The 188,879-nt window shown below is 71.8% G+C and carries 174 protein-coding genes, 3 tRNA genes and 1 riboswitch (1 of these 178 cut by a window edge); of the genes, 74 read left to right on the forward strand and 103 right to left on the reverse strand.

Translation table 11 applies throughout. The features are described from left to right. Positions 1 to 83, forward strand: partial view of an LLM class flavin-dependent oxidoreductase gene (locus ACZ6A9_RS00265; RefSeq protein WP_468975748.1) — the final stretch only. The gene continues 946 nt to the left of window position 1, outside the view; only the last 83 of its 1,029 coding nucleotides appear in the window; its start codon lies off the left edge, out of view; its stop codon occupies positions 81 to 83. 102 nt (positions 84 to 185) lie between these two features. Here ACZ6A9_RS00265 and ACZ6A9_RS00270 read toward each other — a convergent pair whose 3' ends face one another. Continuing rightward, positions 186 to 578: an SCO5389 family protein gene (locus ACZ6A9_RS00270; RefSeq protein WP_468975750.1), complete on the reverse strand. Its 393-nt coding sequence runs from the start codon at positions 576 to 578 to the stop codon at positions 186 to 188. A 288-nt stretch (positions 579 to 866) separates the two neighbouring features. Between ACZ6A9_RS00270 and nucS the strand changes: the two genes are divergently transcribed. Then, the gene (gene nucS, locus ACZ6A9_RS00275) at positions 867 to 1,538 is read left to right on the forward strand and encodes an endonuclease NucS (protein ID WP_189559168.1); all 672 of its coding nucleotides are present in this window, start codon (positions 867 to 869) and stop codon (positions 1,536 to 1,538) included. A 74-nt stretch (positions 1,539 to 1,612) separates the two neighbouring features. Here the strand turns inward: nucS and ACZ6A9_RS00280 are convergent, their stop codons facing one another. From ACZ6A9_RS00280 to ACZ6A9_RS00290, 3 genes are all read right to left on the reverse strand, one after another. Further along, the gene (locus tag ACZ6A9_RS00280; protein ID WP_468975753.1) at positions 1,613 to 4,159 is read right to left on the reverse strand and encodes an ATP-binding protein; all 2,547 of its coding nucleotides are present in this window, start codon (positions 4,157 to 4,159) and stop codon (positions 1,613 to 1,615) included. 269 nt (positions 4,160 to 4,428) lie between these two features. Then, positions 4,429 to 4,752, reverse strand: a complete 324-nt coding sequence (locus ACZ6A9_RS00285) for an STAS domain-containing protein (RefSeq protein ID WP_468975755.1) — start codon at positions 4,750 to 4,752, stop codon at positions 4,429 to 4,431. A gap of 156 nt (positions 4,753 to 4,908) precedes the next feature. Continuing rightward, a complete protein-coding gene (locus ACZ6A9_RS00290; RefSeq protein ID WP_437047439.1) occupies positions 4,909 to 5,757 on the reverse strand; it encodes a 3-hydroxyacyl-CoA dehydrogenase family protein in 849 nt (282 codons plus the stop codon). A gap of 338 nt (positions 5,758 to 6,095) precedes the next feature. On the opposite strand from ACZ6A9_RS00290, the gene ACZ6A9_RS00295 reads away from it, so the two are divergent. After that, positions 6,096 to 6,830 (forward strand): D-Ala-D-Ala carboxypeptidase family metallohydrolase, encoded by a 735-nt coding sequence (locus tag ACZ6A9_RS00295; protein WP_468975757.1) that lies wholly within the window; start codon positions 6,096 to 6,098, stop codon positions 6,828 to 6,830. A gap of 142 nt (positions 6,831 to 6,972) precedes the next feature. Beyond that, positions 6,973 to 7,545, forward strand: a complete 573-nt coding sequence (locus ACZ6A9_RS00300) for a cob(I)yrinic acid a,c-diamide adenosyltransferase (RefSeq protein ID WP_468975760.1) — start codon at positions 6,973 to 6,975, stop codon at positions 7,543 to 7,545. Positions 7,546 to 7,548: 3 nt separating this feature from the next. On the opposite strand, the gene ACZ6A9_RS00305 is transcribed toward ACZ6A9_RS00300, so the two are convergent. Continuing rightward, positions 7,549 to 7,746, reverse strand: coding sequence for a DUF5708 family protein (locus tag ACZ6A9_RS00305; RefSeq protein ID WP_468975762.1), 198 nt, complete (start codon positions 7,744 to 7,746; stop codon positions 7,549 to 7,551). Beyond that, entirely contained in the window at positions 7,743 to 8,321 is a 579-nt protein-coding gene (locus tag ACZ6A9_RS00310; RefSeq protein WP_468975765.1) for a hypothetical protein, read from the reverse strand. Before ACZ6A9_RS00310 ends, ACZ6A9_RS00305 begins: the two co-directional genes overlap by 4 nt. Positions 8,322 to 8,474: 153 nt before the next feature. Here ACZ6A9_RS00310 and ACZ6A9_RS00315 point away from each other — a divergent pair, with 153 nt between their 5' ends. The 3 genes from ACZ6A9_RS00315 to ACZ6A9_RS00325 all read left to right on the forward strand — a co-directional run bounded on the left by ACZ6A9_RS00315 (position 8,475) and on the right by ACZ6A9_RS00325 (position 12,255). Beyond that, positions 8,475 to 9,653, forward strand: a complete 1,179-nt coding sequence (locus tag ACZ6A9_RS00315) for a sensor histidine kinase (RefSeq protein ID WP_468975768.1) — start codon at positions 8,475 to 8,477, stop codon at positions 9,651 to 9,653. Next, positions 9,653 to 10,294 (forward strand): response regulator, encoded by a 642-nt coding sequence (locus tag ACZ6A9_RS00320; protein ID WP_468975771.1) that lies wholly within the window; start codon positions 9,653 to 9,655, stop codon positions 10,292 to 10,294. The genes ACZ6A9_RS00315 and ACZ6A9_RS00320 overlap by 1 nt, the downstream gene beginning before the upstream one ends. Positions 10,295 to 10,431: 137 nt before the next feature. Beyond that, the gene (locus ACZ6A9_RS00325; RefSeq protein WP_468975774.1) at positions 10,432 to 12,255 is read left to right on the forward strand and encodes a glycosyl hydrolase family 18 protein; all 1,824 of its coding nucleotides are present in this window, start codon (positions 10,432 to 10,434) and stop codon (positions 12,253 to 12,255) included. 106 nt (positions 12,256 to 12,361) lie between these two features. Here ACZ6A9_RS00325 and ACZ6A9_RS00330 read toward each other — a convergent pair whose 3' ends face one another. From ACZ6A9_RS00330 to ACZ6A9_RS00450, 25 genes are all read right to left on the reverse strand, one after another. Beyond that, the gene (locus tag ACZ6A9_RS00330; RefSeq protein WP_468975777.1) at positions 12,362 to 12,811 is read right to left on the reverse strand and encodes a DUF2550 domain-containing protein; all 450 of its coding nucleotides are present in this window, start codon (positions 12,809 to 12,811) and stop codon (positions 12,362 to 12,364) included. Positions 12,812 to 12,939: 128 nt separating this feature from the next. After that, positions 12,940 to 13,317: a F0F1 ATP synthase subunit epsilon gene (locus ACZ6A9_RS00335; protein ID WP_468975779.1), complete on the reverse strand. Its 378-nt coding sequence runs from the start codon at positions 13,315 to 13,317 to the stop codon at positions 12,940 to 12,942. 131 nt (positions 13,318 to 13,448) lie between these two features. Beyond that, entirely contained in the window at positions 13,449 to 14,885 is a 1,437-nt protein-coding gene (gene atpD / locus ACZ6A9_RS00340) for a F0F1 ATP synthase subunit beta (RefSeq protein WP_228970618.1), read from the reverse strand. After that, positions 14,885 to 15,802 (reverse strand): F0F1 ATP synthase subunit gamma, encoded by a 918-nt coding sequence (locus ACZ6A9_RS00345; protein ID WP_468975783.1) that lies wholly within the window; start codon positions 15,800 to 15,802, stop codon positions 14,885 to 14,887. Before ACZ6A9_RS00345 ends, atpD begins: the two co-directional genes overlap by 1 nt. Before the next feature lie 21 nt (positions 15,803 to 15,823). Next, entirely contained in the window at positions 15,824 to 17,413 is a 1,590-nt protein-coding gene (atpA, locus tag ACZ6A9_RS00350) for a F0F1 ATP synthase subunit alpha (protein WP_189559181.1), read from the reverse strand. A 126-nt stretch (positions 17,414 to 17,539) separates the two neighbouring features. Next, positions 17,540 to 18,355 (reverse strand): F0F1 ATP synthase subunit delta, encoded by an 816-nt coding sequence (locus ACZ6A9_RS00355; protein ID WP_468975786.1) that lies wholly within the window; start codon positions 18,353 to 18,355, stop codon positions 17,540 to 17,542. Further along, positions 18,352 to 18,900: a F0F1 ATP synthase subunit B gene (locus tag ACZ6A9_RS00360; RefSeq protein ID WP_468975789.1), complete on the reverse strand. Its 549-nt coding sequence runs from the start codon at positions 18,898 to 18,900 to the stop codon at positions 18,352 to 18,354. Before ACZ6A9_RS00360 ends, ACZ6A9_RS00355 begins: the two co-directional genes overlap by 4 nt. A 37-nt stretch (positions 18,901 to 18,937) precedes the next feature. After that, the gene (gene atpE, locus ACZ6A9_RS00365) at positions 18,938 to 19,174 is read right to left on the reverse strand and encodes an ATP synthase F0 subunit C (protein WP_359469356.1); all 237 of its coding nucleotides are present in this window, start codon (positions 19,172 to 19,174) and stop codon (positions 18,938 to 18,940) included. Between the two features lie 75 nt (positions 19,175 to 19,249). Next, entirely contained in the window at positions 19,250 to 20,020 is a 771-nt protein-coding gene (gene atpB / locus ACZ6A9_RS00370; RefSeq protein WP_468975792.1) for a F0F1 ATP synthase subunit A, read from the reverse strand. A 273-nt stretch (positions 20,021 to 20,293) separates the two neighbouring features. Next, complete coding sequence (locus ACZ6A9_RS00375; protein ID WP_468975795.1) at positions 20,294 to 20,731, reverse strand: hypothetical protein; 438 nt, start codon at positions 20,729 to 20,731, stop codon at positions 20,294 to 20,296. Between the two features lie 311 nt (positions 20,732 to 21,042). Continuing rightward, a complete protein-coding gene (locus ACZ6A9_RS00380) occupies positions 21,043 to 22,374 on the reverse strand; it encodes an MraY family glycosyltransferase (protein WP_468975797.1) in 1,332 nt (443 codons plus the stop codon). Positions 22,375 to 22,510: 136 nt separating this feature from the next. Beyond that, entirely contained in the window at positions 22,511 to 23,746 is a 1,236-nt protein-coding gene (locus ACZ6A9_RS00385; RefSeq protein WP_468975799.1) for a serine hydroxymethyltransferase, read from the reverse strand. A gap of 61 nt (positions 23,747 to 23,807) precedes the next feature. Further along, complete coding sequence (locus ACZ6A9_RS00390; protein WP_468975801.1) at positions 23,808 to 24,485, reverse strand: arsenate reductase/protein-tyrosine-phosphatase family protein; 678 nt, start codon at positions 24,483 to 24,485, stop codon at positions 23,808 to 23,810. Next, entirely contained in the window at positions 24,482 to 25,129 is a 648-nt protein-coding gene (locus tag ACZ6A9_RS00395; protein ID WP_228970628.1) for an L-threonylcarbamoyladenylate synthase, read from the reverse strand. Before ACZ6A9_RS00395 ends, ACZ6A9_RS00390 begins: the two co-directional genes overlap by 4 nt. Positions 25,130 to 25,182: 53 nt before the next feature. Further along, a complete protein-coding gene (prmC, locus tag ACZ6A9_RS00400; RefSeq protein ID WP_228970629.1) occupies positions 25,183 to 26,028 on the reverse strand; it encodes a peptide chain release factor N(5)-glutamine methyltransferase in 846 nt (281 codons plus the stop codon). Between the two features lie 25 nt (positions 26,029 to 26,053). After that, positions 26,054 to 27,121 (reverse strand): peptide chain release factor 1, encoded by a 1,068-nt coding sequence (prfA, locus tag ACZ6A9_RS00405; RefSeq protein WP_468975804.1) that lies wholly within the window; start codon positions 27,119 to 27,121, stop codon positions 26,054 to 26,056. Positions 27,122 to 27,226: 105 nt separating this feature from the next. Then, positions 27,227 to 27,448, reverse strand: a complete 222-nt coding sequence (rpmE, locus tag ACZ6A9_RS00410) for a 50S ribosomal protein L31 (protein ID WP_016438250.1) — start codon at positions 27,446 to 27,448, stop codon at positions 27,227 to 27,229. A 195-nt stretch (positions 27,449 to 27,643) separates the two neighbouring features. Further along, complete coding sequence (locus ACZ6A9_RS00415; RefSeq protein WP_468975807.1) at positions 27,644 to 28,750, reverse strand: LCP family protein; 1,107 nt, start codon at positions 28,748 to 28,750, stop codon at positions 27,644 to 27,646. 354 nt (positions 28,751 to 29,104) lie between these two features. Continuing rightward, positions 29,105 to 31,141 carry a transcription termination factor Rho gene (gene rho, locus ACZ6A9_RS00420; protein WP_468975809.1) on the reverse strand — a complete coding sequence of 679 codons (2,037 nt, stop codon included), beginning with the start codon at positions 31,139 to 31,141 and terminating at the stop codon, positions 29,105 to 29,107. A 420-nt stretch (positions 31,142 to 31,561) separates the two neighbouring features. Further along, entirely contained in the window at positions 31,562 to 32,479 is a 918-nt protein-coding gene (thrB, locus tag ACZ6A9_RS00425) for a homoserine kinase (RefSeq protein WP_468975811.1), read from the reverse strand. 550 nt (positions 32,480 to 33,029) lie between these two features. Continuing rightward, positions 33,030 to 34,088: a threonine synthase gene (gene thrC / locus ACZ6A9_RS00430; RefSeq protein WP_468975813.1), complete on the reverse strand. Its 1,059-nt coding sequence runs from the start codon at positions 34,086 to 34,088 to the stop codon at positions 33,030 to 33,032. A gap of 6 nt (positions 34,089 to 34,094) precedes the next feature. Then, the gene (locus ACZ6A9_RS00435; RefSeq protein WP_468977885.1) at positions 34,095 to 35,384 is read right to left on the reverse strand and encodes a homoserine dehydrogenase; all 1,290 of its coding nucleotides are present in this window, start codon (positions 35,382 to 35,384) and stop codon (positions 34,095 to 34,097) included. A gap of 193 nt (positions 35,385 to 35,577) precedes the next feature. Next, positions 35,578 to 36,969, reverse strand: coding sequence for a diaminopimelate decarboxylase (gene lysA, locus ACZ6A9_RS00440; protein ID WP_468975815.1), 1,392 nt, complete (start codon positions 36,967 to 36,969; stop codon positions 35,578 to 35,580). Positions 36,970 to 36,987: 18 nt separating this feature from the next. Then, positions 36,988 to 38,103 carry an ArgS-related anticodon-binding protein NrtL gene (nrtL, locus tag ACZ6A9_RS00445; protein WP_468975818.1) on the reverse strand — a complete coding sequence of 372 codons (1,116 nt, stop codon included), beginning with the start codon at positions 38,101 to 38,103 and terminating at the stop codon, positions 36,988 to 36,990. A gap of 88 nt (positions 38,104 to 38,191) precedes the next feature. Next, complete coding sequence (locus ACZ6A9_RS00450) at positions 38,192 to 38,626, reverse strand: response regulator (RefSeq protein WP_468975821.1); 435 nt, start codon at positions 38,624 to 38,626, stop codon at positions 38,192 to 38,194. Between the two features lie 161 nt (positions 38,627 to 38,787). Between ACZ6A9_RS00450 and ACZ6A9_RS00455 the strand changes: the two genes are divergently transcribed. Then, positions 38,788 to 38,859, forward strand: a tRNA-Arg gene (locus tag ACZ6A9_RS00455). Between the two features lie 231 nt (positions 38,860 to 39,090). Beyond that, complete coding sequence (locus ACZ6A9_RS00460) at positions 39,091 to 39,840, forward strand: hypothetical protein (protein WP_468975823.1); 750 nt, start codon at positions 39,091 to 39,093, stop codon at positions 39,838 to 39,840. 46 nt (positions 39,841 to 39,886) lie between these two features. On the opposite strand, the gene ACZ6A9_RS00465 is transcribed toward ACZ6A9_RS00460, so the two are convergent. Then, positions 39,887 to 40,507, reverse strand: a complete 621-nt coding sequence (locus ACZ6A9_RS00465) for a nuclease-related domain-containing protein (RefSeq protein WP_468975826.1) — start codon at positions 40,505 to 40,507, stop codon at positions 39,887 to 39,889. 216 nt (positions 40,508 to 40,723) lie between these two features. On the opposite strand from ACZ6A9_RS00465, the gene ACZ6A9_RS00470 reads away from it, so the two are divergent. Next, positions 40,724 to 40,987, forward strand: coding sequence for a CopG family transcriptional regulator (locus ACZ6A9_RS00470; RefSeq protein ID WP_468975829.1), 264 nt, complete (start codon positions 40,724 to 40,726; stop codon positions 40,985 to 40,987). Then, a complete protein-coding gene (locus ACZ6A9_RS00475) occupies positions 40,984 to 41,397 on the forward strand; it encodes a DNA-binding protein (protein WP_468975831.1) in 414 nt (137 codons plus the stop codon). The genes ACZ6A9_RS00470 and ACZ6A9_RS00475 overlap by 4 nt, the downstream gene beginning before the upstream one ends. A gap of 224 nt (positions 41,398 to 41,621) precedes the next feature. Here ACZ6A9_RS00475 and ACZ6A9_RS00480 read toward each other — a convergent pair whose 3' ends face one another. The 4 genes from ACZ6A9_RS00480 to ku form a co-directional block, all read right to left on the reverse strand. Beyond that, positions 41,622 to 42,149: a hypothetical protein gene (locus ACZ6A9_RS00480; protein WP_468975833.1), complete on the reverse strand. Its 528-nt coding sequence runs from the start codon at positions 42,147 to 42,149 to the stop codon at positions 41,622 to 41,624. A gap of 282 nt (positions 42,150 to 42,431) precedes the next feature. Then, on the reverse strand, positions 42,432 to 44,342 hold the full coding sequence (locus tag ACZ6A9_RS00485; protein ID WP_468975836.1) for a TerD family protein: 1,911 nt from the start codon (positions 44,340 to 44,342) through the stop codon (positions 42,432 to 42,434). A gap of 196 nt (positions 44,343 to 44,538) precedes the next feature. After that, positions 44,539 to 45,408: a class I SAM-dependent methyltransferase gene (locus ACZ6A9_RS00490; RefSeq protein WP_468975840.1), complete on the reverse strand. Its 870-nt coding sequence runs from the start codon at positions 45,406 to 45,408 to the stop codon at positions 44,539 to 44,541. A 102-nt stretch (positions 45,409 to 45,510) separates the two neighbouring features. After that, complete coding sequence (gene ku, locus ACZ6A9_RS00495; protein WP_468975843.1) at positions 45,511 to 46,548, reverse strand: non-homologous end joining protein Ku; 1,038 nt, start codon at positions 46,546 to 46,548, stop codon at positions 45,511 to 45,513. Positions 46,549 to 46,621: 73 nt separating this feature from the next. On the opposite strand from ku, the gene ligD reads away from it, so the two are divergent. Continuing rightward, entirely contained in the window at positions 46,622 to 47,503 is an 882-nt protein-coding gene (gene ligD, locus ACZ6A9_RS00500) for a non-homologous end-joining DNA ligase (RefSeq protein ID WP_468975846.1), read from the forward strand. Positions 47,504 to 47,622: 119 nt separating this feature from the next. Here ligD and ACZ6A9_RS00505 read toward each other — a convergent pair whose 3' ends face one another. Further along, positions 47,623 to 48,426 (reverse strand): NERD domain-containing protein, encoded by an 804-nt coding sequence (locus ACZ6A9_RS00505; protein ID WP_468975848.1) that lies wholly within the window; start codon positions 48,424 to 48,426, stop codon positions 47,623 to 47,625. 98 nt (positions 48,427 to 48,524) lie between these two features. Between ACZ6A9_RS00505 and ACZ6A9_RS00510 the strand changes: the two genes are divergently transcribed. The 5 genes from ACZ6A9_RS00510 to ACZ6A9_RS00530 all read left to right on the forward strand — a co-directional run bounded on the left by ACZ6A9_RS00510 (position 48,525) and on the right by ACZ6A9_RS00530 (position 53,212). Next, positions 48,525 to 49,031: a protein-tyrosine phosphatase family protein gene (locus tag ACZ6A9_RS00510; protein ID WP_468975850.1), complete on the forward strand. Its 507-nt coding sequence runs from the start codon at positions 48,525 to 48,527 to the stop codon at positions 49,029 to 49,031. A gap of 179 nt (positions 49,032 to 49,210) precedes the next feature. Next, complete coding sequence (locus ACZ6A9_RS00515) at positions 49,211 to 49,774, forward strand: SH3 domain-containing protein (protein ID WP_468975853.1); 564 nt, start codon at positions 49,211 to 49,213, stop codon at positions 49,772 to 49,774. 43 nt (positions 49,775 to 49,817) lie between these two features. Continuing rightward, entirely contained in the window at positions 49,818 to 51,182 is a 1,365-nt protein-coding gene (locus tag ACZ6A9_RS00520; RefSeq protein ID WP_468975855.1) for an FtsW/RodA/SpoVE family cell cycle protein, read from the forward strand. After that, positions 51,179 to 52,636: a penicillin-binding transpeptidase domain-containing protein gene (locus ACZ6A9_RS00525; protein WP_468975857.1), complete on the forward strand. Its 1,458-nt coding sequence runs from the start codon at positions 51,179 to 51,181 to the stop codon at positions 52,634 to 52,636. The genes ACZ6A9_RS00520 and ACZ6A9_RS00525 overlap by 4 nt, the downstream gene beginning before the upstream one ends. Positions 52,637 to 52,702: 66 nt before the next feature. Next, entirely contained in the window at positions 52,703 to 53,212 is a 510-nt protein-coding gene (locus tag ACZ6A9_RS00530; protein ID WP_468975859.1) for a DUF3291 domain-containing protein, read from the forward strand. Here ACZ6A9_RS00530 and ACZ6A9_RS00535 read toward each other — a convergent pair. Beyond that, positions 53,209 to 53,808, reverse strand: a complete 600-nt coding sequence (locus tag ACZ6A9_RS00535; RefSeq protein ID WP_468975861.1) for a Uma2 family endonuclease — start codon at positions 53,806 to 53,808, stop codon at positions 53,209 to 53,211. The two genes, ACZ6A9_RS00530 and ACZ6A9_RS00535, sit on opposite strands and share 4 nt — an antisense overlap. Before the next feature lie 222 nt (positions 53,809 to 54,030). Between ACZ6A9_RS00535 and ACZ6A9_RS00540 the strand changes: the two genes are divergently transcribed. The 4 genes from ACZ6A9_RS00540 to ACZ6A9_RS00555 all read left to right on the forward strand — a co-directional run bounded on the left by ACZ6A9_RS00540 (position 54,031) and on the right by ACZ6A9_RS00555 (position 57,478). Then, positions 54,031 to 54,969: an AurF N-oxygenase family protein gene (locus ACZ6A9_RS00540; protein WP_468975863.1), complete on the forward strand. Its 939-nt coding sequence runs from the start codon at positions 54,031 to 54,033 to the stop codon at positions 54,967 to 54,969. 46 nt (positions 54,970 to 55,015) lie between these two features. Then, positions 55,016 to 55,669 (forward strand): TetR/AcrR family transcriptional regulator, encoded by a 654-nt coding sequence (locus ACZ6A9_RS00545; protein ID WP_468975866.1) that lies wholly within the window; start codon positions 55,016 to 55,018, stop codon positions 55,667 to 55,669. 227 nt (positions 55,670 to 55,896) lie between these two features. Then, the gene (locus ACZ6A9_RS00550) at positions 55,897 to 56,211 is read left to right on the forward strand and encodes a hypothetical protein (RefSeq protein ID WP_468975868.1); all 315 of its coding nucleotides are present in this window, start codon (positions 55,897 to 55,899) and stop codon (positions 56,209 to 56,211) included. A gap of 103 nt (positions 56,212 to 56,314) precedes the next feature. Continuing rightward, positions 56,315 to 57,478 carry a C40 family peptidase gene (locus ACZ6A9_RS00555; RefSeq protein WP_468975871.1) on the forward strand — a complete coding sequence of 388 codons (1,164 nt, stop codon included), beginning with the start codon at positions 56,315 to 56,317 and terminating at the stop codon, positions 57,476 to 57,478. On the opposite strand, the gene ACZ6A9_RS00560 is transcribed toward ACZ6A9_RS00555, so the two are convergent. The 5 genes from ACZ6A9_RS00560 to ACZ6A9_RS00580 are packed head-to-tail and all read right to left on the reverse strand — an operon-like array spanning position 57,451 to position 63,899. Beyond that, positions 57,451 to 58,704, reverse strand: a complete 1,254-nt coding sequence (locus ACZ6A9_RS00560) for a styrene monooxygenase/indole monooxygenase family protein (RefSeq protein ID WP_468975874.1) — start codon at positions 58,702 to 58,704, stop codon at positions 57,451 to 57,453. The two genes, ACZ6A9_RS00555 and ACZ6A9_RS00560, sit on opposite strands and share 28 nt — an antisense overlap. Positions 58,705 to 58,737: 33 nt before the next feature. Further along, complete coding sequence (locus ACZ6A9_RS00565) at positions 58,738 to 59,376, reverse strand: GTP-binding protein (RefSeq protein ID WP_468975877.1); 639 nt, start codon at positions 59,374 to 59,376, stop codon at positions 58,738 to 58,740. Continuing rightward, positions 59,357 to 59,788, reverse strand: a complete 432-nt coding sequence (locus ACZ6A9_RS00570) for a DUF742 domain-containing protein (RefSeq protein WP_468975880.1) — start codon at positions 59,786 to 59,788, stop codon at positions 59,357 to 59,359. Before ACZ6A9_RS00570 ends, ACZ6A9_RS00565 begins: the two co-directional genes overlap by 20 nt. After that, positions 59,785 to 60,288 (reverse strand): roadblock/LC7 domain-containing protein, encoded by a 504-nt coding sequence (locus ACZ6A9_RS00575; RefSeq protein ID WP_468975882.1) that lies wholly within the window; start codon positions 60,286 to 60,288, stop codon positions 59,785 to 59,787. The genes ACZ6A9_RS00570 and ACZ6A9_RS00575 overlap by 4 nt, the downstream gene beginning before the upstream one ends. Then, on the reverse strand, positions 60,285 to 63,899 hold the full coding sequence (locus ACZ6A9_RS00580) for a sensor histidine kinase (protein ID WP_468975885.1): 3,615 nt from the start codon (positions 63,897 to 63,899) through the stop codon (positions 60,285 to 60,287). The genes ACZ6A9_RS00575 and ACZ6A9_RS00580 overlap by 4 nt, the downstream gene beginning before the upstream one ends. A gap of 407 nt (positions 63,900 to 64,306) precedes the next feature. On the opposite strand from ACZ6A9_RS00580, the gene ACZ6A9_RS00585 reads away from it, so the two are divergent. After that, complete coding sequence (locus ACZ6A9_RS00585) at positions 64,307 to 65,101, forward strand: hypothetical protein (RefSeq protein ID WP_468975888.1); 795 nt, start codon at positions 64,307 to 64,309, stop codon at positions 65,099 to 65,101. Between the two features lie 28 nt (positions 65,102 to 65,129). Here the strand turns inward: ACZ6A9_RS00585 and ACZ6A9_RS00590 are convergent, their stop codons facing one another. Further along, entirely contained in the window at positions 65,130 to 65,624 is a 495-nt protein-coding gene (locus ACZ6A9_RS00590) for a MarR family winged helix-turn-helix transcriptional regulator (RefSeq protein WP_468975890.1), read from the reverse strand. Between the two features lie 229 nt (positions 65,625 to 65,853). On the opposite strand from ACZ6A9_RS00590, the gene ACZ6A9_RS00595 reads away from it, so the two are divergent. Continuing rightward, positions 65,854 to 66,678, forward strand: a complete 825-nt coding sequence (locus ACZ6A9_RS00595) for a lysozyme (RefSeq protein ID WP_468975892.1) — start codon at positions 65,854 to 65,856, stop codon at positions 66,676 to 66,678. Between the two features lie 72 nt (positions 66,679 to 66,750). Here ACZ6A9_RS00595 and lon read toward each other — a convergent pair whose 3' ends face one another. Next, positions 66,751 to 69,165, reverse strand: coding sequence for an endopeptidase La (gene lon, locus ACZ6A9_RS00600; protein WP_468975894.1), 2,415 nt, complete (start codon positions 69,163 to 69,165; stop codon positions 66,751 to 66,753). A 151-nt stretch (positions 69,166 to 69,316) separates the two neighbouring features. On the opposite strand from lon, the gene ACZ6A9_RS00605 reads away from it, so the two are divergent. The 7 genes from ACZ6A9_RS00605 to ACZ6A9_RS00635 all read left to right on the forward strand — a co-directional run bounded on the left by ACZ6A9_RS00605 (position 69,317) and on the right by ACZ6A9_RS00635 (position 78,962). Next, positions 69,317 to 70,006 (forward strand): spermine/spermidine synthase domain-containing protein, encoded by a 690-nt coding sequence (locus tag ACZ6A9_RS00605; protein ID WP_468975897.1) that lies wholly within the window; start codon positions 69,317 to 69,319, stop codon positions 70,004 to 70,006. A 126-nt stretch (positions 70,007 to 70,132) separates the two neighbouring features. Beyond that, complete coding sequence (locus ACZ6A9_RS00610) at positions 70,133 to 70,873, forward strand: response regulator transcription factor (protein ID WP_190097074.1); 741 nt, start codon at positions 70,133 to 70,135, stop codon at positions 70,871 to 70,873. Further along, positions 70,870 to 71,982, forward strand: coding sequence for a sensor histidine kinase (locus ACZ6A9_RS00615; RefSeq protein ID WP_468975900.1), 1,113 nt, complete (start codon positions 70,870 to 70,872; stop codon positions 71,980 to 71,982). The genes ACZ6A9_RS00610 and ACZ6A9_RS00615 overlap by 4 nt, the downstream gene beginning before the upstream one ends. A 291-nt stretch (positions 71,983 to 72,273) precedes the next feature. Then, the gene (locus ACZ6A9_RS00620) at positions 72,274 to 76,083 is read left to right on the forward strand and encodes a multifunctional oxoglutarate decarboxylase/oxoglutarate dehydrogenase thiamine pyrophosphate-binding subunit/dihydrolipoyllysine-residue succinyltransferase subunit (protein ID WP_468975903.1); all 3,810 of its coding nucleotides are present in this window, start codon (positions 72,274 to 72,276) and stop codon (positions 76,081 to 76,083) included. An 80-nt stretch (positions 76,084 to 76,163) separates the two neighbouring features. Further along, entirely contained in the window at positions 76,164 to 76,343 is a 180-nt protein-coding gene (locus ACZ6A9_RS00625) for a DUF6104 family protein (protein ID WP_003992906.1), read from the forward strand. A 695-nt stretch (positions 76,344 to 77,038) separates the two neighbouring features. Further along, on the forward strand, positions 77,039 to 77,911 hold the full coding sequence (locus ACZ6A9_RS00630) for a DUF4097 family beta strand repeat-containing protein (RefSeq protein WP_468975905.1): 873 nt from the start codon (positions 77,039 to 77,041) through the stop codon (positions 77,909 to 77,911). A 1-nt stretch (position 77,912) separates the two neighbouring features. Further along, positions 77,913 to 78,962, forward strand: coding sequence for a helix-turn-helix transcriptional regulator (locus tag ACZ6A9_RS00635; RefSeq protein ID WP_468975907.1), 1,050 nt, complete (start codon positions 77,913 to 77,915; stop codon positions 78,960 to 78,962). Between the two features lie 7 nt (positions 78,963 to 78,969). Here ACZ6A9_RS00635 and ACZ6A9_RS00640 read toward each other — a convergent pair whose 3' ends face one another. From ACZ6A9_RS00640 to ACZ6A9_RS00655, 4 genes are all read right to left on the reverse strand, one after another. Further along, positions 78,970 to 79,539 carry a Clp protease N-terminal domain-containing protein gene (locus ACZ6A9_RS00640; protein ID WP_468975910.1) on the reverse strand — a complete coding sequence of 190 codons (570 nt, stop codon included), beginning with the start codon at positions 79,537 to 79,539 and terminating at the stop codon, positions 78,970 to 78,972. Continuing rightward, a complete protein-coding gene (locus tag ACZ6A9_RS00645) occupies positions 79,539 to 79,748 on the reverse strand; it encodes an HTH domain-containing protein (RefSeq protein WP_030860301.1) in 210 nt (69 codons plus the stop codon). Before ACZ6A9_RS00645 ends, ACZ6A9_RS00640 begins: the two co-directional genes overlap by 1 nt. Positions 79,749 to 79,850: 102 nt before the next feature. Further along, positions 79,851 to 80,816, reverse strand: coding sequence for a zinc-binding dehydrogenase (locus ACZ6A9_RS00650; RefSeq protein ID WP_468975912.1), 966 nt, complete (start codon positions 80,814 to 80,816; stop codon positions 79,851 to 79,853). Positions 80,817 to 80,996: 180 nt separating this feature from the next. Continuing rightward, a complete protein-coding gene (locus tag ACZ6A9_RS00655; RefSeq protein ID WP_468975915.1) occupies positions 80,997 to 82,235 on the reverse strand; it encodes an NAD(P)-dependent malic enzyme in 1,239 nt (412 codons plus the stop codon). A 580-nt stretch (positions 82,236 to 82,815) separates the two neighbouring features. On the opposite strand from ACZ6A9_RS00655, the gene ACZ6A9_RS00660 reads away from it, so the two are divergent. The 3 genes from ACZ6A9_RS00660 to ACZ6A9_RS00670 are packed head-to-tail and all read left to right on the forward strand — an operon-like array spanning position 82,816 to position 85,552. Further along, positions 82,816 to 83,778, forward strand: a complete 963-nt coding sequence (locus ACZ6A9_RS00660; RefSeq protein WP_468975917.1) for an ABC transporter substrate-binding protein — start codon at positions 82,816 to 82,818, stop codon at positions 83,776 to 83,778. 32 nt (positions 83,779 to 83,810) lie between these two features. Further along, entirely contained in the window at positions 83,811 to 84,749 is a 939-nt protein-coding gene (locus tag ACZ6A9_RS00665) for an amino acid ABC transporter permease (RefSeq protein ID WP_468975920.1), read from the forward strand. After that, on the forward strand, positions 84,746 to 85,552 hold the full coding sequence (locus ACZ6A9_RS00670) for an amino acid ABC transporter ATP-binding protein (RefSeq protein ID WP_468975922.1): 807 nt from the start codon (positions 84,746 to 84,748) through the stop codon (positions 85,550 to 85,552). The genes ACZ6A9_RS00665 and ACZ6A9_RS00670 overlap by 4 nt, the downstream gene beginning before the upstream one ends. 63 nt (positions 85,553 to 85,615) lie before the next feature. Here the strand turns inward: ACZ6A9_RS00670 and ACZ6A9_RS00675 are convergent, their stop codons facing one another. Next, a complete protein-coding gene (locus ACZ6A9_RS00675) occupies positions 85,616 to 86,386 on the reverse strand; it encodes a class I SAM-dependent methyltransferase (RefSeq protein WP_468975924.1) in 771 nt (256 codons plus the stop codon). A 100-nt stretch (positions 86,387 to 86,486) separates the two neighbouring features. Here ACZ6A9_RS00675 and ACZ6A9_RS00680 point away from each other — a divergent pair, with 100 nt between their 5' ends. Further along, a complete protein-coding gene (locus ACZ6A9_RS00680) occupies positions 86,487 to 87,119 on the forward strand; it encodes a CGNR zinc finger domain-containing protein (protein WP_468975927.1) in 633 nt (210 codons plus the stop codon). Here the strand turns inward: ACZ6A9_RS00680 and sodX are convergent. Continuing rightward, positions 87,020 to 87,457 (reverse strand): nickel-type superoxide dismutase maturation protease, encoded by a 438-nt coding sequence (gene sodX, locus ACZ6A9_RS00685; RefSeq protein WP_468975929.1) that lies wholly within the window; start codon positions 87,455 to 87,457, stop codon positions 87,020 to 87,022. The genes ACZ6A9_RS00680 and sodX overlap by 100 nt on opposite strands. 146 nt (positions 87,458 to 87,603) lie before the next feature. On the opposite strand from sodX, the gene sodN reads away from it, so the two are divergent. From sodN to ACZ6A9_RS00710, 5 genes are all read left to right on the forward strand, one after another. Continuing rightward, positions 87,604 to 87,999, forward strand: coding sequence for a superoxide dismutase, Ni (gene sodN / locus ACZ6A9_RS00690; protein ID WP_023546844.1), 396 nt, complete (start codon positions 87,604 to 87,606; stop codon positions 87,997 to 87,999). A gap of 163 nt (positions 88,000 to 88,162) precedes the next feature. After that, positions 88,163 to 89,233 (forward strand): protein kinase family protein, encoded by a 1,071-nt coding sequence (locus tag ACZ6A9_RS00695; RefSeq protein ID WP_468975932.1) that lies wholly within the window; start codon positions 88,163 to 88,165, stop codon positions 89,231 to 89,233. A gap of 30 nt (positions 89,234 to 89,263) precedes the next feature. Further along, entirely contained in the window at positions 89,264 to 89,686 is a 423-nt protein-coding gene (locus ACZ6A9_RS00700; RefSeq protein WP_468975935.1) for a helix-turn-helix transcriptional regulator, read from the forward strand. Positions 89,687 to 89,695: 9 nt separating this feature from the next. After that, the gene (locus tag ACZ6A9_RS00705; RefSeq protein ID WP_468975937.1) at positions 89,696 to 90,121 is read left to right on the forward strand and encodes a VOC family protein; all 426 of its coding nucleotides are present in this window, start codon (positions 89,696 to 89,698) and stop codon (positions 90,119 to 90,121) included. Continuing rightward, positions 90,118 to 90,861 (forward strand): VOC family protein, encoded by a 744-nt coding sequence (locus tag ACZ6A9_RS00710; RefSeq protein WP_468975939.1) that lies wholly within the window; start codon positions 90,118 to 90,120, stop codon positions 90,859 to 90,861. The genes ACZ6A9_RS00705 and ACZ6A9_RS00710 overlap by 4 nt, the downstream gene beginning before the upstream one ends. Before the next feature lie 302 nt (positions 90,862 to 91,163). On the opposite strand, the gene ACZ6A9_RS00715 is transcribed toward ACZ6A9_RS00710, so the two are convergent. From ACZ6A9_RS00715 to ACZ6A9_RS00745, 7 genes are all read right to left on the reverse strand, one after another. Further along, the gene (locus ACZ6A9_RS00715; protein WP_468975942.1) at positions 91,164 to 91,748 is read right to left on the reverse strand and encodes a dihydrofolate reductase family protein; all 585 of its coding nucleotides are present in this window, start codon (positions 91,746 to 91,748) and stop codon (positions 91,164 to 91,166) included. A gap of 163 nt (positions 91,749 to 91,911) precedes the next feature. Then, positions 91,912 to 92,349 (reverse strand): hypothetical protein, encoded by a 438-nt coding sequence (locus ACZ6A9_RS00720; RefSeq protein WP_468975944.1) that lies wholly within the window; start codon positions 92,347 to 92,349, stop codon positions 91,912 to 91,914. Positions 92,350 to 92,352: 3 nt separating this feature from the next. Next, positions 92,353 to 94,056: an aa3-type cytochrome oxidase subunit I gene (gene ctaD, locus ACZ6A9_RS00725; RefSeq protein ID WP_468977888.1), complete on the reverse strand. Its 1,704-nt coding sequence runs from the start codon at positions 94,054 to 94,056 to the stop codon at positions 92,353 to 92,355. 133 nt (positions 94,057 to 94,189) lie between these two features. Beyond that, on the reverse strand, positions 94,190 to 94,726 hold the full coding sequence (locus tag ACZ6A9_RS00730) for a hypothetical protein (protein ID WP_468975947.1): 537 nt from the start codon (positions 94,724 to 94,726) through the stop codon (positions 94,190 to 94,192). 159 nt (positions 94,727 to 94,885) lie between these two features. Beyond that, positions 94,886 to 95,527 carry a GNAT family N-acetyltransferase gene (locus tag ACZ6A9_RS00735; RefSeq protein ID WP_468975950.1) on the reverse strand — a complete coding sequence of 214 codons (642 nt, stop codon included), beginning with the start codon at positions 95,525 to 95,527 and terminating at the stop codon, positions 94,886 to 94,888. 186 nt (positions 95,528 to 95,713) lie between these two features. Next, positions 95,714 to 96,823, reverse strand: a complete 1,110-nt coding sequence (locus ACZ6A9_RS00740; protein ID WP_468975953.1) for a family 2 encapsulin nanocompartment cargo protein polyprenyl transferase — start codon at positions 96,821 to 96,823, stop codon at positions 95,714 to 95,716. 133 nt (positions 96,824 to 96,956) lie between these two features. Next, positions 96,957 to 98,363 (reverse strand): family 2B encapsulin nanocompartment shell protein, encoded by a 1,407-nt coding sequence (locus ACZ6A9_RS00745; protein ID WP_468975955.1) that lies wholly within the window; start codon positions 98,361 to 98,363, stop codon positions 96,957 to 96,959. 305 nt (positions 98,364 to 98,668) lie between these two features. Between ACZ6A9_RS00745 and ACZ6A9_RS00750 the strand changes: the two genes are divergently transcribed. Further along, positions 98,669 to 99,247: an N-acetylmuramoyl-L-alanine amidase gene (locus tag ACZ6A9_RS00750; RefSeq protein ID WP_468977891.1), complete on the forward strand. Its 579-nt coding sequence runs from the start codon at positions 98,669 to 98,671 to the stop codon at positions 99,245 to 99,247. A gap of 130 nt (positions 99,248 to 99,377) precedes the next feature. After that, positions 99,378 to 100,331 carry a 1-aminocyclopropane-1-carboxylate deaminase/D-cysteine desulfhydrase gene (locus tag ACZ6A9_RS00755; RefSeq protein ID WP_468975958.1) on the forward strand — a complete coding sequence of 318 codons (954 nt, stop codon included), beginning with the start codon at positions 99,378 to 99,380 and terminating at the stop codon, positions 100,329 to 100,331. Positions 100,332 to 100,425: 94 nt separating this feature from the next. Here ACZ6A9_RS00755 and ACZ6A9_RS00760 read toward each other — a convergent pair whose 3' ends face one another. Then, positions 100,426 to 102,018, reverse strand: a complete 1,593-nt coding sequence (locus ACZ6A9_RS00760) for a Na+/H+ antiporter (RefSeq protein WP_468975960.1) — start codon at positions 102,016 to 102,018, stop codon at positions 100,426 to 100,428. 59 nt (positions 102,019 to 102,077) lie between these two features. On the opposite strand from ACZ6A9_RS00760, the gene ACZ6A9_RS00765 reads away from it, so the two are divergent. From ACZ6A9_RS00765 to ACZ6A9_RS00775, 3 genes are all read left to right on the forward strand, one after another. Continuing rightward, positions 102,078 to 102,338 (forward strand): UBP-type zinc finger domain-containing protein, encoded by a 261-nt coding sequence (locus ACZ6A9_RS00765; protein ID WP_468975963.1) that lies wholly within the window; start codon positions 102,078 to 102,080, stop codon positions 102,336 to 102,338. A 255-nt stretch (positions 102,339 to 102,593) separates the two neighbouring features. Next, positions 102,594 to 103,007, forward strand: a complete 414-nt coding sequence (locus ACZ6A9_RS00770; protein ID WP_468975965.1) for an ATP-binding protein — start codon at positions 102,594 to 102,596, stop codon at positions 103,005 to 103,007. A gap of 17 nt (positions 103,008 to 103,024) precedes the next feature. Next, entirely contained in the window at positions 103,025 to 104,164 is a 1,140-nt protein-coding gene (locus ACZ6A9_RS00775; protein ID WP_468977895.1) for an RNA polymerase sigma factor SigF, read from the forward strand. 95 nt (positions 104,165 to 104,259) lie between these two features. On the opposite strand, the gene ACZ6A9_RS00780 is transcribed toward ACZ6A9_RS00775, so the two are convergent. After that, on the reverse strand, positions 104,260 to 104,733 hold the full coding sequence (locus tag ACZ6A9_RS00780) for a hypothetical protein (RefSeq protein WP_468975968.1): 474 nt from the start codon (positions 104,731 to 104,733) through the stop codon (positions 104,260 to 104,262). 118 nt (positions 104,734 to 104,851) lie between these two features. Here ACZ6A9_RS00780 and ACZ6A9_RS00785 point away from each other — a divergent pair, with 118 nt between their 5' ends. Both ACZ6A9_RS00785 and ACZ6A9_RS00790 read left to right on the forward strand, forming a co-directional pair. Then, complete coding sequence (locus tag ACZ6A9_RS00785) at positions 104,852 to 105,820, forward strand: diacylglycerol/lipid kinase family protein (RefSeq protein ID WP_468975970.1); 969 nt, start codon at positions 104,852 to 104,854, stop codon at positions 105,818 to 105,820. 318 nt (positions 105,821 to 106,138) lie between these two features. Then, positions 106,139 to 106,396, forward strand: coding sequence for a WhiB family transcriptional regulator (locus ACZ6A9_RS00790; protein ID WP_030219886.1), 258 nt, complete (start codon positions 106,139 to 106,141; stop codon positions 106,394 to 106,396). A 227-nt stretch (positions 106,397 to 106,623) separates the two neighbouring features. Here ACZ6A9_RS00790 and ACZ6A9_RS00795 read toward each other — a convergent pair whose 3' ends face one another. Beyond that, on the reverse strand, positions 106,624 to 108,090 hold the full coding sequence (locus ACZ6A9_RS00795) for a sensor histidine kinase (protein ID WP_468977898.1): 1,467 nt from the start codon (positions 108,088 to 108,090) through the stop codon (positions 106,624 to 106,626). 552 nt (positions 108,091 to 108,642) lie between these two features. Between ACZ6A9_RS00795 and nagB the strand changes: the two genes are divergently transcribed. From nagB to ACZ6A9_RS00825, 6 genes are all read left to right on the forward strand, one after another. Next, positions 108,643 to 109,428, forward strand: coding sequence for a glucosamine-6-phosphate deaminase (gene nagB, locus ACZ6A9_RS00800; protein WP_468975973.1), 786 nt, complete (start codon positions 108,643 to 108,645; stop codon positions 109,426 to 109,428). Positions 109,429 to 109,584: 156 nt separating this feature from the next. Continuing rightward, positions 109,585 to 110,349: a GntR family transcriptional regulator gene (locus ACZ6A9_RS00805; protein WP_468975976.1), complete on the forward strand. Its 765-nt coding sequence runs from the start codon at positions 109,585 to 109,587 to the stop codon at positions 110,347 to 110,349. Between the two features lie 204 nt (positions 110,350 to 110,553). Further along, positions 110,554 to 110,820 (forward strand): DUF3311 domain-containing protein, encoded by a 267-nt coding sequence (locus ACZ6A9_RS00810; protein ID WP_468975979.1) that lies wholly within the window; start codon positions 110,554 to 110,556, stop codon positions 110,818 to 110,820. After that, a complete protein-coding gene (gene mctP / locus ACZ6A9_RS00815; RefSeq protein ID WP_468975982.1) occupies positions 110,817 to 112,445 on the forward strand; it encodes a monocarboxylate uptake permease MctP in 1,629 nt (542 codons plus the stop codon). The genes ACZ6A9_RS00810 and mctP overlap by 4 nt, the downstream gene beginning before the upstream one ends. A 124-nt stretch (positions 112,446 to 112,569) precedes the next feature. Beyond that, positions 112,570 to 112,741, forward strand: a riboswitch (cobalamin riboswitch). A gap of 124 nt (positions 112,742 to 112,865) precedes the next feature. Continuing rightward, complete coding sequence (locus ACZ6A9_RS00820; RefSeq protein ID WP_468975984.1) at positions 112,866 to 115,235, forward strand: ribonucleoside-diphosphate reductase subunit alpha; 2,370 nt, start codon at positions 112,866 to 112,868, stop codon at positions 115,233 to 115,235. Then, positions 115,235 to 116,248 carry a ribonucleotide-diphosphate reductase subunit beta gene (locus ACZ6A9_RS00825; protein WP_468975987.1) on the forward strand — a complete coding sequence of 338 codons (1,014 nt, stop codon included), beginning with the start codon at positions 115,235 to 115,237 and terminating at the stop codon, positions 116,246 to 116,248. Before ACZ6A9_RS00820 ends, ACZ6A9_RS00825 begins: the two co-directional genes overlap by 1 nt. Before the next feature lie 21 nt (positions 116,249 to 116,269). On the opposite strand, the gene ACZ6A9_RS00830 is transcribed toward ACZ6A9_RS00825, so the two are convergent. Further along, complete coding sequence (locus tag ACZ6A9_RS00830) at positions 116,270 to 116,488, reverse strand: hypothetical protein (RefSeq protein ID WP_468975988.1); 219 nt, start codon at positions 116,486 to 116,488, stop codon at positions 116,270 to 116,272. Between the two features lie 94 nt (positions 116,489 to 116,582). Here ACZ6A9_RS00830 and ACZ6A9_RS00835 point away from each other — a divergent pair, with 94 nt between their 5' ends. After that, on the forward strand, positions 116,583 to 117,545 hold the full coding sequence (locus ACZ6A9_RS00835) for a GlxA family transcriptional regulator (protein ID WP_468975991.1): 963 nt from the start codon (positions 116,583 to 116,585) through the stop codon (positions 117,543 to 117,545). Positions 117,546 to 117,565: 20 nt separating this feature from the next. On the opposite strand, the gene ACZ6A9_RS00840 is transcribed toward ACZ6A9_RS00835, so the two are convergent. The 10 genes from ACZ6A9_RS00840 to ACZ6A9_RS00885 all read right to left on the reverse strand — a co-directional run bounded on the left by ACZ6A9_RS00840 (position 117,566) and on the right by ACZ6A9_RS00885 (position 127,575). Beyond that, entirely contained in the window at positions 117,566 to 118,936 is a 1,371-nt protein-coding gene (locus ACZ6A9_RS00840) for a bifunctional albaflavenone monooxygenase/terpene synthase (RefSeq protein WP_468975994.1), read from the reverse strand. Next, positions 118,933 to 120,018, reverse strand: a complete 1,086-nt coding sequence (gene cyc1 / locus ACZ6A9_RS00845) for an epi-isozizaene synthase (RefSeq protein ID WP_468977901.1) — start codon at positions 120,016 to 120,018, stop codon at positions 118,933 to 118,935. The genes ACZ6A9_RS00840 and cyc1 overlap by 4 nt, the downstream gene beginning before the upstream one ends. A gap of 221 nt (positions 120,019 to 120,239) precedes the next feature. After that, the gene (gene def, locus ACZ6A9_RS00850) at positions 120,240 to 120,890 is read right to left on the reverse strand and encodes a peptide deformylase (RefSeq protein ID WP_468975996.1); all 651 of its coding nucleotides are present in this window, start codon (positions 120,888 to 120,890) and stop codon (positions 120,240 to 120,242) included. A gap of 78 nt (positions 120,891 to 120,968) precedes the next feature. Beyond that, positions 120,969 to 121,949 carry a tetratricopeptide repeat protein gene (locus ACZ6A9_RS00855; RefSeq protein WP_468975997.1) on the reverse strand — a complete coding sequence of 327 codons (981 nt, stop codon included), beginning with the start codon at positions 121,947 to 121,949 and terminating at the stop codon, positions 120,969 to 120,971. A 157-nt stretch (positions 121,950 to 122,106) separates the two neighbouring features. Then, positions 122,107 to 123,444, reverse strand: coding sequence for an HD-GYP domain-containing protein (locus ACZ6A9_RS00860; RefSeq protein ID WP_468975999.1), 1,338 nt, complete (start codon positions 123,442 to 123,444; stop codon positions 122,107 to 122,109). Next, the gene (locus ACZ6A9_RS00865) at positions 123,348 to 124,730 is read right to left on the reverse strand and encodes an HD-GYP domain-containing protein (protein WP_468976002.1); all 1,383 of its coding nucleotides are present in this window, start codon (positions 124,728 to 124,730) and stop codon (positions 123,348 to 123,350) included. The genes ACZ6A9_RS00860 and ACZ6A9_RS00865 overlap by 97 nt, the downstream gene beginning before the upstream one ends. A gap of 127 nt (positions 124,731 to 124,857) precedes the next feature. Continuing rightward, positions 124,858 to 125,160: a mycothiol system anti-sigma-R factor gene (rsrA, locus tag ACZ6A9_RS00870; RefSeq protein WP_468976004.1), complete on the reverse strand. Its 303-nt coding sequence runs from the start codon at positions 125,158 to 125,160 to the stop codon at positions 124,858 to 124,860. Next, positions 125,157 to 125,843, reverse strand: a complete 687-nt coding sequence (gene sigR, locus ACZ6A9_RS00875) for an RNA polymerase sigma factor SigR (RefSeq protein ID WP_468977907.1) — start codon at positions 125,841 to 125,843, stop codon at positions 125,157 to 125,159. The genes rsrA and sigR overlap by 4 nt, the downstream gene beginning before the upstream one ends. A 255-nt stretch (positions 125,844 to 126,098) precedes the next feature. Then, positions 126,099 to 126,758: an alpha/beta hydrolase family protein gene (locus ACZ6A9_RS00880; RefSeq protein ID WP_468976007.1), complete on the reverse strand. Its 660-nt coding sequence runs from the start codon at positions 126,756 to 126,758 to the stop codon at positions 126,099 to 126,101. 1 nt (position 126,759) lies between these two features. After that, the gene (locus ACZ6A9_RS00885) at positions 126,760 to 127,575 is read right to left on the reverse strand and encodes an SOS response-associated peptidase (RefSeq protein ID WP_468976009.1); all 816 of its coding nucleotides are present in this window, start codon (positions 127,573 to 127,575) and stop codon (positions 126,760 to 126,762) included. Between the two features lie 60 nt (positions 127,576 to 127,635). On the opposite strand from ACZ6A9_RS00885, the gene ACZ6A9_RS00890 reads away from it, so the two are divergent. The 4 genes from ACZ6A9_RS00890 (at position 127,636) to ACZ6A9_RS00905 (ending at position 131,222) form a co-directional block, all read left to right on the forward strand. After that, complete coding sequence (locus ACZ6A9_RS00890) at positions 127,636 to 128,358, forward strand: M50 family metallopeptidase (protein WP_468976012.1); 723 nt, start codon at positions 127,636 to 127,638, stop codon at positions 128,356 to 128,358. A gap of 86 nt (positions 128,359 to 128,444) precedes the next feature. After that, the gene (gene aroA, locus ACZ6A9_RS00895) at positions 128,445 to 129,761 is read left to right on the forward strand and encodes a 3-phosphoshikimate 1-carboxyvinyltransferase (RefSeq protein ID WP_468976014.1); all 1,317 of its coding nucleotides are present in this window, start codon (positions 128,445 to 128,447) and stop codon (positions 129,759 to 129,761) included. Positions 129,762 to 129,770: 9 nt separating this feature from the next. After that, positions 129,771 to 130,781, forward strand: coding sequence for a ribosome small subunit-dependent GTPase A (rsgA, locus tag ACZ6A9_RS00900; protein ID WP_468976017.1), 1,011 nt, complete (start codon positions 129,771 to 129,773; stop codon positions 130,779 to 130,781). A 117-nt stretch (positions 130,782 to 130,898) separates the two neighbouring features. Continuing rightward, a complete protein-coding gene (locus ACZ6A9_RS00905; RefSeq protein WP_125504317.1) occupies positions 130,899 to 131,222 on the forward strand; it encodes a DMT family transporter in 324 nt (107 codons plus the stop codon). A gap of 5 nt (positions 131,223 to 131,227) precedes the next feature. Here the strand turns inward: ACZ6A9_RS00905 and ACZ6A9_RS00910 are convergent, their stop codons facing one another. Beyond that, positions 131,228 to 131,836, reverse strand: coding sequence for a TetR/AcrR family transcriptional regulator (locus tag ACZ6A9_RS00910; protein ID WP_468976020.1), 609 nt, complete (start codon positions 131,834 to 131,836; stop codon positions 131,228 to 131,230). A gap of 128 nt (positions 131,837 to 131,964) precedes the next feature. Between ACZ6A9_RS00910 and hisN the strand changes: the two genes are divergently transcribed. Both hisN and ACZ6A9_RS00920 read left to right on the forward strand, forming a co-directional pair. Then, a complete protein-coding gene (gene hisN, locus ACZ6A9_RS00915; RefSeq protein ID WP_468976023.1) occupies positions 131,965 to 132,765 on the forward strand; it encodes a histidinol-phosphatase in 801 nt (266 codons plus the stop codon). A gap of 170 nt (positions 132,766 to 132,935) precedes the next feature. After that, the gene (locus tag ACZ6A9_RS00920) at positions 132,936 to 133,337 is read left to right on the forward strand and encodes a CBS domain-containing protein (RefSeq protein WP_468976026.1); all 402 of its coding nucleotides are present in this window, start codon (positions 132,936 to 132,938) and stop codon (positions 133,335 to 133,337) included. Between the two features lie 70 nt (positions 133,338 to 133,407). Here ACZ6A9_RS00920 and ACZ6A9_RS00925 read toward each other — a convergent pair whose 3' ends face one another. Further along, positions 133,408 to 134,859, reverse strand: a complete 1,452-nt coding sequence (locus ACZ6A9_RS00925) for a catalase (RefSeq protein WP_468976029.1) — start codon at positions 134,857 to 134,859, stop codon at positions 133,408 to 133,410. A 144-nt stretch (positions 134,860 to 135,003) separates the two neighbouring features. On the opposite strand from ACZ6A9_RS00925, the gene ACZ6A9_RS00930 reads away from it, so the two are divergent. Next, positions 135,004 to 135,420, forward strand: a complete 417-nt coding sequence (locus tag ACZ6A9_RS00930) for a Fur family transcriptional regulator (protein ID WP_467087860.1) — start codon at positions 135,004 to 135,006, stop codon at positions 135,418 to 135,420. Positions 135,421 to 135,526: 106 nt separating this feature from the next. Here the strand turns inward: ACZ6A9_RS00930 and ACZ6A9_RS00935 are convergent. The 4 genes from ACZ6A9_RS00935 to ACZ6A9_RS00950 all read right to left on the reverse strand — a co-directional run bounded on the left by ACZ6A9_RS00935 (position 135,527) and on the right by ACZ6A9_RS00950 (position 140,760). Next, positions 135,527 to 135,600, reverse strand: a tRNA-Met gene (locus ACZ6A9_RS00935). Between the two features lie 66 nt (positions 135,601 to 135,666). Then, complete coding sequence (locus ACZ6A9_RS00940) at positions 135,667 to 137,478, reverse strand: tetratricopeptide repeat protein (protein WP_468976033.1); 1,812 nt, start codon at positions 137,476 to 137,478, stop codon at positions 135,667 to 135,669. A 222-nt stretch (positions 137,479 to 137,700) separates the two neighbouring features. Further along, a tRNA-Met gene (locus tag ACZ6A9_RS00945) sits at positions 137,701 to 137,774 on the reverse strand. A gap of 55 nt (positions 137,775 to 137,829) precedes the next feature. Continuing rightward, positions 137,830 to 140,760: a UPF0182 family membrane protein gene (locus tag ACZ6A9_RS00950; protein ID WP_468977913.1), complete on the reverse strand. Its 2,931-nt coding sequence runs from the start codon at positions 140,758 to 140,760 to the stop codon at positions 137,830 to 137,832. Between the two features lie 164 nt (positions 140,761 to 140,924). Here ACZ6A9_RS00950 and ACZ6A9_RS00955 point away from each other — a divergent pair, with 164 nt between their 5' ends. Continuing rightward, on the forward strand, positions 140,925 to 141,467 hold the full coding sequence (locus tag ACZ6A9_RS00955) for a PPA1309 family protein (protein WP_468976035.1): 543 nt from the start codon (positions 140,925 to 140,927) through the stop codon (positions 141,465 to 141,467). 9 nt (positions 141,468 to 141,476) lie between these two features. On the opposite strand, the gene ACZ6A9_RS00960 is transcribed toward ACZ6A9_RS00955, so the two are convergent. From ACZ6A9_RS00960 to ACZ6A9_RS00975, 4 genes are all read right to left on the reverse strand, one after another. Next, positions 141,477 to 142,571 carry a YlbL family protein gene (locus ACZ6A9_RS00960; protein WP_468976037.1) on the reverse strand — a complete coding sequence of 365 codons (1,095 nt, stop codon included), beginning with the start codon at positions 142,569 to 142,571 and terminating at the stop codon, positions 141,477 to 141,479. Positions 142,572 to 142,671: 100 nt separating this feature from the next. Continuing rightward, positions 142,672 to 142,836 carry a hypothetical protein gene (locus tag ACZ6A9_RS00965; protein WP_190097127.1) on the reverse strand — a complete coding sequence of 55 codons (165 nt, stop codon included), beginning with the start codon at positions 142,834 to 142,836 and terminating at the stop codon, positions 142,672 to 142,674. Between the two features lie 154 nt (positions 142,837 to 142,990). Further along, positions 142,991 to 143,449 (reverse strand): molybdenum cofactor biosynthesis protein MoaE, encoded by a 459-nt coding sequence (locus ACZ6A9_RS00970; protein ID WP_468976040.1) that lies wholly within the window; start codon positions 143,447 to 143,449, stop codon positions 142,991 to 142,993. Positions 143,450 to 143,556: 107 nt separating this feature from the next. Then, positions 143,557 to 144,720, reverse strand: coding sequence for an SDR family oxidoreductase (locus ACZ6A9_RS00975; protein ID WP_468976042.1), 1,164 nt, complete (start codon positions 144,718 to 144,720; stop codon positions 143,557 to 143,559). A 192-nt stretch (positions 144,721 to 144,912) separates the two neighbouring features. On the opposite strand from ACZ6A9_RS00975, the gene ACZ6A9_RS00980 reads away from it, so the two are divergent. After that, the gene (locus tag ACZ6A9_RS00980; protein ID WP_468976044.1) at positions 144,913 to 146,355 is read left to right on the forward strand and encodes a zinc-dependent metalloprotease; all 1,443 of its coding nucleotides are present in this window, start codon (positions 144,913 to 144,915) and stop codon (positions 146,353 to 146,355) included. Next, positions 146,352 to 146,879 carry an NUDIX hydrolase gene (locus ACZ6A9_RS00985; protein ID WP_468976046.1) on the forward strand — a complete coding sequence of 176 codons (528 nt, stop codon included), beginning with the start codon at positions 146,352 to 146,354 and terminating at the stop codon, positions 146,877 to 146,879. The genes ACZ6A9_RS00980 and ACZ6A9_RS00985 overlap by 4 nt, the downstream gene beginning before the upstream one ends. A 51-nt stretch (positions 146,880 to 146,930) precedes the next feature. On the opposite strand, the gene ACZ6A9_RS00990 is transcribed toward ACZ6A9_RS00985, so the two are convergent. From ACZ6A9_RS00990 to ACZ6A9_RS01005, 4 genes are all read right to left on the reverse strand, one after another. Continuing rightward, on the reverse strand, positions 146,931 to 147,686 hold the full coding sequence (locus ACZ6A9_RS00990) for an AIM24 family protein (protein WP_468976049.1): 756 nt from the start codon (positions 147,684 to 147,686) through the stop codon (positions 146,931 to 146,933). Between the two features lie 17 nt (positions 147,687 to 147,703). Further along, complete coding sequence (locus tag ACZ6A9_RS00995) at positions 147,704 to 148,384, reverse strand: AIM24 family protein (protein WP_468976051.1); 681 nt, start codon at positions 148,382 to 148,384, stop codon at positions 147,704 to 147,706. Between the two features lie 10 nt (positions 148,385 to 148,394). Then, on the reverse strand, positions 148,395 to 150,107 hold the full coding sequence (locus ACZ6A9_RS01000) for a TerD family protein (protein WP_468976053.1): 1,713 nt from the start codon (positions 150,105 to 150,107) through the stop codon (positions 148,395 to 148,397). Between the two features lie 138 nt (positions 150,108 to 150,245). After that, complete coding sequence (locus ACZ6A9_RS01005) at positions 150,246 to 150,842, reverse strand: M48 metallopeptidase family protein (RefSeq protein ID WP_468976055.1); 597 nt, start codon at positions 150,840 to 150,842, stop codon at positions 150,246 to 150,248. A 216-nt stretch (positions 150,843 to 151,058) separates the two neighbouring features. On the opposite strand from ACZ6A9_RS01005, the gene ACZ6A9_RS01010 reads away from it, so the two are divergent. Beyond that, on the forward strand, positions 151,059 to 152,306 hold the full coding sequence (locus ACZ6A9_RS01010) for a ThiF family adenylyltransferase (RefSeq protein ID WP_468976057.1): 1,248 nt from the start codon (positions 151,059 to 151,061) through the stop codon (positions 152,304 to 152,306). After that, complete coding sequence (locus ACZ6A9_RS01015) at positions 152,299 to 153,666, forward strand: ABC1 kinase family protein (RefSeq protein ID WP_468976059.1); 1,368 nt, start codon at positions 152,299 to 152,301, stop codon at positions 153,664 to 153,666. Before ACZ6A9_RS01010 ends, ACZ6A9_RS01015 begins: the two co-directional genes overlap by 8 nt. A 311-nt stretch (positions 153,667 to 153,977) precedes the next feature. Here ACZ6A9_RS01015 and ACZ6A9_RS01020 read toward each other — a convergent pair whose 3' ends face one another. The 4 genes from ACZ6A9_RS01020 to ACZ6A9_RS01035 form a co-directional block, all read right to left on the reverse strand. Next, positions 153,978 to 154,301 carry a hypothetical protein gene (locus ACZ6A9_RS01020; protein ID WP_189559310.1) on the reverse strand — a complete coding sequence of 108 codons (324 nt, stop codon included), beginning with the start codon at positions 154,299 to 154,301 and terminating at the stop codon, positions 153,978 to 153,980. Beyond that, complete coding sequence (locus ACZ6A9_RS01025) at positions 154,298 to 154,666, reverse strand: WhiB family transcriptional regulator (protein ID WP_189559311.1); 369 nt, start codon at positions 154,664 to 154,666, stop codon at positions 154,298 to 154,300. The genes ACZ6A9_RS01020 and ACZ6A9_RS01025 overlap by 4 nt, the downstream gene beginning before the upstream one ends. 170 nt (positions 154,667 to 154,836) lie before the next feature. Further along, entirely contained in the window at positions 154,837 to 155,151 is a 315-nt protein-coding gene (locus ACZ6A9_RS01030) for a hypothetical protein (protein WP_468976062.1), read from the reverse strand. Positions 155,152 to 155,313: 162 nt separating this feature from the next. Then, positions 155,314 to 157,521, reverse strand: a complete 2,208-nt coding sequence (locus tag ACZ6A9_RS01035; protein ID WP_468976065.1) for an ATP-dependent DNA helicase UvrD2 — start codon at positions 157,519 to 157,521, stop codon at positions 155,314 to 155,316. A gap of 205 nt (positions 157,522 to 157,726) precedes the next feature. Between ACZ6A9_RS01035 and ACZ6A9_RS01040 the strand changes: the two genes are divergently transcribed. After that, positions 157,727 to 157,984: a mycoredoxin gene (locus ACZ6A9_RS01040; protein ID WP_468976067.1), complete on the forward strand. Its 258-nt coding sequence runs from the start codon at positions 157,727 to 157,729 to the stop codon at positions 157,982 to 157,984. Between the two features lie 175 nt (positions 157,985 to 158,159). On the opposite strand, the gene nudC is transcribed toward ACZ6A9_RS01040, so the two are convergent. The 5 genes from nudC to ACZ6A9_RS01065 form a co-directional block, all read right to left on the reverse strand. Continuing rightward, a complete protein-coding gene (gene nudC / locus ACZ6A9_RS01045) occupies positions 158,160 to 159,104 on the reverse strand; it encodes an NAD(+) diphosphatase (protein ID WP_468976070.1) in 945 nt (314 codons plus the stop codon). A gap of 133 nt (positions 159,105 to 159,237) precedes the next feature. Continuing rightward, positions 159,238 to 160,650 (reverse strand): dipeptidase, encoded by a 1,413-nt coding sequence (locus tag ACZ6A9_RS01050; protein WP_468976073.1) that lies wholly within the window; start codon positions 160,648 to 160,650, stop codon positions 159,238 to 159,240. Positions 160,651 to 160,660: 10 nt separating this feature from the next. Then, entirely contained in the window at positions 160,661 to 164,161 is a 3,501-nt protein-coding gene (locus ACZ6A9_RS01055) for a UvrD-helicase domain-containing protein (RefSeq protein WP_468976075.1), read from the reverse strand. A 148-nt stretch (positions 164,162 to 164,309) separates the two neighbouring features. After that, a complete protein-coding gene (locus ACZ6A9_RS01060; RefSeq protein ID WP_468976077.1) occupies positions 164,310 to 167,633 on the reverse strand; it encodes an ATP-dependent helicase in 3,324 nt (1,107 codons plus the stop codon). A gap of 257 nt (positions 167,634 to 167,890) precedes the next feature. Then, entirely contained in the window at positions 167,891 to 168,277 is a 387-nt protein-coding gene (locus ACZ6A9_RS01065) for an MGMT family protein (protein ID WP_468976079.1), read from the reverse strand. Between the two features lie 186 nt (positions 168,278 to 168,463). Between ACZ6A9_RS01065 and ACZ6A9_RS01070 the strand changes: the two genes are divergently transcribed. The 3 genes from ACZ6A9_RS01070 (at position 168,464) to ACZ6A9_RS01080 (ending at position 174,634) form a co-directional block, all read left to right on the forward strand. Beyond that, positions 168,464 to 171,178, forward strand: coding sequence for a lysylphosphatidylglycerol synthase transmembrane domain-containing protein (locus tag ACZ6A9_RS01070; protein WP_468976081.1), 2,715 nt, complete (start codon positions 168,464 to 168,466; stop codon positions 171,176 to 171,178). Between the two features lie 244 nt (positions 171,179 to 171,422). After that, the gene (locus tag ACZ6A9_RS01075) at positions 171,423 to 172,970 is read left to right on the forward strand and encodes an alpha/beta hydrolase (RefSeq protein WP_468976084.1); all 1,548 of its coding nucleotides are present in this window, start codon (positions 171,423 to 171,425) and stop codon (positions 172,968 to 172,970) included. Positions 172,971 to 173,122: 152 nt separating this feature from the next. Beyond that, complete coding sequence (locus ACZ6A9_RS01080) at positions 173,123 to 174,634, forward strand: alpha/beta hydrolase (RefSeq protein ID WP_468976087.1); 1,512 nt, start codon at positions 173,123 to 173,125, stop codon at positions 174,632 to 174,634. 71 nt (positions 174,635 to 174,705) lie between these two features. On the opposite strand, the gene moeZ is transcribed toward ACZ6A9_RS01080, so the two are convergent. From moeZ to ACZ6A9_RS01115, 7 genes are all read right to left on the reverse strand, one after another. Continuing rightward, positions 174,706 to 175,884: an adenylyltransferase/sulfurtransferase MoeZ gene (gene moeZ, locus ACZ6A9_RS01085; protein ID WP_228969619.1), complete on the reverse strand. Its 1,179-nt coding sequence runs from the start codon at positions 175,882 to 175,884 to the stop codon at positions 174,706 to 174,708. 63 nt (positions 175,885 to 175,947) lie between these two features. Beyond that, positions 175,948 to 176,694 carry a spherulation-specific family 4 protein gene (locus tag ACZ6A9_RS01090; RefSeq protein WP_468976090.1) on the reverse strand — a complete coding sequence of 249 codons (747 nt, stop codon included), beginning with the start codon at positions 176,692 to 176,694 and terminating at the stop codon, positions 175,948 to 175,950. Then, on the reverse strand, positions 176,682 to 177,695 hold the full coding sequence (locus ACZ6A9_RS01095; protein WP_468976093.1) for an NAD-dependent epimerase/dehydratase: 1,014 nt from the start codon (positions 177,693 to 177,695) through the stop codon (positions 176,682 to 176,684). Before ACZ6A9_RS01095 ends, ACZ6A9_RS01090 begins: the two co-directional genes overlap by 13 nt. Positions 177,696 to 177,897: 202 nt before the next feature. Continuing rightward, the gene (locus tag ACZ6A9_RS01100) at positions 177,898 to 179,013 is read right to left on the reverse strand and encodes a hypothetical protein (RefSeq protein WP_468976096.1); all 1,116 of its coding nucleotides are present in this window, start codon (positions 179,011 to 179,013) and stop codon (positions 177,898 to 177,900) included. Further along, positions 179,010 to 180,668, reverse strand: a complete 1,659-nt coding sequence (locus ACZ6A9_RS01105) for a DUF3492 domain-containing protein (protein WP_468976099.1) — start codon at positions 180,666 to 180,668, stop codon at positions 179,010 to 179,012. Before ACZ6A9_RS01105 ends, ACZ6A9_RS01100 begins: the two co-directional genes overlap by 4 nt. Positions 180,669 to 180,860: 192 nt before the next feature. Continuing rightward, on the reverse strand, positions 180,861 to 182,504 hold the full coding sequence (locus ACZ6A9_RS01110; RefSeq protein WP_468976101.1) for a DUF3152 domain-containing protein: 1,644 nt from the start codon (positions 182,502 to 182,504) through the stop codon (positions 180,861 to 180,863). An 8-nt stretch (positions 182,505 to 182,512) separates the two neighbouring features. Then, complete coding sequence (locus tag ACZ6A9_RS01115) at positions 182,513 to 183,568, reverse strand: alpha/beta fold hydrolase (protein ID WP_468976103.1); 1,056 nt, start codon at positions 183,566 to 183,568, stop codon at positions 182,513 to 182,515. A 262-nt stretch (positions 183,569 to 183,830) separates the two neighbouring features. Between ACZ6A9_RS01115 and ACZ6A9_RS01120 the strand changes: the two genes are divergently transcribed. The 4 genes from ACZ6A9_RS01120 to ACZ6A9_RS01135 all read left to right on the forward strand — a co-directional run bounded on the left by ACZ6A9_RS01120 (position 183,831) and on the right by ACZ6A9_RS01135 (position 185,711). Further along, positions 183,831 to 184,058: a hypothetical protein gene (locus ACZ6A9_RS01120; protein WP_468976106.1), complete on the forward strand. Its 228-nt coding sequence runs from the start codon at positions 183,831 to 183,833 to the stop codon at positions 184,056 to 184,058. A 197-nt stretch (positions 184,059 to 184,255) separates the two neighbouring features. Next, positions 184,256 to 184,900 (forward strand): TetR/AcrR family transcriptional regulator, encoded by a 645-nt coding sequence (locus ACZ6A9_RS01125; protein WP_468976108.1) that lies wholly within the window; start codon positions 184,256 to 184,258, stop codon positions 184,898 to 184,900. 141 nt (positions 184,901 to 185,041) lie between these two features. After that, a complete protein-coding gene (locus ACZ6A9_RS01130) occupies positions 185,042 to 185,269 on the forward strand; it encodes a DUF3107 domain-containing protein (protein WP_019522837.1) in 228 nt (75 codons plus the stop codon). A gap of 172 nt (positions 185,270 to 185,441) precedes the next feature. After that, a complete protein-coding gene (locus tag ACZ6A9_RS01135) occupies positions 185,442 to 185,711 on the forward strand; it encodes a hypothetical protein (protein ID WP_468976111.1) in 270 nt (89 codons plus the stop codon). Positions 185,712 to 185,769: 58 nt separating this feature from the next. Here ACZ6A9_RS01135 and ACZ6A9_RS01140 read toward each other — a convergent pair whose 3' ends face one another. Beyond that, on the reverse strand, positions 185,770 to 186,525 hold the full coding sequence (locus tag ACZ6A9_RS01140) for a ferritin-like fold-containing protein (RefSeq protein WP_468976113.1): 756 nt from the start codon (positions 186,523 to 186,525) through the stop codon (positions 185,770 to 185,772). A gap of 480 nt (positions 186,526 to 187,005) precedes the next feature. Between ACZ6A9_RS01140 and ACZ6A9_RS01145 the strand changes: the two genes are divergently transcribed. Continuing rightward, positions 187,006 to 188,879 (forward strand): DEAD/DEAH box helicase (locus tag ACZ6A9_RS01145; RefSeq protein ID WP_468976116.1); only part of this gene is annotated, 1,874 nt, incomplete at its 3' end.

Here is a 188,879-nt window from a genome sequence, read left to right on the forward strand (position 1 = left end):
TCGTCGAGGGTTCCGGCGATCTGGCGGCCACCGAGGAGAACGTACGGCGGCTCGGCGCCGAGGTTCTCCCCCGGCTCTCCTAGAGCCACGGGGCCCCGGGGGTCCCGTCGTTCGGATCACGGTGGCTTGCCGCCCCGGTACCACCGCACCTCCCGCACACGGAGCGGCAAGCTGTCGATGACGCGTCAGCAGTCGCGCAGTTCCGGCGACTGGTTCAGCAACTGGTTGCGCACCGAGGTGAAACGGGCCAGCGTCTCGTCGACCGAGGAGTCAAGCGGGAACACAGCCACCCGGTGGCAGTTCTGGAAGGCCAGCCGTACACCGAAGTGCCGTTGCAGCGCGCCGCGTATCGCGTCACTCGCGAGCGCACGCAGCAGCTGACCGCGTGCCTGCTCGTCCGGCGGGGGCGTCTGGTTGTCGGCGAAGGGTCCGCCGTCCACCTTCAGCTGGGCCACCAGGGAGCTGATCATCTCCCACGCGTAGGGCAGGGAGGTCCGGACGCAGTCGACGAAGTCTGCTTCGTCGACCTCGCCTCGCTCGGCCTGTTCGAGTAGGGCCGGTGAGACGTCGAGCGACATGGGTTCTCCTCTCGCACCCCCGACGAGCAGGGGTTGCCTGACAGATAAGGGAGCGCACGGAATCGAGCACGCTGCGTACACGGTTCGCGACCTCCCGTTCAATACCGTAAGCAACGGACGGTGACGGCACCAGGAGAATGCGCGGATGCGGCACTTCCTGTGGGCCGGTATCCGGCCATCGCCGAACACGCGTTTTCCAGGAGATACAGGACGTGCCCCGTGGGGCGCCGGGGGCCGCAGTGAGGGCGAATCGCGTCCACCCCGGCCGGTCGAGTAGCGTTGCCGACCATGCGTCTCGTCATTGCCCGCTGCTCCGTGGACTACGCCGGGCGGCTCACCGCGCACCTGCCGTCGGCACCCCGTCTGATCCTCGTCAAGGCCGACGGCAGCGTCTCGATCCACGCCGACGACCGGGCCTACAAGCCCCTGAACTGGATGTCGCCGCCCTGTGCGCTGAAGGAGGGGACGGGCGAGGAGGAGGGCGTCTGGACCGTCGTCAACAAGGCCGGCGAGAAGCTCATCATCACGATGGAGGAGATCCTCCACGACTCCTCGCACGAACTGGGCGTCGATCCGGGCCTGATCAAGGACGGCGTGGAAGCACACCTGCAGGAACTGCTCGCCGACCGTATCGAGACCCTCGGCGAGGGCTACACCCTCATCCGCCGCGAGTACATGACGGCGATCGGGCCGGTCGACATCCTGTGCCGGGACGCCGAGGGGCGGACCGTCGCGGTGGAGATCAAGCGGCGCGGCGAGATCGACGGCGTGGAGCAGCTCACGCGCTACCTGGAACTGCTGAACCGCGACCCCCATCTCGCCCCGGTGCGCGGCGTCTTCGCCGCTCAGGAGATCAAGCCGCAGGCACGGGTCCTCGCGACCGACCGGGGCATCGGCTGCCAGGTCCTCGACTACGACGCGCTGCGCGGCATCGAGGACGACAAACTGCGCCTGTTCTGAGGGGCGGGCCGCCGCTCAGGACCAAGGGCCGGATCCCGTCGCGGAATCCGGCCCTCACTCGTGTCGGCGAGCGGTCAGATCACCGTCTCCGCGCCGGGCGTGCCCGGGTCGCTGCTCCCCGGGTCGCCGGCGGAGGCGCTCGTCTCCACGGGGCCGGAGGAGACCGGCCCGCTGGCGGAGTCGCTGGTGGTCGGCTCCTCCGGGGTGGTGGGTTCGGCCGGGTCCGTGGTCCCGGGATCCGTGGGCTGCTCGGTCCCCGGGTCCGTCGGCTCCTCGGTCTTCGTGTCGGACGGCTTGGGGGACGTGCTGCCGGGCGGCTTGGGCGACGTCGTCCTCGACGGGGACTGCGACGCCGACTGCGTCGGATCGCCGGGCTCGGTGGTCGTGCCGGCGTCGTCCGACGGCTCGTCCGACTCGTCCGCCGTCGGCGTCGGGTCGTCCGAGGTCCCCGGGGTGCCGTCCGGGCCGGGGTCGACCGGCCGGCTGGTGGCGTCGCCGGTGTCGCCGTCGCCCCCGGCCGCCGGGTCGGCGCCGAGGCTGCCGTCGTCGACGCCCTGGCTGGCGGACGGGTTGACGCCGACGTTCTCCGACGGTGTGCCGGCATCGTTCTCGGACGTGGCGCCGAGGGTGACCACCGTGCCCAGCACGGCGACGAGCAGGGCGCCCGCGCCGGCCGCGACCAGATTGCGCCTGGCCAGGCCACGCAGTCCCACGCCTGCCTTGCCCGGCGGTGCGGCCGGCGCGGGCACCGTGCGGCTGATGACCAGGTCGGTGTCGGCGGGCGGCTGGAGTTGCGGGAAGGCCGTGGGTACCGCGCGCGGCGGCGGGGCCGACTCCTCGAAGTGGGCCTCGGGCACCTCCTCGCCCGCGGTCGGCGCGATCGCCAGCGGGGTGCCGGAGCGGTCGGCGACCAGGGCCAGGGCCCGGCGCCCGGCCACGGTGCCGCGCTTGTCGGCGAGGGCGCCGCGCAGCCCGATGGACGCCTCCAGTTCGGCGCGCGCCCGGTCGAGCTGTCCGGCGCACAGCGCGTGGATGCCCAGCTCGTGGTGGAAGTAGGCCTGCTCGCCCACGTCACCGGCGAGCCGGGCGGCCTCCGCGCCGGCCCGCAGCGCCCGTTCCCAGGCGCTCCAGTGCAGCCCGGAGGCGAGGGCGGGGGCGGCGGTGCGGGCGAGCTGCACGGCGGTGCTGGGCTCGCCCTCGGTGGTGGCCGAGGTGAGCGGCGACAGCGCGGCGAGCGCGGTGAGGACCGCGTCCGCCTCCGCGCACACGCGTTCCGGGGTGACCGAGGGGTGCCCGGTCCACCAGGCGTAGTGCTGGGCGGCGACGCGGACCTGGTCCTCGGCGTCGTCGGCGTACCCGGCGGCCTCGAGCTGGGCCTGCACCCCGGCGGCGAGCCGGTAGCGGGAGCCGGCCGGGGAGACCAGCCCGCAGGCGGCGAGCTCGCCGAGGGCGGCGTCGGCGTGGGTGTCGCCCACCAGGGCGGGCAGATGCGCCTGGTGGGGCACCTCGCCGCCGAGCGCGACGGCGAACCGCAGGGTGGCGCGGGCCGAGCCGCTGAGCCGGGAGGCGAGCAGCGGGGCGGGTGCGGCGGCCTCGCCGAGCGAGGGCAGCGGTACGTCGTCGCCGTCGCCGTCGGCGGGGTCGTAGGGGGACTCGTCGGGCCGTACGTCCTCGAAGACGCCGAACTCGTCGACGGCGCTGGTGCCGGCCCGCAGCCGGTCGCGCTGCCGCAGGAGGGCGCCGGCCTGGACGAAGCGCAGCGGCAGTCCCTCGGACTCGAACCAGAGGTCCCCGGCCCAGTTGGACTCGTCCTCGGTGAGGCGGCGGCCGACGGCGTGTTCGAGCAGGTCGAGTCCGGCCGCGCGGTCGAGGCCGGCGAGGACGACCTCCTCGACGCCCGCGTCGGCGGACGGCTCGGGCACCTCGGGGGCGGCGCCGAACAGGAAGGCGCACTCGGGGGTGGCGTCCAGCAGTCCGTCGAGCGCGGCTCCGCCGAGTTCGAGGTCGTCCAGGACGACGACGGCACCGATCTCGCGGACGTGCTCGACGAGCCGGTCCCGCTCGGGGCGGTGCAGGGGGGCGTCGTGGACGGCGTAGAAGAGGTCGTACAGCAGGTCGTCGGCGGAGCGGTGCAGGCCGTTCAGCCGGACCACGCCGTCGGGCGCGAGGTCGGCGCAGTCCTCGGCGACGATGTCGAGCAGCCGGGTGCGGCCGGAGCCGCCGGGGCCGGTGAGGCGTACGGACCGGCCGCGGGCGAGCAGCCGGACCAGCTTCTCGCGTTCGTCCTGGCGGGCCAGCAGCGGCAGCGACGGCTGCGCGGGCCCCGGCGGGACGGGCGGCCTGGCGGCACGCTCGACCTCGGCGCGTTCGGCCTCGGTGAGCTTGGCGGGGCTGCCCGGCCGTTCGGCGGGCGGGCAGGGCTCGATCTCGCTGCCGTCGACGGGGTTGACGGTCAGCAGGAAGTCGCCGGAGACCAGTTGCACCGTGCGGGCGAGCGCGGGCGCGTGCTGTCCGAAGTCGGAGGTGAGGGATTCCCGGGGAGGGCGCTGACGCGGCGCGCCCCGGGAAGCGCCCTCATCGTCGTGGCCGTACTCATCGGGTCCCGGGTTGTTCGGGTCCATAGGTCCTAGCCCCCCAAAAGCGTCGTGGCTGAAGCCCTCCCCGGCCTCGCTGCACACCGCGCTGTCGCTTCTGGTCCGGGCCCGCTCGAGGGTTGCAAGGCAGCGGGCAGCCGAACCCTAAACCTTCGCCCAGTATCTACGACAGTCCGGGGTACCGCGGGGTCCGAGACGTCACAGTCTCGTGAGGATTGTGCGCTGGTCGCGCTGGTCGCGCCGGTCACCGGGGCCGGCCCGGGTCCGCGGGACGTCCGTCGTGCGGCCGGGTGGCCTCACACACGGGGCAGCGTGTCCACCCCGATGCCCCCTTCGATCGCCAGGATGCGGTGCAGCCGGGTGGCCACCAACAGGCGCTGCATCTGCGGCGGTACGTCGCGCAGCACCAGGCGCCGGCCGGCCCGGCCGGCCCGTCGGTGGGCTCCCATGATCACGCCGAGTCCGGTGGCGTCCCAGGAGTCCAGTTCGGACAGGTCCAGTACCAGGTCGCCGGCTCCGTCGTCGACGGCCGAGTGCAGGGCCGTACGGGCGTCCGCCGCGCTGCGGACGTCGAGGCGGCCCCCGACGACCAGCTCGACGTGGTCGCCCCTGATGTGCATATGCGCTCCCCGTGATCCGTCTCGTGCTCCGTCTGTTCTTCGAAGGCCGGTGATGCAACCTGTGACCGCGTGGCGGTCGCGGAGGTTGCCACCTGTAAGCGAACCGATACCGAATTCACCCCGGCGTGTGACGCACGCCGGGGTGAGTGCGCGGTGTCAGTGCTCGTAGAAGCCCTGCCCGCTCTTGCGCCCGATGTCACCGGCGTCAACCATCCGGCGCATCAGCTCGGGGGCGGCGAACTTCTCGTCCTGGGACTCGGTGTAGATGTTGTCGGTGGCGTGCAGCAGGATGTCGACGCCGGTGAGGTCGGCGGTGGCCAGCGGCCCCATGGCGTGGCCGAAGCCCAGCTTGCAGGCGAGGTCGATGTCCTCGGCGCTCGCCACGCCCGACTCGTACAGTTTGGCGGCCTCGACGACGAGGGCGGCGATGAGGCGGGTGGTGACGAAGCCGGCGACGTCCCGGTTGACGACGATGCAGGTCTTGCCGACCGACTCGGCGAACTCCCGCGTCCTGGCGAGGGTTTCGTCGCTCGTCTTGTAGCCGCGGACCAGCTCGCACAGCTTCATCATCGGCACCGGCGAGAAGAAGTGGGCGCCGACGACCCGCTCGGGGTGCTCCGTCGCGGCCGCGATCTTGGTGATCGGGATGGCGGAGGTGTTGGAGGCGAGGACGGTGTCCTCGCGCACGATCTTGTCGAGCGCCCGGAAGATCTCGTGCTTGACCTCGAGCTTCTCGAACACGGCCTCGACGACGACGTCCGCGTCCGCGCAGGCGTCCAGGTCGGTGGTCGTGGTGATCCGGGCGAGGGCCGCATCGGCGTCGTGCGCCTCCAGCTTGCCCTTGCTCACGAACTTGTCGTACGACGCCTTGATGCCGTCGGTACCCCGCGTGAGCGCCTCGTCGGTGACGTCGCGCAGGACGACCTCCCAGCCCGCCTGCGCGGAGACCTGGGCGATACCGGATCCCATGAGACCGGCCCCGATGACGGCGAGCTTCCCAGCCACTGTGCGACTCCCCTTTGAATTCGACACGCTCACACACTGTTTCCGAACGTCACTCGCGGACATTAGCGGGCGCGAGGGGGCGTGTGAGGGGTTAGTAATGCGTGTCACGGTCTCACGGGGTGAGACACCGGTCACGTCCGGCGCGCCCGCTCCCGCGGGTCCGCGCGGGGAACCCGGCCGCCCGCGACGGGCGGCTTGGGCCACCCTCCCTCCGGGCCGTCAACCCAGCATGTTCACACCGGCGTTGTTGACGCGCGTAGCACTCTGCCGCACGCTGGTGCACGGCCGCCATCGGGGCGGCCGGGCAGCCCCTCCAGCGATTCGGCCGGGAGTCCGGAATGTTCAGACGCGTGACACGCGCCCTTCTCTCGATTGTCATGGTCATGGCTGGCACGGTCCTCGGCGTGAGCGCCGCCGCCGGACCGGCCCACGCCGACAGCTGCTACACCTGGAACCGCACCCTGTCCCAGGGATCCTCCGGCAGCGATGTGACGCAGCTGCAGATCCGGGTCGCCGGATGGGTGACCTCGGGCGAACGGCTCTCCTACGACGGCAGCTACGGCGCCCGCACCACCGCCGCCGTCAAGAAGTTCCAGGCGGCCTACGGGCTGACCGCCGACGGCGTCGCCGGTCCCGCGACCTTCAGCAAGATCTACGCACTCCAGGACGCCGACTGCACGCCCGTCCACTTCAGCTACGCCGAGCTCAACAAGTGCAACTCCGACTGGTCGGGCGGCGCGGTGTCGGCAGCCACCGCCAAGGCGAACGCGCTGAAGACCATGTGGAAGCTGGAGGCGATGCGGCGCGCCCTCGGCGACGTGCCGATCACCATCTCCAGCGGCTTCCGCTCGTACGCCTGCAACCGCGCGGTGGGCGGCTCGTCGACCAGCCGTCACCTCTACGGCGACGCCGCCGACCTCGTCGGCTCGCCCAGCTTCTGCACCCTGGCCCGCCAGTCCCGCGTCCACGGCTTCTCCGAGATCCTCGGCCCGGGCTACCCCGGCCACAACGACCACACCCACGTGGCCCACGACCCGTCGCCGTACTGGTCGGCTCCCACCTGCGGGATCTGACCCGGCCCTCCGGCACACCCACCGCCCGACGGGTACGGCGGGCGCCGCGCGCAGCCGCGCGACCGCCCGCCGTGCCACCGTCCGGCGACGGCGACCGGCACGCGCCCGTCCGGCCGTGCGGGCCCCGAACTAGGCTGGCCCCATGGTCAACCTGACGCGTATCTACACCCGGACCGGCGACAAGGGCACCACGAGCCTCGGTGACATGTCCCGGGTCGCCAAGACCGATCTGCGGATCTCCGCCTACGCCGACTCCAACGAGGCGAACGCGGTGATCGGCACCGCGATCGCCCTGGGCGGCCTGGACGAGGAGGTCGTCGCGGTCCTCACCCGCGTCCAGAACGACCTGTTCGACGTCGGCGCCGACCTGTCGACGCCCGTGGTGGAGAACCCCGAGTACCCGCCGCTGCGGGTCGAGCAGTTCTACGTCGACCGGCTGGAGGCGGACTGCGACCTCTTCAACGAGCGGCTGGAGAAGCTGCGCTCCTTCATCCTGCCCGGCGGCAGCGCGGGCGCGGCCCTGCTCCACCAGGCCTGCACGGTCGTACGCCGGGCCGAGCGCTCCACCTGGGCGGCCCTCGAGGCCCACGGCGAGACCATGAACCCGCTCACCGCCACCTACCTCAACCGCCTCTCGGACCTCCTGTTCATCCTGGCCCGCATCGCCAACAAGGAGACCGGCGACGTGCTGTGGGTGCCGGGCGGGGAGCGCTGAGCCCTACCGCGGCCGTGCCGGGCCGCGCGCGGCCCGGCGAAGGCCCAGCAGCAGCTCGACGCCGCCCGCGCACATCATCACCACGCCCACCTTGCCGGGCTCGACCCACGGCAGGTCCGCTCCCCCGCCGAACAGCCACAGCCCCAGTCCGGCGACCAGGGTGACGGCGCCGGCGAGGAGGTTCCGGGACGCCCGCCTCATGGGCGGACCCTCTCCCCGTCGGCGCCGGCGTCCGAGGGCTCGCCCGCCGGGGCCTTCTTCGGCCAGATCCAGTAGGCCGCGGCCACCAGGCCGTGGACGCCGGTGATCTGCCACGCGGTCGAGCGCCAGTCCTCCAGCGAGGTGACCCGGCCCGGGTCGCCGACGTACCAGATGGCCAGCTGGAGCAGCACGGTCGCCACGGCGGCGCCCGCCAGCGTGCCCAGCCAGACCCTGGCCTCGTGCCGGGCGCGGGCCGTGCCGTGCCCCGGTCCTGGCGGACGGGGCGCGCCGCCCAGACGGTGGGCTGCGTGACCGTCGAGCCACTTCACCGTGCGGTGGCCGTGGCCCACCGTGTAGCCGATGTACAGCGCGGCCAGTCCGTGCGTCCAGTCCGGCTCCGCGCCGTTCTTCAGGTCCAGGGCGGTGACGACCAGCAGCAGGACTTCCAGCAGCGGCTCGCACAGCAGCAGCGCCAGACCGGTGCGGGGCATCCTCAGCAGGTAGCGGAAGGCCAGTCCGGCGGCCAGCAGCACCCAGAAGCCGATCTCGCAGGCGGCGATCAAGGCGACGATCACGGTTCGCTCCTTTCGGTCACCCTTCCAGGCTCCCGTCCGGACCCGCCCGGGGCGTCGTCGCCGCCGATGAACTCGCGGTACATCGAAAGATGCAGTCCAGGACCGTCCGCGGGGAGCAGGCGGGCGGGTGCGCGCACGGTGTTGGATGGTGCCATGGCCCTGCCACTGCCCCGCCCGCCCCGCTTCGACGTGGGGGTCGCGCTCGCCGGACTCGCCGGCGGGCTGCTGCTGTGGGGCTTCGGGCTCAGTGTCCGGCCCGGCACCGACCCGCTCGTGCTCTTCGACGGCCGCTGGCCGGTCCTGGTGCCGCTCGCCGTGCTCGCCGGGTGCGAGCTGCTGCGCCGCACCACCCCGCGTACCGCCCTGGCCCTCGGCACGCTGGCACTGGCCGCGGACGTCATGACCCGGGGCAGCATCGCCTCGATCGTGATGTACACCGACCTGATGTACGCCGCCGTGGTGTACGGCACGCCCGGCACCGCCCGCCGGCTGCCGTGGATCACCGGCGTGCTCACGATCGCCGCGACCCTGGTGCCCTACGCCGTGTGGCAGGTGCCGGACGCGCTGCTCCTCGGGCTGGTCGTCGGTGCCGTGACGTTCGGGCCCGCGTCGACCGGCCTCATCGTGCGCAACCACCGCGACGCCGCCGAGGCCGCCCGGCTGCGGGCCGAACAGACCGCACTGCTCGCAGAGATGGACCGCGTCCAGGCCGTGACCGCGGAACGCGCGCGCATGGCACGCGAGTTGCACGACATGGTCGCCAACCACCTCTCGGCGATCGCCATCCACTCCACGGCGGCCCTCTCCCTGGACGACCCCGCGACCTCCAAGGACGCGCTCGGTGTGATCCGGGAGAACAGCGTGCAGGGACTGGCCGAGATGCGGCGGCTCATCGGTATCCTCCGCGACGGCGAGGACGACCGGGAACCGGCGGCGACCCCCACGCTCGACGGCCTGGGCACCCTGGTCGACAACGCCCGCGCCAACGGACTGGACGTCACCCTCGACGCCACGTACAGCGACGTCCCCGCGCCGGTCGAACTGGCCGCGTACAGGATCGTGCAGGAGTCACTGACCAACGCCCTGAAGCACGCCGCGCCGGGCCGGGTCACCGTGTGCCTGCGCCGGCCGGCCGACGCCCTCGACATCCGGGTAAGCAGTCCGCACGGCGACCGGGACGCCCCGCGCGCGCCGGGCTCGGGCGCCGGGCTCGTCGGCATGCGGGAGCGGGCCGCCCTGCTCGACGGCACGTTCGAGGCCGGCCCGGAGGGCACGCTGTGGGTGGTGCGCGCCACCCTTCCCGTCACCGACATCGTCCAAGGAGACACCTGATGATCCGCGTCCTGGTCGCCGAGGACCAGTCCGCCGTCCGCGCGGGACTGGTGCTGATCCTGCGCAACGCGCCCGGCATCGAGGTGGTGGGCGAGGCGGAGGACGGCGAGCGCGCGGTGGCGCTGGCCCGTGAACTGCGCCCCGACGTGGTGCTGATGGATGTGCAGATGCCGCGCCTGGACGGGGTGTCGGCGACCCGGCAGGTGGTGGGCGAGGGTCTCGCCGACGTCCTGGTGCTGACCACGTTCGACCTCGACGAGTACGTGTTCGGGGCGCTGCGGGCGGGCGCGGCCGGGTTCCTGCTGAAGAACACGGAGGCGAAGGACCTCATCACGGCGGTGCGCACGGTGGCGGCCGGCGAGGGCATCGTGGCCCCGGCCGTCACCCGGCGGCTGATCGCCGAGTTCGCCGCCGGGCCCACGCGTGAGGTGACGGGGAATCCGGCGGTGCTGGACTCCCTCACACGGCGCGAGCGCGAGGTGCTGTCGTGTCTCGGCGAGGGGCTGTCCAACGCCGACATCGGGGTGCGGCTCGGCATGGCCGAGGCGACGGTGAAGACGCACGTCAGCCGGCTGCTGGGCAAGCTGGAGCTGCGCAGCCGGGTGCAAGCGGCCGTACTGGCTCAAGAGTTGGGGATCTAGCGGACGTCCGGGACGAACTGCGAGGACGGTGGTCCAGACCTATTGACCCGTGGTCCAGACCTTTCTATTCTCGCGGCACTGCGGGCGTGATGGCTCAGTCACGTCCACAACGGCTTCTCCCCATAAGGAGGCGCAGCATGCGCTTCAGACACAGAGCCGCCGCAGGGTTCGCGACCCTGCTGCTCCCCGTCGCCGGCCTCGTCGGCCTCGCGAGCCCCGCCCAGGCAGCGACCTCGGCGACCGCCACCTACGCCAAGACCCAGGACTGGGGCTCCGGCTTCGAGGGCAAGTGGACGGTGAAGAACACCGGCACCACCACCATCAACTCCTGGACGGTGGAGTGGGACTTCCCCTCCGGCACCAAGGTCACCTCCGCCTGGGACGCCACCGTCACGGGCTCCGGTGACCACTGGAGCGCCAAGAACCTCGGCTGGAACGGCACCCTCGCCCCCGGGGCGTCGATCAGCTTCGGCTTCAACGGCAGCGGTTCCGGTGCCCCGTCCGGCTGCAAGCTCAACGGCGGCAGCTGCGACGGCACGTCCGTCCCCGGCGACGCGGCCCCCTCCGCGCCCGGCACCCCGACCGCCTCGAACGTCACCGACACGTCGGTGCGGCTGTCCTGGGCGGCGGCGACCGACGACAAGGGCGTCAAGAACTACGACGTCCTGCGCGACGGCGCCAGGGTCGCCACGGTGACCGGCACCTCCCACACGGACACCGGCCTCACCAAGGGCACGGACTACTCCTACACGGTCCAGGCCCGTGACACCGCCGACCAGAGCGGACCGGTGAGCGGCGCGGTGAAGGTGCGCACGACCGGCCAGACCGAGGAACCGCCGCCCACCGGCGACAAGGTCAAGCTCGGCTACTTCACCGAGTGGGGCGTCTACGGCCGCAACTACCACGTCAAGGACCTGGTGACGTCCGGCACCGCCGCCAAGATCACGCACATCAACTACGCGTTCGGCAACGTCGTGGGCGGCCAGTGCAAGCTCGACGACTCCTACGCCGCCACCGACAAGGCCTACACCGCCGACCAGTCCGTCAGCGGCCAGGCCGACACCTGGGACCAGCCGCTGCGCGGCAACTTCAACCAGCTGCGCCAGCTGAAGGCGAAGTACCCGCACATCAAGGTGCTGTACTCCTTCGGCGGCTGGACCTACTCCGGCGGCTTCGGCCAGGCCGCGCAGAACCCGGCCGCCTTCGCCAAGTCCTGCAAGGCCGTGGTGGAGGACCCGCGCTGGGCCGACGTCTTCGACGGCATCGACATCGACTGGGAGTACCCCAACGCCTGCGGTCTGACCTGTGACACCAGCGGTCCGGCGGCCTTCCGGAACCTCTCACAGGCCCTGCGCGCCGAGTTCGGCGAGGACTATTTGGTCACCGCCGCCATCACCGCGGACGGCTCGGACGGCGGCAAGATCGACGCGGCCGACTACGGCGGCGCCGCCCAGTACCTCGACTGGTACAACGTGATGACGTACGACTACTTCGGCGCCTGGGACAAGGCCGGACCCACCAACCCCCACTCGCCGCTGACCTCGTTCCCCGGCATCCCGAAGGAGGGCTTCAACTCGGCCGCCGCGATCGCCAAGCTGAAGGCGAAGGGTGTCCCGGCGAGCAAGCTGCTGCTCGGCATCGGCTTCTACGGCCGCGGCTGGACCGGTGTCACCCAGTCCGCCCCCGGCGGCACCGCCACCGGCCCTGCGCCCGGCACGTACGAGGCGGGCATCGAGGACTACAAGGTCCTCAAGAACACCTGCCCGGCCACCGGTACCTTCGCCGGCACGGCCTACGCCCACTGCGGCAGCAACTGGTGGTCCTACGACACCCCGGCCACCATCCAGTCCAAGATGGCCTGGGCCAAGCAGCAGGGCCTCGGCGGCGCGTTCTTCTGGGAGTTCAGCGGTGACACCGCGAACGGCGAACTCGCGACCGCCATCGACAGCGGCCTGAAGTAGACGGCATGGCCGGCAGGGCCTCGGCCGGCAGGTGAAAAGGACCGCCCCCGGACTCGCTCGTCCGGGGGCGGTTCCACGTGCTCCGGCGCGTTCCGCCGGCCGTTGCCTAGGCCACGTTCACCCTCTGGCCGGGCGGGGCCGCCTCCAGCCAGGCGAGGAAACCGGTCAGCGCGTCCTCGCTCATCGCGAGCTCCAGGCGCGTCCCCCGGTGCAGACAGGCGAGGATCACCGCGTCCGACAGCAGCGCCAGCTCCTCCTCGCCCTCGGGGAGGCGGCGGCCGGCCACCTCGATCGCGGACCGCTCCAGGACGCGGCGCGGCCGGGGCGCGTACGAGAAGACGCGGAACCACTCGACCCGGTCGCCGTTGTAGCGGGCCACCCCGTACGCCCAGCCCTTGCCGCCGGCGTCACCGGCGTTCTCGGGGGCGTCCCAGCGCAGGCTGCAGTCGAAGGTGCCGCCGGAGCGCTGGATGAGCCGCCGCCGCAGACCGAAGACGAAGAGCCCCACCACCACGAGCACCACGACGATTCCGCACACAGTCAGAGCGAGGACCATCGACACCGACCTCCTCGTCTCCTAGGTAACGGAACGGAAAAATCATCCAGATCTGCCTCAGCCGCGACCGGCTCCGGATCGCTCCGGTGCCGGCCGCGGCTGAGTGACGTCATCGCACCTCGTCGGGGTCAGCGCCCCGCCGTCGCCGCCCGCAGACGGACGTCCGCGCGGCGCTCGGCCTCGGAGTCGTCCTCCGCCTTCGCGCGGGCCAGTTCCTGCTCGACGCTCTTGACGTCGATCTCGTCCGACAGCTCGGCGGTCTCGGCCAGCAGCGACAGCTTGTCGTCCGCGAACGAGATGAATCCGCCGTGCACGGCGGCGACGACCGTCCCGCCCTCGCGCGTACGGATGGTCACCGGGCCCGACTCCAGCACACCGAGCAGCGGCTGGTGACCGGGCATGACGCCGATGTCGCCGGACGTGGTGCGCGCGACGACCAGGGTGGCCTCGCCGGACCAGACCTCTCGGTCGGCCGCGACCAGCGCGACGTGCAGCTCAGCAGCCAAGGTGGCTCCTCGGGTCACCACCCGGCGGTTGTGCCGGGTGTTGGTTTCAAGTCTAGTAGGCGTGAGAGAGGGGGCGGGACGCGCCCGCCCCCTCAACGGTGAGCCGTGCGGCTCACATCAGAACCTGGGAGTCAGGAGACGCCCAGCTCCTTCGCGTTCTTCTTCAGGTCCTCGATGCCACCGCACATGAAGAACGCCTGCTCCGGGAAGTGGTCGTACTCACCGTCGCAGATCGCGTTGAACGCGGCGATCGACTCGTCCAGCGGCACGTCCGAACCGTCCACGCCGGTGAACTGCTTGGCGACGTGGGTGTTCTGGGACAGGAAGCGCTCCACGCGACGGGCACGGTGGACGACGAGCTTGTCCTCCTCGCCGAGCTCGTCGATACCGAGGATCGCGATGATGTCCTGCAGGTCCTTGTACTTCTGCAGGATGTTCTTCACGCGCATCGCGGCGTTGTAGTGGTCCGCCGCGATGTACCGCGGGTCGAGGATGCGGGACGTCGAGTCCAGCGGGTCCACGGCCGGGTAGATGCCCTTCTCCGAGATCGGACGGGAGAGAACCGTCGTCGCGTCGAGGTGGGCGAAGGTGGTGGCCGGGGCCGGGTCGGTCAGGTCGTCCGCGGGGACGTAGATCGCCTGCATCGAGGTGATCGAGTGACCACGGGTCGAGGTGATGCGCTCCTGGAGGAGACCCATCTCGTCGGCCAGGTTCGGCTGGTAGCCCACCGCGGAGGGCATGCGGCCGAGCAGGGTCGACACCTCGGAGCCGGCCTGGGTGAAGCGGAAGATGTTGTCGATGAAGAACAGCACGTCCTGCTTCTGCACATCGCGGAAGTACTCCGCCATGGTCAGACCGGCGAGGGCCACGCGCAGACGGGTGCCCGGGGGCTCGTCCATCTGGCCGAAGACCAGGGCGGTCTTGTCGATGACGCCCGACTCGCTCATCTCGTCGATGAGGTCGTTGCCCTCACGGGTGCGCTCACCGACACCGGCGAACACCGACACACCGTCGTGGTTGTTGGCGACGCGGTAGATCATCTCCTGGATGAGCACCGTCTTGCCGACGCCGGCACCGCCGAACAGACCGATCTTTCCACCCTTGACGTACGGGGTGAGAAGGTCGATGACCTTGACGCCGGTCTCGAACATCTCGGTCTTCGACTCGAGCTCGTCGAAGTTCGGCGCCTTGCGGTGGATCGGCCAGCGCTCGCCCGTGTACTTCTCGTCGGAGTTCAGCACCTCACCGAGGGTGTTGAACACCTTGCCGGTGGTGAAGTCGCCGACCGGCACGGAGATGGCGGAACCCGTGTCGGTCACCGGGGCCTGGCGGACCAGACCGTCGGTGGGCTGCATGGAGATGGTGCGGACCAGGCCGTCGCCCAGGTGCTGGGCGACCTCGAGGGTCAGCGTCTTGAGCTCGCCGTCCTTGGCCGGGTCGGCGACCTGGACGTGGAGGGCGTTGTAGATCTCCGGCATCGCGTCGACGGGGAACTCCACGTCGACGACCGGGCCGATGACCCGGGCGACGCGGCCCGTAGCCGTCGCGGTCTCAACAGTGGTGGTCATTAGTTGTCACTCCCCGCGTTCGCGTCGGCCAGGGCACTGGCGCCACCGACGATCTCGCTGATTTCCTGGGTGATTTCGGCCTGGCGGGCCGCGTTGGCAAGACGGGAGAGCGTGTTGATCAGCTCGCCCGCGTTGTCGGTGGCCGACTTCATCGCGCGCCGCGTGGCGGCGTGCTTCGAAGCGGCCGACTGGAGCAGCGCGTTGTAGATCCGGCTTTCGACGTACCGCGGCAGGAGGGCGTCGAGGACGTCCTCCGCCGAGGGCTCGAAGTCGTACAGCGGCAGGATCTCGCCCTTGGTGGACGTCTCCTGCGCGACCTCGTCGAGGCGCAGCGGAAGCATCCGGGAGTCGACCGCCGTCTGCGTCATCATCGACACGAACTCGGTGTAGACGATGTGGAGCTCGTCCACGCCGCCGTCCGCCGTCTCCGCCTGGAGCGCCTCGATCAGCGGGGCCGCGACCTTCTTGGCGTCCGCGTACGAGGGCTCGTCGGTGAAGCCCGTGAACGACTCCGCGACCTTGCGCTCACGGAAGTTGTAGTGGGCGACACCGCGCCGGCCGACGATGTACGTCTCGACCTGCTTGCCCTCGCGCTCCAGGCGCTCGGTCAGCTGCTCCGCCGCCTTGATGGCGTTGGAGTTGAAGGCGCCGGCCAGTCCGCGGTCGCTCGTGAGGAGCAGGACCGCGACACGGGCCGGGTTCTCCGCCTCCGTGGTCAGCGGGTGCTTGGTGTTCGACCCGGTTCCGACCGCCGTGACCGCGCGGGTGAGCTCCCGCGCGTACGGCGTGGAGGCCGCCACCTTGCGCTGCGCCTTGACGACGCGCGAGGCGGCGATCATCTCCATCGCCTTGGTGATCTTCTTGGTCGCGGTGACGGATCGGATGCGACGCTTGTAGACCCGGAGCTGGGCTCCCATGAGTCAGGTCCCTTCCTTACGTCACTTGGCGGCGGACGGGGCGTCCTCGCCGAGCAGCTTGCCGTCGCTGGTCTCGAACTGCTTCTTGAAGTCCGCGATCGCCTCGGCCACAGCCTGCAGGGTGTCGTCGGACATCTTGCCGCCCTCACGGATGGAGGTCATGAGGCCCTGCTCCTTGCGGTGCAGGTACTCCAGCAGCTCCTTCTCGAAGCGGCGGATGTCGGCGACGGGGACCTCGTCCATCTTGCCGGTGGTGCCGGCCCAGACGGAGACGACCTGGTCCTCGGTGGACATCGGCTGGTACTGGTCCTGCTTGAGCAGCTCGACCATGCGCTGACCGCGCTCCAGCTGCGCCTTCGACGCGGCGTCCAGGTCGGAGCCGAAGGCGGCGAACGCCTCGAGCTCACGGAACTGGGCGAGGTCCACGCGCAGACGGCCGGAGACCTGCTTCATCGCCTTGTGCTGCGCGGAACCACCGACTCGGGAGACGGAGATACCGACGTTCAGCGCGGGGCGCTGACCGGCGTTGAAGAGGTCCGACTCCAGGAAGCACTGGCCGTCGGTGATCGAGATGACGTTGGTCGGGATGAACGCCGAGACGTCGTTGGCCTTGGTCTCGACGATCGGCAGCCCGGTCATCGAGCCGGCACCCATCTCGTCGGAGAGCTTCGCGCAGCGCTCCAGCAGACGGGAGTGCAGGTAGAAGACGTCACCCGGGTAGGCCTCGCGGCCCGGCGGGCGGCGCAGCAGCAGGGACACGGCGCGGTAGGCGTCGGCCTGCTTCGACAGGTCGTCGAAGATGATCAGGACGTGCTTGCCCTCGTACATCCACTGCTGGCCGATGGCCGAGCCGGTGTACGGCGCCAGGTACTTGAAGCCGGCCGGGTCGGACGCCGGGGCGGCGACGATGGTCGTGTACTCCAGCGCGCCGTTCTCCTCCAGCGCGCGGCGGACCGACGCGATGGTGGAGCCCTTCTGGCCGATGGCGACGTAGATGCAGCGGACCTGCTTCTTCGGGTCGCCGGTGCGCCAGTTGTCGCGCTGGTTGATGATCGTGTCGACGGCCAGGGCGGTCTTGCCCGTCTGGCGGTCGCCGATGATCAGCTGACGCTGACCACGGCCGATCGGGGTCATGGCGTCGACGGCCTTGTAGCCCGTCTCCATCGGCTCGTGCACCGACTTGCGCTGCATGACCGTGGGGGCCTGCAGTTCGAGGGCGCGGCGGCCCTCGGTCTCGATCTCGCCGAGGCCGTCGATCGGGTTGCCGAGCGGGTCGACCACGCGGCCGAGGTAGCCCTCGCCCACGGCGACGGACAGGACCTCGCCGGTGCGGGTGACCGGCTGGCCCTCTTCGATGCCGCTGAACTCACCGAGGACGATGGCACCGATCTCGCGCTCCTCGAGGTTGAGGGCGAGGCCGAGGGTGCCGTCCTCGAACTTCAGCAGCTCGTTGGCCATGGCCGAGGGCAGGCCCTCGACCTTCGCGATGCCGTCGCCGGCAAGGGTGACCGTACCGACCTCCTCGCGCGAGGCCGCGTCCGGCTTGTACGACTGGACAAAGTTCTCCAGCGCGTCCCGGATCTCCTCCGGCCGGATCGTGAGCTCCGCCATCTGAGTTCCCTGCTCTCCTTGTTGGGCCCGAAGTTTCACTTGGGGGGTCTGGGGGGGACCCCCAGGAATCCTCTGCACGGCCCAACCAGGGCCGTAAGTACGTACTGCGTATTCAGTGTGTGCTGCTCAGCTCGACAGCCGGCGGCTCGCGTCCTCGAGCCGGTCCGCCATGGAGCCGTTGATGACCTCGTCACCGACCTGCACCCGGATGCCGCCGACGACCTCGGGGTCGACGTCGAGGTTGAGGTGCATGCGGCGGCCGTAGAGCTTCGCGAGGGCGTCGCCCAGGCGCTGCTTCTGGTGGTCGCTCAGCGGCACCGCGGAGGCGACGACGGCCACCATGCGGTCCCGGCGGTCGGCGGCGAGCTTGGACAGGGACTCCAGTCCCGTTTCCAGGCTACGTCCTCGGGGCGCGGTCACCAGACGCGTCACCAGGCGTTCGGTGGCGGCGTCGGCCCTGCCCCCGAGCAGGCTGCGCAGCAGCTGGCCCTTGGAGGAGGCGGGGGCGCTCCGGCTGGTGAGCGCGGCGCGCAGCTCGGTGTCGGAGGAGACGATCCGGCCGAACCGGAACAGCTCGTCCTCGACGTTGTCGAGCGCGCCGGCCTTCTGGGCGGCGGTGAGGTCGGCGATGTCCGCCAGCTCCTCGAGTGCGTCCACCAGGTCGCGGGACTGCGACCAGCGGGAGCGCACCATGCCGGCCACCAGGTCCGCGGCGGGGCCGCTGACCTGCGAGCCGAGCAGGCGCCGGGCCAGTTCGGCCTTGGCCTCACCGGCCTGCGCCGGGTCGGTGAGGACCCGACGCAGCGACACCTCGCGGTCGAGCAGCGCGGTGACGGCGGCCAGCTCTCCGGCGAGCGAGCCGGCGTCCACGGACGTGGAGTCCGTCAGCGCGTCGAGACGCTCACGTGCGGCTGCCAGGGCCTCGCGGCTCGCTCCGTTCATCGTGCGGCCTCGGCCTTCTGGTCGAGTTCGTCGAGGAAGCGGTCGATCACGCGGCTCTGCCGGGCGTGGTCCTCGAGGGACTCGCCGACGAGCTTGCCGGCCAGGTCGGTGGCGAGCTTGCCGACGTCCTGGCGCAGCGCGGACGCGGCGGCCTTGCGGTCGGCCTCGATCTGCGCGTGACCGGCGGCTACGATCTCCTCGCGCTGACGCTGGCCCTCGGCCCGCATCTCGGCGATGAGCGTGGCACCCTGCTCCTGCGCCTCCTGGCGCAGACGCGCGGCCTCGTGCCGGGCTTCGGCGAGCTGAGCCTTGTACTGCTCAAGGACGCTCTGGGCCTCGACCTTCATGGTCTCGGCCTCTTCGATACCGCCTTCGATCGCCGCTCGGCGCTCCTCCAGAACCTTGTTGATGTTCGGGAGCAGCTTCTTCCAGAAGAAGAAGAACACGATGGCGAAGGCGATGGTGCCGACGAGCAGCTCGGGGCCCGGAGGAATGAGCGGGCTCTGCTCCTCCTCGGCCGCCAGCTGTACCAGGTTGGCGATCACATCAGTGCCTTTCGTCGATACGCGTCAGTAAGGGTGATTACTTACCGAACACGAACGGCATAACGATGCCGATGAGGGCGAGCGCCTCACAGAAGGCGAAGCCGAGGATCTGGTTGGCGCGGATCAGGCCGGCCGCCTCGGGCTGACGGGCGAGGGCCTGGGTGCCCTGGCCGAAGATGATGCCGATGCCGATGCCAGGGCCGATGGCGGCGAGGCCGTAACCGATGGAGCCGAGGGAGCCGGAGACAGCGGCGAGGGTCTCAGTGGCAGCCATGCTGGATCTTCCTTCTCTTTACATGGACCGGTGGGGGTTGGCCACCGGACGATTGGAGGTGCGGGGTGGTAAGGCTCAGTGGTGCTCGGCGAGAGCGCCCTGAACGTAGGAGCAGGCCAGCAGGACGAAGACGTACGCCTGGACGGCCTGGACGAAGAGCTCGAAGAGGATCATGACGATGGTCATGGCGAACGAGATGCCGGCGGCGGGGATCATCCAGCTGTTCAGCAGGTACCAGCTGGCGACGGTGAACATCACGAGCAGCAGGTGGCCGGCGAACATGTTGGCGAAGAGCCGGACCGCGTGGGTGAAGGGCCGGACGATCACGTTGGAGAAGAACTCGATGACCACGACGAGCGGCAGGACCGCGCCGAGCGACTTGTCGTAGCCGGTGAGGTTCTTGAAGCCGCCCGCGAAGCCGTGCTTCTTGAACGTGAGCCCGAGCCAGACGACGTAGACGATCGCGGCGAGCACGGCCGGGAAGGCGATGATCGAGGAGACCGGGAACTGGGCCAGCGGGATCACGGACCAGATGTTCATGATCCAGATGAAGAAGAACAGCGAGACCATGAGGGGGACGTACTTCTCGCCCTCCTTCTTGCCGAGGGTCTCGTAGACGATGCCGCGGCGGACGAAGTCGTAGCCGGCCTCACCGACCATCTGCAGCTTGCCCGGCACCACCTTGGCCTTGCCGAAGGCCGCATAGAAGAAGGTGACGACGAGGAGGGTGGTGATGAGCGCGAGCAGCATCACCTTGTTGAACTCGAACCCTCCGACCGTGGCGATCGGCTGGAAGAGGAACGAGTGCAGGCCCGGAGCCGGAAAACCACACCCGTTGTCGGACATGATCCGACAGCTCCAGTCAAACGCGAGCTGGGTCTGGTCAGCACTCACCGCGGGCTCCTTCGGCGTGACGCATAGGTACGGCAACCTCGTTGTGTCGGCGCGGCTCGCAGCCGCGGGTCGGCACCGGACAGGTGTTACGGATGTGGGGGCGGCTGTGGGGCATTGAGCCTCGCGATCGCTCAGGCGTCAGCTCGGATGCCCGCGCCCGCGATGCCGCAGTTGGCACCGGACGATAGCAGGAGTTCCCAGCGGCCTTTATCGCGCCCCTACCCGTCACGACGACGGCCCCGTCTTCTCGGACTTGTCGCTCTTCGCGGATTCCGGGTCGACGTAGAAGAGCTTGGCCTTCATGTGCGCACGGGCCTGTGCGGCCATCCACACGAGGGTCGCCACGACGAGCGAGATCGCGAACGTCTTCGGGTTGAAGAGCGAGGTGTCCTTGAAGACCGCGACGAAGATCATGAGCAGCAGGAGCTGTGCGACGTAGAGCATCAGGCCCATGGCCTGGAACAGCTGGGGCAGCGACTTCGCCGTCCACTGCAGGACGTACAGGCCGATCCCCATGAACAGGATGGCGAGCACGGTCCCGACGGCCGCTCCGAGGGCACCCTTGCCGCCGGCCACCGCAGCACTGACGGCAACGGCGACCGCACCGGCAGCGGCTGTGGGCACAGCACACTGCAGAAGGTTCCGGACGTCATTGGACGGCATGGCGGCAACTCCGCAATTCACTGGGGGCAGGGTGTCGTCATGGACGAGCGTAGACCCCCGGGTCGAGTGTTCATTCCTCGCACCGGTGAACCGTCGCACTGCGGTCCTTCGGCTCTCTCCGGGGTTCTCGTGAACGCTATCACAAACTATTTGAGGCAGTCTTTACCTGTCGGGTGTGCCCGGCATCACACATGAGGGTGAATCCGCGCGTCTGAGCGGAATCGCGGCCTCTATGTCTGGTATTGGGCGATTGGCACCCCCAACACCGTCCCATAGGGGTCCCACGACTTGGCAATGCTCTAGCCGGATTCTTACCTTGGCTCCGGTCGGTCGCCCAGACGTGCGCGGGGGCCGACGGCGGTCGCCCCGTTGACGCCCGAGACCCCCGCGGCCACCGGCGTACGGCCCCCGGCGTCCTCCTCGCCAACTCCCGCCACTTCAGGGGCAGATGCCTGCCCCGCGGCCGCCGGGGCCCGCCGCCTGCGGTACCGGGGCGGCACGACGGCCTCCGCCCAGCGCGGCGCCCGCGGGGTGAAGCGGGGCAGCAGGAGCAGGATGAGACCGAGCGTCGAGAGGATCACCACACTCAGCACGATCCACATCGACGCCGAGTTCACCGAGTACGTGAGCGCGCCGAAGGCGATCAGCGCCGACCAGAAGTACATGATCAGCACCGCGCGGCTGTGCGAGTGGCCGATCTCCAGCAGCCGGTGGTGCAGATGGCCCCGGTCCGCCGCGAACGGCGACTGGCCGCGCCAGGTGCGCCGCACGATCGCCAGGATCAGGTCGGCGGCCGGCACCGCGATGATGGTCAGCGGCAGCAGCAGCGGGATGTAGACCGGCACCGTCTGGTGCACGGCCTCCTTCTCCGAACCGGCGAACAGCTTCAGCGCGTCCGGGTCGACCTGCCCGGTGACGGAGATGGCTCCGGCCGCCAGCACCAGGCCGATCAGCATCGAGCCGGAGTCGCCCATGAAGATGCGCGCGGGGTGCATGTTGTGCGGCAGGAAGCCCAGGCACATGCCCATCAGGATCGCCGAGAACAGCGTCGCCGGAGCGGCCGCCTCGATGCCGTACGAGTACCAGATGCGGTAGGCGTACAGGAAGAACGCCGCCGCCGCGATGCACACCATGCCGGCCGCGAGACCGTCCAGGCCGTCCACGAAGTTGACCGCGTTGATCGTGATGACGACCAGGGCGACCGTGAGCAGCGTGCCCTGCCACTGGGTGAGGGCGACCGAGCCCACGCCCGGGATCGGCAGCCACAGGATCGTCAGACCCTGCATGACCATCACGCCGGCCGCGATCATCTGGCCGCCGAGCTTGATCAGGGCGTCGATCTCGAACTTGTCGTCCAGGACGCCGATCAGCCAGATCAGCGCGGCCCCGGAGAGCAGCGCCCGCGGTTCGTTGGACTTCTCGAAGAGCTGGTTGAGGTTGGTCAGGTGGTCGGCGACCAGCAGGCCCGCGCACAGGCCGAAGAACATCGCGATACCGCCGAGCCGCGGAGTGGGTTCCCGGTGCACGTCACGCGCCCGGATCTCCGGCATCGCACCGGCCACGATCGCGAACTTCCGCACCGGCCCGGTCAGCAGGTACGTCACCGCGGCCGTGACACAGAGCGTCAGCAAGTATTCACGCACGGGCTTCCCCAGAGATCTCGCCGGCCATCACAGCTCCACACCCTAGCGAGGGGCGCATACGAGTGGGGACTTCCGGGTACTGACCATGGTTGCACGACCGGTCGTGCGAACGGTCCATCCACCCGGCGGCGGCCCCTCAGCGCGGGTACGGCGGGAACGCGGCGCACAGCTCCCGTACGTCCTCCCGGGCGCTCACGGGGTCCGTGCCGCCGCGCAGCACGCTCGCGAGGAGACCGCCGACGTACGCCATCTCCCGGGCGCCCATGCCCTGCGTGGTCACCGCGGCCGTGCCCAGCCGCAGCCCGCGGACGTCGTGCGGGAGCGCGCAGCAGTCCAGCACCAGACCGGCCGCCGCGAGCCGGCCGCGCGCGGTGCGTCCGTCGACGCCGAGCGGAGCCGGGTCGGCGGTGATCAGATGGGTGTCGGTGCCGCCGGTGGTGACGGCCAGCCCTTCGCCGGTCAGGGTGGCGGCCAGTGCCCGCGCGTTGGCGACCACCTGGTGCGCGTAGGCGGCGAAGGCCGGGGTCGCCGCCTCCCCGAACGCCACCGCCTTGGCCGCGATGGTGTGCATCTGGGCGCCGCCCTGGGTGAAGGGGAACACCGCCCGGTCGACGCGCTCGGCCAGGTCGCCGCCGCACAGGATCATCCCGCCGCGCGGGCCCCGCAGCACCTTGTGCGTCGTCGCGCACACGATGTCCGCGTACGGCACCGGACTGGGCGCCGCTCCCCCGGCGACCAGCCCCATGGGGTGCGCGGCGTCCGCGATGAGGTGGGCGCCCACCTCGTCGGCGACCTCCCGGAAGAAGGCGTAGTCGATGTGGCGGGGAGAGGAGATGGAACCGCAGACGATGGCCTTGGGGCGGCGCGCACGGGCCAGGGCGCGGACCTGCTCGTGGTCGGCGAGCCCGCTCTCCGGGTCCACGCCGTAGCCGACGAAGTCGAACCAGCGGCCGGAGAAGTTGGCGGGCGAGCCGTGGGTGAGGTGGCCGCCGTGGGGCAGGCCGAGCGCGAGCACGGTGTCGCCGGGCCGCAGCAGGGCCGCGTACGCGGCGAGCACGGCGGAGGAGCCGGAGTGCGCCTGCACGTTGGCGTGTTCGGCGCCGAACAGCGCCTTGGCCCGCCCCACGGCGAGGCGCTCGGCGACGTCGGCGATCTCGCAGCCGCCGTGGTAGCGGTGGCCGGGGTAGCCCTCGGCGTACTTGTTGGCCAGGGGCGAGCCGAGGGCGGCCAGCACGGCCGGCGACGTGAAGTTCTCGGCGGCGGTCAGCTGGAGCGTGGTCGACTGCCGCTCACGCTCCCCGAGCAGCACATCGGCGAGCTCGGGATCCTGCCGCCGCAGGACATCGGCCTCGAGGGCATGACTGACCGGCATGATCCGCTCCGAACGTCGACACTGACGTACGCCCAATGTAGGCCGGAGCCCGTGAAACCGCCTATGCCCGGGCGGGGACCCCCGTCAGCGCCGTCACCACGGGGTCCAGCGCCTGGTGTATCTCGTCACCGATGGACTGGAAGAACGGCAGCGGCGCCCCGTACGGGTCGTACACCTCGTCCGCCTCGGCCGTCGGCGCCAGCAGCCACCCGCGCAGGGCGGCGGCGGCACGCACCAGCGCCCGGGCGCGCATGACCAGTCCCTCCTCCAGCCCAGGCAGCGTCGCCGGGTCGATCGCGTTCACCAGACGGGTGAACTCCTTCAGCGTGAACGTCCGCAGCCCGGCCGAATGGCCCATGGAGATGACCTGCGCCCGGTGGTCCCGCGTGGCCGTCAGCACCAGGTCCGCCCGGATCACGTGCTCGTCCAGCAGCTCCCGCCCCACGAAACCGGAGGCGTCCGCCCCGAACTGGGCCAGCACGGTCTCCGCGTGCGCTTCCATCGCCGCGCCCTCGTGCCCCCAGGTGCCCGCGCTCTCCACGATGAGCCCGCCGCCCAGGATGCCGAGGCGCTGGCTCACGAAATGCCGGGTCAGCCGCTCGGTGATGGGCGAGCGGCACACGTTTCCGGTGCTGACGTGGAGGATGCGGAAGGTGTCACGCGGAAACCCGAAGGTCGTCGTCGTCTCCGCGCTGGATTCCTCGATGCCTATGCCACGCCCCGCCCCGGGGGCCGTCAATTCGCCACCTCGAGATCGGGTACCACCTTGCGCAGCTCGTCCGGCGAGATCGCGCCCTCGCGCAGCAGCACGGGCACGGGACGGGTGACGTCCACGATGGAGGAGGGCACGTTGCCCGGGGTGGGCCCGCCGTCCAGGTACACGGAGACGGAGTCGCCGAGCATCTGCTGCGCGGCGTCGCAGTTCTCCGGGGCCGGGTGACCGGTCAGGTTGGCCGAGGACACGGCCATGGGGCCGACGTCGGTGAGCAGTTCGATGGCGACCGGGTGCAGCGGCATCCGCACGGCGACCGTGCCGCGGGTGTCGCCGAGGTCCCACTGGAGCGACGGCTGGTGCCGGGCGACGAGGGTCAGCGCGCCCGGCCAGAAGGCGTCGACGAGTTCCCAGGCCATCTCGGAGAAGTCGGTGACGAGGCCGTGCAGCGTGTTCGGGGAGCCGATGAGGACGGGCGTGGGCATGTTGCGGCCCCGGCCCTTGGCGTCCAGCAGGTCGGCGACCGCCTCCGAGGTGAACGCGTCGGCGCCGATCCCGTACACGGTGTCCGTCGGCAGCACCACGAGCTCGCCCCGGCGCACGGCGGACGCGGCTTCACGCAGACCGGTCGCGCGGTCGGTCGCGTCGTTGGTGTCGTATCGCCGAGCCATTTAGCGGGCCTCCTCGTACGGGTGCTGCTGGGGGGTTGAAGTATGCGGGACGCTCACGGCAGTGCCTTGCGGGCGGTGGCGAACCGGGGGCGGTTGTTCAGGTCGGGGTGGTCGGCCGCGTCCGCCCAGCCCCGTTCCTCGGCGAAGATCCACGGCACCTGGCCGCCCTGGGTGTCGGCGTGCTCGACGACGACCACCCCGCCGGGGCGCAGCAGCCGGTGCGCGGTGCGTTCCAGGCCGCGGATCAGGTCGAGTCCGTCCTCGCCGGAGAACAGCGCGAGGTCGGGGTCGTAGTCGCGGGCCTCCGGCGCCACGTACTCCCACTCGGTGAGCGGGATGTACGGCGGGTTGGACACGACCAGGTCGACCTGTCCGTCGAGGTCCGGGAAGGCCGTCAGGGCGTCCCCCTGGCGCAGCTCGACCCTGGACCCCTCCATGTTCTTGCGCGTCCACCTGAGGGCGTCCTCGGACAGCTCCACGGCGTGCACGCGCGAGCGCGGCACCTCCTGCGCCAGGGCGAGCGCGATGGCGCCGGAGCCGGTGCACAGGTCGACGATGCACGGCTCGACGACGTCCATCGCGCGGACCGCGTCTATCGCCCAGCCGACCACGGACTCGGTCTCGGGCCGCGGCACGAACACCCCGGGCCCGACCTGGAGCTCCAGGTAGCGGAAGTAGGCGCGCCCGGTGATGTGCTGGAGCGGTTCGCGGGCCTCGCGGCGGGCGATGACCTCCCAGTACCGGGCGTCGAAGTCGGAGTCCTTCACGCCGTGCAGCTCACCGCGCTTGACGCCGTGCACGAACGCGGCGAGTTCCTCCGCGTCGGTGCGCGGCGAGGGCACGCCGGCGTCGGCGAGCCGCTGGGTGGCCTGGGCCACCTCGGCGAGCAGCAGGTTCACTGGTCCTCCGGGCTGTCTACGGGGCTTACGCGGCGGCGAGCTTGGCGGCCGAGTCCGCGTCGACGCAGGCCTGGATCACCGCGGCGAGCTCGCCGTCCAGGACCTGGTCCAGGTTGTACGCCTTGAAGCCGACGCGGTGGTCCGAGATGCGGTTCTCCGGGAAGTTGTACGTACGGATCTTCTCGGAGCGGTCCACGGTGCGGACCTGGCTGCGGCGGGCGTCGGCGGCCTCCCGCTCCGCCTCCTCCTGCGCCGCCGCGAGGAGCCTGGAGCGCAGGATGCGCAGTGCCTGCTCCTTGTTCTGGAGCTGGCTCTTCTCGTTCTGGCAGGAGGCGACGACGCCGGTCGGGATGTGCGTGATGCGCACGGCGGAGTCGGTGGTGTTGACGGACTGCCCGCCGGGCCCGGAGGACCGGTAGACGTCGATGCGCAGGTCGTTGGGGTTGATCTCGACGTCGACCTCCTCCGCCTCCGGGGTCACCAGGACACCCGCCGCGGAGGTGTGGATGCGGCCCTGGGACTCGGTGGCCGGGACGCGCTGCACGCGGTGCACGCCGCCCTCGTACTTCAGTCGCGCCCACACGCCCTGGCCGGGCTCGATCTGCCCGCGGGCCTTCACCGCGACCTGGACGTCCTTGTAGCCGCCCAGCTCGGACTCGGTGGCGTCGATGATCTCGGTCTTCCAGCCGACGCGCTCGGCGTAGCGCAGGTACATGCGCAGCAGGTCGCCGGCGAACAGGGCGGACTCGTCGCCGCCCGCGCCCGCCTTGATCTCGAGGATGACGTCCTTGTCGTCGCTGGGGTCGCGCGGGACGAGGAGCAGGCGGAGCTTCTCGGTGAGCTCCCCGCGCTGCTTGTCCAGCTCCTTGACCTCGGCGGCGAAGTCGGGGTCGTCGGCGGCCAGTTCACGCGCGGTCTCGATGTCTTCGCCCGTCTGCTTCCAGGAGCGGTACGTGGCGACGATCGGGGTGAGCTCGGCGTAGCGCTTGTTCAGCTTGCGCGCGTTCGCCTGGTCGGCGTGGACCGACGGATCGGCGAGCTTCTTCTCCAGGTCGGCGTGCTCGGCGACGAGTTCCTCGACGGCCTCGAACATCTTGGGCTCCTGCTGGTGCGTGGGTGAAGGGCGGGCGACCAAAAACGCCGGTCCCGGCCTGCCCCCGGGCGGGGGCGCGGCCGTGGACCGGCGGTATGGGGCTCGCTACTTCTTGGAGCCGGCGGCCTTGCCGAAGCGGGCCTCGAAGCGGGCCACACGGCCACCGGTGTCGAGGATCTTCTGCTTGCCCGTGTAGAACGGGTGGCACTCGGAGCAGACCTCGGCACGGACGGTGCCGCTGGAGATCGTGCTGCGGGTGGTGAACGACGCGCCACAGGTGCAGCTGACCTGCGTCTCGACGTACTCGGGGTGGATGTCGCGCTTCAAGGTGTCTCCTAGGTTCGGGAGGGCGCCGGGTCGCTTCCGCTCGGTGCGGGAGCGTGAACCGGGGCCGACGTACCAGTCTGCCAGGAGTGGCGTCCTCTCCCCAAACCGGGGGGGAGCCGTCTTTTGTTCCCCGTGGGCCCGGCGGGGGCAGGCGGCGCGGCGCGGCGGAGTCGCGCCGACACGGCACCGCTCCCCTCAGGAGCCGCTCACCACGTCCTTCGCCTCTCCGGCGGCCGTTCCCCCGGTGGCCGTCGCCGGGATCGGCCGGTCGTTCCTCAACGCGTCCCACACCTGCTGGACCCGGGTCGTGTCGATGACGACACGGTTGGCGTCCGCCGGGTCGTACACGACCGGCAGGGTGACCATGTGCATGTCGGCAGGGCCGATGCCCTTCAGGCCGTTCGCGAAGGACATCAGGGAGTTCACCGAGCCGAGGCCGGAGTCGGTGGTGACGGCCTCGGTGGCGGTGTCGGCGAGGTCGTACAGCTTCTTCGGGCTGGTGAGGACGCCGACCTCGCCGACCTGCCGCACCAGGGCCTTGAGGAAGGCCTGCTGGAGCTGGATGCGGCCGAGGTCGGAGCCGTCGCCGACGCCGTGGCGGGTGCGGACCAGGCCGAGGGCCTGTTCGCCGTCGAGGCGGTGGGTGCCGGCCGGGAGGTCGAGGCGGCTGTCGGGGTCCTCGATGTCCTCGGTGGTGGTGACCTCGACTCCGCCGAGTGCGTCGATGAGCTTCTGGAAGCCGGTGAAGTCGACCTCCAGGTAGTGGTCCATGCGCAGGCCGGAGAGGGATTCGACGGTCTTCACCGCGCAGGCCGCCCCACCGGTGGCGTAGGCGGAGTTGAACATCACGCCCTTCGCCGCCGGGTGGCCGGCGCCCTCGGTGTCGGTGCACGCGGGACGGTCGATGAGGGTGTCGCGCGGCAGGGAGACCACGCCGGCCTTCTCGTGGCCCTCGTACACGTGGACGATCATCGCGGTGTCGGAGCGGGCGGTGCCGTCGTCGGCGCCGCCGCCGAGGTCCTGGTTGCCGCCGGCGCGGGTGTCCGAGCCGAGGACGAGGATGTTCTCGGAGCCGTCGTCCGTCTTCCCGGGCCGGTCGGTGCCGAGGGCCTGGTCGATGTCGACGCTCTCGAGGTTGCCGTTGAGCTCGACGTACACGAATCCGGCGCCGGCTCCTCCCAGGGCGACGATGCCGGCCGCGGTCCAGGCCGCGACCTTCAGGCCCGTGCGCCGCTGCTCCCGCTGTCCGCGGCGGCGCCCGTCGCCCTGTCGGCGCGTCCCGGCTGTGCTCTCGGCGGACATGTGCTCCTCAGCTCGTCCACGGACGGTTACCCCCTGCCACCGGTGTCAGACATGGCCGTCGAAGGCCCGTACGGCACCCGTCGTCCCCGCGTCGGATCGGACGGGGGGACCCGGCGCAGGGTTGCACGGCGTCCTGTGCCCCGCCGGCGGGCGCCCGCGTCCGCCACGTCGCGTCGCGTCCGCGGGGTGGTGACGGCCGGGCCGACCTGGGGTTGCGGCGTCTGTGCGGGTGCCACCCGTCCCCGGGGCGGGCGGAAGTCCGTGTGGTGGAGGTCTCGCCTCGCCGCACGCGAAAGGCCGCCTCCTTCACGGAAGCGGCCTCTCGCGGAAGCGGTCCTGGCGGACGGCGGGACGTCAGTCGCCGTTGCCCGGCGTCGGCGTCGTCTTCTGGATCTGCATCAGGAACTCGGCGTTCGACTTGGTCTGCTTCATCTTGTCGAGGAGCAGTTCGACCGCCTGCTGCTGGTCGAGGGCGTGCAGCACCCGGCGCAGCTTCCAGACGATGGCGAGCTCGTCGGGGGCGAGCAGGATCTCCTCCTTGCGGGTGCCGGACGCGTCGACGTCCACCGCGGGGAAGATGCGCTTGTCGGCGAGCTTCCGGTCGAGCTTGAGCTCGGCGTTGCCGGTGCCCTTGAACTCCTCGAAGATGACCTCGTCCATGCGGGACCCGGTGTCCACCAGGGCGGTGGCGAGGATGGTCAGCGAGCCGCCGTCCTCGATGTTGCGGGCCGCGCCGAAGAAGCGCTTCGGCGGGTAGAGGGCGGTCGAGTCGACACCACCGGACAGGATGCGGCCGGAGGCCGGGGCGGCGAGGTTGTACGCACGGCCCAGACGCGTGATCGAGTCGAGCAGCACGACGACGTCGTGGCCCAGCTCCACCAGGCGCTTGGCGCGCTCGATGGCGAGCTCGGCGACCGTGGTGTGGTCCTCGGCCGGGCGGTCGAAGGTCGAGGAGATGACCTCGCCCTTGACCGACCGCTGCATGTCGGTGACCTCTTCCGGACGCTCGTCGACCAGGACGACCATCAGGTGGCACTCGGGGTTGTTGTGGGTGATCGCGTTGGCGATCGCCTGCATGATCATGGTCTTGCCGGTCTTCGGCGGGGCCACGATCAGTCCGCGCTGGCCCTTGCCGATCGGCGACACGAGGTCGATGATCCGCGTGGTCAGCACGCCCGGGTCGGTCTCCAGGCGGAGGCGGTCCTGCGGGTACAGCGGGGTGAGCTTGTTGAACTCCGGGCGTCCGCGGCCGTGTTCGGGCGCCATGCCGTTGACGGAGTCCAGGCGGACCAGCGCGTTGAACTTCTCGCGCCGCTCGCCCTCCTTGGGCTGGCGCACGGCGCCGGTGATGTGGTCGCCCTTGCGCAGGCCGTTCTTGCGGACCTGGGCGAGGGAGACGTACACGTCGTTCGGGCCGGGCAGGTAGCCGGAGGTCCGGATGAACGCGTAGTTGTCGAGGATGTCCAGGATGCCCGCGACGGGGATCAGGACGTCGTCCTCGTTGACCTGCGGCTCCTGCACCTCGTCGCGGCCACGGCGGCCACGGCGGTCGCGGTAGCGGCCGCGACGGCCACGGCGTCCGCCTCCGTCGTCGTCGTAACCGTCGTCCTGACGGCCGCCGCCACCCTGCTGGTTCTGCTGACGGCCCTGGCCGCCCTGGTTCTGCTGGTCGTCGCCCTTGCCGCGACGGTCACCGCGGTCGCCACGGTCCCCGCGGTCGCGGTCGCCCCGCTCACCGCGGTCGCGGCCGCGGTCACGGCGGTCGCGGCGGCGGCCCTCGCCGCCGTCATGGTCGGACCTGCCGTCACCCTGCTGCGACTGCTGCTGGGCGGGCGTCTCGGTCCTGCTGTCGGTCTTCGCCTCGGCGGTGCTCGTCTCGGCCGCGGCGGCGGGGGCGCCCGCGTCGGCGGTGGCGCGACGGCGGCGGCGCTCGGCGGGAGCGGCCTCCTCGGCCGGCTCGGCGGAGGCCTTCGGCGAGGGCTGGCCGGGGATGTCGATCTGCTGCTGGGCCGCGGCCTTGTCGGCGGGGGCCTGCTCGGCCGTGGTGTCGGCCTTCTTCTCGGCGGCCTCGCCCGTACGGGTCCGGGAGGTGGTGCGGCGCTTGGGCTTGGTCTCGCTGGCGGACTCGGCCTTGGCCGGGGCTGCGGCGCCCCCACCGGCGGCCTGCGCCTCCTTGATGACCTCGATCAGCTGGCTCTTGCGCATGCGCGCGGTGCCCCTGATGCCGAGGCCGGATGCGACCTGCTGCAGCTCGGCCAGCACCATGCCCTCGAGGCCGGTACCGCGGCGCCGCCGGGAGCCGGCACCGGTGGCAGGCGCGGAAGCGTCCGTGGCGGGCGCGGCAGCGGTCTCCTCGACACGTGCGCCCATCAGATCGGTGGTGTCGCTCACGAAGGGTCCTTCCCTGGAGCGGGCGTCGGCCTGTCTGGCTCGGCGACCGGTTGTGCTGTCCGGCATCGGTCCGTGTGGTGTGAACGGTGCCGGGGCGGTTGTCCGCCTGAGCGGCGGAAGAGATTTCTGGTGATGGCGCTTCCTCGAGCCGTGACACCGTGTGTCACGTGGCGTGGTCGCACCGGTTCCGGAGCTCCCCCAGAGGGGGTGTCCCCACCGTCGGGCCGTTCAGCGTCCGCGTACGACGTACTGCCCGCGTACGTAGCAGTGAACACAGTGCGGCTTGGGGAGCTCCCGGAAGAATGTCTGTCCCGGACGGGGACACGAGGCACCTCGCCATGGTGGGGTCGGGTGCAGACTTGAGGTTAACACTACCGGATCCAACAAACATTCCCCCTCTCGAAATCCGGCAACCGTGTGTCAGGTGGCGAGCGGAAGCACGCTCGCTCCGTGCACGTCGAGGCTGAGCCGGTTGGCGGCCCAGTCGTTGCCGGCCAGTGCTTCGACCTTGTCGGCCGTCTCCGCGTCCGCCAGCGCCATCACCGTCGGTCCGGCGCCGGAGATCACCGCGGGGACGCCGTCCCCGCGCAGCCGCTCCACCAGGGCGGCGCTCTCGGGCATGGCCGGGGCGCGGTACTCCTGGTGCAGTCGGTCCTCGGTGGCGGGCAGCAGCAGCTCGGGGCGCCTGGTCAGGGCCTCGACGAGCAGGGCGGCACGGCCCGCGTTGGCGGCGGCGTCGACGTGCGGCACGGTGCGCGGGAGCAGTCCGCGCGCGGTCTCGGTGAGGACCGGCTTCCCGGGCACGAAAACCACCGGAACGATGGAGTCGGCGGGGTCCATCCTGATCGCGCGGGCCGCTCCGCGCTCCATCCAGGACAGGGTGAATCCGCCGAGCAGGCAGGCGGCGACGTTGTCGGGGTGGCCTTCGATCTCGGTGGCCAGTTCGAGCAGCGCGGTGTCGTCGAGTTTGGCGTCGGCGCCTATCGTCACGGCGCGTGCGGCGACGATCCCGGCGCAGATGGCGGCGGAGGAGGAGCCCAGGCCCCGGCCGTGCGGGATGCGGTTGGCGCAGACGATCTCGAGGCCGCGGGGCTGTCCGCCGAGCAGGTCGAAGGCGGTGCGCAGGGAGCGTACGAGGAGGTGGCGCTCGTCCCGCGGGAGGGTCTCGCTGCCCTCGCCCGCGATGTCGATGTGCAGCCCGGAGTCGGCCACCCGGACGACCACGTCGTCGTACAGCCCCAGCGACAGGCCGAAGGCGTCGAAGCCCGGGCCGAGGTTGGCGCTGGTGGCGGGGACGCGCACCCGGACGGCGGCGGCGCGGAAGGCGGGACCGGCCATCGCTCGAAGACTCTCCTTGAGCTGCGTGACTGCCGAACGACGCTCGACGGACGTTCGATGGACATTCGATGACGTACGAGAACCCTGGGGCCGCCGCCGACCGGGCTGGCCGGCCGCTTCCCGGGCCGCCCCCGGCAGCGTTCCGGACCGTGGGGACGACGCACTGCCGCGGCATATGCGGCGGGCGGGTTCAGTACAGCCTATCGAAGGAAGGTTGGCTGACGACATAGGGCGCACAGGAGGCGCACGATGCGTGTCGAGAGCCCTTTGTGCACCCCCTGTCCTTGGCTTTCCCCGCTGGTGCCGCCTTACGCCGGTCGTGCCGGTTTGCGGCGGCATGAGCGCGTTCCGGCCGCGGACGGAGGGCGGAAAGACGGCCACGCGGCGACGAGTCCGCCCGGCCGCGGCACCGCGTGGCCGGTCACCGCACCGCCGGCGCGGACCTGGACGCACCCGGGGCGCAGCCCCGGACACACCGGCGCGGACCCGGACATCGCGGCCCGGATCGGGCCGCGGTGTCGGGTGACGGACGGCGGCTACGGTTGCGGGGTCAGGCGAGGCCGAGCCGCTCGGCGGCGGTCGCGGCGTCGACGGGGACGGTGACCGGCTGCGGCGCACCCGCGACGGCCCAGTCCGGGTCCTTCAGGCCGTTCCCGGTGACCGTGCACACGATCCGCTGCCCCGGGTCGACCCTGCCCTGCTCGGCCGCCTTCAGCAGTCCGGCGACGGAAGCGGCGGACGCGGGCTCGACGAAGACGCCCTCCTGCGAGGCCAACAGCCGGTAGGCGCGCAGGATCTCACGGTCCGTCACCTCGTCGATGGCGCCGCCGGACTCGTCCCGCGCGGCGAGCGCGAAGTCCCAGGAGGCGGGGTTGCCGATGCGGATGGCGGTGGCGATCGTCGACGGGTCCTTGACGACCTCGCCGCGCACGATCGGCGCGCTGCCGGAGGCCTGGAAGCCCCACATGCGCGGCGTCCTGGTGCTGACCCCGTCGGCGGCGTACTCCTTGTACCCCTTCCAGTACGCGGTGATGTTGCCCGCGTTGCCCACCGGCAGCACGTGGATGTCGGGCGCGTCGCCCAGCATGTCCACGATCTCGAAGGCGGCGGTCTTCTGGCCCTCGATACGCACCGGGTTGACCGAATTGACCAGCGCCACGGGGTAGTTGTCGCTCAGCGCGCGGGCCAGGGTCAGGCAGTCGTCGAAGTTGCCGTCGACCTGGAGGATCTTCGCGCCGTGGACCAGCGCCTGGCCCATCTTGCCGAGCGCGATCTTGCCCTGCGGCACGAGCACGGCGGAGACCATCCCGGCGCGCACGCCGTACGCGGCGGCGGAGGCGGAGGTGTTGCCGGTGGAGGCGCAGATGACGGCCTTGGCGCCCTCCTCCTTGGCCTTGCTGATGGCCATGGTCATGCCGCGGTCCTTGAAAGACCCGGTGGGGTTCGCGCCCTCGACCTTGAGGTGCACCTCGCAGCCCGTGCGCTCGGAGAGCACCTGCGCGGGCACGAGCGGCGTGCCGCCCTCCCGGAGCGTCACGACCGGCGTCGTGTCGGACACCGGGAGCCGGTCCCGGTACTCCTCGATGATTCCGCGCCACTGGTGGGTCATTGCTCGTTACTCCCCTTCAACCCGCATGATGCTGGCGACACCACGCACGGTGTCGAGCTTGCGCAACGTCTCGACGGTCCCCCCGAGGGCCGCGTCGGACGCACGGTGCGTGACGACGACGAGCGACGCCTCGCCGTCCTTGCCCTGCTGGCGAACCGTATCGATCGAGACACCGTGCTCCGCGAACACGGTGGCGACCTGGGCGAGAACACCCGGTTTGTCGGCCACGTCGAGGCTGATGTGGTAGCGCGTGACGACCTCGCCCATCGGCGAGACGGGCAGCGCCGCGTACGCGGACTCGCCGGGCCCGGTGGCCCCGCTGATCCGGTTGCGCCCCACGGCGACCAGGTCGCCCAGCACGGCGGACGCGGTCGGCGCGCCGCCCGCGCCGGGCCCGTAGAACATCAGCTGCCCGGCGGCGTCGGACTCCACGAACACGGCGTTGTAGGCGCCCCGCACCGAGGCCAGCGGGTGACTGAGCGGAATCATCGCCGGGTGCACCCGCGCGGTGACCGACGCACCGTCGCCGGCCCGCTCGCAGATGGCGAGCAGCTTGATGGTGCAGCCCATCTCCCTGGCGGAGGCGAAGTCGGCGGCGGTGACCTCGGTCATGCCCTCACGGTGGACGTCGTCCAGACGCACCCGCGTGTGGAAGGCGATCCCGGCGAGGATGGCGGCCTTCGCGGCGGCGTCGAAGCCCTCGACGTCGGCGGTGGGGTCGGCCTCGGCGTACCCGAGCGCGGTGGCCTCGTCGAGGGCCTCCTGGTAGCCGGCGCCCGTGCTGTCCATCTTGTCGAGGATGAAGTTGGTGGTGCCGTTGACGATGCCGAGCACCCGGTTGACCTTGTCACCGGCGAGCGACTCGCGCAGCGGGCGGATCAGCGGGATGGCTCCGGCGACGGCGGCCTCGTAGTAGAGGTCCTTGCCGTGCTGCTCGGCCGCGGCGTGCAGAGCGGCGCCGTCCTGGGCGAGCAGCGCCTTGTTCGCGGAGACCACGGAGGCGCCGTGCTCGAAGGCGGTGGTGATGAGGGTGCGGGCGGGCTCGATGCCGCCGATGACCTCCACGACGATGTCCAGGTCGCCCCGTTTGACGAGGGCGGTGGCATCGGTGGTCACCAGGGCGGGGTCGATGCCCTCGCGCACCTTGTCGGGCCGCCGCACGGCCACGCCCGCCAGCTCCACCGGAGCCCCGATCCGGGCGGCGAGGTCGTCGGCGTGCGTCGTCATGATGCGCGCCACCTCTGAGCCGACCACACCACAGCCCAGCAGCGCCACCTTCAGCGGACGCGTACGCATCATCCGACCTCGTTTCCTGATTACCGTCTCGGTTGCACCAGTCTCACTCACCGGACGCAACTTTCTGCGTTATGTCCGGATCCTGAGACATCTATTTCATTTCCATGACCGGAAACACCGAAGATCTTCCTCCGGTCGATCACGTCCCCGGCCGCCGGCCCTGACCGGGGACTCAGGCCTCCCCCGGCATCCCTCACCCGACGTCGAGCCTGAGCAGGTCCTCCTCGGTCTCCCGCCGGACGATGACCCGCGCCTCGCCGTCACGGACGGCGACCACGGGCGGACGCAGCACATGGTTGTAGTTGCTGGCCATGGACCGGCAGTACGCCCCGGTCGCCGGCACGGCGAGGAGGTCGCCCGGCGCCAGGTCACCCGGCAGGAAGGCGTCCTTCACCACGATGTCACCGCTCTCGCAGTGCTTGCCGACGACCCGGCACAGCACCGGCTCGGCATCCGACACACGGGAGGCGAGGGAGACGCTGTACTCGGCGTCGTACAGCGCGGTGCGGATGTTGTCCGACATCCCGCCGTCGACGGAGACGTACGTCCGCAGCCCGTCGAGCGGCTTGACCGTACCGACCTCGTACAGCGTGAAGGCGGTCGGCCCGACGATGGCGCGCCCCGGTTCCACGGAGATCCGCGGCGTACGCAGCCGCGCGGACTCGCACTCCCGGGTGACGATCTCGGTCAGCGCCTTGGCGATCTCGTACGGCTCACGCGGATCGTCGTCGCTCGTGTACGCGATGCCGAGCCCGCCCCCGAGGTCGATCTCGGGCAGCTCGACCCCGTGCTCGTCCCGGATGTCCCTGAGCAGCCCCACCACCCGGTGCGCGGCGACCTCGAACCCCGACATGTCGAAGATCTGCGACCCGATGTGCGAGTGGATCCCGATCAGCTCAAGACCGTCCAGCGTCAGCGCCCGCCGCACCGCCTCGGCGGCCTGCCCGCCCGCCAGCGGAATCCCGAACTTCTGGTCCTCGTGGGCGGTGGCGATGAACTCGTGCGTGTGCGCCTCGACCCCCACCGTGATGCGGATCTGCACCCGCTGCCGCACGCCGAGCTCCTGCGCGATGTGCGCGACCCGCACGATCTCCTGGAACGAGTCGAGCACGATCCGCCCGACCCCGGCCTCGACGGCCCGCCGGATCTCACCGGTCGACTTGTTGTTGCCGTGGAACGCGATCCGCCCGGCGGGCATCCCCGCCGACAGCGCGGTGGCCAGCTCCCCGCCCGAGCACACGTCCAGGTTCAGCCCCTCCTCGTGCAGCCACCGCACGACGGCCCGGGACAGGAACGCCTTGCCGGCGTAGAACACGTCCGCCTCGTCGCCGAACGCGGTGCGCCAGGCCCGCGCCCGGGCCCGGAAGTCGTCCTCGTCGAGGAAGTAGGCGGGCGTGCCGAACTCCCCGGCGAGCCGCTTGACGTCGATCCCGCCGACGGTGAGCACACCGTGCTCGTCCCGCCCGACGGTCTGCGCCCACACCTTCGGGTCGAGGGCGTTGAGATCGGCGGGCGGCGCGGAGTAGTGCCCCTCGGGGAGGACGTCGGCGTGACGGGGCCCGGCGGGGTGTGCGGAACGGCTCATGATGTTCTCTGGGCTCTCTCAGAGGTGGTCGGGTGCGTCGATACCGAGCAGGGACAGGCCACCGGCCAGCACCGTCCCGGCGGCTTCGGCGAGGGCCAGCCGGGCACGATGGGCGGCCGAGGGTTTCTCCTCCCCCAACGGCAGCACGGCGGACAACAGCGGCAGCACGGCATCAGCGACGGTCACCAGATGCCGGGCGAGCCGGTCGGGCGCGTGATGCGCGGCAGCGGCCGCGAGGACACGGGGATGGTCGGCGAGGGCCCGGAGCAGCGCCCGCGCCTCCTGCGCCTTGTGCGCCTCCCGCACATCCTCCGCTTCTACTTCCACGGCCCCCGGCTCGGGCCCGAACCCGAGATCCGCGGCGTTCCGCAGGAGCGCCCGGCTGCGGGCGTGCGCGTACCGCACCCGGAACAACGGATTGCTCTCCCGCTGCACCAGGTGCTCGTCCCCGATCCGGGGCCGGTCGTGCGGCGCGGGATGCAGCAGCGCCCAGCGGGCGGCGTCACGGCCCAGCGCCAGCGGATCGGCGGGAGCGGGGACGGGGCGGATGTCGACGGAGGTGTCGTCCTGACCGTGCTCGCTGTCAGGGCCGCCCTGGGCGGGCTCGACACCCACCCCCAGGACACTCCCCCACTCCGCGTCGAGCGGCCCCGCGCAACTGGTCCGTACGACGGCCCCCTGCGACCGCAGAAGACGAGCGACGACATCGAGATGCACGACCGCCCGCACCTCGCGGGCCGCACGAAGACGTACGACGCCGCCCTCCCCCCGCCCGGCGAGCGACTCGCGGTACCCGTACCGGATCCCGTCCCGCAGGATCTCCCGCACGAGCCGGGGGCCGGCATCGGTGCCCCGCACCGAGAAGTTGATGAACCCGGGCCCGGTGACCACGACGTCACCGATCCCGTCGGCACCCACGAGACGCGCCCGCAGGAGCTCGGCGACCCTGAGCGCCGGCTGACCTGCCGGACGGGCCAGCTGAAGGGCGACATTCGTGGCGTAGTCCCCATACCCCCCGGGCCCCGGAGGTGCGACTCGCACCCGCTGGGGCAGGACATCCACGCTCAGCTCCCCCTCCTCGACGGCACGGCGCACCGCGTGCAGCACGGTGCGGGAGAGCTCGACGGGGGTCACGGGACAAGCGTAGGGGAGGAGGGGGGTGGGTAGGCGAACAGGTTGGGCCGCCGTCCCGGGATGTGGACGCCCGTGGACACCCCCGCCGTCACCCGCCGGCGTGCCCCGCAGCGGCCTCCGCGTCACCCGGCCCGCGCACCCGTCCAAGAGGATCCACGATCAACTCGCGAACCAGCCGGACAAGTTCCTGAGGATCGAAGGGCTTGGCGAGAAAAGCGTCCACTCCGACATCGAGCCCGCTGTCGACCTCGTACTGACTGCACGCACTGACGATGACGAGCGGAATGTCACGCGTACGCGGATCGGAACGCAGCCGCCCGGCCGCCCTCAGCCCGTCCAGCCGCGGCATGACGACATCCAGGGTGACGAGGTCGGGCCGCACCTGATGGACGACTTCCAGACACTCGGCACCATCGGCCGCGGTCACGACCTCGATGCCCTCCAGCTCGAGGTTGACCCTGATCAACTGCCGGATGACCTTGTTGTCGTCCACAACAAGAACCCGGCCCGATGCGCCTGGCACCACTCGAGAGTAGGTCGGGACCAGCCACCGCGTCCCGCGTTTCCCACTTCCACCCCGACCGGGCGACACCCGCCCCCGCCCTCCTGCGAAAACGGTTCCTGACCACCCCACGGGAACTGGTAGTGTTCTACCCGTCGCCGCGATCACCGCGCGAGCGACACGCCCCCGTAGCTCAGGGGATAGAGCAACGGCCTCCGGAGCCGTGTGCGCAGGTTCGAATCCTGCCGGGGGCACCTTGGATCAGGTGCCTGAAGACCCCGCCACCAGCGCTTTTGCTGAGGACGGGGTCTTGGCGTATGTGCAGGCGGATGCAGCCCGGAGCGGCCGTATGTCGGGGTCCGTGGACGACGCGTGGACGGGATCTTGGCGCATCGCCGCAGGTCGCCGAACGCTTTCCGACGACAGGGCGACTGGCACGCCCCTGGTCGTGAAGTCTGCGGCACCCGACTGCTTAGATCGCCGACATGACGGACTGGTCGCAGCTCAAGCATGCCTACGGCACGGCAGAAGACGTCCCCGGTCTGCTCGACAGGGTGAGCCAAGCCCCGAACGAATCAGACTGGACCGAGCTCTGGTCCCGCCGGTGCCATCAGGGCACCGTCTACTCGGCAAGCCACGCGGCCTTGCCGGCCCTACGAGACATGGCGCGCCAGTGGTCACCCGCGGCCAGACAGGCACCCCTCTTGCTGGCCGGTGCCATCGCGTCCAGCACTGACCAGCCATACGGCGAACAAGATCCCCACGTGGCCTATGCCTCGGAGATGTCCGACCTGCTGCAACTGACTGAGGAAGCTCTCCGGGATCCGAGCCTGGGCGATGACCCCGGAACTTACGTCTACTTGCTCGCCGCACTCCTCGGGTTCGAGGATGTCCCGGTTTGGGGCGAACAACTCGACGGCCTGAACGATGACGAGTACGAAGTGCCCTGCCCCGCGTGCAGCGCCGAGAACTTCATAGCCTTCGGTGAGTACGGCTTCTTCTCGACCACGGACAGCATGTACATGAACGAGACCGCGGCGAAGAAGATCCCTCTTAAGCCTGCAGACTCCTCAGCACTGGAGGGGCTAGCCCAAAGACTGCACAGTCGCGCGCTCGCCGACAACCAGCCCGATGTCGCGGGCAAGTTGACTTATCTCTTCGGCAAGGCGCAATGCGCCGAGTGCGACGCTGTCTTCAGCGTCGCGGATGCCGTTGCAACCCGCTGGGACGGGTGAACCGCTTCCGGCGGGGATGACTGATACCTCGCTGAGACGGACTGCCTCAGGCCTGGCTCCAAGCCTGTCGATGGCGAGCGACGCTGTACACCTGCTCGACCTGCTCGGCCGTCAGCACCCCCGAGAGCGGTGCCAGTGCCGCCACCTGACGCTCCTGGTATACGCGCACGCTGAGCTGTGTGGCGACCACCTTTAGATCGGTCACACCGACGAAGACGAGCACAGGCTCCACCGGTACGGGAAAGCCGCAATAGTGCTCAAGCACTCGAGCTACCCGCTTCGCTTCCGCTCGGCTTTTGCGTGCGTAGGGTTCCGGCTTTCCGCGGTTGACCTTCACGGAATCGTCTCCGACCCATACGGACTTTTTGTGGTGGTGCTTGGTGTTGATGCTGAACACACCGCCGGACCCGACCAACAAGCGATCGACGTCCACCTTGTCGGCCAGGGGGATGGAATGCAGGACCCGCCAGCCGTGACGTGCCAAACGGTTCAGCTCGGCTCCCACCTTCCTCTCCCCCTCCAACCCCTTCCGCCAGGACTCCCACCCGGTAGGGCGCCGCAAGAGCTGTGAGACGACCCGCTTAATCAGGCCTGCGCCGGATTCGTCGAGCAGGTCTCGTAGAGACTCACCGGGACGGTTGGTGGACAGGTCGTCGGCCAGCGTCATGGGCGGCAGTATCGGGCGGGCTTCAGGCTCGGGTGCTCTCTGTGGCATGACCGACTGAGACACGTCTCCTGCCTCCGTCCACTGCCGCACGAGACGTAAGCCCGGGCGTGGCACCTGCCGGGGCACCAGCCGTTCGGCCTGGCTGTCTTCCAGGTATGCCACTCGGCCCGAGTGGGCGCCAACCATCCGGGGAGCATGAGAGGTAGGATTTACGGCATGAGCGAGCCTACCGGCAAGTATTCGATCACTATGCCTCGCGACATCGCCGAGGCCGCCAAAGCACGAAGCGGCCCCTCAGGCCTGTCCGCCTATGTGGCCGCGGCCGTCGCCCGCCAGATCGAACGGGACAACCTCAATGAGGTGATCCAGGTGGCCGAGGCCGAGCATGGACCGATTACAGACGAAGAGGTGCAGTCCTTGCGGGAGCAGCTACACCAGGCGCGTGAGCAGCAGACACAAGGGGGAGCGAACGCGGCGTGACTCGTTCCCCGGCCGTCCCCGGCGGCACCCTGGTCCTTGACAGCGAAGGGCTGGCCAAGGCTGTCCTGCGAGACCGTGCAGTGACCGGATGGCTCGCATTGGCCCGCGCCGATGATCTACGCGTGATCACTTCGGCGGCCACCCTCGTAGAAGTAGTGCATCCCCGGATCAACCGCCCGGCCCTGGAGTGGACCCTTTCGCGCCTCATCGTCGAACCGGTCACCGAGTCGATCGCCGTGCAAGCCGCCGCGCTCCTCGCTGACGCCGGCCTGCACGGCCACAAGTACGCCATCGACGCCATGCTCAGTGCCACCGCCCTCGCCTCGCCCGGCCCCGTGACGGTCCTGACCTCGGATCCTGAGGACGTCGCGGCTCTGTGCGGCGGTCGCGTCACCGTGATCAAAATCTGAGGGCGTGCGTCGAGCCTCGCACCGCTCGTCCTGTTGCTCGTCAGCTGAGTACGTCGAGTGACGGGCGAGGGCCGGTCTGAGTACTTCGGCGCCGAGCGGGTGCTGCCGCGCCCCCGCGCGGTGGCGGACCGGCGTCCCATCGAGGAGATCCCGCGCGGACGTGTCCGACCGCGGGTAGCGCTGCCCCGGACACCGCATTTGGCGGCTCAGGTGAAGCCGGTCCCTCATTCGTCGCCGCTCCAACCGGTGTGCCGCAGCGTCGGCATGAGTCGGGTGAGTACGTAGGCGATGGCGGGTGTCTCCCGGTCCTCGTCGTCGAAGACGACCGCGTGCTGGAAGCGTTCGGTGTCCTGGGGGTCCGTCGGGTCGAAGGACGGGGTGAGTGACACGCCGGGGCGAGCCACCAGTTCGCACAGCAACGCGCTTCCGCAGCCTTCCGCCAGTTGTGCCGTGGTCAGGGCCCGCTTCTGCCGCGGCCTGCCGTCCGGCTGGGGCAGAGAGAGGAAGGCCGTGATGCGGCGGCGCTCCGCCGACACCTCGGTGATTCCGGCCCGATGCCGACCGTGCAGGTTGGCCAGTGCGGCGGGCATCTCTGGTAATAACGGCACCTGCTGGAGAACCACGTCCCTCTCGCCGCTGTCCCACCGCGTGTCGTGGATGGTGAGCCGCGGGCGGCCGGCGGCTTCCAGGTGCCATTCGGTGGCGAATCCCGCGTCCTGTACACCCGACGTCGTGGAGCCCTGCGTGGGCACGTAGCTGCGGGCGTGCTTCGGGGTGAGAATGGAACCGAGTGCTATGAAGTGCGTTCTCCCGTGTGATGCCGAGCACCTCTCTGAGACGGATATAGCACTTCATTGCCGCAGTTGGGTCGGAAGTGAAGATCCCGTTGGCCGGGCGTGACACGGTTGGAACAGGGTATGGCGACTCATCCGGCTGCGCCCGTCTGCTGAGCGCGCGCAAACACCTACCGGACTGCAAAAGCGCGGGGCAGGTGAGGCGCATGACTTCTACCCTCCCGGCCAGAAGGGCGTCTGTCAGCCGGCGACGTCGACTCCGTATCCGCGTGCGAGGGCGTCGAGGCCGTGGTCGTAGCCTTGACCGACGGCGCGAAGGCGCCAGACGTGTCCCCTGCGGTAGATCTCCGCGAGCAGCATCGTGCGTTCGGTGGTGGCGGCGTCCAGGGTCGCCCTGGCGAGAGGTGCCGCGCTGCTGCCAGGGGCCATGCCGATCTGTACCGCGCCTACGGTCCCGAAGGTGGCGGTGCCGTCGATGGCTGCGGCGACGACGATTTTCCGCGTCGCGGGTGGCAGGGATGTCAGGTCGAGGGCGATGGTCTGTTCGGCAGGACCCCCGGTCAACAGACGCACCGTCCCGGCGGGGCTTTCCGGGGCTCCGTAGAAGATGAAGTCCTGGTCCGAAGTGACCTGTTCGTCGTCGTCGAGGAGGAAGGCGACGACGTCGATCTCGCAGTCGGACCGCGGAGCCCAGCCGGCGGTGACGTACCACTCCCGCGCGGTCCTGTCGTGCGGGACGGGCAGGTCGATGACGCCGCCTCTCGGCATCACGTGCGGTTCCTGAGGCCGGAGAGCCACCGCGTTCCGGTCCGTCGCGGTCGGAGAGGTGAGCCAGTGCGGGTCGTGCACGGGCAGTTCAAGGGCGGTGATGCGCCCCATGCGGCGGTCGTTCTCCCCGCCCGGCAGGAGCACGACATCGGTGACGCTGGCGGACAGGTTGATCGCCGCTGACCCGCCCAACTCGACGACACGGGTACGGGCTGCCGCGGCGTCGGCGTGGATGCCACCCAGCACCAGTACCCGACGCCCCGCCAAGGGGTTGTCCGAGGTTTCGGCGGAGGGATCCGACGTGCGTGGCGCGGGAACCGACACGTGGAGGGAGGCCGTGGGTGGTACCGCTGTTCCCGGGGCGGGCACCGCGACAGGGGACGGGGCGGTCACCGGATGCGCGGGCGCAGTCTGCTTTGCTTCCGGCTCGGCCGCCGGGGCGACGCTGATGCCCGTGGCCTCGTGTGTGGTCCCCGGCCGCACGTCGGCCAGCAGCCGAAGGAAGGTCTGCTCGTCGATGACCGGCACGCCCTCCGCGAGTGCACGTCGAGCCTTCGCCGATTCGGCCGCGGTCTCGTTGGTGACCAGCACGCTGGTGTGGCGGCTGACAGAGGTCATCATGTTCAGCCCGGTGGCGACCGCCCGCCCGACCAACTCCGCCCGGGCGAGCACGGTCTCTCCGGTGATCGCGACCTTCATGCCTTGCTGGAGCGGCCCGCCGGCAGCCATACGTCCCGGATTGCGGTAGGCGCAGGGAGTCTTCGGCGGCTTCGGGGTGAACCGGGATTCCGCTCGGGGTGGGCAGGCCACCATAGGCAGGGGCAGATCGAGCCGGGCAGCCTCGCGCAACGAGGCCCTCAGGATCCCGGCAAGCACCCGCGTATCGTCCAGCGCGTCGTGAGCGCGCTGTTGGGGAATGCCGTAGTGGGCGGCGAGAGTGCCGAGCTTCATGTCCTCCGTGGGCGGATCCACCTGGCGGGTCAGAGCCAGCGTGCACAGCCGCTGTGACACCGGCAGCCACATCCTCGCCCGCGCGAACTCGTAGGCGAGGAAGTCGTAGTCGAACTGGGCATTATGGGCGACCAGCACCCGACCCTGCAGCATTTCGCCGATCTGTCCGGCTACTTGATCGAAGGTCGGTGCGTTCTGCAGCCGTTCGGCGGTGAGCCCGTGTACCTCCACCGGCCCCGGGTCGCGCCCCGGGTTGAGCAGCGTTGAGAACTCCCCGGTCTGCTCACCCTCCGGACCGATCGTGATAACCGCGACGGACAGCATCCGGTCTCGCCGGGGAACGAGTCCTGAGGTCTCGACATCGACCAGGGCCCAGTCATGGGCGTGATCGCTCAGAGCGGGCACGTTGCAGGAAGGGGAGACGAGGCTCATAAAGCCAAGGATGATCCGATATACGCCTCTCCATCAACCTGCATGGTGAATCAGAGTCACCTGAAAGGCCGTGACAAGCCGCTCATCACCCCGGAACCGAGCGTCACGTCCGGAGAGTTCACGGACGTTCATGGAAGGGACGGGGAGACGGTCCGCCCCGGGTCGTGTTCGGGGCGGGTGGCGCCTTCGGTGGGGGTCAGGCGTGGTGCGGGTGGTCGGTGCCGGGCCAGGTGGCGGTCACCAGCCAGTAGCGGGCCACGAGGTCGACGCCCTCGTCGGTCGCGTAGGTGTGGAAGGCGGCCGTGGCCGCTCGGTGGGCGTCGGCGACGGAGGCGGGGGTGGCGTCGCGGAGCCAGTGGCGCATGGGGCCCCAGCCGAAGAGGAAGTCGGCGGCGTCCGCCGCGTCCGTGCCCCACCGCTGCACCACTTCGAGCGGCTCCACGGCGATGCGGTCGAAGCCGGCTCCGCCGAGGACGTGTGTGGTGCGGGCGGGGTCCGCGAAGGCGGCCGGGCCCGTTTCCTGCTTCTCGGAGAAGTCGGGCAGCCTGACGTGGCCGGCGACGGCGGTGAAGATCACCGACTGGTCCATGGCCGTGAACGGTTGCGGGCAGACGAAGGCCAGGCGGCCGCCCGGGCGCAGGGCGCGGCCGATGTTCGCGAACGCGGCGACCGGGTCGGCGAAGAACATGACGCCGAAGCGGCTCACGGCGACGTCGAAGGACGCGCGGTCGAACGGGTGGACCTGGGCGTCGGCCTGGATGTGGGTGACGTTGGTGAGGTGCTCGTCGGCGGCGGACTCGCGGGCGCGTTCCAGCATGGGGGCGGACAGGTCGACGCCCACGGCGTGGTGCGCGGTGCGGGCGGCCAGCCGGGTCAGGCGGCCGTTGCCGCAGCCGATGTCCAGGACGGTGTCCGTGTCGCGGATGCGGGCGGCGCCGAGGAGCGGGGTGTTGGCGGGGTCGTTGAGGGCGTCGTAGCGGGACTGGTGTGTGGCCCAGTGTCGGCCCTCGTAGCCGTTCCACGCCTCGAACTGGTGGGTGTTCACGATGGGGTTGTCGTCGGCCATGCGTCACATGGTGCCGTGCGGGGCGGGTTCTCGGGTGCCGATGGCCGCTCTCCTGTGCGACTCCGTCGGTGGATGCGTCCGGGTCCCGGTCCCGGCGCCCGGTCAGGCCGAGCGTTTGCGGGACGTCGTCTTCTTGGCGGGGGACTTCTTCGCGGGCGTCTTCTTCGCCGTCGCCTTGGACGTGCTCTTCGCCGTGGTCTTCTTCTCGGCCTGGCTCGTCTTCGACGCCGACTTGCGGGGCGAGGACGCCGTCTCCTTCTTCGCCGTCGACGTGGACTTCTTGCCCCCGGTCTCCTTGGGCGACGAGCGGGACGTGGCGCGCTGTGGAAGGTTCTTGACCTCGGCCTCCTCCTCCGGCCCCTCCCCGCGGGACTCGCGGGCCGCGCGGACGCTGTTCTCCAGGGCGGCCATCAGGTCCAGGACCTTGCCGCCGCGCTCCGGGGCGGGCGACTCCGGCGGGGCCTCGCCGGAGGCCTTCGCGGCGATGACCTCCTCGACCGCCTCCCGGTACTCGTCGTGCAGGTCCTCCAGGTCGACCTCGCCGAGGGTGTCCATCAGGGCGTCCGCCAGGTCCAGCTCCTTGTCGCGGACCGTGACGTCGGCGTCGGGTGCGACGCCCTCGGGGGCGCGGACCTCGTCCGGCCAGAGCAGTCCGTGCATGGCGATGGCGTCGCCGACCACCCGGAGCATGCCGAGGCGCTCCCGCCCGCGCAGGGCGTACTTGGCGATGGCCACCTTGTTGCTCCGCTTCAGCGCCTCGCGCAGGAGTGTGTACGGCTTGGCCGCCGGGGCCCCGCCCGCCGCCAGGTAGTACGCCGCGTCCATCTGGAGGGGGTCGATCCGCTCCTCGGGGACGAAGGCGACGATCTCGATGGTCTTGGCGGTGGGGAGCGGCAGGGCGGAGAGGTCCTCGTCGGTGATGGGGATGATCGTGCCGTCCGCGTCCTCGTAGCCCTTGCCGATCTCCTGTCCGGTGACCTCGCGGTCCTCCAGTTCGCAGAACTTGCGGTACCGGATCCGGCCGCCGTCCTCGGTGTGGATCTGGCGGAAGGAGATCGCATGGCTCTCGGTGGCGTTCACCAGCTTGATCGGGATGCTGACCAGGCCGAACGAGATCGCGCCGTTCCAGATGGATCTCACGTGCAGCACCTTTCCGGTCGTCTGCCGATCACTGTCGGGGCTTATGTCGTGGTTTGCGTGAGATTCTCATCGTATGGCGCCCATGACTGAGGTGGAGGGGCGGCGGCTCGCGCTCAGCAATCTGGAGAAGGTGCTGTATCCCGCCACCGGGTTCACCAAGGCGGAGGTACTGCACTACTACGCGACCGTCGCCGACGTGCTGCTGCCGCACCTGCGGGACCGGCCGGTGTCCTTCCTGCGGTATCCGGACGGGCCCGACGGCCAGGTGTTCTTCACCAAGAACGTGCCGCCGGGTACGCCCGAATGGGTCACCACCGCCGAGGTGCCGAGGTCCGAGGGGCCGGCCCGGATGGTGCTGGTGCAGGATCTGCCGAGCCTGATGTGGGCGGCGAACCTGGTCACCGAGTTCCACACGCACCAGTGGCTCATCGGCGACCCGGGGCAGGCCGACCGGATCGTGTTCGACCTGGACCCGGGGGCGCCGGCGACGATCGTGCACTGCTGCGAGGTCGCGGTGTGGCTGCGGGAGCGGCTCGCGGCGGACGGCGTCGAGGCGTACGCCAAGACCTCCGGGTCGAAGGGGCTGCATCTGCTGGCCGCGGTGCGCGGTTCCTCCTCCGAGCAGGTGTCGGACTACGCCAAGCGGCTGGCGGTGGAGGCGGAGAAGGCCATGCCCCGTCTGGTGCTGCACCGGATGACCCGGAGCCTCAGGCCGGGGAAGGTCTTCGTCGACTGGAGCCAGAACGCCGCCCGGAAGACGACGGCCACCCCGTACACGCTGCGCGCCCGGCCCGAACCGTCGGTGTCGGCGCCGGTGACCTGGGACGAGGTCGAGGGCTGCCGGTCCCCCGGGGGGCTGGCCCTGACCGCCCCGGACCTCGGCCCCCGGGTCCAGGACCACGGCGACCTGCTGGCGCCCCTGCTGGACCGGAACGGCGCGGGCCGGCTGCCGTGAGACGGCCGTGAGAGCGCGGCGACGGGACGGCCCGCCGGGTGCCGTCCCGTCGCCGCGCCGTCCTGAACGGGGGGTGAGGGGCCCGTTGGGTCGTGCCGCGCCCCCGACGGGGCCGCCCCCTACAGCCGGGTCCAGGTGTTCCGGTCCCGGGCCATGGCGTGCAGGGTCTCCACGTCGGCCGGTTTCAGGACGCCGCCCGTACGGGCCAGGGACGGCAGGTCGGCGTCCGTCAGGACACGCACCCCGCGGGGCGGGGCCGGGACCGTCACGGCCGCCGCGCCGACCAGGACGAGCACCGGGCGGACCTGCGCGGTGAGGGCGTGGGAGGCCCGGTCGGCGTCGGAGCGGACCCGGTGCAGCAGGGGGTACGGCCGGTGCCGGCCCAGGGCGACTGCGGGGTCGGCGACCGCGACCCGCTGTCCGCGGGCGTACAGGGCGTGGACGGCGTACAGGCCGCCGGGGCCGATCAGCAGGTGGTGGATGTGGTCGCCGCCGGGCAGCGGGACCGAGTGCAGGGTGTACCGGCCGGCGCCCTCCGCGCGGTCCAGTGCCTCGCCCACGGCCTGCTGCGCGGCGAGGGCCCTGCGGCGGGGGTCGGGGCGCAGGCGGCGGGCCGGGACGGGACGGCGGTCGAGGGCGATCAGCAGTGCCTCGCCGGGGCGGTTCGGTGCGAGATCGTCGTCGGGGTGCAGGGAGAGGCGGGCCAGTTCGGCGGGGGTGGGGACCGGGGGCGGGCCGACCGACACGGGGCCGGTGAGGAAGGGGCCGAGTGCGGTGAGGACGTCCTGCTCGTGGTCCTCGCCGAGCAGGTTCACCCGGGCTGCCGCCCGGTCGTACCAGGCGACCGCCCGGCCGTCCGGGAGGCAGACGTGGAGCAGCTCCCGGCCGTGCCGCCGGGTCGGTACGACGCGCAGCCGGTCCATGCGACCTCACCTCACGTCCATGGGAGCAGGCGGGTGCTCCCGGGGCAACAAGCCGGATACCTTGGGAGGAGGTGGGCGGTCATGGTGGGGAGGCGTCGTTGCGTACCCGCGGGAAGCGACCCGGCGTACCGGCTCCGGACAGCCCGTGGAACGAGATCGTGCCCGGTCTGTGGATGGGCGGCCACGAGTTCCGGGGCCCGTCCGGACGGCTGGAGTCCGTCGTGGTGCACCGGCAGTTCGATCTCGTGCAGACGCTGCTGCGGCTGCCCGGGCACGGCCCGGAGCCCGGCATCGGGCACCAGGTGTGGCCGATCCCCGACGGACCGCTGGACGGGACGCAGCTCGCGGGCGTGATCCGGCTCGCCGAGGCGGCGTGCGAGGCGCTGGACGACGGCCGCAGGGTCCTCGTCCGCTGCTTCCACGGGTACAACCGCTCCGGTCTGGTGGTGGCCCACGCGCTGATGCGCCGGGGCCGTACCGCCGAGGCGGCGATCCGGCTGATCCGCTCCCGCCGCTCCTCCTGGGCCCTGCACAACGAGCTGTTCACCGACTACCTGCGGGCAGGACCGGCGACGGTGCGACTGCCGGAGGAGCTGACGGAGTAGTCACCGGCGGGCGGCGCGCCCCGGAGGGCGCAGTGCCGTCCCCGATGGCGCAGTGCCGTCCCCGATGGCGCAGTGCCGTCCCCGATGGCGCAGCAGGGCGGGCGGGGTGCCGGGGGACGCTCCTAGTGTGGCGACAAGTCATCCATGACCCGTTTCGTCCCCTACATGGAGGTTTCGCCATGGCTCCGCGTTCCCCGTTCGCCCGCCGACTGCCCATGGCTCTTGCCGCCGGGGCCCTCGCGGTCGCGGCCGCCGTCACCCCCGCCGTCGCCGCCGACGACCCGAACCAGGGGGGCGGCCAGGGCGACTGGAGCCAGCAGGGCGGAAACGGCACCGGCGACAGTGGTGGCTCCGGCCAGCAGAGCGGCGGCAACGGCGGCTACGACAGCGGCTCCGGCCAGCAGTCCGGCGGCAACGGTGGAAACGGCGGCCACGACAACGGCTCCGGCCAGCAGTCCGGCGGCAACGGCTTCGGGAACAACCCGGCCGGCGGGAACCACGGCGACCAGGGCCAGTACAAGGGCCGCGTCACGGCCCACAGGCTGGCCCTGCGCACCGCCCCGAACCGGGGTGCGCACATCATCCGGTACGCCCACAAGGGTGAGGTCGTCTCGATCTTCTGCAAGGTCCCCGGCGACAAGGTGAACGGCAACCCCCTCTGGTACCTCCTCACGGACGGCACCTGGGCGTGGGGCCCGGCCGGTCACATCGACAACATCGGCGCCGCGCCACGCTGGTGCTGACGGGCGAAGCGCGCGAACAATCCCCCTTCGGTAAGTTCCGGACATGAGCAAGGCCGGTATCACCCTGGCGACGGCGGATCCGCCCACGCCCACCGCCCGGGGCCTCCCCCGGCGCCGTGGCGTCGAGCTCGCCCTGATCGTCCTGGCGGTGACGCTGTCGGTGTACGGATACTGCGCCGTCGGCCTCGCCAGGAACGGCACCGTCCCGCCCGGCGCCGCCGGTTACGGCGCCGGGCTCGGTGTGCTCGCCCTGGTCGCGCACCTGGCGGTGCGCTGGCGCGCCCCCCACGCCGATCCGCTGCCGCTGCCGATCGGGGTCCTGCTCAACGGCCTGGGCCTGGTGCTGATCTACCGGCTCGACCTGGAGGCGCCGGGCGAGCCGGCCGCCCCGGCCCAGCTCATCTGGTCGACGCTGGGAGTGGCGCTGTTCACCTCGGTCGTCCTGGTGCTGCGCGACCACCGGGTGCTCCAGCGCTACACCTACCTGTGCGTCACCGTCGCGCTCGTCCTGCTGACGGTGCCGATCCTCTTCCCGGCGGTGAACGGGGCCCGGATCTGGATCCGGGTCGCCGGATTCTCCATCCAGCCGGGCGAGTTCGCGAAGGTGCTGCTGGCGGTGTTCTTCGCCGCCTACCTCGCGGCGAACCGGAGCGCCCTCACCTACGCGGGCCGCCGGATCTGGCGCCTGCAGCTGCCCACCGGGCGGGTGCTCGGGCCGATCGTCGCCGTGTGGCTGGTCAGCGTGGGGGTCCTGGTCCTGGAGCGGGACCTCGGCACCTCGCTGCTGTTCTTCGCCCTGTTCGTGGTCATGCTGTACGTCGCCACCGGCCGCACCGGCTGGATCGCGGTGGGGCTGCTGCTGGCCTCGCTGGGCGCGGTGGCCGTGGGGCGTTACGAGCCGCACGTCCACCACCGGATCGAGACCTGGCTGCACCCGTTCGCCTCCATCGAGGCGGGTGAGGGCCCGAACCAGCTCGCCCAGTCGCTGTTCGCCTTCGCGGAGGGCGGCGTCCTCGGCACCGGGCTCGGGCTCGGGCACTCGGTGCTCATCGGCTTCGCGGTCAAGTCCGACTTCATCCTGGCGACAGCCGGGGAGGAGCTGGGCCTGGCCGGACTGTGCGCGATCATCCTGCTGTACGGGCTGCTGGTGGAGCGCGGCTACCGGGCCGGACTGGCCCTGCGCGACCCCTTCGGCCGGCTGCTCGCCGTGGGCCTCGCCTCCCTCGTGGCGCTCCAGGTCTTCGTCATCGCGGGCGGGGTCACCGGGCTGATCCCGCTGACCGGGATGGCGATGCCGTTCCTGGCGCAGGGCGGCTCGTCGGTGGTGACCAACTGGACGATTGTGGCGCTGCTGGTCCGGCTGAGCGACTGTGCGCGGCGGCAGGCCGGCGGGGGGCGAGGCCGGTGACCCGCCACATCCGGCACGCCGCGCTGTTCTGCGCCCTGCTGCTGGTCGCCCTGCTGGTCAACGCCGCCCGCGTGCAGGTGCTGCACGCCGGTGCCTACGAGGCCAACCCGGCCAACCGCCGTGACGCCATCTCCCGCTACCAGCAGCCACGTGGCGACATCCTGGTCGCCGGCCGGCCGGTCACCGGGTCACGGGACACCGGTGAGCACCTTCGTTACGAACGGACGTACACCGAGGGGCCGTTGTACGCGCCGGTGACCGGATTCGCCTCGCAGCAGTACGGCACCACGCTGCTGGAGCACACCGAGGACGGGCTGCTCTCCGGCGCGGCCCCGCTGCTCGCGCCGCTCCCCCGGTGGAACGAGTTCACCCGCTCCCGCAACGCGGGCGGCGACGTGGTGACCACGATCGACCCGGCGGCGCAGCGCGCGGCGTTCGAGGGGCTGCGCTCGCGGAAGGGTGCGGTGGCGGCGGTGGAGCCGTCGACCGGGCGGATCCTGGCGCTGGTGTCGGTCCCCTCGTACGATCCCGCGCTGCTGTCCGGCAACGGCCGGACGGCGCGGGACGCCTGGGCGCGGCTGAACGCCGATCCGGACCGGCCGATGCTGAACCGGGCGGTGCGGCGCACCTATCCGCCGGGCTCCACCTTCAAGGTGGTCACCGCGGCGGCGGCGCTGGACGCGGGGGTGGTCAAGGGCCTGGACGAGCCGACCGACTCCCCCGACCCGTACACCCTGCCGGGGACGACGACCCGGCTGACCAACGGGTCCGAGGGCTGCGAGGACGCCACGCTGCGGGAGGCGTTCGTGTGGTCGTGCAACACGGTCTTCGCCGGGCTCGGGGTGGCCACGGGGGTGGAGGGGATGAAGGACACGGCGCGGAGCTTCGGCTTCAACGACGACGGCCTGCGCATCCCCTTCCCGGTGGCGCGCAGCACCTTCGACACCACGGTGGACCGGGCACAGTTGGCGCTGGCGTCGATCGGGCAGTACAACACGCGCGCCACGCCGCTGCAGATGGCGATGGTGGCGGCGGCCGTGGCGGGCGGCGGGCAGGTGCGGGAGCCGTACCTGGTGGAGCGGACGACGCGGGCGGGCGGTGGCACGGTGTCGACGGCGGGTTCCAGCCCGGTACGGCGGGCCATGCATCCCGCCACGGCCCTGCGGCTGCGGGAGCTGATGCGGGGCGTGGTGGAGGACGGCACGGGCAGGAAGGCCGCGGTCCCCGGTGCCGTGGTCGGCGGCAAGACCGGCACGGCCCAGCACGGTCTGGGCAACTCCGGTACGCCGTACGCCTGGTTCATCTCCTGGGGGCAGCGCGAGGAGGACATGGAGCCGAAGGTGGCCGTGGCCGTGGTGGTGGAGGACGCGGCCGCGAACCGGCGGGAGATCAGCGGGGGCGGGACGGCCGCGCCGATCGCGCGGGCGGTGATGGAGGCGGTGCTGAACTCGTAGGCAGCAAGGCCCACTTGATGAGACGGGGGTCCCGGAACACCGCGTTCCCGGCCTAACGTCCGGTGCATGACCGAAGCCGCGACCGCGTACGAACTCGCCCAGGTGAACATAGCCCGCCTCAAAGCCCCGCTGGACTCACCGCAGTTGAAGGACTTCGTCGACGGACTCGACCCGGTGAACGCGGACGCCGAGTCCGCCGACGGTTTCGTCTGGCGGCTGAAGAGCGAGGGGGGCGACGCGACGGACATCTCCGTCTTCGACGACCCGTGGCTGATCGTCAACCTGTCGGTGTGGCGGGACACCCACGCGCTGACGGCCTTCATGTACGGGGGCCGCCACCGGGAGATGATGGCCCGGCGGCGGGAGTGGTTCGAGCGGGTCGAGGAGGCGATGGTGACCCTGTGGTGGGTCCCGGCGGGCCACCGCCCCACGGTCGCGGAGGCCGAGTCCCGCCTCCTCCACCTCCGCACCAACGGCCCCACCCCCCATGCCTTCACGCTGCGCGCGCCGTTCCCGCCGGGAGGCGCGGAGCCGGTACCGGGTGACGCACCGGAAGGGCTGGGCTGCCCGGTCTAGCGGCGGCGGCCGACAGCGGTGAGGTCGATGTCGACGGGGAACGGGACGGTGAGCTTGAGCCGGTTGTGGAAGATGCCCATGGGGACGTACGACGTGGTCATCGGGTCCAGTTCGTAGACGTAGACCACGGGGAGTCCGTCGTTCTGCTCGACGCGCCAGTAGTGCGGAATTCCCGCGGCCGCGTACTTCCGCGGTTTCACCTCGCGGTCACGGTCCTCCGAGTCGTCGGAGACGACTTCCACCGCGACCAGGACGTCTTCCGGACGGAACCACGTCTGCCTCGGGCCGGTGTCGGCGTTCTCGCGAACCACCAGGACGTCGGGCTCCGGCCGATTGCGCTTGTTGAGCTTGATGGTCATCTCCCGGATGGCGTCCCACCCGTCCGGGGCCTGCTCCCGCAGCCTGGTTTCGAACAACCACATGGCGCGTGAGTGGAAACGGGTCTGCGGACTCGCGAAGACAAGGCTCCCGTCGATCAGCTCCGTGTGCGGAGGCAGGTTGGGAAGCTTGTCCAGATCATCCGCCGTCCAGCCGCCCACCGGCGGACGGGGCCACTCGTAGTCGTCGTCCAGCCCGTAGTCGCGTGCGGCGCTCATGATCGCTCCCATGTGCCGGAGCCTGACGGACGCACTCAGCGTACCCAGACCGGTCACGGACGGTGCGCTCCATCGGGTGACCACGTGGTGCGGCGTTGACGCCACCCAGGCACATCACCGTCGTCGACAACTCCCGCCCAGGGGATTGACGGCCCTGCTGACAAGTAGTCTCATAACTGGGTGACCTGCCGGCAGCACGAGATGCCCTGAGGTGGAGCCGCCATGACGACCCTGACGGATGCGGACGCGGTCGACGGTCTGCGGGACGCGCTCGGAACGCTCAAGGACCGGGAGCAGGTGGCCCGGCGGCTGCTCGAGGCGTCGGCCCGGCACTCCTTCGACCCGGAGAAGGACCTGGACTGGGAGGCGCCCTTCGAGGAGGGCAAGTGGTTCTGGCCGCCGGAGCTGGTGTCGCTGTACGGCACCCCGATGTGGCGGCGGATGAGCGAGGAGCAGCGCATCCTGCTCTCCCGGCACGAGGCGGCCGCGCTGGCCTCGCTCGGCATCTGGTTCGAGCTGATCCTGATGCAGCTCCTGGTGCGGCACATCTACGACAAGGACGCCACCAGCGCGCACGTGCGCTACGCCCTCACCGAGATCGAGGACGAGTGCCGGCACTCGAAGATGTTCGCCCGCGTCGTCACGCGCGGCGGCACGCCCTGGTACCCCGTCAGCCGGGTGCACCAGAACCTCGGCCGGCTGTTCAAGACGGTCTCCACCACGCCCGGCTCCTTCACGGCGACGCTGCTCGGCGAGGAGGTCCTGGACTGGATGCAGCGGCTGACCTTCCCGGACGAGCGGGTCCAGCCGCTCATCCGGGGCGTCACGCGCATCCACGTCGTCGAGGAGGCCCGGCACGTGCGCTACGCCCGCGAGGAGCTGCGGCGCCAGATGGTGACCGCCCCGAAGTGGTCCCAGGAGTTCACCCGGCTCACCTCGGGGGAGTTCGCCCGGGTGTTCTCCGTGGCGTTCGTGAACCCCGAGGTGTACACCCAGGTCGGCCTCGACCGGCGGGAGGCCGTCGCCGAGGTGAGGGCGAGCGGGCACCGGCGGGACGTGATGCGGCAGGGGGCGAAGCGGCTCACGGACTTCCTGGACGACATCGGCGTGCTGCGCGGGGTCGGGCGGCGGCTGTGGGTTTCGTCCGGGTTGCTGTCCTAGGTCCGGACCCGGGCGGTCGGCCTGGGCGGGCGGTTACGCTGCGGGCATGACTCCGCAGGCTTCCACCCCCGCCTACCGGCGGCTCGGCGTCGAGGAGCGCCGCAGCCAGCTGCTCGAGGCCGCGCTGTCCCTCTTCGCGCACCGCGCCCCGGAGGAGGTGTCGCTGGACGACGTGGCGGAGGCGGCCGGTGTGTCACGGCCCCTGGTCTACCGGTACTTCCCGGGCGGCAAGCAGCAGCTGTACGAGGCGGCCCTGATGTCCGCCGCCGACGAGCTGCGGCACTGCTTCGACGAGCCGCACGAGGGCCGGCTGCTGCCCCGGCTGTCCCGGGCCCTCGACCGCTACCTCGCCTTCGTCGACCAGCACGACGCCGGCTTCAGCGCCCTGCTCCAGGGCGGCAGCGTGGTGGAGACGTCCCGTACCACCGCGATCGTGGACGGGGTGCGGCGGGCCGCCGCCGAGCACATCCTCAGCCATCTCGGTGTCACCGGGCCCGGCCCCCGGCTGCGGATGACCATCAGGATGTGGATCACCGCCGTGGAGGCGGCCTCGCTGATCTGGCTCGACGAGGACAAGCAGCCGCCGCTGGAGGAGCTGCGGGACTGGCTGGTGGAGCAGTTCGTCGCGGTGCTGCTGGTCACCGCGCGGCGCGACGCGCAGACCGACGCGCTGGTGGGGACACTAGCCGCGGAGCTTTGAGACGCCGGGCCCGGGGTCCGCCACGGCTGGACGCCGGGGTCCGGGGTCCAGGGACCACCGCGGCGGGTCGCCAGGGTCCGGGGCCCAGGATCCGCCGCCGGACGCCGAGGGCCGGAGCCCGCCGCGGCCGACCGCCAGGATCCGGAGTCGGGGGATCACCGCAGCCGGACGCCGAGGCCCAGGGACCACCGCGGCCGGTTCCGCGTGCGATGGCCGAAACTGGTGAGGTGAAGAGCCAAGACACCCCCTTCGAGGGCGGGCCCATGGACGGGCGTGTCCTGCCCGTGCTGCTGGGCATCACCGGGCACCCGCCCAAGACGTACCGCATCCCCGTCCCCGCCCCGGACGGCGGCCCGCCCACGGTGCTGGTCTACCGGCGGGTGCCCCGCGCGCAGAGCTCGCGGACCGGCCTGACCCGGGGGTGGAAGTACCTGCACGACCCGGCGGGGCCGGCTTCCCGGCGGCCGAGGTGGCCGTGGTCGAAGCCCGCGTCCGATCCAGACGCCACGCCGCCGGGCAAGCCGGACGACGCCGACGGGTGACCCCGTTGCGCCGAACCGCGCACACTCGCCGGGCGGGCCGCGCCGGCCCGCCCGATGCTCGCGATGCGGAGCGGACGGACCGCCCCGCGTCGGAGGTGATGGCGTGTCAGGAATGCTTCTGCGTCTGGTGTGCACGGCGGCGCTGGCGGCCGGGACCGCACTCTCGTCCGTGTCCGCGACGGCCGTCCCGGAGCCGGGCGGCGGCGCGGCCGGCTCCGGCGGGCGCTCCGTGGCGGAGCTGCTGACGGATCTTCAGACCCTGTACCGGGAGGCCGGGAAGGCCACCGAGTCCTACAACGCCACCGAGGAACGGCTGAAGAGGCAGCGCGCCGAGACCGAGCGGCTGGAGCACGCCCTCGCCCGCACCCGCACCTCCCTGAGCGACAGCCGGGGAGCGGCCGGACGGCTCGCCAGGCAGCAGTACCAGAGCGTCACCGGCTTCTCCCCGTACGTCCGTCTGCTGCTGGCCCGTGATCCCCAGCGCGCGCTCGAACAGGGGCGGGTGATCGGCCGGCTGGCGCGAGAGCGGGCGGAGACGGTGGGCCGGCTCACCGGTGAGGAGAAGGCGGCCGGCGAGCTGGCCCGGCGGGCCCGCGAAGCACTCGCCGAGCGGCGCGCCCTCACCGAGCGGAGCAGGAAGCAGCGGGACGAGGTGCGCACACGGCTCCGCGAGGTCGAGGAGCTGCTGGCCTCGCTGAGCGCCGGGCAGCTCGCAGCGCTGGCCGAACTGGAGGACCGCAGGGTCGCGAAGGCGCAGGAGGAGCTGGTCGCCTCCGGAGCCCTGAGCAGCGTGGGCGCGCCTCCGACCGCGGCGGGCGAACGAGCGGTGCGGTACGCCGTGGCGCAGCTCGGCAAGCCGTACGAGTGGGGGGCGGAGGGGCCGGCGGCGTACGACTGCTCGGGGCTGACCTCCGAGGCGTGGGGCGCCGCCGGGACGCCGGTCCCCCGGACCAGCCAGGAGCAGTGGGCCCGGCTGGAGCGGATCGAGCTGGGGGACCTGCGGCCGGGGGACCTCGTCGTGTACTTCCCGGAGGCCACGCACGTGGCGCTCTACCTCGGCGACGGCATGGTGGTGCAGGCGCCACGGCCGGGCGCGAAGGTCAAGGTCTCCCCGGTCGCCGCCAACCCGGTGCTCGGTGCCGTGCGCCCCGACCCGGAGGGGGAGCCCCTAGCGGCGTACGTGCCGCCGGAGCTCCCCGAAGGGGCGACGGACGGGCCGGACGAGGGATACTCCGCCGGCTACGCGCCCGAGACCTCCGCCAGGTAGGCGCCGGTCTTCTCCGGGTCGTAGAAGAAGTTCTCGAAGTCGGCCGGGTTGTTGAAGCCGTTGGCGAAGCGGTCGGCGACGGGCTGGAGCTGACCGGCGGCGCCGAGCAGGTTCAGGACGTGCTCCGGCGGCGGGGCGAGCATGGTGTTGGTCCACTTGGTGACGTGCCGGGCGGTCTCCCAGTAGCGGTCGAAGGTCGCCCGCATCCACTCCTCGTCGAATTCCTTCTCGCCGTGCTCGAGGATCGAGGAGAGGTAGGAGGCGGCGCACTTGGAGGCGGAGTTGGAGCCCTGCCCGGTGATCGGGTCGTTGGCGACGACCACGTCGGCGACCCCGAGGACGAGCCCGCCGGAGGGCAGCCGGCCGACGGGGTTGCGGACGGTGGGGGCGTAGCGTCCCGCGAGGGTGCCTCCGGCGTCGGTCAGTTCGACCTTGGTGGCCCTCGCGTACTCCCACGGGAGGAACGTCTCCATGAGTTCCAGGGTCAGGGAGAGGTGTTCGGCGGGGTCCTTGACGTCCTTGAAGGCGTCCAGCGGGCCGCCGGGTACGCCCTCCCAGAACAGGATGTCGGCGCGGCCCGAGGTGGTGAGGGTCGGCATGATGAACATCTCGCCGACACCGGGGACCAGGTTGCAGCGGACCGCCTCCGTGTCCGGGTGCTCCGGACGCGGGCCCATGCCGTGGACGTAGGCGACGGCGAGGGCGCGCTGCGGCTCGCTGTACGGGGAGCGCTCCGCGTCCCGGCCGAACATCCGCACGAGCTCGCCCTTGCCGGCCGAGACGAGCACGAGGTCGTACGTGCGGGAGAAGTAGTCGAGGTCGCCGACGGCCGCCCCGTGGATGACCAGCTGTCCGCCGCGCTGGGCGAAGGTCTCCATCCAGCCGGCCATCTTCACCCGCTGGTCGACCGACTGCGCGAAGCCGTCGAGCCGCCCCAGCCAGTCGATCGCGCGCTGCGAGGGCCCCGGGGCGAACGAGCCGGGCGCCGCGACCGAGACACCGAGTCCCTGGATCTTCGGGGCCTGGGACTCCCAGAAGTTCAGCTGGAGGTCACGCTCGTGCTGCAGGGCCGTGTGGAACATGCACTGCGTCGACATGACCCGCCCGGTGCGGATCTCGTCCGCGGTCCGGTTGGACATGAGGGTGACCTCGTACCCGTGCGACTGCAGGCCGAGGGCGAGCTGGAGACCGGACTGGCCGGCTCCGACGACGAGTATCTTCCGCATGCGGGGGACGCTCCTAAGGGGGCTGCTCGGGGACTACTCGGGGGTTTCGTCGAGCGCGTGGCCCACGAGGGACAAGAGGGTCTCGATGGCCGAGATCCGACGCCGCGCGTCCATGATCATGACAGGTATGTGCGGGGGGATCGTCAACGCGTCCCGTACGTCCTCGGCGTCGAACTGCTCACTGCCGTCGAAGTGGTTGACCGCGACGACGTACGGCAGTCCGCAGCTCTCGAAGTAGTCCAGCGCCGGCCAGCAGTCCTTCAGCCGCCGGGTGTCGGCCATGACGACGGCGCCGATCGCGCCGCGCACCAGGTCGTCCCACATGAACCAGAACCGCTGCTGACCGGGGGTGCCGAAGAGGTAGAGCATCAGGTCGTCGTCGAGCGTGATGCGGCCGAAGTCCATGGCCACGGTGGTGGTGAGCTTGTCCGGCGTGGCGGTGAGGTCGTCGGTGTCCGCGCTCGCCTCGGTCATCAGCGCCTCGGTCTGCAGGGGCGTGATCTCCGAGACGGTGGTGACGAGCGTGGTCTTGCCGACGCCGAACCCGCCCGCCACCACTATCTTCGTGGCGATCGGCGCGCGGGTGCGGTCCGTCTGCCAGGGCAGGGAGGGCTCGTCCTCTTCGACGAGCGGGAAGACGCCGTGAGCGGCGTCAGAGACGGCGGAGTCCACTCAGCACCCTTTCCAGCAACGCACGGTCCGGGCGGCCCGTGCCGTGGCCGGTTCCCGTTCCGTAGACACGGATCTTTCCCTGGTCCGCGAGGTCGCTCAGGAGCACGCGGACCACACCGAGCGGCATCTTCAGCAGCGCGGCGATCTCGGCCACCGTGCGCATGCGGCGGCACAGTTCGACGATGGCCCGCATCTCCGGCATCACCCGGGAGGTGAGGCCCCCGCCGGTCAGCTCCTTGCGCTGCTCGGCGGCTTCGAGGGCGGCGGTGCCGGCCGTGGCACCGACGAACGTCTCGACGAGGAGGACGTGGCCGAAGCGGGTACGGCCGCCGGTGAGCGAATAGGGCCGGACCCGGGCGGGTTTGCGGTCACCTCCGCGCACCGGCAGGTGTTTCCTGGACTTGCTGCTCATCGGGGACTCCCGGTGGACTCGGTCTCCAGGTTCTGGCGCAGCTCGCTGCGGAGCTCGGGGGTCAGGACGTGGCCGGCCCGGCCGACGAACAGGGCCATGTGGTACGCCACCACGCTCATGTCGCAGTCCGCGCCGCCGTGCACGCCGAGCAGCGAGCCGTCGCTGATCGACATCACGAAGAGGCTGCCCTCGTCCATGGCGACCATCGTGTGCTTGACCGGGCCGGAGTCCATCAGCTTGGACGCGCCGACGGTGAGGCTGCCGATGCCGGAGACGACGGTGGCGAGATCGGCGGCGGAGCCGCGCGGCCCGCCGCGGGGAGTGGTCCGCGTGTCCCGGGCCTGCGCGTTGCGGTGGTCGTCGGAGGAGAGCAGCAGCAGCCCGTCGGAGGAGACCACCGCGACGGAGAGGATGCCGGGCACCTCCTCGACGAGGTTGGTCAGCAGCCAGTGCAGGTTGCGGGCCTCACTGCTCAGTCCGAAGGTACTGGGCGCGGTCAACTGCTTGCCTCCTCGACGGTGCCCCCCGTGGCTTCCTCGGATGGTGTGCGGGTGCCGTCCGGCTCCTGGCCGCCGGTACGGGACCGCTCGGCGATCTCCGCCTCGACGTCCCGGCGGCCGGCGACCGCCCCCTGGCGGAACCCGCCCAGCCTGCGGCGCAGCGCCTCGGCGTCCACGGAGCCCGCACGGGGGCGCGGGGCGGCGACGGGGGCGCTGATCTTCGGCGTGCGTTTGGGCAGTCCCTTGGCGGTGACGGGCTCCTCGTCCTCGGCACGCGTGTGCTCCGCGCCGCCGCCGTCGGACACCGGCCGGTGGGGCAGCGCGTCCGCGCGGGGAGGCGGGGGGACGTCCCCGGCGCCCGGGCGGCCGCCCCCGGCCCCGGCCTGCCGGGGAGCCGGGGGGACCGGCTCGTCCCCGGTCCCGTGGCCGGCACCGGGACGTACGTCGTCGGCGGGCCGGTCGTCCCCGGCGGCCGGCTGGGCCCCGAACCCGTGCCCCGGGTCCGGGGGTGCGCCCTCGGCTCCGGCGGGCCGGGAAGCGGCCGGATCCGGCGCGTCCCCGGTCCCGTGGCCGGCGCCCGGGCGCACGGCCTCGGCAGCCCGGGAGACCCCGGCGGCCGGCTCGTCCCCGGTCCCGTGCCCGTCGTCCGGGCGCGCTGCTCCGGCGCCCGGCCCGTCGGCGGGCAACGGCGGGTGCGTGCCGGCCGGGTGCGTGCCGGTGTCCGGGCGCACGGTGTCGGGGTGCGTGTCGGTCCCCGGGTCGCCGGCGGCTTCCGGACGTGCGGCCGGGGGCGGGGACGTGGGTGCGGCCGGTTGGGGCTGGGCCGGGATCAGCAGTTCCATGGTCGTCTCGGCCGGCCGCTCGGGCGGCACGCCCGCGACCTCGTCGCCCGCGTGTCCCGCTGCGCCGTCCGCCTCGGGGTGGCCGACGGCCGCGCCGGCGGCACGGTCCTCCTGGGAGCCGTACGCACGCTGCGGGCCCACCGCGTCCGCGCGATCCGGCGCCGGAACGTCCGCACGGGCCGGTTGGGTGGCGCCCGTGGCGTCGGCGGCACGGTCCTCCGCGGACCCCGTCTCCCGGTCGGTTTCCGGCCCACCGGCGCGTCCGGACGGAACGTCGTCGGCGCGCTCCTGGTCACGGGAGTTCCCGTGGTCCGGGGCGGGCTCGTCCCCGCGGCCCGTGCGGGTGTCGGCGGCCGGGTCCTCCACCGGGCCGTCCACGGGTGCGTCCGCGCCAGTCGGGGCGGAGGGTTGCGCAGGGACGTCCGTGGAGTCCGGCACGCGACCGTCAACGACGCGCGTCTGCGACTCGTCCGTGCTGTCGGCGGCGGCGCCCGCGGGGCTCACCGGCGGCGCTTCCCCGCCGGCCGGGGCCGCGCCGTCCACCGCCTTCTCCGCGAGGGCGACCAGCGGGTCGCCGGACTCGGTGCGGCCGTGCAGGACGTTGGAGTTGGCCTCGGCGTCCGCGCCCGGCAGGGACACGGCGCAGGGAGCGCCGGGGACCGAGGAGGGGACGGCGGTGGGGGTGGCGGGGGCCAGCAGGGGGTCGGGCAGGACGACGACCGCCGCGATGCCGCCCTGCTTCTGCTCGCGCAGCCGCACCCGGACACCGTGCCGGTGGGCGAGCCGCGCCACGACGTACAGGCCGAGGCCGAGACCGTCCTCGCCCTCGGTGTCGTACGTGGTCTCCGGGTCGAAGTCGGACAGGCGGGCGTTGAGCCGTTCCAGCCGGTCGGCCGCCATGCCGATGCCCTCGTCCTGGACGGAGAGCATGACCTCGCCGTTCTCCAGCAGCCAGCCGGACACCTCGACGGGCAGGTCGGGCGGGGAGAACGACGTGGCGTTCTCCATCAGTTCGGCGAGCAGGTGGGAGAGGTCGTCCGCCGCGAACCCGGCGATGTGCGCGTGCGGCGGCAGCGCGGCGATGCGGACCCGGTCGTACCGCTCGATCTCGCTGACCGCGGCCCGTACGACGTCGACGAGCGGGACCGGGCCCGCGGTGTGCCGGCCCTGCTCGGTACCGGCGAGGACGAGGAAGTTCTCGCTGTGCCGGCGCATGACCGTGGCGAAGTGGTCGAGCTTGAAGAGGGTGGCGAGCCGCTCGGGGTCGTCCTCGCGCTCCTCGAGGCTCTCGATCACGCCGAGCTGACGCTCCACCAGTCCGAGGGTGCGCAGCGCGAGGTTGACGAAGGTGCCGCCGATGCCGGCGCGCAGCCGCTCCAGGTGGGCCGTCGACTCGGCGAGTTCGGTGCGCAGTTCCTCGCGGGCGTCGGCCATCTTCTGCCGCTGGCCGACGAGGTGCTTGCGGTCGGCCTCCAGGGTGGCGATCCGCTCGGCGAGCCGGGCGGCGTGCGCGTGCAGGGCGTTGACGGAGCGGACGACCTGGGCGAACTCGTCGTTGCGGCCGGTGAAGGCGACCGGTTCCTGACCGCTGGGGTCCTCCGCCTCGGCCAGCCGGGCCGAGCCCCGGCGCAGCACGGACAGCGGGCGGGTGAGCGTGCGGGCCATCGCCGTGGCGACGCCGACCGCGAGCAGCATCAGGGCGCCGAGGACGGCGATCCGGATCTCCAGCTCGGTGACGTCGTCGTCGCGGAGCTGGGCGAGGTCCTTGGTGCGCTGGTCGAAGAGCGCGAACTCCACCCCGCGCATCGTCTCGATCCGCGCGGTGAGCGCGGCCCGCAGCTTCTTGGTGCTGGTGTCGAGTTCGGAGTCGGAGAGGGTCGGCTTGTCGGTGAGGCGCGCGAGGTACTTGTCGGCGGAGTCGACCTCGGGGCCGTTGACCGTGGCGTCGTAGGAGGTGCGGGCGCTCTGGGGGGCGGCCTCGCGGAAGTCGGCGAGGGCCGCGTCGGAGCGCAGCCGGGCCTGGAGCGCGGCGGCGGTCAGCTCGTCGCGCTGCTCCGTGTCGGCGTCCGAGGAGGAGGTGGACGTGGTGGGCAGGCCGGTGACCGGGTCGATCACGGTCTCGGTGCCGCGCGGCACGGCGAGCGCGGCGAGCAGCAGTCCGCGGGTGGCGGCGGCCTGCTGGACGGCCGCGTCCAGCTCGGCGAACGCGTGGGCCCCGGAGCCCGCCCGGGGCGGGGTCCGCTCCGCCAGCCGGCCGGCGAGCCGGTGCAGCTGGGTGACGGCGGTGGAGTACGCCTGGTGCGCCTCGAGCGCGCTGCTCTTCCCGGTGAGCGCCGCTCTCCGCACGGTCGCGACGGCGTCGAGTTCCTCGCGCAGCGCCTCCGAGGTGTCGGCGTCGGCGCGCAGCTCCTCGACCTGCCGGTCGACCCGGGCGCTGTGCTCCTCGGAGGGCGCCTTGGACTCGGGGCGGCCTGCCGCGATGTAGGGGACGACCTCGTCCCGCTCGTCGGCGAGGGAGTGGGCGAGGGCGAGGGCGTCCTCGGTCCGCTCGGCGAGCGTCACCAGGTTCTGGGAGTCGCTGAGCTGCCCGGAGGCGGCGATCACGGAGGGCGCGCCGGCTCCGGCTATCGCGGCGGCCACCACGGCCACGGCGACGATGAGCCGGTTGCGTACGTGGGTGGGGCGGCCCCTGCCGACGGCGGGCTTCTGCTCCGCGTCCCCCTCGGAAGCCGTCTGCTTGCCTTTGCGACGAGGCCGCGTCTTCTGCACCGGTGCTCGCATTCCTGACTCGTGTACCCGTGGGCCCGGGTGACGCTCCGTCAACGGGTGCGGGCGTTCGTCCCGAGCGGCTGACCGCGCTCGGGCAGCGAGGCGCCCCCATCGCTCCCCGACCCTCCCAGTGCCCGTGGACAGTGGATGCGCATCACCTGACCCGCCACTCGAAGGAGTGAACCCCGGAGGTGAGTTGGGGAGCAAGTTCCGCCGCGTCGCACGGCCGTCCGGCGCGGCAGGCCGGTTGGACGTCTGCGGCGGGCGGTGGCAGGATTCGCCGCCACGCCTTCCCGGAGTGCTTCATTACCTCCCAAACCAGGCGCCTGACCTGCATGACTGCGGGGATCCGGCGGCCGTTGCCGGTCTCTTGCGGTCCTTGTGGAGAGCTCGTGCAGACTGGCCGGATGCGTACGGAGCTTGTTTCGGAACCCGGTGATCCGGACCGCCCCAACGAGGACTTCGCGGGCGTGGCCCTCCCGGCTTCCGGGCAGGGCGGTTCGCTCGTGGTGCTGGACGGGGTGACGCCGCCGGGCGACGGGGGCGGCTGTCTGCATTCGGTCCCGTGGTTCACCTCGCGGCTGGGCGGCGCGCTGACCGAACTGACCGTTTCCCTGCCGGATGTTCCCCTCGCGGAGACGCTGTCCCTGGCCCTCGCGCGTACCGCCGACGGCCACGCGGCAACCTGTGACCTTTCTCACCCTCGCACGCCTCAGGCAACGGTGGTGCTGGCCCGCTGGTCACCGGTGTCGGTGGAGTACCTGGTGCTGTCCGACTCGGTGCTGCTGGCCGAGTCGCCGGACGGGGTGGTCACCCCGCTCCGTGACGACCGGCTGGACCGGCTGCCGCGCTCGGCGCTGGCCACCCACGCCCTGGTGGACGGCACGCTGCGCAACAGGGAGGGCGGTTTCTTCACCGCGGCGGCGGATCCCTCGGTGGCCTCCCGCGCGGTCACCGGCTCGCTGCCGCGCGGCGAGGTGCGCACCCTGACGGCGCTGACGGACGGTGCGGCCCGCTGGGTGGAGAGGTTCCGCCGGGGCGACTGGGCGGACTGCCTCGCCCTGGTCCGCGCGGAGGGGCCGGGGGCCCTAGTGGACCGCGTACGGGCCCTGGAGCGGGCGGACGCGGACCGGGAGGCGCCGCGCCGGGGCAAGACGCACGACGACGCGACGGTGGTCTACGTGGAGCTGGCATCCCGGTAGCGGCGCTCCGCGGCCGTGACCCGCACGGTCACCTCTCCATCCCCCGGTTCAGCTGGTTCAGCAGCCGGGCCAGTTCGGTGACCTCCGCCGGGTCCCAGTCGGCGAGCCGTCCGGCGTACCGCGCGCGGCGGGCCTCGCGGACCACGCCCACCCGCCGCCGTCCCTCCTCGGTGAGGGCGACCAGCCAGGCGCGGCCGTCGGCGGGGTCCGGCTCGCGGCCGACGAGGCCGAGCTCCTCCAGCGCGCGCAGCTGGCGGGACATCGTCGCCTTGCCGACGCCGATGTAGCCGGCCAGCTCGGTGGCCCGCTGCCGGCCGCACTCATCCAGACGGACCAGCAACCCGTAGGCGGACGGCTCCAGGTCGGGGTGGACGGCGCGGGCCATCTCCCCCTGGCTGGCCCGGGCGCGCCGCAGCAGGACGGTCAACTCGCGTTCCAGCGCGAGGAATCCGGGCTGCTCCACATCGGGCTCGGGTCCTGGGGAGGCGGCCCGGTCCCCGCCGCCGTTTCCGTCTTCGTGCACGTCTGCCCCTGCCTCGGTCTTCCCGTTCGATGCGTGTCCCGCCAAGTGGCGACGTCGCCGCGGCTCCACCAGTATTTCGCAGGCGTAGACCAACGGCAGCGCGCGGCCGCTCCGCCCGCCGTCGTGATCCGCGTGCCCTGTCTCTACCAGGCGATTACGTGGCATGCCCACTACATGCGATGTGGGTCACATTCCGGGTTCGCCCCCACCGACCTTTCGGAGATGCGTCATGCCTGTGCACAGATCCCGCCTCACCCGTATGTCCGCGCTCCCGGCCGCCGGAGCGGTCCTGCTCGCGGCCCTCACCCTCCCCGGCACCGCCGCCGCGGACGGGTCCTCACCCACGCTTCCGCCGCGCGGCACCGCCCACATGGGCATGGGCGTCGTCGCCCACGACGGCCAGAGCGGCCTCCCCACCGCCCGCTCCACCCAGACGGAGGGCGTGGACGTCTCCAGCCACCAGGGCGACGTGCCCTGGACGACCCTGTGGAACAGCGGGGTCCGATGGGCCTACGCCAAGGCCACGGAGGGCACGTACTACACCAACCCGTACCACGCCCAGCAGTACAACGGCTCCTACGACGTCGGCATGATCCGCGGCGCCTACCACTTCGCAACCCCCGACACCGCAAGCGGCGCCGCCCAGGCCGACTACTTCGTGGACCGCGGCGGCGCCTGGTCCGCCGACGGACGGACCCTGCCGGGCGTGCTGGACATCGAATGGAACCCCTACGGCGACGACTGCTACGGCAAGTCCGCGACCTCGATGGTGAGCTGGATCCGGGACTTCCTGGACCAGTACCGGGCCCGCACCGGCCGTGACGCCGTCATCTACACGGCGACCAGCTGGTGGAAGCAGTGCACCGGCAACTACTCCGGCTTCGCCGCCACCACTCCCCTGTGGGTGGCCCGGTACGCCTCCACCGTGGGCGAACTGCCCGCCGGCTGGAGCACGTACACGATGTGGCAGTACACCTCGACCGGCCCGACCGTCGGCGACCACGACCGCTTCAACGGCACCGTCGACCGGCTGCGCACCTTCGCGGCCGGCTGATCCGCCCGGCGGGCGCGGGAAAGGCCCGGGCCTCCCTCACGGGACCCGGGCCTCCCCGTCCGGCCGCGTCCGTCACGCCGCGACCGGGACCTCCGGCGCCGCGCCGTTCACGGCCGGCGACAGCGCCAGCTCCAGGACCTGGCGGACATCGGTGACGGCGTGGACGTCGAGCCGGTCCAGCACCTCCGCCGGGACGTCGTCCAGGTCGGGCTCGTTGCGCTTGGGGATGATCACGGTGGTGATCCCCGCGCGGTGCGCGGCCAGCAGCTTCTGCTTCACCCCGCCGATCGGCAGCACCCGCCCGGTCAGTGAGACCTCGCCGGTCATCGCCACGTCGGTGCGGACCAGCCGGCCGGACAGCAGCGAGGCCAGGGCGGTGGTCATGGTGACGCCCGCGCTCGGCCCGTCCTTGGGCACCGCGCCCGCCGGGAAGTGGATGTGCACGCCCCGGTCCTTGAGGTCGCCCACCGGCAGCTCCAGCTCGGCGCCGCGGCTGCGCAGGAAGCTCAGCGCGATCTGCGCCGACTCCTTCATCACGTCACCCAGCTGACCCGTCAGGGTGAGTCCCGAGGCGCCGGTCTCCGGATCGGCCAGGGAAGCCTCGACGTAGAGGACGTCCCCGCCCGCGCCGGTCACCGCGAGCCCGGTGGCCACACCGGGGACGGCGGTACGGCGCTCGGCCGGGTCCTGCGCGGACTCGGGCACGTGGTGCGGCCGGCCGATCAGGTCCCGCAGGTCGTCCACGGTCACGGTGAAGGGCAGTTCACGCTCGCCCAGTTCGTGCTGGGCGGCCACCTTGCGCAGCAGCCGCGCGACGGACCGCTCCAGGGTGCGCACACCGGCCTCGCGCGTGTACTCGCCGGCCAGCCTGCGCAGCGCGCCCTCCTCGATCGTCACCTCGTCCGCGGCCAGACCGGCGCGCTCCAGCTGGCGCGGGAGCAGGTGGTCGCGGGCGATGACGACCTTCTCGTCCTCGGTGTAGCCGTCGAGGCGGACCAGCTCCATGCGGTCGAGCAGGGCCTCCGGGATGGCTTCCAGGACGTTGGCCGTCGCCAGGAAGACGACGTCGGACAGGTCGAGCTCGACCTCCAGGTAGTGGTCCCGGAAGGTGTGGTTCTGCGCGGGGTCGAGGACCTCCAGCAACGCGGCCGCCGGGTCTCCCCGGAAGTCCGACCCCACCTTGTCGATCTCGTCGAGCAGGACGACCGGGTTCATCGAACCGGCCTCCTTGATCGCCCGCACGATGCGGCCGGGCAGCGCGCCGACGTAGGTACGGCGGTGGCCGCGGATCTCGGCCTCGTCGCGGACGCCGCCGAGGGCGACGCGGACGAACGTCCGGCCCATCGCGTGGGCGACGGACTCGCCGAGGCTGGTCTTGCCGACGCCGGGCGGGCCGACGAGGGCGAGCACGGCGCCTCCGCGCCGCCCGCCGACGACGCCGAGGCCCCGGTCGCCGCGCCGCTTGCGCACCGCCAGGTACTCGGTGATGCGCTCCTTCACGTCCGCCAGGCCCGCGTGCTCGGCGTCCAGGACCGCCTGGGCGCCCCTGATGTCGTAGGCGTCCTCGGTGCGCTCGTTCCACGGCATCTCCAGGACCGTGTCGAGCCAGGTGCGGATCCAGGAGCCCTCCGGCGACTGGTCGGAGGAGCGCTCCAGCTTGTCGACCTCCTTGAGGGCGGCCTCGCGGACCTTCTCCGGCAGGCCGGCCGCCTCGACGCGGGCGCGGTAGTCGTCGGACTCCTCGCCCTCCTGCTCGCCGTTGAGTTCGCGCAGCTCCTTGCGGACGGCCTCCAGCTGGCGGCGCAGCAGGAACTCGCGCTGCTGCTTGTCGACGCCCTCCTGGACGTCCTTGGCGATGGTCTCGGCGACGTCCTGCTCGGCGAGGTGGTCGCGCAGCTGCTGGGTGGCGAGCCTCAGCCGGGCCACCGGGTCGGTGGTCTCCAGCAGGGCGACCTTCTGGTCGGTGGTCAGGAACGGCGAGTAGCCGGAGTTGTCGGCGAGCGCGGAGACGTCGTCGATGGCCTGGACGCGGTCCACGACCTGCCAGGCGCCGCGCTTGCGCAGCCAGGCGGTGGCGAGCGCCTTGTACTCCTTGACGAGTTCGCTCACGTGTCCCGGCAGTGGCTCGGGCACGGTCTCGTCGATGCGCGTGCCCTCCACCCACAGCGCGGCGCCCGGCCCGGTGGTCCCGGCGCCGATGCGCACGCGGTCCCGGCCGCGGATCAGGGCGCCCGGGTCGCCGTCGGCCAGCCGGCCGACCTGCTCGACCGTGCCCAGCACACCCGTACCGGCGTAGGTCCCGTCGACTCGTGGCACCAGGAGCACCCGGGGCTTGCCCGGTTCGGTGCGGGCGGCGGCCTGGGCGGCCTCCACCGCGGCGCGCACCTCGGAATCGCTCAGGTCCAGCGGAACCACCATCCCGGGCAGCACGACCTCGTCGTCGAGCGGCAGTACGGGCAGGGCGAGCGGTGTGGACTCAGCAGCCATGATCTCCCCTTCGGCAGTCAAGTTGAGCTATGCCGACTCAATGCAGGGGAGCCGCCGAATGTTCCCGGGGTCACGTTCGCTCTCAGCGATCACCGCCGCGGGGTCCCGTAGCCCCCGGCCGCCGCGGAACGGCGACTGCCAGGATGAACGCATGTCCACCCCGTACGACATTCCCGAGCCTCCCGAGGTCCTGGACCGCCGCGAGGGCCCTTACGGCGAGGTCGTGCTGCGCAGGCACGGTGGCCTGCTGCAGATCATCGCCAACGGCTGCTTCCTGATGGACACCTCCGACGGCCGGTCGGAACGGCGGCTGGTCGACGCCGCCCTGGCCGCCCTCGACGCCCGCGTGACGAGCCCGCGGGTGCTGATCGGGGGACTCGGGGTGGGCTTCTCGCTCGCCCACGCGGCGGGGCAGCCCCGGTGGGCCCGGATCACCCTGGTGGAACGCGAGCCGGCCGTCATCGCATGGCACCGCGCGGGACCGCTGTCGGAACTCTCCGCGCGGGCCCTCGCCGACCCCCGCACGGACATCGTCGAGACGGACCTCGTCGCCTACGTCAATGAGACGTCCGACACGTTCGACGCGCTGTGCCTCGACATCGACAACGGGCCCGACTGGACCGTCACCGAGGACAACGAGGGACTCTATGCGCAGGCCGGACTCAAGGCGTGCGCAAGGGTGTTGAATCCGGGCGGAGTGCTCGCGGTCTGGTCCGCGAGACCGTCCCCGGAATTCGAGGGAACCTTGCGGAATGCCGGGTTCCGGCAGGTGCGTACCGAAGAGATCCCCGTTGCCCGGGGCGTTCCGGACGTCGTCCACATCGGCATCAGCCCTGGATAGCAAAGGCGAGGTGGATCCCCGTACGCTGCTGCCCTGACACGGATCATTCAAGCGTCAATCGCAGCGATGCGCAGACGACGGATTCACCCCACGGATTCCGGAAAAAGCACACCTCAGGGGCGGGCGATGGAGCAGACACAGACCTCCCACAACGGCACGGCGGCGACCACACCGGGCGCACAGCGCCGGATCCTCGTGGTCGAGGACGACGCGACGATCGTGGACGCCATCGCGACCCGCCTGCGCGCCGAAGGGTTCCTGGTGCAAACGGCGGGCGACGGCCCGTCCGCGGTGGACACGGCGGAGGCCTGGCAGCCCGACCTGCTGATCCTCGACATCATGCTGCCCGGCTTCGACGGCCTTGAGGTCTGCCGGCGCGTGCAGGCCCAGCGGCCGGTGCCGGTCATGATGCTCACCGCGCGGGACGACGAGACGGACATGCTGGTGGGTCTCGGCGTCGGCGCCGACGACTACATGACCAAGCCGTTCTCCATGCGGGAGCTGGCGGCGCGCGTGCACGTGCTGCTGCGCCGCATGGAGCGGGCGGCCCTCGCGGCCACCACACCGCGCAGCGGCATCCTGCGCCTGGGCGAACTGGAGATCGACCACGCCCAGCGCAGGGTGCGGGTGCGCAGCGAGGACGTCCACCTGACGCCCACCGAGTTCGACCTGCTGGTCTGCCTGGCGAACACGCCCCGCGCGGTGCTCTCCCGCGAGCAGCTGCTGGCCGAGGTGTGGGACTGGGCGGACGCCTCCGGCACCCGCACCGTCGACAGCCACATCAAGGCGCTGCGCCGGAAGATCGGCGCCGAGCGGATCCGCACCGTGCACGGTGTGGGCTACGCCCTGGAGACGCCGACGCCATGAGCGGCGGGCCGGCCGGACGCGGGCGTCCCCGGGGCTCCTGGCCCTGGGGCGGCGTACGCCCGTTCTCGATCAAGACCAAACTCGGTGCATTGGTCGTCGTCTCGGTCCTGATCACCACCGGGCTGTCGGTGATCGCCGTGCACACCAAGACGGAACTGCGCTTCATCACGGTCTTCTCGATGATCGCCACCCTGCTCATCACGCAGTTCGTGGCGCACTCGCTCACCGCGCCGCTGGACGACATGAACGCCGTGGCCCGCTCCATCTCGCACGGCGACTACACCCGCCGGGTGCGGGAGAACCGCCGGGACGAGCTGGGCGACCTGGCCGAGACGATCAACGTCATGGCGGACGAGCTGGAGGCGCAGGACCGCCAGCGCAAGGAACTGGTGGCCAACGTCTCGCACGAGCTGCGCACCCCCATCGCGGGGCTGCGCGCGGTGCTGGAGAACATCGTCGACGGCGTCACCCGGGCCGACCCCGAGACGATGCGCACGGCCCTGAAGCAGACCGAGCGGCTGGGACGCCTGGTGGAGACGCTGCTCGACCTGTCCCGCCTGGACAACGGGGTGGTGCCGCTGAAGAAGCGCCGCTTCGAGGTGTGGCCGTACCTGTCGGGCGTGCTCAAGGAGGCCAACATGCTCGCCTCCGCCCGCCCGGACATGGCCTCCGGCTCCGGCAGCCACACCCGTACGGACGTCCATCTGCACCTCGACGTGTCGCCGCCGGAGCTCACCGCGCACGCCGATCCGGAGCGCATCCACCAGGTCGTCGCCAACCTGATCGACAACGCGGTCAAGCACAGCCCGCCGCACGGCCGGGTGACGGTCCGGGCACGGCGCGGCGACCGGCCGGACTCGCTGGAGCTGGAGGTGCTGGACGAGGGGCCGGGCATTCCGCGCACCGAGTGGCACCGGGTCTTCGAGAGGTTCAACCGCGGCAACGTCAACCGGCCGCACGGCCCGGGCAGCGACGGCGGCACCGGACTCGGCCTCGCGATCGCCCGCTGGGCCGTGGATCTGCACGGCGGCCGGATCGGAGTGGCCGAATCCGAGCGGGGCTGCCGCATTCTCATCACTCTTCCGGGAACTCCGTCCGTACCAAGTTGACGTAAAGTTCGAAGCGGAGCCGCAAGATCCATCCATGTCCGCGCTGGCGGACACGTGTGATCAGGCACGGGCCCGCGCGAACTGCGCGCCGAGCCCCGGCCGAGTGATGCCGAAAGCCGCCGGGAGAACCGGAACCCCGCTTGTTTCCCGCCATTTCATGCGCCGAAACACGCGTGAGGATGTGACTTACACGACGATGAACGGGCCCGGCCTGACCTTCTCGCGCTCGGGGGCGTAGCCTTTATTTCCGCTGTCCATCATCTTGCGAAGCGGAAGAGGGCGGTTGACGCCGTGTCGCCACAGTCCCCCAGTAACTCGAGCATCTCGACCGACACCGACCAAGCGGGCAAGAACCCCGCTGCGGCCTTCGGTGCCAACGAATGGCTCGTCGACGAGATCTACCAGCAGTACCTCCAGGACCCGAACTCGGTGGACCGAGCCTGGTGGGACTTCTTCGCCGACTACAAGCCGGGCGCGCCTGCGACCTCGGCACCGTCGGGTAACGCGGCCGCGGGGGCCGCGGGAACCTCCTCCCCATCCCCGGCCCGGCCGGCCGCTCCGGCTCAGCCTGCCGCGCCCGCGCAGCCCGCTGCCGCCGCGCCGGCACCCGCCGCCGAGGCGCCCGCCGCTCCGGCGAAGGCCGCCGCGCCCGCACAGCCCGCCGCGAAGCCCGCCCCGGCGAAGCCGAAGGCCGAGGCCAAACCCAAGGCGGAGCCCTCCGGCGAGGCGAAGGCAGGCCCCGAGCAGGTGACCCTGCGCGGTCCGTCCGCCGCCGTGGCGAAGAACATGGACGCCTCCCTGGAGCTGCCCACGGCCACGTCCGTGCGCGCGGTCCCGGTGAAGCTGCTGTTCGACAACCGCATCGTCATCAACAACCACCTGAAGCGTGCCCGGGGCGGGAAGATCTCCTTCACGCACCTCATCGGCTACGCGATGGTGCAGGCCATCAAGGCCATGCCGGCGATGAACCACTCCTTCGCCCGGGTGGACGGCAAGCCGACCCTGGTGAAGCCGGAGCACGTCAACCTCGGCCTGGCCATCGACCTGGTCAAGCCCAACGGCGACCGCCAGCTCGTCGTCGCGGCCATCAAGAAGGCCGAGACGCTGAACTTCTTCGAGTTCTGGCAGGCCTACGAGGACATCGTCCGTCGCGCCCGCGACAACAAGCTGACGATGGACGACTTCACCGGCGTCACGGTCTCCCTGACCAACCCCGGCGGCCTGGGCACCGTGCACTCCGTGCCGCGTCTGATGCCCGGCCAGTCGGTGATCCTCGGCGTCGGCTCGATGGACTACCCGGCGGAGTTCCAGGGCACCAGCCAGGACACCCTGAACAAGCTCGGCATCGCCAAGGTCATGACGCTCACGTCGACCTACGACCACCGGGTGATCCAGGGCGCCGCCTCCGGCGAGTTCCTGCGCCAGGTCGCCAACCTCCTCCTCGGCGAGAACGACTTCTACGACGAGATCTTCGAGGCGCTGCGCATCCCCTACGAGCCGGTGCGCTGGCTCAAGGACATCGACGCCTCCCACGACGACGACGTCACCAAGGCCGCCCGGGTCTTCGAGCTGATCCACTCCTACCGGGTCCGCGGCCACGTCATGGCCGACACCGACCCGCTGGAGTACCGCCAGCGCAAGCACCCCGACCTGGACATCGTCGAGCACGGCCTCACCCTGTGGGACCTGGAGCGCGAGTTCGCCGTCGGCGGCTTCGCCGGCAAGTCCCTGATGAAGCTGCGCGACATCCTCGGCGTGCTGCGCGACTCGTACTGCCGCACCACCGGTGTCGAGTTCATGCACATCCAGGACCCGAAGCAGCGCAAGTGGATCCAGGACCGCATCGAGCGCTCGCACACCAAGCCCGAGCGCGAGGAGCAGCTGCGCATCCTGCGCCGGCTGAACGCGGCGGAGGCGTTCGAGACCTTCCTGCAGACGAAGTACGTCGGCCAGAAGCGCTTCTCCCTGGAGGGCGGCGAGTCCGTCATCCCGCTGCTCGACGCCGTGCTGGACTCGGCCGCCGAGTCCCGTCTGGACGAGGTCGTCATCGGCATGGCCCACCGCGGCCGGCTGAACGTGCTGGCCAACATCGTCGGCAAGTCGTACGCGCAGATCTTCCGCGAGTTCGAGGGCAACCTCGACCCGAAGTCGATGCACGGCTCCGGCGACGTGAAGTACCACCTGGGCGCCGAGGGCACCTTCACCGGCCTGGACGGCGAGCAGATCAAGGTCTCCCTGGTCGCCAACCCCTCCCACCTGGAGGCGGTGGACCCGGTCCTGGAGGGCGTCGCCCGCGCCAAGCAGGACATCATCGGCAAGGGCGGCACGGACTTCACGGTCCTGCCGGTGGCGATCCACGGCGACGCGGCCTTCGCGGGCCAGGGCGTGGTGGCCGAGACCCTGAACATGTCGCAGCTGCGCGGCTACCGCACCGGCGGCACGGTCCACATCGTCATCAACAACCAGGTCGGCTTCACCGCCGCCCCGGAGTCCTCGCGCTCGTCGATGTACGCCACCGACGTGGCCCGCATGATCGAGGCCCCGATCTTCCACGTGAACGGCGACGACCCGGAGGCCGTCGTGCGCGTCGCACGCCTGGCCTTCGAGTTCCGCCAGGCGTTCAACAAGGACGTGGTGATCGACCTCATCTGCTACCGCCGCCGCGGTCACAACGAGTCGGACAACCCGGCCTTCACCCAGCCGCTGATGTACGACCTGATCGACAAGAAGCGCTCGGTGCGCAAGCTCTACACCGAGTCGCTGATCGGTCGCGGCGACATCACCCTGGAAGAGGCCGAGCAGGCGCTGCAGGACTACCAGGGCCAGCTGGAGAAGGTCTTCACGGAGGTCCGCGAGGCCACCAGCCAGCCCGCGTCCGTCGAGTCCTCCGACCCGCAGGCCGAGTTCCCGGTGGCCGTGAACACCGCGGTGACCACGGAGATCGTCAAGCGGATCGCCGAGTCCCAGGTGAACGTCCCCGACCACATCACCGTCCACCCGCGTCTGCTGCCGCAGCTGCAGCGCCGGGCGACGATGGTCGAGGACGGCACCATCGACTGGGGCATGGGCGAGACCCTCGCCTTCGGTTCGCTGCTGCTGGAGGGCGTGCCGGTCCGACTGGCCGGCCAGGACTCCCAGCGCGGCACCTTCGGCCAGCGTCACGCGGTCATCATCGACCGCAGCACGGGCGACGAGTACACGCCGCTGCAGTACCTCTCCGAGGACCAGGGCCGGCTGAACGTCTACAACTCCCTGCTGTCCGAGTACGCGGCGATGGGCTTCGAGTACGGCTACTCGCTGGCCCGCCCCGACGCGCTCGTGCTGTGGGAGGCGCAGTTCGGTGACTTCGTCAACGGCGCGCAGACCGTCGTGGACGAGTTCATCTCCTCCGCCGAGCAGAAGTGGGCCCAGACCTCCGGTGTGGTCCTGCTCCTCCCCCACGGCTACGAGGGCCAGGGCCCGGACCACTCCTCGGCCCGCCCGGAGCGGTTCCTGCAGCTCTGCGCGCAGAACAACATGACGGTCGCGATGCCGACGTCGCCGGCGAACTACTTCCACCTCCTGCGGTGGCAGGTGCACAACCCGCACCACAAGCCGCTGGTCGTCTTCACGCCGAAGTCGATGCTGCGCCTGAAGGCCGCGGCCTCGACGGCGGAGGAGTTCACCACGGGCCAGTTCCGCCCGGTCATCGGCGACACCTCGGTCGACCCGGCCGCGGTGAAGAAGGTCGTCTTCACGGCCGGCAAGGTCTACTACGACCTCGACGCCGAGCGGAAGAAGCGCGGCACGACGGACACCGCGATCATCCGCATCGAGCGCCTGTACCCGCTGCCGGGTACGGAGCTCCAGGCGGAGATCAAGAAGTACCCGAACGCCGAGAAGTACCTGTGGGCCCAGGAGGAGCCGGCGAACCAGGGTGCCTGGCCGTTCATTGCGCTCAACCTGATCGACCACCTCGACCTGGCGGTCGGCGCCGACCTCCCGCACGCCGAGCGTCTGCGCCGCATCTCGCGGCCGCACGGCTCGTCCCCCGCGGTCGGCTCCGCCAAGCGCCACCAGGCCGAGCAGGAGCAGCTGGTGCGCGAGGTCTTCGAGGCGTAGCCCTCCGGCCGTACGCGCGGGCCGCACCCCTCCCACAGGGGGTGCGGCCCGCCCGTTTTCCCGCACATATCCTTGTCCTCATGTACTTCACGGACCGTGGCATCGAGGAACTGGAGAAGCGGCGCGGCGAGGAGGAGGTCACCTTCGAGTGGCTGGCCGAGCAGCTGAGGACGTTCGTCGACCTCAACCCCGATTTCGAGGTCCCGGTGGAACGCCTGGCCACCTGGCTGGCCCGCCTGGACGACGAGGACGACGAGTAACCCCGCCCCACTGAAACCCGGCGGGACGGCCCCTCCCCCACCCCCTCCCGCCCTCCCGCCCTCACACCCGCGTCCCCGCGCCCCGCGTCCCCGCGCCCCGCGCCCCGCGCCCCGCGCCCCGCGCCCCGCGCCCCGCGTCCCCGCGTCCCGCGTCCCCGCGGGCAGTCGTGCCGCAGGGCGGCACGGGTGGGCGCGACGGCACCCCGCAAGCGCCGGGCCGTGCCACACCCCCGGCCCGCACCAGACTCCGCGCCCCCGCCGCCAGTCATGCCGCACCCCCTCACGCCCGCGTCCGCGCCCCCGCATTCCCGCGCCTCCCCGCATTCCCGCGCCTCCCCGCATTCCCGCGCCTCCCCGCATTCCCGCGCGTTCCCGCGCCCCGCGTTCCCGCGCCCCGCGTTCCCGCGCCCCGCGTTCCCGCGGGCAGTCGTGCCGCAGGGCGGCACGGGTGGGCGCGACGGCACCCCGCAAGCGCCGGGCCGCGCGACACCCCCGGCTCGCACCAGACTCCGCGCCCCCGCCGACGCAGGCTCACCCGCCCGGCTCGCCAGGCTCCGGCACCGGCACCGGCACCGGCACCGGCACGGTTCACCACAACGAGCACCTTGACTTTCCGCGACCGCGATATATCGTGAATCACGTAAGACGCGATATGACGCGTCACGCCCAACGGGTGCAACCAGGAGGCCGTCACCATGCCCGAGTCGTCCGTAGCGGAGCCCACCAAGCTCACCTTCGACGCCCCCGTGACCGAACTCCACGTGCGCATCGTCAACGGCACGGTGAACGTCGTGGGCACCGACGAAGGTTCCGCCCGCCTGGAGGTCTCCGAGATCGAGGGCCCGCCCCTGATCGTCACCCAGAGGGACGGCACCCTCACGGTGGCCTACGACGACCTGCCCTGGAAGGGCTTCCTCAAGTGGCTCGACCGCAAGGGCTGGCGCCGCAGCGCGGTGGTCTCCCTCGCCGTCCCCGCCCGGACCCGCGTCGAGGTCGGCGTGGTCGGCGCCACCGCCGTCGTCTCCGGCATCCGCGGCCCCGCCGCGGTCAAGGGTGTCGCCGGCGACACCACCCTCGTCTCCCTCTCCGGACCCGTCCGCGCCGACACCGTCTCCGGCAGCGTGGAGGCCCAGTCCGTCACCGGCGACCTCCGCTTCGCCTCCGTCTCCGGCGACCTCACCGTCGTCGAGGGCTCCGGCCCCTCCGTGCGGGCGGACACCGTCAGCGGCTCCATGATCGTGGACCTCGACCCGGACGGCCCCACCGACGTCAGGCTGACCAGCGTCTCCGGCGAGATCGCCATCCGGATGCCCGACCCGGCGGACGCCGAGGTCGAGGCGAACACCGCCAGCGGCGCGATCTCCAACGCCTTCGACGACCTCCGGGTCCAGGGCCTGTGGGGCGCCCACAAGCTCACCGGCCGGCTGGGCGCGGGCAGCGGCACACTGCGGGCCACCACCGTCTCCGGTTCGATCGCCCTGCTGCGCCGCCCGCCCCGGGAGGACGAGCCGGACCCGCGGGACGCCACGGGAGACAATGACGGTACGACCGACAAGAAGGTGCTCTGACATGCCCCCCGTCTTCGCCCACGGACGCCTCCGCCTCTACCTGCTGAAGCTGCTGGACGAGGCACCGCGTCACGGCTACGAGGTGATCCGCCTCCTCGAGGAGCGCTTCCAGGGGCTGTACGCGCCCTCGGCGGGCACGGTCTACCCGCGGCTGGCCAAGCTGGAGGCGGAAGGCCTGGTCACCCACACCACCGAGGGCGGCCGCAAGGTGTACTCCATCACGGACGCCGGCCGGGCCGAGCTGGCCGACCGCAGCGCCGAACTGGCCGACTTGGAACTGGAGATCAGGGAGTCGGTCGCCGAACTCGCCGCGGAGATCCGGGCCGACGTCAGCGGCGCGGCAGGTGATCTGCGCCGCGAGATGCGCGCCGCGGCCGGCAAGGCCCGCCAGCCCCGCGGCGCCGGCGCGTCCGCCGAGGAGGAGGGCCCCTTCGGTGACTTCGCGGCCTTCGGTGACAAGGACGCCTGGCGCGCCGCCAAGGAGGAGATGCGCCGCGCCAAGCAGGAGTGGAAGGAACAGGCCCGGCGCGCCAAGGACGAGAGCCGCCGCTCCCGCGAGGAGGCCCAGCGCGCCCGCCGGCAGGCCAAGGAGGCCCAGGACAGGGCGCAGGAGGAGGTCCAGCGCATCATGCGGCAGGTCCAGGACCAGGTGCAGGGGCACTTCGCCCGGGGCGACTGGCCGACGGGGCTGCGCGAAGGGCTCGGTGAACTCGCCAAGGAGATGGGCGGCTTCGGCAAGGACTTCGCCTTCGGCCGCACCGGCACCGGCACCGGCACCGGCGCCTCCGGCATGGACTCCGAGCCGGATTACTCCCACACCCCGGAGGACTTCCCCGCCGACTACACCCCGCCGTGGGCGCACGAGGACGCCGCCGGCTCCACCGGCGACCCGGCCCGCGATCTGGACCGGCTGCTGGACCGCTTCCGGGACGACATCCGGGACGCGGCCCGCGACCACGGAGTCACCGGCGACCAGCTGCGCGACGCCCGTCGCCATCTGTCCACGGCGGCGGCGCGGATCGGGTCGCTGCTGCGGACCCCGAAGGGCTGAGCCGCCGTCAGCCCGCCGCCCTGGCCTCGCCGCCCTCCCCGTACAGGAGCCGGGTCACGGACTCGTACGTCACCCCGTGGTCGGCGAGGACCTCGGCGGGGACGCCGGGGCGGGCGGTGAGGGCGAGCAGGAGGTGCTGGTCGCCGATGCGCCGGTCCCGTAGGGCGGTGGCGGCGCGCAACGCCCCGGTCAGGACGTCCTTGGCCTCCTGCTCGAAGGGGCGGTGCCCCGACCACCGGCCGCCGCCCCGACAGTCGGAGGACAACGCCCCGGCCCCGTGCGCCTCCTCCACCCGGGCCACGATCTCCGGCACATGGATCCCCAGCCCGGCGAGGGCGTCCGTCTCGGCCTGGGTCAGCCCGCCCCGCCGGCGGGCCAGCTCCAGCGCCTCCCGCACCGACTCCCGCCGTCCGTCGAGCCCGAGGGCCGCCAGCGCGAAGGAGGCCCTGCTGCCCTCCCGGTCGAGGAGGGCCAGCAGCAGGTGCCCGGCGTCCACCCGGCGGGCACCCACCCGCTCCGCATGGGCGACCGCCGCCTTCACCACGTCCCGGGCGTCCTTCGTGAACCGCTCGAACATCAATGCCTCCCGTACTTCTTGTGCACGGCCTGCCTGCTGACCCCGAGTTCGGTGGCGATCTCCTGCCACGACCAGCCCTGGTTGCGCGCGTTGCGCACCTGGACGGTCTCCAGTTGCTCCAGCAGCCTGCGCAGCGCGGCGACGGCCCGCAGGCCGACCCGTGGATCACGGTCGCCCGCCCGCTCGGCGAGATCGGTTGCCTCAGTCATGATGTCAACGTACGTTGACAGAACTGCCGTCGTCAACCTCAGTTGACACACCGACGGCCAGCCCGGTGATCCGGACCGGCCGTCGACGCGAACCCGCGCCCCTCAGTGACCGGTGAGCACGATCTTCCCGAAGAGTCCCCCGTCCGCCATCCGCTCGAAGCCCTCCCGGGCCCGGTCCAGGGGCAGGACCTCGTCGATGACGGGACGTACGCCTGTGGCGGCGCAGAAGGAGAGCAGATCCTCCAGCTCGTCCTTGGTCCCCATCGTGGAGCCGACGATCTTCAGCTCCAGGAAGAAGACGCGGGTCAGCTCGGCGTGCGAGGGCCGGTCACCACTGGTGGCCCCGGAGATCACCAGCGTGCCGCCGGGGCGCAGCGACTTCACCGAGTGGGACCAGGTGGCGGCCCCCACGGTCTCGATGACGGCGTCGACCCGCTGCGGCAGCCGCGCACCGGGCTCCACGGCCTCCACGGCACCGAGTTCGAGCGCCCGCTTGCGCTTGGCCTCGTCCCGGCTGGTGGCGAAGACGCGCAGCCCGGCGGCCTTGCCGAGCACGATCGCGGCGGTCGCGACCCCGCCCCCGGCGCCCTGCACCAGGACGGAGTCACCGGGCCGCACCCCGGCGTTGGTGAACAGCATCCGGTAGGCGGTGAGCCACGCGGTCGGCAGGCAGGCGGCCTCCTCGAAGGAGAGCTCCTTCGGCTTGGGCAGGATGTTCCAGGTGGGCACGGAGACCTGCTCGGCGAAGGTGCCCTGGTAGCGCTCGGTCAGGATGGACCGGGGCTCCCTGGGCCCGACCCCGTGACCGCTCTGGCCGATCACGGAGTGCAGGACGACCTCGTTGCCGTCCGCGTCGACACCGGCGGCGTCGCAGCCGAGGATCATCGGCAGCTTGTCCTCCGCGAGGCCGACGCCCCGCAGGGACCAGAGGTCGTGGTGGTTGAGGGAGGCGGCCTTGACCGTGACGGTGCTCCAGCCGGGCCGGGTCTCGGGAGCGGGACGCTCCCCCGACTCCAGACCGTTGAGCGGCTGGTCGCGGTCGATTCGGGCGGCGTAGACGGCGAACATGACCTTGACGATAGGTCCCGGGCCCGCCCTGGGGAACCAGGGCCCGCTGTGAGACACGCCCTCTTGCCAGCCGCCCGGCCGTGCCACGGCAGCCCCGCCGTCCACTCGACCGGCGGCACGGCAGGTGAAAAGAACCGGCCCCGTCCCACGGGGGACGGGGCCGGCGGGGAGGCACGCGCCTCAGCGGCGGGCGACACCCTCCGCCCGGGCGGCAGCGGCGACCGCCGCCGTCACCGCGGGGGCGACCCGCTCGTCGAACGGGGAGGGGATGACGTAGTCGGCGGCGAGATCGTCACCGACCACCGAGGCCAGCGCCTCGGCCGCCGCCAGCTTCATCCCTTCGGTGATGCGGGAGGCCCGCACCTGCAGCGCTCCCGCGAAGATCCCGGGGAACGCCAGCACGTTGTTGATCTGGTTGGGGAAGTCCGACCGTCCGGTGGCCACGACCGCCGCGTACTTGTGCGCGACCTCCGGGTGCACCTCCGGGTTCGGGTTGGCCATGGCGAAGACGAACGCGCCCTCGGCCATCGACGCCACCGCCGACTCCGCCACCGTGCCGCCGGAGACACCGATGAACACGTCGGCGCCGGCCAGCGCCGACTCCAGCGTCCCGGAGAGACCGGCCTTGTTGGTGAACGACGCCAGCTCCGCCTTGATCGGCGTGAGGTCCTCGCGGTCCCGCGAGACGACGCCCTTGCGGTCCGCCACGGCGACGTCGCCGATGCCGGCCTCGACCAGCATCTTGGCGATCGCGACGCCCGCGGCGCCCGCGCCCGAGATCACGGCCCGCAGCTCACCCAGCGTGCGCCCGCTCAGCCGCGCCGCGTTCCGCAGCGCCGCCAGCGACACGACCGCCGTGCCGTGCTGGTCGTCGTGGAAGACCGGGATGTCCAGCCGCTCCTGCAGCCGCCGCTCGATCTCGAAGCACCGGGGCGCCGAGATGTCCTCCAGGTTCACCCCGCCGAAGGACGGGGCGAGACGGACCACCGTCTCGACGATCTCGTCGACGTCGGTGCAGTTCAGCGCGAGCGGGACCGCGTCCACGCCGCCGAACTGCTTGAAGAGGATGGCCTTGCCCTCCATCACCGGGAGGGAGGCCTCGGGTCCGATGTCCCCGAGTCCGAGCACGGCCGTGCCGTCGGTCACGACGGCGACGACCTGCGACTTCCACGTGTAGTCGTGGACGAGGTCCGGCTGCTCGGCGATCGCGCTGCACACCTTCGCGACGCCGGGCGTGTAAGCCAGGGACAGATCGTCCTTGTCGCGGATCGGCACGGTGGCCTGCACAGCCATCTTGCCGCCGCGGTGCAGCGCGAACGCCGGGTCGAAGGAATCCAGGGGCTCTGCCCCGCTCTCCGGTTCCTGGTGACCGTTCCGGTTTTCGCTGTCGCTGCGAGGATTGACAATCTCCGCTGCCACTTGGTTTTACCCCTTAAGTATTTACGGTTGAGGGTTGCCACTCCTGGTGAGGGGTGGGCGGGACCGCGCAAGGCCCGGAGGGATGATGCGTACGGGCCGAACACGACGGGCGCGCCGCACACGCGCCCTCGAGCCCCGGATGAGGGGTGTAAAGAACCTTCTTACCGGACGGACGCCTTCGGCGACGAGTCCATAACGTCAAGGTCACATGCCGACTCCCGGAATCATCGTCCGATATCAGGACAAGACCTGGACGAACCGCCAGCAAGCCCACAACCGCACCAAAGGCCACGGCAGCCACTTCCGTGACACGGGCCAGGCCGAAGATCTTCCGGCCGGAATGGAGGATTCCCGCAGACTGTCCGGTCGCTATGGAGCGGACCACTCCGGTTCGCGCGTCACCCGTTATCCGATTTTGACATCGCGAGCCCCCTGAACGGAGCAGTCCGAATGGCAAGATGCGGTCATCACACGAGGTCGCGACACTCGAAGGCGTGTGCTCTCGACGAACCATGGCGAGGCCGTTCAGGCCGTCGCCGGCCCCATCGGCAACTCCACCCATCCGCCGGAGGAACCCACCATGACCGCAAGCACCACCCGTCGTACCACCGCCGCACGCTCCCGGATTGCAGCGGTCGGCGCGATCGCGGTCGCAGGCGCACTGCTTCTCACCGGCTGCGGTGACCAGACCAAGGACACCGGCTCGGACAGCGGCGACACCCAGGCGGGGAACTCCGCCCCGCTGGCCGACAAGCTCCCGAAGGAGATCCGCGACAAGGGCGTCGTCAAGGTCGGCTCCGACATCGCGTACGCCCCGGTCGAGTTCAAGGACGACTCCGGCAAGGTCGTCGGCATCGACCCCGACCTCGCCGACGCCATGGGCAAGCAGCTCGGCGTGAAGTTCGAGTTCGAGAACGGCACCTTCGACACGCTGATCACCGGTCTGCGCTCGGGCCGCTACAACATGGCCATGTCGGCGATGACCGACACCAAGGACCGCCAGGACGGCGTCGACTCCGAGACCGGCAAGAAGGTCGGCGAGGGCGTCGACTTCGTCGACTACTTCACCGCCGGTGTCTCGATCTACACCAAGAAGGGCGACGACCAGGGCATCAAGACCTGGGCCGACCTGTGCGGCAAGAAGATCGTGGTGCAGCGCGGCACGGTCTCGGAGGACCTGGCCAAGGCCGAGTCCGAGAAGTGCCCGGCCGGCAAGAAGATCACCATCGAGGCCTTCGACAACGACCAGCAGGCGCAGACCCGTCTGCGCGCGGGCGGCGCCGACGCCGGCTCCTCCGACTTCCCGGTCGCCGCGTACGCGGTGAAGACCTCCGGCGGCGGCAACGACTTCCAGCTGGTCGGCGAGCAGGTCGAGGCCGCCCCGTACGGCATCGCGGTCGCCAAGGGCGACACGCAGCTGCGGGACGCCCTCCAGGCCGCGCTGGACGCGATCATCGCCAACGGCGAGTACAAGAAGATCATGGACAAGTGGGGCGTCGCCGAGGGCGCCGTCGACAAGGCCACCATCAACGGTGGCAAGTGACCGCGGCGACGCGGCACTGAAAGGCAACACCCGTGACTGCTGACATCGACAAGACGACGGGTCCGGCCGACACGCCCCCCGCCGGACCGGAGGCCATCAAGGCCGTCCCGGTCCGGCACTACGGGCGGTACATCACCGCCGTCGTCGCACTGGCCCTGCTGGTCGGGGTCGTGTACGCGTTCTCCCAGGGCAAGATCAACTGGGGCACGATCCCCGACTACTTCTTCGACGACCGCATCCTCAGCGGCCTCGGCAAGACCCTGCTGCTCACCCTGCTGGCCATGGCGATCGGCATCGTCGGCGGCATCATGCTGGCCGTGATGCGCCTGTCGAAGAACCCGGTGACCTCGTCGATCGCGTGGTTCTACATCTGGTTCTTCCGCGGCACCCCGGTCCTGGTGCAGCTGATCGTCTGGTTCAACCTGGGCCTGGTCTTCGAGTACATCAACCTCGGGCCGTTCTACAAGGACGAGTGGTCGGACTTCATGACCCCGTTCCTGACCGCCCTGCTGGGCCTCGGCCTCAACGAGGCCGCCTACATGGCGGAGATCTGCCGGGCCGGCCTGCTCGCGGTCGACGAGGGCCAGACCGAGGCGTCGCACGCCCTGGGCATGAGCCACGCGAAGACCCTGCGCCGGATCGTCATCCCGCAGGCGATGCGCGTGATCGTGCCGCCGACGGGCAACGAGGTCATCAACATGCTGAAGACGACCTCGCTGGTGTCGGTCGTCCAGTATCCCGAGCTGCTGCGCGCCGCCCAGGACATCGGCCAGACCTCCGGCGCCCCGGCCGAGATGCTGTTCCTCGCGGCCGCCTGGTACCTGCTGGTGACGTCCCTCTTCAGCGTCGGCCAGTACTACATCGAGCGCCACTACGCCAAGGGCACCACCCGCCAGCTGCCGCCGACACCGTGGCAGAAGGTCAAGGCCAGCACGTTCTCCTTCGGCCGCCCGAAGGGAGGCACGGCATGAGCGAGAAGCTCAGCAAGACGGACGCGCCCGTGAAGGGCACGGACGTCCCCATGGTCAAGGCGGAGGGCGTCCACAAGTCCTTCGGTCACGTCGAGGTCCTCAAGGGCATCGACCTGGAGGTGAAGACCGGCGAGGTGTTCTGCCTCATCGGCCCCTCCGGCTCCGGCAAGTCGACCTTCCTCAGATGCATCAACCACCTGGAGAAGATCAACGCCGGCCGTCTGTACGTCGACGGCGATCTGGTGGGCTACCGCCAGAAGGGCGACAAGCTGTACGAGCTCAAGGACAGCGAGGTCGCCCTCAAGCGCCGGGACATCGGCATGGTCTTCCAGCGCTTCAACCTGTTCCCGCACCTGACCGCGGTCGAGAACGTCATGGAAGCGCCCGTGCAGGTCAAGGGCGTGGCCAGGGCGAAGGCCAGGGAGCGCGCGATGCAGCTCCTGGAGCGGGTGGGCCTCGGTGACAAGACCGGCAACTACCCCTCGCAGCTCTCCGGCGGCCAGCAGCAGCGGGTGGCGATCGCGCGGGCGCTCGCCATGGACCCCAAGCTGATGCTCTTCGACGAGCCGACCTCGGCCCTCGACCCGGAGCTGGTCGGTGACGTCCTCGACGTCATGCGCGACCTCGCCGAGTCGGGCATGACGATGGTCGTCGTCACCCACGAGATGGGCTTCGCCCGCGAGGTGGGCGACAGCCTGGTCTTCATGGACGGCGGCGTGGTGGTCGAGTCCGGCGACCCGCGCCAGGTGCTGACCGACCCGCAGCACGAGCGCACCAAGTCGTTCCTTTCCAAGGTGCTCTGACCGCGGGAACGCGCACGGCGAAGGGGCGGTACGGATCCTCCGTACCGCCCCTTCCCGCGTCCGCTACTTCAGGGCCAGCAGCAGGGTGTCCGACGGCGAGCACCACACCGGGCGCGCCTCGCCGAAGCCCTTCTCCCGCAGTACGCGCGCGTGCCACGCGGCCGACGGCATGTCTCCCTCGGCGTGCTCGCCGTAGATCTCGAACCGGCGGGCCGTGGGCCGCGCGAGGACCGGGTCCTGCGCGGCGAGCCGCCACCACTCGGACCAGTCGAGGGCCCCTTCGGCCCTGGCCCGGTCCATGCGGGCGTGCCGCTGGGCGCGCTCGGCCGCGTTGATCCGGGGCGTGGCCTCGTCGATCATGTGGTCCGCGTTCATGAAGACGCCGCCGTCGCGGACCAGGCCCGCGACGTGCCCGTAGAGGTCCGCGAGAGGTTCGCTGTGCAGCCAGTGGAGTGCGGTGGCGGTCAGCACGGCGTCGTAGGAGTCGTGCGGCAGCGCCTCGGCCCAGCCGGGGTCCTTGAGGTCGGCGGTGACGAAGGTGACCCGCTCGTCCCCCGCGAAGGTGCCCTCGGCGATGGCGAGCAGCGCCGGGTCCAGGTCGACGCCGGTGCTGGTGGCCTCGGGGAGGCGGGCGAGCAGGCGGGCGGTGATGCTGCCGGTGCCGCAGGCCAGGTCGAGCACGCGCGGGGCGGTCCCGACGAGGGCCTCGACCATGTCGAGCATGACCCGGAACCGCTCCTCGCGGTCGGGCATGTACCACTCCTGCTGCCGGTCCCAGCTCTCCTGCCAGGCGTGCCAGTCGGCGGCGGCCGTGGTGGTGTGCGCGTCCGTCATCGAGCCCCTCCCTCGTCTCCGTCACGTAATACCCTTGCAGCACGACCGTCTATTACCCGACCGCACGCACGACCATAGAGCCCCTGCGTAAGGACTACAAGTGGAACTGGCCTATTACTCGGACTATGCCGTACGCCTCGTCAACACCGAGGAGCCGGCCCGGGGCAAGGACACGCTCACCTCGGTCGAGGCGGTCCGCGACCTGTTCGGCGGGAACCAGTCGGCCGCCCGGCGCGCCACCGACGCAGACGTGACACGGTTCCGCTCGGTCCGGGCCAGGCTCCGCTCGGTCTTCGAGGCGGCGGACGGCGGGGACGAGACGCTCGCGGTCGACCTGCTGAACTCCCTGCTGCTGGAGTTCCCCGTCAGCCCGCAGATCTCCGGCCACGACTTCCGCGACGACGACGGCCGCCCGCTGTGGCACATGCACCTCGCCGATCACCCGTCCAACGCGACGGCGGGCTACGCCGCCATCGCCGCGATGGGCCTCGCCTTCCACCTCACCGAGTACGGCGTGGACCGGCTCGGACTGTGCGAGGCGTCGCCCTGCCGCAACGCCTACCTGGACACCTCGACCAACCGCTCGCGCCGCTACTGCTCCGACCGCTGCGCGACCCGCGCCAACGTGGCCGCCTACCGCGCACGCAAACGCCTGGAGGCCGACCGGACGGAGAACACGGGCCGCGCCGACGACAGCGCCCACCCCACCACGGCCAGCGGCGAGCGCACCTGAGACGTGCGCGGCCGGTAGCGGAAGCGGACCCGGCCCAGCACCAGCTCGTCCGGCACCACTCCGTAGTCGGTGCTGTCACCGCCCGCGTAGCTGTTGTCCCCCAGCACCCACCAGCCGCCGTCCCGCCGCTCGGCGGCCCGCTTCACCACGAGCAGGTCCTGCTGGAACGGATGCCGCAGCACGATCACGTCACCGCGTCTGACCCGTGCGCCGTAGTGCACCAGCAGCCGGTCCCCGTGGTGCAGCGTCGGCACCATCGACGGCCCGGTCACCTCGGCCACCCCGAAGGGCAGCGGCGGCCTCGCCCGCTCGGCGTCCTGCGACGGCAGCTCCGGCATCTCCCGGCACCTCCCCGGTTCTTACTCCACCAGTCTCAGTCTCACCCCGGACTTTTGTCCTAAGCCCGCGGGGGCACCCGCGAAAAGCCGTCCGCCACGGAGTAATGTCCACGGTGAGAAGACGATCACGAGGAAGGAAACGCTCCATGCTTTCCCGCCTGTTTGCCCCCAAGGTCAAGGTCAGCGCCCACTGCGACCTGCCCTGCGGCGTGTACGACCCGGCCCAGGCCCGCATCGAGGCGGAGTCGGTGAAGGCCGTCCAGGAAAAGATGGCCGGCAACGACGACCCGCACTTCCAGGCCCGTGCCACGGTCATCAAGGAGCAGCGCGCCGAGCTGGCGAAGCACCACGTCTCCGTGCTGTGGAGCGACTACTTCAAGCCGCCGCACTTCGAGAAGTACCCGGAGCTGCACCAGCTGGTCAACGACGCCCTGAAGGCCCTGTCGGCCGCCAAGGCGTCGACGGACCCGGCCACCGGCCAGAAGGCGCTGGACTACATCGCCCAGATCGACAAGATCTTCTGGGAGACCAAGAAGGCCTGACCTTCGTGCCTTGCGACCTGCGATTCCTTACGTTTTGCAGCGTCCCTCCACCCGCACCCGGCCCGCGGAACGCCGCCCACGGCACCTCCGACGGTCCGGGTGCGGTCCGTTGCGCCGACCGGGTCCGTACGACGGCGCGGGGGCGGTAGTGGGGTGGCCCGACATGTCGCGCGCCGCCCGGCTGCGCGCTCACGGCGCCGTCTCCGCGTCGCTGGCCCGGCTCGGTGACCGGGCCCTGCGCGAGCTGGTGGACGAGGCCGTGCCGGCCGGTGCCGGCATCGGCGGGACGGCGGCCGTGACGGAGGTCGCCGGGACGCCGGTGTTCGTGAAGCGGGTGCCTCTCACGGGCCTGGAACTGCGGCCGGAGCACGTCCGGTCCACGGCGGACCTCTTCGGGCTGCCCCTCTTCTGCCACTACGGCGTCGGCGCCCTCGGCGGGCCGGGCTTCGGGGCCTGGCGTGAACTCGCCGCGCACACCCTGACGACCGGCTGGGTGCTGGCGGCGGAGCACGAGGGATTCCCCCTGATGTACCACTGGCGGGTGCTGCCGGACGTCACACCCCTGCCCGAGGAACTGGCCGACGTCGACCGTGCCGTCGCCTACTGGGGTGGCGGGCCGGCGGTGCGCCGCCGGATCCGTGCCCTGGAGGAGTCCCGGGCCGGTCTGACGCTGTTCCTGGAGTACATCCCGCAGAACGTGCACCAGTGGCTGGGCGCCCGGGTCGCGGCGGGGGGCGAGACCGCGGGCCGGGCCTGCGCCCTGGTGGAGCGGCAGCTCGCGGACGGCGTCGCGTTCATGAACGGCCGCGGGCTGCTGCACTTCGACGCGCACTTCGAGAACGTCCTGACCGACGGCCGGCGCCTCTACTTCGCGGACTTCGGGCTCGCCGTCTCCTCCCACTTCGAGCTGTCGGCCGCGGAGGCCGCGTTCGTCGGCGGACACCGGACGTACGACCGCTGCTACACCGCGGCCCACCTGGTGAACTGGCTCGTCACCGCCCTGTACGGGTACCGGCCGGACGACCGGGAGGGCCGGTACGCGCTGATCCGCGACTTCGCGGCGGGCAGGCGTCCCGCGGGCGTCCCGGAGGAGGCCGCGGCGATCCTCGCCCGGCACGCGCCGGTCGCCGCGGTGATGTCCGGCTTCACCCGCGCCTTCCGCGACCGGAGCAGGCGCACACCGTACCCGGTGGAGGAGTTCCGCCGGCTCGGCGTCACGGCGGACGGACCGTGAAGGGCCGGGCGGGCATGGGATGCTGGGGGGATGGATCTGGACGATCTGAGGCGTCTGCGGCGGGCCCGGGACCGGATGGACCGGGAGTACGCCGAACCGCTGGACGTCTCCGGGCTGGCGCGGACCGCGCTGATGTCCCCCGGGCACTTCCAGCGCAGTTTCCGCGCGGCGTACGGGCAGACGCCGTACGCCTATCTCATGACCCGGCGGGTCGAGCGGGCCAAGGCGCTGCTGCGGCGCGGTGATCTGACGGTGACGGAGGTGTGCCTCGCGGTGGGCTGCACCTCGCTCGGTTCGTTCAGTTCGCGCTTCACCGAGCTGGTCGGTCAGACGCCGAGCGCGTACCGGGCCCGGTCGCACGAGGAGAGCGCGGTGATCCCGCCGTGTGTGGCACGGACGTACACCCGCCCGGTGCGCGGCAGGACGCGGGCCGATCCGGGGGAAACCTTCTAACGTGGCGGTATGGACACAGGAACGGACGCGAGACTCGCCCAGTGCTTCATCGCCGTCGACGATCACGACAAGGCGCTGTCCTTCTACCGCGACGTGCTGGGGCTCGAGGTCCGCAACGACGTCGGGTTCGAGGGGATGCGGTGGGTGACGGTCGCCTCGCCGGACCAGGACGTGGAGATCGTCCTGGAGCCGCCCGCGGCGAATCCGGACGCCTCCCCCGGTGACAGGCAGGCCATGGCGGAGCTGCTCGCCAAGGGCATGCTGCGGGGGGTCAACTTCACCACCACCGACTGCGACGCCCTCTTCGAGCGCGTCCGGGCCGCGGGCGTCGACGTGATCCAGGAGCCCGCGGACCAGCCGTACGGGGTGCGGGACTGCGCGTTCCGCGACCCGGCGGGGAACATGCTGCGCTTCATGGAACGCCCCGGCCGGTGACCGTCCGCTGGACGTACGCCTTCCTCGACCGGCCCGGCACGGCGGCCGACCGGGCGGGTGCGTTCTGGGCTGCCGTCACGGGTACGCGGCTGTCCGAACCGAGCGGCGGACACGGGGAGTTCGTGACGCTGTCGGTGGACGGCGCGGATGCCTGCGCGGGGGTGCAGCGCCTCGTCTCGGGTGAGGGCGGGGTGCATCTCGACCTCTCCGTGGAGGACATCCCGGAGTTCGTCGCGGCGGCCCGGCGGCTGGGTGCGGGGACGGTCGCCGAGCACGAGGGCTGGACGGTCCTGCGGTCGCCGGCCGGGCAGTTGTTCTGCGCGATCCCCTGGCACGGGGAGTCGGTGCGGCCACCCGTCGCGTACGGCAGCCGGCTGGACCAGGTGTGCCTCGGCATCCCGCCGTCCCGCTACGACGAGGAAGTCACCTTCTGGAGCGCGCTGTTGTCCGACTGGGACTCCGTGCCCGGCTCGCTGCCGGAGTTCCGTGTGGTCCGGCCGCCGGCCGGGCTGCCGGTGCGCTTCCTGCTGCAGCGGACCGAGGACGAGCGGCCCGTCTCCGCCCATCCGGATCTGGCCTGCGCCGACGTCGCCGCCACCCGCGCACGGCACGAGGGACACGGGGCCCTGACCGTCGCCGAGTTCGGCCACTGGACGGTGATGCGCGACCCCACGGGCGGTGTCTACTGCCTGACCGGCCGCGATCCGTGGACGGGCATGCTCGTCGCCCCGTCGGGCTGATCGAACGCGTGGAGGCATCCGGTGGTCACCGCGCCGTCCCCGGCGTCCGGCGGCGGTGCGGGGAGCGGGCACCGGGTCTCCCGGTGCTCCGGGAGACCCGGGGGCGGGACCGGGCCGCGTCTCCTCCCAGCCGATGGGGGGCGGCGGCTCGGCCGGGTCCCGCAACCGCCACGTCGCTCCGCCGGCGAGGAGCACCACGGCCGTCCGGACGCCTGTCGCCCACCGCCACACCGCGCGGCGTCTGTTCCCCCCTTCCCTTCATGACGCGACGTCAGCGCGCGGCTCCCGGCCGGGCCGGCCCTTCACCGCTTCCTGCCGTACGTGCGCACCACCACGCCGTTGCCGAACGCGCGTACCGAGTCCAGGGTGAACTCCGTGACGGAGAAGGCGGAGGCGAACATCGGCATCCCGGACCCCTGCACGACGGGATAGCTCTTGATGACCAGTTCGTCGACCTCGTCGGCCAGCACGCCGGCGAGCTGCGCTCCGCCGCAGAGGTAGATGTCGTACGCGCTGTCCTCCGCCTTCAGCGCGCGCACCCGGCCGACCACGTCGTCCGCGACGATCTCGACGTTCGGGTCGGGCGATGGGGCGAGGGTGCGGGAGGCGACGTACTCGCGCAGGTGGGCGTAGGGGCTGGTGATGCCCTCCTTGAGGGCCAGGTCGTAGCTGGCCCGGCCCTGGATGACCGTGTCGAACCGCTTGTTCGGCAGGTCGTCGATGCCGAGCTGTCTGCGGCCGGGGCTCGTGATGGTCTCCGGGTACTCCGAGGTGAGGTAGCCGAGGAACTCCTCGTCGACGAAGGGGTACATGTACGACGCGTCGCCCTCCGGGTCTCCGATGAAGCCGTCGATGGAGCAGGCGATGAAGTAGGTGAGCTTGCGCAACGCGGTCTCTTCCCGTAGGCGGCACTCGCTGTGAACAACTCCAGTTGTAGTACTCCGCCCGTAGTGGTCGCAAGCGCTTTTCGGGACCGCACCCCAGTGGGGGAATGTCCTTCCGCATGGGTGCGCCCGCCTACGCGGGTCGGCGGGCGGGTCACCGCCGGGCCTATCCCGGCAGCCCCCGGCCGGCCGTCAGCAGGAGCAGGACCGTGACCATGACGGGAGCGACGGCCGCGGTGACGGCCACCGCACGAGGCCGGTGGCGGGCGGTGGCGGGCAGCGGGACGTGCGGCAGGCCCGCCCACTGCCGGGCCGCCTCGCGCTGCTCGGCGGCTCGTGTCACGGCGGCACGGACGCGCAGTGCGGTGGCGGCCGGGCCGCCCACTGCCGCCACCACCGCGGGCGTCCACCACGCCGTGGTCACGAGCAGCGCCACGGCGACCGCGGCGAGCGTGCCCCAGCCGGCGAGGCAGGCGAGCGCCGCGGTACGGCGGGAGCGCGGACGGTCGGCTCCGGCGCGCAGATCGGCGAGGGCGGGCAGGTACCAGACGCTGCCGGCGGCGGTCACCGCCGTGCAGCCCAAGGCGAGTACGGGCTGCGGCACGGCTCACCGCTCCGTCTCGAGCGCGGCGATCTCCGGGTGGTGCAGGTCGAACGCCGGGGACTCGCTGCGGATCCTCGGCAGGCTGACGAAGTTGTGCCGCGGCGGCGGGCAGGAGGTCGCCCACTCCAGGGAGCGGCTGTACCCCCAGGGGTCGTCGACGCCGACCGGCTTGCCGTACTTGGCCGTCTTCCAGATGTTGTAGAAGAACGGCAGGATCGACATGCCGAGCAGGAACGACCCGATCGAGGACAGGGTGTTCAGAGCGGTGAAGCCGTCGGCCGCGAGGTAGTCGGCGTAGCGGCGCGGCATCCCCTCGACGCCCAGCCAGTGCTGGACGAGGAAGGTCAGGTGGAAGCCGGCCGTGAGGGTCCAGAAGGTGATCTTGCCGAGGCGTTCGTCGAGCATCTTGCCGGTGAACTTCGGCCACCAGAAGTGGAATCCGGCGAACATCGCGTACACGACCGTGCCGAAGACGGTGTAGTGGAAGTGCGCGACGACGAAGTACGTGTCGGAGACGTGGAAGTCGAGCGGGGGCGAGGCCAGCAGCACACCGGTCAGGCCGCCGAAGAGGAAGGTGACCAGGAAGCCCACCGTCCACAGCATCGGCGTCTCGAAGGAGAGGCTGCCCTTCCACATGGTGCCGATCCAGTTGAAGAACTTCACGCCCGTCGGCACCGCGATCAGCATCGTCATGAAGGCGAAGAACGGCAGCAGCACACCGCCCGTGACGTACATGTGGTGCGCCCACACCGTCACCGACAGCCCGGCGATGGCGATCGTCGCGCCGATCAGGCCCATGTAGCCGAACATGGGCTTGCGGGAGAAGACCGGGATCACCTCGGAGACGATGCCGAAGAACGGCAGCGCCAGGATGTACACCTCGGGATGGCCGAAGAACCAGAACAGGTGCTGCCACAGCAGCGCCCCGCCGTTGGCCGAGTCGAAGATGTGGCTGCCGAACGTGCGGTCGCACTCCAGCGCGAACAGCGCCGCCGCCAGGACCGGGAACACGATCAGCACCAGCAGCGCCGTCAGCAGTACGTTCCAGGTGAAGATGGGCATGCGGAACATCGTCATCCCGGGTGCCCGCATGCAGATGATCGTGGTGATGAAGTTGACCGCGCCGAGGATCGAGCCGAAGCCGGACAGGGCCACGCCCATGATCCACAGATCGGCGCCGATGCCCGGTGAGTAGATCTCGTTGGACAGCGGCGCGTACAGGAACCAGCCGAAGTCGGCCGCGCCCCCGGGCGTGAGGAACCCTCCGGCGGCGATCACGGAGCCGAACAGGAACAGCCAGAACGCCAGCATGTTCAGCCGGGGGAACGCCACGTCGGGCGCCCCGATCTGCAACGGCATGATCCAGTTCGCGAACCCGGTGAACAGCGGCATCGCGAACATCAGCAGCATGATCGAACCGTGCATCGTGAACGCCTGGTTGAACTGCTCGTTCGACATGATCTGCGTGCCGGGTCGGGCGAGTTCGGCGCGCATCACCAGCGCCATCACCCCGCCGACGACGAAGAACACGAAGGCGCTGACCAGGTACAGCGTGCCGATCTTCTTGTGGTCGGTGGTCGTCAGCCAGTCCACCCACGCGGCCCGGCCCGCCGCGGGCGCTCCCGCGACGTCTCCTCGGTGGGCCACGGCCACCGCGCCAGGTGCCGGACGGGCCCCGTCCCGCTCCGCGGTGCTCACCTGGTCCATGCGTATCTCATCCACCGGATGTCTTCCTCCCCAGCTGTTTCGCGCGCCCCATGATCGGCGGCGGGAGGAGGGGCCCGCATGGGTCGAAGGGGCCCTGTGCGGGTCCCGGACCGGGGGCCGATGGTCCCTGTGTTCAGTCCGGTCCGGCGGCCGGCCGCACCGCCTGCCGGGCGGCGCCCTCGGGCCACACGATCTCCACCGGGACGCCCCGTGCGCGGGCATAGGTCACCAGATGGGCCGTGGCGTCGCGGCCGTCGGACGGTGAGCCGTCCCAGACCGCCAGCAGGAGCCCGCCGGCCGCGACGAGACGCTCGTCGGCGCCGATGCAGGAGGCGCGGTCCACCGGGTCGTAGGCCACCAGGCGCACCTGGTCGGCGAGGGTGAGCAGTTCACCGGTCGCCATCCGGTCGTGCGGGGGTGGCATGGCCGGCACCCCGGCCCGGGTCGGGATCACCACGGCCAGCGGGCAGCCCGACGCCCGCGCGGCCCGGCCGGACGCCAGGGGCGTCCCGGCGCCCGTGCGCACCGTGGCCATGCCGCCGCGGTCCGGGTGGCCTGCCAGCCGGGCCCGCAGCGCGGCCTCCACCAGCGGGACGGCGTCCGGGGCAAGATCCGCGTGCCCCACCACCACGATGTCCCCGTCCGTCCCGCCGCCGCCCGCCGCGCTCATCGTGCTCCCGCCGTCTCGTCGTCCGCCCCCCGCCGCACCGCTCGGTGCGGCCGACGGGCGCTGGTCGCGAGCCAGTGAAGTCCGCACGGTCGTCGGCGACCAGGGCCGAACGTCCCTTTCGCGCCCGGACGGGGCGGGAGGACGGCTGTGGGGCTTCTCCTAGTCCTGGTGGCCGGAGCCCGCGGGCCGGGGCTCACGCCACATCGGCCACATGAACGGGCCCTCCGGCAGGGCCAGGGGCTCACCGGCGGCCTCGAAGCCGAGGCGTTCGTACAGCAGACGGCTGCGCTCGTTGCTCGCCTCCAGGTAGGCCGCCCGCCCCTCCCGGTCGCAGCGGTCCAGGACGGAACCGATCAGTGCGCTGCCGAGGCCCTCGCCCTGACGGCCGGGGGTGACGCCGATCATCCACAGGTACTCGTGGGCCCGGCCCGAGGGGTGGACGGCCGCCGTGAGCCGGCCGATCAGCTCCACCCGCTCGTTGTCGGGGTCGACGTCCTGGCGCGTCCGCGCGAAGCCGTCGTCCTCCGGGCGGTCCCCCGCACCGGCTTCGGCGTCGGCGGAGTCCTCCGCGGGGACGGACATCCACAGGGCACAGGCGGAGCCGTCCTCGGTGATGTCGATGCGTCCGTCGGCGAGCACGACGTCGGTGAAGGCCGCCATGAGCTTGTGGTGCGTCGCACGGCGGTACTCCCGGCCCGGGAAGACCCAGCCGCTGACCGGGTCGTCCTGGAACGCCTCGTCCAGGAGGCGGACTATCAGCTCCCGGTCGTCGTCCCCAGCCGTCCGGATCGCCACACCCATGTCCGCCCCTCCACCTCAACCGTCGTTACCCGTACGGGCGTTGACCCTATAGGGGGTCGGCCGCCGAGAGGGCGGGCCCCGCACATCGTGGGGAAGTGCGGGACCCGCCGGGCCGGATCCCCGGTGCCGTGCGGAGTCAGGAGCCGCACGGCACGGGTGGTCCGGGGACAGGGGGACGGCGGGCCGTCAGGTACTGCGCCGGGTCACGAACTCGGCGAGGGCCAGCAGCCCACCCGCCGCCTCCGGGTCGGGCACCGCACGGGCCACGGCCTGCATCGCCCGGGCCATCCGGTCGGCCGCCTCGGACTGGGCCCAGTCCCGGCCGCCCGCGCGTTCCACGGCACGGACGATGTGTTCCAGGTCCTCCTTTCGGTGAGGGGTGGCGTACACCGAGGCGAGTTCGGCGGCCGCCGGGGTGCCGGAGGTGAGCGCGGCCACCACCGGCAGGGACTTCTTGCGGGCGGCCAGGTCCGCACCGGCCGGCTTGCCGGTGCGGCGCGGATCGCCCCAGGTGCCGATCACGTCGTCGATGAGCTGGAAGGCCAGCCCCGCCTCCCGGCCGAACGCGTCGAGCGCCCTCACGTCCGCCTCCCCGGCGTCCGCGTACAGGGCCCCGATCGCACAGGCGCAGCCCAGCAGTGCTCCGGTCTTCGCCTCGGCCATGGCGAGCGTCTCGGCGAGGGTGACCTCGCCGGGGGCACGCCGTTCCAGGTCGGTGTCCGCGTGCTGCCCCGCGCACAGCTCGATCACGCAGTCGGAGAGCCGGGCCGACGCGGCACGGGCCGCCGGGTGCGGGTCCTCGGCGAGCAGCCGCAGGGCGAGCGCCTGGAGGGCGTCCCCCGCGAGGATCGCGCCGGCGTCCCCGAACACCGTCCATGCGGTCGGCCGGTGCCGGCGGGTGGTGTCCCGGTCCATCACGTCGTCGTGCAACAGCGTGAAGTTGTGGACCAGTTCCACGGCCGCCGCCGCCCGCACGGCGGCCGCCCGGGCGGTGGGGCCGCCCGCCGCACCGGCCGCGGCGAGCACCAGGGCGGGGCGGATGGCCTTGCCCGACCCTCCGTGGGCCGCCGTGCCGTCCGCGTCCTCCCAGCCGAAGTGGTGGAGCGCGATCCGGCGCATGGGTCCGGGCAGTGAGTCCAGGGCGGTCCGCAGCACCGGGTCGACCGCGGCCCGGGCCCGGTCCAGCAGCACCGTCGCCTCGTGCCCGTCCCCGGCACGCTGCTCCGGCACCGTGGGGCCTTCGCGGGCAATCCCCGCCGCACGCCCCGTCTGCGGTTCCGTGATGAACTCCGTCATCGGCTTCCCCCTTGCACCGGCTCGGTGGAGGAGCGGAGGAACGGCGCCTGCGCGCCCGTCGAGCACGTTCCTCGGAGGTCTACCCGCCCCGGCGACCGGGGACACGGCACACGGCACGGGCGCTCGCGGACGGTCACCGCCAGCGGCCGATCTCGACGTCCTCCAGGACACCCAGCGCGTCCGGTACCAGGACCGCGGCCGAGTAGTAGGCCGTGACCAGGTACTTGATGATGGCTTGTTCGTTGATGCCCATGAACCGCACGGACAGGCTCGGCTCGATCTCGTCGGGGATACCGGTGGCCCGCAGACCGATGACGCCCTGGTCCTCCTCGCCGGTGCGCAGGGCGATGATGGAGGTCGTACGGGCCTCGGTCACCGGGATCTTGTTGCACGGGAAGATGGGCACCCCCCGCCAGGTCGGGATGCGGTTGCCGCCCATGTCGACAGTCTCCGGGACGAGTCCCCGCCTGTTGAGCTCGCGGCCGAACGCGGCGATCGCGCGCGGGTGGGCGAGCAGCAGCCTGGTCCCGCGCCGCCGGCTGAGCAGCTCGTCCAGGTCGTCGGGGCCCGGCACCCCGTCGTGCGGCTGGATCCGCTGGTCGTACTCGCAGTTGTGGAGCAGACCGAAATCGCGGTTGTTCACGAGTTCGTGCTCCTGGCGCTCCTTCAGCGCCTCCACCGTCAGCCGCAGCTGCTGTTCCGTCTGGTTCATGGGCTGGTTGTAGAGGTCGGCCACGCGGGAGTGGATGCGCAGCACGGTCTGGGCGACGCTGAGTTCGTACTCGCGGGGCCTGGCCTCGTAGTCGACGAAGGTGTGCGGGATGTCCGGCTCCCCGCTGTGACCGGACGCGAGGTCGATCTCCTTCTCGCCGTACTTGTTGGTGCGCTGCCCGGGTACCTCGATGCGCCGGCGGAGGTGCTCGCGCAGGCCCTCCGACCGCTCGGCGACCTGCTCGACCGCCTCGCGGGGCAGCACCAGGACCGTGCAGGCGGTGAGGGTGCGGGCCGTGTACTCCCAGATGGCGTCCTCGCCCCGCAGCGCCTGCTCGCCGAAGTAGGCGCCGTCGGCGAGGACCCCGAGGGACTCGTCCTGGCCGTAGGGGCCGGTGCCGATCCGCTCCACACGGCCGTGCGCCAGCAGGTACACCTCGTCGGCCGGACTGCCGAAGGAGGCGATCACCTGGCCGGCCTCGATCTCCCGCTGCCGGCAGCGGGAGGCCAGTTCCGCCAGCACCTCCTCGTCCTCGTACGACCGCAGTGCGGGAAGCTCGCCCAGCTCCGCCGGGACGATCTCGACGCGGTCGCCGGTCTTCACGAACGTCATCCGGCCATCACCCACGGCGTACGTCAGCCGCCGGTTCACCCGGTACGTACCGCCCTGCACATCGACCCAGGGCAGCATGCGCAGCAGCCAGCGCGAGCTGATCTCCTGCATCTGCGGCACGGACTTGGTCGTGGTGGCCAGGTTCCGCGCGGCGGCCGTACCGAGGCTCTGCTGCTGCCCGGCCTGCTCCGTGCGGACCTCTTCGCCTACCGACATAAGGAATTGCCCTCCCCAATGGTGGTGCACGTCCGGCCTCGCCGGACGTCGCCCTGCGCGATCAAGCGTTCCTCACGCAGCGTGCCCGCGCCATTACCCGATCGAGCGGGATTGGATCTTGTGAGGTGTGGGCACACGCGCGACCCCCGTTCATCGGCGGGGCAGCGGAAGCCGGTTGTCCGGATCGAATCGCACAGGGCCCGAACGGAAAGTGACCACGCTCCTTTCCGGTAATAGGGCCTGTACCAGGCGGCCGCGCACGGCGGCTGCCACCCGGCACGAAGGAGGCGGTCATGGCCCCACCCATGTCCGCGAGCGCGTTCCTGCGCGCACTGAGGGCGGAAGGGCTCACGGTCGTCGAGGTCGGCGACTGGCGTGACCACAACCGCAACCACAAGGGCCCGTGGGGCCCGGTGCACGGCGTGATGATCCACCACACGGTCACCAAGGGCAGCGCCAAGACCGTGGAGCTGTGCCGCAGGGGCTACTCGGGCCTGCCCGGTCCGCTGTGCCACGGCGTCATCACCAAGGACGGCCGGGTCCACCTGGTCGGCTACGGCAGGGCGAACCACGCCGGGCTCGGTGACGACGACGTACTGCGCGCGGTGATCGCCGAGAAGCGGCTGCCGCCGGACAATGAGGCGAACACCGACGGCAACAGGCACTTCTACGGCTTCGAGTGCGAGAACCTGGGCGACGGCAAGGACCCCTGGCCGGGGGCCCAGCTGGAGGCGATCGAGAAGGCCGCGGCCGCGGTCTGCCGTCACCACGGCTGGAACGAGCGGTCCGTCATCGGGCACCTGGAGTGGCAGCCGGGCAAGCCGGACCCGCGCGGATTCACGATGACGTCGATGAGGAAGCGCATCGGCGACCGTCTGAAGTGACGCACCGGTGCTCCCGCGCACCCGCCGCCGGTGCGGGCGGACACCCGCACCGGCCGTGGGGCCGGTGCCGCGCACCGCAGCTGCCCGGGGTCGGCTGCCGCGCTGGGCTCTCCCGGGCGACAATGTCCCCGTGACCAGCTCCGACGACCCCGGCACCGGCTCCCTCGCGGGGCTGCGTCCGCGGTTGCCCTCGCCGCTGTGCGAGGTCCTGGACGGCCGGTTCGAGCGGCACGGGGTGCGGCTGCTGCTGAAGCGGGACGACCTGATCCATCCCGAGCTGATCGGCAACAAGTGGCGCAAGCTCGCGCCGAACCTCCGCGAGGCCGCCGGGCGGACCGTGCTCACCTTCGGCGGCGCGTACTCCAACCACCTGCGGGCCACGGCCGCTGCCGGCCGGCTGCTCGGGCTGCGCACGGTCGGCGTGGTGCGCGGCCAGGAACTCGCCGCCCGCCCGCTCAACCCGTCACTCGCCCGGTGCGCGGCCGACGGCATGCGGCTGCACTTCGTCGACCGCTCGGCGTACCGCCGCAAGACCGAGCCGGGCACCCTCGCCGCCGTCCTGCGGGCGGCGGGCGCCGAGGACGCGTACGTCGTGCCCGAGGGCGGCAGCAACGCCGCCGCCGTGCGCGGCTGCCGGGCGCTCGGCGCGGAACTGGCCGGCCACGCGGAGGTGGCGGCGGTCGCCTGCGGCACCGGCGGGACCCTCGCGGGGCTGGCCGCCGGGGCCGGGGACGGCGTGCGTGTGCTGGGCATACCCGTCCTCAGGGGCGGCTTCCTGACCGACGCGGTACGGGCCCTGCAGACGGCGGCGTTCGGCGGACCGCGCGGCGACTGGAGCCTGGAGGACCGTTTCCACTTCGGCGGGTTCGCGCGTACGCCACCGGAACTCGAGGCGTTCGCTCAGGACTTCGAACACCGTCACGGCGTCCCCGTGGAGCGGGTCTATGTCGCCAAGTTGCTTCGTGCCCTGGTCACCCTCGTGGAGGAGGGGGCGTTTCCGCGCGGGAGCACGGTCGCGGCGGTGATCACCGGGCGTCCGTTCCCGGAACACGACGCCGACGGCCCGTCGGCGCCTGGCCCCTGAGGCCCGGAGCCGCGTCCGCCCGGCCGCGGCTCGCCCCGGACGACGGCGGGCCCCAGCCCGGCGGCGGATCGTTCCGCAGGCTCGGGGCGGGCGGTCAGGTCGTCTCGCGGTGGGCGGCCGCCTCCTCCAGGTCCAGGCGGCGCAGCAGTGTCCGGAGCATCTCGTCGTCGATGTGGCGGCCGTCGCGCAGCCTGACGAAGACCGCGCGCTCGGCGCTGATCACCTCCCGTGCCAGCCGCCGGTAGGTGTCGTCCACCGACTCCCCGGTGACCGGGTTGACCTGCCCGAGCCGTTCCCAGACGGCGTTGCGGCGGCGTTCCAGGACGCTGCGCAGCCGGTCGGCGAGTGGTGCCGGCAGGGCGTTGCGCTCGTCGGAGAGGAGTTCGTCGAGCCGTTGCTCGGCGACCCTGGACGCCTGCGCCTGGGCGTTGGCCTCCGCCAGGGTCTCGGCCCGCGGGTCACGCCCGGGGAGCTTCAGCGCGCGGATCAGCGGGGGCAGCGTCAGGCCCTGCACGACCAGGGTGCCGATCACGGTGGTGAAGGTCAGGAAGAGCAGCAGGTTGCGGTGCGGGAAGTCCTCGTCCCCGGCCGTGAGGGGAATCGAGAAGGCGATGGCCAGCGAGACCACGCCCCGCATCCCGGCCCACGCCACCACGAACGGGCTCTTCCAGCCGGGCCTCCCCTCGCGCTCCCTGATCCTCGCCGACAGCATCGGCGGCAGCCAGGTCGCCGGGTACACCCACAGGAACCGCACCACGACGACCACCACGAAGACGACCAGCGCGTACCAGGCGGAGGCGTAGCCCTCGTGCTCGCCGAGACCCCGGAGCACGACGGGCAGTTGCAGTCCGATGAGGGCGAACACGGCGGACTCCAGGACGAACGCCACCATCTTCCACACCGCCTCCTCCTGGAGGCGGGTGGCGAAGTCGACCTCCCACGCGCGGTGCCCCAGGTAGAGGGCGACGACCACGACGGCGATGACACCGGAGGCGTGCACCTGTTCGGCGGAGGCGTACGCGACGAACGGGATGAGCAGGGACAGCGTGTTCTGCAGCAGCGGTTCCCGCACATGGGTGCGCAGCCAGTGCAGCGGGGCCATCAGCACCAGCCCGCACACCACTCCGCCGACCGCGGCGAGCAGGAACTCCACGACTCCCCCGGCCCAGGTCGCGCCCTCGCCGACCGCCGCCGCCAGCGCCACCCGGAACGCGGTGATCGCGGTGGCGTCGTTCAGCAGGGACTCGCCCTGGAGGATGGTGGTGACGCGCGAGGGCAGGCCGACCCGGCGCGCCACCGCCGTCGCCGCGACCGCGTCCGGCGGGGCCACCACCGCACCGAACACCAGGGCGGCCGTGAGCGGCAGGGCCGGGACGAGCAGGTACAGGACCCAGCCGACGGCGAAGGTCGCGAACAGCACGTACCCCACCGACAGCAGGGCCACCGGCCGCAGCTGGGCCCGCAGGTCCAGGTAGGAGCTCTCGGTGGCCGCCGTGTACAGCAGCGGCGGCAGGATCAGCGGCAGGACGATGTGCGGGTCGAGCGCGTAGTCGGGCACCCCCGGGAGGTAGCTGACCGCCAGGCCGGACGCGACCAGCAGCAGCGGTGCCGGCACCGGGGTGCGCCGGGCCGCCGCGGCGATCGCCGCGCTGCCCGCCACCAGCAACAGCAGGGGCATCACATCCATGTCCGGCCGCCCTCGCTTTCCGACGCGGTCGCCCGCGCGCCCGTCGTACTGTGGCCATCATGAAACAGTGCACGCACGCCGACGCGCTGCCTGACCCGGAACCCGCCCCGCTCGGCGAGACATGCCCGGAGTGCCTGCGGGACGGCACCGACCCGGTGCAGCTGCGGCTCTGCCTGACCTGCGGCCACGTCGGATGCTGCGACTCCTCGCCGCACCGGCACGCCACCGAGCACCACACCAGGACCGGCCACCCGGTCATGCGGACCCACGAGCCCGGCGAGGACTGGCGCTGGTGCTTCGTCGACCACGTACTGCTGTGACCGGATGCGGCCGGGGTGCCGGACGGTTCGACGGTCCGGCGTCTGGGTACGTCAATGCGGCGCGCGCTCTTCCCATTTGGGAGCCGCAGACCCCTAGCCACGCAGCGTATCCATAGTTTTACTATGAGTGACAGTGCATGGCCGGGGTCGCGGGACAGGACCGCTGGGAGCGCGATAGCGTCACCGCTGAACCACGTAGCGCGTTACCCCGGGGCGAACCGGCCCTGAAACGCTTGTACCACCTTGGAGGTGAGGGTGTCCCAGATCGCAGGCGAGCCCGCGACCCAGGACTTCGTGGAAGTCCGGCTGCCGGCCGCGGGGGCCTACCTGTCGGTGCTGCGTACGGCCACGGCCGGCCTCGCGGCCCGTTTGGACTTCACCCTCGACGAGATCGAGGACCTGCGCATCGCGGTCGACGAGGCCTGCGCGATCCTGCTCCAGCAGGCCGTGCCGGGGTCGGTGCTCAGCTGTGTCTTCCGGCTCATCGACGACTCGCTCGAGGTGACCGTCTCGGCGCCGACCACGGACGGTCACGCTCCGTCGCGGGACACCTTCGCCTGGACCGTCCTGTCCGCGCTCGCGGGCAAGGTGTCGTCGGCCGTGGACGAGGACAAGACCGTGTCGATCAGCCTCTACAAACAGCGCGGCGCGGGACCCGGGCCGGCGTGAGGAGCGAGGACGGGCCGGTGCGGGACGACGAACGCGGCACACGGGAGCTGCCGGCCGAGCGTGTGCCGGACGGCATCGACGGCATCCCCGAGCAGGCCCGGCCGCATCCGGAGGACGACTCCACGGAGACCGTCCCGCCGGGCGGCGGGCAGCCCGGCGGTGCCGCGCGGAACACACCCCCGGCCGGCGCCGGCCGGGGCGACGGGGGCGTCCCCGCGCGGGCGGAGCCGGCGACGGGGGACGAGGCGAGCGCTCGGGGAAGGGCAACGGGCCAGGCGATGAGCGAGCACGAGCGACACGCCGAGGACGAGGCGCCGCGGACGCCCGGTCCCCAGGGCGCGCGGAGCACACCGGGCGTGCCGGGCACCCACGGCACGCACGGCACGCACGCACATCACAACCCGCAGGACCGCAGCGGTGCGCGCGCCCTGTTCCTGGAGCTGCGCGCGCTGCAGGACGGCACTCCCGAGTACGCGGAACTGCGCAACCGGCTGGTGCGCATGCACCTGCCGCTCGTCGAGCACCTCGCGCGCCGCTTCCGCAACCGCGGTGAGCCGCTGGACGACCTGACCCAGGTCGCCACCATCGGGCTGATCAAGTCGGTGGACCGTTTCGACCCCGACCGGGGCGTGGAGTTCTCCACGTACGCCACGCCGACGGTCGTGGGCGAGATCAAGCGGCACTTCCGCGACAAGGGCTGGGCGGTGCGGGTGCCGCGCCGGCTCCAGGAGCTGCGGCTGGCGCTCACCACCGCCACGGCGGAGCTGTCCCAGCTGCACGGCCGCTCCCCCACGGTGCACGAGCTGGCCGAGAAGCTGGCCATCTCCGAGGAGGAGGTCCTGGAGGGCCTGGAGTCGGCGAACGCGTACTCCACCCTGTCCCTGGACGTGCCCGACACCGACGACGAGTCCCCGGCGGTGGCCGACACCCTCGGCGCCGAGGACGAGGCGCTGGAGGGCGTGGAGTACCGGGAGTCGCTCAAACCGCTGCTGGAGGACCTGCCGCCGCGCGAGAAGCGGATCCTGCTGCTGCGCTTCTTCGGCAACATGACCCAGTCGCAGATCGCGCAGGAGGTCGGCATCTCGCAGATGCACGTCTCCCGGCTGCTGGCCCGCACCCTGGCCCAGCTGCGGGAGAAGCTGCTCGTGGAGGAGTGACCCGGCGGGCCTCGAAGGGCTCGTCAGGCGCCTCCTCCCGGCACTCGCGGGCCCGTCCTCCCGGCTTCCGGGGCGCCCGGGGTGTTCCTCCCGGGTCAGCCCCCGGTCCGCGGCCCCGGGTCCCGGTCCTCGGCGTTGCCGGGTCCCCGGATGCCGAGGGCCCGCGTCGTCTCGGGGTTGACCAGCAGCACGAGCGTGGTGACCGCCACGAGGGCGAGCGCGACACCGGCGGGGATGGCCACCCCGTCGGACACCAGCAGGTTGTAGGCCACCGGCAGCGCGATGATCTGCGTGATGACGGCGGGGCCCCGGCTCCAGCTCCGCCGCGAGAACAGTCCCCGCGCGGCGATCAGCGGGAGCAGCGCGAGCGCGGCCAGCGTCACTCCGCCGGTGACGGCCTGCTGACGGTCGTCCGGTGCACCGGTGAGGGCGAGCACCACCATCCACACCCCGACGGCCACCAGCACGGCCCCTTCGAGGGCGGCCAGCGCCGCGGCGTACGTCAGCCGGCGCGGGCGGGGTCCGGTGCCGTCCGGGGCGGTGGTGGTGGGGGTCTGCTCACTGCTCACCCCTGAAGGGTAGCCCTCGCCGCGGGGCCCTTTCCGTGGCGAGGTTCACGCCCTCGCCGTCCCGCTCGGCCGGGCCTCGGTCTGGGCCCGGTACCGCTCAGTAGGTACCCTGCACGTCATGCGTGCTCTCCTCGTGGTCAATCCGGCGGCAACCACCACAAGTGCGCGCACGCGCGATGTGCTGATCCACGCCCTCGCCAGCGAGATGAAGCTGGAGGCGGTCACCACCGAGTACCGCGGGCACGGGCGCGACCTGGGCCGGCAGGCCGCGGAGAGCGACGACATCGACCTGGTGGTCGCGCTCGGCGGGGACGGCACGGTCAACGAGGTCGTCAACGGCCTGCTGCACGCGGGTCCCGATCCGGAGCACCTGCCTGGCCTCGCCGTGGTCCCCGGCGGCTCCACCAATGTCTTCGCCCGCGCCCTGGGGCTGCCGAACCAGCCCGTGGAAGCCACCGGCGTGCTGCTGGACGCGCTGCGCGAGGGCCGGGAGCGGACCGTGGGCCTGGGTCTCACCTCGGGCACTTTGGGCACGGAGGACGAGGCCGTGCCGGGCCGCTGGTTCACCTTCAACGCGGGGCTGGGTTTCGACGCGGGCGTCGTCGGCCGGGTGGAGCAGCAGCGGGAGCGCGGCAGGAAGTCCACGCACGCGCTGTACATGCGTCAGGTCGTCCGTCAGCTGCTCGGCGACCCGCACCGCCGGCGCGGGGTGATCACCCTGGAGCATCCGGGCGAGGAGCCGGTCAGCGATCTGGTGCTGTCCATAGTCTCGAACACCTCTCCGTGGACGTTTCTCGGCAATCGTCCGATCTACGCGTCGCCTAAGGCCTCGTTCGATACCGGCCTCGATCTCTTCGGTCTGAGCCGGATGTCCACCGCCGCGGTTGCCCGGTATGGCACCCAGTTGCTCACTTCGTCCCCGGAGCGCGGCCCCCACGGCAGGCACGCACTGTCCCGCCACGATCTGACACGCTTCACCTTGCATTCGAAGGTGCCACTGCCCCTCCAGATGGACGGTGACCACCTGGGGCTGCGAACCAGCGTGACGTTCACAGGCGTTCGCCGTGCACTGCGTGTGATTGTGTGAGCAGAAAGGGCGAAAGTCCTTTCACTCGAACGTTTAGGCCAGGATCCACCCCATGGAAGTACGGCTGTGACCTAGTCGACACCGAAGAATCAAAAAAAACTTTTCGGAAGGGGTTGTATCCGCCGCTGAGGTTTGCGAGTCTCTTCTTGGCGATCGGGACGGCCCGCAGGACCAGCCTCCACAGATCACCGGAACCCCTCTTCACAAACCAAGGACCACGCCAGGGAACCTGGCGATCGGCCCTTCACTTGTTGGGGGATTCGTGAAAGCGTTCACATTCACAAGCACTTGCAGTTACACCAAGGAGAGGTAGCAGCCATGGACTGGCGTCACAACGCCGTTTGCCGCGAGGAAGACCCCGAGCTCTTCTTCCCCATCGGCAACACCGGTCCCGCGCTGCTGCAGATCGAGGAAGCCAAGGCCGTCTGCCGTCGCTGCCCGGTGATCGAGAGCTGCCTCCAGTGGGCGCTCGAGTCCGGTCAGGACTCCGGCGTCTGGGGTGGTCTCAGCGAGGACGAGCGTCGCGCGATGAAGCGCCGCGCCGCCCGCAACCGGGCCCGTCAGGCCTCCGCCTGACACCCCCTGTCGACAGCCTGAGCTTGGCGGCGCGTACACCGCGTACGCATCTCCCGCCCCCGAGCCGCAGCGCGTAGTTCCCTGAGTGCTCGGAACAGTCCGAGCAGGGGGAACACCGAAGAAACGAGCATCAGCCCCGGACCGCTTCCCGGTCCGGGGCTTTTTGCCGTGCCCGCCGCTTGTTCCCGCCGCCTGTGCCCGCTCCGTGTGCGCGCTACTTGTGCGCGCTACTTGTGCGACTGCACGGGGATGTCCAGGATCACCCTGGTGCCCCGCTCCGGGGCCGGCACCATGTCGAAGGTGCCGCCCAACTCGCCCTCCACCAGGGTCCGTACGATCTGCAGGCCGAGGTTGCCCGCGGTGTGCGGGTCGAAGCCCTCGGGCAGTCCCACCCCGTCGTCCTGCACGGTGACCAGCAGACGGGCCTCCTTCGAGGTGCCGCCGCGGACCGCGGACACCTCGACCGTGCCGGTCTCCCCCTCGGTGAAGCCGTGCTCCAGGGCGTTCTGCAGCACCTCGGTCAGCACCATGGACAGCGGGGTGGCGACCTCCGCGTCGAGTATGCCGAAGCGGCCCGAACGCCGGCCGCTGACCTTGCCCGGGGAGATCTCGGCGACCATCGCGAGCACCCGGTCGGCGATCTCGTCGAACTCCACCCGCTCGTCCAGGTTCTGGGACAGCGTCTCGTGGACGATCGCGATGGAGCCCACCCGGCGCACGGCCTCCTCCAGCGCCGCACGGCCGCGCTCGGACCCGATGCGGCGGGCCTGGAGGCGCAGCAGCGCCGCCACCGTCTGGAGGTTGTTCTTCACCCGGTGGTGGATCTCCCGGATGGTCGCGTCCTTGGTGATCAGTTCGCGTTCGCGGCGGCGAAGTTCGGTGACGTCGCGGAGCAGTACCAGCGACCCGATGCGTGTCCCCTTGGGCTTGAGCGGGATCGCCCGGAACTGGATCACCCCGTCGTTCGCCTCGATCTCGAACTCACGGGGCGCCCAGCCGCTGGCGACCTTGGCCAGCGCCTCGTCGACCGGGCCCCGTGACGGTGCCAGTTCGGCGGTGGTCGTACCGAGGTGATGGCCCACCAGGTCGGCGGCGAGGCCCATCCGGTGGAAGGCGGACAGGGCGTTCGGGGAGGCGTACTGGACGATGCCGTCGGCGTCCAGCCGGATCAGCCCGTCGCCGACGCGCGGCGAGGCGTCCATCTCCAGCTGCTGGTTCGCGAACGGGAAGGCGCCGGCCGCGATCATCTGGGCGAGGTCGGAGGCGCTCTGCAGATAGGTGAGCTCCAGCCGGCTCGGGGTGCGCACCGTGAGGAGGTTGGTGTTGCGCGCGATGACACCGAGGACGCGGCCCTCACGCCGTACGGGGATGGACTCGACCCGTACCGGGACCTCCTCGCGCCACTCCGGGTCCCCCTCGCGCACGATGCGGCCCTCGTCCAGGGCCGCATCCAGCATGGGCCGGCGGCCGCGCGGGACGAGATGGCCGACCATGTCGTCCTGGTAGGAGGTCGGCCCGGTGTTGGGCCGCATCTGCGCGACGGAGACGTAGCGGGTGCCGTCGCGCGTGGGGACCCACAGCACCAGGTCCGCGAAGGAGAGGTCGGAGAGCAGCTGCCACTCCGAGACCAGCAGGTGGAGCCACTCGAGGTCGGTGTCGTCGAGGGCGGTGTGCTGGCGTACGAGTTCGTTCATGGAGGGCACGTCAGCGAGCGTACCCGGGGGGTGGCGCGAGCCCTGAGAACACCCGCGGGCCGCGGCGCCTGAGAGGGACCCTCAACCCTCCCGGCACCGCAGCCCGGAGCAATTCCGGCCGGCGGGGTGTGCGGTCCCGGTCGGCCGTGGATGAGGAGCCGGGGCAGTCAGGGCAGAGAGCTCCGGGTCCTCGGTCCGCCTTCCTGTGCGGGGAAGGCAGGCTCACTGTGTTCGCTACGCATTGTGGACTAGACCACTGCCCCTGTAAATGCGTGGAACGCCGTTCTTTGCTGTCGGGCGCCGATCCGCCCGGGGGCAGGCACGTCCACCGTCCAGCCTATCCCGAAGGGCCCCGTCCGCGGACCGGACGGCCGCGGCAATTTCCGGCGGGCGGGAGCGGGCCTCCGGCCGCCCCCGCGCGGTTCTCGCCCGGGGAGGGGAACGCGTCCAGGGGCGCGCCTCTCTGCTAGATTGAGATTGGTCTAAACCACCTGTTTCCCGCTCGCCGGGAACCGTCCCAGTCGAGTCCTCCTGAAGATCGGCAGGCCCACCGTGGAAGTTGTCATCGTTGCGGACGCCGAGGCGGGCGGCGAGCTCATCGCCGAGGCCATGGCGCAACTCCTGCGGCGCAGGCCCGACGCCCTGCTGGGCGTCGCCACCGGTTCGACGCCGCTGCCCGTCTACCAGGCCCTCACGGCCAAGGTGGAGGCCGGCGCCGTGGACACCTCCCGGGCGCGGATCGCGCAGCTCGACGAGTACGTGGGGCTGCCCGCCGACCACCCCGAGTCCTACCGCTCGGTGCTCCGGCGGCAGGTGCTGGAGCCGCTCGGCATCGGCATGGACGCCTTCATGGGGCCCGACGGCACGGCCGAGGACGTACAGGGGGCGTGCGAGGCGTACGACAGGGAGCTGGCCGCGGCCGGCGGTGTGGACCTCCAGCTGCTCGGCATCGGCACGGACGGGCACATCGGGTTCAACGAGCCGTGCTCCTCGCTCGCCTCGCGCACCCGCATCAAGACGCTCACCGAGCAGACCCTGAGGGACAACGCCCGCTTCTTCGACGACGACGTCGCCCAGGTCCCGCACCATGTCATCACCCAGGGCATCGGCACCATCCTGGAGGCCCGCCACCTGGTCCTGCTGGCCACCGGCGAGGGCAAGGCGGACGCGGTCGCCGCCACCGTCGAGGGCCCGGTCGCCGCGGTCTGCCCGGCGTCCGCCCTCCAGCTGCACCCGCACGCCACGGTGGTCGTCGACGAGGCCGCCGCCTCCAAGCTGAAGCTCGCCGACTACTTCCGCCACACCTACGCCAACAAGCCGGACTGGCAGGGGATCTGACCGGCATCCGTGGTCTGGACCAGCCCTCGCCCCAGGGGTATACAAAGGGGATCACGGAGCGTGCGGGGCACACCCCCGCCCTGAGCCGTGCCACGATGTCAGCCGCGGCCGATGGGGATGTCGGCCGTTCGGCACCCGGAGCCGGGAAGGCAGAGCATGAGCACCGACGTCAGCAGTGCGGGGAACGAGGGCGGGACCGCGGTCCGTACGGCGCGTGTGCCCAAGTACTACCGGCTGAAGAAGCACCTGCTCGACATGACCGAGACGGCCGCGCCGGGGACACCGGTCCCGCCCGAGCGCACGCTGGCGGCGGAGTTCGACACCTCGCGCACCACCGTCCGCCAGGCGCTGCAGGAGCTGGTGGTCGAGGGGCGGCTGGAACGCATCCAGGGCAAGGGCACCTTCGTCGCCAAGCCCAAGGTGTCCCAGGCGCTCCAGCTCACCTCCTACACCGAGGACATGCGCGCCCAGGGCCTGGAGCCCACCTCGCAGCTGCTGGACATCGGCTACATCACCGCCGACGACCGGCTCGCCGGGCTGCTCGACATCACGGCCGGCGGGCGGGTGCTGCGCATCGAGCGGCTGCGCATGGCCAACGGCGAGCCGATGGCCATCGAGACCACCCACCTCAGCGCCAAGCGCTTCCCCGCGCTGCGCCGCAGCCTGACGAAGTACACGTCCCTCTACACCGCCCTCGCCGAGGTGTACGACGTCCACCTCGCGGAGGCCGAGGAGACGATCGAGACGTCCCTGGCGACCCCGCGCGAGGCCGGACTGCTCGGCACCGACGTCGGCCTGCCGATGCTGATGCTGTCCCGGCACTCGCGCGACCGGGACGGGCAGCCGGTGGAGTGGGTGCGGTCGGTGTACCGGGGCGACCGGTACAAGTTCGTGGCGCGCCTGAAGCGCCCCCAGGAGTGATTCCGACGTGACCTTCCCGTCACCGCCTGGTCTCCCAAACCGCTGTGAAACGGGTGGTTGACAAGGTTTTCGTTGCTGTTGCCTCTCGGTTGGGCCGCGCCTGCGTACCGCTGTGTTGACGAGGGGTTACCTCCCTGCCGCGCCCTCACCTAGATTTCCGAGCGCCTTACCGTCGGTGATCAGTGAGGGGACGGAAACCGTCTGATGTCACAAGCCCCGGAAACCAAGGGAGGGCCGGTGGTGACGCCCGCGCGCGTCGTCATCGCCCTCTGTCTCGTCGCACCGTTCGTGGCCATGCTGTGGGTCGGTTCGTACGCCAAGACCGACCCCGTCGTCATCGGCATCCCGTTCTTCTACTGGTACCAGATGCTCTGGGTGCTGATCTCCACCCTGCTGACGATGGTCGCGTACAAGCTCTGGCAGCGTGACCAGCGCGCCCGCTCGGCCTCGAAGGGCGGTGCGTCGCGGTGAACGACGGCGTGAACGGCGTGGCACTCGCCGTCTTCATCTTCTTCTTCGTGCTCGTCACCGCGATGGGCTTCCTCGCCGCGCGCTGGCGCAAGGCCGCCAATGAGCACACGCTCGACGAATGGGGCCTGGGCGGGCGCTCGTTCGGCACCTGGGTCACCTGGTTCCTGCTGGGCGGGGACCTGTACACCGCGTACACCTTCGTCGCCGTGCCGGCGGCCATCTACGCGGCGGGCGCGGCCGGGTTCTTCGCCGTGCCGTACACGATCCTGGTGTACCCGCTGATCTTCACCTTCCTGCCCCGCCTGTGGTCGGTGTCGCACAAGCACGGCTACGTGACCACGTCCGACTTCGTGCGCGGCCGGTTCGGCTCGAAGGGGCTGTCGCTGGCCGTCGCGGTCACCGGCATCCTGGCGACGATGCCGTACATCGCGCTCCAGCTGGTCGGCATCCAGGCCGTGCTGGACGTGATGGGCGTGGGCGGCGGGGAGGACACCAACTGGTTCGTCAAGGACCTGCCGCTGCTGATCGCCTTCGGTGTGCTCGCGGCGTACACCTACTCGTCGGGCCTGCGGGCCCCCGCGTTGATCGCCTTCGTCAAGGACACGCTGATCTACCTCGTGATCGCGGTGGCGATCATCTACATCCCGGTCAAGCTGGGCGGCTTCGACGAGATCTTCGCCTCGGCGCGGGAGGCCTACAGCGAGACCAACCCGGCCACGGGAGCGCCGCGCGGTTCGCTGGTGCCGGCCGAGGCGGGCCAGTGGACGTACGCCACGCTGGCGCTGGGTTCGGCGCTCGCGCTGTTCATGTACCCGCACTCGATCACGGCGACGCTGTCCTCACGCAGCCGTGAGGTGATCCGCCGCAACACCACGATCCTGCCGCTGTACTCGCTGATGCTGGGCCTGCTGGCGCTGCTCGGCTTCATGGCGATCGCGGCGGGCGTGAAGGTGCAGAACGGCCAGCTGGCGATCCCGCAGCTGTTCGAGAACATGTTCCCGGCGTGGTTCGCGGGCGTGGCCTTCGCGGCGATCGGCATCGGGGCGCTGGTGCCGGCGGCGATCATGTCGATCGCGGCGGCGAACCTGTTCACCCGCAACATCTACAAGGACTTCATCAAACCGGACGCGACACCGAGGCAGGAGACCAAGGTCTCCAAGGTCGTCTCACTGCTGGTGAAGGTGGGCGCGCTGGCCTTCGTCCTGACCATGGACAAGACCGTCGCCATCAACTTCCAGCTGCTGGGCGGCATCTGGATCCTGCAGACCTTCCCGGCACTGGTGGGCGGCCTGTTCACCCGCTGGTTCCACCGCTGGGCGCTGATCGGCGGCTGGGCCGTCGGCATGGTCTACGGCACGGTCGCCGCGTACGGGGTGGCCTCGCCGACGCAGAAGCACTTCGGCGGGTCCGCGAAGGAGATCCCGGGGATCGGCGAGATCGGCTACATCGGTCTCACGGCCTTCGTGATCAACGTCGTGGTGACGGTCGTGCTGACCTTCGTCATGCGGGCCCTCAAGGCACCCGAGGGCGTCGACCAGACGAAGCCGGGCGACTACACGGCGGACGCCGGCGACCCGGGCGTCCAGGTGGAGCTCCCGCCCGCCACGGCCGGCAGCGCGCACTGACGCCGCAGGGCGACGGACGACGGGCCGCCGGAGGAGAACCGGCGGCCCGTCGTCGTACCCGTGCGGCACGGTGCCACGGGCCGATCGCCGAGCTGGAGAGCTGACTGTCCGACACCAACGCAGCACAACATATGGGGTTGTCGGCGGCACCCGGCACAAGATGTATGCTCATGCTCGCTGTCGCCGCAGGGGAATCCGGTGCGAATCCGGAACTGTCCCGCAACGGTGTACCCATGCCTTGCCCCCGCACGCGCATGGGCGTCAGTCCGAGGACCTGCCGACAGTGCGCCCGGCCGTCCGGTCCGGGTGCCCTGACGTCCGGGCCTCGCGGAATGGGCCGGTGGACGCGACGCCCCGTGCGCTCGTGTACTGCCCCCCGCGCTCTTCGAGGCCCCCGTGCCGAGCGAGGGAGAGCCCCACGTGACCATCGCGCCAGCCGATCCGGCTTCAGCGATCGACGTGACCCGGGAGAGCGAGGGCCCCGGTGCCGCGCTGCTGCGGACCCTGACGGAGCTGACCGCCGACCTGCCCGACGCCGACCCCGGCCGGGTCGCCGCCGCCGCGCTGCGCGGCCGGTCCGCGGTCGCGGACTCCGACGCCACCGCGCAGCTGCGGGAACTGGCCACCGAGGCGGCGGCCGGGCTCATCTCCGAGGACCCCGCCTACTCCCGGCTCGCCGCCCGGCTGCTGACCATCGGCATCCGCGCCGAGGCCGCCTCGCAGGGCGTCACCTCCTTCACCGGGTCCGTCGCGACCGGACACCGCGAGGGCCTGATCGCCGACCGCACCGCCGCGTTCGCCGCGCTGCACGCGGACCGGCTCGACGCGCTGATCGACACCCGCGCCGACGACCGCTTCGGCTACTTCGGCCTGCGCACCCTGCACAGCCGCTACCTGCTGCGGCACCCGGTCACCCGCAAGGTCGTCGAGACGCCCCAGCACTTCCTGCTGCGCGTCGCCTGCGGTCTCGCCGAGGACGACAGCGCCCGCTCGCTGGACGAGGTGGCCGCGCTCTACGGCCTGATGAGCCGCCTGGACTACCTGCCCTCCTCCCCCACGCTGTTCAACTCCGGTACCCGGCACCCCCAGATGTCGTCCTGCTACCTCCTCGACTCCCCCAAGGACGAGCTGGACTCCATCTACGACCGCTACCACCAGGTCGCCCGGCTCTCGAAGCACGCCGGCGGCATCGGTCTGGCCTACTCCCGCATCCGCGCCCGCGGTTCTCTGATCCGCGGCACCAACGGCCACTCCAACGGCATCGTCCCGTTCCTGAAGACGCTGGACGCCTCGGTCGCCGCCGTGAACCAGGGCGGGCGGCGCAAGGGTGCGGCGGCGGTCTACCTGGAGACCTGGCACCTGGACATCGAGGAGTTCCTGGAGCTGCGCGACAACACCGGTGAGGACGCCCGGCGCACGCACAACCTGAACCTCGCGCACTGGGTGCCGGACGAGTTCATGCGCCGGGTGGACACCGACGGCCCGTGGTCGCTGTTCTCCCCGGCGGACGTGCCGGAACTGGTCGACCTGTGGGGCGGGGAGTTCGACGCCGCGTACCGGGCCGCCGAGGCGAAGGGCCTGGCACGGAAGACCCTCCCTGCGCGCGAGCTGTACGGCCGTATGATGCGCACCCTCGCGCAGACCGGCAACGGCTGGATGACCTTCAAGGACACCGCCAACCGCACGGCCAACCAGACCGCCGAACCGGGTCACGTCATCCACTCCTCGAACCTGTGCACGGAGATCCTGGAGGTCACCGACGACGGGGAGACGGCGGTCTGCAACCTGGGGTCGGTCAACCTCGGCGCCTTCGTGGAGCACGGGGACATCGACTGGGCGCGCCTGGACGAGACGGTGCGCACGGCCGTGACGTTCCTCGACCGGGTCGTCGACATCAACTTCTACCCGACCGAGCAGGCGGGCCGCTCCAACGCCCGCTGGCGCCCCGTCGGCCTCGGCGCCATGGGCCTGCAGGACGTCTTCTTCAAGCTGCGGCTGCCCTTCGACTCCCCCGAGGCGAAGGCCCTGTCGACGAGGATCGCCGAGCGGATCATGCTGGCCGCGTACGAGACCTCCGCCGGCCTGGCCGAGCGTCACGGCCCGCTGCCCGCCTGGGAGAAGACCCGCACCGCCCGGGGCGTGCTGCACCCCGACCACTACGGTGTCGAGTTCGCCTGGCCGGAGCGCTGGGCGGCGCTGCGGACGCGGATCGCGGCCACCGGGATGCGCAACTCGCTGCTGCTGGCGATCGCCCCCACCGCCACCATCGCGTCGATCGCGGGCGTGTACGAGTGCATCGAGCCGCAGGTGTCCAACCTGTTCAAGCGCGAGACGCTGTCCGGGGAGTTCCTCCAGGTCAACTCGTACCTGGTGGACGACCTCAAGCGGCTCGGCGTGTGGGACGCGCGCTCCCGCGAGGCGCTGCGCGAGGCCGGCGGCTCGGTGCAGGACTTCGCGTGGATCCCCGAGGAGGTGCGCCGGCTGTACCGCACGGCGTGGGAGATCCCGCAGCGCGGTCTGATCGACATGGCCGCCGCCCGCACCCCGTACCTGGACCAGGCGCAGTCGCTCAACCTGTTCCTGGAGACGCCGACCATCGGCAAGCTCTCCTCGATGTACGCCTACGCCTGGAAGCAGGGTCTGAAGACCACGTACTACCTGCGTTCCCGCCCGGCGACCCGGATCGCCCGCGCCGCGGCCCGGACCACCGTCCCCGTCCAGCAGGCCGCCGACCCCGAGGCCGTCGCCTGCTCCCTGGAAAACCCCGAGTCCTGCGAGGCCTGCCAGTGATGACCAGCGACACCAAGAACCTGCTCGACCCGGGCTTCGAGCTGACCCTGCGCCCCATGCGCTACCCCGACTTCTACGAGCGCTACCGGGACGCCATCAAGAACACCTGGCACGTGGAGGAGGTCGACCTCCACTCCGACGTCGCCGACCTGGCGAAGCTCAGCCCCGAGGAGCAGCACCTCATCGGCCGGCTGGTCGCCTTCTTCGCCACCGGCGACTCGATCGTGGCGAACAACCTGGTGCTGACGCTGTACAAGCACATCAACTCCCCGGAGGCGCGGCTGTACCTGTCGCGGCAGCTGTTCGAGGAGGCGGTGCACGTCCAGTTCTACCTGACGCTGCTGGACACCTACCTGCCCGACCCGGACGACCGGGCGGCGGCCTTCGCGGCGGTGGAGAACATCCCGTCCATCCGGGAGAAGGCCGAGTTCTGCTTCCGGTGGATGGACTCGGTGGAGAAGCTCGACCAGCTTCGGACCCGGGCCGACCGGCGCCGGTTCCTGCTGAATCTGATCTGCTTCGCCGCCTGCATCGAGGGCCTGTTCTTCTACGGCGCCTTCGCCTACGTCTACTGGTTCCGCGGCCGGGGCCTGCTGCACGGTCTGGCGACCGGCACCAACTGGGTGTTCCGGGACGAGACGATGCACATGTCGTTCGCCTTCGACGTGGTCGACACCGTCCGCAAGGAGGAGCCGGAGCTGTTCGACGAGGAGCTCGGTCAGCAGGTCACCGACATGCTGCGCGAGGCGGTCGAGGCGGAGCTGCAGTTCGCGCGCGACCTGTGCGGCGACGGGCTGCCGGGCATGAACACCGAGTCGATGCGGCAGTACCTGGAGTGCGTCGCGGACCAGCGGCTGGTGCGGCTGGGCTTCGCGCCGGTGTACGGCTCGGAGAACCCGTTCTCCTTCATGGAGCTCCAGGGCGTGCAGGAGCTGACGAACTTCTTCGAGCGGCGTCCGTCCGCGTACCAGGTCGCCGTGGAGGGCACGGTCGACCTGGACGAGGACTTCTAGGAAGTACTCCCCGGTGCCGTCTCACGCCGCGCGTGCGGTGCGGTGCGAGACGGCGTCCCGGGCGGGGCGGGACCGGCCGGCCCCGGCGGGCGGGGACTGCCGTCCGGCCTCGGCCCGCCGGAGCTGCCGGTCGATCCGCAGGTCGTGCACGATGCCGAACACGGCGGGCAGGACCGTCGGTGCGAGCAGTCCGAGCACGGTCAGTGTTCCGGTCAGCGCCTGGGTGTGTGTCGTATCCATGGACACCACTGTCGCGCCGTACGCTCCTTACCGGCAGTGGCAGGACTGCCGCACACCCTCGATTTACTGCCAATCGCGGGGCACACTGGGGACCATGCTCCGGAACGTGGCCGCCGTTCTGCTCGACGGCGTTAACCCCTTCGAACTCGGCGTCGTCTGCGAGGTCTTCGGCATCGACCGCAGCGACGACGGGCTGCCCGTCCACGACTTCGCCGTGGCCTCGGCGGACGGCCCCGTCGTGCGCAGCAGCACGGGCTTCGCACTCCAGGTCGAGCACGGACTGGAGCGTCTGGAGACGGCCGACCTCATCGCCGTACCCGCCGGAGCCTCCTACGTCTCCCGGGAGTTCCCGCCCGAGCTGCTGGACGCCCTGCGCCGGGGCGTGGACCGGGGCGCGCGGGTGCTCAGCGTCTGCTCCGGGGTGTTCGTGCTCGCCGCCGCCGGGCTCCTCGACGGCCGGCGGGTCACCGTCCACTGGAAGCACGCGCGGGAGCTGGTCCGTCGCTACCCCCGGCTGACCGTGGAGCCGGACGTGCTCTACGTCGACGAGGACCCGGTGATCACCTCGGCCGGCACCGCCGCGGGCATCGACGCCTGTCTGCACCTGGTGCGCAAGGAGCTGGGCCCCGAGGTCGCCAACGGGATCGCCCGGCGCATGGTGGTGCCCCCGCACCGGGACGGGGGCCAGGCCCAGTACATCGAGCGTCCGCTGCCGCGTTCCGGAGGCGACACCGTCTCCGAGGTGCTGGTGTGGATGGAGCGGCACCTCGACGAGGAGACGTCCGTCGAACAGCTCGCCGCCCGCGCCCACATGTCCCCGCGCACCTTCGCCCGCCGATTCCAGCAGGAGACCGGCACCACGCCCTACCGCTGGATCCTGCGCCAGCGCGTGCTGCTGGCCCAGCGGCTGCTGGAGGGCACGGACGAGACGGTGGACGCGGTGGCGGGCCGCACCGGCTTCGGCAACGCGGCGGTGCTGCGCCACCACTTCGTGCGCGCCGTCGGGACCACGCCGCAGGCCTACCGGCGCACGTTCAGGGGCCCACAGGCCGCCTGAACGCGCGCCCGTGCGGCCGGTCAGCGGGGCAGTGCCCGCAGCATCAGCCGGCGCGGCCGGAGCGTGATGCCGATCCGGGGCCGGATGTCGGAACCGGAGACGTGCGCGAACCGGAAGGCGGAGGCGATCACCGCGGTGAGGAGCGTGAGCTCGGCCATCGAGAAGTGGTCGCTGGGGCACTTCCGGTTGCCGACGCTGAACGGGCTCATCGCGTACTTGGGCACGTCCCCGGACCGCTCCGGGAGCCATCGGTCGGGGTCGAACTCCTCGTGCCGCTCGTACGAACGCCGGTCGCGCTGGATGGCGTACGGACTGTAGATGAGGTCCGCCCCCTTGGGAATGCGGTATCCGCCGAGTTCCGTGTCGGTCACCGCACGGCGGGTCAATATCCAGACGGCCGGATACAGCCGCAGGGTCTCCGTGACGACATTCGCGGTGTACGTCAGCTTCCGGACGTCGTCGAATGCGACCGGGCGGTCTCCGACGACGGTCCTCACCTCCTCACGGATCTTGTCGCCGAGTTCCGGATGCTCGGTGAGAACCAGGAGGAGCGACATGATCGTCGCCCCGACGGTTTCACTGCCGGGGGTGAGGATGGCGATGACCTGATCATGGATCTCCTGTTCCCCGATGGGCTCGCCATTGTCGTCCTTGGCGTCCAGCAAAGCCGTCAGCAAATCGTCCGGCTTTTGACCGCTCGCCCGTCGGTCGGCGACGATCTCGTCGACCAGGACATGCAAATCGGCCAGCGCCCGGTTGAATTCCCGATTGGCCGGAAGCGGCACCTTGTAGAGCGGCCCGAGCGGAACCACCATGCGCTGGTACATGCCGCTGAACAGGGCGGCGAGGTCGGTGCAGATGCGGTCCGCCCGGGCGTCCATGTAGCTGCCGCGCATCAGGCAGCGCGCGGCGATCCGGACGGCCGCGCGGAACGACTCCGCCGTGATGTCGAGTTCCCCGCCGGAGTTCCACCGCTCCACGAGCGCGTAGGCCTCCTCCGCCATGATCGGCCCGTAGGCGGGAATCGCGTCGAGCTTGAAGGCGGGCTGGATGGTGCGGCGCTGGCGCCGGTGCAGCGGGCCGTTGGCGGTGGCCACCCCCTCGTCGCCGAGCAGGTCCTGCAAGGACTCCCACAGCGGTCCGGCGATGATGTAGTCGGGGCTGAGCGCCACCGCCCCGGTGAGGGCGGGGGTGGTGACGGCGTACACCGTCTTCGGTCCGAGCCGCAGACGCACGACGTCGCCGTGGTCGCGCAGGGCGGACATGAAGGCCAGCGGGTCGCGCGCCAGCTTCCAGCCGTGGCCGAGCACGGGGACTCCCCCGCCGGCCAGGGGCGGCTCGCGCCGTGCGGTCGCCCCGGACGCTCCTGGTTTCACCGGTTCGACGCTCATTTCGCACCTGCCGCTTCGTTGTCGACGTACGGGGGCGTGGACCGGTCGTCCCAGCTGTCGACCCGGTACCGGCCGGACTCGTGGTGGAACCAGTAGACGGAACTGAACCAGTTCCGCATAGCGCCTACGCATGTGCGTACGGCAATGCCCGTCTCCTTCCCTCCCACCGTGCCGTCGTCCAGGGCGTCGGCGAACCGTAAAGCCTCCTTTTCGGCCCGCTGGAATGCGCTGACGCATTCCTCCACGCGGCGCCTGACGTCGGCGATGGATTCTTCGAGTGTCAGCCCTTCGTGAGTGACGAGACTGATTCCGAGGTTGTGCACTTCACTGCCCGCCATTTCCTTCGGGAGTGAGCACAGGTCGTTGTACCAGGCGGCGAATTCCTGACTGAGCAGTGCCGCCCTCCGGTACGCCGGGTTTTTGCGCACCTGCTCCGGCAGTTCCCTGCCCGCGCTCGGTTCCAGCAGATCGGTCCAGATCCAGTGCGCGAAAGTGAGCCGGCGCAGTTCCAGGTATTCCTCGACGCCGGGGACGATTCCCTCGGTACGGTTGTGGAACTCCCGGTCGTACGCCTCGATCACCGCGTGGAAGTGCCGGGCGAACCGGGCGTTCCAGGTGTCCGGCAGGAACCCGTACAGCCGCAGCACACTGTCCGCCAGCCCCGCGACCACCGGATCCTCGTGGCGGAGGTGGTCCCCGGGGCTGTCGAGGGCCGTGTGCAGCCGGTCCTTCAGCCGACGCCAGGCGGCGGGGCGGCCGTGCACGATGTCGCGGTCGTGCCGGTCGTCCCAGACGAAGAACCACGCGCTGTAGTCCGCTATCGCCTGCAGGACGTCGTCGGGGGCGGACGTGTAGTACCCCGCCATGAGGTCCGTGTAGCACAGGCCGTCGGCGTAGTCCGCCACCTTGTCGGGGGTCATGAGCCGCTTTTCGAGCAGCCACGCCCGCGTCGTTTCCTGAAGCTTCGGCCAATACGGGTGGAGTTGCCGGGGAAAAGCCGCCTCGATCACCGGAAGGTACAGCGCCGGTGGAACTGCGACGGTGGTCGGTGTCGATGTGGTGCCGTGTGACAAAGCATGCACGAACAATCCCCTCTCAGCCGCCGGTCGACGCGCGCCCACCCCCCGAGCCGGGCGCACGCCGCGGGTATCACCGCACCTCCATTCAGCACCACAACTGACCGTCGTGGGAACGGATTTGCCTGATTCACCACGTCTCCGCGCACAAAGACGCACGGCGCCCGGCCGGAGCTGGTCCGGCCGGGCGCCGTGCGCGGAGCGGTGGCGGGGGCCGCCGCCGCCGGTCAGTCGTTGGCGACCACGGGGTAACGCGGCTCGTTCTCGGCCATCTCCCGCAGCGCCGCCTTGCGCTCCCGCTTGGAGAGCCGGTCGATGTACAGGTAGCCGTAGAGGTGGTCGGTCTCGTGCTGCAAACACCGTGCGAAGTACCCGGTGCCGCGTACCCGGACCGGGTTGCCCTTCTCGTCCTGACCGGTCACTTCGGCGTAGTCGGGGCGGGCCAGCGACGCGTAGGCGGTGGGGACCGACAGACAGCCCTCGTTGCTGTCGTCCAGCCGGCGCAGCTCGGCGGGCAGCTCCACGAGCCGCGGGTTGCAGACGACGCCGGTGTGACGCACGCCCTCGTCGTCCGGGCAGTCGTAGACGAAGACCTTCAGGTCGACACCGATCTGGTTGGCCGCCAGGCCCACGCCCTCGGCGGTGCGCTGGCTGGCGAACATGTCGGCGACCAGCTGCTGGAACTCCTCACCGAAGTCCGTGACGTCCTTGCACTCCTTGTGCAGCACCGGGTTGCCGACCACCGTGATCGGGCGCGAGGTACCGCGCTCCCGCCAGGCCGCCTCGCGCTCCTCGCAGTCCTCCGTGTCGATGACGTATCCCTCGTCGTCGACGGGGAGCACGCCCGCGTGCTGCTGATCGGTGTCCTGCTGAGCCATGACCGACGTGTGCCTTCCTGGGAAATACGGGGGTGTGGTGCGCATACAGCGTACGGCGAACGGCGCGGGCGCCCGTCCCTAACAGACCTCTTCGAGATCCCGCCAGTCCCGGGAATCCGGGCTGTCCGCCACCCACCCGTCCAGCAGTCCCCGGACCAGCGAAGCCGGCGCGGCGAGCCCGCACTCGCGCTCCGGCACCCACAACTGCCCGTCCGTGACGTGGCCCAGCGGTCCGGGGTGCCCCGGCTCGCTGTGGTCGTGCGGGTCGAGGTGCTCGCCCTCGCCCTCGTCGGACGGCATCCGCGACTCCGAGCACATCCGGCACAGCAGCCGCACGGAGGACGACCAGTCCTCGGCGGCGAAACCGGCGTCGGACGCGAGCTGTTCCAGCGCGTCCCGGTCGGCCTCGGACGCGGCCTCCAGCAGCACCACCCAGGTCGGCACCGGTGAGGGCGCCCACAACTCGATCTCGTCGAACACCGGGTAGGTGTGGCCGGCCGCGGTGCTCCGCTCGCCGTGCGGGACGCCGTCGTGGAGCACGACCTCGCCCCAGCGGCGCCCGGAGGACGGCAGGGGAATGGACAGCACCTCGATCCGGGCGGGGTCCAGGCGCCGGCCCCACACGACCTCCGCCTCCCCCTCCGGGGACAGCCGGACGGCCGCGCTGCCCAGGTCCATGCCGAGGGGCTCACCGGAGTCGGTGGCCGGCCCCGGCACCTTCAGGCCGTAGGCCTGCCAGGCCCGCCGGGCCAGCGGCCAGTCCTGCAGGGCGGTGGCGGCGATGCCGACGTTCCACCAGTCGGGAGCACCGGAGTCCCGGTCGAGCAGCGCCACGGCGCGCAGACCGGCCGCGCGCGCCTGCTCCCAGTCGTGCCGGAACTTGTGCAGCAGCGCGAGGTTGAACCAGGACTCCGACAGCCAGGGTTCCAGGTCGGCGGCACGTGTCAGCAGCGCGCCCGCGTCCTCGTACCGGCCGTCGCCGATGAGCGTGAACGCGCGGTCCGTGGCCTGCCGCCAGGAGGCGGAGGGCCGGTGCCGTCCCTTGCCGAAGATCCTCACGATTCCCGCCTGCCAGTTCCGTTCGGTGGGCCGGCTGTTTCGATCCGCGCCCCCGGACACCCTCTCCTTCGCATCCAACCACGTACGGCCTCGAGGACGCTCATTACCCATGGGTTACCCAGCCTCGCACGGGGTCAGACAGCCGTGCTCGCGGCTCTCACCACGAGCGGTCCGGGTACGCACGCGCCTCCTCCGTCTTCCGTGACAGGACTCGCGCCAAGGCGTCGACGACCTCCGGCGCGTACTCCCCGGCGGCGAGCCTCAGGTCCTCCAGCGCGGTCAGCGGCCCGCCGGGACCTCCTTCCCGGGACTTCTCCTCGTACGCGTTCACCACCCGGACGATCCGCGCGGCGAGCGGTTGCTCCCCGTGCGGATCGGCCTGACGTTCGACGATCCGGGCCACCCGGGGGTCGACCCCGGTCTGGCGTACGACCGCGCCGCCGAGCAGGGCGATCCGCCGCTGTTCGGTGACCGGCAGCATGGCGGTGGCACCGGCCGGGACCGGGTCGACGAGGCTGAGCTGGCCGATGTCGTGCATCAGTGCCGCGTGCTCCAGGACGATCAGTTCGGGTTCGGTCAGTCCGAGGTCCCGGCCCACCGCCCGGCTGAGGGCGGCGACCCGGCGGGCGTGCCCGACGGGGGTGTATCCGGCGATCTCGGTGGCGCGCGCGAGAGAGGCGATGGTCTGCCGGTAGGTGGCGCGCACGGCGGCGTACCGCCGGTAGGACAGCTGCGCGAGCAGCAGGGGGACGGAGAAGACCGGCAGCGCCCACAGCCCGACGACCGCGACCCCGAGGGCCATCACCGCGCCGGTGGCGATGACGGCCGCCCCGATGCCGGGAACGGCCCGCAACTCGTCGCGGAGCATCGGCAGGAAGGGCCAGCCGGTGCGGGAGCGGGCGAGCGCGGCGGCGAGCACGGCGTCGCACAGCGCGGAGAGGGACAGCAGGGCGAGCAGCAGCAGCGCGTGCGCCGGCCCGCCCCAGTCGTCGAACACGCCCCTGCCGGAGAGGGGCTGGAAGCACACGGCGACGAAGCCGACGGTCAGGACCCGGCGGGCCGGCGCGTCGAGGGCGGGCCCCTCGCCGCGCCCGACGTGCGGCACGCTGCCCAGCAGCGACGCGGCGAGCACCACGGTGACGACCTGGGCGACACCGGGCTGGGCCGGGCGTCCGGCGATCTCCCCCAGCAGCGCGTACGACAGCGATCCGGCGGCGGCGAGCGGCGCGGCCTGACGGATCAGCGTCCCGCCCCGCCGGGTGAGCTCGCCGACGGTGACGAGCACCCCGAAGGCCAGGGCGGCGCCCCGGTCCCCGATGCCGTGGTGGAGGGTGCTGCCGAGGCACCCCGCGGCGAGGACGGCGGCGCAGACGTGCAGGACGGTGTGCGGGCGGGGCCTCACCGCCGCGCCCCGGGCCGGTCGGTGAGGCTCCGGGCGGCGGGACCGGGCACGGGGGTGGTGCGGGCCTCGTCGGCGGTCACCGCGGGGTGCCATCCCGTCCGGCCGACGGCCCGGACCAGCGCGCCCACCATCCGCGGGTCGAAGTGGGTGCCCGCGCACCGGCGGAGCTCCTCCAGCGCGGCCGGGACGGGCCGTGCCCTGCTGTAGGAACGGGTGGAGGTCATCGCGTCGAAGGCGTCGGCGACGGCGACCACCCGCGCGGACTCGGGGATCTGACCGCCCGCCAGCCCGTAGGGGTAGCCGGATCCGTCGAGGCGCTCGTGGTGGTGCAGCACCGCCGCGCGGGCCTCGCCGAGGAAAGAGATCCCCCGCACCATCTCGTGACCGTACTCGGGGTGCAGTTCGATCACCCGGCGCTCCTCGGGGGTCAGCGGGCCGTCCTTGGTGAGCAGCCGGGTGGGTACGCCGAGCTTGCCGACGTCGTGCAGGATGCCCGCGAAGCGCAGCACCTCGACGCGTTCGTCGTCCAGGCCGAGTTCCCGCGCGATCATCGTGGACGCCCGTCCGACACGTTCGCTGTGCCCGCGCGTGTAGCCGTCCTTGATGTCGACGGCCTGGACGAGCGCGCGGATGGTGGCCTGGTGGGCGGCCCGCTCACGGTGCGCCTGGGCGAACGCCCACCAGGAGACGCCCATCGGCAGCAGCACCAGCAGCGCGGCCACGGGGCCGTACGTACTGCGCCACAGCAGCGCCATCATCAGCCCGGCGAGACCGTGGACGGCGAGTGGTGCCAGGCACCTCAGGAACCGCCGCGCCCCCTCGGCGGCGGCCGCCGTCCGTCCTGCGCGCGGGGACGAGCCGGCCGGAGGGGCGGGGATGCCGCCGTCGAGCAGGGTGAGCACCAGGCAGAACGCCAGGACGGCGGCACCGGCCGCCGCGAGCGCGCCCGGTACGTCACAGTCCGCGACGGCACCCCGGCCACCGGCCGTCAGATGGGTCAGGCTCGCGGCCCACACCGCGAGCACCAGCCGGCCGGCCCGCCACAGCCTGCGCACCCGGCGGGGCCGCTGCTCCACGGGAAGCAGCAGCGCCCCGGGCAGCGCGACCAGCGCCGCGGCCTGCGGCGGCAGCAGGAAGGCCCCGGCGAGCAGGACGGGGTGGAAGATGCCGCCCGGGTACGGGGCGGCGACCAGCCGCGAGCGGGCGACGCGCTCGCATACGGCGTACAGCGCGGCGAGCAGGACGACCGGCGTCCAGGGGACCCGGGTGCCGGGCGGGAGTTCCGGTGACGGGAGCACCGGGAGGGGGAGCAGACAGAGCAGGGCCAGCAGGATGACACCGGCGACATGCGCCCGGGCCCGTGCCGGTAACGCCTCCATGAGCCCCTCCCCCGACCGTGCCCGCGAGTGTCCGCCAGGCTCTGGAGCCTAGGGCGGCGAGGGGTGCCTCCACGGGCCGATAACCCGCGGATTAGCACGTACGAGTGACACGGGGGCCGGCAGGAGGTCAGGACTCCTGCGGGGCGGCCGTGACGTCCTGGTCGGGGACGCTCTGGCCGGAGCGGATCAGGTCGATCCGGCCCATCACCTTCGAGCGCAGGTCACCGGGCACGTCGTCCTGTCCGCAGCAGCGCTTGACCAGCTTCTTCACGGCCTGCTCGAGCCCGTACTTCTCCAGGCACGGCGAGCATTCCTCGAAGTGGTGCTCGAACTTCACACAGTCGGAATCCGGCATCTCACGGTCGAGGAACTCGTAGAGATGATCGAGGATCTCGCTGCAATCCGTCTCGTGCGGCTCTCCGCAGCTCATGACCCCGAGCCTTTCGCTTCGTTCGACTCTCCGGCGCCGGCCGGGACCAGTCCGCGCTCACGCGCGTAGTCCTCGAGCATGCCGCGCAGCTGGCGGCGCCCCCGGTGCAGCCGGGACATCACCGTACCGATGGGTGTCCCCATGATGTCGGCGATCTCCTTGTAGGCAAAGCCCTCGACATCGGCGAGATACACCGCGATGCGGAACTCCTCGGGGATCGCCTGGAGCGCTTCCTTGACGTCCGAGTCGGGCAGGTGGTCCAGCGCCTGCGACTCGGCCGAACGCAGACCGGTCGACATGTGCGACTCGGCGCGCGCGAGCTGCCAGTCCTCGATCTCCTCGGCCGCGCTGCGCTGCGGTTCGCGCTGCTTCTTGCGGTACGAGTTGATGAAGGTGTTGGTGAGGATCCGGTACAGCCACGCCTTGAGGTTGGTGCCTTCGCGGAACTGGTGGAAGGACGCGTAGGCCTTGGCGTACGTCTCCTGCACCAGGTCCTCGGCGTCCGCGGGGTTGCGCGTCATGCGCAGGGCCGCCGAGTACATCTGGTCGAGGAACTCGAGCGCGTCCCGCTCGAAGCGCGCGCTGCGCTCCCCGGCCGACTCCGCTCTCGCGCTGCCCCGGCCCTCGGGCGGCTCCGCCTGGCCGTGATCGGTCCCTGCGTCGGTACCGGGAACCGGACCCACCTCCTCAAGTGTCGTCGTGAGGCCGAGACCGGTCTCACCCGAAACGGAGGATAGACGACGATCCGGTCCGCCCGCCGCCCGAACAGGGGCGGTCTTCGCCGCGTGCAGCACCGTCCAGTCCAGGTCGGCGCGGGCACTGCGGCTCGGGCAGAACGTGGAACCCATGCGGCGGACTTCCTCTCCTACGACGGTGGTGCCGTCGACCGGCAGATACGTCCGTCCCAACAGCGGGGGCCACCCGGGCATTCCCGGAACTCAGCCGAGCGTGCCGGTCCACCGCACGACGGCGCCGGTGACGACCGCCACGGCCTCGTCCTGGGTGATGTCCGCCCGCTTGGGCACCGCGAGGCCGTGATCGCCGTGCGGGACCTCGACCAGTTCGTAAGCCCCCTCGGGGAACTCCCCGGGCCTGCCGAACGGGTCGTTGCCGCCCTGGACGACGAGCGTGGGCACACCCGCGCCCAGCAGCTCGTCGGCGCGGGACTTCTCCGGCCGGCCCGGTGGGTGCAGGGGGAAGCTCAGGGCGAGGACGGCACGGGCGCCGAGTTCCGTGGCGGTGCGGCAGGCGACGCGGGCGCCGGCGCTGCGCCCTCCGGAGATCACCGGCAGGCCCACAGCGGTCAGCGCGGGCCAGACGCCGCGCCAGCCGGTGTCCAGGGTCCTCGGGGCGGGGGCGACCTTCTTGCCGGCCACCCGCCAGGGCTGTTCGACGAGGGCGACGCTCACCCCGTGCGCGGGGAGCGCGGCGGCGAGCGCCCGGAGGTCCCGGGCCTCGATGCCGCCGCCGGCGCCGTGGCCCACGGCGAGGACCAGGCGGGCCCGGCCCCGGGCGCGGTGCCAGGTGATGCGGGCGGGGCCGGCGTCCGTCCCGACGGTCTCGGTCACGTCCGTCACGTCCGTGCTGTGGGGGGTCACGTCAGAAGAGTGTGCCCTCTTCCGGCCCTTCCAGCTCCTTCAGTAGCTCCGGTCCGTTGTTGCGGACGTTGCTGACCGCCGTGGCGACCGGGTAGGCGCGCATCAGGCCGGCGGGCGGCGGGGCGAGCAGCTCGCGCAGTTCGTCGACGCCGGTGCGGGCCGGGTCCAGCCAGGCGTCCCAGCGGTCCGGGGTGAGCATCAGCGGCATGCGCGGGTGGATGTCGGCCAGGGCGTGCGGCCCGTCCGCCGGTGACACCGCGAGCGGGCTGCTCTCCGCCTCGGTGGTGATCACCGAGCAGGTCGCCCACCAGGCCAGGGGGTGGTCGTCGGGCAGCGTCCGGTCCCGCCAGAACTCGTAGAGGCCGGCCATGGCGAACACGGAGCCGTCGGCCGGCGTGACGAAGTAGGGCTGCTTGCGGGGCCGTTTCTTCCTGCCCTCGGTCTCCAGGTCGCGCTCCTGCTTGCCGGTGACCCACTCGTAGTAGCCGTCGGCGGGCAGGATGCAGCGCCGGGAGGAGAAGGCGCGGCGGTAGGACGGCTTCTCGTGGACCGTCTCCGCGCGGGCGTTGATCATCCGGGCACCGCCCTCGGGGGTCTTGGCCCAGGAGGGCACCAGTCCCCATTTCAGCTTCCGCAGCTGCCGAACCGGGCGCGGGTCCGTCTCGTCCTTCAGGGCACGGTCGACGACCGCGTAGACCTCCTTGGTCGGCGCCACGTTGAAATCGGGCTCCAGGGCCTCCTCCGGCTCCCACTTCTCGATCTCGAAGATCCCCGCGAGGTCCTCGGGCCTGCGACTCGCTGCATACCGTCCGCACATACGTGCAACACTGCCAGACTCCGTACGCACACAGGGGGCGATCCGAAACACATGGAAAGCATGGTCAGCACCGCGTCCGCGTCGCTCGGCTCCCTCTGGGACGAGGTGTCCGGCACCCAGCCCGACCCGGACGCGTGGGTGGTCGTCGCCACCCTGGTCGCCGCGGCCGCGGTGGTCCTGCCCCCGGGGCTGTGGCGGCTGTCGCGCAACGCCATCACCATCGCGCACGAGGGCGGGCACGGGCTGGTGGCGCTGCTCACCGGCCGCACGCTGACGGGGATACGGCTGCACTCGGACACCAGCGGCCTGACCGTCAGCCGCGGCAAGCCGGACGGCATCGGCATGATCCTCACCGCCGCGGCCGGCTACACCGCTCCCCCGCTGCTGGGGCTGGGCGGCGCCGCGCTGCTGGGCGACGGGCGCATCACGCTGCTGCTGTGGCTGGCGACGGCGCTGCTGCTCGTGATGCTGGTGATGATCCGCAATGCCTACGGGGCGGTGTCGGTGCTGGTCACCGGTGGTACGTTCGTCCTGGTGTCCTGGCTGGCCGGGCCCCAGGTACAGGCGGCGTTCGCGTACGCGGTGGTGTGGTTCCTGCTGCTGGGCGGGGTGCGCCCGGCGTTCGAACTCCAGGCCAAGCGGGCCCGCGGGGGCGCGGGGGACTCGGACGCGGACCAGCTGTCCCGGCTGACGCACGTACCGGCGGGACTGTGGCTGTTCCTGTTCCACGCGGTGTCGCTGTGCGCGCTGCTGGGCGGGGGCAGGTGGCTGCTGGGGCTGTGACGCCGGGACCGGCCACCGGCACTCCCGGCGCACGGACGCGCAGGTGGCGGACGGCCGTGTCACCCCCCTCCTTATAGAGTGGCCCCATGGCCCCGAACCCCACGCACACCGCTCTCTGGCCCGCCCCGTACGCAAGCGGAGCCGTCGACGCGACGGTTCACGTGCCCGGGTCCAAGTCGGTCACCAACCGCGCCCTGGTGCTGGCCGCCCTCGCCTCCGAGCCGGGCTGGCTGCGCCGCCCGCTGCGCTCGCGCGACACCCTGCTGATGGCGGGCGCGCTGCGCGCCATGGGCGTCGAGATCGAGGAAGGCGTGGGCCCCGACGGCACCGGCGAGGCCTGGCGGGTGCTCCCCACCGGTCTGCACGGCCCGGCCACCGTCGACGTCGGCAACGCCGGCACGGTGATGCGGTTCCTGCCCCCGGTCGCCACGCTGGCCGACGGCCCGGTGCGCTTCGACGGGGATCCGCGCTCGTACGAGCGTCCGCTGAACGGAGTCATCGACGCGCTGCGCCGGCTGGGCGCGAGGATCGACGACGACGACCGCGGTGCGCTGCCGATGACGGTGCACGGCGGCGGTGCCCTGGACGGCGGCACGGTGGAGGTCGACGCCTCCTCGTCCTCCCAGTTCGTCAGCGCCCTGCTGCTGTCGGCGCCGCGGTTCAACCAGGGCGTGGAGGTGCGGCACACCGGGGCGACGCTGCCGTCCCTGCCGCACATCCGGATGACCGTCGACATGCTCCGCGCGGTGGGCGCGCAGGTGGACACCCCGGAGTCGGGCGGCGAGCCGAACGTGTGGCGGGTCACCCCGGGCGCCCTGCTGGGCCGGGACCTGACCGTGGAGCCGGACCTGTCCAACGCCCAGCCGTTCCTGGCGGCGGCGCTGGTGACCGGCGGCAGGGTGGTCGTACCGGACTGGCCGGCCCGTACCACCCAGCCCGGTGACCGGCTGCGGGAGATCTTCACCGAGATGGGCGGCTCCTGCGAGCTGACCGAGTACGGGCTGGTGTTCACCGGCTCGGGTTCGGTCCACGGCATCGACGTGGACCTCGGTGAGGTGGGCGAGCTGACGCCGGGCATCGCGGCCGTGGCGGCCCTCGCCGACTCCCCGTCCACCCTGCGGGGCGTGGCCCATCTGCGGCTGCACGAGACGGACCGGCTGGCCGCGCTCACCAAGGAGATCAACGAGCTCGGCGGCGACGTCACCGAGACCGCCGACGGTCTGCACATCCGCCCGCGCCGGCTGCACGGCGGCGTCTTCCACACCTACGAGGACCACCGCATGGCCACCGCCGGTGCGATCATCGGCCTCGCGGTCGAGGGCGTGCAGATCGAGAACGTGGCCACCACGGCGAAGACCCTGCCGGACTTCCCCGATCTGTGGACCGGGATGCTCGGGGCGTAGGGGTCCGTCATGCGCCGCTACGGCAAGCACACCGACGAGGACGACATCCGCTCGCGCCCCAACCGCAAGGGCAACCGGCCGCGCACCCACACCCGGCCCAAGCACGAGGACGCCGCCGAGGGCCTGGTCCTCACCGTGGACCGGGGCCGGCTGACCTGCCTCGTCGACGACCGCGTCGTGCTGGCGATGAAGGCCCGCGAGCTGGGCCGCAAGGCGGCGGTGGTCGGCGACCGGGTGGCGATCGTGGGCGACCTGTCCGGGAAGAAGGACACCCTCGCGCGGATCGTGCGGATCGCGGAGCGGACCTCGGTCCTGCGCCGTACCGCCGACGACGACGACCCCTACGAGCGGGTGGTCGTGGCCAACGCCGACCAGCTCGCCGTGGTCACCGCGCTCGCGGATCCCGAGCCCCGCCCGCGGCTGATCGACCGCTGTCTGGTCGCGGCGTACGACGGCGGTCTGGAGCCGCTGCTGGTGCTGACCAAGTCGGACCTGGCGCCGGCCGACAAGCTGCTGGAGCTGTACGGCGACCTCGACATCCCGTACGTCGTCACCAGCCGCGCGGAGCTGGAGAGCGGTGAGGCCGCGGACCGGGTGCGCGAGCAACTGGACGGCCGGATCACCGCGTTCGTGGGGCACTCCGGGGTCGGCAAGACGACGCTGGTCAACGCGCTGGTACCCGAGGAGCGGCGGCGTACGACCGGGCACGTCAACGCGGTGACGGGGCGGGGGCGGCACACGACGACCTCCGCTCTGGCGCTGCCGCTGGCGGGCGCCGGGGGGTGGGTGATCGACACCCCCGGGGTGCGGTCCTTCGGACTCGCCCATGTCGACCCCTCCCGGGTCATCCACGCCTTCCCCGACCTGGAGCCGGGCACCGAGGGCTGTCCTCGCGCGTGCGGTCACGACGAGCCGGACTGCGCGCTGGACGCCTGGGTGGCCGAGGGGCACGCCGATCCGGCGCGGCTGTACTCACTGCGGCGGCTGCTGGCGACACGCGAGCACACCGAAGGCGACTGACCTTCGCGTGTTTGCCGTGGTGTGCGGACGGTAAGTGCATAATCGCACCGAGCCGGACCCGAACCTGCCGAACCTGGCGAAGCGGTCACCGTACGTGGGAATGCGGGAGGACGACACATGGCGTGGCTGCTGGTCATCGTGGCCGGGTTGCTCGAGACCGGTTTCGCCGTGTGCCTGAAGCTGTCGCACGGGTTCACGCGGCTGTGGCCGACCGTCGCCTTCTGCGCGTTCGCGCTGGGCAGCTTCGGGCTGCTGACCCTGGCGTTGAAGAAGCTGGACGTCGGTCCCGCGTACGCGGTGTGGACGGGCATCGGGGCCGCGGGGACGGCCATCTACGGGATGGTGTTCCTCGGGGACCTGGTGTCGACGCTGAAGATCGTGTCGATCACGCTGGTGATCGTCGGGGTGATCGGGCTGCAGCTCTCGGGGTCCGCTCACTGAGGCGTTCAGGGCACCGGCTGCCGGTGCAGGGCGCCGCGGACCAGGTCGGCGACATTGTCGTCGGCCGGTGGGGCGGCGACGCAGGACAGGGCGAGCCGGATGACGAGCTCGCAGGAGCGGGCGGGTTCGGCGGTGTCGCTCCTCGGAACGCCGGGCCCCGCGATCACGGCCGCGGCGCGGTCACGGACGAGGGCGACGAAGCCGGCGGGTGAGGGCAACGGGCCGTCGGCACGGCGCTGGGCGGGAACGGCGGAGCCGGACGGTACGGCCGGGAGTGCCGGCGCGGGCAGGCGTTCGCCCCAGAACCCGGTGAGCATGGCACGGACCAGGGCGTTGCCGCGGGCGCTGGAGACGGTCCACTCGGCGACCGCGGCCAGCCGGTCGCGCGGGTCGGCGTGCGCGGCGAGGGCGCGGTCGACGCCGGCGAGGTAGCCGTCGGCCTCCCTGCGGACGAGGGCCCGGGCGAGGCCGTCCTTGCTGCCGAACTCGTTGTAGAGCGTCTGCCGGGAGACACCGGCCGCGGCGGCCACGTCCACCATCCGCACCGCGGACCACGGCCGGCGGGCCAGTGCCGTGCAGGCGGCGTCCAGCAGGGATTCCCGCGCTGCGGGCATCGTGGCCTCCCTCGGGGCGAGCGGCCGGTCCTGCGGTTCAGATTTGACGCGCCGTCGAGCACTGTCAAGGGTTCTCGGAGCAGGCCCCCGGTGGCCCCGCGGCCACCTCGGCGGATACCGTTCGTCGCATGCCCGACTACCTCGACGACCTGCGTCTCGCCCATGTCCTCGCGGACGCCGCCGACGCCGCGACGATGGACCGGTTCAAGGCCCTCGACCTCAAGGTGGAGACCAAACCGGACATGACTCCGGTGAGCGAGGCGGACAAGGCGGCGGAAGAGCTCATCCGCGGCCAGCTGCAGCGCGCCCGCCCGAGGGACGCGGTCCTGGGCGAGGAGTACGGCGTCGAGGGCACGGGGCCGCGGCGCTGGGTGATCGACCCGATCGACGGCACCAAGAACTACGTCCGCGGCGTGCCCGTGTGGGCGACGCTGATCTCCCTGATGGAGGCCGGCGAGGGGGGCTTCCAGCCGGTCGTGGGAGTCGTGTCCGCACCTGCCCTGGGCCGCCGCTGGTGGGCCGCGCGCGGGCACGGCGCCTACGCGGGCCGCAGTCTGTCGTCGGCCTCCCGGCTGCGGGTGTCCCGCGTCGCCGAGCTCTCCGACGCCTCCTTCGCGTACTCCTCGATCAGTGGCTGGGAGGAGCAGGGCCGCCTCGACGGCTTCCTCGACCTCACCCGTGAGGTGTGGCGCACCCGCGCGTACGGGGACTTCTGGCCGTACATGATGGTCGCCGAGGGTTCGGTGGACCTGTGCGCCGAACCGGAGCTGTCGCTGTGGGACATGGCGGCCACCGCGATCGTGGTGACGGAGGCCGGCGGTTCGTTCACGGGCCTCGACGGCCGTCCCGGGCCGCACAGCGGCAACGCGGCGGCGTCGAACGGGCTGCTGCACGACGAGCTGCTGGGGTATCTCAACCAGCGCTACTGACGGATCGCAGGGGGCGGCACGCGCCCCCGACTCGCGGCACGCGCCCTCTTGTTGACCCCCGCTTTGCCTGCCACTCTGAGAGTCCCCCCACTTGTGAACTTGTGAAATCGCGAACGAGCGGGCGATCTCGCCCGTGAGCTCGCGTTTTCCGGTAGGAGGTGGCTCCATCCATGCTCGTCCATGACGCCATGAGCACCGTGGTCCTCACCATCGGCCCCGCCCACACACTCCGCCAGGCCGCCGCCCTGATGTCCGCCCGCCGGGTGGGCGCGGCCGTGGTCCACGACCCCGACGGCACCGGCATCGGCATCCTGACCGAGCGCGACATCCTCAACTCGCTCGGGCTGGGCCAGGACCCGGACACCGAGCGCGCCCACGCCCACACCACCACCGACGTCGTCTTCGCCACCCCGGCCTGGACCCTGGAGGAGGCCGCCGTCGCCATGAGTCACGGCGGGTTCCGTCACCTGATCGTCCTCGACCGGGGCGAGCCCGCGGGCATCGTCTCGGTCCGCGACATCATCCGCTGCTGGGCACCCCTGCGGCAGCGGGCCCTGCACGTACCGGCGTAGCGAACGGGGAACGGGCCGGACCCCCGAAGGGAGTCCGGCCCGTCGATCGGCAAGCGGTCCAGCGCTGGAATCAGCCGCGCAGGGCCTGCACCGCGGCCTCCAGCCGCTTGCCGAAGTCCTCGTCCGCCTGGCGGAAGTTGTTGATCGCGCGGGCGGCGATCTCGTCACGGGTGACGCCGGAGATGGCGTTCGCCAGGTTGTCGACCAGGCGCCCCTTCTCCTCCTCCGTCATCAGGCGGTACAGGTTGCCCGCCTGGACGAAGTCGTTGTCCTCGGCGTGGACGGGCGTGACCGTCTCACCGGTGACTCCGGTGACCGGGATCGGCTGCCACAGCGCACGGCCGGTCTGGGTGGGGCCGCCGAAGCTGTTCGGCTCGTAGTTCTTCGCGCCCTTGTGGCGGCCGTCGTACAGGTAGCCGTCACGGGAGTGGGTGCGCGCCTCGGTGGCGTGCGGGCGGTTCACCGGCAGCTGGTCGGCGTTGATGCCGACGCGGTAGCGGTGGGCGTCGCCGTAGCCGAAGAGGCGGCCCTGGAGCATCTTGTCCGGGGAGGGACCGATGCCCGGCACGAAGTGGGCGGGGCTGAAGATGGACTGCTCGACCTCGGCGAAGATGTTCTCCGGGTTGCGGTTGAGCTCCAGCTTGCCGAACTCGATCAGCGGGTAGTCCGCGTGCGGCCAGACCTTGGTCAGGTCGAACGGGTTGAAGCGGTACGTGGCCGCCTCGGCCGCCGGCATGACCTGGACGTAGACGGTCCAGGACGGGAACTCGCCGCGCTCGATGGCCTCGCGCAGGTCCCGCTGGTGGGAGTCGGGGTCCTTGCCCGCGAGGATCTCGGCCTCCTCGGCGGTCAGGTTCTTGATGCCCTGGTCCGTCTTGAAGTGGTACTTGACCCAGAAGACCTCGCCGGCCTCGTTGTTCCACTGGAAGGTGTGCGAGCCGAAGCCGTCCATGTGGCGGTAGGACGCCGGGATGCCGCGGTCACCGAACAGCCAGGTCACCTGGTGCGTGGACTCGGGCGACAGGCCCCAGAAGTCGAAGACGTTGTCCGCCTCCTGCGAGCCGGTGTACGGGTCGCGCTTCTGGGTGTGGATGAAGTCGGGGAACTTGATCGCGTCGCGGATGAAGAACACCGGGGTGTTGTTGCCGACGAGGTCGTAGTTGCCCTCCTCGGTGTAGAACTTCAGCGCGAAACCGCGGGGGTCGCGCACGGCGTCCGGGGCACCCAGGTTGCCCGCCACCGTGGAGAAGCGCAGGAAGACCTCGGTCTCCTTGCCGACCTCGGAGAGGAACTTGGCGCGCGTGTACCGCGTGACGTCGGCGGTCACCGTGAAGGTGCCGTAGGCACCGGCGCCGCGGGCGTGCACCACACGCTCCGGGATGCGCTCACGGTTGAAGTGGGCCAGCTTCTCCAGGAGGAGCTGGTCCTGCACGAGGACCGGGCCACCGACGCCCGCGGTCTCGCTGTTCTGGTTGTCGGCAACCGGAGCACCGGCCTCCGTAGTAAGCGGTCCCTGCGTCACGTACGCCTCCTGCGTCATTTGCTGACCAACCTGTCCCTTGGCTAAAGCCGAGCTCGATCCTACAATGGACAATGTCTAAGTCAAGTAAAGCTCCAAAGTCACACCCATTCGGGACCCGATCCCCCTGCTGTTAGGCTGGTGCCTATGAGTGACCTTCTGGAACGGCTCCGTGGACGTGGATGGCGGATGACCGCACAGCGCCGTGTCGTGGCCGAGGTCCTCGACGGCGAACACGTCCACCTGACGGCCGACGAGGTGCACGCCAGGGCTGTCACCAAGCTGCCCGAGATCTCCCGGGCGACCGTCTACAACACGCTGGGCGAGCTGGTCTCGCTCGGCGAGGTGGTCGAGGTCGCCACGGACAAGCGGGCCAAGCGGTACGACCCCAACGCCCACCGGCCGCACCACCACCTGGTGTGCGCGCAGTGCGGGGCGATCCGCGACGTCCACCCGACCGGCAATCCGCTGGCGGACCTGCCGGACACCGAGCGCTTCGGCTTCACGGTCTCCGGTGTGGAAGTGACCTACCGCGGCGTCTGCCCGAACTGCGCGGCGGCGTAGACGCCGACCGCGCACGCATACGACGAGAGCCCCGGCACTGACCAGTGCCGGGGCTCGAACGATCGAGGGCCGGAATCCTGATCGGATTCCGGCCCTCGACCTTCAGTAGCGGGGACAGGATTTGAACCTGCGACCTCTGGGTTATGAGCCCAGCGAGCTACCGAGCTGCTCCACCCCGCGGCGATGAGTGAAACACTACGTCAAGGCCACCGGCGGAAGCAAATCCGTTCCCCGCGCGAGCGCAGCTCACGCCGACAGTTCCTCGCGCAGTGCGTCCCGCAGCCGCGTGGCGCGCTCCGCCACCGCCGTCGGCCCGAGCGCCACCGCGCGGTCGGCCCACCGCTGCCCCTCGGCCAGCTCACCCCTCCGGGCGTACACCAGCGCGAGCCGCAACGCCGCACGCCCATGGCCCGCGTCCGCCGCCCGCGTCCACCACACCGCCGCCTCGGGCTCGCTCCCCTCCCGCGCCAGCAGCAGCCCCAGATTGAACGCCCCGTTCCGCGACCCGGCCTCCGCCGCCTCCCGGTACCACCGGGCCGCCTCGACCACGTCTCCCCGCGCCGCGGCCAGCATGCCCACCCGCACCTGGGCCCGCCGGTGCCCCTGGGAGGCCGCCCGCTCGTACCACTCCTCGCACTCACTGCGCCGGTGCACCGGTTCCCCCAGCTCGTGCGCGGGCTCCGGCGGCCGGCGGGCGTCCAGCACCGTCGCCAGCCGGTAAGCGGCCTCAGCGCTGCCGCCGCCCGCGGCGCACCGCAGGAATCTCTCCGCCTCGCTCTCGTCGCCGTCCCTCAGTCGCGCCATGCCGACCTGGAGCGCCGCCTCGGTGTGCCCGGCGGCCGCCGCCCGCTCGTACCAGCGCAGCGCGGCCTGCTCCTCGCCCCGGCCGGCGTGCAGGATGCCCAGGTTGAAGGCGGCGTCGACGCTGCCGGCCTCCGCGGCCTTGGAGAACCACGGCTCCGCGCCGGTCTCGTCCCCGGCCCGCAGCAGCAGGATCGCCAGCGCGTTCGCCGCTTCGCGGTGACCGGCGTAGGCGGCCCGGCGGTACCACTGCTCGGCGGGGCCGGTCCGCCCCTGGTCGGCACAGAGCAGCCCGAGGTTGTACGCGCCGTTGATGTCGCCGGCGTCCATCGCGGCCCGGTACCAGCGCTCGGCGGTCTGGGTCTCGCCCCGCTCGGCGTGCAGGGCGCCCAGGGCGTTGGCGGCGTTGCCGTCGCCGTCCTGCGCGGCGCGCAGCCACCACACGGCGGCGTTCTCGGTGTCGCCGGCGTCACGCAGCAGGAAACCGAGCGCGCACGCGGCCCGGGCCTCCCCGTCCTTGGCGGAGGTCAGGTACCAGCGGCCGGCCTCCTTGAGCTCGCCGCGCTTCTCCAGGATCGCCCCGAGGTGCAGCGCGGCCCGGCGGTGTCCGCGTGCGGCAGCCTGCCGGTACCACTGCTCGGCCTCCTCGACCGGCGCGGCGCCGTCGTCGCCGGACTCCCGCGCGGCCCGGCGGTCCAGGGCGCGGGCCAGCCGGTACGCCCCCTCCCGGTGCCCCCGTTCGGCGGCGGCCCGCATCCAGCGCTCGGCCCCCGCGGTGTCCCCGCGGTGTTCCAGCAGGTCGGCCAGGGCGTAGGCGCCGAGGGCGTGCCCCTGCTCGGCGGCCTGCCTGAGCCAGTACTCGGCGGCGGGCTCGTCACCGCGCTCGCGGTGGTGACGGCCGAGCGCGTGGGCCGCCGCGGTGGAACCGGCGACGGCGGCGATCCGCCACCATCCCGCGGCCTCGTCGGGGTAACCCCGCTGGTGCAGCAGGACGCCCAGGTTGTTGGCGGCGGCGCGGTCGCCCGCCGTGGTGGCGGCACGCAGATGGGGTTCGGCTCCGTCGAGGTCACCGCGGCGCAGCAGCATGGCGCCGAGCACGCTCATCGCCTCGACGTCACCGGCCTCGGCGGCGATCCGCCGGCGCAGCTCCTCCGCCGCCACGTCGGCGGCTTCGCCGTCGCGAGGTTCCTCCCGAGGGAGGGACTGCACAAATCGTCCTGACTCGAACAGAGTTGCCTTGTCCCCCATACCATCCATCGTCGCACCACCTGCAACCTGGGTACACCTGGTATACCGCAGTCAGTGAGGTCACTACAGCGTTTTGTCGACATGCCCACAGAGAGACAAGTCAAACACAGATCGGGCAACTCCCGTCGGCGGCAGGGCCGTCGACGGTCCAGGTACATGCGTTCACCCATCACAAAGGCCCGGACTCCGTTGGGAATCCGGGCCTTTGGTGTCGCGACTGCGCGACGTCAGTAGCGGGGACAGGATTTGAACCTGCGACCTCTGGGTTATGAGCCCAGCGAGCTACCGAGCTGCTCCACCCCGCGCCGTTGTGTTGCAACCGTAGCACGGCACGGGGTGGGCCTTTGACCAGCCCGCTCGCTAACCGCTGGGGCTCGCGGTGGCGCCGGGACTGCTCTGCGCGCCGCCGCCCCCTTCGGTCGACTGGGCCTCCTCGGCCCTGCGGAGCGCGTCCTCCAGGTCCTTCTGCGCCTTGCCGTAGGCCTCCCAGTCATTGTTCTTCAGGGCTTCCTGGCCGGCGTCGAACGCCTTCTGGGCGTCGTCCAGAGCCTTCTGGACCGAGGGGTCCTCGGTGGTGGGCGGTGGCGTGGTGCCCTCGTCCTCACCCGTTCCCTCGTCCTCGCCCGGTGGTGGCTCGACCGGCGTTCCCTCTCCCCCGAAGATTTTGTCCAGGGCCTGTTCGAGGGTGTCCTCGAACGCGGTCTGACCGCCGTAGGTCACCAGCACCTTCCGCAGCAGCGGGTACTTCAGTCCGCCACCGCGCACATACACCGGCTCCACGTAGAGCAGTCCCCCGTCGAGCGGGACGGTCAGGAGGTTGCCGTACTCGACCTCCGAGTCGCCGCCCCTCAGCAGCCTGATCGTCTCGGCGATGTCCTGCTGGGAGTTGAACTGGCTCTGGACCTGCTTCGGTCCGGAGACGGTCGTACTCGTCGGCAGCTTCAGGACTCTGATCTTCCCGTAGTCCTCGGTGCCGGGATCGGCGTTCACCGCCATGAAGGCGCTGAGGTTGTCACGTCCGTTGGGAGTGAACGTCGTGGTGAGCGAGAAGACCTGTTCCTGCTGGTCCGGCATCTTCATGCTCAGGTAGTACGGCGGCACCGCGTCGCCGGTCTTGTTCGTCGGGTCGTCCGGCACCTGCCACACCTCGCTGCCGGAGAGGAACGTGTTGGCGTCCTTCACGTGGTAGCGGGTCAGCAGTTCGCGCTGCACCTTGAACAGGTCCTGCGGGTAGCGCAGGTGCGCCATCAGGTCGCCCGAGATCTCCTTCTTCGGTTCCACCGTGCCCGGGAACGCCTTCATCCACGTCTTGAGGACCGGGTCCTTGGTGTCCCACTGGTAGAGCTTGACCTCGCCGCTGTACGCGTCGACGGTCGCCTTCACCGAGTTGCGGATGTAGTTGACCTGGTTCTGCTGGGCCACCACCGCACGCTGGTCGTTGGTGGCGGTCAGCGAGTCGGCCGTGGTGTCACCGAGGGTCGTCCGCGAGGCGTACGGATAGCCGTTGGTCGTGGTGTAGGCGTCGACGATCCACTGGATCCGGCCGTCCACCACCGCCGGGTAGGCGTCGCCGTCGATGGTCAGCCACGGGGCGATCGCCTCGACGCGCTCCTTGGGCGTGCGGTTGTACAGGATCCGCGAACCGTCACCGATCGCGCCGGAGTACAGGATCTGCGGCTCGCTGAACGCGACCGCGTACGCCGCCCGGTTGACCGGGTTGGCGAGGTTGACCCCGCTGTCGCCCTTGTAGCTGTACGTCTTCTCGCCGCTGTCGTCGGAGTAGTCGATCTCCTTCTGGGGACCGCCGACGATCGAGTACGTCGTCGTCCGCTCGCCGTAGTAGACGCGCTGCTCGTACTCGCCCAGCTCGCCCTTGGACGGCAGGTCCGACTCAGTGAACGCCGGACGGCCGCCGGCGTCGGCGGTGGTGCCCTCCGCGGCGACGACACCGTAGCCGTGGGTGTAGCGGAAGTGGTCGTTGATCCAGTTCCGCTTCGGGATGCCGTTGTAGTTCAGCTCGCGCAGGCCGATGACCGTGTCCTGCTCCTTGCCGTCGATCATGTACCGGTCGACGTCCAGGTTGGTCGGGAACGCGTAGTAGTTCCTGATCTGCTGGAGCTGCTGGAAGGTCGGCGAGACGACGTTCGGGTCCATGATGCGGATGCTCGCCGCGTCGTCGACGTCCTTGCGCAGCTTGGTCGCGTCCTCGGTCTGCGCCGTGCCCGGGTACTCGGTGACCTGCGAGTCGTTGATCCCGTAGGCCTCACGCGTGGCCTTGAGGTTCTTCTCGACGTACGGCGCTTCCTTGGCCTGCTCGTTCGGCTGGACCTGGAACTTCTGCACGATCGCCGGGTACAGGCCGCCGATCAGGATCGCCGACAGCACCATCAGGCCGAAACCGATCACGGGCAGCTGCCAGGTGCGCCGCCACAGGGTGGCGAAGAACAGCAGCGCGCAGATCACGGCGATGCAGAACAGGATCGTCTTGGCCGGCAGATACGCGTTCGCGTCGACGTACCTCAGGCCCGTCCAGCTGTCGGTCGCCTTGAAGTCGCTGGACTTCACCGCCAGTCCGTACCGGTCGAGCCAGTACGCGACCGCCTTCAGCGTGACGAACACGCCGAGGAGCACCGACAGGTGCCCGGTGGCCGCCGCGGTCGCACGCGCGCCCGGGCTGGTGATGCGCAGCCCGCCGTACAGGTAGTGGGTGAGCGCGGCGGCGATCAGCGCCAGGATCGTGGCGGCGAAGCCGAAGCCCAGCATGAAGCGGTACCACGGCAGGTCGAAGGCGTAGAAGGAGACGTCGAGGTTGAACTGCGGGTCCTTCTGGCCGAACGCCACGCCGTTGACCCACATCAGCCAGGTCCGCCACTGGCCGGACGCCGAAGCGCCGGCGATCAGACCGACCAGCGCGGTGATGCCGAGCAGCAGCCACTTCTTGTACGGGGCGATGCCCATCCGGTACCGGTCGAGGTTCTGCTGCTCCATCGACATGGCGCTCAGCGGCGGCCGCATGCGGTGGGCCAGCCAGATGTTGAAACCGACCGCCAGGGCCATCAGGAGACCGAAGACGAAGAACAGCCCGATCTTGGTCCACAGGGTCGTCGTGAAGACGGACGAGTAATGGACCGAGCGATACCACAGCCAGTCCGTCCAGAAGCCCGCGAACATGGTGAACACCATGCCGAGGACGGCCAGGACGCCCAGTGTCATCAGCAGGGTCCGGACCCGCCGGGACGGGCGGCCCACTCTGATCCGTGGCCCCGTCGGGCCTCCGCCGCGGTCCGGCATCTGGAAAGCCAAGGTAGGCACCTCGAAAGTCGCTGTCGATTCGTCAGGCCCGCGGTTCCACGGACCGTGTGTGGCCCCCCGTGATCGCGGGCCCACACCTATGCAACTTACCTACGCTTTACTCGGTTCCCGATTCCGGCAAGGAACGAGAGAGGATTGTGACCATGTCCAACACACCCATGGCCGCGAACCCGCTCACCCGGGCCGTACTCGAGATCGACGAGTACGCCTCCGGGCTCGGCTGGGACCAGCCCGCTCGCCTGTTCGCCCTCGTCGACACCGCCCGGCTGCGGGCCGAGCAGCCCTCGCTCGCGGGCCGTCTCGGCACCGGCGGCGAGCAGGAGACCACCGCCTACACCCCGATCGAGCAGGACAGGATTCCGGCGGGCAAGCCGCTCGACGAGTTCCTGGGCACCATCGCCTGGCCCGAGGCGGTGGCCGGCTGCGCCCTGACCGTGGAGCGTCTGATGCTGCCCCCGTCGGCGGAGGCCCAGGTCCCGAAGGACCTCGGTGAGGCCGCGCTGACCAAGTGGGTGGCCCAGCACCCGGAGCGTCAGGAGGTCCGCATGACGGTCGCGGTGCTGCGCGACGGCGCCCGCGAGTCCGCGCTGCGGCTGCGCGAGAAGGACTCCCCCACGGAGGTCCTCACCGGCTCCGATCTGGTGCCGGGTCTGGCGGAGGCGCTGACGGCGACGTTCGCGGAGTAGGCCCGTCGGTCAGGACGCCGTGCACGCCGGCAGGCCGGCGGTGTCGCCGGAGCGGATGTCCTCCAGCGCGCCCAGGGCGTCGTCGATGGTGTCCACCTTCACCAGGGTGAGGCCCTCGGGGACGTCCCTGGCGGCGGACGCGCAGTTGGCGGCGGGCGTGAGGAAGTACTCGGCGCCCTTGTCGCGCGCGCCGACCGTCTTCATCTCGATCCCGCCGATCGGCCCGACCTTGCCGTCGTCGCCGATGGTGCCGGTCCCGGCGACGAACGCGCCGCCGGTCAGGCTGCCCGGGGTGAGCTTGTCGTAGATGCCGAGGGCGAACATCAGGCCCGCGCTCGGCCCGCCCACGTCGGCGAGCTTGATGTCGATGCTGAACGGGAAGGTGTGGTCGGTCCCGGCGGAGATCCCGACGATGGCGCGCTTCTCGCCGGAGTCGTCGGACGTCGCGGTGGTGATGGTGACCTTCTCGGTCTTCTCCGGCGCCCGCTTCTCCTTCTCCGCGGCGGCCTGCTCCTTGGCGGGGACGATCGTGAAGACGACGTCCTCGCCGGGCTTGTGCTCGGTCACCAGATCCGCGACGTCGGCCGGCTCCTTCACGGCCGTGCCGTCGACACTCTTGATCACGTCGCCCGCGTGCAGCTTGCCCTCGGCCGGCGACCCCTTGACCACCGTCGCGACGATCACCCACGACTCCACCGGGACGTCCAGCGCCTTCAGCGCCGCGACCTTGGCGCTCTCCTGGGACTGGCTGAACTCCTCGGCGTTCTCCTGGGTGGACTCCTCCTCCGTCTTGCCGTCGGGGTAGAGGGTCTCGTGCGGCACGACCTTGCTGTCGTGCGCCAGCCATCCGTACACGGCCTCGACGAGGTTCATCCGGTAGTCGGCGCCGGTGACGCGCACCGTCGTCATGTTGAGGTGACCGTCCGCGGGATAGGTCTTGCGGCCGGCGATGTTCAGCACCGGCTCCCCGTCGTGCTCGCCGAGCGTGTTCACCGTCGGCCCCGGCGACATCTCCGCGTACGGCACGGGGATGAAGACTCCCGTGCACAGCAGCGCGATCAGCATCAGGGTGGAGGCGAGCATCGTCGCGGTGCGGCGTGGCATGCCTCGACAGTACGGGACCGGCCTGTCGGCGCACCGTCAGGGCCGCCCGGACGGGCGGCCCCTGCCCTGCTGTCCGCCGCGACCTGCTGTTCTCCCGCTCTCAGCGATCCGAGCGCGGTTTCTCCATGGCCTCGCGGAACCGGGCGTAACCGATGAGTTCGGGCCCGTCGCTGCGGACCTTGCGGGTCCTGTTGGCCCAACTGCCCCACAGCCCCGCTCCGATCGCGGCCACCAGCGGAATCAGCAACCAGGCGAGAGCCCCCATGCCGACCTCCCAACCATGAGCGTCCGCAAATGACTGATCAGCAGATTAACCATCCGCAGTGACAACGCTCACCTCGGGGGTGGGGTTCCGCAACCGGACGTCCCGCCGCCGCTCCGGCCGGTCCCCGCAGCGGAACGGCGCGCCGCCCCGCCCCCTACACGCCGACCCACTCCTCGGTGCCGTCGGAGAACGTCTGGTGCTTCCAGATCGGCACCTCGTGCTTGAGGTCGTCGATCAGTTTCCGGCAGGCCTCGAAGGCCTCCCCCCGGTGCGGGCACGACACGCCGACGACCACGGCGAGGTCGCCGACCTCGAGATCGCCCACACGGTGGACGGCGGCGAGCGCCCGGACGGGGTACTCGGCGACGATCTTCCCCGCGATCCGCCGCATCTCGTCCTCGGCGCTGGGATGACACGAATAGCCGAGCGCGTCGACGTCCGCGCCGCCGTCGTGGTTGCGCACGGTCCCCACGAAGAGCGCCGTCCCGCCGGCCGCGTCGTCCCCGACCGCCCCGAGGACCTCGTCCACCGACAGCGGCGTGTCCCGGATCGCGATCAGCCTGATCGCGTCCTGTGCCGCCTGCTCACCCGGGTGATCGTGCGTGGATGCCATGGCACCATCGTGCCCCACCGCGGCGGCGGCGCGGAACAGAGCCGCCGCCCGGCACCCGCGGGCGGCCGCTCCGGAGCCTCGTCCGGGGACCGGCCCGGCGCCGGCGGTCAGATGCGCCGGCGTGCCTTCCTGGCCCGGCGCACCACCGCGGCCGCGCCCAGCAGGGCCACCGTCGCGCCCGCCGCGCCCGCGGCCGTCGCGTCCTTGCGGCCCAGCCGCCGGCCGGCGACCGTGTGCCGGCCGGCCACCTCCTCCAGCAGCTCCTCGAGCACCTCCTCGTTGGTGTGCGCGGGCCGCCACCCGGCGTCGTACAGCCTGCTCCCGCTGACCACCCAGGGGTACATCGTGTACGCCAGGTCCCCGGCCGGGGACGGGGTGAGCCCGATCCGGTGGAGCCGGGCCGCCGCGCCGAGCGCGACCGCCGACGGCAGCTCCATCCGCCGGATGCCGCTGAGCTCCTCGACCTCCTCCTGCTCCAGCCAGCCGTCGCAGCCGACGACCAGCTCGCCCTCGACCTTCTCCAGCACGGCGTATTCCAGAGCGCTGCACAGGTCGTCGACGTGGCAGAACTGCCAGGCAGGCCGCGATCCGGCCACCACCAGCAGCCGAGGCGACTCGAAGTACCTGGTCAGTGCGGTGTCGGTGCCCCCGACCAGCACGGCGGGGCGGACCACGGTGACGTTGAGTCCGGGGTGCGCGCGGGGGGCCCGGCGCGCCAGCCGCTCGATCTCCAGGAGGTCGCCGACGCCGGTGGCCTCCGCGGTGGCGCGCAGTTCCGCGTCCTCGGACAGCGGCAGCCCGTTGTCCGGCAGCGCCCCGTAGACCATCGTCGAGGTGCACAGCACCACCCGGTGCACTCCGGCCGCGGCGGCCGCGGTCAGCACGGTCTGGGTGCCCCGGACGTTGTAGGCCGTCCGGGCGGCGGCGTCGGACTCCAGATCGAGGTCGAGCGCCAGGTGGACCACCACGTCGGCCCCGCGCAGCTTGTCCGCGATGGCCGGGTCCCGTACGTCCAGGATGTGCCAGAGCGCCTCGTCGCACTCGCCGCGCCGTTCGTCGAGGGCGACGACCTGCCTGATCTCCTCCGACGCGGCGAGCCGCGCGGTGAGCAGCGCGCCGACACCCGACGCGGCTCCGGTGACGGCGACGACGGGCCCGCGCGGCACGGTCGTCCTTTCGGCGTCCTGGGCGGCCGTCGAGGGTCGGTGGTCGGGTGACGGGCGCGCCGACTCGTTTCGCGCTGCGCGAACCTGCGGATCTGGGGAACTCACCGGGCGTCTCCAGCGGTTGTCTTCAGTACGAGCGCGAGCGACGCGTGCGTACCAGGTGGCATCCATCCTGCCGCAGGCCTTCTGTCGGCGAAGCACCGAGGCCCGAACCGCTCCAGGTGTCTACGCTGGGTGGTGTTGTCGGGCAGCCGTGCCGCCGGAAAGAACCGGTGGCCCTACAAGCCGAGGAATCCCGTGAGTGACACCCCATTCGGATTCGGCCTTCCGCCGGAGGAGCCGGACGACGGCGACGAGGGCAAGAAGAAGGACCCGCAGAGCGGCGGTGGTCAGGGCCCGGCCAACCCGTTCGGTTTCGGCATGCCCGGAGCCGGAGGCTTGGGCGGCCCGGGCGCGGACAATCCGTTCGCCGCGATGTTCGGGTCGCTGAACCCGGGCGACCTGGGGGCCGCGTTCCAGCAGCTGGGCCAGATGCTCTCCTACGAGGGCGGGCCCGTGAACTGGGACATGGCCAAGCAGATCGCCCGCCAGACGGTCTCCCAGGGGACAGCCGGGGGCTCGAAGGACGCGAGCGTCGGCCCTGCGGACCGCAAGGCCGTGGAGGACGCCGTTCGCCTGGCCGACCTGTGGCTGGACGACGCCACCTCGCTGCCGTCGGGCGCCAACTCCGCCGTGGCCTGGAGCCGCGCGGAGTGGGTCGAGGCCACCCTGCCGGCCTGGCGTGAGCTGGTCGACCCGGTCGCCGAGCGCGTCGGGAACGCGATGGGTGACGTCCTGCCGGAGGAGATGCAGGCCATGGCCGGCCCGCTGATCGGCATGATGCGCTCCATGGGCGGCGCCATGTTCGGCACGCAGATCGGGCAGGCCGTCGGCGTGCTCGCCGGGGAGGTCGTCGGTTCGTCCGACATCGGTCTTCCGCTGGGCCCGGCCCGCCGTGCCGCGCTGCTGCCGCTGAACATCGAGGCCTTCGGCAAGGACCTGGGCGTCCCGCAGGAGGAGGTGCGGCTGTACCTCGCCCTGCGCGAGGCCGCCCACCAGCGTCTGTTCGCGCACGTGCCGTGGCTGCGCTCGCACCTGTTCGGCGCGGTCGACGGTTACGCCCGCGGGATCAAGGTCGACACCGGCAAGCTGGAGGACGTGGTCGGCCAGTTCGATCCGCAGAATCCGGAGCAGCTCCAGGAGGCGCTCCAGCAGGGCATGTTCCAGCCGGAGGACACGCCGGAGCAGAAGGCGGCCCTGGCCCGTCTGGAGACGGCGCTGGCCCTCGTCGAGGGCTGGGTCGACGCGGTGGTGCACGCGGCCGCCAAACCGAGGCTGTCCTCGGCCGACGCGCTGCGCGAGACCCTGCGCCGCCGTCGCGCCTCGGGCGGTCCCGCCGAGCAGACGTTCGCCACGCTGATCGGTCTGGAACTGCGTCCGCGCCGGCTGCGCGACGCCTCGCGGCTGTGGGCCTCGCTCACCGACGCGCGCGGAGTCGACGGCCGGGACGCCCTGTGGGCGCACCCGGACATGCTGCCGACGGCCACCGACCTGGACGATCCGGACGGGTTCGTGCACCGCGAGCAGATCGACTTCTCCGAGTGGGACAAGATGCTCGGCGAGGCCGCAGACAAGCCCGACCTCAAGAAGAAGGACGAGGGCGACGGCGACGGCGACAGCAAGGGCGACGGCACCGAGTGAGCCTGTACGACGACGCGGTCCTCGTGCTCAAGGGCTACGGGGACCAGCCGGAGCTGCGCCAGGCCTACCTGGACCACCTCGCCGCGCATCCGGACGGCATGTGGAAGGCCTGCCAGGCGGGCCACGTCACCGCGAGCGCCCTGGTCGTCGACCCGGAGCGCGGCCGGGTGCTGCTCACCCTGCACCGGAAGCTGCGGATGTGGCTCCAGATGGGCGGCCACTGCGAGCCCCAGGACGCCTCCCTCGCCCAGGCGGCACTGCGGGAGGCCACGGAGGAGTCCGGCATCCGGGGTCTCACCCTCCTGGCGGGCGGGCCCGTCCGTCTGGACCGGCATCCGATCCCGGCGCCCTGCCACTGGCACTTCGACGTCCAGTACGCGGCCGTGGCCGCGCCGGACGCGGCGCACGCGATCAGCGACGAGTCCCTCGACCTGCGCTGGTTCCCCTACGACGAGATCGCGGACGTGGCCGACGCGTCGGTCCTGCGTCTGCTGGAGGCGGCCCGGTCGAGGCTGGGCGCCTGACACGCGTGTGCGGGGCGGCCGCCGGGCGGCCGCCCCGCACAGCCGCACCGGTCAGCTCCAGACGTTGCCCTGGTTCTGGCCGCGGGCGCCCTGCTGCCCCATGCCGTACTGGGCGGCGAGGCCCGAGCCGACCTGGGCGTTCTGCGGCGGCAGCAGCTCGCTGGGCTGGACGAGCGCGAAGCCGCTGCCCATGAAGCTGAGCTCCCAGCCCTCACCCGTGCTGCCACGGCGCCGCCACACTCCCGAGGAGTGGGTCTGGGCCTGCATCTGCACCCGCAGCGAGGTGGACCAGGCGACGATGGCGTCGGCGTCGCAGTTGACGTACTTGTCCGGCGTCACCTGCATGAGCAACGGCATGCCCGAGGTCATCAGGGCGACCTTGCCGCTGCCGGTGATGTTGAGCTGGTACTTCCCGGAGCCGGAGATGCCGTACAGGCTGTCCACGGCGATGACCTCGTGGTGCAGCGAGGAGTCCATGGCCAGCACATAGCTGCTGTCGACCGTCAGCCCGTCGTGGTCCACGTCCATGATGTGGATGCGCTGGGCGAGGTTGGCGAGGTAGACCGTGCCCTGGCCGTGGCAGCGCATCAGGTCGAGGCCCTCACCGGTGCGCGCCCGCGTGCGGGAGGCACTGCTGCTCTGGAACTCGGCGTCGAACTCCATGAGCCCCTGATAGGCGACCATGCTGCCCTTGCGGGCGAGGACGTCGTCGTGGCCCTCCAGGGCGACGCGGAGCATCTGCTGGTTCTGCAGGCTCCAGCGCTCCTGGGTCTGCTGGTCGTTGAAGGCGAAAAGCGGGCTCTGCATGATGTGGTTGCTCCCCCTCAGCCCCGGACCCGGAGACGGTCGGTGCTGTCCTCACTGGGCTGGACGACGACGATGCCCTGACCGGAGAAGGCCATCTGGTAGGCCTCACCGCTGCCGCGGCCGATCAGCGACTGGGCGCGGAAGCTGCGCTTGCCCTTCACCTTGAGGTTCGGGGACCAGGCGACCAGGGCGTCCGGGTCGACGTACGTCTCGTCGTCGCCGCCACCGCAGTCCACGACGATCGGCTTGCCGCGCGAGGTCAGCGCGACCCAGCCCTGACCGGAGATCTTGGTGTTCCACAACCCCTGTCCGGCGAACTTCGCCAGGCCCTTGACCCGCTCCACACCCCAGGTGAGGTGGGCGTCGAAGGCGAGCAGGTTGGTGGCGTTGACGGAGATGCCGTCGCCGTTGAGGTTGATCACGACGACGTTGGCGCCGTAGTCGGCGAGGTAGAGCAGGCCGTCGCCGGAGCACTTCATCAGCGGCGCGCCCTCGCCGGTCATCCAGTCCTTGGCGATCTGGCGCACGGCCGGCGGGTTGGGCTCGTACTGGACGAACCCCTCGTAGGCGACCATCGAACCCACGCGCGCGAGGAGGTCGTTGCCGGTCTGCATGGCGACCTTCAGCATGTGGTTGCCGTGGTTCTCCATGCGCGCGGTGACGGGGGCGGGGGCGAAGCCCGCGAGTGGCTGGTTCATGACGGGCTCCTCAGATCTCGTACGGCTGGACGACGATGAAGTTGCCGGGTGCGCCCCGGAACTGCAGGTTGACGCTCTCCCCGGTGTCGCCGGGGTAGGAGTTGCGCCGCATCCGCACCTGGCTGGAGACGACCACCTGGGAGGCGGCCGACCAGGCGACCACGGCGTTGCAGTCGGCGAAGGTGGTCGGTGTGACGGGGAGGACCACGGGCGTGCCGTGGGTCTTGACGACGATCGTGCCGGTGCCCTGGAACTGCATCGTGAACAGGGCGCCGCCGGGGATGCCGTGGCCCTCGATGCGGCGGACCTCGTACTGGAGGCCCTCGTCGAAGGCGAGGACGTTCTCCGCGGAGACGCACACGGCGTCGCCCTGGAGCTCGATCGGGTGCAGCATCGTGGAGTCCTCGGCGAAGAACACCTGGCCCTGGCCGGTGCAGCGCATCAGCTGCATCTCCTGGCCGGTGGCGTTGCCCACGATGCGGCCGGAGAAGCCGGCGCCCTTGTAGCCGAAGTCGACCTTGCCCTGATAGAGCACCATGCTGCCCTGCCGGGCCAGCACGGGCTGCCCGCCGATGCCGAGGTCCGCGCGGACGAGCTTCTTGTTCTGCTGCGTCCAGCGCTGCCCGGTGGGCGTCTCCTTGAACTGCTGGAGCGCGCCGAGGACGCCGGGGGCCTGCGGTGCCCCCTGCGGGGCGCCGTACGGGGCCTGCTGGTGAGGCACCTGGGCGGGAGGGGGCTGCTGCCCGTAGCCCGGAGGAGGCGTGGGTCCGCCGCCGTAGCCGGGCGGCGGCGGGGGTGCCTGCGGTGCCTGGGGCTGTCCGTATCCCGGGGGCGGCGGGGCGGTCTGGCCGTACGGCGGCGGCTGCTGGCCGAAGGGCGCGGGGGCCGGGGCGGGAGGCGGTACCGGGGAGCCACCGGGCGGGGTGTGCAGGGGTGCGACGATCGTCGGCGCGGAGTGCACCGGCGGGACGGAGGGCGCGGGGGCCGGCGGCGGGGTGGCGCCCGGAGGCGGCGCGAAGCCCTGCGCGGCGGGCTGCGGAGCGGGGGCCGGGGCGGGCGAGGGAGCGGGCGGGGGCGGGATGGGCGCGCCGCCGCCGGGTACGCCGAACGCGGGAGGCGCGGCGGCCTGGGCGGGCGGTGCGAAACCGGGCGCGGCGGCATCGGCCTGCGGCGGCTGCGGGTCGGCCGGCTCGTCCTCGGCCACCTCGCCGCCGAAGTTCCTCAGCAGCGCGTCGAGCCCGCCGTCGAAGCCCTGTCCGACCGCGGCGAACCGCCACACGTCCTTGAAGTAGAAGTCGCCGAGCATCACGGCCCGCTCGGTGGAGAACTCCGAGCCGCTGAAGGGGTACCGGGCCACTTCCTCGCCGCCCGCGACGATACGGATGTAGCCGGGGCCGACCTGCGACATCTGCCCGGCGCCGTCGAGCGTCGCCGTGAAGGACAGCTTCCTGATCTGCTGCGGGATCCGGTCCAGCGTCACGCGGAAGGATTCGGTGTCGCCCGCCTGGGCGCCCAGGAGCTGAACGGACTCCTCGGGGGACTTCGGCTGGTTGTAGAAGATGAAGTACCGGTCGTCCGAGAGCCGCTCGTCGGCGTCGAGACCGAAGCAGCTGATGTCGAAGTTCAGCCCCGGGCCGGAGATCTGCACGCCTACGTACAGATCCGTGCCCGCGGTCAGATCACTGATCCTGGCCTTGTGGCCGCGCTGGAATTCCCTGGCCATGCGTACGACCGTCCCCCATCCCGAATGTGAGTGCGTCGCGCCAGGCTAACGGCAAACACCGACACCGGATGATGTCGGTACAGACCCGGTACACAACGCGTACAGGGGCCTACGGTGCGCTCACGCGCGGGCGGACGCTCACGCGTCACGGGCACCCGGGAGGTGCGGCAGCCGCTCCGCCGCGACCACGCCCTCGAGGTAGCCGCGGGCCCGCTCGGTCCTCGGGTACGCCTCCAGCAGCCGCCAGAAGCGGGGCCCGTGTCCGGGCACCAGCAGATGCGCCAGTTCGTGGCAGAGCACGTAGTCGACGACGTACTCGGGCATGCCCTGCAGCCGGTGGGACAGGCGGATGCTGCCCTCGGAGGGGGTGCACGAGCCCCAGCGGGTGTTCTGGTTGGTGACCCAGCGCACGGAGGCGGGCCTGGCCCGCCCGTCGAAGTACTGGCCCGACAGCCGCCGGGCGCGCTCGGCGAGCTCCGTGTCGTCGAGGGTGCGCCGGCTCTCCTGGGCGGCCAGCTTGTCGAGCATGACGTTCACCCAGCGCTGCTCCTCCGCCTCGGACATCCGGGCGGGGATGAGCACGACGGTGCGATCGCCCTCGCGGTACGCGGAGACCGTCCTGCGTCGACGGGCGCTCCTGCGGACCTCGATCGCGCTCGCCCTCGAGCCGTTCGTCGGCTGGCTCGTCGTGCTGCGCTGTGACGTTCCGGCGCGGTGCAGTGGGTCGGCGGGCACGCCCCGACGTTACCCGCTGCGCACGGGGAAGTCTTGGCTCCGGGACGCTTCCGTGGCGATCCCCTCACCGAGCGCCGGATTCATACGATGAATTCGGGCGTCTGTGGACAACTTTCGACGGCCTCCGGCCCGTCCGTGCATGCTGTCACGCGTGGCCCGAGTGCGGACGGACTCGGCCACCCCACGGGAACGAACCTGGACATACGGGGGCCAGTCATGCATCCGATGGTCAAGCCCGCGCTCAGGCGCGGCTGGCGTGATCTCAACACCGTACAGTTCGGGATGACACCGGCGCACGCCCTGACGGTGGGTCCCGTGGACACGGCCACGGGCAGCTTCCTCGACCTGCTCGACGGCACCCGCGGTCTGGAGCTTCTGCGCGAGGAGGGACGGCGCATGGACCTGCCCGACGGTCACGCCGACCGGCTCGTGCGGCGGCTTTCGCGGGCCGGGCTGCTGGACGACTCCCGGGGCGGCGGACCGGCCGGGGAGGCCCTGCGCGGCAAGCCGGAGGTGCTCGAGCGGCTCCGCCCGGACCTGGCCTCCCTCAGCCTGACCACCTCCGAGCCCGGCGACCCGCTCCGCCGGCTGGCGGCGCGTCGCAGCATGCGGGTGCAGGTGAGGGGCGCGGGCCGGGTCGGCGCGGGGGTCGCGGCGCTGCTGTCGGCGGCCGGTGTGGGCGAGGTGCTGGTGCGTGACGTGGGCCGGGTGGAACCGTGGGACGTCGCGCCGGGCGGGCTGCCCTGTGAGGCCGTCGGCGAGCGCCGGGAGGAGGCGGCCCGCCGCGCGGTGCGCCGGGCGGCACCGGACCGGCCGCCGCGCGGCACCGCCCGGTCACCCCTCGAGGAGGGCGACCCCGGTTACTCCCTGGTGGTCCTCGCCCCGCGGGACGATGTCGCCGTGCACGCGCCCGATCCGTCGGCCGTCGAGCCCCTCCTCGCCTCCGGCACGCCCCATCTCTACGCCGGGGTGGTGGAGGCGACCGGTGTGGCGGGTCCGCTGGTGCTGCCCGGGGAGACGGGCTGCGCGGGCTGTCTCCAGCAGGACCGTGTCGACCGGGACCCGACATGGCCCCGGCTGGCCGCCCAGTGGCGTTCCGGCCGCCGGCGCCGGGCCGGCGCCTGCGATGTGACGCTGGCCATGACGGTGGCGGGGCTGGCGGCCGCCCACGCGCTCGCCTTCCTGGACGGTCTGGTCCCGTCCACGGCCGGCGCGCGCTGGGAGGTGTCCCTGCCCGGCCTGCACTGGCACGCCCGGCCGGTGTGGCCCCACACCGCCTGCCCCTGCGGAGCGGCCGGAAGGGGTCCGCGGGAGGGGACGGGGAGCGGCCCGGGCGAAGGTAAGCGAGAACACACCGGGGACGGGGCGTCCCGCGCGACAATGGCCGTGCAAGGGCCGCCGGACCAGTGTCCCCGTCAGGCGGACGCGGAGCGGCCGGCAGGTACTTGGAGGGCGCATGTCTGATCTTCCCCGGAAGGCGGTCACCCGGACCGCGAAACTGGCCGCGCTCCCGCTCGGCTTCGCCGGGCGGGCGACCTGGGGGCTCGGCAAGCGGATCGTGGGCGAGTCCGCGGAGATCGTCGGCCGCGAGCTCCAGCAGCGCACCGCCGAGCAGCTGTTCAAGGTCCTCGGCGAGCTCAAGGGCGGGGCGATGAAGTTCGGCCAGGCCCTGTCGGTCTTCGAGTCGGCCCTGCCGGAGGAGGTCGCCGGCCCCTACCGAGCGGCACTGACGAAGCTTCAGGAGGCAGCCCCGCCGATGCCGACCGGCACCGTCCACGCGGTGCTCGGTCAGCGGCTCGGCGAGGACTGGCAGGAGCTGTTCCTGGAGTTCCAGGACAAGCCGGCCGCGGCCGCGTCGATCGGCCAGGTGCACCGCGCGGTGTGGCACGACGGCCGCGAGGTGGCGGTCAAGGTGCAGTACCCGGGCGCCGGGGAGGCCCTGCTGTCCGACCTGAACCAGCTGAGCCGCTTCGCCCGGCTGCTGGGTCCGCTCATTCCCGGCATGGACGTCAAGCCGCTGATCACGGAGCTCAGGGACCGTGTGTCGGAGGAGCTGGACTACGGCCTGGAGGCGCAGGCCCAGCGGGCCCACGCCGAGGAGTTCGCCGGCGATCCCGATGTCGTGGTGCCGGGCGTGGTCCATCAGTGCGAACAGGTACTGATCACCGAGTGGATGGAGGGCATCCCGCTGTCGGAGATCATCTCCGGCGGCACCGCTGCACAGCGCGACCGGGCCGGCCAGCTCCTGGCCCGTTTCCTGTTCTCCGGCCCCGCCCGCACCCGTCTGCTCCACGCCGATCCCCATCCGGGCAACTTCCGTCTGCTGCCGGGCGGGCCGGACGGAGAGGACGACTGGCGCCTGGGTGTACTGGACTTCGGCACCGTCGACCGGCTCCCCGGCGGCCTGCCCGCCCCCATCGGCGAAGCGCTGCGCATGACACTGGACGGCGAGGCGGAAGCGGTCTACGAGATGCTCTGCGCGGAGGGCTTCGTCAAGGAGTCGATCGAGCTGGACCCCGACGCGGTCCTCGACTACCTGCTGCCGATCATCGAACCGGCCCGGGCCGACGAGTTCACCTTCACCCGCGGATGGATGCGCAGCCAGGCCGCCCGGATAGCCGACCCCCGCTCCCCCGCCTACCAGCTGGCCAAGCAGCTCAATCTGCCCCCGGCCTACCTGCTGATCCACCGGGTGACGCTGAGCACGATCGGTGTGCTCTGCCAGCTCGGGGCGACGGTACGGCTGCGGGACGAGCTGGAGGAGTGGCTGCCGCTGTTCGTCCCCGAGGAGCCGGTGGAGGAGGAACCCGCCGCGGAGGCATGACCGGCACGGCCGGTGAACCGCGCGCCCCCGGAAGCGGGGCAGTACCGACGGGCGCCGTCCTCCACGGAGAGGGTCGAGGTCGGCTGCGGGGCCATGGCGCGGATGCCGCAGCGGGCGCACACCAGCGGCTCCCGCTCCACCGCGGGACCGTCGTCACCGCCATCGGAACGACTCGTCACCCGGCGACAGTAACGCCGTCGCGAACGGGGTGCCCGGCGCAACGCACCGCGGGGGCCGGTCCGTTGACACGGACCGGCCCCCGGAAGAAGAGCTGGGCCCCCGGCCGGGGGCCACCGCTTCGGGTGGATCGGTTACTGCATGACCGCCATCGCCAGCGCGCGGCGGGCGCGCCGGGAGGCGCGCTCCGCCCGGCGCTGCATCCGGCGCGCGGTCACCAGGCGCACGGCCTGGCGCTCCTGTTGCGCCTCGTGCAGTCGCTCGTGCATTCGCGCACGGGCCATGGCTTCTGGGATGAGTTGCATCTCTCGGGTCCTGTTCTGGCGCGAGTCGTTCGCACCGCTGGTGGTGAAGTCTTCGGTCGCGGAGCCTGCGGGCTCGTGGGCGGACGGCATCATCGGGGCCTGCTTCTGGGGGTCGTGCGTGAGGGGGCGGTCGATCGTTCCGGGGGTGTTCATGCCGTGACCGGGTTCTTGCGCGGGCGGCCACGCGGCCGCTTCCGGGCGACGACGACCCCCTGGACGAACAGCTCGCCACCCCAGACGCCCCAGGGCTCGCGCCGCTCCTTGGCGCCGGCGAGGCAGGCCTCGACCAGCGGGCAGGTGCGGCACAGGGACTTGGCGTACTCGACGTCCGCGGGCGACTCGGCGAAGAAGACCTCCGGGTCGTAGGAGCGGCACGGGACGGGCACGCCGAGGTTCTCGATGGCGTCGTCGAGCGCGGTGAGCGCGGTGAGCGGAGTCAAGGTCGGGTCCTCCGTGGAGCCGTACTTGGGGATCGTGTCGGAAGGCGGTACGGACGGGGCGTGCGCTTCGAGTTGCACGGTTCGTCTTCCTCGTCTGGTCGTTTCCGGCCGGTCGGCCGGGTGGCGGCCTGGTACTGGGTTCTTTTCTTGTCCCGAGGCGCTTCGCCCTGCTCCCCGTTCGGGGCAAACAGAAGGGCCGCGGATCCCGGATGGGGTTCCGCGGCCCTGAAGGCGCCGGCCTGATCGAATCAGGCTGGATCACTCCAGGGTTCTGGCCCACGGAAGGCCCACATCAGGTGGTGCTGCGTCGTCTGCTTCCGGAATCCGGCACCGGTCGCCGCAAAGGCATAGGCCTGCGCCTGTGCCACTACTGCTTCCGGTGCCCTGGTCGGTCGCTCATCGCGCTCACGGACGGCGGAGGCCGCAGGAGCGAGGGAGGACACCAGGCGTGCGGCAGGCATGCCGGACAGACCGGTGCCCTGGTTCGAGGCGCCGAGAATGCACAGGGAGACAGCCGAGCGATCGGTCAGTTTGACGACGGAGCTGGTGTTGATGCTGATCACTGGACTCGCCTCCTCTCGGCGTCTCAGGGACTGGGTGAACCAGTCCGCGGATGTGCAAGTAGAACACGGAATCAGGGCCTTGGAGAAGGCCGCTGTCCCCGTGCCTAAGAACCTATGGGGATCGTCGGGGCATGCGCAAACTATTTTTTCGACGAGTTCGCATCAGTCCGGATTGCGCTCCCCGGCCGCCTCACGGCCCGCGCAGATGGCCAGGACATCGGCTCCGTAGCGGCCCAGCTTGCGCATCCCCACCCCGGGGATGCGGGCCAGATCGTGCTCGTCGTCAGGAGCCGTCTCCGCGATGGCGATCAGCGTCTTGTCGGTGAAGACGCAGAAGGCCGGCTGTCCGCTGCGCCGCGCCTGGTCGGCACGCCACTCGCGCAGCCGCTCGTACAGGCCCTCGTCCATGTCGGAGGGGCAGTCCTCGCAGCGCATCAACTTCATCTCGCCGGCGTCGGTCAGCGTGCGGCCGCAGACCCGGCAGCGGGCGGGGCTGCGCTGTCCCCGTCGCGGGCGCGGCGCGGCCGGGACCGACGCCGCGCCGGAGCTGCCCCGTTCCACTCCCCCCGGACCGGCCGCGCCGCCGCGTCCGCCGGCCGCCTGCGATCCCGGGCGCAGTCCGTCGAGGAAGCGGCTGGGACGCCGGTTGGGCCGGCCGCCCGGCGTCCGGGAAAGCGCCCAGGAGAGGTGGAGACGCTCACGGGCTCGGGTCACACCGACATAGAGGAGGCGTCGCTCCTCCTCTATCTGTTCGTCCGTCTTTGCGTAGGTGATCGGCATCATGCCCTCGGCGACACCGACCAGGAAGACGACGTCCCACTCCAGCCCCTTGGCCGAGTGCAGCGAGGCGAGCGTGACGCCCTGCACGGTCGGCGCGTGCTGGGCCCCGGCCCGCTCGTCGAGTTCAGCGACGAGGTCGGCGAGGGTGACCCCGTGCCGGGCGGTGGCGAAGTCCTGGGCCAGGTGTACCAGTGCCGCCAGTGACTCCCAGCGCTCACGGACCGCGCCCGAACCGGCCGGCGGCTGCGTCGACCAGCCCTCGCCCGAGAGCACGGCCCGCACCTGGGACGGCAGGTCGGGGGCGTCGTCGAGGAGCGCGTCGTTCCGCCCGAACCGGGCCGCGGCTCGCAGCGAGTGGATCGCCCTGCGCACCTCGGGACGGTCGAAGAACCGCTCGGCCCCGCGCAGCTGGTAGGGCACCCCCGCGTCGGCGAGGGCCTGCTCGTACGACTCGGACTGGGAGTTCGTCCGGAACAGGACGGCGATCTCGCTCGCCGGGACGCCCCCGTCGATCAGCTCACGGATGCGGCCCGCGACGCCCTCGGCCTCCGCGGGTTCGTCGCCGTACTCGGTGAAGGCCGGCTCGGTCCCCGCGGCGCGCTGCGAGACCAGTTCCAGCCGGTGGTCGGCGGCACGGCCGCGGGCCTGGGCGAGCAGTCCGTTCGCCAGCCGGACGACCTGGGGGGTCGACCGGTAGTCGCGGACGAGCTTGACGACGGTGGCGCCGGGATGCCGCGTACGGAAGTCGAGCAGATGGTCGGGGGTTGCTCCCGTGAACGAGTAGATCGTCTGACTGGCGTCGCCGACCACGCACAGGGTGTCCCGGTCGCCGAGCCACAGTTCTAGCAGGCGCTGCTGGAGCGGGCTGACGTCCTGGTACTCGTCGACGACGAAGTGCTGGTACTGGGCGCGGACCTGGTCGGCGATGTCGTGCCGGTCCTGCAGGACGGCGACGGTCAGCAGCAGTACGTCCTCGAAGTCGATGACGGCACGCTCGCGCTTGAGCTCCTCGTAGGCGGAGTAGAGCTGGGCGATCTCGGCGGGGTCGCGGGGCGTCTCCCGGCCGGCTTTCGCCGAGGCGGCCGCGTAGTCCGCCGGGACGGTCTGGGTGACCTTGGACCACTCGATCTCCGCGGTGACGTCCCGCAGCTCGCCCCGGTCGAGCCGGATGCGGCAGACGGCGGCCGCGTCGGCGACGAGCTGGATCTTGCGGTCGACGAGCCGGGGCATGGAACCGCCGATCGCTTTCGGCCAGAAGTACTGGAGCTGGCGCAGCGCCGCGGAGTGGAAGGTGCGGGCCTGGACCCCGACGGCACCGAGCTGGCGCAGCCGTCCGCGCATCTCTCCGGCGGCCCGGTTGGTGAAGGTGACGGCGAGCACGCTGGAGGGCTGGAGGATCCCGGCACGCACCCCGTAGGCGATGCGGTGGGTGATCGCCCGGGTCTTGCCGGTGCCCGCGCCCGCCAGCACGCACACCGGACCGTGCAGGGCGGTGGCCACGGCCCGCTGCTCGGGGTCGAGCCCTTCGAGCACCGCGTCGGCCGAGTCCGGTGCCTGCGGGAAGAGGGTGGAGTGCGTTGCTGCTGTCACACAGCCATGCTGCCAGGTCGTGCGGGACAGGTGAGCCGGTTGTCCACAGGGAGGGCCTCGCGGTCGTACGAATGCGGCGGGCGTCACGCCGGCACCGTCCGCGGGCCGGCGGGCGGCGCACCGCGCGGTGGGAATGCCGGCGCTTGCACGTACGTTGCCTCCACGACGAGGACTTTCCCCGAGCCGCCGAAGGAGCGCGAAAGGCATGCAGGGCACTGTGACGATGTACAGCACCACGTGGTGCGGCTACTGCCGTCGGCTGAAGAGCCAGATGGACCGCGAGGGCATCGCGTACACCGAGATCAACATCGAGCAGGACCCCGCGTCGGCGGCGTTCGTGGAGAAGGCGAACGGCGGAAACCAGACAGTTCCGACCGTCCAGGTGGTTCCTTCCCGTGGAGGCGCCGAGGTCGTCATGACGAACCCGAGCCTCGCCCAGGTGAAGCAGGCGCTCGGCGCCTGAACTCTTCGGGCTGCGCGCCCCCTCCGGTCGACATGACCGGTGGGGGCGCACCTGTTTCCGTGCGGTGCTCCGAGCGTTCCGAGCGGTGATCCGAGCGGTGCGGGGGTCCTCGCGTCGCGGCGGGTCCTCGCGTCGCCGCGGGTGGGGTGGCCACCCCACCGCGTCGTGAGCCGGGTCAGAAGGCGCCGCGGGTCGGCAGGTCCTTGCCGTACCAGCGCTCGATGAGGCGGGCCGCGATCGAGATGCCGTAGGGCGGGAGCATCTCGCCGGACGCGAACGCGGCCCCGAGTTCGTCGCGGGAGAACCAGCGGGCCTCGTGGATCTCGTCGCCGTCGACGTCGATCTCGGTCGTGGTGGCGCGGGCGGTGAAGCCCAGCATGAGGCTGGAGGGGAAGGGCCAGGGCTGGCTGGCGACGTACTCGACCTCACCGACGGTGACGCCGACCTCCTCGTGGACCTCGCGGCGCACCGACTGCTCGATGGACTCGCCGGGCTCGACGAATCCGGCGAGCGTGGAGAAGCGGCCCTCGGGCCAGTGGACCTGCCGGCCGAGGAGGATGCGGTCGCGGTCGTCCACGACGGCCATGATCACCGCGGGGTCGGTGCGCGGGTAGTGCTCGGCGCCGCAGGCCGGGCAGCGGCGGATGTGGCCCGCGGCGGCGATGACGGTGCGCTCGCCGCAGCGGGAGCAGAAGCGGTGCAGCCGCTGCCAGTTCTCCAGGGCGACCGCGTGCACCATCAGGCCCGCCTCGCGCGGGGACAGGAGCAGGCCCGCCTCGCGCAGGCCGGCCGGGCGGGCGGAGTCGTCCATGCGGCCGGGCAGGGAGTCCTTCTGCAGGGCGAAGTAGCTGACGCCGTCCTGGTCGGTGCCCAGGAAGTAGCGGTGGGCCTCGGTGAGCGGGGCCTCGAAGGTCGGGGTCATGACGAGTTCGGTGCGGCCGTCCGCCGTCTCGTCGATGAGGACCTGGCCGCCGGAGACCACGAAGCAGCGGGTGGAGGGGTGGCTCCACGCCGCCGCGAGCCATGCCTCGTCGAGCCGGTGGTGGGCGGCGCGGTCGATGCCGCTCGGGGCGGTGAGCGAGATGGGGCGGTCGGCGGTGTGGTCGGTCCAGGTGGTCACGGGTTGTTTCCAACTCCCCCGGTGAAACGGATTGGGTCGGCGGGGCGTGCGGCGGGAGGGGCCGGTCGCGGCGTGGTGGCGGGCCGGTTCCGGGTGTCCCGCGCGTGCTTCGGGTGCGGACGGCGTGGGGCGGTCAGGGGGCGTGCCGCCAGTGCTCGGCGAGGTCGCCCCACAGGTGGGCGCTGGTCTCGACGCCCTTGAGGAGGAGGTCCAGTTCGACCTTCTCGTTGGGGGCGTGCCAGCCGTCGGACGGGACGGAGATGCCGAGGAAGAGCACCGGCGCGCCGAGGACGTCCTGGAGGTCCGCGGCGGGGCCGGAGCCTCCCTCACGGGTGAACAGGACGGGTTTGCCGAAGGCGCGGCCCATCGCGCGGACGACGGACTGGAGGGCGGGGTGGTCCAGCGGTGTCAGGCAGGGGCGGGTGGCGGGGCTGAAGGAGATCTCGTGGCGGATGCCGTCGGGGAGCTGTCCGGGCACCCAGGCGCGGACGGCGTTCGCCACGTGCTCCGGGTCCTGTCCGGCGACCAGCCGGAAGGAGAGCTTCACCGTGGCGGAGGACGGGACGATCGTCTTGCTGCCGGGGCCCTGGTAGCCGCCGCCGATGCCGTTGACCTCGGCGGTGGGGCGTGCCCAGACGCGTTCCAGGGTGCTGTACCCGGCTTCGCCGAGGGTGCCGTGGGACTTGGCGGTGCGCAGCCACCGCTCCTCGTCGAAGGGCAGGGCGGCGAGGAGTTCGCGCTCCCGGTCGGTCAGGTCGACGACGCCGTCGTAGAAGCCGGGGACCGCGACGCGCTCGCGTTCGTCGTGCAGGGCGGCCACCAGGCGGGCGGCGGCGGTGGCCGGGTTGGGGACGGCACCGCCGAAGGAGCCGGAGTGGATGTCCTGGTCGGGGCCCTCGAGCCGGATCTCGCACTCGGCGAGGCCACGCATGCCGGTGCACACGGTCGGGGTGTCCTCGGACCACATGCCGGTGTCGGAGACGATCACCGCGTCGGCGGTGAGCCGGTCGGTGTGCTGTTCGACGAGGGCCCGGAAGTGCGGGGATCCGGATTCCTCCTCGCCCTCGATCAGCAGTTTCAGGTGGACGGCGGGGGTGGTGCGGCCGGTGGCGGCGAGGTGGGCGCGGACGCCCAGGGTGTGGAAGAAGACCTGTCCCTTGTCGTCGGCCGCGCCGCGTGCGTGAAGGCGGTTGCCGCGGACGACGGGTTGGAAGGGGTCGGTGTCCCAGCCGTCCTCGCGGGCGGCGGGCTGCACGTCGTGGTGGCCGTAGACCAGCACGGTGGGCGCCCCGGGGTCGGCGGAGGGCCACTCGGCGTAGACGGCCGGGGCTCCGGGGGTGTGCCAGACCTCGGTGGTGGGGAAACCGGTCTCCTTGAGCTTGGCGGCGAGCCAGTCGGCGCTGCGGAGCACGTCGGGGGCGTGGTCGGGCTGGGCGGAGACGGACGGGATGCGCAGCCACTCGGCGAGGTCGTCGAGGAAGGCGGCTCGGTGCCGCTCGATGTACGTACGGACGGCGCTGACGGCACTGTCAACGGGCTGGCTCATAATCTCGAGCCTATCGGCCCGCGGGGGTGTCCTCGGAGTGCGGTATCTCACCGGGGGGCACTTCCAGGAGCAGCCTCTCCAGCCCGTCGCGGCCGGGCAGGGAGCCGGGGCGAACCACCTCGCCGGTGCGTACGTACAGGAAGGCGGCTGTGACGGATTCCACCTCGATTCCCTGCTGCTCGGCCCAGGCGAGCCGGTACACGGCGAGCTGGAGCGGGTCGGCGGTGCGGCCGCGGCCGGTCTTCCAGTCGACGATCTCGTACGTCGTGCCGTGCTCGCCGTCCTCCTTGTAGACGGCGTCGATGCGTCCGCGGACGACGCGGCCGGCGATCGACAGCTGGAAGGGTGCCTCCACGCGGTGGGGCGTCCGGTGGGCGTATTCGGTGCGCTCGAAGGCTTCCTTGAGTGCCTCCAGGTCGCGTTCGTCGTCGATCTCGGCGTCGCCGCCGGGCAGCTCGTCCGGGCCGAGCAGGGGGAGGGTGAGCGCCTCGAAGCGGGCCTCGACCCAGGCGTGGAAGCGGGTGCCGCGGCGGGCGGCGGGCTGCGGCGGGCGGGGCATGGGGCGGGCCAGCTCCCGGGCGAAGGCATCCGGGTCCTCGGCGAGGCGGAGCAGCTGGGAGGCGGTGAGGGAGGCGGGCAGCTCGACGTCGGTGACGCTCGCGCGGGTCCGCAGCAGTTCCCCGGTGAGGGCGTCGAGGTCACGGTCCCAGGAGGCGACGGTGCGGGCTTCCTCGGGGGTGAGCGGGGGGTCCGCCGGCGTTCGGGCGGGCCGGTGCTCCCGCACGCGGGGGCGTCCCGTGGTATCGGGGGCGGTCGCCTGGTGGGGGACGGTGGGACGGGCGGTGCTCCACGAGTCCCAGTCGTCCGGGCCGGCGTCGGAGAAGGGGTCCTCGTCGGGGAAGGCCTCCTCGTCGGGGAAGGCCTCCTCGTCGTCCGGTGGCGGGGGCCAGTCCGGGTCGTCGTGGGTGTCCGGGTCGTGTAGGGCGGTGACGGGGCCTTCGGGCGGCGCGTCGAGGCCGTCGAGGTGGGCGAGGACCGCCTCGGCGGCCGCGCGGCGGCGGGCGAGGGCGGCGTCGTCCAGCGGCAGCGGCCACGCCCGGTGGTCGCCGGCCCGGTGCAGCGCGGGGTTCTCCTCGTCCTCGGCGGGCTCGTCCGCCCATGCCTCGATCTCGCCGTACCCCGCGGCGCAGTGGTCGTGGAGGGCGTGGAGGAAGTCGGAGGGTCCGCGGGGCTTCTTCTGGCTGGGGCCCCACCAGTGTCCGGAGCCGAGCAGCAGGGAGCGGGGGCGGGTGAAGGTGACGTAGCCGAGGCGGAGTTCCTCGGTGTGCTGGTGGTCCTTCATGGCCTCGTGGAAGGACTTCAGTCCCCGGGAGTCCCAGGAGGGGACGTCGGGCAGGGTCTCGGCGTCGCCGCGCAGCGCGTGCGGCAGCACCTTGCCCTGCGCGGTCCACTTCTCGCGGCCCTGGCCGCTGGGGAAGGTGCCGGTGACCAGTCCGGGGACGGCGACGACGTCCCATTCGAGGCCCTTGGACTTGTGGGCGGTGAGCACCTTGACGGTGTTCTCACCGCCGGGCAGCGCGTTGTCGAGGCCCTTCTCGTACTGGGCGGCGGTGTGCAGGAAGCCGAGGAAGGCGAGCAGGGTGGCCTCGCCGTCGCCGGCGGCGAAGGAGGCGGCGATGTCGAGGAAGTGGGAGAGGGTCTCGCGGCGGCGGGCTGCCAGGGCGTGCGGGGAGGCGGAGAGCTCGACCTCGAGGCCGGTGACGGCGAGGACGCGGTGCAGGACGTCCATGAGGGGGTCGGCGAGGGAGCGGCGCAGGTCGCGCAGTTCGGCGGCGAGGCGGGCGAAGCGGACGCGCGCGTCGGGTGAGAAGGGCAGGCCGTCGTCGTCCCCGCGGCCGTCCAGCGGTGTCTCCAGGAACGTGTCGAGGGCGTCGGCGAGGGAGATCACCTCGGCCGGGTCGACGCCCTCGACGGCTTCGGCGAGCCGCCGGTCGGGGTCGTCGTCGCCGTCCACGTACGCGTGGGAGACCAGGCGCCGGGCGCGGCGCCCCAGCAGGGCGAGGTCGCGGGGGCCGATGCGCCAGCGCGGGCCGGTGAGCAGCCGTACGAGGGAGGCGTTGGCGCCGGGGTCCTGGAGGACCTCGCAGACGGCCACCAGGTCGGCGATCTCGGGCAGGTGGAGCAGCCCGGACAGGCCGACCACCTCGACGGGGACGTCCCGGGCGACGAGGGCGCCCTGGATCTCGGCGAAGTCCGTCGCCGTGCGGCACAGGACAGCGATCTCGCCGGGTGCCTTGCCGGTGTCGACGAGGTGGGCGATGGAGTCGGCGATCCAGTCGATCTCCTCCGCGTGGGTGGGCAGCAGGGCGCAGCGGACGGTGCCGTCGCGTTCGGCGCCGGGGGCCGGGCGGAGGGCTTCGACGCCCTCGTGCAGGGCGCGCAGCGGTTCGGCGAGGCCGTTGGCGAGGTCCAGCAGGCGGCCTCCGCTGCGGCGGTTCTCGCTGAGCGACTGGCGGGTGGCGGGGCGGCCGTCGGAGTGGGCGAAGTGGTCGGGGAAGTCGTCGAGGTTGGCGACGGAGGCGCCGCGCCAGCCGTAGATGGCCTGGCAGGGGTCGCCGACGGCGGTCACCGGGTGGCCGGTGCCGTCGCCGAACAGTCCGGCCAGCAGGACGCGCTGGGCGACCGAGGTGTCCTGGTACTCGTCGAGGAGGACCACGCGGAACTCGTCGCGCAGGATCCGCCCCACCTCGGGGATGGCGGCGAGGCGGGCGGACAGGGCGATCTGGTCGCCGAAGTCGAGCAGGTCGCGTTCGCGTTTGGCGGCCCGGTAGCGCGAGACCAGCCCGGCGAGTTCGCGCCGCGCGGCGGCCGCCTCGGGAACCTTGCGCAGGTCGGCGTTCGTGAGCTTGACGTCGTCCAGGGTGCGCAGCAGGTCGGCGTCGTGGGCGCGCAGGTCCTCGGGCCGTACGAGGTGTTCGGAGAGCTCGCCGTCGAGGGTGAGGAGGTCGCCGACCAGGTCGGGGAAGGAGCGGGTGAGGGCCGGGTAGGGTCCGGGGGCTTCGCGCAGGACGCGCGCGGCGAGCTGGTAGCGGGTGGCGTCGGCGAGCAGCCGGGAGGTCGGCTCCAGGCCGATGCGCAGTCCGTGGTCGGTCAGCAGGCGGCCCGCGAAGGCGTGGTACGTGGAGATCAGCGGTTCGCCCGGGGGGTTGTCCGGGTCGATGGCGTCGGGATCGGTGACGCCTGCCTTGATCAGTGCCTTGCGGACGCGTTCGGCGAGTTCGGCGGCGGCCTTGTTGGTGAAGGTGAGGCCCAGTACCTGTTCGGGGGCGACCTGGCCGGTACCGACCAGCCACACCACGCGGGCCGCCATGACCGTGGTCTTGCCCGATCCGGCTCCGGCCACGATCACCTGCGGGGCGGGCGGCGCGGTGATGCAGGCCGTCTGCTCCGGGGTGAACGGGATCCCGAGGAGCTCCTTGAGCTGATCGGGATCGGTGATACGAGCGGGCACACGGAGAATCTAGCGGCGGGTACTGACAGCGGGGGCCCACGGAGCGGTCCGGTTCTGAGGAACCGCAGGTCGGGGCGGGTGGTGCGATGCGTCACGCCGGTCACTCGACGATGCGCCACGCCCATCGCTCGACGATGTGCGACGTCCGTCACTCGACGATGTGCCGGCCCTCGGGGCGGGCGCTGCACGAGGCGCGGAAGGCGCAGTGGGCGCAGTGCTGGCCGGCGGTCGGGGTGAACCGTTCGTCGAGGACCTTGCCGGCGGCGGTGGCCAGCAGGTCGCCGATCCACTCCCCCTCCGGCGGCTCCTGGGCCTGCACCTTGGGCAGGGCGTCGCCGCCGTCCCGTTGGGCGGCGCCCTGGCGCAGCTGCACGAGTTCGGCGCCGCCCGGTTCGGGGCGCGCTCCGTCGAAGACCTCGTCGACGGCGCCCTCGCCGACGGCTAGCTGGTAGACGGCGAGCTGGGGGTGGCGCTCCACCTCCTTGGAGCTGGGCGCATGCTTGCCGGTCTTGAAGTCGACGACGTAGGCGCGTCCCTCGGCGTCGGTTTCGACGCGGTCCATCTGGCCGCGGACGCGCACCTCGTAGTCGCCCGCTTCGAGGGTGACGTCGAAGTCGTGTTCGCTGGCCACCGGGGTGCGTCCGGTGCGGTCCATGACGTGCCACCGCAGGAAGCGTTCGAGTGCCACGCGCGCGTTCTCCTTCTCCTGTGCCGATTTCCACGGCGCGTCGAAGGCGAGCGCGTTCCACACGGAGTCGAGGCGTTCCATGAGGACGGCGAGGTCGGCCGGGGTGCGGCCGGAGGCCACCTCGTCGGCGAGGACGTGCACCACGTTGCCGAAGCCCTGGGCGGCGGTGGCGGGCGCGTCGGCCTTCACCTCCCGGCCCAGGAACCACTGGAGGGCGCAGGTGTTGGCGAGCTGGTCGAGGGCGCTGCCCGAGAGGACGACGGGCTGGTCGCGGTCGCGCAGCGGCACCTTGCTCTCGGTCGGGTCGAACATGCCCCACCAGCGGTAGGGGTGCGCGGAGGGGACGAGCGGGCGGCCGTCCTCGTCGGCGAGCGCGGCGAGCCGGGCCAGCCGCCGGGCGGCGGCCCGGCGGAGGGTGTCGGAGACCCGGGGGTCGACCGTCGTGGCGCGCAGTTCCGCGACCAGCGCGGCGACCGCCAGGGGCCGGCGGGGGCGGCCGGTGACGTCCTTGGGTTCGACGCCGAGCTCGGTCAGGAAGCGGGAGGGCTGGTCGCCGTCGTCGGCGGGGGCCTGCACGGCCGTCACGACGAGACGCTCGCGGGCGCGGGTGGCCGCGACGTAGAACAGGCGGCGTTCCTCGGCGAGCAGCGCGCCGGGGGTGAGCGGCTCGGCGAGTCCGTCGCGGCCGATGCGGTCGGCCTCCAGCAGGGAGCCGCGGCGGCGCAGGTCGGGCCAGAGGCCCTCCTGCACGCCGGCCACGACGACCAGGCGCCACTCCAGGCCTTTGGAGCGGTGCGCGGTCATCAGGCGCACGGCGTCGGGGCGGGCGGCGCGGCGGGTGAGGGTGTCGGCGGCGATGTCCTCGGCCTCGATCTCCTCGAGGAAGTTCAGGGCGCCGCGTCCACCGGTGCGTTCCTCGGCGCGGGCGGCGGTCGCGAACAGGGCGCACACCGCGTCGAGGTCACGGTCGGCGTTGCGGCCGGCCGCACCCCCTCGGCGCGCGGAGCGTTCCAGGCGCTGGGGCCACGGTGTGCCGTCCCACAGGTCCCACAGGGCCTCCTCCGCCGTGCCGCCGCCCGCCAGACGCTCGCGGGCCCGGCGCAGCAGGGAGCCGAGCCGCTGGGCACCGCGCGCGTACACGGGGTCGTGCACGGCGAGCCGTTCCGGTTCGGCCAGCGCGCGGGCGAGCAGGTCGTCCGAGGGCGGTGGCAGCGGGTTGCCCCCGGCCCGCTCCTCCTCGCGCAGGGCCCGCCCGAGGCGGCGCAGGTCGGCGGTGTCCATGCCGGCGAGGGGGGACGTGAGCAGGGTGAGGGCGGTCTCGGTGCTGAGCCAGCACGCCTCCGTGCCGGTGTCGGCGGCGGGGCCCGAGGTCGGGGCGTCGTCCCGCGCGCCCGCCTCCGCGGTCGCCACCGCGCGCAGGGCCGTCAGCAGCGGGGCGACCGCCGGTTCGTGGCGCAGGGGCAGGTCGTCGCCGTCGACGTCCACGGGGACGCCCGCCGAGGTGAGGGCGCGGCGGACCACGGGCAGGGTGCGGGAGCCCGCCCGTACCAGGACGGCCATGTCGTTCCAGGGCACCCCGTCCTCCAGGTGGGCCCGGCGCAGGATGTCGGCGATGTTGTCCAGCTCGGTGCCGGACGTCGGATACGTGTGGACCTCGACGCGGCCGCCGTCCCGCACCGGGGTGAGTTCCCGGTGGGCGCGGACCTTCTCGGCGGGGAGCCGGGGCAGCGGCATGCGCCGGGTGATCCGCCGGGTGGCCTCCAGGAGGACGGCGGCGGAGCGGCGGGAGGTGCGCAGCACCTCGACCGGTGCGGGGCGGCCGTCCGGGCGGGGGAAGGCGTGCGGGAACTCCAGGATGCCGCCCACGTCCGCGCCCCGGAAGGCGTAGATCGACTGGTCGGGGTCGCCGAAGGCGACGAGGGTGCGGCCGCCGGCCAGCGCGTGCAGCAGCCGCACCTGGGCGGGGTCGGTGTCCTGGTACTCGTCGACGTAGACGGCGTCGTACCGCGCGGCGAGCTGCCCGGCGATCTCCTGACGGCCGGCGAGGAGCACCGCGCGGTGGACGAGTTCGGCGTAGTCGAGGACGCCCTGGAGGTCGAGGACGTCGAGGTACTCGGCGAGGAAGGCGGAGGCGGCCCGCCAGTCGGGGCGTCCGATGCGGCGGGCGAAGGCGTCCAGGGCGTCGGGACCGAGCCCCAGTTCACGACTGCGGGCGAGCACGGCGCGGACCTCGTCGGCGAAGCCGCGGGTGGTCAGGCAGGCACGCAGTTCGTCCGGCCAGCGCACGTGGGCGAGCCCGAGCCGCTCCAGGTCGACCTGGCCGGCGAGCAGCTCGCGGACGGTGACGTCCTGCTCGGGGCCCGACAGCAGCCGCAGCGGCTCGACGAAGAGGTCGCTGTCCTGGTGGGCGCGGATGAGGGCGTAGCAGAACGAGTGGAAGGTGGTGGCCTGCGGGGCGTGCGCGGCCCCGATGCGCAGGGCCATGCGGTCGCGCAGTTCGACGGCCGCCTTGCGGCTGAACGTCAGCACCAGGATGCGCTCCGGGTCCCCGCCTCGGGCGATCCTCGCGGCCACGGACTCGACCAGCGTGGTGGTCTTCCCGGTGCCCGGACCTGCGAGGACGAGCAGCGGACCGGTCGTGTGCTCAACCACGGAGCGCTGCGCGGCGTCCAGTTCAGGGGGGTGCACGTGAGCCGGGGGGGTACGCACCAGCCGGTAAGCGCCACGGTTCCCCCGTCGCACCGGGGGGTGCGACAGGCCGCTGGTGGAAGAAGAGGAGCTCACGTGGTTCGCCGGTCCTGGTGGGTGTGCTGTGGGGCGGTTCGCCGCGCGTGCGGGGCGGTGGGCGGGTGGTGAACGGGATACGCGCTGCCGACGCTACGCCGGGGAAAACAGTGGATGCAGACCTTCCGCTTCTTCTCTCCGGCCACTCACGGCGCACATGTCCCTCATCTCACGAACGTACGTCATGCCACGGATGTGACCCCTCTCACCGGGACGGATCACCGGTCACACGGCGATGCGCCCGATGGCGGAAGCTGTCAGGTGTGACCCCCGGTGTCCCCGCCGCCGTCCCAGCGCGCGTGTCTCATGTCGACCCGCGGCACATGGCCCTGCGCGGCCCGGCTCGCCTCCTTCAGCGGCGTGCCCTCCTCGCGGTAGTGGCCGAGGGCCCTCGGTTCGTGGCCCGGCAGCAGCACGCCGTCCGCGCGGACCACGCGCCACCACGGCACGGCTCCCCCGTAGAGGGCCATCACGCGCCCCACCTGCCGGGGGCCGCCCTCGCCCAGCCACTCGGCCACGTCCCCGTAGGTCATGACGCGTCCCGGCGGGATCAGCTCGGCCACTTCGAGGACCCGCTCGGCGTACTCGGGCAGGGCGTCCGGACCCTGCGGGTGGCCGTCCGGCGCGAGGCTTTCCTGGCTCATCCGTCCCATCCTGCCCCACGCCACCGACAACGCGGCGCGCTCACGCGTGTGCGTACGACTCGCCCCGCGGCAGCGCTTCGGGCAGACTGTGCCGCCCCGCTTTTCGACCCTGATGCCCCCTTGTGCCGATACGGCATGCCACCATCGTGCGGGCGGTGACCGGTGATACGAGATCGAGAAGAGACGATGAAGCAGCAGGGCGCGCACCCCGAGGACACGGAGGGCAACCCTGACGCCTCGTCGCGCCCGGACACCGCGGACCCCGGCCGCACGGACCCCGACACGGCGCACATCGACGAGCTGGAGGGCGACGAGCCGCTGCTCCCCGCGCGGGTGCACCGCCCGTCCGACCTCATGCGGCTCCTCGGCGGGGTACTCGCCGTCGTGGTGCTCCTGGCGATCGCCGCGTTCGCCCACGGCACGACCTCGGGGCTGGAGCAGGACATCACCAAGGGCACCGGACAGGCGCCCGACCTGCTCATCAAGATCGCGGGCCTGGCCTCCAGCATCGCGATCCTCCTGGTACCGGTCGCCTTCGCCATCGAGCGGCTGATCAAACGGGACGGGCTGCGGATCGCCGACGGTGTGCTCGCCGCCGTCCTCGCGCACGGTGTGACGCTCGCCACCGACCTGTGGGTGGCGCGCGCCGCCCCCGACTCGATCCAGGACGCGCTCACCCAGCCCTCCCCCGGTGACATCCACGCCCTCACCGACCCGGTGCACGGCTACCTGGCCCCCGTCATCGCGTACATGACGGCCGTCGGAATGTCCCGCAGACCCCGCTGGCGCGCGGTGCTGTGGGTGGTGCTGCTGCTCGACGCCTTCTCGATGCTCGTCACCGGGTACACGACCCCGTTCTCGATCATCCTCACGGTGCTGATCGGGTGGACCGTCGCCTACGGGACCCTCTACGCGGTGGGCTCCCCCAATGTGCGCCCCACCGGCCGCACGCTGATGGCGGGCCTGCGCACCGTCGGTTTCCACCCCGTGACCGCCTCGCGCGAGGAGGCGTCGGACGCGTCCGAGACCGGTGACCGCGGGCGCCGGTACTTCGTCACCCTGGAGGACGGTCCGCCGCTGGACGTCACGGTGGTCGACCGGGAACAGCAGGCGCAGGGATTCTTTTACCGTGCCTGGCGCAATCTCGCCCTGCGCGGCTTCGCCACCCGCAGCAGTCTGCAGTCGCTGCGCCAGGCCCTGGAACAGGAGGCGCTGCTCGCGTACGCCGCCATCGCGGCCGGCGCCAACGCGCCCAAGCTGATCGCGACCTCCGAACTCGGGCCGGACGCGGTGATGCTCGTCTACGAGCACAGCGGCGGGCGCACACTCGACTCGCTCCCGGACGAGGAGATCACCGACGAACTGCTGCGCGACACCTGGCACCAGGTGCGGGCCCTGCAGTCCCGGCGCATCGCGCACCGCAGGCTGGTGGGCGACGCCATCCTGGTGGATCCGTCCGGCACGGTGATCCTCACCGATCTGCGCGGAGGCGAGATCGCGGCCGGCGAACTGCTGCTGCGCATGGACGTCTCCCAGCTGCTGGTGACGCTGGGCCTCAGGGTGGGCGCGGAACGCGCGGTCGCCTCCGCACTGAGCGTCCTCGGCCCCGATGCCGTGGCGGACTGCCTGCCGATGCTCCAGCCCATCGCGCTGAGCCGCTCCACGCGCGGGACGCTGCGCAAGCTCGCCCGGGAGCGCGCCGAACGCGAACGCGAGGCGGTCCTCGAGGCCTCCCGGCAGTCCAGGACGGCCCGCGCGGAGCCCAGCGGTGCCCACGACGCCGAACGGCCCCCGCCCGACAAGGCCGCCGACCGGTCCGGCAAGAAGGCCGTACGCGCGGAGCAGCGGGCCGAGAAGCGGGCCATCGACGAGGCGCTGGAGGAAGCGCGCGAGGAGGACCTGCTCACCCAGATCCGGCACGAGGTGCTGCGGATCCGGCCGCAGGCCCCGGTCGAGCCGGCCCGTCTGGAGCGGGTGCGCCCGCGGACGCTGATCAGTGTCATCGCCGGCGCGATCGGCGCGTACTTCCTGCTCACGCAGCTCACCCACATCGAGTTCGGTCCGCTGATCGCGAACGCGGAATGGGGCTGGGTGGCCGCGGCGGTGCTGTTCTCGGCGGCCAGCTACGTCGCGGCGGCGATGGCCCTGCTCGGGTTCGTGCCGGAGCGGGTGCCCTTCGTGCGGACCGTGGCGGCGCAGGTCGCCGGGTCGTTCGTGAAGATCGTCGCCCCCGCGGCGGTGGGCGGCGTCGCCCTGAACACGCGCTTCCTCCAGCGCGCCGGGGTGCGGCCGGGTCTCGCGGTGGCGAGCGTCGGTGCCTCGCAGCTGTTCGGGCTCGGCTGCCACATCCTGATGCTGCTGGCCTTCGGCTACCTGACCGGGACCGAGAAGACGCCCTCCCTCTCACCGTCCCGCACGGTGATCGGCGGCCTGCTCACGGTGGCGGTGCTGGTCCTGGTCGTGACGTCGGTGCCGTTCCTGCGGAAGTTCGTCGTCACCCGCGTGCGCTCGCTGTTCGCCGGAGTCGTGCCCCGCATGCTCGACGTGCTCCAGCGGCCGCAGAAGCTGGTCACCGGCATCGGCGGCATGCTGCTGCTGACGGGGTGCTTCGTGATGTGTCTGGACGCCTCGATCCGGGCGTTCGGCGACGAGACGACCTCGGTCAGCATCGCCGGCGTCGCGGTCGTCTTCCTCGCCGGCAACGCGCTGGGGTCGGCGGCGCCGACGCCCGGCGGTGTGGGCGCGGTCGAGGCGACCCTGACGGTCGGCCTGATCGCCGTCGGCCTCCCCAAGGAGGTCGCCGCACCGGCCGTGCTGCTGTTCCGGCTGCTGACGCTGTGGCTTCCGGTGCTGCCGGGGTGGATCGCGTTCAACCACCTCACGCGCAAGGCCGCCTTGTAGGGGCGGGGGGCGGCCCGGTGCGGCGGGGTCCCCGCGGCGCACGGCCAGTGAGGCGCGGGTCCCGTACCGCGTACGGCCCGGTGCTGTGCGGGCCCCGCCGCGTACGGCCCGGTGAGGCGTGGGCCCCCACCCCGTAGAGGCGTGGGCCCCCACCCCGTACGGGCCGGGCGCCGCGGTGGAGCGCCCCTACCTCGTACGGACCGTGCCCCGCGCGTCCCGACCCGGGCGACCGCAGGATGGGAGCATGCCCCGCCCCTCCCGCCTGCGTGCCGCCGCCCTGACCGCCTGCGCCGTCCTGCTCCCCGCGCTGCCGGCGGGCTGCGGCGAGGACGACAGGGGCGTGGACGTGACCCGGCAGGGGCTCGACTGGAAGGACTGCCCGGCCCCCTCCCAGGCACAGGGCGGGGGGCCTCCCCCGTCCCCTCTGCCGGGCCACCGCGGCGAGTGGGCCTGCGCCACCATGAAGGCGCCGCTCGACTGGGACGACCCCGGGGGCGCCACCATCGACCTCGCCCTGATCCGGGCCCGGTCGAGCGGCCCGGCGGGCGACCGCCTCGGGTCCCTGATCTTCAACTTCGGCGGCCCGGGCGTCTCCGGCGTCACCGCGCTGCCCGCCTTCGGCGACAAGTACGCGACCCTGCGCACCCGCTACGACCTGGTCGGCTTCGATCCCCGCGGGGTCGGCCGCAGCGCACCGGTGACCTGTGAGGACGACCAGCGGCTGGACGCCCTCCTCCAGCAGGACGCCACTCCCGACGACGCGGCGGAGCAGAACGAGCTCCTCGATGGCACCGAAGAGTTCAACGCGGCCTGCGAGGCGAACTCCGGACGGGTCCTGCCCCATGTGCGCACCACCGACGCCGCCCGTGACCTGGACCTGATGCGTGAGGTCCTCGGCGACGAGCGGCTGCACTACTTCGGCTTCTCCTACGGCACCGAACTCGGCGGCGTCTACGCCCACCTGTTCCCCCGGAAGGTGGGGCGGGCGGTGTTCGACGCGGTCGTCGACCCCACCCTGACCGCCGGACAGGGCGCGCTCGGACAGGCCCGCGGCTTCCAGCTCGCCCTCGACAACTACGCCGAGGACTGTGTCTCCCAGGCCGAGGAGTGCCCCGTCGGGGACAGCGCGCAGGACGTGAAGGACCGTATCGCCCGGCTGCTGAAGGACCTGGACAGCACGCCCGTACCGGGGGTCTTCCCGCGCCGGCTGACGCAGACCGCGGCGACCGGCGGGATCCTTCAGGCCCTCTACTCACGGGACTTCTGGGCGTTCCTCACCGATGGCCTGGAACAGGCGTACGACGGTGACGGCACGATCCTGATGCTGCTGTCCGACTCGATGAACGGACGCGGGGAGAACGGCGAGTACAGCAATCTCCTCGCGGCCAACACCTCCATCAACTGCGCCGACGCCAAGCCCCGCTACAGTCCCGAGGACGTGCGCCGGAGCCTGCCCGCATTCCGTTCCGCTTCCCCTCTGTTCGGCGACTTCCTGGCCTGGGGCATGATCGGCTGCACCGACTGGGCGGTGCCGGGTGCCGCCGACCGTCCCGACGTGAGCGCCCCGGGCGCCGCCCCGATCCTGGTGATCGGCACCACCGGCGACCCGGCCACGCCGTACGAGGGGACACGCAGGATGGCGCGGGCCCTCGGTGAGGGGGTCGGTGTGGAACTGACCTACGAGGGGGAGGGACACGGCGCCTACAACAGCGGGGACGCGTGCGTGCAGCGGGCGGTGCACGGCTATCTGCTGGACGGGAAGGTACCGGCGGCCGGAACCGTCTGTTCCTGAGCGGGCACGTCGGCCCTCCCGCGTCACTTATTGAAACCCCGCAGGTCAGAGCGTTTTCCACAGGCTGTGACGGTGGGCGGCGAATCTGCCTACCATGGCACGACCGCCATCCGTGGCACGGTGCGGACGGCAAGCGAGGGGGGAATCGGCGCATGACCCGTTTCACACGGTGGGCGGCCCTGACGGCCGCCGCCGCGCTGCTGACGGCCGGCTGCACCGGCGGCGGCTCGTCGGAGGGCGGCACGAAGGGCGACGACGGCAAGAAGGGGGACGACGGCGCGTCGGCGCTCGACTGGGGGCGCTGCAAGGCATCGGGTGACGAGCCCGCGCCGGGCGGCGACTGGCAGTGCGCCACCCTCCAGGTGCCGCTGGACTGGTCGAAGCCGGACGGCTCGACGATCGGGCTCGCCCTGATCCGGGCCAGGGCGACGGGAGACGACCGGCTCGGCTCGCTGCTGTTCAACTTCGGTGGCCCCGGCGGCTCGGGCGTCTCCATGATGCCGTCCTACGCCCCCGCCGTCTCCGCACTGCACGAGCGGTACGACCTGGTCAGCTGGGATCCGCGGGGAGTGGCCGCCAGCGAGGGCGTCCGCTGCCGCGACGACGAGGACATCCAGGCGGCCGAGTCGACGGTGGACGGCACCCCGGACACCCCGGCCGAGGAGCGGACGTACCTCCGGGACGCGGCCGACTTCGGCAAGGGGTGCAAGGAGTCCGCGGGCGAGCTGCTGGCCCACGTCTCGACCACCGACACCGCTCGTGACATGGACCGCATCCGGCAGGTCCTCGGCGACGACAAGCTGAACTACTTCGGCATCTCCTACGGGACCGAACTCGGCGGCGTCTACGCCCACCTGTTCCCCGGCAAGGTCGGCCGGCTGACGCTCGACGCGGTGGTCGACCCGACCGCGGACACCGTGGGGCACGCCAAGAACCAGACGCGCGGCTTCCAGACGGCCCTCGGCAACTACCTGAAGTCCACCGGACGGGACCCCGAGCGGGGCTCCCGGGAGATCGCGGAGCTGCTGGACCGGATCGACGCCGAGCCGCTTCCGACGTCCTCCTCCGGACGGGAGCTGACCCAGTCGCTGGCACTGACCGGCATCGTCCTGCCGCTGTACAGCAAGGACGGCTGGCCCGCGCTGACCAGCGCGCTGGACGCGGCGGAGGACGGCGACGGCTCGGAACTGCTGGCCCTGGCCGACGGTTACAACGAACGCGACGCCTCGGGGCGCTACGGCACCACGACCCACTCGCAGCGGGTCATATCGTGCCTCGACGACAAGCAGCGGCCGACCGTCGAGGAGACGAGGAAGCTGCTGCCCGAATTCGAGGAGATCTCGCCCGTGTTCGGCGCCTTCCTCGGCTGGGACACGGCCGGCTGGTGCCACGGCTGGCCGGTTCCGGGCCAGTTCGACACCCCGGAGGTGAGCGCGCCGGGCGCCGCGCCGATCCTGGTCGTGGGCAACACCGGCGACCCGGCCACGCCCTACGAGGGCGCCCGGAAGATGGCGGACGAGCTGGGCGAGGGCGTCGGCGTGGTCCTCACCTGGAGGGGCGAGGGCCACGGCGCGTACGGCAGCGGCAGCGACTGCGTCGACTCCACGGTGAACGCGTACCTGCTGGACGGCACGGTGCCGGAGGACGGCAAGGTCTGCTCATGACGACGGCGGGGGCCCCGCGCACCCGTGGTGCCCGGAGCCCCCGCCTCGGTCTTCCTGCCGGCCGGCGTCGCTCAGTAGACCGGCTTCGCCGGTTCGATCTGGTTGACCCAGCCGATCACGCCACCGCCGACGTGGACGGCGTCGGCGAAGCCCGCGGCCTTCAGGACCGCGAGGACTTCCGCACTGCGGACACCGGTCTTGCAGTTCAAGACGATCTTCTTGTCCTGCGGCAGGCTCTCCAGGGCGTTGCCCATGAGGAACTCGTTCTTCGGGATCAGGCGGGCGCCCGGGATGGACACGATCTCGAACTCGTTCGGCTCGCGGACGTCGATGAGCTCGATGCTCTCGCCGTCGTCGATCCACTCCTTGAGCTGCTTGGGAGTGATCGTCGAGTCGGCGGCCGCCGCCTGGGCCTCCTCGGACACGACACCGCAGAAGGCCTCGTAGTCGATGAGTTCGGTGACGGTCGGGTTCTCGCCGCAGATCGCGCAGTCGGGGTCCTTGCGAACCTTGACCTGGCGGTACTGCATCTCCAGGGCATCGTAGATCATCAGGCGGCCGACGAGGGGCTCACCGATGCCGGCGAGCAGCTTGATGGCCTCGTTGGCCTGGATGGAGCCGATGGACGCGCACAGCACGCCGAGGACGCCGCCCTCGGCGCAGGAGGGAACCATGCCGGGGGGCGGGGGCTCCGGGTAGAGGCAGCGGTAGCAGGGGCCGTGCTCGGACCAGAACACGGACGCCTGGCCGTCGAAGCGGTAGATCGAGCCCCAGACGTACGGCTTGTTCAGCAGCACACAGGCGTCGTTGACCAGGTAGCGGGTCGCGAAGTTGTCCGTGCCGTCGACGATCAGGTCGTACTGGCTGAAGATGCCCTTCACGTTGTCGGCCTCGAGCCGTTCCTCGTGCAGCACCACGTTCACGTACGGGTTGATGCCCTTGATCGTGTCCCGGGCGGACTCGGCCTTGGGGCGGCCGATGTCGGCCTGGCTGTGGATGACCTGGCGCTGCAGGTTGGACTCGTCGACCTCGTCGAACTCCACGATGCCGAGCGTGCCCACGCCCGCCGCGGCCATGTACATCAGCCCCGGGGAACCCAGGCCGCCGGCGCCCACAAAGAGCACCTTGGCGTTCTTCAGCCGCTTCTGCCCGTCCATCCCCACATCGGGAATGATCAGGTGGCGGGAGTACCTGCGGACCTCGTCTACGGTGAGCTCGGGGGCCGGCTCGACCAGGGGTGGCAGCGACACGGGGACTCCGTTGGTCGGTCAATCACTACGGTTGTTCTCGGCTCAACACTGCCATGCGCTTTTTCATTCCGAGACACCCGTCCCGACTCGCGAGACGATGTCGTCCCAGTAGCCGGGCATCGGCTCCCACGGGTCGACGTGGTGCCCCGGGGCGTGGTCGGTGAAGTAGATCGTCGCCGCACCCTGCCAGCGGGCGATGCGCAGGGCCTCGTCCAGGTGCGGCCCCGGCACCCCGTGCACGAAGTGGCAGAAGCGTTCGGGCGGGTGCTCGGCGGTCCACTCCGCCACCTGCGACCACCGGTAGTCGCTCCACCCGCCGGAGAAGGTGACCAGCTGGTCGGCGTGCTCGGCATACCCGGGGCTGGGGTGGGTGCCGTGGCCGAGGACGACGTGGGCGTCCTCGCGGATCGCCCGGAGCGTGCGGACGGTGCGCCGCACCTCGGGGAGCGCGGCGGGGTCGGCCGGGCAGCGGTGCAGCAGGAAGCCGTCGACCTGGTACCAGTCGAGGAAGCGGTGGGCGTCCGCGATCACCTCCCCGAAGGAGCGCAGACCGTAGGCGGTGTCGAGGTGGCCGAGGACGCGGACACCGGCGTTCCGCAGCCGGCCGGCCGCTTCCAGGCAATGCGGGTCGGGCTGGACGCCGGGGCCGCCGGCCACGTTGAGCACCACCCAGTGCAGGGGGGTGCCGGGGCGGGTGAGCCTGTTCCACTCGGTGGCGGCGAGGAGGGGGTGTGCCCAACCGGGGACACCGAAGCCGGCGCGGACGTCCGTGCCCGCGGTGCCGGGTCTGGTGCTGGTCAGATACGGCACGCCGCCTCCATCCAGATGTCGGCCAGGGACTCCTCGAGGTTGATGCGGGGACGCCAGCCGAGGCGGTCGCGGGCGGTGCGGACGTCCGCCTGCTGCCAGGTGCCGCAGCCGTCGGGGTACGGGAAGGCGGCGGGCGAGCCGGCGGCGTGGGGGTGGTCGGGGTCGGGGCGGGGGTGGCCGATGGCGGGCCTGAGGTGAGGGGTGCCGGTCGCGTGGGTCATGTGGGCGGCGTGGTGCGCCCCGGGTGCGTGGTCGAGTTCGTTGAGGGAGCCGCCGTAGCCGGCCACGCGGGCGAGGATCCCGGCGGCGTCACGAAGGCGGACCGCTCGGCCGGAGCCGATGTTGATGACGCCCTGCGCGGCGGAGAGGGAGGCGGCGTGGACGGCGCGGGCCACGTCCCGGACGTCGACGAAGTCCCGTTGTGCGCCCAGGCCGCCGAGCTTCAGTTCTGCGTCACCGGACTGCATGGCCCGGCGCATGGCCTCGGCGAGGCGGCCGAGGGGCGAGCCGGCGGGGGTGCCGGGGCCCACGGGTGAGAAGACCCGCAGGACCACGGCGTCCAGGCCGGAGCCGAGGACCAGTTCGGTTGCGGCGAGCTTGCTGACCCCGTAGGGGCCGCCGGGTCGGGGCACGGCGTCCTCCGCGGTGGAGGAGCCGGGCTGGCTGGGGCCGTACTCCGAGCCGCAGCCGATCTGCACCAGCCGGGCACCGCAGCCGCTGCGGCGGAGGGCCTCGCACACGGTGGCGACGGCGACGGTGTTGTGGCGGGCCAGTTCGCGGGCGCCGCCCCGGGTGGCGCCCGCGCAGTTGACGACGACGCCGGGGTGGACGGCGTCGAGGAAGCGGGTGAGGGCGCCGGGGCTGCCGGTGGCGAGGTCGAAGCGCACGTCGGCGTCGTCGCCCCGGCCGAGGACGGTCAGCTGGACGGCGGGGTCGGCGAGGAGGCGGTCGGCGACGAAGCGGCCGATGTAGCCGTTGGCTCCGATCAGCAGGACTCTCATCGGGGGGCTCCTTCGGAGTGGCGCGGAGCGGCTGAACGGGAGGTCATGTGGGTTCTCCTTCGGGTGGGGTCGTACTGCACGCCGCGCGGCGTCCGGCGCCGCTGTCCCGGGGGGTGGGGGCCGGCGCGGGCCGGTGCCGTCGCGCCGGGTCGCGACGCCGCGCGGACAACCGCCCTGCGGCCGGCTCCCACGCGTCGGCCGGTCACCGGGCCCGCCCCGGCGGAAGGTGCGCCGAGGCCCGGGGGAGCCTCCGGCAGGCGTGGACCAGGAGGGTCAGGGCGGCGACGCCGCAGGTGAGAGACGGGACGGCCGCCGGGTGCCAGGCGGTCAGGGCCTCCACCGGTGCGGACAGGGCGCCACAGCCGGGCAGGCGGCCGGCGAAGACGGTGGCCAGGGCCGTCGCCTGGGCGCCGGCCGTGAGGGTGAGGATCACCTTCGGGGCGTGGGCGAAGCCGTGGACGAGGAGGAGGCGGGCCAGGAAGAGCAGTGCGCCGAGCGTGAGCGTCCCGGGGAGGGCGGAGCGCTCGTCGAGGAGCGCGGACGCCGCGGTGGTCAGGGCGGTCAGCGCGAGCAGGAACAGGGCGAACGTGCCCAGCAGCACGGGGCGCACGGAGGCGGTGAAGTCCTCCAGGCCGCGGCTGGAGGAGAGCCTGCGGCAGGCGCTGGCGGTGAAGAGGTGGGTGGTCCAGGCGGCGGGCGCGCAGGCGAGGGCGAGTGCCAGGACCGGGGCGGTGGTGAGCGGCCAGTGGCCGCCGCTGGTGCCGTCGGGCGGGCCGTCGGGACCGCCGGTGATCGCCAGGTGCAGCAGGCCGTCACCGAGGAGGGCGTAGCCGATGAGCCAGCAGGTCCAGGACGCGGTGGCCGGGCGTGGTGCGTGGGCGGGGGTGCTCAGCGGGCCCCGGCGCAGTACCGCGCGGACGGCGAGGGTGAGGGCGAGGACGCAGGCCCCCGCGGCGTACAGGCGCGTCCCGCCGCCGGTGTGCCGCAGGGCGACCACCGATGTGGCGCACACGGCACCGGGCAGGAGGGGGAGGAGGAGGGTCGCCCTGTCGAGGGGGACCACCCGGGGCGGGACGGGGTGGGAGGGGTCGCCGTCGCGGGCGACCCTGGCGTAGAGCTCCTCCGCCAGGGAGAAGACGTCGCGGTGGCGGAAGCGGGCGGCGGTGCGGTCGGTGATGCCGTGGGCCTCCAGGCCCGCCGCGATCTCCAGGGGGTCCACGGCCCGCAGGCACAGGTCGCGGTGGCGGTGCAGGAGGGCCTTGACCGGGTCGGCCGCCCCGTGGGACGTCCTGCGGTTCAGTTCGCCGAGGTCGCTCATCGTGCTGTCTCCGTCGCGGGTACCGGCGCGTCCATGGCCCACCGGGGGACGGCGCGGGGGCCGGGGTCGGTCGTCCAGTGGCCGGGGACGTGGGCCTCGGCGGGCGCCGCGAAGGGCAGCGGGTCGCCGGTGTCGTCGAGGACGAGGTGGCGGACCGGGGTGCGGGCGACGGTCTCCAGATAGAGACCGTCGAAGGCCGCGACGTTCTGGTCGACGGTGAACAGTTCGAGTGCGCGGGCGCGGGCGGCGGCGCCCAGGCGCGTGCGGCGTTCGGGATCGCGCAGCAGGCAGACGCATGCCTCGGCGAGCGCCCGCGGGTTGCGCGGTGGTACGACGAGTCCGGTGCCGCCGATGGCCTCCACGACGGCGCCGACGTCGGTGGAGACGGTCGCGCGCCCGCAGAGCATCGCCTCGACCAGGCCCAGGGGGAATCCCTCGACCACGCTGGACAGGACGGTCACGGCCCCGGCGGCGTGGGCGTCGGCGGACGTGGACAGGCCGGGGCCGCCGAGTTCCTCGAAGGACACCGGGTTGTCGCCCACCGCGTGCGGGCCGTCGGCCTCGTCGGGGAAGAGCTGCGCGGCCAGGGCCCTGCAGTGGCCGAGGTAGGCGGCGCCCTCGTCGCCGTGCGGGCCGCCGATGATCCGCAGGCGGGACTTCGGTTCCGCCGCGCGGACCTGCGCGAAGGCGTGCAGCAGGGAGACCAGGTCCTTGGCGGGCTCCACCCGGCCGACCCAGACGAGGGTGTGCGGGTCCGCGTCCTGCGGGGACTCCCCCACGTCGGCGAAGGGCCCGGGGTCCATGCCCGGGTACACCGTGCGCAGCTTGGCCCGGTCGGCGCCGCAGCGCTCCTGCCAGCGGCGGGCGTGGGTGTTGCCCGGTGTGATGAACGCGGCCCGGCGGTAGGTCTCGGCGGCGAGCCCCCGGTGGAAGGCGGCGAGCAGGGAGCGGACCGCGGGTGGGGCGTCGGGGCGGGTGAGGTAGTGCGTGCGCAGGCGTACGCCGTACTCGGTGACCAGGAGCGGGATGCCGAAGAAGTGGTGCGCGAGCAGGCCCGGCAGGGCCGCCGCTCCTCCGGCGGCGGCGTGGCACAGGTCCACCGCGCCGAGCCCGTCCGTCTCGTACCAGTCGAGCGAGAGGGGGCGCAGGGCGCACTCCAGGTGTGCGGCGACGGCGAGCAGGTCGGGGACGCGAGCCTCCCGCGCGGCGCGACGGGCGCGGGGCGCACGACAGGCGCGCTCCAGGGCGCGTACGGCCGTCTCGGAGCGGAGCGCGGACACCAGGCCGCCTTCGTCACGGGCGAGTTCGGCCAGGCCGTGGAGCGCGGTGGTGAAACGGTCCGCCTCCGGGGCGGCCGGGTCGCCGGCGGCGCAGAGGGCGGCGGCCAGTTCGCCGTAGTGCTCCCGGAAGCGCCGGCGTGCGCGGCGGCCGTACACCACCCCGTCGCCCTCCGCCGTCCACAGCGGCGCGGTGCGCACCCTGTGGACCTGGGGAGGCAGCGGAACCCAGCCGGCGTCCTCCTGGGCTTCGCCGCTGCTGAACGCGTAGACGTCGAACTCGTGTCGGTCGAGTCCGCGCACCAGGCGGTCGCACCAGAGCCCTCCCTCACCGCCCACATACGGGTAGCCACCCTCCGTAAGCAGTCCGATGCGCACGTGTGCACCCCCGATCTCCCGTGTGGGGAGCCGCCGTTGACCCGGCGGCTCGCAGCGGGACGAACGTACGCGGAAGAGGTGGTGGCGCGACGGACGGTTGTCCATCACGCCACCAAAAGGGGTGAACGGGCGTAACCTTCCCGCGCGGGGCGCGTTCGGGGCGCCGGGCGTCAGGGTGCGATCAGAGGATGATCAGGCGTTGGGGTAGGCCCAGGGGTTGGGGCGGCAGCTGATCCCGTCGTGGTCGAGGAACTTGGTCTGCTGCTGCATCACCGGGGCGAGGTCGCCGTCCTTGTCGCAGGTGACGTGGTTGTAGCCGAGACGGTGGCCGATCTCGTGGTTGATCAGCATCTGGCGGTAGGCGTGGATGTCGTCGCCGTAGGTCTCGGACCCCTGCGCCCACCGGAACGCGTTGATCATCACGCGGTCGGTGGCCGCGGAGTCGCAGGAGACGTTGTCCTCGGTCGTGTCCAGGCCCGACCTGGCACACCACTCGGCGGTCGTCCGGGGACTGGCGAGGGTGATCACCCAGTCGACGCGGCCGGAGTGGACGCGCTCGAAGGTGCGGGCGCCGTTGTGCGCCCAACTGCGGTCGTCGTTGAGCGTCTTGTGCACGGCGTCGGCGAAGAGTTCACCGTCGAGGCCGAGCCCCTGCTCCACGTCCACGCGGTAGGTGATCTTCTCTCCCCTGCCGGGCGCCTTGTCGATGCCGGGGATCGCGTCGAACTTCCCGCTGCCCGCGCCCGTCGCGGCCAGCGGGTACGTCCTGTCCATCTTCTGCTCGTACGTCAGCGGCTCGGCGGAGGGCACGGCGGGCGTTTGCCGCTCGTCACCGCGCGAGGCGGAACCCTGTACGTCACGGGTCTGTTCGCCGGCGGACCGGGCCTGTGCCCCGGCGGCGTCCTGCTCCTCGGTGACCTGGCCGGCCACGACGACCGCCAGCACGGTGGTGACGGCGGCGGCCGCGATTCCCGTGAACGCGCGCCCCTTGCCCCCCTTGGTCTGCGCGGGCTCACCGGCCGGCGGCTCCCGACCGTCGTCCGCGCCGGCGGCCGGGACGCCGTCCCGGTCGGTGACGGTGGCGCGGCGGCCTGCGGAGTGCGCGGGGTCCGACGGGCGGGGAGCGGGGAGGGTCGTGCGCGGGGTGAAGAGGTCGACGTCCTCGCCGAAGGCGTCCACGTAGTCCTGGCGCGGGCCGTGCGGGCCCGGCGGGTCCTCCTGGGGCGCCCGCCGCTGTCTCGGGAGGGGTACACCCGGCCCGGCGGCCGGTGTGCCGTACCCGGTCCCGTCCGTCGTCCGGCCGTGCAACGTCCCCCAGCCGCCCCCGGGTTCCCGCTGTTCGGGATGCCCACCGCGGGCCCGGGGAACACCGTGGGCGGGAGTGCCGTCGGGCAGCAGCGGCATCCCGCGCGCGGGCGTGCCGTCGGGCAGCCCCGGAACGCTCTGAGGCGGGGTCCCGTCGGTGAACCGCGGCATCCCGCGCGCCGGGGTTCCGTCCGGCAGGCGGGGGAAGCCGTGCGCCGGTGTGCCCTGCGGGACCCATCCGTCCGGCAGGCGCGGCACGCCGTGGGCCGGCGTCCCGTCCGGGAAGCGCGATACGTCCTCGGCCGGGGTGCCGTACGGGGTTCCGTACCCCGGGGACCCGCCCGCGGCCGGCCGCCCCGGCGGCGGCTGGAGCGGTCCCTGGGCCGGCGGGGCCGCGGTCGTCCGGCGCCGGGCGGCGCGGGTGTCCCGGCGGCCTTCGCCGCCGTCCCGGCCCTCGCGGGCCGTGCGTGCCGCGGCGGTGTCCGCGGCGTCGCCCTTGGGGGCGGGCCCACGACGGCTGTGGCGTCCCACGTCGCGCCTCAGCCCCTCTTGTCGTCTGCGGTGGAACCGCCACCGGTGTCGGCGGGCGGCCCCGGAGCGCCCTCGGCCCCCGGCTGCCCAGTATCCCCCTCATCGGCAGGATCCGTTGCCTGCATGAGGAGTTCGCGGAAGGCGAGCGCCACGGCCTCGGGGTATTCCATCATCGCCACGTGTCCCGCGTCCGGGAGGGTCACCAGCCGGGAGTCGCGGAAGGCGCGCGCCGCGCGCTGCGCCATCCGGAACCCCACGAGCTGATCCCGGCCGCCGTAGACGAGCAGCGTCGGCGCGAGCACCCGCTCGGCCTGGCGCCACAGTCCTTGCTGGCCACCGAGCGTGTACGCGTTGACGAGTCCGCGCGCGGAGCGCGCCATCGCGTCCCAGAAGTACGGCAGCCGCAGCCGCCGCTCCATCTCGTGCACGGCGTTGCGGAACCCTTCCGGCGATACCCGCGCGGGGTCCCCGTAACAGAGTTTCAGCACCCCGCGGACCCGCTGTTCCGCCGTCCACTCCCGTGTGATGCGGGTGAACAGCAGTGCGATCCCGGGCAGCGCCAGCAGTCCCGTGGGGACGGCGGTGCGCTGCACCCGCAGCTCCGGCAGGGCCGGCGACACGAGGGTGAGGGTGCGGACCAGATCGGGGCGCACGGCGGCGACCCGGGTGGCGACCGCGCCGCCCAGCGAGTTGCCGAAGAGGTGCACCGGGCCCCGGCCCGCGGACTCGAGGTAACGGATCACCGCGCGGGCGTGCGCGGTGAGGGAGTAGTCGCCGTCGTCCGGCGGTGGGGAGTTGCCGAAGCCGGGGAGGTCCACGGCCTCGCTGTCGACGACGTCGTGCAGCAGGGGCATGAGGGCCGACCAGTTCAGCGAGGAGCCGCCCAGTCCGTGGACGTAGAGCGCCGGGGGCAGGCCTTCCCGCGCGGGCGGCCTCGACCGCAGCGAGAGCGTGACGCCGGGCAGTTCCACCGACCTGATCCGCTCGCCGTCGGCGACCCTGACGTCCGCGACCTCGGGCACCACGTTGGCGGGCGGCACGGACGGCAGCTCGGGCGAAGACATGCGGCAATGTTACGAGACGATCACGTATTGGCTCACGTGTTCGGCGTCACAGAATGCTCCGGCCCGGCGTGCGCACTCGGGCTCACCGGCGCGCGTAGCCCGACTCAGCGCGTGCGCACGCCGGACCCAGCGCGTGCGCTCCCTGTCACGTCCCGGTCGCGGATCGCATGGCGTCCGGATCGGGTGTCTCCTAGGCTCGGGAAGAGGGCACCCGTTTGTGGCCCCTGCATCCCCAGGGACATGCGTAGGAAGGGAGCCCAGCATGACCGTAGACCCGACCGACCCCGAGACGTTCGCGGAGGACCAGGAGCTGTCCGAGGGCCAGGAGTACGACGTCGAGGCGCCCGAGGTGGACGCGGCGGAGCAGCAGGCGGAGGTCGCGCCGGACCGCGACGACCCGCTGACCGACGTCGATCCGGACACCGGCAGCGAGGCCGACCTGGTGGAACAGGCCCGGGTCGTCTCCCTCGACGAGGACGACTACCGGTGAGGAGCTCGCCCGTCACCATGCCGTCGAGCGACGAGGGGCCCACTCTTGCCCGCTCTGACTGCTTTTGAAACCGTCGGTACGGCTTTCGCCTCCGTCCGGTCCGTGAAATTCTGCACTCTCACCGCGCACTCCACGGTTACCGAAAAGTACGATGGCGGCGCGGCTCACTCCGCACAGGGACGACATTGGGAGGCGGCGTGACAGCCATCGAGCAGACGGACGCGGTACGCCCGAGGGGTACACGCCTGCCGCGCCGTGCCCGGCGGAACCAGTTGCTGGGCGCCGCCCAGGAGGTTTTCGTCGCGCAGGGCTACCACGCGGCGGCCATGGACGACATCGCCGAGCGCGCCGGTGTCAGCAAGCCGGTGCTGTACCAGCACTTCCCCGGCAAGCTCGACCTCTATCTGGCGCTGCTTGACCAGCACTGCGAGGCGCTGATCCAGTCGGTGCGCCAGGCGCTGGCGTCGACGACGGACAACAAGCAGCGGGTCCGGGCGACCATGGACGCCTACTTCGCGTACGTGGAGGACGACGGCGGCGCGTTCCGTCTGGTGTTCGAGTCGGACCTGACGAACGAGCCCGCCGTGCGCGAGCGCGTCGACAAGGTGACCAACGAGTGCGCGGAGGCGATCTGCGACGTCATCGCCGAGGACACCGGGCTGTCGCGGGCGGAGTCGATGCTGCTGGCCTCGGGGCTGGGCGGGCTCGCCCAGGTGGTGGCGCGGTCCTGGCTGCACAGCGACCGCAGTGTTCCGCGCGACCAGGCGGTGCAGCTGCTGACCTCGCTGGCCTGGCGGGGCATCGCCGGCTTCCCCCTGCACGGCACCGACCAGCAGCTGTGACGGCGCCGCGGGCGTTTGTTCCCGCGGACTGTTCGCTCCTGGCGTGGCCGGGCGCGGCATGTACGTCCCCTCACCGGGCTAATGTGTGCTGGTACGGCGCGGAAGGTCGCGCACTTCACTGACCGTCGGAGGGACATAGCCGTGGAGGTCAAGATCGGCGTGCAGCACGCGCCCCGCGAGATCGTTCTGGAGAGCGGTCAGAGCGCCGAGGAGGTCGAGCGTGTGGTGGCCGAGGCGCTGGCCGGCAAGTCGCAGCTGCTGAGCCTCGTGGACGAGCACGGCCGCAAGATCCTGGTCCCGGCCGACCGTCTCGCGTACGTCGAGATCGGCGAGCCGGCCCCGCGCAAGGTGGGCTTCGGCGCGCTGTAGGCGAGACCGGAAGCAGTGCGAAGGGCCCGGCGGTCGCGAACCGCCGGGCCCTTCGGCGTTCCCCGCGACGACAGCTCGGGTCACCCGCAGGGGTGGATTGGATTCCGCAGGTCAGGGGTAGGACGGGCTAGGACCGATACGAGCAGGCCGGCCATGTGGGAGGGACCCCAGCATGCTCTTGGAAGCGCTCAGCTCCGCGATTCTCGGCCTGACCCTGGCGTGGGCGGCGTGTCACCGCCTGTCGCACCGCCTCCCCGCCCCCGCCCTGGTCCTGCCGACCGGTGTGGCCGGAGCGCTGTCCGGCGCCTTCGTCATGAACACCGCACTGGACGCCGGAAACTTCCTGACGATACTGCTCGGTGCGGTGATCGTGTCCGTGGCGTCGCTGTCGCTGCTGCTGCGCCCCGCGGGAAGACTGCGCCGCCGATCGGCGACCGCCTGACCGGCCGCCGTCGGTGGCGCCGGGGGTGATCCGGACACCGCGCGAGTCGGGAGGGCCCTCAGGCCGCCAGTCCCAGGGCAGCCATCCGCTTGGTGTGCGCCTCGGTGATCCGGGAGAACATCCTGCCCACCTCGGCGAGGTCGAAGCCGTCCGCCACACCGCCCACCAGCATCGTCGACAGGGCGTCCCGGTCCGCGACCACCCGCTGGGACTGCGAGAGCGCCTCGCCCATCAGCCGCCGCGCCCAGAGCGCGAGCCGCCCGCCGACGCGCGGGTCCGCGTCGATCGCCGCGCGCACCTTCTCCACGGCGAAGCCGCCGTGCCCCGTGTCGTCGAGCACGGCCAGCACCAGGGCGCGGCTGTCGGAGTCCAGCCGGGCCGCGACCTCCCGGTAGAAGTCACTGGCGATGGAGTCGCCGACATAGGCCTTGACCAGGCCCTCCAGCCAGTCGGAGGGGGCCGTCTGCTTGTGGAAACCGTCGTAGGCGGCGACGAAGGGCTCCATGGCGAGCGTCGGTTCCTCACCGATCTCGGCGAGCCGGTCGCGCAGCCGCTCGAAGTGGTGGAACTCGGCCGAGGCCATCTTCGCCAGCTCCGCCTTGTCCGCCAGGGTGGGCGCCAGCTTGGCGTCCTCCGCGAGCCGCTCGAACGCCGCCAGTTCGCCGTAGGCGAGCGCGCCGAGCAGATCCACGACGGCTGCACGGTACTGGGGGTCGGCGGAGGCGGCCGCCCAGTCCAGGGCGGCGACGCCGGTTTCTCCGGCGGTGGTGTCGGGGGTGTCCGCGGCGTTGTCAGGCTTGTCAGAGCTCGTCATAAAGCGCACAATAGCCCGCTTGCCCCACCCCGTAAGGACCTCGCCGATCAGTGTGACGACGACTACGTGACCACATCGGCCGTGGCGTGTGCGCGAATCCGGGGTATGGTGGTAAGGCGCCTGCTGAGCACTCTGACGTACTCGACGGGCCGCATGTATGAGGATGCCCGGTCGGAGGCCCGATCGGCTCCGACCCGACAGCCTTCTCGGTCGTACGGCACAGTGCGTACGGAATCCGGAGGGACACCTCAGCGGTACGAACGCTCGAGCGTCGGCAGTGGTCCCGTGTCCTATCGGCCCCGCCCCTGAGGCAGCCGACGTCCCCGGCACGGTCCCTACACGACCCCCGCGCTCGCCTCGCACCGCGCACACAGAAGAGGCAGCATCCTGACTACGACGTTCCGAGAGCTCGGAATCCTTCCCGAGACGGCCGAGGCCCTGGAGGCCGTCGGCATCACGACTCCCTTCCCCATCCAGGAGATGACGCTCCCCGTGGCCCTGACGGGCACGGACGTCATCGGCCAGGCCAAGACCGGCACCGGCAAGACGCTGGGCTTCGGCCTCCCGCTCCTCGAGCGCGTCACCGTCCCCGCGGACGTGGAGGCCGGCCGGGCGCGGCCCGAGGACCTCACCGACACCCCGCAGGCGCTGGTCGTCGTTCCCACCCGCGAGCTGTGCACGCAGGTCACGAACGACCTGCTGACCGCCGGCAAGGTGCGCAACGTGCGCGTCACGGCGATCTACGGCGGCCGCGCCTACGAGCCCCAGGTCGAGGCCCTGAAGAAGGGCGTCGACGTGATCGTCGGCACCCCGGGCCGGCTGCTCGACCTCGCGGGCCAGAAGAAGCTGAACCTGAAGGACGTGAGGGCGCTCGTCCTCGACGAGGCCGACGAGATGCTCGACCTGGGCTTCCTGCCCGACGTCGAGAAGATCATCAACATGCTTCCGGCGAAGCGCCAGACCATGCTGTTCTCGGCCACCATGCCGGGCGCGGTGATCGGCCTGGCCCGGCGCTACATGTCGCAGCCCACGCACATCCGCGCCACGACGCCGGACGACGAGGGCGCGACGGTCGCGAACACGACGCAGTTCGTCTACCGCGCCCACAACATGGACAAGCCCGAGATGGTCGCGCGGATACTGCAGGCCGACGGCCGTGGCCTGGTCATGGTCTTCTGCCGCACCAAGCGCACCGCCGCCGACCTCGCCGACCAGCTCAAGCAGCGCGGCTTCGCCTCCGGCGCGGTCCACGGCGACCTCGGCCAGGGTGCCCGTGAGCAGGCGCTGCGCGCGTTCCGCAACGGCAAGGTGGACGTGCTGGTCTGCACCGACGTCGCCGCCCGCGGCATCGACGTCGAGGGCGTCACGCACGTCATCAACTACCAGTCCCCCGAGGAAGAGAAGACGTATCTGCACCGCATCGGCCGCACCGGCCGTGCGGGGGCGAAGGGTACGGCGATCACGCTGGTCGACTGGGACGACATCCCGCGCTGGCAGCTGATCAACAAGGCGCTGGACCTGGGCTTCAGCGACCCGCCGGAGACGTACTCCACCTCGCCGCACCTGTTCACGGACCTGGGCATCCCCGCGGGCACCAAGGGCGTCCTGCCGCGCTCGGAGCGGACGCGTGCCGGGCTGGACGCGGAGGAGCTGGAGGACCTGGGCGAGCCGGGCGGCCGCGCACCGCGCGGGCGCGGTGGCCGGGACGGCGGTCGAGGTGGCCGGGACGCACACGGCGGCTCGCGTTCCGAGGAGCGGGAGAGCTCCACGCGGACGCCGCGGCGCCGCCGCCGCACGCGGGGCGGCACGCCGCTGGACGAAGCCGCTCAGCAGCAGTCGGGCCCGGTCACCGAGGACTCCGGCGAGGCGGAGGCCGGCACGGCCGCACGCACCCCGCGCCGTCGTCGCCGCACGCGCGGCGGTGCCGCGTCGGGGACGCCTTCGGTGGCCACGGCGAGCCCGGTGGAGCCCGTGGAGGCGGCGGAGTCCGCCGTCGACACGGCCGAGGGCACGGTGGACGCCGCCGAGGCCCCCGCGAAGCCGCGCCGCCGCCGTACCCGTCGGTCCGCGGAGCCGGAAGCGGTGGAGAGGGTGACCTCCGTCGCCCCGTCCCCGGTCGAGGAGGCCGCGGTGGCCGTCGAGACCCCGGTCGCCACGGAGCCCGAGGTCCCGGCCGCGGAGTCGAGCCGCCGCACCCGCAGGACGGCGGCCACGGCCGAGGCCACGGCCGACACCGCCGAGGCGAACGCCGAGCCGGTCGAGGCCGCGGAAACCAAGCCGCGCCGCACCCGCAAGACGGCGGCGAAGGCCGAAACGGTGCTCGACACCGCCGAGGCGAACGCCGAGCCGGTCGG

The sequence above is a fragment of the Streptomyces sp. NPDC041124 genome (genome assembly GCF_055592385.1).

Excerpts from the sequence above, each read along its gene's own strand:
- ACZ6A9_RS00570 (WP_468975880.1), bottom strand. The coding sequence starts at position 59,788 with ATGAGCAGCAAGTCCAGGAAACACCTGCCGGTGCGCGGAGGTGACCGC.
- ACZ6A9_RS00325 (WP_468975774.1), top strand. The coding sequence starts at position 10,432 with ATGCGCTTCAGACACAGAGCCGCCGCAGGGTTCGCGACCCTGCTGCTC.
- ACZ6A9_RS00280 (WP_468975753.1), bottom strand. The coding sequence starts at position 4,159 with ATGGACCCGAACAACCCGGGACCCGATGAGTACGGCCACGACGATGAG.
- ACZ6A9_RS00890 (WP_468976012.1), top strand. The coding sequence starts at position 127,636 with ATGGTCAGCACCGCGTCCGCGTCGCTCGGCTCCCTCTGGGACGAGGTG.
- ctaD (WP_468977888.1), bottom strand. The coding sequence starts at position 94,056 with ATGGACCAGGTGAGCACCGCGGAGCGGGACGGGGCCCGTCCGGCACCT.
- ACZ6A9_RS00315 (WP_468975768.1), top strand. The coding sequence starts at position 8,475 with ATGGCCCTGCCACTGCCCCGCCCGCCCCGCTTCGACGTGGGGGTCGCG.
- ACZ6A9_RS01065 (WP_468976079.1), bottom strand. The coding sequence starts at position 168,277 with ATGAGCCAGGAAAGCCTCGCGCCGGACGGCCACCCGCAGGGTCCGGAC.
- ACZ6A9_RS00950 (WP_468977913.1), bottom strand. The coding sequence starts at position 140,760 with ATGCCGGACCGCGGCGGAGGCCCGACGGGGCCACGGATCAGAGTGGGC.
- hisN (WP_468976023.1), top strand. The coding sequence starts at position 131,965 with ATGCCCGACTACCTCGACGACCTGCGTCTCGCCCATGTCCTCGCGGAC.
- prfA (WP_468975804.1), bottom strand. The coding sequence starts at position 27,121 with ATGTTCGAGGCCGTCGAGGAACTCGTCGCCGAGCACGCCGACCTGGAG.
- ACZ6A9_RS00745 (WP_468975955.1), bottom strand. The coding sequence starts at position 98,363 with ATGTCGGTAGGCGAAGAGGTCCGCACGGAGCAGGCCGGGCAGCAGCAG.
- rsgA (WP_468976017.1), top strand. The coding sequence starts at position 129,771 with ATGCGCCGCTACGGCAAGCACACCGACGAGGACGACATCCGCTCGCGC.
- ACZ6A9_RS00970 (WP_468976040.1), bottom strand. The coding sequence starts at position 143,449 with ATGGCATCCACGCACGATCACCCGGGTGAGCAGGCGGCACAGGACGCG.
- ACZ6A9_RS00885 (WP_468976009.1), bottom strand. The coding sequence starts at position 127,575 with ATGTGCGGACGGTATGCAGCGAGTCGCAGGCCCGAGGACCTCGCGGGG.
- ACZ6A9_RS00675 (WP_468975924.1), bottom strand. The coding sequence starts at position 86,386 with ATGACGGACGCGCACACCACCACGGCCGCCGCCGACTGGCACGCCTGG.
- ACZ6A9_RS00520 (WP_468975855.1), top strand. The coding sequence starts at position 49,818 with ATGAGCAAGGCCGGTATCACCCTGGCGACGGCGGATCCGCCCACGCCC.
- ACZ6A9_RS00295 (WP_468975757.1), top strand. The coding sequence starts at position 6,096 with ATGTTCAGACGCGTGACACGCGCCCTTCTCTCGATTGTCATGGTCATG.
- ACZ6A9_RS00940 (WP_468976033.1), bottom strand. The coding sequence starts at position 137,478 with ATGGATGGTATGGGGGACAAGGCAACTCTGTTCGAGTCAGGACGATTT.
- lysA (WP_468975815.1), bottom strand. The coding sequence starts at position 36,969 with ATGAGCCGTTCCGCACACCCCGCCGGGCCCCGTCACGCCGACGTCCTC.
- ACZ6A9_RS01115 (WP_468976103.1), bottom strand. The coding sequence starts at position 183,568 with ATGTCTTCGCCCGAGCTGCCGTCCGTGCCGCCCGCCAACGTGGTGCCC.
- ACZ6A9_RS00730 (WP_468975947.1), bottom strand. The coding sequence starts at position 94,726 with ATGAGCGCGGCGGGCGGCGGCGGGACGGACGGGGACATCGTGGTGGTG.
- ACZ6A9_RS00375 (WP_468975795.1), bottom strand. The coding sequence starts at position 20,731 with ATGCCGTCCAATGACGTCCGGAACCTTCTGCAGTGTGCTGTGCCCACA.
- ACZ6A9_RS00435 (WP_468977885.1), bottom strand. The coding sequence starts at position 35,384 with ATGCGTACGCGTCCGCTGAAGGTGGCGCTGCTGGGCTGTGGTGTGGTC.
- ACZ6A9_RS00560 (WP_468975874.1), bottom strand. The coding sequence starts at position 58,704 with ATGCGGAAGATACTCGTCGTCGGAGCCGGCCAGTCCGGTCTCCAGCTC.
- ACZ6A9_RS00700 (WP_468975935.1), top strand. The coding sequence starts at position 89,264 with ATGGATCTGGACGATCTGAGGCGTCTGCGGCGGGCCCGGGACCGGATG.
- ACZ6A9_RS01020 (WP_189559310.1), bottom strand. The coding sequence starts at position 154,301 with ATGAACACCCCCGGAACGATCGACCGCCCCCTCACGCACGACCCCCAG.
- ACZ6A9_RS01040 (WP_468976067.1), top strand. The coding sequence starts at position 157,727 with ATGCAGGGCACTGTGACGATGTACAGCACCACGTGGTGCGGCTACTGC.
- ACZ6A9_RS00355 (WP_468975786.1), bottom strand. The coding sequence starts at position 18,355 with ATGAACGGAGCGAGCCGCGAGGCCCTGGCAGCCGCACGTGAGCGTCTC.
- ACZ6A9_RS00415 (WP_468975807.1), bottom strand. The coding sequence starts at position 28,750 with ATGTCCGCCGAGAGCACAGCCGGGACGCGCCGACAGGGCGACGGGCGC.
- ACZ6A9_RS00530 (WP_468975859.1), top strand. The coding sequence starts at position 52,703 with ATGACCGAAGCCGCGACCGCGTACGAACTCGCCCAGGTGAACATAGCC.
- ACZ6A9_RS00395 (WP_228970628.1), bottom strand. The coding sequence starts at position 25,129 with ATGGCTCGGCGATACGACACCAACGACGCGACCGACCGCGCGACCGGT.
- ACZ6A9_RS00460 (WP_468975823.1), top strand. The coding sequence starts at position 39,091 with ATGACGGACTGGTCGCAGCTCAAGCATGCCTACGGCACGGCAGAAGAC.
- ACZ6A9_RS00610 (WP_190097074.1), top strand. The coding sequence starts at position 70,133 with ATGGAGCAGACACAGACCTCCCACAACGGCACGGCGGCGACCACACCG.
- ACZ6A9_RS00305 (WP_468975762.1), bottom strand. The coding sequence starts at position 7,746 with ATGAGGCGGGCGTCCCGGAACCTCCTCGCCGGCGCCGTCACCCTGGTC.
- ACZ6A9_RS00810 (WP_468975979.1), top strand. The coding sequence starts at position 110,554 with ATGTCACAAGCCCCGGAAACCAAGGGAGGGCCGGTGGTGACGCCCGCG.
- ACZ6A9_RS00515 (WP_468975853.1), top strand. The coding sequence starts at position 49,211 with ATGGCTCCGCGTTCCCCGTTCGCCCGCCGACTGCCCATGGCTCTTGCC.
- ACZ6A9_RS00585 (WP_468975888.1), top strand. The coding sequence starts at position 64,307 with ATGCGTACGGAGCTTGTTTCGGAACCCGGTGATCCGGACCGCCCCAAC.
- ACZ6A9_RS00840 (WP_468975994.1), bottom strand. The coding sequence starts at position 118,936 with ATGAGCGTCGAACCGGTGAAACCAGGAGCGTCCGGGGCGACCGCACGG.
- sodN (WP_023546844.1), top strand. The coding sequence starts at position 87,604 with ATGCTTTCCCGCCTGTTTGCCCCCAAGGTCAAGGTCAGCGCCCACTGC.
- ACZ6A9_RS00785 (WP_468975970.1), top strand. The coding sequence starts at position 104,852 with ATGCGTGCTCTCCTCGTGGTCAATCCGGCGGCAACCACCACAAGTGCG.
- ACZ6A9_RS00545 (WP_468975866.1), top strand. The coding sequence starts at position 55,016 with ATGACTCCGCAGGCTTCCACCCCCGCCTACCGGCGGCTCGGCGTCGAG.
- ACZ6A9_RS00485 (WP_468975836.1), bottom strand. The coding sequence starts at position 44,342 with ATGAGCCTCGTCTCCCCTTCCTGCAACGTGCCCGCTCTGAGCGATCAC.
- atpE (WP_359469356.1), bottom strand. The coding sequence starts at position 19,174 with ATGGCTGCCACTGAGACCCTCGCCGCTGTCTCCGGCTCCCTCGGCTCC.
- def (WP_468975996.1), bottom strand. The coding sequence starts at position 120,890 with ATGGCTCAGCAGGACACCGATCAGCAGCACGCGGGCGTGCTCCCCGTC.
- ACZ6A9_RS00750 (WP_468977891.1), top strand. The coding sequence starts at position 98,669 with ATGTCCGCGAGCGCGTTCCTGCGCGCACTGAGGGCGGAAGGGCTCACG.
- ACZ6A9_RS00345 (WP_468975783.1), bottom strand. The coding sequence starts at position 15,802 with ATGGGAGCCCAGCTCCGGGTCTACAAGCGTCGCATCCGATCCGTCACC.
- ACZ6A9_RS00960 (WP_468976037.1), bottom strand. The coding sequence starts at position 142,571 with ATGCCACGCCGCACCGCGACGATGCTCGCCTCCACCCTGATGCTGATC.
- ACZ6A9_RS00470 (WP_468975829.1), top strand. The coding sequence starts at position 40,724 with ATGAGCGAGCCTACCGGCAAGTATTCGATCACTATGCCTCGCGACATC.
- ACZ6A9_RS00630 (WP_468975905.1), top strand. The coding sequence starts at position 77,039 with ATGCCCGAGTCGTCCGTAGCGGAGCCCACCAAGCTCACCTTCGACGCC.
- ACZ6A9_RS00705 (WP_468975937.1), top strand. The coding sequence starts at position 89,696 with ATGGACACAGGAACGGACGCGAGACTCGCCCAGTGCTTCATCGCCGTC.
- ligD (WP_468975846.1), top strand. The coding sequence starts at position 46,622 with ATGGCGCCCATGACTGAGGTGGAGGGGCGGCGGCTCGCGCTCAGCAAT.
- ACZ6A9_RS01010 (WP_468976057.1), top strand. The coding sequence starts at position 151,059 with ATGCATCCGATGGTCAAGCCCGCGCTCAGGCGCGGCTGGCGTGATCTC.
- atpB (WP_468975792.1), bottom strand. The coding sequence starts at position 20,020 with ATGTCCGACAACGGGTGTGGTTTTCCGGCTCCGGGCCTGCACTCGTTC.
- ACZ6A9_RS00670 (WP_468975922.1), top strand. The coding sequence starts at position 84,746 with ATGAGCGAGAAGCTCAGCAAGACGGACGCGCCCGTGAAGGGCACGGAC.
- ACZ6A9_RS00735 (WP_468975950.1), bottom strand. The coding sequence starts at position 95,527 with ATGGGTGTGGCGATCCGGACGGCTGGGGACGACGACCGGGAGCTGATA.
- ACZ6A9_RS00830 (WP_468975988.1), bottom strand. The coding sequence starts at position 116,488 with ATGGATACGACACACACCCAGGCGCTGACCGGAACACTGACCGTGCTC.
- ACZ6A9_RS00465 (WP_468975826.1), bottom strand. The coding sequence starts at position 40,507 with ATGACGCTGGCCGACGACCTGTCCACCAACCGTCCCGGTGAGTCTCTA.
- ACZ6A9_RS00760 (WP_468975960.1), bottom strand. The coding sequence starts at position 102,018 with ATGGATGTGATGCCCCTGCTGTTGCTGGTGGCGGGCAGCGCGGCGATC.
- ACZ6A9_RS00805 (WP_468975976.1), top strand. The coding sequence starts at position 109,585 with ATGAGCACCGACGTCAGCAGTGCGGGGAACGAGGGCGGGACCGCGGTC.
- ACZ6A9_RS00605 (WP_468975897.1), top strand. The coding sequence starts at position 69,317 with ATGTCCACCCCGTACGACATTCCCGAGCCTCCCGAGGTCCTGGACCGC.
- ACZ6A9_RS00330 (WP_468975777.1), bottom strand. The coding sequence starts at position 12,811 with ATGGTCCTCGCTCTGACTGTGTGCGGAATCGTCGTGGTGCTCGTGGTG.
- ACZ6A9_RS00965 (WP_190097127.1), bottom strand. The coding sequence starts at position 142,836 with ATGGGGGCTCTCGCCTGGTTGCTGATTCCGCTGGTGGCCGCGATCGGA.
- ACZ6A9_RS00270 (WP_468975750.1), bottom strand. The coding sequence starts at position 578 with ATGTCGCTCGACGTCTCACCGGCCCTACTCGAACAGGCCGAGCGAGGC.
- ACZ6A9_RS00505 (WP_468975848.1), bottom strand. The coding sequence starts at position 48,426 with ATGGACCGGCTGCGCGTCGTACCGACCCGGCGGCACGGCCGGGAGCTG.
- ACZ6A9_RS01000 (WP_468976053.1), bottom strand. The coding sequence starts at position 150,107 with ATGGCCAGGGAATTCCAGCGCGGCCACAAGGCCAGGATCAGTGATCTG.
- ACZ6A9_RS00765 (WP_468975963.1), top strand. The coding sequence starts at position 102,078 with ATGAAACAGTGCACGCACGCCGACGCGCTGCCTGACCCGGAACCCGCC.
- thrC (WP_468975813.1), bottom strand. The coding sequence starts at position 34,088 with ATGACCCACCAGTGGCGCGGAATCATCGAGGAGTACCGGGACCGGCTC.
- ACZ6A9_RS00300 (WP_468975760.1), top strand. The coding sequence starts at position 6,973 with ATGGTCAACCTGACGCGTATCTACACCCGGACCGGCGACAAGGGCACC.
- nucS (WP_189559168.1), top strand. The coding sequence starts at position 867 with ATGCGTCTCGTCATTGCCCGCTGCTCCGTGGACTACGCCGGGCGGCTC.
- ACZ6A9_RS01075 (WP_468976084.1), top strand. The coding sequence starts at position 171,423 with ATGCCCCGCCCCTCCCGCCTGCGTGCCGCCGCCCTGACCGCCTGCGCC.
- rsrA (WP_468976004.1), bottom strand. The coding sequence starts at position 125,160 with ATGAGCTGCGGAGAGCCGCACGAGACGGATTGCAGCGAGATCCTCGAT.
- ACZ6A9_RS00650 (WP_468975912.1), bottom strand. The coding sequence starts at position 80,816 with ATGTTCGCCGTCTACGCCGCCCGAATCGACCGCGACCAGCCGCTCAAC.
- lon (WP_468975894.1), bottom strand. The coding sequence starts at position 69,165 with ATGGCTGCTGAGTCCACACCGCTCGCCCTGCCCGTACTGCCGCTCGAC.
- ACZ6A9_RS00695 (WP_468975932.1), top strand. The coding sequence starts at position 88,163 with ATGTCGCGCGCCGCCCGGCTGCGCGCTCACGGCGCCGTCTCCGCGTCG.
- ACZ6A9_RS00625 (WP_003992906.1), top strand. The coding sequence starts at position 76,164 with ATGTACTTCACGGACCGTGGCATCGAGGAACTGGAGAAGCGGCGCGGC.
- ACZ6A9_RS00795 (WP_468977898.1), bottom strand. The coding sequence starts at position 108,090 with ATGAACGAACTCGTACGCCAGCACACCGCCCTCGACGACACCGACCTC.
- ACZ6A9_RS00490 (WP_468975840.1), bottom strand. The coding sequence starts at position 45,408 with ATGGCCGACGACAACCCCATCGTGAACACCCACCAGTTCGAGGCGTGG.
- ACZ6A9_RS01120 (WP_468976106.1), top strand. The coding sequence starts at position 183,831 with ATGACCGTAGACCCGACCGACCCCGAGACGTTCGCGGAGGACCAGGAG.
- sodX (WP_468975929.1), bottom strand. The coding sequence starts at position 87,457 with ATGCCGGAGCTGCCGTCGCAGGACGCCGAGCGGGCGAGGCCGCCGCTG.
- ACZ6A9_RS00835 (WP_468975991.1), top strand. The coding sequence starts at position 116,583 with ATGCTCCGGAACGTGGCCGCCGTTCTGCTCGACGGCGTTAACCCCTTC.
- atpA (WP_189559181.1), bottom strand. The coding sequence starts at position 17,413 with ATGGCGGAGCTCACGATCCGGCCGGAGGAGATCCGGGACGCGCTGGAG.
- ACZ6A9_RS00865 (WP_468976002.1), bottom strand. The coding sequence starts at position 124,730 with ATGGAGGCGTTACCGGCACGGGCCCGGGCGCATGTCGCCGGTGTCATC.
- ACZ6A9_RS00645 (WP_030860301.1), bottom strand. The coding sequence starts at position 79,748 with ATGACTGAGGCAACCGATCTCGCCGAGCGGGCGGGCGACCGTGATCCA.
- ACZ6A9_RS01095 (WP_468976093.1), bottom strand. The coding sequence starts at position 177,695 with ATGAGAGTCCTGCTGATCGGAGCCAACGGCTACATCGGCCGCTTCGTC.
- ACZ6A9_RS00930 (WP_467087860.1), top strand. The coding sequence starts at position 135,004 with ATGAGTGACCTTCTGGAACGGCTCCGTGGACGTGGATGGCGGATGACC.
- ACZ6A9_RS00635 (WP_468975907.1), top strand. The coding sequence starts at position 77,913 with ATGCCCCCCGTCTTCGCCCACGGACGCCTCCGCCTCTACCTGCTGAAG.
- thrB (WP_468975811.1), bottom strand. The coding sequence starts at position 32,479 with ATGGCCGGTCCCGCCTTCCGCGCCGCCGCCGTCCGGGTGCGCGTCCCC.
- ACZ6A9_RS00535 (WP_468975861.1), bottom strand. The coding sequence starts at position 53,808 with ATGAGCGCCGCACGCGACTACGGGCTGGACGACGACTACGAGTGGCCC.
- ACZ6A9_RS00285 (WP_468975755.1), bottom strand. The coding sequence starts at position 4,752 with ATGCACATCAGGGGCGACCACGTCGAGCTGGTCGTCGGGGGCCGCCTC.
- ACZ6A9_RS01100 (WP_468976096.1), bottom strand. The coding sequence starts at position 179,013 with ATGAGCGACCTCGGCGAACTGAACCGCAGGACGTCCCACGGGGCGGCC.
- ACZ6A9_RS01070 (WP_468976081.1), top strand. The coding sequence starts at position 168,464 with ATGAAGCAGCAGGGCGCGCACCCCGAGGACACGGAGGGCAACCCTGAC.
- ACZ6A9_RS01015 (WP_468976059.1), top strand. The coding sequence starts at position 152,299 with ATGTCTGATCTTCCCCGGAAGGCGGTCACCCGGACCGCGAAACTGGCC.
- ACZ6A9_RS00905 (WP_125504317.1), top strand. The coding sequence starts at position 130,899 with ATGGCGTGGCTGCTGGTCATCGTGGCCGGGTTGCTCGAGACCGGTTTC.
- ACZ6A9_RS00595 (WP_468975892.1), top strand. The coding sequence starts at position 65,854 with ATGCCTGTGCACAGATCCCGCCTCACCCGTATGTCCGCGCTCCCGGCC.
- ACZ6A9_RS01050 (WP_468976073.1), bottom strand. The coding sequence starts at position 160,650 with ATGAGCCAGCCCGTTGACAGTGCCGTCAGCGCCGTCCGTACGTACATC.
- ACZ6A9_RS00320 (WP_468975771.1), top strand. The coding sequence starts at position 9,653 with ATGATCCGCGTCCTGGTCGCCGAGGACCAGTCCGCCGTCCGCGCGGGA.
- ACZ6A9_RS00920 (WP_468976026.1), top strand. The coding sequence starts at position 132,936 with ATGCTCGTCCATGACGCCATGAGCACCGTGGTCCTCACCATCGGCCCC.
- ACZ6A9_RS00385 (WP_468975799.1), bottom strand. The coding sequence starts at position 23,746 with ATGCCGGTCAGTCATGCCCTCGAGGCCGATGTCCTGCGGCGGCAGGAT.
- ACZ6A9_RS01135 (WP_468976111.1), top strand. The coding sequence starts at position 185,442 with ATGCTCTTGGAAGCGCTCAGCTCCGCGATTCTCGGCCTGACCCTGGCG.
- ACZ6A9_RS01080 (WP_468976087.1), top strand. The coding sequence starts at position 173,123 with ATGACCCGTTTCACACGGTGGGCGGCCCTGACGGCCGCCGCCGCGCTG.
- aroA (WP_468976014.1), top strand. The coding sequence starts at position 128,445 with ATGGCCCCGAACCCCACGCACACCGCTCTCTGGCCCGCCCCGTACGCA.
- ACZ6A9_RS00790 (WP_030219886.1), top strand. The coding sequence starts at position 106,139 with ATGGACTGGCGTCACAACGCCGTTTGCCGCGAGGAAGACCCCGAGCTC.
- ACZ6A9_RS00740 (WP_468975953.1), bottom strand. The coding sequence starts at position 96,823 with ATGACGGAGTTCATCACGGAACCGCAGACGGGGCGTGCGGCGGGGATT.
- ACZ6A9_RS00540 (WP_468975863.1), top strand. The coding sequence starts at position 54,031 with ATGACGACCCTGACGGATGCGGACGCGGTCGACGGTCTGCGGGACGCG.
- ACZ6A9_RS00825 (WP_468975987.1), top strand. The coding sequence starts at position 115,235 with ATGACCAGCGACACCAAGAACCTGCTCGACCCGGGCTTCGAGCTGACC.
- atpD (WP_228970618.1), bottom strand. The coding sequence starts at position 14,885 with ATGACCACCACTGTTGAGACCGCGACGGCTACGGGCCGCGTCGCCCGG.
- ACZ6A9_RS00640 (WP_468975910.1), bottom strand. The coding sequence starts at position 79,539 with ATGTTCGAGCGGTTCACGAAGGACGCCCGGGACGTGGTGAAGGCGGCG.
- ACZ6A9_RS00990 (WP_468976049.1), bottom strand. The coding sequence starts at position 147,686 with ATGCAGAGCCCGCTTTTCGCCTTCAACGACCAGCAGACCCAGGAGCGC.
- ACZ6A9_RS01140 (WP_468976113.1), bottom strand. The coding sequence starts at position 186,525 with ATGACGAGCTCTGACAAGCCTGACAACGCCGCGGACACCCCCGACACC.
- ACZ6A9_RS00860 (WP_468975999.1), bottom strand. The coding sequence starts at position 123,444 with ATGGCACCCCGCGGTGACCGCCGACGAGGCCCGCACCACCCCCGTGCC.
- ACZ6A9_RS00660 (WP_468975917.1), top strand. The coding sequence starts at position 82,816 with ATGACCGCAAGCACCACCCGTCGTACCACCGCCGCACGCTCCCGGATT.
- ACZ6A9_RS00955 (WP_468976035.1), top strand. The coding sequence starts at position 140,925 with ATGTCCAACACACCCATGGCCGCGAACCCGCTCACCCGGGCCGTACTC.
- ACZ6A9_RS00615 (WP_468975900.1), top strand. The coding sequence starts at position 70,870 with ATGAGCGGCGGGCCGGCCGGACGCGGGCGTCCCCGGGGCTCCTGGCCC.
- ACZ6A9_RS00995 (WP_468976051.1), bottom strand. The coding sequence starts at position 148,384 with ATGAACCAGCCACTCGCGGGCTTCGCCCCCGCCCCCGTCACCGCGCGC.
- ACZ6A9_RS00910 (WP_468976020.1), bottom strand. The coding sequence starts at position 131,836 with ATGCCCGCAGCGCGGGAATCCCTGCTGGACGCCGCCTGCACGGCACTG.